223 protein-coding genes, 1 tRNA gene, 1 other RNA gene and 2 pseudogenes (2 of these 227 running past the window's edge) are annotated in these 230,686 nt (G+C 41.9%); 72 read left to right on the forward strand and 155 right to left on the reverse strand.

Annotated features, from left to right (window positions below; translation table 11 throughout):
* Positions 1 to 1,194: the 5' portion of a type I restriction-modification system subunit M gene (locus tag ACO05V_RS20920; RefSeq protein ID WP_421856144.1), read on the reverse strand. The gene continues 393 nt to the left of window position 1, outside the view; 1,194 of the gene's 1,587 nt are visible here — the first part of the coding sequence; it begins with the start codon at positions 1,192 to 1,194; its stop codon lies beyond the left edge, outside the window.
* A gap of 234 nt (positions 1,195 to 1,428) precedes the next feature.
* Positions 1,429 to 1,842 carry an HPF/RaiA family ribosome-associated protein gene (locus ACO05V_RS20925; protein ID WP_421856147.1) on the reverse strand — a complete coding sequence of 138 codons (414 nt, stop codon included), beginning with the start codon at positions 1,840 to 1,842 and terminating at the stop codon, positions 1,429 to 1,431.
* Positions 1,843 to 1,965: 123 nt separating this feature from the next.
* Between ACO05V_RS20925 and nhaR the strand changes: the two genes are divergently transcribed.
* Positions 1,966 to 2,862, forward strand: a complete 897-nt coding sequence (gene nhaR, locus ACO05V_RS20930; RefSeq protein ID WP_421856150.1) for a transcriptional activator NhaR — start codon at positions 1,966 to 1,968, stop codon at positions 2,860 to 2,862.
* Positions 2,863 to 2,883: 21 nt separating this feature from the next.
* Here nhaR and ACO05V_RS20935 read toward each other — a convergent pair whose 3' ends face one another.
* The 3 genes from ACO05V_RS20935 to ACO05V_RS20945 all read right to left on the reverse strand — a co-directional run bounded on the left by ACO05V_RS20935 (position 2,884) and on the right by ACO05V_RS20945 (position 4,753).
* Positions 2,884 to 4,056 carry a hypothetical protein gene (locus tag ACO05V_RS20935; RefSeq protein WP_421856154.1) on the reverse strand — a complete coding sequence of 391 codons (1,173 nt, stop codon included), beginning with the start codon at positions 4,054 to 4,056 and terminating at the stop codon, positions 2,884 to 2,886.
* Positions 4,057 to 4,177: 121 nt separating this feature from the next.
* A tRNA-Arg gene (locus tag ACO05V_RS20940) sits at positions 4,178 to 4,254 on the reverse strand.
* 205 nt (positions 4,255 to 4,459) lie between these two features.
* A complete protein-coding gene (locus ACO05V_RS20945) occupies positions 4,460 to 4,753 on the reverse strand; it encodes a putative quinol monooxygenase (protein ID WP_421856157.1) in 294 nt (97 codons plus the stop codon).
* A 144-nt stretch (positions 4,754 to 4,897) separates the two neighbouring features.
* On the opposite strand from ACO05V_RS20945, the gene ACO05V_RS20950 reads away from it, so the two are divergent.
* A complete protein-coding gene (locus ACO05V_RS20950) occupies positions 4,898 to 5,236 on the forward strand; it encodes a c-type cytochrome (RefSeq protein ID WP_421856160.1) in 339 nt (112 codons plus the stop codon).
* 13 nt (positions 5,237 to 5,249) lie between these two features.
* Here ACO05V_RS20950 and rep read toward each other — a convergent pair whose 3' ends face one another.
* The 4 genes from rep to ACO05V_RS20970 form a co-directional block, all read right to left on the reverse strand.
* On the reverse strand, positions 5,250 to 7,301 hold the full coding sequence (gene rep, locus ACO05V_RS20955; protein ID WP_421856163.1) for a DNA helicase Rep: 2,052 nt from the start codon (positions 7,299 to 7,301) through the stop codon (positions 5,250 to 5,252).
* A 161-nt stretch (positions 7,302 to 7,462) separates the two neighbouring features.
* Positions 7,463 to 8,386: a bile acid:sodium symporter family protein gene (locus ACO05V_RS20960; protein WP_421856166.1), complete on the reverse strand. Its 924-nt coding sequence runs from the start codon at positions 8,384 to 8,386 to the stop codon at positions 7,463 to 7,465.
* A 153-nt stretch (positions 8,387 to 8,539) separates the two neighbouring features.
* Positions 8,540 to 9,319 (reverse strand): hypothetical protein, encoded by a 780-nt coding sequence (locus tag ACO05V_RS20965; RefSeq protein WP_421856169.1) that lies wholly within the window; start codon positions 9,317 to 9,319, stop codon positions 8,540 to 8,542.
* A 79-nt stretch (positions 9,320 to 9,398) separates the two neighbouring features.
* Positions 9,399 to 10,910 (reverse strand): YifB family Mg chelatase-like AAA ATPase, encoded by a 1,512-nt coding sequence (locus tag ACO05V_RS20970; RefSeq protein WP_421856171.1) that lies wholly within the window; start codon positions 10,908 to 10,910, stop codon positions 9,399 to 9,401.
* 113 nt (positions 10,911 to 11,023) lie between these two features.
* Here ACO05V_RS20970 and ACO05V_RS20975 point away from each other — a divergent pair, with 113 nt between their 5' ends.
* The gene (locus ACO05V_RS20975; RefSeq protein WP_421856174.1) at positions 11,024 to 11,239 is read left to right on the forward strand and encodes a TIGR02450 family Trp-rich protein; all 216 of its coding nucleotides are present in this window, start codon (positions 11,024 to 11,026) and stop codon (positions 11,237 to 11,239) included.
* 19 nt (positions 11,240 to 11,258) lie between these two features.
* Here ACO05V_RS20975 and ACO05V_RS20980 read toward each other — a convergent pair whose 3' ends face one another.
* Entirely contained in the window at positions 11,259 to 11,498 is a 240-nt protein-coding gene (locus ACO05V_RS20980; protein WP_421856177.1) for an accessory factor UbiK family protein, read from the reverse strand.
* A 493-nt stretch (positions 11,499 to 11,991) separates the two neighbouring features.
* Here ACO05V_RS20980 and glnK point away from each other — a divergent pair, with 493 nt between their 5' ends.
* From glnK to radA, 4 genes are all read left to right on the forward strand, one after another.
* Entirely contained in the window at positions 11,992 to 12,330 is a 339-nt protein-coding gene (gene glnK / locus ACO05V_RS20985) for a P-II family nitrogen regulator (RefSeq protein ID WP_012071322.1), read from the forward strand.
* A gap of 39 nt (positions 12,331 to 12,369) precedes the next feature.
* Positions 12,370 to 13,635, forward strand: coding sequence for an ammonium transporter (locus ACO05V_RS20990; RefSeq protein ID WP_421856180.1), 1,266 nt, complete (start codon positions 12,370 to 12,372; stop codon positions 13,633 to 13,635).
* A 177-nt stretch (positions 13,636 to 13,812) separates the two neighbouring features.
* Positions 13,813 to 15,345 (forward strand): GNAT family N-acetyltransferase, encoded by a 1,533-nt coding sequence (locus ACO05V_RS20995; protein ID WP_421856183.1) that lies wholly within the window; start codon positions 13,813 to 13,815, stop codon positions 15,343 to 15,345.
* 61 nt (positions 15,346 to 15,406) lie between these two features.
* On the forward strand, positions 15,407 to 16,795 hold the full coding sequence (gene radA, locus ACO05V_RS21000; RefSeq protein ID WP_421856186.1) for a DNA repair protein RadA: 1,389 nt from the start codon (positions 15,407 to 15,409) through the stop codon (positions 16,793 to 16,795).
* A 30-nt stretch (positions 16,796 to 16,825) separates the two neighbouring features.
* Here radA and ACO05V_RS21005 read toward each other — a convergent pair whose 3' ends face one another.
* The 3 genes from ACO05V_RS21005 to ACO05V_RS21015 form a co-directional block, all read right to left on the reverse strand.
* Positions 16,826 to 17,110: a DUF1289 domain-containing protein gene (locus ACO05V_RS21005; RefSeq protein WP_421856193.1), complete on the reverse strand. Its 285-nt coding sequence runs from the start codon at positions 17,108 to 17,110 to the stop codon at positions 16,826 to 16,828.
* A 34-nt stretch (positions 17,111 to 17,144) separates the two neighbouring features.
* Positions 17,145 to 17,756 carry an alpha/beta hydrolase gene (locus ACO05V_RS21010; protein ID WP_421856196.1) on the reverse strand — a complete coding sequence of 204 codons (612 nt, stop codon included), beginning with the start codon at positions 17,754 to 17,756 and terminating at the stop codon, positions 17,145 to 17,147.
* Between the two features lie 183 nt (positions 17,757 to 17,939).
* Positions 17,940 to 19,430, reverse strand: a complete 1,491-nt coding sequence (locus ACO05V_RS21015) for a CoA-acylating methylmalonate-semialdehyde dehydrogenase (protein ID WP_421856199.1) — start codon at positions 19,428 to 19,430, stop codon at positions 17,940 to 17,942.
* Between the two features lie 177 nt (positions 19,431 to 19,607).
* Between ACO05V_RS21015 and ACO05V_RS21020 the strand changes: the two genes are divergently transcribed.
* From ACO05V_RS21020 to ACO05V_RS21035, 4 genes are all read left to right on the forward strand, one after another.
* A complete protein-coding gene (locus ACO05V_RS21020; RefSeq protein WP_421856202.1) occupies positions 19,608 to 20,516 on the forward strand; it encodes a LysR family transcriptional regulator in 909 nt (302 codons plus the stop codon).
* Positions 20,517 to 20,647: 131 nt separating this feature from the next.
* Complete coding sequence (locus ACO05V_RS21025) at positions 20,648 to 21,760, forward strand: efflux RND transporter periplasmic adaptor subunit (RefSeq protein WP_421856205.1); 1,113 nt, start codon at positions 20,648 to 20,650, stop codon at positions 21,758 to 21,760.
* Positions 21,760 to 24,849, forward strand: a complete 3,090-nt coding sequence (locus ACO05V_RS21030; protein WP_421856208.1) for an efflux RND transporter permease subunit — start codon at positions 21,760 to 21,762, stop codon at positions 24,847 to 24,849. Before ACO05V_RS21025 ends, ACO05V_RS21030 begins: the two co-directional genes overlap by 1 nt.
* Before the next feature lie 82 nt (positions 24,850 to 24,931).
* Positions 24,932 to 25,912, forward strand: coding sequence for a LysR family transcriptional regulator (locus tag ACO05V_RS21035; RefSeq protein WP_421856211.1), 981 nt, complete (start codon positions 24,932 to 24,934; stop codon positions 25,910 to 25,912).
* 20 nt (positions 25,913 to 25,932) lie between these two features.
* Here ACO05V_RS21035 and ACO05V_RS21040 read toward each other — a convergent pair whose 3' ends face one another.
* On the reverse strand, positions 25,933 to 26,154 hold the full coding sequence (locus tag ACO05V_RS21040) for a DUF1653 domain-containing protein (protein ID WP_421856214.1): 222 nt from the start codon (positions 26,152 to 26,154) through the stop codon (positions 25,933 to 25,935).
* A gap of 150 nt (positions 26,155 to 26,304) precedes the next feature.
* On the opposite strand from ACO05V_RS21040, the gene ACO05V_RS21045 reads away from it, so the two are divergent.
* From ACO05V_RS21045 to astB, 4 genes are all read left to right on the forward strand, one after another.
* The gene (locus tag ACO05V_RS21045) at positions 26,305 to 27,318 is read left to right on the forward strand and encodes an arginine N-succinyltransferase (protein WP_421856217.1); all 1,014 of its coding nucleotides are present in this window, start codon (positions 26,305 to 26,307) and stop codon (positions 27,316 to 27,318) included.
* A 73-nt stretch (positions 27,319 to 27,391) separates the two neighbouring features.
* A complete protein-coding gene (gene astA / locus ACO05V_RS21050) occupies positions 27,392 to 28,456 on the forward strand; it encodes an arginine N-succinyltransferase (protein WP_421856220.1) in 1,065 nt (354 codons plus the stop codon).
* Positions 28,457 to 28,482: 26 nt separating this feature from the next.
* Entirely contained in the window at positions 28,483 to 29,955 is a 1,473-nt protein-coding gene (gene astD / locus ACO05V_RS21055) for a succinylglutamate-semialdehyde dehydrogenase (RefSeq protein ID WP_421856223.1), read from the forward strand.
* Between the two features lie 55 nt (positions 29,956 to 30,010).
* Entirely contained in the window at positions 30,011 to 31,357 is a 1,347-nt protein-coding gene (gene astB / locus ACO05V_RS21060) for an N-succinylarginine dihydrolase (protein ID WP_421856225.1), read from the forward strand.
* A gap of 103 nt (positions 31,358 to 31,460) precedes the next feature.
* Here astB and ACO05V_RS21065 read toward each other — a convergent pair whose 3' ends face one another.
* The 6 genes from ACO05V_RS21065 to cbiB all read right to left on the reverse strand — a co-directional run bounded on the left by ACO05V_RS21065 (position 31,461) and on the right by cbiB (position 35,682).
* Positions 31,461 to 31,793 (reverse strand): DUF1904 family protein, encoded by a 333-nt coding sequence (locus ACO05V_RS21065; RefSeq protein WP_421856228.1) that lies wholly within the window; start codon positions 31,791 to 31,793, stop codon positions 31,461 to 31,463.
* A 51-nt stretch (positions 31,794 to 31,844) separates the two neighbouring features.
* The gene (locus ACO05V_RS21070; RefSeq protein ID WP_421856231.1) at positions 31,845 to 32,252 is read right to left on the reverse strand and encodes a DUF2914 domain-containing protein; all 408 of its coding nucleotides are present in this window, start codon (positions 32,250 to 32,252) and stop codon (positions 31,845 to 31,847) included.
* A gap of 244 nt (positions 32,253 to 32,496) precedes the next feature.
* Positions 32,497 to 32,994: a xanthine phosphoribosyltransferase gene (gene gpt / locus ACO05V_RS21075; RefSeq protein WP_421856234.1), complete on the reverse strand. Its 498-nt coding sequence runs from the start codon at positions 32,992 to 32,994 to the stop codon at positions 32,497 to 32,499.
* A 98-nt stretch (positions 32,995 to 33,092) separates the two neighbouring features.
* Positions 33,093 to 33,602, reverse strand: coding sequence for a bifunctional adenosylcobinamide kinase/adenosylcobinamide-phosphate guanylyltransferase (gene cobU, locus ACO05V_RS21080; protein WP_421856237.1), 510 nt, complete (start codon positions 33,600 to 33,602; stop codon positions 33,093 to 33,095).
* Entirely contained in the window at positions 33,599 to 34,720 is a 1,122-nt protein-coding gene (locus tag ACO05V_RS21085) for an aminotransferase class I/II-fold pyridoxal phosphate-dependent enzyme (RefSeq protein ID WP_421856240.1), read from the reverse strand. Before ACO05V_RS21085 ends, cobU begins: the two co-directional genes overlap by 4 nt.
* The gene (gene cbiB, locus ACO05V_RS21090; RefSeq protein WP_421856243.1) at positions 34,690 to 35,682 is read right to left on the reverse strand and encodes an adenosylcobinamide-phosphate synthase CbiB; all 993 of its coding nucleotides are present in this window, start codon (positions 35,680 to 35,682) and stop codon (positions 34,690 to 34,692) included. Before cbiB ends, ACO05V_RS21085 begins: the two co-directional genes overlap by 31 nt.
* 86 nt (positions 35,683 to 35,768) lie before the next feature.
* Between cbiB and ACO05V_RS21095 the strand changes: the two genes are divergently transcribed.
* The gene (locus ACO05V_RS21095) at positions 35,769 to 37,268 is read left to right on the forward strand and encodes a cobyric acid synthase (RefSeq protein ID WP_421856246.1); all 1,500 of its coding nucleotides are present in this window, start codon (positions 35,769 to 35,771) and stop codon (positions 37,266 to 37,268) included.
* Between the two features lie 36 nt (positions 37,269 to 37,304).
* Here ACO05V_RS21095 and galE read toward each other — a convergent pair whose 3' ends face one another.
* Together galE and ACO05V_RS21105 are read right to left on the reverse strand one after the other, a co-directional pair.
* The gene (gene galE, locus ACO05V_RS21100) at positions 37,305 to 38,330 is read right to left on the reverse strand and encodes a UDP-glucose 4-epimerase GalE (protein WP_421856249.1); all 1,026 of its coding nucleotides are present in this window, start codon (positions 38,328 to 38,330) and stop codon (positions 37,305 to 37,307) included.
* A 48-nt stretch (positions 38,331 to 38,378) separates the two neighbouring features.
* Entirely contained in the window at positions 38,379 to 39,749 is a 1,371-nt protein-coding gene (locus ACO05V_RS21105) for an MATE family efflux transporter (protein WP_421856252.1), read from the reverse strand.
* 214 nt (positions 39,750 to 39,963) lie between these two features.
* Between ACO05V_RS21105 and ACO05V_RS21110 the strand changes: the two genes are divergently transcribed.
* Together ACO05V_RS21110 and ACO05V_RS21115 are read left to right on the forward strand one after the other, a co-directional pair.
* On the forward strand, positions 39,964 to 40,878 hold the full coding sequence (locus ACO05V_RS21110) for a lysine exporter LysO family protein (RefSeq protein WP_421856255.1): 915 nt from the start codon (positions 39,964 to 39,966) through the stop codon (positions 40,876 to 40,878).
* Positions 40,879 to 41,340: 462 nt separating this feature from the next.
* On the forward strand, positions 41,341 to 42,075 hold the full coding sequence (locus tag ACO05V_RS21115; protein WP_421856258.1) for an FKBP-type peptidyl-prolyl cis-trans isomerase: 735 nt from the start codon (positions 41,341 to 41,343) through the stop codon (positions 42,073 to 42,075).
* 206 nt (positions 42,076 to 42,281) lie between these two features.
* Here the strand turns inward: ACO05V_RS21115 and ACO05V_RS21120 are convergent, their stop codons facing one another.
* On the reverse strand, positions 42,282 to 43,034 hold the full coding sequence (locus tag ACO05V_RS21120; RefSeq protein WP_421856261.1) for an NAD-dependent epimerase/dehydratase family protein: 753 nt from the start codon (positions 43,032 to 43,034) through the stop codon (positions 42,282 to 42,284).
* A gap of 37 nt (positions 43,035 to 43,071) precedes the next feature.
* On the opposite strand from ACO05V_RS21120, the gene ACO05V_RS21125 reads away from it, so the two are divergent.
* Positions 43,072 to 44,184 (forward strand): ISAs1 family transposase, encoded by a 1,113-nt coding sequence (locus tag ACO05V_RS21125; protein WP_421847783.1) that lies wholly within the window; start codon positions 43,072 to 43,074, stop codon positions 44,182 to 44,184.
* On the opposite strand, the gene ACO05V_RS21130 is transcribed toward ACO05V_RS21125, so the two are convergent.
* From ACO05V_RS21130 to ACO05V_RS21150, 5 genes are all read right to left on the reverse strand, one after another.
* Positions 44,177 to 44,386, reverse strand: a complete 210-nt coding sequence (locus ACO05V_RS21130) for an NAD-dependent epimerase/dehydratase family protein (protein ID WP_421856264.1) — start codon at positions 44,384 to 44,386, stop codon at positions 44,177 to 44,179. The genes ACO05V_RS21125 and ACO05V_RS21130 overlap by 8 nt on opposite strands.
* A gap of 2 nt (positions 44,387 to 44,388) precedes the next feature.
* Positions 44,389 to 45,552 carry a nucleotide sugar dehydrogenase gene (locus ACO05V_RS21135; RefSeq protein WP_421856267.1) on the reverse strand — a complete coding sequence of 388 codons (1,164 nt, stop codon included), beginning with the start codon at positions 45,550 to 45,552 and terminating at the stop codon, positions 44,389 to 44,391.
* A 388-nt stretch (positions 45,553 to 45,940) separates the two neighbouring features.
* A complete protein-coding gene (locus tag ACO05V_RS21140) occupies positions 45,941 to 47,338 on the reverse strand; it encodes a mannose-1-phosphate guanylyltransferase/mannose-6-phosphate isomerase (protein WP_421856269.1) in 1,398 nt (465 codons plus the stop codon).
* 25 nt (positions 47,339 to 47,363) lie between these two features.
* Positions 47,364 to 48,614, reverse strand: coding sequence for an O-antigen ligase family protein (locus ACO05V_RS21145; RefSeq protein ID WP_421856272.1), 1,251 nt, complete (start codon positions 48,612 to 48,614; stop codon positions 47,364 to 47,366).
* 338 nt (positions 48,615 to 48,952) lie between these two features.
* On the reverse strand, positions 48,953 to 50,164 hold the full coding sequence (locus ACO05V_RS21150; RefSeq protein WP_338269659.1) for an IS256 family transposase: 1,212 nt from the start codon (positions 50,162 to 50,164) through the stop codon (positions 48,953 to 48,955).
* Positions 50,165 to 50,202: 38 nt separating this feature from the next.
* Here ACO05V_RS21150 and ACO05V_RS21155 point away from each other — a divergent pair, with 38 nt between their 5' ends.
* Complete coding sequence (locus ACO05V_RS21155) at positions 50,203 to 51,495, forward strand: undecaprenyl-phosphate glucose phosphotransferase (RefSeq protein WP_421856275.1); 1,293 nt, start codon at positions 50,203 to 50,205, stop codon at positions 51,493 to 51,495.
* Positions 51,496 to 51,530: 35 nt separating this feature from the next.
* Here the strand turns inward: ACO05V_RS21155 and ACO05V_RS21160 are convergent, their stop codons facing one another.
* The 42 genes from ACO05V_RS21160 to ACO05V_RS21365 form a co-directional block, all read right to left on the reverse strand.
* Positions 51,531 to 52,430 (reverse strand): glycosyltransferase family 2 protein, encoded by a 900-nt coding sequence (locus ACO05V_RS21160; protein WP_421856278.1) that lies wholly within the window; start codon positions 52,428 to 52,430, stop codon positions 51,531 to 51,533.
* Positions 52,427 to 53,302 carry a dTDP-4-dehydrorhamnose reductase gene (rfbD, locus tag ACO05V_RS21165; RefSeq protein WP_421856281.1) on the reverse strand — a complete coding sequence of 292 codons (876 nt, stop codon included), beginning with the start codon at positions 53,300 to 53,302 and terminating at the stop codon, positions 52,427 to 52,429. The genes ACO05V_RS21160 and rfbD overlap by 4 nt, the downstream gene beginning before the upstream one ends.
* On the reverse strand, positions 53,303 to 53,839 hold the full coding sequence (gene rfbC, locus ACO05V_RS21170) for a dTDP-4-dehydrorhamnose 3,5-epimerase (protein WP_421847903.1): 537 nt from the start codon (positions 53,837 to 53,839) through the stop codon (positions 53,303 to 53,305). It abuts the gene before it with no gap.
* A 12-nt stretch (positions 53,840 to 53,851) separates the two neighbouring features.
* Positions 53,852 to 54,733 (reverse strand): glucose-1-phosphate thymidylyltransferase RfbA, encoded by an 882-nt coding sequence (gene rfbA, locus ACO05V_RS21175; RefSeq protein WP_421856870.1) that lies wholly within the window; start codon positions 54,731 to 54,733, stop codon positions 53,852 to 53,854.
* Between the two features lie 5 nt (positions 54,734 to 54,738).
* Positions 54,739 to 55,827 (reverse strand): dTDP-glucose 4,6-dehydratase, encoded by a 1,089-nt coding sequence (gene rfbB, locus ACO05V_RS21180; RefSeq protein WP_421856284.1) that lies wholly within the window; start codon positions 55,825 to 55,827, stop codon positions 54,739 to 54,741.
* A gap of 110 nt (positions 55,828 to 55,937) precedes the next feature.
* Positions 55,938 to 56,795, reverse strand: coding sequence for a glycosyltransferase (locus ACO05V_RS21185; RefSeq protein WP_421856287.1), 858 nt, complete (start codon positions 56,793 to 56,795; stop codon positions 55,938 to 55,940).
* A gap of 29 nt (positions 56,796 to 56,824) precedes the next feature.
* Positions 56,825 to 57,754, reverse strand: coding sequence for a glycosyltransferase family 2 protein (locus ACO05V_RS21190; RefSeq protein WP_421856290.1), 930 nt, complete (start codon positions 57,752 to 57,754; stop codon positions 56,825 to 56,827).
* Positions 57,755 to 57,822: 68 nt separating this feature from the next.
* On the reverse strand, positions 57,823 to 58,881 hold the full coding sequence (locus ACO05V_RS21195; RefSeq protein ID WP_421856293.1) for an EpsG family protein: 1,059 nt from the start codon (positions 58,879 to 58,881) through the stop codon (positions 57,823 to 57,825).
* 11 nt (positions 58,882 to 58,892) lie between these two features.
* Entirely contained in the window at positions 58,893 to 59,756 is an 864-nt protein-coding gene (locus ACO05V_RS21200; RefSeq protein ID WP_421856296.1) for a glycosyltransferase, read from the reverse strand.
* On the reverse strand, positions 59,749 to 61,002 hold the full coding sequence (locus ACO05V_RS21205) for a flippase (protein WP_421856299.1): 1,254 nt from the start codon (positions 61,000 to 61,002) through the stop codon (positions 59,749 to 59,751). Before ACO05V_RS21205 ends, ACO05V_RS21200 begins: the two co-directional genes overlap by 8 nt.
* Before the next feature lie 334 nt (positions 61,003 to 61,336).
* Positions 61,337 to 63,313 (reverse strand): polysaccharide biosynthesis protein, encoded by a 1,977-nt coding sequence (locus tag ACO05V_RS21210; protein ID WP_421856302.1) that lies wholly within the window; start codon positions 63,311 to 63,313, stop codon positions 61,337 to 61,339.
* Between the two features lie 620 nt (positions 63,314 to 63,933).
* Entirely contained in the window at positions 63,934 to 64,485 is a 552-nt protein-coding gene (locus tag ACO05V_RS21215; RefSeq protein ID WP_421856304.1) for a sugar transferase, read from the reverse strand.
* A 15-nt stretch (positions 64,486 to 64,500) separates the two neighbouring features.
* Positions 64,501 to 65,433, reverse strand: coding sequence for a UDP-glucose 4-epimerase family protein (locus tag ACO05V_RS21220; protein ID WP_421856306.1), 933 nt, complete (start codon positions 65,431 to 65,433; stop codon positions 64,501 to 64,503).
* 2 nt (positions 65,434 to 65,435) lie between these two features.
* Positions 65,436 to 66,644 (reverse strand): glycosyltransferase family 4 protein, encoded by a 1,209-nt coding sequence (locus tag ACO05V_RS21225; RefSeq protein WP_421856309.1) that lies wholly within the window; start codon positions 66,642 to 66,644, stop codon positions 65,436 to 65,438.
* A gap of 3 nt (positions 66,645 to 66,647) precedes the next feature.
* The gene (gene wecB, locus ACO05V_RS21230) at positions 66,648 to 67,802 is read right to left on the reverse strand and encodes a non-hydrolyzing UDP-N-acetylglucosamine 2-epimerase (RefSeq protein WP_421856312.1); all 1,155 of its coding nucleotides are present in this window, start codon (positions 67,800 to 67,802) and stop codon (positions 66,648 to 66,650) included.
* Positions 67,777 to 68,652 (reverse strand): dTDP-4-dehydrorhamnose reductase family protein, encoded by an 876-nt coding sequence (locus ACO05V_RS21235; protein WP_421856315.1) that lies wholly within the window; start codon positions 68,650 to 68,652, stop codon positions 67,777 to 67,779. Before ACO05V_RS21235 ends, wecB (ACO05V_RS21230) begins: the two co-directional genes overlap by 26 nt.
* Positions 68,645 to 69,676 (reverse strand): polysaccharide biosynthesis protein, encoded by a 1,032-nt coding sequence (locus ACO05V_RS21240; RefSeq protein ID WP_421856318.1) that lies wholly within the window; start codon positions 69,674 to 69,676, stop codon positions 68,645 to 68,647. The genes ACO05V_RS21235 and ACO05V_RS21240 overlap by 8 nt, the downstream gene beginning before the upstream one ends.
* Complete coding sequence (locus ACO05V_RS21245) at positions 69,676 to 70,779, reverse strand: glycosyltransferase (RefSeq protein WP_421856321.1); 1,104 nt, start codon at positions 70,777 to 70,779, stop codon at positions 69,676 to 69,678. The genes ACO05V_RS21240 and ACO05V_RS21245 overlap by 1 nt, the downstream gene beginning before the upstream one ends.
* Before the next feature lie 8 nt (positions 70,780 to 70,787).
* On the reverse strand, positions 70,788 to 71,528 hold the full coding sequence (locus ACO05V_RS21250; protein WP_421856324.1) for a glycosyltransferase family 2 protein: 741 nt from the start codon (positions 71,526 to 71,528) through the stop codon (positions 70,788 to 70,790).
* On the reverse strand, positions 71,521 to 71,856 hold the full coding sequence (locus ACO05V_RS21255; RefSeq protein ID WP_421856327.1) for a hypothetical protein: 336 nt from the start codon (positions 71,854 to 71,856) through the stop codon (positions 71,521 to 71,523). Before ACO05V_RS21255 ends, ACO05V_RS21250 begins: the two co-directional genes overlap by 8 nt.
* Before the next feature lie 34 nt (positions 71,857 to 71,890).
* Entirely contained in the window at positions 71,891 to 72,619 is a 729-nt protein-coding gene (locus tag ACO05V_RS21260) for a glycosyltransferase family 2 protein (RefSeq protein ID WP_421856330.1), read from the reverse strand.
* Complete coding sequence (locus ACO05V_RS21265) at positions 72,619 to 73,251, reverse strand: HAD family hydrolase (RefSeq protein WP_421856333.1); 633 nt, start codon at positions 73,249 to 73,251, stop codon at positions 72,619 to 72,621. The genes ACO05V_RS21260 and ACO05V_RS21265 overlap by 1 nt, the downstream gene beginning before the upstream one ends.
* Complete coding sequence (locus ACO05V_RS21270; RefSeq protein ID WP_421856336.1) at positions 73,244 to 73,876, reverse strand: hypothetical protein; 633 nt, start codon at positions 73,874 to 73,876, stop codon at positions 73,244 to 73,246. The genes ACO05V_RS21265 and ACO05V_RS21270 overlap by 8 nt, the downstream gene beginning before the upstream one ends.
* Positions 73,839 to 75,095, reverse strand: a complete 1,257-nt coding sequence (locus tag ACO05V_RS21275) for a hypothetical protein (RefSeq protein ID WP_421856339.1) — start codon at positions 75,093 to 75,095, stop codon at positions 73,839 to 73,841. Before ACO05V_RS21275 ends, ACO05V_RS21270 begins: the two co-directional genes overlap by 38 nt.
* Positions 75,095 to 76,348: a hypothetical protein gene (locus tag ACO05V_RS21280; RefSeq protein WP_421856342.1), complete on the reverse strand. Its 1,254-nt coding sequence runs from the start codon at positions 76,346 to 76,348 to the stop codon at positions 75,095 to 75,097. The genes ACO05V_RS21275 and ACO05V_RS21280 overlap by 1 nt, the downstream gene beginning before the upstream one ends.
* Positions 76,348 to 78,045 (reverse strand): ATP-binding cassette domain-containing protein, encoded by a 1,698-nt coding sequence (locus ACO05V_RS21285; RefSeq protein WP_421856345.1) that lies wholly within the window; start codon positions 78,043 to 78,045, stop codon positions 76,348 to 76,350. The genes ACO05V_RS21280 and ACO05V_RS21285 overlap by 1 nt, the downstream gene beginning before the upstream one ends.
* A gap of 93 nt (positions 78,046 to 78,138) precedes the next feature.
* Positions 78,139 to 79,026: a glycosyltransferase family 2 protein gene (locus tag ACO05V_RS21290; RefSeq protein ID WP_421856348.1), complete on the reverse strand. Its 888-nt coding sequence runs from the start codon at positions 79,024 to 79,026 to the stop codon at positions 78,139 to 78,141.
* The gene (locus tag ACO05V_RS21295) at positions 79,020 to 79,823 is read right to left on the reverse strand and encodes a hypothetical protein (RefSeq protein ID WP_421856351.1); all 804 of its coding nucleotides are present in this window, start codon (positions 79,821 to 79,823) and stop codon (positions 79,020 to 79,022) included. Before ACO05V_RS21295 ends, ACO05V_RS21290 begins: the two co-directional genes overlap by 7 nt.
* Positions 79,823 to 81,550 (reverse strand): hypothetical protein, encoded by a 1,728-nt coding sequence (locus ACO05V_RS21300; RefSeq protein WP_421856354.1) that lies wholly within the window; start codon positions 81,548 to 81,550, stop codon positions 79,823 to 79,825. Before ACO05V_RS21300 ends, ACO05V_RS21295 begins: the two co-directional genes overlap by 1 nt.
* A 110-nt stretch (positions 81,551 to 81,660) precedes the next feature.
* Positions 81,661 to 82,782, reverse strand: a complete 1,122-nt coding sequence (gene wecB, locus ACO05V_RS21305) for a non-hydrolyzing UDP-N-acetylglucosamine 2-epimerase (protein WP_421856357.1) — start codon at positions 82,780 to 82,782, stop codon at positions 81,661 to 81,663.
* A gap of 191 nt (positions 82,783 to 82,973) precedes the next feature.
* Positions 82,974 to 83,654, reverse strand: coding sequence for an SDR family oxidoreductase (locus tag ACO05V_RS21310; protein WP_421856360.1), 681 nt, complete (start codon positions 83,652 to 83,654; stop codon positions 82,974 to 82,976).
* Positions 83,655 to 83,659: 5 nt separating this feature from the next.
* Positions 83,660 to 84,784, reverse strand: coding sequence for a 3-dehydroquinate synthase family protein (locus tag ACO05V_RS21315; RefSeq protein WP_421856363.1), 1,125 nt, complete (start codon positions 84,782 to 84,784; stop codon positions 83,660 to 83,662).
* Complete coding sequence (locus tag ACO05V_RS21320; protein ID WP_421856366.1) at positions 84,778 to 85,743, reverse strand: hypothetical protein; 966 nt, start codon at positions 85,741 to 85,743, stop codon at positions 84,778 to 84,780. The genes ACO05V_RS21315 and ACO05V_RS21320 overlap by 7 nt, the downstream gene beginning before the upstream one ends.
* A 10-nt stretch (positions 85,744 to 85,753) precedes the next feature.
* Positions 85,754 to 86,479: a hypothetical protein gene (locus ACO05V_RS21325; RefSeq protein ID WP_421856369.1), complete on the reverse strand. Its 726-nt coding sequence runs from the start codon at positions 86,477 to 86,479 to the stop codon at positions 85,754 to 85,756.
* Positions 86,480 to 86,656: 177 nt separating this feature from the next.
* Positions 86,657 to 87,787 carry a dTDP-4-amino-4,6-dideoxygalactose transaminase gene (gene rffA, locus ACO05V_RS21330; protein WP_421856372.1) on the reverse strand — a complete coding sequence of 377 codons (1,131 nt, stop codon included), beginning with the start codon at positions 87,785 to 87,787 and terminating at the stop codon, positions 86,657 to 86,659.
* 2 nt (positions 87,788 to 87,789) lie between these two features.
* A complete protein-coding gene (locus ACO05V_RS21335; RefSeq protein ID WP_421856375.1) occupies positions 87,790 to 88,458 on the reverse strand; it encodes a GNAT family N-acetyltransferase in 669 nt (222 codons plus the stop codon).
* Between the two features lie 247 nt (positions 88,459 to 88,705).
* Positions 88,706 to 89,032, reverse strand: coding sequence for a MarR family EPS-associated transcriptional regulator (locus tag ACO05V_RS21340; protein ID WP_421856377.1), 327 nt, complete (start codon positions 89,030 to 89,032; stop codon positions 88,706 to 88,708).
* A 258-nt stretch (positions 89,033 to 89,290) separates the two neighbouring features.
* Positions 89,291 to 89,503, reverse strand: a complete 213-nt coding sequence (locus ACO05V_RS21345) for a hypothetical protein (RefSeq protein WP_421856380.1) — start codon at positions 89,501 to 89,503, stop codon at positions 89,291 to 89,293.
* Between the two features lie 31 nt (positions 89,504 to 89,534).
* The gene (hepT, locus tag ACO05V_RS21350; protein ID WP_421856383.1) at positions 89,535 to 89,954 is read right to left on the reverse strand and encodes a type VII toxin-antitoxin system HepT family RNase toxin; all 420 of its coding nucleotides are present in this window, start codon (positions 89,952 to 89,954) and stop codon (positions 89,535 to 89,537) included.
* The gene (gene mntA, locus ACO05V_RS21355) at positions 89,951 to 90,382 is read right to left on the reverse strand and encodes a type VII toxin-antitoxin system MntA family adenylyltransferase antitoxin (protein ID WP_421856386.1); all 432 of its coding nucleotides are present in this window, start codon (positions 90,380 to 90,382) and stop codon (positions 89,951 to 89,953) included. Before mntA (ACO05V_RS21355) ends, hepT (ACO05V_RS21350) begins: the two co-directional genes overlap by 4 nt.
* 168 nt (positions 90,383 to 90,550) lie before the next feature.
* The gene (locus tag ACO05V_RS21360) at positions 90,551 to 90,868 is read right to left on the reverse strand and encodes a nucleotidyltransferase family protein (protein WP_421857051.1); all 318 of its coding nucleotides are present in this window, start codon (positions 90,866 to 90,868) and stop codon (positions 90,551 to 90,553) included.
* Positions 90,865 to 91,185, reverse strand: coding sequence for a nucleotidyltransferase substrate binding protein (locus ACO05V_RS21365; protein ID WP_421857054.1), 321 nt, complete (start codon positions 91,183 to 91,185; stop codon positions 90,865 to 90,867). The genes ACO05V_RS21360 and ACO05V_RS21365 overlap by 4 nt, the downstream gene beginning before the upstream one ends.
* Before the next feature lie 176 nt (positions 91,186 to 91,361).
* Between ACO05V_RS21365 and ACO05V_RS21370 the strand changes: the two genes are divergently transcribed.
* A complete protein-coding gene (locus ACO05V_RS21370; protein ID WP_421855097.1) occupies positions 91,362 to 92,339 on the forward strand; it encodes an IS110 family transposase in 978 nt (325 codons plus the stop codon).
* A 108-nt stretch (positions 92,340 to 92,447) separates the two neighbouring features.
* Here ACO05V_RS21370 and ACO05V_RS21375 read toward each other — a convergent pair whose 3' ends face one another.
* Complete coding sequence (locus ACO05V_RS21375) at positions 92,448 to 93,566, reverse strand: Wzz/FepE/Etk N-terminal domain-containing protein (protein ID WP_421856389.1); 1,119 nt, start codon at positions 93,564 to 93,566, stop codon at positions 92,448 to 92,450.
* A gap of 246 nt (positions 93,567 to 93,812) precedes the next feature.
* Between ACO05V_RS21375 and ACO05V_RS21380 the strand changes: the two genes are divergently transcribed.
* Entirely contained in the window at positions 93,813 to 95,252 is a 1,440-nt protein-coding gene (locus tag ACO05V_RS21380; protein ID WP_421856392.1) for an MBL fold metallo-hydrolase RNA specificity domain-containing protein, read from the forward strand.
* A 31-nt stretch (positions 95,253 to 95,283) separates the two neighbouring features.
* Here the strand turns inward: ACO05V_RS21380 and ACO05V_RS21385 are convergent, their stop codons facing one another.
* The 9 genes from ACO05V_RS21385 to ACO05V_RS21425 all read right to left on the reverse strand — a co-directional run bounded on the left by ACO05V_RS21385 (position 95,284) and on the right by ACO05V_RS21425 (position 103,862).
* On the reverse strand, positions 95,284 to 96,297 hold the full coding sequence (locus ACO05V_RS21385; RefSeq protein WP_421856395.1) for a pectinesterase family protein: 1,014 nt from the start codon (positions 96,295 to 96,297) through the stop codon (positions 95,284 to 95,286).
* Positions 96,298 to 96,399: 102 nt separating this feature from the next.
* On the reverse strand, positions 96,400 to 97,035 hold the full coding sequence (locus ACO05V_RS21390; RefSeq protein ID WP_421856398.1) for an RpiB/LacA/LacB family sugar-phosphate isomerase: 636 nt from the start codon (positions 97,033 to 97,035) through the stop codon (positions 96,400 to 96,402).
* Positions 97,036 to 97,083: 48 nt separating this feature from the next.
* On the reverse strand, positions 97,084 to 97,404 hold the full coding sequence (locus ACO05V_RS21395) for a cupin domain-containing protein (protein WP_072838984.1): 321 nt from the start codon (positions 97,402 to 97,404) through the stop codon (positions 97,084 to 97,086).
* Between the two features lie 209 nt (positions 97,405 to 97,613).
* Positions 97,614 to 98,396 (reverse strand): DNA-binding transcriptional regulator KdgR, encoded by a 783-nt coding sequence (kdgR, locus tag ACO05V_RS21400; RefSeq protein WP_421856401.1) that lies wholly within the window; start codon positions 98,394 to 98,396, stop codon positions 97,614 to 97,616.
* A gap of 201 nt (positions 98,397 to 98,597) precedes the next feature.
* Positions 98,598 to 99,347, reverse strand: coding sequence for a 2-dehydro-3-deoxy-D-gluconate 5-dehydrogenase KduD (kduD, locus tag ACO05V_RS21405; RefSeq protein WP_421856404.1), 750 nt, complete (start codon positions 99,345 to 99,347; stop codon positions 98,598 to 98,600).
* A 203-nt stretch (positions 99,348 to 99,550) separates the two neighbouring features.
* Complete coding sequence (locus tag ACO05V_RS21410) at positions 99,551 to 100,837, reverse strand: ABC transporter substrate-binding protein (protein WP_421856407.1); 1,287 nt, start codon at positions 100,835 to 100,837, stop codon at positions 99,551 to 99,553.
* Positions 100,838 to 100,923: 86 nt separating this feature from the next.
* Positions 100,924 to 102,057 carry an ABC transporter ATP-binding protein gene (locus ACO05V_RS21415; protein ID WP_421856410.1) on the reverse strand — a complete coding sequence of 378 codons (1,134 nt, stop codon included), beginning with the start codon at positions 102,055 to 102,057 and terminating at the stop codon, positions 100,924 to 100,926.
* A gap of 9 nt (positions 102,058 to 102,066) precedes the next feature.
* Positions 102,067 to 102,921, reverse strand: a complete 855-nt coding sequence (locus ACO05V_RS21420) for a carbohydrate ABC transporter permease (protein ID WP_421857057.1) — start codon at positions 102,919 to 102,921, stop codon at positions 102,067 to 102,069.
* 59 nt (positions 102,922 to 102,980) lie between these two features.
* Complete coding sequence (locus tag ACO05V_RS21425) at positions 102,981 to 103,862, reverse strand: carbohydrate ABC transporter permease (RefSeq protein WP_421856413.1); 882 nt, start codon at positions 103,860 to 103,862, stop codon at positions 102,981 to 102,983.
* Between the two features lie 273 nt (positions 103,863 to 104,135).
* On the opposite strand from ACO05V_RS21425, the gene ACO05V_RS21430 reads away from it, so the two are divergent.
* On the forward strand, positions 104,136 to 105,284 hold the full coding sequence (locus ACO05V_RS21430; protein WP_421856416.1) for an oligogalacturonate lyase family protein: 1,149 nt from the start codon (positions 104,136 to 104,138) through the stop codon (positions 105,282 to 105,284).
* A 9-nt stretch (positions 105,285 to 105,293) separates the two neighbouring features.
* Positions 105,294 to 105,437, forward strand: a complete 144-nt coding sequence (locus ACO05V_RS21435; protein WP_421856419.1) for an oligogalacturonate lyase family protein — start codon at positions 105,294 to 105,296, stop codon at positions 105,435 to 105,437.
* 245 nt (positions 105,438 to 105,682) lie between these two features.
* Here ACO05V_RS21435 and hepT (ACO05V_RS21440) read toward each other — a convergent pair whose 3' ends face one another.
* The 6 genes from hepT (ACO05V_RS21440) to ACO05V_RS21465 form a co-directional block, all read right to left on the reverse strand.
* On the reverse strand, positions 105,683 to 106,126 hold the full coding sequence (gene hepT / locus ACO05V_RS21440; protein WP_421856422.1) for a type VII toxin-antitoxin system HepT family RNase toxin: 444 nt from the start codon (positions 106,124 to 106,126) through the stop codon (positions 105,683 to 105,685).
* Positions 106,101 to 106,484, reverse strand: a complete 384-nt coding sequence (gene mntA / locus ACO05V_RS21445) for a type VII toxin-antitoxin system MntA family adenylyltransferase antitoxin (protein WP_421856425.1) — start codon at positions 106,482 to 106,484, stop codon at positions 106,101 to 106,103. Before mntA (ACO05V_RS21445) ends, hepT (ACO05V_RS21440) begins: the two co-directional genes overlap by 26 nt.
* A 30-nt stretch (positions 106,485 to 106,514) precedes the next feature.
* Positions 106,515 to 106,940 (reverse strand): type VII toxin-antitoxin system HepT family RNase toxin, encoded by a 426-nt coding sequence (hepT, locus tag ACO05V_RS21450; RefSeq protein WP_421856428.1) that lies wholly within the window; start codon positions 106,938 to 106,940, stop codon positions 106,515 to 106,517.
* Complete coding sequence (locus tag ACO05V_RS21455; RefSeq protein ID WP_421856431.1) at positions 106,941 to 107,354, reverse strand: nucleotidyltransferase domain-containing protein; 414 nt, start codon at positions 107,352 to 107,354, stop codon at positions 106,941 to 106,943. It abuts the gene before it with no gap.
* A gap of 130 nt (positions 107,355 to 107,484) precedes the next feature.
* Positions 107,485 to 109,182 (reverse strand): recombinase family protein, encoded by a 1,698-nt coding sequence (locus tag ACO05V_RS21460; protein ID WP_421856434.1) that lies wholly within the window; start codon positions 109,180 to 109,182, stop codon positions 107,485 to 107,487.
* A 38-nt stretch (positions 109,183 to 109,220) separates the two neighbouring features.
* Positions 109,221 to 109,766: a recombinase family protein gene (locus tag ACO05V_RS21465; protein ID WP_421856437.1), complete on the reverse strand. Its 546-nt coding sequence runs from the start codon at positions 109,764 to 109,766 to the stop codon at positions 109,221 to 109,223.
* 328 nt (positions 109,767 to 110,094) lie between these two features.
* Between ACO05V_RS21465 and ACO05V_RS21470 the strand changes: the two genes are divergently transcribed.
* The gene (locus tag ACO05V_RS21470; protein ID WP_421856439.1) at positions 110,095 to 110,859 is read left to right on the forward strand and encodes a hypothetical protein; all 765 of its coding nucleotides are present in this window, start codon (positions 110,095 to 110,097) and stop codon (positions 110,857 to 110,859) included.
* On the opposite strand, the gene ACO05V_RS21475 is transcribed toward ACO05V_RS21470, so the two are convergent.
* The 3 genes from ACO05V_RS21475 to ACO05V_RS21485 all read right to left on the reverse strand — a co-directional run bounded on the left by ACO05V_RS21475 (position 110,856) and on the right by ACO05V_RS21485 (position 113,276).
* Entirely contained in the window at positions 110,856 to 111,404 is a 549-nt protein-coding gene (locus tag ACO05V_RS21475) for a hypothetical protein (RefSeq protein WP_421856442.1), read from the reverse strand. The genes ACO05V_RS21470 and ACO05V_RS21475 overlap by 4 nt on opposite strands.
* Complete coding sequence (locus ACO05V_RS21480) at positions 111,398 to 112,489, reverse strand: DNA cytosine methyltransferase (protein ID WP_421856445.1); 1,092 nt, start codon at positions 112,487 to 112,489, stop codon at positions 111,398 to 111,400. Before ACO05V_RS21480 ends, ACO05V_RS21475 begins: the two co-directional genes overlap by 7 nt.
* 67 nt (positions 112,490 to 112,556) lie before the next feature.
* A complete protein-coding gene (locus ACO05V_RS21485) occupies positions 112,557 to 113,276 on the reverse strand; it encodes a hypothetical protein (protein WP_421856448.1) in 720 nt (239 codons plus the stop codon).
* 148 nt (positions 113,277 to 113,424) lie between these two features.
* On the opposite strand from ACO05V_RS21485, the gene ACO05V_RS21490 reads away from it, so the two are divergent.
* The 5 genes from ACO05V_RS21490 to ACO05V_RS21510 all read left to right on the forward strand — a co-directional run bounded on the left by ACO05V_RS21490 (position 113,425) and on the right by ACO05V_RS21510 (position 115,895).
* On the forward strand, positions 113,425 to 114,069 hold the full coding sequence (locus ACO05V_RS21490; RefSeq protein WP_421856451.1) for a hypothetical protein: 645 nt from the start codon (positions 113,425 to 113,427) through the stop codon (positions 114,067 to 114,069).
* A 10-nt stretch (positions 114,070 to 114,079) separates the two neighbouring features.
* Positions 114,080 to 114,694, forward strand: a complete 615-nt coding sequence (locus tag ACO05V_RS21495) for an AAA family ATPase (RefSeq protein ID WP_421856454.1) — start codon at positions 114,080 to 114,082, stop codon at positions 114,692 to 114,694.
* 165 nt (positions 114,695 to 114,859) lie between these two features.
* Entirely contained in the window at positions 114,860 to 115,444 is a 585-nt protein-coding gene (locus ACO05V_RS21500; RefSeq protein WP_421856457.1) for a hypothetical protein, read from the forward strand.
* A gap of 57 nt (positions 115,445 to 115,501) precedes the next feature.
* The gene (locus tag ACO05V_RS21505) at positions 115,502 to 115,699 is read left to right on the forward strand and encodes a ribbon-helix-helix domain-containing protein (RefSeq protein WP_421856460.1); all 198 of its coding nucleotides are present in this window, start codon (positions 115,502 to 115,504) and stop codon (positions 115,697 to 115,699) included.
* 10 nt (positions 115,700 to 115,709) lie between these two features.
* On the forward strand, positions 115,710 to 115,895 hold the full coding sequence (locus ACO05V_RS21510; RefSeq protein ID WP_421856463.1) for a hypothetical protein: 186 nt from the start codon (positions 115,710 to 115,712) through the stop codon (positions 115,893 to 115,895).
* 413 nt (positions 115,896 to 116,308) lie between these two features.
* Here ACO05V_RS21510 and glmS read toward each other — a convergent pair whose 3' ends face one another.
* The 3 genes from glmS to ACO05V_RS21525 form a co-directional block, all read right to left on the reverse strand.
* A complete protein-coding gene (gene glmS, locus ACO05V_RS21515; protein ID WP_421856466.1) occupies positions 116,309 to 118,135 on the reverse strand; it encodes a glutamine--fructose-6-phosphate transaminase (isomerizing) in 1,827 nt (608 codons plus the stop codon).
* A 120-nt stretch (positions 118,136 to 118,255) separates the two neighbouring features.
* Positions 118,256 to 119,617 (reverse strand): bifunctional UDP-N-acetylglucosamine diphosphorylase/glucosamine-1-phosphate N-acetyltransferase GlmU, encoded by a 1,362-nt coding sequence (gene glmU, locus ACO05V_RS21520; RefSeq protein ID WP_421856469.1) that lies wholly within the window; start codon positions 119,615 to 119,617, stop codon positions 118,256 to 118,258.
* 234 nt (positions 119,618 to 119,851) lie between these two features.
* On the reverse strand, positions 119,852 to 120,757 hold the full coding sequence (locus tag ACO05V_RS21525) for a LysR family transcriptional regulator (protein WP_421856471.1): 906 nt from the start codon (positions 120,755 to 120,757) through the stop codon (positions 119,852 to 119,854).
* 162 nt (positions 120,758 to 120,919) lie between these two features.
* Here ACO05V_RS21525 and ACO05V_RS21530 point away from each other — a divergent pair, with 162 nt between their 5' ends.
* On the forward strand, positions 120,920 to 121,513 hold the full coding sequence (locus ACO05V_RS21530; protein ID WP_421856474.1) for an FMN-dependent NADH-azoreductase: 594 nt from the start codon (positions 120,920 to 120,922) through the stop codon (positions 121,511 to 121,513).
* Between the two features lie 112 nt (positions 121,514 to 121,625).
* On the opposite strand, the pseudogene ACO05V_RS21535 reads toward ACO05V_RS21530, so the two are convergent.
* The 9 genes and pseudogenes from ACO05V_RS21535 to ACO05V_RS21575 all read right to left on the reverse strand — a co-directional run.
* Positions 121,626 to 121,775, reverse strand: a pseudogene (locus tag ACO05V_RS21535) (IS5/IS1182 family transposase); the annotation flags it as partial.
* Positions 121,776 to 122,076: 301 nt separating this feature from the next.
* On the reverse strand, positions 122,077 to 123,129 hold the full coding sequence (locus ACO05V_RS21540; RefSeq protein WP_421856477.1) for a Stealth CR1 domain-containing protein: 1,053 nt from the start codon (positions 123,127 to 123,129) through the stop codon (positions 122,077 to 122,079).
* A gap of 104 nt (positions 123,130 to 123,233) precedes the next feature.
* Complete coding sequence (locus tag ACO05V_RS21545) at positions 123,234 to 123,986, reverse strand: substrate-binding periplasmic protein (protein ID WP_421856480.1); 753 nt, start codon at positions 123,984 to 123,986, stop codon at positions 123,234 to 123,236.
* Positions 123,987 to 124,032: 46 nt separating this feature from the next.
* Positions 124,033 to 125,313: a diguanylate cyclase gene (locus tag ACO05V_RS21550; RefSeq protein WP_421856483.1), complete on the reverse strand. Its 1,281-nt coding sequence runs from the start codon at positions 125,311 to 125,313 to the stop codon at positions 124,033 to 124,035.
* A 163-nt stretch (positions 125,314 to 125,476) separates the two neighbouring features.
* Positions 125,477 to 126,148, reverse strand: a complete 672-nt coding sequence (locus ACO05V_RS21555; RefSeq protein ID WP_421856486.1) for a TetR/AcrR family transcriptional regulator — start codon at positions 126,146 to 126,148, stop codon at positions 125,477 to 125,479.
* A 113-nt stretch (positions 126,149 to 126,261) separates the two neighbouring features.
* Positions 126,262 to 127,896: a GMC family oxidoreductase gene (locus ACO05V_RS21560; RefSeq protein WP_421856489.1), complete on the reverse strand. Its 1,635-nt coding sequence runs from the start codon at positions 127,894 to 127,896 to the stop codon at positions 126,262 to 126,264.
* Positions 127,897 to 127,902: 6 nt separating this feature from the next.
* Positions 127,903 to 129,129 carry an MFS transporter gene (locus ACO05V_RS21565; protein WP_421856492.1) on the reverse strand — a complete coding sequence of 409 codons (1,227 nt, stop codon included), beginning with the start codon at positions 129,127 to 129,129 and terminating at the stop codon, positions 127,903 to 127,905.
* An 81-nt stretch (positions 129,130 to 129,210) separates the two neighbouring features.
* Positions 129,211 to 130,515 (reverse strand): C-glycoside deglycosidase beta subunit domain-containing protein, encoded by a 1,305-nt coding sequence (locus tag ACO05V_RS21570; protein WP_421856495.1) that lies wholly within the window; start codon positions 130,513 to 130,515, stop codon positions 129,211 to 129,213.
* 373 nt (positions 130,516 to 130,888) lie between these two features.
* The gene (locus tag ACO05V_RS21575) at positions 130,889 to 131,107 is read right to left on the reverse strand and encodes a hypothetical protein (protein WP_421856498.1); all 219 of its coding nucleotides are present in this window, start codon (positions 131,105 to 131,107) and stop codon (positions 130,889 to 130,891) included.
* Positions 131,108 to 131,709: 602 nt separating this feature from the next.
* Between ACO05V_RS21575 and ACO05V_RS21580 the strand changes: the two genes are divergently transcribed.
* The 3 genes from ACO05V_RS21580 (at position 131,710) to rsgA (ending at position 135,388) form a co-directional block, all read left to right on the forward strand.
* Complete coding sequence (locus ACO05V_RS21580; protein WP_421856501.1) at positions 131,710 to 131,925, forward strand: YgaP family membrane protein; 216 nt, start codon at positions 131,710 to 131,712, stop codon at positions 131,923 to 131,925.
* Between the two features lie 24 nt (positions 131,926 to 131,949).
* Positions 131,950 to 133,935 carry a putative bifunctional diguanylate cyclase/phosphodiesterase gene (locus tag ACO05V_RS21585; RefSeq protein ID WP_421856504.1) on the forward strand — a complete coding sequence of 662 codons (1,986 nt, stop codon included), beginning with the start codon at positions 131,950 to 131,952 and terminating at the stop codon, positions 133,933 to 133,935.
* A 325-nt stretch (positions 133,936 to 134,260) separates the two neighbouring features.
* A complete protein-coding gene (gene rsgA, locus ACO05V_RS21590; RefSeq protein ID WP_421856507.1) occupies positions 134,261 to 135,388 on the forward strand; it encodes a ribosome small subunit-dependent GTPase A in 1,128 nt (375 codons plus the stop codon).
* A gap of 58 nt (positions 135,389 to 135,446) precedes the next feature.
* On the opposite strand, the gene ACO05V_RS21595 is transcribed toward rsgA, so the two are convergent.
* The 3 genes from ACO05V_RS21595 to glaH form a co-directional block, all read right to left on the reverse strand.
* Positions 135,447 to 136,256, reverse strand: coding sequence for an SHOCT domain-containing protein (locus tag ACO05V_RS21595; RefSeq protein WP_421856511.1), 810 nt, complete (start codon positions 136,254 to 136,256; stop codon positions 135,447 to 135,449).
* Positions 136,257 to 136,548: 292 nt separating this feature from the next.
* The gene (gene lhgO, locus ACO05V_RS21600) at positions 136,549 to 137,760 is read right to left on the reverse strand and encodes an L-2-hydroxyglutarate oxidase (RefSeq protein WP_421856515.1); all 1,212 of its coding nucleotides are present in this window, start codon (positions 137,758 to 137,760) and stop codon (positions 136,549 to 136,551) included.
* 145 nt (positions 137,761 to 137,905) lie between these two features.
* Positions 137,906 to 138,859 (reverse strand): glutarate dioxygenase GlaH, encoded by a 954-nt coding sequence (gene glaH, locus ACO05V_RS21605; RefSeq protein ID WP_421856518.1) that lies wholly within the window; start codon positions 138,857 to 138,859, stop codon positions 137,906 to 137,908.
* Between the two features lie 227 nt (positions 138,860 to 139,086).
* Here glaH and csiR point away from each other — a divergent pair, with 227 nt between their 5' ends.
* Positions 139,087 to 139,788 carry a DNA-binding transcriptional regulator CsiR gene (gene csiR, locus ACO05V_RS21610; RefSeq protein ID WP_421856521.1) on the forward strand — a complete coding sequence of 234 codons (702 nt, stop codon included), beginning with the start codon at positions 139,087 to 139,089 and terminating at the stop codon, positions 139,786 to 139,788.
* A 69-nt stretch (positions 139,789 to 139,857) separates the two neighbouring features.
* Here csiR and yghU read toward each other — a convergent pair whose 3' ends face one another.
* Both yghU and ACO05V_RS21620 read right to left on the reverse strand, forming a co-directional pair.
* The gene (yghU, locus tag ACO05V_RS21615; protein ID WP_421856524.1) at positions 139,858 to 140,718 is read right to left on the reverse strand and encodes a glutathione-dependent disulfide-bond oxidoreductase; all 861 of its coding nucleotides are present in this window, start codon (positions 140,716 to 140,718) and stop codon (positions 139,858 to 139,860) included.
* Between the two features lie 44 nt (positions 140,719 to 140,762).
* Positions 140,763 to 141,539, reverse strand: a complete 777-nt coding sequence (locus ACO05V_RS21620) for a ferredoxin--NADP reductase (protein ID WP_421856527.1) — start codon at positions 141,537 to 141,539, stop codon at positions 140,763 to 140,765.
* Positions 141,540 to 142,009: 470 nt separating this feature from the next.
* Here ACO05V_RS21620 and msrA point away from each other — a divergent pair, with 470 nt between their 5' ends.
* The 3 genes from msrA (at position 142,010) to nfsA (ending at position 144,360) form a co-directional block, all read left to right on the forward strand.
* Positions 142,010 to 142,636, forward strand: coding sequence for a peptide-methionine (S)-S-oxide reductase MsrA (gene msrA / locus ACO05V_RS21625; RefSeq protein ID WP_421856530.1), 627 nt, complete (start codon positions 142,010 to 142,012; stop codon positions 142,634 to 142,636).
* Positions 142,637 to 142,906: 270 nt separating this feature from the next.
* Positions 142,907 to 143,476: a porin family protein gene (locus ACO05V_RS21630; protein ID WP_421856533.1), complete on the forward strand. Its 570-nt coding sequence runs from the start codon at positions 142,907 to 142,909 to the stop codon at positions 143,474 to 143,476.
* Positions 143,477 to 143,622: 146 nt separating this feature from the next.
* On the forward strand, positions 143,623 to 144,360 hold the full coding sequence (gene nfsA / locus ACO05V_RS21635; protein WP_421856536.1) for an oxygen-insensitive NADPH nitroreductase: 738 nt from the start codon (positions 143,623 to 143,625) through the stop codon (positions 144,358 to 144,360).
* A 73-nt stretch (positions 144,361 to 144,433) separates the two neighbouring features.
* Here nfsA and ACO05V_RS21640 read toward each other — a convergent pair whose 3' ends face one another.
* From ACO05V_RS21640 to ACO05V_RS21665, 6 genes and pseudogenes are all read right to left on the reverse strand, one after another.
* Positions 144,434 to 145,153 carry a glutamine amidotransferase-related protein gene (locus tag ACO05V_RS21640; RefSeq protein WP_421856539.1) on the reverse strand — a complete coding sequence of 240 codons (720 nt, stop codon included), beginning with the start codon at positions 145,151 to 145,153 and terminating at the stop codon, positions 144,434 to 144,436.
* Between the two features lie 20 nt (positions 145,154 to 145,173).
* On the reverse strand, positions 145,174 to 145,986 hold the full coding sequence (locus ACO05V_RS21645; protein WP_421856542.1) for an ABC transporter permease subunit: 813 nt from the start codon (positions 145,984 to 145,986) through the stop codon (positions 145,174 to 145,176).
* A complete protein-coding gene (locus ACO05V_RS21650) occupies positions 145,983 to 146,828 on the reverse strand; it encodes an ABC transporter permease subunit (protein ID WP_421857060.1) in 846 nt (281 codons plus the stop codon). Before ACO05V_RS21650 ends, ACO05V_RS21645 begins: the two co-directional genes overlap by 4 nt.
* A gap of 95 nt (positions 146,829 to 146,923) precedes the next feature.
* On the reverse strand, positions 146,924 to 148,075 hold the full coding sequence (locus ACO05V_RS21655; RefSeq protein WP_421856545.1) for an ABC transporter ATP-binding protein: 1,152 nt from the start codon (positions 148,073 to 148,075) through the stop codon (positions 146,924 to 146,926).
* Between the two features lie 147 nt (positions 148,076 to 148,222).
* Positions 148,223 to 149,311: pseudogene (locus ACO05V_RS21660) on the reverse strand (polyamine ABC transporter substrate-binding protein).
* Between the two features lie 61 nt (positions 149,312 to 149,372).
* Positions 149,373 to 150,707: a glutamine synthetase family protein gene (locus ACO05V_RS21665; RefSeq protein WP_421856548.1), complete on the reverse strand. Its 1,335-nt coding sequence runs from the start codon at positions 150,705 to 150,707 to the stop codon at positions 149,373 to 149,375.
* Between the two features lie 616 nt (positions 150,708 to 151,323).
* On the opposite strand from ACO05V_RS21665, the gene ACO05V_RS21670 reads away from it, so the two are divergent.
* Positions 151,324 to 152,121 carry a response regulator transcription factor gene (locus ACO05V_RS21670; RefSeq protein ID WP_421856551.1) on the forward strand — a complete coding sequence of 266 codons (798 nt, stop codon included), beginning with the start codon at positions 151,324 to 151,326 and terminating at the stop codon, positions 152,119 to 152,121.
* Between the two features lie 52 nt (positions 152,122 to 152,173).
* Here ACO05V_RS21670 and ACO05V_RS21675 read toward each other — a convergent pair whose 3' ends face one another.
* Positions 152,174 to 153,157, reverse strand: a complete 984-nt coding sequence (locus tag ACO05V_RS21675; protein ID WP_421856554.1) for a LysR family transcriptional regulator — start codon at positions 153,155 to 153,157, stop codon at positions 152,174 to 152,176.
* A 248-nt stretch (positions 153,158 to 153,405) separates the two neighbouring features.
* Between ACO05V_RS21675 and gabT the strand changes: the two genes are divergently transcribed.
* Complete coding sequence (gene gabT / locus ACO05V_RS21680; protein WP_421856557.1) at positions 153,406 to 154,680, forward strand: 4-aminobutyrate--2-oxoglutarate transaminase; 1,275 nt, start codon at positions 153,406 to 153,408, stop codon at positions 154,678 to 154,680.
* A 145-nt stretch (positions 154,681 to 154,825) separates the two neighbouring features.
* Positions 154,826 to 156,256 carry an aldehyde dehydrogenase family protein gene (locus ACO05V_RS21685; protein WP_421856561.1) on the forward strand — a complete coding sequence of 477 codons (1,431 nt, stop codon included), beginning with the start codon at positions 154,826 to 154,828 and terminating at the stop codon, positions 156,254 to 156,256.
* Between the two features lie 135 nt (positions 156,257 to 156,391).
* Here the strand turns inward: ACO05V_RS21685 and ACO05V_RS21690 are convergent, their stop codons facing one another.
* Positions 156,392 to 157,243, reverse strand: a complete 852-nt coding sequence (locus ACO05V_RS21690; protein WP_421856564.1) for a helix-turn-helix transcriptional regulator — start codon at positions 157,241 to 157,243, stop codon at positions 156,392 to 156,394.
* Positions 157,244 to 157,381: 138 nt separating this feature from the next.
* On the opposite strand from ACO05V_RS21690, the gene ACO05V_RS21695 reads away from it, so the two are divergent.
* Positions 157,382 to 158,809, forward strand: a complete 1,428-nt coding sequence (locus ACO05V_RS21695; RefSeq protein ID WP_421856567.1) for an aldehyde dehydrogenase family protein — start codon at positions 157,382 to 157,384, stop codon at positions 158,807 to 158,809.
* Positions 158,810 to 159,127: 318 nt separating this feature from the next.
* A complete protein-coding gene (locus ACO05V_RS21700; RefSeq protein ID WP_421856569.1) occupies positions 159,128 to 160,504 on the forward strand; it encodes an aminotransferase in 1,377 nt (458 codons plus the stop codon).
* Between the two features lie 109 nt (positions 160,505 to 160,613).
* Here ACO05V_RS21700 and ACO05V_RS21705 read toward each other — a convergent pair whose 3' ends face one another.
* Positions 160,614 to 161,354 carry an SDR family NAD(P)-dependent oxidoreductase gene (locus ACO05V_RS21705; RefSeq protein ID WP_421856572.1) on the reverse strand — a complete coding sequence of 247 codons (741 nt, stop codon included), beginning with the start codon at positions 161,352 to 161,354 and terminating at the stop codon, positions 160,614 to 160,616.
* A 215-nt stretch (positions 161,355 to 161,569) separates the two neighbouring features.
* Between ACO05V_RS21705 and ACO05V_RS21710 the strand changes: the two genes are divergently transcribed.
* Entirely contained in the window at positions 161,570 to 162,100 is a 531-nt protein-coding gene (locus ACO05V_RS21710) for a peroxiredoxin (RefSeq protein ID WP_421856575.1), read from the forward strand.
* Between the two features lie 87 nt (positions 162,101 to 162,187).
* On the opposite strand, the gene ACO05V_RS21715 is transcribed toward ACO05V_RS21710, so the two are convergent.
* Together ACO05V_RS21715 and ACO05V_RS21720 are read right to left on the reverse strand one after the other, a co-directional pair.
* Entirely contained in the window at positions 162,188 to 163,420 is a 1,233-nt protein-coding gene (locus ACO05V_RS21715; RefSeq protein WP_421856578.1) for an NAD(P)/FAD-dependent oxidoreductase, read from the reverse strand.
* 175 nt (positions 163,421 to 163,595) lie between these two features.
* Positions 163,596 to 164,078 (reverse strand): Hsp20 family protein, encoded by a 483-nt coding sequence (locus ACO05V_RS21720; protein WP_421856581.1) that lies wholly within the window; start codon positions 164,076 to 164,078, stop codon positions 163,596 to 163,598.
* A gap of 344 nt (positions 164,079 to 164,422) precedes the next feature.
* Here ACO05V_RS21720 and ACO05V_RS21725 point away from each other — a divergent pair, with 344 nt between their 5' ends.
* Positions 164,423 to 165,079, forward strand: coding sequence for an NAD(P)H-dependent oxidoreductase (locus tag ACO05V_RS21725; protein WP_421856584.1), 657 nt, complete (start codon positions 164,423 to 164,425; stop codon positions 165,077 to 165,079).
* A gap of 136 nt (positions 165,080 to 165,215) precedes the next feature.
* Here ACO05V_RS21725 and ACO05V_RS21730 read toward each other — a convergent pair whose 3' ends face one another.
* Positions 165,216 to 166,019: an alpha/beta fold hydrolase gene (locus tag ACO05V_RS21730; protein ID WP_421856587.1), complete on the reverse strand. Its 804-nt coding sequence runs from the start codon at positions 166,017 to 166,019 to the stop codon at positions 165,216 to 165,218.
* A 93-nt stretch (positions 166,020 to 166,112) separates the two neighbouring features.
* On the opposite strand from ACO05V_RS21730, the gene ACO05V_RS21735 reads away from it, so the two are divergent.
* Positions 166,113 to 166,700, forward strand: a complete 588-nt coding sequence (locus tag ACO05V_RS21735) for a CGNR zinc finger domain-containing protein (protein WP_421856590.1) — start codon at positions 166,113 to 166,115, stop codon at positions 166,698 to 166,700.
* A 202-nt stretch (positions 166,701 to 166,902) separates the two neighbouring features.
* On the opposite strand, the gene ACO05V_RS21740 is transcribed toward ACO05V_RS21735, so the two are convergent.
* The 7 genes from ACO05V_RS21740 to hutU form a co-directional block, all read right to left on the reverse strand.
* Positions 166,903 to 168,012: a polysaccharide lyase gene (locus ACO05V_RS21740; protein WP_421856593.1), complete on the reverse strand. Its 1,110-nt coding sequence runs from the start codon at positions 168,010 to 168,012 to the stop codon at positions 166,903 to 166,905.
* A gap of 138 nt (positions 168,013 to 168,150) precedes the next feature.
* Positions 168,151 to 168,687, reverse strand: a complete 537-nt coding sequence (locus ACO05V_RS21745) for a DUF924 family protein (protein WP_421856596.1) — start codon at positions 168,685 to 168,687, stop codon at positions 168,151 to 168,153.
* Between the two features lie 319 nt (positions 168,688 to 169,006).
* A complete protein-coding gene (locus ACO05V_RS21750) occupies positions 169,007 to 170,212 on the reverse strand; it encodes a Fic family protein (RefSeq protein WP_421856599.1) in 1,206 nt (401 codons plus the stop codon).
* A gap of 210 nt (positions 170,213 to 170,422) precedes the next feature.
* Positions 170,423 to 171,235 carry an N-formylglutamate deformylase gene (hutG, locus tag ACO05V_RS21755; protein WP_421856602.1) on the reverse strand — a complete coding sequence of 271 codons (813 nt, stop codon included), beginning with the start codon at positions 171,233 to 171,235 and terminating at the stop codon, positions 170,423 to 170,425.
* Positions 171,236 to 171,300: 65 nt separating this feature from the next.
* Positions 171,301 to 172,512 carry an imidazolonepropionase gene (gene hutI / locus ACO05V_RS21760; protein WP_421856605.1) on the reverse strand — a complete coding sequence of 404 codons (1,212 nt, stop codon included), beginning with the start codon at positions 172,510 to 172,512 and terminating at the stop codon, positions 171,301 to 171,303.
* Between the two features lie 69 nt (positions 172,513 to 172,581).
* Positions 172,582 to 174,114: a histidine ammonia-lyase gene (gene hutH, locus ACO05V_RS21765; RefSeq protein WP_421856608.1), complete on the reverse strand. Its 1,533-nt coding sequence runs from the start codon at positions 174,112 to 174,114 to the stop codon at positions 172,582 to 172,584.
* A 91-nt stretch (positions 174,115 to 174,205) separates the two neighbouring features.
* Positions 174,206 to 175,903 (reverse strand): urocanate hydratase, encoded by a 1,698-nt coding sequence (gene hutU, locus ACO05V_RS21770; protein ID WP_421856611.1) that lies wholly within the window; start codon positions 175,901 to 175,903, stop codon positions 174,206 to 174,208.
* 300 nt (positions 175,904 to 176,203) lie between these two features.
* On the opposite strand from hutU, the gene ACO05V_RS21775 reads away from it, so the two are divergent.
* The gene (locus tag ACO05V_RS21775; protein WP_421856614.1) at positions 176,204 to 177,604 is read left to right on the forward strand and encodes a formimidoylglutamate deiminase; all 1,401 of its coding nucleotides are present in this window, start codon (positions 176,204 to 176,206) and stop codon (positions 177,602 to 177,604) included.
* Positions 177,597 to 178,169, forward strand: coding sequence for a HutD family protein (locus tag ACO05V_RS21780; protein ID WP_421856617.1), 573 nt, complete (start codon positions 177,597 to 177,599; stop codon positions 178,167 to 178,169). The genes ACO05V_RS21775 and ACO05V_RS21780 overlap by 8 nt, the downstream gene beginning before the upstream one ends.
* Here the strand turns inward: ACO05V_RS21780 and hutC are convergent.
* Positions 178,166 to 178,921, reverse strand: coding sequence for a histidine utilization repressor (gene hutC / locus ACO05V_RS21785; RefSeq protein WP_421856620.1), 756 nt, complete (start codon positions 178,919 to 178,921; stop codon positions 178,166 to 178,168). The genes ACO05V_RS21780 and hutC overlap by 4 nt on opposite strands.
* Positions 178,922 to 179,014: 93 nt before the next feature.
* Entirely contained in the window at positions 179,015 to 179,689 is a 675-nt protein-coding gene (locus ACO05V_RS21790) for a cytochrome b/b6 domain-containing protein (RefSeq protein WP_421856623.1), read from the reverse strand.
* A gap of 184 nt (positions 179,690 to 179,873) precedes the next feature.
* On the opposite strand from ACO05V_RS21790, the gene ACO05V_RS21795 reads away from it, so the two are divergent.
* The 3 genes from ACO05V_RS21795 (at position 179,874) to pepQ (ending at position 182,567) form a co-directional block, all read left to right on the forward strand.
* Positions 179,874 to 180,905 carry an AraC family transcriptional regulator gene (locus ACO05V_RS21795; protein WP_421856626.1) on the forward strand — a complete coding sequence of 344 codons (1,032 nt, stop codon included), beginning with the start codon at positions 179,874 to 179,876 and terminating at the stop codon, positions 180,903 to 180,905.
* Positions 180,906 to 180,971: 66 nt separating this feature from the next.
* On the forward strand, positions 180,972 to 181,160 hold the full coding sequence (locus ACO05V_RS21800; RefSeq protein WP_421856628.1) for a hypothetical protein: 189 nt from the start codon (positions 180,972 to 180,974) through the stop codon (positions 181,158 to 181,160).
* A 120-nt stretch (positions 181,161 to 181,280) separates the two neighbouring features.
* Entirely contained in the window at positions 181,281 to 182,567 is a 1,287-nt protein-coding gene (gene pepQ, locus ACO05V_RS21805) for a Xaa-Pro dipeptidase (protein WP_421856631.1), read from the forward strand.
* A gap of 65 nt (positions 182,568 to 182,632) precedes the next feature.
* On the opposite strand, the gene aroQ is transcribed toward pepQ, so the two are convergent.
* Both aroQ and ACO05V_RS21815 read right to left on the reverse strand, forming a co-directional pair.
* A complete protein-coding gene (gene aroQ / locus ACO05V_RS21810; RefSeq protein WP_421856634.1) occupies positions 182,633 to 183,085 on the reverse strand; it encodes a type II 3-dehydroquinate dehydratase in 453 nt (150 codons plus the stop codon).
* 47 nt (positions 183,086 to 183,132) lie between these two features.
* Complete coding sequence (locus tag ACO05V_RS21815) at positions 183,133 to 184,065, reverse strand: AEC family transporter (protein WP_421856637.1); 933 nt, start codon at positions 184,063 to 184,065, stop codon at positions 183,133 to 183,135.
* Between the two features lie 298 nt (positions 184,066 to 184,363).
* On the opposite strand from ACO05V_RS21815, the gene ACO05V_RS21820 reads away from it, so the two are divergent.
* The 6 genes from ACO05V_RS21820 (at position 184,364) to ACO05V_RS21845 (ending at position 193,029) form a co-directional block, all read left to right on the forward strand.
* Positions 184,364 to 185,578 carry a LysR family transcriptional regulator gene (locus tag ACO05V_RS21820; RefSeq protein WP_421856640.1) on the forward strand — a complete coding sequence of 405 codons (1,215 nt, stop codon included), beginning with the start codon at positions 184,364 to 184,366 and terminating at the stop codon, positions 185,576 to 185,578.
* Between the two features lie 149 nt (positions 185,579 to 185,727).
* Positions 185,728 to 186,675, forward strand: a complete 948-nt coding sequence (locus ACO05V_RS21825) for a Gfo/Idh/MocA family oxidoreductase (RefSeq protein ID WP_421856643.1) — start codon at positions 185,728 to 185,730, stop codon at positions 186,673 to 186,675.
* Positions 186,676 to 186,767: 92 nt separating this feature from the next.
* A complete protein-coding gene (locus tag ACO05V_RS21830; protein WP_421856646.1) occupies positions 186,768 to 187,748 on the forward strand; it encodes an aldo/keto reductase in 981 nt (326 codons plus the stop codon).
* 590 nt (positions 187,749 to 188,338) lie between these two features.
* Positions 188,339 to 189,643 (forward strand): methyl-accepting chemotaxis protein, encoded by a 1,305-nt coding sequence (locus ACO05V_RS21835; RefSeq protein WP_421856649.1) that lies wholly within the window; start codon positions 188,339 to 188,341, stop codon positions 189,641 to 189,643.
* Positions 189,644 to 189,767: 124 nt separating this feature from the next.
* Positions 189,768 to 191,063, forward strand: a complete 1,296-nt coding sequence (locus ACO05V_RS21840; RefSeq protein WP_421856652.1) for a methyl-accepting chemotaxis protein — start codon at positions 189,768 to 189,770, stop codon at positions 191,061 to 191,063.
* Positions 191,064 to 191,391: 328 nt separating this feature from the next.
* Positions 191,392 to 193,029 carry a methyl-accepting chemotaxis protein gene (locus tag ACO05V_RS21845; protein ID WP_421856655.1) on the forward strand — a complete coding sequence of 546 codons (1,638 nt, stop codon included), beginning with the start codon at positions 191,392 to 191,394 and terminating at the stop codon, positions 193,027 to 193,029.
* 93 nt (positions 193,030 to 193,122) lie between these two features.
* On the opposite strand, the gene ACO05V_RS21850 is transcribed toward ACO05V_RS21845, so the two are convergent.
* The 8 genes from ACO05V_RS21850 to ACO05V_RS21885 all read right to left on the reverse strand — a co-directional run bounded on the left by ACO05V_RS21850 (position 193,123) and on the right by ACO05V_RS21885 (position 200,908).
* Positions 193,123 to 193,971, reverse strand: a complete 849-nt coding sequence (locus tag ACO05V_RS21850; protein WP_421856658.1) for a class III extradiol dioxygenase family protein — start codon at positions 193,969 to 193,971, stop codon at positions 193,123 to 193,125.
* A complete protein-coding gene (locus tag ACO05V_RS21855) occupies positions 193,971 to 194,333 on the reverse strand; it encodes a protocatechuate 4,5-dioxygenase subunit alpha (RefSeq protein WP_421856661.1) in 363 nt (120 codons plus the stop codon). Before ACO05V_RS21855 ends, ACO05V_RS21850 begins: the two co-directional genes overlap by 1 nt.
* A 44-nt stretch (positions 194,334 to 194,377) precedes the next feature.
* On the reverse strand, positions 194,378 to 195,250 hold the full coding sequence (locus ACO05V_RS21860) for an amidohydrolase family protein (protein ID WP_421856664.1): 873 nt from the start codon (positions 195,248 to 195,250) through the stop codon (positions 194,378 to 194,380).
* A gap of 46 nt (positions 195,251 to 195,296) precedes the next feature.
* Entirely contained in the window at positions 195,297 to 196,385 is a 1,089-nt protein-coding gene (locus tag ACO05V_RS21865) for a 4-oxalomesaconate tautomerase (RefSeq protein WP_421856667.1), read from the reverse strand.
* Positions 196,378 to 197,055: a 4-carboxy-4-hydroxy-2-oxoadipate aldolase/oxaloacetate decarboxylase gene (locus ACO05V_RS21870; RefSeq protein ID WP_421856670.1), complete on the reverse strand. Its 678-nt coding sequence runs from the start codon at positions 197,053 to 197,055 to the stop codon at positions 196,378 to 196,380. The genes ACO05V_RS21865 and ACO05V_RS21870 overlap by 8 nt, the downstream gene beginning before the upstream one ends.
* Positions 197,056 to 197,085: 30 nt before the next feature.
* Positions 197,086 to 198,093 carry an amidohydrolase family protein gene (locus tag ACO05V_RS21875; RefSeq protein WP_072840176.1) on the reverse strand — a complete coding sequence of 336 codons (1,008 nt, stop codon included), beginning with the start codon at positions 198,091 to 198,093 and terminating at the stop codon, positions 197,086 to 197,088.
* A 296-nt stretch (positions 198,094 to 198,389) separates the two neighbouring features.
* Positions 198,390 to 198,869 carry a peroxiredoxin gene (locus tag ACO05V_RS21880; protein ID WP_421856673.1) on the reverse strand — a complete coding sequence of 160 codons (480 nt, stop codon included), beginning with the start codon at positions 198,867 to 198,869 and terminating at the stop codon, positions 198,390 to 198,392.
* Between the two features lie 62 nt (positions 198,870 to 198,931).
* Positions 198,932 to 200,908 carry a methyl-accepting chemotaxis protein gene (locus ACO05V_RS21885; protein ID WP_421856676.1) on the reverse strand — a complete coding sequence of 659 codons (1,977 nt, stop codon included), beginning with the start codon at positions 200,906 to 200,908 and terminating at the stop codon, positions 198,932 to 198,934.
* Positions 200,909 to 201,160: 252 nt separating this feature from the next.
* Here ACO05V_RS21885 and ACO05V_RS21890 point away from each other — a divergent pair, with 252 nt between their 5' ends.
* From ACO05V_RS21890 to ACO05V_RS21905, 4 genes are all read left to right on the forward strand, one after another.
* Entirely contained in the window at positions 201,161 to 202,573 is a 1,413-nt protein-coding gene (locus tag ACO05V_RS21890; RefSeq protein ID WP_421856679.1) for a PLP-dependent aminotransferase family protein, read from the forward strand.
* Between the two features lie 212 nt (positions 202,574 to 202,785).
* On the forward strand, positions 202,786 to 203,196 hold the full coding sequence (locus tag ACO05V_RS21895) for an energy transducer TonB (RefSeq protein ID WP_421856682.1): 411 nt from the start codon (positions 202,786 to 202,788) through the stop codon (positions 203,194 to 203,196).
* Positions 203,197 to 203,233: 37 nt separating this feature from the next.
* Positions 203,234 to 203,749, forward strand: coding sequence for a DUF501 domain-containing protein (locus ACO05V_RS21900; RefSeq protein ID WP_421856685.1), 516 nt, complete (start codon positions 203,234 to 203,236; stop codon positions 203,747 to 203,749).
* A 126-nt stretch (positions 203,750 to 203,875) separates the two neighbouring features.
* Positions 203,876 to 205,087, forward strand: coding sequence for an IS256 family transposase (locus tag ACO05V_RS21905; protein WP_338269659.1), 1,212 nt, complete (start codon positions 203,876 to 203,878; stop codon positions 205,085 to 205,087).
* A 74-nt stretch (positions 205,088 to 205,161) separates the two neighbouring features.
* Here ACO05V_RS21905 and ACO05V_RS21910 read toward each other — a convergent pair whose 3' ends face one another.
* Together ACO05V_RS21910 and glpK are read right to left on the reverse strand one after the other, a co-directional pair.
* A complete protein-coding gene (locus ACO05V_RS21910) occupies positions 205,162 to 205,452 on the reverse strand; it encodes a hypothetical protein (RefSeq protein ID WP_421856688.1) in 291 nt (96 codons plus the stop codon).
* Positions 205,453 to 205,543: 91 nt separating this feature from the next.
* A complete protein-coding gene (gene glpK, locus ACO05V_RS21915) occupies positions 205,544 to 207,028 on the reverse strand; it encodes a glycerol kinase GlpK (protein WP_421856691.1) in 1,485 nt (494 codons plus the stop codon).
* 170 nt (positions 207,029 to 207,198) lie between these two features.
* Here glpK and ACO05V_RS21920 point away from each other — a divergent pair, with 170 nt between their 5' ends.
* The 3 genes from ACO05V_RS21920 (at position 207,199) to ACO05V_RS21930 (ending at position 210,546) form a co-directional block, all read left to right on the forward strand.
* Positions 207,199 to 207,969: a DeoR/GlpR family transcriptional regulator gene (locus ACO05V_RS21920; protein WP_421856694.1), complete on the forward strand. Its 771-nt coding sequence runs from the start codon at positions 207,199 to 207,201 to the stop codon at positions 207,967 to 207,969.
* A 196-nt stretch (positions 207,970 to 208,165) separates the two neighbouring features.
* Positions 208,166 to 209,653 carry a glycerol-3-phosphate dehydrogenase gene (glpD, locus tag ACO05V_RS21925; RefSeq protein WP_421856697.1) on the forward strand — a complete coding sequence of 496 codons (1,488 nt, stop codon included), beginning with the start codon at positions 208,166 to 208,168 and terminating at the stop codon, positions 209,651 to 209,653.
* A gap of 122 nt (positions 209,654 to 209,775) precedes the next feature.
* Positions 209,776 to 210,546, forward strand: coding sequence for a TSUP family transporter (locus ACO05V_RS21930; protein WP_421856700.1), 771 nt, complete (start codon positions 209,776 to 209,778; stop codon positions 210,544 to 210,546).
* Between the two features lie 6 nt (positions 210,547 to 210,552).
* On the opposite strand, the gene gcvA is transcribed toward ACO05V_RS21930, so the two are convergent.
* The 4 genes from gcvA to ACO05V_RS21950 form a co-directional block, all read right to left on the reverse strand.
* Positions 210,553 to 211,491 carry a transcriptional regulator GcvA gene (gene gcvA, locus ACO05V_RS21935; RefSeq protein WP_421856703.1) on the reverse strand — a complete coding sequence of 313 codons (939 nt, stop codon included), beginning with the start codon at positions 211,489 to 211,491 and terminating at the stop codon, positions 210,553 to 210,555.
* A gap of 522 nt (positions 211,492 to 212,013) precedes the next feature.
* Positions 212,014 to 213,393 (reverse strand): glyceraldehyde-3-phosphate dehydrogenase, encoded by a 1,380-nt coding sequence (locus tag ACO05V_RS21940; protein ID WP_421856706.1) that lies wholly within the window; start codon positions 213,391 to 213,393, stop codon positions 212,014 to 212,016.
* Positions 213,394 to 213,655: 262 nt separating this feature from the next.
* On the reverse strand, positions 213,656 to 213,985 hold the full coding sequence (locus tag ACO05V_RS21945) for a DUF3392 family protein (RefSeq protein WP_421856708.1): 330 nt from the start codon (positions 213,983 to 213,985) through the stop codon (positions 213,656 to 213,658).
* A 34-nt stretch (positions 213,986 to 214,019) separates the two neighbouring features.
* Positions 214,020 to 214,580 (reverse strand): uridine kinase, encoded by a 561-nt coding sequence (locus tag ACO05V_RS21950; protein ID WP_421856711.1) that lies wholly within the window; start codon positions 214,578 to 214,580, stop codon positions 214,020 to 214,022.
* 126 nt (positions 214,581 to 214,706) lie between these two features.
* Between ACO05V_RS21950 and ACO05V_RS21955 the strand changes: the two genes are divergently transcribed.
* Entirely contained in the window at positions 214,707 to 215,285 is a 579-nt protein-coding gene (locus tag ACO05V_RS21955) for a uridine kinase family protein (protein WP_421856714.1), read from the forward strand.
* Positions 215,286 to 215,354: 69 nt separating this feature from the next.
* Here ACO05V_RS21955 and dnaJ read toward each other — a convergent pair whose 3' ends face one another.
* The 3 genes from dnaJ to grpE all read right to left on the reverse strand — a co-directional run bounded on the left by dnaJ (position 215,355) and on the right by grpE (position 219,283).
* A complete protein-coding gene (gene dnaJ, locus ACO05V_RS21960) occupies positions 215,355 to 216,482 on the reverse strand; it encodes a molecular chaperone DnaJ (protein WP_421856717.1) in 1,128 nt (375 codons plus the stop codon).
* Positions 216,483 to 216,685: 203 nt separating this feature from the next.
* Positions 216,686 to 218,602 (reverse strand): molecular chaperone DnaK, encoded by a 1,917-nt coding sequence (gene dnaK / locus ACO05V_RS21965; protein ID WP_421856719.1) that lies wholly within the window; start codon positions 218,600 to 218,602, stop codon positions 216,686 to 216,688.
* A 102-nt stretch (positions 218,603 to 218,704) separates the two neighbouring features.
* The gene (gene grpE, locus ACO05V_RS21970; RefSeq protein ID WP_421856722.1) at positions 218,705 to 219,283 is read right to left on the reverse strand and encodes a nucleotide exchange factor GrpE; all 579 of its coding nucleotides are present in this window, start codon (positions 219,281 to 219,283) and stop codon (positions 218,705 to 218,707) included.
* Between the two features lie 184 nt (positions 219,284 to 219,467).
* Between grpE and recN the strand changes: the two genes are divergently transcribed.
* Entirely contained in the window at positions 219,468 to 221,138 is a 1,671-nt protein-coding gene (gene recN / locus ACO05V_RS21975) for a DNA repair protein RecN (RefSeq protein ID WP_421856725.1), read from the forward strand.
* A gap of 91 nt (positions 221,139 to 221,229) precedes the next feature.
* Here recN and fur read toward each other — a convergent pair whose 3' ends face one another.
* Positions 221,230 to 221,640, reverse strand: coding sequence for a ferric iron uptake transcriptional regulator (gene fur, locus ACO05V_RS21980; RefSeq protein WP_421856728.1), 411 nt, complete (start codon positions 221,638 to 221,640; stop codon positions 221,230 to 221,232).
* Positions 221,641 to 221,709: 69 nt separating this feature from the next.
* Between fur and ACO05V_RS21985 the strand changes: the two genes are divergently transcribed.
* Positions 221,710 to 222,027, forward strand: a complete 318-nt coding sequence (locus tag ACO05V_RS21985; RefSeq protein ID WP_421856731.1) for an outer membrane protein assembly factor BamE — start codon at positions 221,710 to 221,712, stop codon at positions 222,025 to 222,027.
* Here ACO05V_RS21985 and ACO05V_RS21990 read toward each other — a convergent pair.
* The 3 genes from ACO05V_RS21990 to ACO05V_RS22000 are packed head-to-tail and all read right to left on the reverse strand — an operon-like array spanning position 222,024 to position 224,101.
* On the reverse strand, positions 222,024 to 222,308 hold the full coding sequence (locus ACO05V_RS21990; RefSeq protein WP_421856734.1) for an RnfH family protein: 285 nt from the start codon (positions 222,306 to 222,308) through the stop codon (positions 222,024 to 222,026). The genes ACO05V_RS21985 and ACO05V_RS21990 overlap by 4 nt on opposite strands.
* 1 nt (position 222,309) lies before the next feature.
* On the reverse strand, positions 222,310 to 222,741 hold the full coding sequence (locus ACO05V_RS21995; RefSeq protein WP_421856737.1) for a type II toxin-antitoxin system RatA family toxin: 432 nt from the start codon (positions 222,739 to 222,741) through the stop codon (positions 222,310 to 222,312).
* A gap of 1 nt (position 222,742) precedes the next feature.
* Complete coding sequence (locus ACO05V_RS22000) at positions 222,743 to 224,101, reverse strand: sodium-dependent transporter (protein ID WP_421856740.1); 1,359 nt, start codon at positions 224,099 to 224,101, stop codon at positions 222,743 to 222,745.
* Between the two features lie 181 nt (positions 224,102 to 224,282).
* On the opposite strand from ACO05V_RS22000, the gene smpB reads away from it, so the two are divergent.
* The 5 genes from smpB (at position 224,283) to ACO05V_RS22025 (ending at position 227,055) form a co-directional block, all read left to right on the forward strand.
* Positions 224,283 to 224,762, forward strand: a complete 480-nt coding sequence (gene smpB, locus ACO05V_RS22005; RefSeq protein ID WP_421856743.1) for an SsrA-binding protein SmpB — start codon at positions 224,283 to 224,285, stop codon at positions 224,760 to 224,762.
* A gap of 101 nt (positions 224,763 to 224,863) precedes the next feature.
* Positions 224,864 to 225,225: a transfer-messenger RNA gene (gene ssrA / locus ACO05V_RS22010) on the forward strand.
* A 147-nt stretch (positions 225,226 to 225,372) separates the two neighbouring features.
* Positions 225,373 to 225,957, forward strand: coding sequence for a hypothetical protein (locus ACO05V_RS22015; RefSeq protein ID WP_421856746.1), 585 nt, complete (start codon positions 225,373 to 225,375; stop codon positions 225,955 to 225,957).
* A complete protein-coding gene (locus tag ACO05V_RS22020) occupies positions 225,941 to 226,108 on the forward strand; it encodes a hypothetical protein (protein WP_421856749.1) in 168 nt (55 codons plus the stop codon). Before ACO05V_RS22015 ends, ACO05V_RS22020 begins: the two co-directional genes overlap by 17 nt.
* Before the next feature lie 326 nt (positions 226,109 to 226,434).
* Positions 226,435 to 227,055: a hypothetical protein gene (locus ACO05V_RS22025; protein WP_421856752.1), complete on the forward strand. Its 621-nt coding sequence runs from the start codon at positions 226,435 to 226,437 to the stop codon at positions 227,053 to 227,055.
* Between the two features lie 258 nt (positions 227,056 to 227,313).
* Here the strand turns inward: ACO05V_RS22025 and tnpC are convergent, their stop codons facing one another.
* From tnpC to ACO05V_RS22050, 5 genes are all read right to left on the reverse strand, one after another.
* Complete coding sequence (gene tnpC, locus ACO05V_RS22030) at positions 227,314 to 228,915, reverse strand: IS66 family transposase (protein WP_421856928.1); 1,602 nt, start codon at positions 228,913 to 228,915, stop codon at positions 227,314 to 227,316.
* A 35-nt stretch (positions 228,916 to 228,950) separates the two neighbouring features.
* Positions 228,951 to 229,316: an IS66 family insertion sequence element accessory protein TnpB gene (gene tnpB, locus ACO05V_RS22035; protein ID WP_421850368.1), complete on the reverse strand. Its 366-nt coding sequence runs from the start codon at positions 229,314 to 229,316 to the stop codon at positions 228,951 to 228,953.
* Positions 229,313 to 229,636, reverse strand: coding sequence for an IS66 family insertion sequence element accessory protein TnpA (gene tnpA / locus ACO05V_RS22040; protein WP_421850371.1), 324 nt, complete (start codon positions 229,634 to 229,636; stop codon positions 229,313 to 229,315). Before tnpA ends, tnpB begins: the two co-directional genes overlap by 4 nt.
* Before the next feature lie 334 nt (positions 229,637 to 229,970).
* Positions 229,971 to 230,477 carry a phage integrase gene (locus tag ACO05V_RS22045; protein ID WP_421856754.1) on the reverse strand — a complete coding sequence of 169 codons (507 nt, stop codon included), beginning with the start codon at positions 230,475 to 230,477 and terminating at the stop codon, positions 229,971 to 229,973.
* Between the two features lie 201 nt (positions 230,478 to 230,678).
* Positions 230,679 to 230,686: the final stretch of a hypothetical protein gene (locus tag ACO05V_RS22050; RefSeq protein ID WP_421856757.1), read on the reverse strand. The gene runs 295 nt beyond the window's last position; only the last 8 of its 303 coding nucleotides appear in the window; its start codon lies beyond the right edge, outside the window; it ends in the stop codon at positions 230,679 to 230,681.

The following is a 230,686-nucleotide window of genomic DNA, read 5'->3' on the forward strand; positions in this document are numbered from 1 at the left end:
TTTATGCTTCTTGAAAATCAAGATGGCCGCCGGAATGCCGGTGCCAAAGAAAAGTTTTTCAGGCAAGCCGATCACGGTATCGAGTAAGTTTTCTTCGATCAATTTCTGACGAATTTTGCCTTCGCTGGACGCACGAAATAACACGCCGTGGGGCACCACCACGCCCATGCGGCCGTTTTCTTCGTTTAGGGTTTCGATCATGTGGGAAATAAAGGCGTAATCGCCTTTGGTTTTCGGCGGCACACCGCGATGGAAGCGGTTGAATACGTCGTTTTCAGCTAGACCGTGGCCCCATTTTTCCAGACTGAATGGTGGATTGGCGGTTACCACATTAAAGCGCATCAAGGTGTGATTGCTCTGGTCAAGTGTGTCAATCAAACGCGGATTACGTATGGTGTCGCCCCACTCGATGCGGTGGTTGTCTTCCCCATGCAGGAACATGTTCATTTTCGCCAAGGACCAGGTAGAGCCGATGGATTCTTGACCGAACAAGGCGTAATTCTTCGAGCCGTTGAAGTTCTTTTGGATTTGCTTGCCACACTTCATCAACAAGGAAGCCGAGCCACAGGCTGGATCACAAATGCTGTCACCTTCTTGAGGTTCTAACACGATGGAGAGTAAATCCGAGACTTCCGGCGGCGTGTAAAATTCCCCTGCGGATTTACCGCTGCTGGCGGCAAAATGCTTGATCATATATTCGTAGGCGTTGCCGATCACATCCAAAGAGCCAACGCGGCTGGGGCGCAGGTTGAGCGTCTCTTTGCCGAAGTCTTCTAGTAAATGGCGTAGCAGCTCGTTCTTTTGTTTTTCTTCACCGAGTTTGTCGGTATTAAAACTGATGTCTTGGAAGACGTTTTTCAGCTTGGCGCCGTTAGCCTCTTCGATGGCGTGAAGTGCTTTGTCGATGCGTGTGCCATTGCCCGCTTGATGACGCTGCTCGTACAGATCCCAAAAGGTCGCCCCGTCGGGAATCTGAAACGATTGGCTGGTCATCATGGCTTGCACCATCTCGGGTGCATCGGCGAATTGCTTGGTGAGGTCGTCGAGTTTGTCTTGGCGTACATCGGAAATGTATTTCAAGAACAACATGGTCAGTACAAAGTCTTTGTAGATGGAAGAATCAATAGTGCCGCGGAAAGTATCACACGCGGCCCAAACGGCGCTGTTGACTTCGTTTTGATTGATATTGCTCATTTTCATTCCTGAATGGTGTCACGTTTGCATAATTTGCATGAGTCGTCGCTGGATTAAACCGTAAAAAAACAGACAAGTTTCACGACGCTAAATGCTGGGGATTAAGCCTCGGCAGCCTTGCCATGTCAACCTTACAGACGGCTTGTACTGTAAAACAAAAAAAGGCGAACCAAGTTAGTTGGTTCGCCTAAAGCGGTTGTTACATTTATCGGTTCAGGGAATCTAGGTGGTTACTCAAGCATGTTGGTAATAGCCGTATTCGTTTTCGTATTCTTCATAGATGTCGCGCGGCATTTTCTTTTGCGGTCTCATCTTATGAAAGGCGGCTTTAAGTCGCGTAGCTTTGTGTTGTAGTCGCTCGAGACGTCGTGTCACGGTGCGACTTGTGCGACTAGCCGCGCTGTCTATGGCGGCATACATATCAGCTTGTTGTTCACTAATGACCACTTCTTTTTGGCCAGTGAGTTTGACCAAAACTTGGCAGTGTTTGTCTTCACCACCTTTCGGACCGTTGACGTCGGTAAGCGTCACGGTCACTCGTTGAATATTGTCATAACGGGAATTCAAGGCAAAATTAAGACGACGTTTCACATAAGCTTTAAGGCTTTTGGTAAGAGCTAGACGACGTGCTTGGACTTTGATTCTCATCTTGTTCTCCTTCACTCATGAATGAGTAAGTTATGTTGGAAACTTCAAGTTACTAACAAAACTCATAAGATATAATCGAATTATTTATGTAAACAGTTAGTTTTTCTCGAAGTATGGTGAAATATGATCAATTTCAAACATTTGCATTATTTTTGGATGGTGGCAAAGCAAGGCAGCATTACAAAAGCCAGCGAACATTTGCACATTACCCCGCAAACCATCAGCGGACAGATTAGTTTGCTAGAAGAACAACTGGGCAAAGACCTATTCAACAAGGTCGGTCGTAACCTCGCGTTGACCGATACAGGCCATATGGTGCTGAGTTACGCCGATGAGATATTTTCCTTAGGCAGTGAGCTGGAACAATCAGTACGCATCGCATCGACCGATAGAACGCAATTACTGCGCGTCGGCATTGCGGATTCGATCCCAAAATCCATTGCTTATCGATTATTAGCGCCAGCCATGGCGTTAGAAGATCCGATACGACTTGTCTGCAAAGAAAACAGCTTAGAGGATTTATTGGGCGAGTTAGCCTTGCATAAATTAGACCTTATTATCGCTGATGGTCCGATTCCTCCACACTTGGGTGTGCGTGGTTTTAATCACTTTTTAGGGGAATGTGGTACGTCTTTTATGGCGGCACCAAACCTAATCGAACAAGGTAAAGCGGATTTTCCAAAGAGTTTAATAGGCGCGCCTTTTTTGATTCCGAGTGACCAATCTTTAATACAAATTCAACTCTTACAATGGCTAGAAAAACACCATATCCATCCAAAAATCATGGGCGAGTTTGACGACCGAGCCTTAATGAAAACCTTCGGTCAGGCAGGCGCAGGCGTGTTTATCGTGCCATCGGCCATTGCGAATGAGGTAGCGCAGCAGTTTCAAGTGAAAGTCATCGGCAGCAGCGAAGAAATACGCGAGCAATTCTTCGCCATTGCCACCGAACAACGTCTCTCCAACCCTGCTATTGTCGCCATTATTGACGCGGCGAAAGGCTGGTTAAAGCATAAATAAGAAAGCAAAAATAGCAGCGCTTTATAGGCTCTCTTTTAGGCTTTTTTTAGCTCGCTCTATCAGATCAGACGGTTTCATTTGCCAAATCAATTTGAAGCCTTTTGCGCCTAGATAGAGAAACAACACTGGGATCAACACAGTATTAAAGGCAAACAGCGCCAGCAATGTAAGGAAGTCGTTTACCAAGCCATTGAGGGTTTCCACATACTCACTGATCTTGTCTTTAAAATGACTCAGCCCAAAGGTGCTTTGTTTAATGGATGAGAAAAAGCCTTGGTCTTCTAAGGTGAGATTGCCTAGATCAGCAATGGATCGCTGCAAGGCATTTATCTTATTTTGCGAGGTCTTGATGTTTTGTTCTGTACGCTGACGATCATCACTCAGGGCGCTTTGCTGTGTACGCAAGTCCGCTAATATTTCATCGTTATTAAACAGAATATCTAAGGTAGACAACATCTCTTTGCGCGCGGCTATTTGACGATTGAGAGATTCATTCTGAGCGGTTAGATCCACCAATCGCTCATCATGTTTCGACAGGGTTTGTTGCTGTTCGTCTAGTTTGATTTGAAGCGTCTGTTTGTCTTTATCAAGGGATTGTTTGAGATCCGCCGCAACACCTAGTCCTGTCGTGACCTCGTTCATGTCCTCAGAATGCACTTGGATTTTATCCATGGTTTGTGTCTTTTCTTCATTCAAAAACGAGGCATCAACCAAGGCCGATAACAAAACCACCAGCACCAATAAAAACTTCGCACCAACCGCCGTCACAAAGACTTTATAAGCCACTTCAGTTAAACGACTTTTTGCCCAATACAAATAACCAAACAGCAAACCCGACAAGGTAACAAAAGCTTTGAAATACACAGTGGCAATGATTTTCAGCAAAATGCTTTGAAAAATAAGCGACGACACCGCCACCTTCATTACACCAGAAAAATCTTCTACCATGTCGTTGAAAGGATCTAATAACTCGCCAATGGTAACGGAGCTGACAAACACACTGATTTGGATGCTTTGCAGTACAGAAACGGTGGCGTTAAACAATTTCGCCAAGCCAAATGCGCTTAACGCCTGCACCAAGGAAGAGGAAACATAGTCGGATGCCTTGGTATCTAAAAAGCCCCACCAAGAAAAAACAATCGCCAGTAAGATAGCAATGTAATAACCGTTAATGTGTTTTGCTTGTTTGATCACGTTTTAACACTCTTCTTTGCAGCGCTTATTTATAACAGCATACAAGGTGAAATAGCGACAAAACACAACTAAGAAGAAAAACGAAGACGTTAGAAACAAAAGAAATGATTTCGAAGAGAAATGGTACGCCCGAGAGGATTTGAACCTCCGACCTTCGCCTCCGGAGGGCGACGCTCTATCCAGCTGAGCTACGGGCGCATTGCTTGTTGCGTGGCGGTGATACTTTTGCATGATGCAAAATGAGCCAGAACAAATTGGAGTGCGTATTCTAAAGGAAATCCTTCAAGATTCCAGTGCTTAAAGCAATAAAGAACAGATATAGGCGGTTTTTTATTGCTTTAGCATCAGTCAGGTTTTCTTGATCGCCGTTTATAGCGTGAACAGTGAATCAAGCACAAAACACCTACCCGATTTTATGCAGTTCCGTCACGTTAAACTCGGCAATGACATCTTTAGTCACTTCAAGAAAGGCGTTAATGTGGTCTGTTTTCATATGATCTTGCCAAACGTCGTAATTACTCCAACGTTCGAAGTAGACAAACGCCTCAGCGTTCTTGTTGTCTTGATGAAGGTCATATTGCAAGCAGCCGACTTCTGCGCGAGTAGGCACAAGTAAAGCTTCTAGAGCGGTTTTTAACTCTGCGCCTTTGCCTGAATGGGCGGTAATGTTGGCGACGAGAACTAGTTCGGTGGTCATGTTTTTTTCCTTGTCTTATTAACATGTTATAAAAATAAAGTAGAAGCAAAACACAAAGCGAAAGAAAAAATTACACGATGGAAATCACGCCTTTGTGTTCTAATAACTGTATCGTTTTTGACTCTAAATCGCTAAGGATTCATTGTGACTTTTTCTATCACGACTTTTACACAAGGCATCGTTTTTCTTAGTGTCGTTTGTCTCGCTCTAGGGCTTTCTTCTTTGGCAAGTGCAGCACGTTCAGGCGAAGCACTTTACAACAGCTATTGCATTGCTTGTCACATGAATGGCGTCGCAGGCGCACCGAAATTTGGCAAAAACGCCGACTGGCAGCCGCGTATTGAAAAAGGCATGGATATCTTGTTAAAACATGCAACCAAAGGTTTTAAGGCCATGCCACCAAAAGGTTTATGCTTTGATTGCAGTGAAGATGAGCTACGTGGTGGAATTCAATTCATGATCGACAAGAGTTCGAAGCCTTAACTGAAACCTTAAGTTAGCCATTAAGCATGGCTTTTAACGCCGATAATGACGCTTGACCGCGTTCTTTTTTCGCGCTTTCACCTTCGTCACCGCGCCCTTCCCAAACAAGATCTTCTTCCGGTAGTTCATCCAAAAATCGACTCGGCAAGCAGTCAATTTCTTCGCCGTATTGGCGACGTTTCGCCGCTAAAGTGATGCACAAGGTCTTTTTCGCTCGGGTGATTCCCACATAGGCCAAACGTCGTTCTTCTTCGATGTCGTCGTTCTCTATACTGTTTCTGTGTGGTAGAAGTTCCTCTTCACAACCGATCAAAAACACATGGGGATATTCCAAACCTTTGGAAGCGTGAAGTGTCAGAAGCTGTACTTTGTCTTCATCTTCCTCTTCTTCTTGGCGCTCTAACATGTCAATTAATAGTAACTTGCTAATTGCTTGATCCAAGCCTGCTGTTTCGTCTTCTTCCCATGCGGATTCCATCATGCGTTGAATCGAGTCCAGCAAGAAGCGCACGTTCTCAATACGTCGATCACCTGCTTTATTGGAAGAAGTTTGCTCTTGAATCCAGCCGTAATAATCCATGTCGTGAATCATTTGCTCGATCACGGGCACAGGCGATGCACCGCCTTCTAAACGCTGGCGCAAGGTGGACATCCAACGTTCAAAATCTTGCAAACTTTTTAACGAGCGACCTGTAATGGTGTCTTCTAGCTCTTTGTAACCCGATGCTTCAAACAAACTCACGCCACGTTCGGTAGCAAGGTTACCGACCTTTTCTAACGTTGCAGGGCCAATTTCTCGGCGTGGTAAGTTCACGATACGCAAGAACGCATTGTCGTCCGATGGGTTCACCAAGAGACGTAAATAGCTCATTAAATCTTTGATTTCTGCCCGCGAAAAGAACGAGGTGCCACCGTTTATCTTGTAAGGAATACGGTAGGCTTGCAGCTTAATTTCTAAGAGGCGCGCTTGGTGGTTACCACGATACAAGATGGCAAAGTCTCGATAAGGAATTTCATGGCGCAAATGACGTGATTGAATTTCGGCTGCCACGCGTTCAGATTCTGCATCTTCGTTTCGCGTGACCATGACACGAATCGGATCACCTTCTTCGTGATCACTCCACAAGGCTTTATCGTAGATGTGCGGATTGTTGGCGATTAGCGTATTCGCAGCTTTCAGAATGATCTTGGTCGAGCGATAGTTTTGCTCCAATTTGACCAATTTTAAGCTAGGATAATCGACCGATAAGCGCTCTAGGTTTTCTGGACGCGCACCACGCCACGCATAAATAGATTGGTCATCATCACCCACCAAGGTAAAACAACGACGAAAGCCTGCTAGCAAACGAATTAATTCATACTGGCTGGCATTGGTGTCTTGGCACTCATCCACCAGCAAGTAGCGGACTTTGTTTTGCCAACGATCACGCAGCTCGGCATCAGCCATTAATAAGCTAACCGGTAATAAAATTAAGTCGTCAAAATCCACCGCGTTGTAAGCACGCAAATAACGCTGATATTGCACATAGACTTGCGCGGCTAGCAGAAACTCTTCAGTGTCCGCATTGGTCATGGCTTCTTGCGGCGTGGTGAGATCGTTTTTCCAGTTAGAAACCGTATTTTGGCAATAAGCTGCGGAATCGGTTTGACCGTTAAATTCTTTGTCGAGGATTTCTTTGATCAGACTAAGGGAGTCTTGGGAGTCAAATAAGGTGAAGCCTTCTTTTAAACCCGCGCGTCGATATTCTTTACGAAGAATCCGTAAGCCTAAATTATGGAAAGTCGAGATACTCAAGCCGCGACTTTCTTGTTTAGACAGCATGCCGACAACACGCTCTTTCATTTCTCGCGCCGCTTTATTGGTAAAAGTCACCGCGATAATACTGTTAGCTTTGAAGCCACATGTTTGAATCAGATAGGCTATTTTTGTGGTGATTACGCTGGTTTTTCCCGATCCAGCACCCGCCAATACTAGCAAAGGACCATCGATCTGTTTGACGGCGTCTAGCTGACGCTCATTCAAATTACGAAGACGATGGGATATGGACGGCATTGACTCACTCATGGAAAAACTCTGGCTCGTATGGCTATAAAAAATCAGCCGTAAGTGTACCCGACAATGAGTCTTGCCGCACTGAGAGAAAAAACCAGAAGAGCAAAAACAAAAGGCACAAAAAAGGGATGCGCAAATAGCATCCCTTTTTTGACGATAACGAAATATCTTATTTAGAGATCTTTGCTGTTACTTTCAGCGACAGGTCGACGGCTCCAATAGCTCGCCAACAAAGAACCTGAAATGTTGTGCCACACACTGAAAATCGTTCCAGGTAGCGCCGCCATTGGTGTAAAGAATTTCACCGCCAGCGCCGCCGCTAGACCAGAGTTCTGCAAGCCGACTTCAAAAGCAATGGTACGACAAACGCGCGCATCAAAGCCAAGCAAGTAAGTGACCCAGTAACCTAGGGTCAAACCAATCGCATTATGAATAATCACAGCGGCCGCAACGACCAGTCCTACTTGAACGATCTTAGAGGCGCTCAATGCCACCACAATGGCAATAATTAGTACGATGGCAAACATCGAAATATAAGGAAAAATTGGTTCTGCCTTACGGACAAATTTTGAGAAGAAAGTGTTAATCAAAACACCCGCTGCGACAGGCAATAATACGATTTTAAACAGGCTCATCAACATACCAGCGACAGGTACATCGACACTTTGACCAATCATCAAAGACACTAGGAATGGCGTTAATATCACACCCAACAAGGTAGAAATAGCCGTCATAGAAATAGACAGCGCGGTATCGCCCTTCGCTAAATAACACATCACGTTCGATGACGTACCACCAGCGACACTGCCGACTAGCAACATACCAACGGTTAATTCCGTATCAAAACCAAACGCAAAGGCAACGCCAAACGCCGCAATCGGCATGACTAAAAATTGCAACAAAACGCCCACGCCAACGGCTTTGCCGTTCTTCAACACTTGTTTGAAGTCCGCTGGACTTAAGGTCAATCCCATCGCCAACATAATGAGGGTTAATAACGGAACGATTTGAGTTTTCAATCCGACGAACAAATCCGGTTGAAAAAAGGCGATTGCTGACAACAACAAGGCCCAAACAGGAAACAGCTGGATAACCATAGACAAAACTCCACATAAGCCACTCGCCCTTGTCGCCAATAAATCAACAAACGCGGCACGCAACGACTATTTAATTATTATTAGCCCAAAAACGGGAAGAGGATTGTATCGAAATGAAAAGAGTTAAAATAGCTTTCGTACGCTTAAAGCATCTTAAAAAGAGAGCAGTACAGCCACGCCCCACTCTTCAGAATCATGCTTTATATTTGCATCAGCAACAGTAGAATCATTTTTAAGTGGAGAACCAAATACTTCCCAGTATTTATAAAAAGGTTCGATAACTATCCCACTGCCATTGGTATTCAGAAATTGACGAAAATTTAAATAGAATCGATAACCGCGACCGTCTTTTTGAGACAAGTCTACAGTTTTGTACGCCCCAGGCTCTCCTAAGCGTGTTTCGTTATTTGACAATAAAAGATTATCGAATTCAAAACGCCCGCCAACTACCCAAGCGTTATCGCCCATTAGCTGCTGAATTTCGACACCAATTGGATTGTATAAATAAGTTTGCTGGCTTTTGTAGCCAACGACAGAAGTGGAAGATATATCATTGCTAGAATCAACGGTTGAACGACGATAACCCAAACCTAAATACGGCGTGAGACGATAAGAATCATTCACATAAAAGGCTCGCCCCATCATGCTGCGCAATTCATATAATTCATCTTTTATGCCTTTTATCTCACCAGCTCCCTTATAATTCACATCGCCACTGGCATGAGACAAATCAACCAAAAGGACGGTAAAAGGAAAATAAGCAGAATATCGCGCATTAATACCAGACGTCCTTCCCCGCTGAGAAACACCGCCTGTTTCAGAATAATCAATAGAAGAAATATGCGGCCCTAATTCTAAATCGAAACCACGGGACTCAGCCAAAGAAATGGAACCAAATAACATAAGAAAAAGCATAAACAATATTCTAAACATCCATTTTTTCCTCTATATTTATTGTTAGCTTTTTATCACGAATACGAGAAATAACCTACTCCCTGACATGGCTAATTAATTAAGAAGACACCGCCATAGATAACGTCTTCTCCATTTTCCGATAACTCAACGATTCCATTAAGTGTGCTCTGGTAACGGGAGAATCGCTTAAATCTGCCAAAGTAAGCGCGACTTTTAAGACTCGATGGTAGGCACGAGCCGAGAGCTTTAACTTTTCCAACGCCTGTTGCATGAACCGCTTATCGTCATCACTTAACGCACAAATGACTTCTAACTGACGGCCACTTAGTAACGCATTTTGCACCCCTTGACGTGATCTTTGTATCGCAACGGCGCGCTCTACTCGCTCACGAACACTATCGCTGCATTCTCCTTCTTCTTGAGCGTTCACCAAGACATTAGAAGGTAGAGGCGGAACTTCTACGTGTAGATCGATACGATCCAAAAACGGCGCTGAAAGTTTTTTGAGGTATTTTTGGCTGGCGCTGGATTGGTAATAGTCCTGCCCGCCATTATAAGCTTCATTGCTGGCGTTCATCGCTGCGACCAGTTGGAAGCGAGCAGGAAAAGACATCTGCCCACGCGCACGGGAAATATGCACTTCACCGTTTTCTAAAGGCTCACGCAGTACTTCTAATACTTTGCGATCAAATTCTGGAAGTTCATCAAGGAAGAGTACACCACAATGTGCCAACGAGGCTTCACCTGGCTTAGGGATTGAACCACCTCCCACCAACGCCGCAGCAGAACAAGAGTGATGCGGTGACCGAAACGGACGTTCGGACCAATGCCAATCAAGTCCCATTTTTCGCCCTGCTACCGATTGAACAGACGCCACAGCCAGTGCTTCGGCTTCAGTCATAGCAGGCATTATGCTTGGTAAGCGTGACGCCAACATGGTTTTGCCTGTTCCTGCTGGACCAATAAATAATAGATTATGCCCACCCGCTGCGGCGACTTCTAAGGCTCTTCGAGCTTGATATTGGCCTTTTACATCGCGCATGTCTTTATGATCCAAAGGTAAAGGCTCGGTGGGTTTTGAAACACAAGCAGATAAAGCGGTTTGTTTCAAAAGATGCGCAGTGACTTGTGTTAAGTGTTTGGCAAAAACAGCATTGCCTTCCACCGATGCGGCTTCTTGCTGATTATCTTCCGGTAAAATCAGTTGACGATTCGCCTGATGACAAGCAATGGCCGATGGCAATAAACCGGGCACGCCACGAATATCACCCGACAGAGCCAACTCACCGATAAACTCTGTGTCTCGAAGATTCAAATCTCCGAGTTGCCCAGACGCAACTAATACGCTGATAGCAATGGCCAAATCATATCGGCCGCCCTCTTTGGGTAAATCTGCTGGTGCTAGGTTAATGGTGACACGTCGGGTGGGAAATTCAAAATGGCTGTTGATTATCGCGCTACGCACACGATCTTTTGCTTCTCGAACGGCCGCTTCAGGAAGCCCCACAATATTTAGAGAAGGCAGTCCGTTTGATATATGAGTCTCGACTGTTACTAGCGGGGAGGACACGCCCACACGGGCACGACTATAAATAGTGGCTAAACTCATGATCACTCCTTGATCAAATTATTTGTCTGGTACTTTATTACATGAGAAGCAATCCAGCTTGTCACTTTTTTCGTATCTGTATTTCATTCAGTTTATAAGGTTACAAAATCCCAATGCACCAAATAAACCCCAACAAACTTCTGCTGTCAAAATGGACATCTACATCACCGCAACAAAAAGAGAAGCATTTCATTGTCACAAAATTGATTCGGGATGAAGAGAACATCGTTACCGAATGTATTCTTGAAGCCGTTATCAATAAAAACCAATATCAATTAGCTTGGCAATCACTGACCTCTTCTGAAGACTGGCTTCAAGGCTGGAAATAATCAGTGCGACCTTAAAAAACTAGTCGTTCTTTTCTAGCTCATTTAAGCGCGCTTCCAATACAGCCAATTTTTCACGGTACTTGGCTAACATTGCAGCTTGCACTTCAAACTCTTCACGGGTGACCAAGTCCATTTTGTTTAATGTATTACGAGCCACTTCGTGAAGTTGTGCCTGAATCTCTTCTTTTGGCAACTTACCCAATGTTTCTGCTGCTTGTCCTAATCCGGTTCCAAGCTGCTTTATAAATTGATCAATCATGTCATTCTCTTTTTTTGCATTTACAATACTTAATAGTATAGAAGCCTAAGTAAGGTGCAAACAAGTTCTCGATTGCACATCTTTATATCAATGCCCTTTTATAAACACTCAGCCCCATTAAATCGCCTCTTTTTTGTGCATAAAATAAAACTTCGCTGGTTTTTAGCAAAGCAAATCCTCTAAATAAGGCACGCACAACCATTAAAGCTAAAGGTCTGTTTTCTAAGCAGAAGCAATAAGATAGAGACCTCATCTACCAATACACCGACTTTTAACTACTCATTTGCACCAAGTTAACGCAACAATCAACTAAGACACCCCAATATGCCGCACTAAATAAAGCCATCTGATGCTCTTTTTAATTTCGAAAAGTCGACAAAATCCTTACAAAGCCTTTGTTACAAGGGCGCGCCCATATATGGCACGCATATTGAATAAAGTTTAAGTACCTGCGATACGACAATAAAACTGACTTTTAAAGGAGACAGTGGGTATGAAGCTTATAACTGCCATCATCAAGCCATTTAAACTCGATGATGTTCGAGAAGCACTTTCTGAAATCGGCGTTCAAGGTATCACCGTAACAGAAGTGAAAGGTTTCGGACGTCAAAAAGGCCACACAGAACTATACCGCGGCGCTGAATATGTAGTGGATTTTTTACCTAAGGTAAAAATCGAACTTGCCATTGCAGACGAAATGACCGACCAAGTGGTTGAAGCCATTACTGGCGCGGCAAACACTGGCAAAATCGGCGACGGTAAGATCTTTATCGTTAACCTTGAACAAGCGGTTCGTATTCGTACCGGCGAGACTGGTGTAGAAGCAGTTTAACCACTGCTCGAATTATACAAGCCTTTAGGGGGGCGAAACATGCAAGATCAAATTTTTCACTTACAATATGCGATGGACACCTTTTATTTCTTGGTGTGTGGCGCACTGGTTATGTGGATGGCAGCTGGATTTGCCATGTTGGAAGCGGGTTTAGTACGCGCTAAAAACACCACTGAAATTCTTACCAAGAACGTGGCTTTGTTTGCCATTTCTTGCATCATGTACCTAGTTTGCGGTTACGCCATCATGTATGGTGGCGAGTGGTTCCTTACAGGTATTCAAGACGTAGATGTTGCTTCTACTCTAACGGACTTTGCTGGCCGTGAAGGTGGATTCGAAGGCGGCGCAATCTACTCTGGTGCTTCTGATTTCTTCTTCCAAGTTGTGTTCGTTGCAACAGCAATGTCTATCGTATCTGGTGCGGTTGCTGAACGAATGAAGCTTTGGTCTTTCCTTATTTTTGCGGTTGTGATGACAGGTTTCATCTATCCAATGGAAGGTAACTGGACTTGGGGCGGCGGTTCTGTATTCGGTATGTTTAGCCTTGGCGACCTAGGTTTCACTGACTTCGCAGGTTCCGGTATCGTTCACATGGCAGGTGCTTCTGCAGCACTAGCGGGTGTCTTGGTACTTGGCGCTCGTAAAGGAAAATACGGTCCTAACGGAGAAGTTCGTGCCATTCCTGGTGCTAACCTTCCACTAGCGACGCTAGGTACATTCATCCTTTGGATGGGTTGGTTCGGTTTCAATGGTGGTTCTGTACTAAAACTTGGCGATATCGCAAATGCTAACTCTGTTGCCATGGTGTTCTTGAACACCAATGCAGCAGCGGCTGGTGGCGCAATCGGCGCTCTTATCCTTGCTAGAATCTTATTCGGTAAAGCCGATCTAACCATGCTTCTAAACGGCGCATTGGCTGGTTTGGTTGCCATCACAGCTGGCCCTGATACACCGTCGGCTCTGGGTGCAACGCTTATCGGTCTTGTTGGTGGTTTGATTGTTGTTGTGTCTATCCTGACTCTAGACAAGCTTAAAATCGATGATCCAGTGGGCGCGATCTCTGTTCACGGTGTTGTGGGTCTTTGGGGCTTGCTAGCGGTGCCACTAACTAACGATGGCACGACGTTCGGCGGACAAATCGCAGGTGCTCTTACTATCTTCGTTTGGGTATTCGTTTCTAGCCTAGTGGTTTGGTTAATCATCAAAGCCATCATGGGTGTTCGAGTAAGCGAAGAAGAAGAATGCGAAGGTGTCGATCTTTCTGAATGTGGTATGGAAGCGTACCCAGAGTTCAGCAAGAATTAATAGCACTTCATAAAACCTAGACGTTTTAATATCAAAACCCTCGCTTCGGCGGGGGTTTCTTTTTATATCCCTTATTGAGTCCGCGTTATACGCCCTAATAACATATTCATAGCTTACTTACTCACACCGATACGCGTTATCATGAGCAATACATAAGACCGATTTATAGAGGCCAGCATGCAGCACGACGATTTACATTTAACCATTCGTAACCTTACCAACGACGACTACGACGAAATAAAAGTATTAATGGATAAGGTCTATCACGATATTGGTGGCTCATGGCCGGAACATACCATTCACAAGCTAATCAAAGATTTTCCTGAAGGACAAATCTGCCTAGAAGATCACGGCAAAATTGTCGGTTTAGCCTTGTCTGTTCAGGTCAGCTATCAGCGTTTTAGTAACCCACATACTTATGATGATCTTATTGATCAAAAAGAAAATATTTTAAACGATGCTCGTGGCGATGCTATGTATGGCCTAGATGTGTTGATCTCGCCAGAATATCGCGGCTACCGACTTGGCCGTCGTTTATACGAAGCAAGAAAAGAACTGTGTCGTCAACATAATCTACGTGCCATTTTGGCTGGTGGGCGCATTCCAAATTATCACGAACATGCTCACGAAATGAATGCAGCGGAATACTTAGAAGCGGTACGTGAACGTAAAATTTACGACCCCATTCTGACTTTCCAATTGTCTAACGATTTCCAAGTGACTCGTTTGCTAAAACGCTACATGCCTGAAGATGAAAAATCTCAAGGCTACGCAACCTTGTTGGAATGGAAAAATATCTTCTTCGAACCCGATACTAACGTGATTCGCTCACGTAAAACCCAAGTTCGTATCGGTGCGATTCAGTGGCAAATGCGTGAAGTAGAAAGCGTTGACGAGTTACTAAAGCAAGTCGAATACTTTATCGATGCGGTATCCGATTATAAAAGTGACTTTGTTTTATTCCCTGAATTTTTCAATGCACCATTGATCGGACTAAGCCCTGACCAAAGCAACCAAACCGAGGCTATCCGCTTCTTGGCCAGCTTCACTGAACGCTTTATCAATGAAATGTCGCAGTTTGCGGTCAGCTATAACATCAACGTCATCACCGGCTCCATGCCAGTAATCGAAGACGAGACTGTTTATAACGTTAGTTACCTATGTCGTCGTGATGGCACAGTGGAAGAGCAAAAGAAAATCCACATCACACCTCATGAGCGTCGCGATTGGGTGATTGAAGGTGGTAACGAATTACGTGTTTTCAATACCGATGCTGGCCGAGTGGGCATCTTGATTTGTTACGATGTGGAATTCCCTGAATTGGGTCGTCTACTCGCGGAACAAGATATGGATATTTTGTTTGTGCCATTCTGGACAGACACCAAAAACGGTTACCTGCGCGTACGTCGTTGTGCTCAAGCACGCGCCATTGAAAACGAATGTTATGTGGTTATTTGTGGTAGCTGTGGCAACCTTCCACAGGTAGAAAACCTAGACATTCAGTATGCACAAAGCTCTGTATTTTCGCCTTCTGATTTCTCTTATCCACATGATGCGGTTATGGCAGAAACCACGCCAAATACTGAAATGATCATGTTCTCGGATCTGGATTTAGATAAGCTTAAATTGACTCGCAGCGAAGGTTCAGTGAACAACCTAAAAGACCGTCGTACCGATCTTTACTCAGTAAATTGGAAAAAATCGAAATAAGCGAAGCCGCTTTTTCCTGTGATAACATGGACGTTATCGCGACATTTTAAAGAGACCTATCATGGCCAAAGCAAAAACCGCCTTTGTATGCAATGAATGCGGAGCCGACTACGCAAAATGGCAAGGACAATGCCAAGCCTGTGGCGCTTGGAATTCCCTATCCGAAATTCGTCTTACTTCTAGTAAAACCTCTGCTCGCGTTTCCGCCAGCCAAGATCCACGTTATCAAGGTTACGCTGGCGCCGTAACTGGCATCCAAAACTTATCCGATGTGGATTTGGGCGATGTACCTCGCTTTAGTTCCGGTGCCAATGAATTCGACCGAGTATTAGGCGGTGGATTGGTTCCCGGTGGTGTGGTGCTGATTGGTGGACATCCAGGCGCGGGGAAAAGTACCTTATTACTGCAAACCATGTGCTGGCTCGCGCAACAACAAACGGCTTTATATGTGACGGGGGAAGAATCCCTTCAACAGGTCGCCATGCGAGCCCAACGCCTTGGTTTACCAACGCAAAATCTAAAAATGCTATCGGAAACTAATGTTGAAGCAATTTTAACCATCGCTCAGCAAGTCAAACCCAAAGTCATGGTTATCGACTCGATCCAAGTCATGCATTTAGATGGTGTAGAGTCTGCACCCGGCAGCGTGTCGCAAGTCCGAGAAAGTGCCGCTGTTTTGACACGTTTCGCCAAACAAACCCAAACCGCCGTATTGCTCGTCGGTCATGTCACTAAAGACGGTTCTTTGGCTGGGCCAAAAGTACTTGAGCACATGGTGGATTGTTCTGTGTTATTAGAAGGCTCTGAAGATTCACGCTTTCGTACCCTTCGCGGTATGAAAAACCGCTTTGGCGCCGTGAATGAGCTGGGCGTTTTCGCTATGCTCGAAAATGGCTTAAAAGAAGTCAAAAACCCAAGTTCTATCTTCTTAAATCGCAGTAATCACCCCGCGGCTGGTAGCCTGGTGATGGTGGTTTGGGAAGGAACTCGTCCGCTATTGGTGGAGCTTCAAGCACTGGTGGATGACTCTGCTTTAGGCAACCCAAGACGCGTCACGGTGGGCTTTGACCATAACCGTTTAGCCATGCTGTTGGCGGTTCTTCATAAACACGGCGGTTTACTGACATCAGATCAAGATGTGTATCTAAACGTGGTTGGTGGTGTGAAAGTACTGGAAACCAGCGCGGATCTCGCCGCTATCGCAGCGGTGGTTTCTAGCTTCCGCGATAGAGTATTACCGCATGATTTAGTGGTACTGGGAGAAGTCGGTTTATCCGGTGAAATTCGTCCTGTGCCATCAGGACAAGAACGTATTAGTGAAGCGGCGAAACATGGCTTTACCAGAGCGGTGGTACCAAAAGCCAACTGCCCGAAAAAGCCCATTGAAGGCATGAAAGTGATTGGGGTTGAACGTTTGTCGGAAGCGTTAGACGCGATTTTCGAGAATTAATCGATTCGATTAGCGATCATCAATCGGTCGTTAATCATTTGTTAATTCAAACAAGTCAGTAATCAGCTCATCTTCCATACCATAAGGCAAGGCTTTAGTAGAATCTGCTGCCAATCTTTCTTGGCGAGCTTTTAACAAGCGCATACGACGTTGCTGGCACAAATCCAATATATGATGTCGCGCTTCATTGGACAAAGAAAACCAATGGAAGCGCTCTTCTCTACTGCGCAAGCAACCTTTACAAAATCCCTTTGCGCTGTTTTCACACACGCCTCGGCAAGGGCTTTCTATGGCAAACAGTTCTATTTGTTCCATAATGCCTCCCTTAAGACGTTAATGTGATTCAGCTTTATTCTGTCGCTAACTGAAAATCGTACACTTCTTCTGGTGATAAAAAGTACACTCTGTCTGCTGGCGCAGCATCCAAGGAAAACCAGTAGAAACCTTCCGGTACGCCCATTTCTAAATAGAAATTCACATAAGCCGCGTGGACTGGGTCAGTCTGCTTTAAGTTTTTTGCTTTAATTTTTGTGCCATCTGACCAAGCGTGAACTCCTACACCGGCACCAGCTCCAATACTTCGAGTCACACCACCTAAGAATAGATCAACACCGCCAGAAAGCACGTACCCCGTCGGCGCTATGTGTGTATTCAAGCCAAGCCGACGAATCAATCGTGCACCTTCCATTGTCGCTTGTTGGTCGACAGAACCTGGCACATCCACTATAACGAGATCCGTGACATTCGGATTTTTACGCACCATATCGCTTAGTTGCTTCACCAAATCTGCACCCAAAACGCCTGATAAATAAGCCGAGTTTCCTTCCACTTCAATCGTCAGTTCAGCACTTGATTGAATGTCGTTTTGCTTTTCAGATGTCAAAGCGCAGCCCGATATTAAAACGACCAGCAATACAAGTAGCCACTTAATATCATTTAAAAAAGATGTCTTGGTGTTCATATTGATCCCAGCTAAAAAAGTACCAATTCATAACAAGCCTTTGTTGCTACTTTATATTGCTAACCAATACGAGGGAAGTGTATGAGAAAGTTTTTATCCTTAGATTCTTCGTATACATAAAAATGGCCGCTTATCTTTCGACAAACAGCCATTACATGACAATTTTTTTAACAGACCTCCTCCCTATGAAGGAAAAGAAAAACTCTTTCCTTCGCGAACACCGGCTGAAGGCCAACGCTGGGTAATGGTTTTACGCTTGGTGTAAAAACGCACCGCATCAGGACCATAAGCATGTAAATCACCAAACAGTGAACGCTTCCAACCACCAAAGCTGTGATACGCTACAGGCACAGGTAAAGGTACATTAATGCCAACCATACCCACTTCAATGTGATCAGAGAAATAACGCGCTGCTTCACCATCACGAGTGAAAATACAAGTACCGTTACCATATTCATGGTCGTTGATTAGCGTCATGGCTTCTTCCATGGTATCAACTCGAACCACTTGCAAAACAGGACCAAAAATCTCTTGCTGATAGCTTTCCATATCTTTGGTCACGCCATCGATAAGCGTCGCACCAACGAAGAAACCATTTTCATAACCTGACACTTGTGGGTGACGACCGTCAACCACAATCGTTGCACCTTGCGACTCCGCACTATCAATAAAACCAACTACTTTGTCTTTATGCTCTTTCGTTATGACAGGACCAAAATCATTGCTTTTATCTGAGCATTCACCGACTTTAAGCGGCTTCATGGCTTCGGCCATTTTTCTGACCAAAGCATCACCGGCCGTTTTACCAACTGCAACAGCCACTGACAAAGCCATACAACGCTCACCAGACGAACCAAACGCTGCGCCAAGCAATTGGCTAACGACGTTATCCATGTCTGCATCCGGCATAACAATCGCGTGGTTTTTCGCTCCGCCTAAGGCTTGGCAACGTTTACCATTCGCACTGGCTTTGCTGTAAATATATTCGGCAATCGGCGTGGAGCCTACGAAACTGACGGCTTTGACACGCTTGTCTTCCAACAAGGTATCAACCGCCACTTTATCGCCGTTTACCACATTAAAGACACCGGCTGGCAAACCGGCTTCATGCAATAATTCCGCAATAAACAACGCCGTACTTGGATCACGTTCCGAAGGCTTCAAAACAAAAGTATTGCCGCACACAATCGCCATAGGGAACATCCACAGTGGCACCATCGCCGGGAAGTTAAATGGCGTAATACCAGCAACGACTCCTAGCGGTTGGAACTCGCTCCAAGAGTCGATATTCGGACCGACATTTTTACTGTACTCACCTTTCAATAATTCTGGAGCGCCACAAGCGTATTCAACGTTTTCAATGCCTCGCTGTAATTCCCCCGCCGCGTCATGACAAATTTTGCCATGCTCAGCACCGATAAGTTCACAAATTTTATCGGAGTGTTTTTCCAATAAGGCTTTGTAATTAAACATGATTCGCGCGCGCTTTAATGGCGGAGTATTACGCCATTCAGGATAAGCGGCCTGAGCAACCGCAATGGCTTCTTCGACGGTTTCACGAGAAGCAATAGCGACTTTTTTTGCCACCTTGCCTGTCGCTGGATTAAACACATCTTGAGTACGTTCGGCTTGCTCTGAATATTTACCGCCGATCAAGTGTCCGATGATTTCCATGAGTACTCCATATAGTCATTCTAAAAGGGTTATTGGCACTATATACGACAGAATAAAAGTCACGCCAATGACAAACATTGACTCTACTATGACAAGAGGAATAGATTATAAAAAGTCGAATCTATTAACGCTTAGTTAATCTTTTACTTAACTAAGTTCTCTAGGGCAGGATCAATCATGAATCAATTCCAAAGTCAGGTAAGCGATGCCGATCTTCGTATATTACGAATTTATCGAACCGTGGTGGAATGTGGTGGATTTTCTGCCGCCGAAGTTGAATTAAATATCAGTCGCGCCGCGATCAGTATTGCCATATCTGACCTAGAAACACGCTTAGGCTTTCGCTTATGTCAGCGTGGTCGCTCTGGTTTTTCGCTGACCAATGAAGGCAGTAAAGTGTACGACTTCACCCTGCAGCTTCTGTCATCTATCGAAGACTTCCGCACCAATATAAATGCACTCCACCAGCATTTGAAAGGTGAATTAAATATTGGCATTACCGACAATCTCGTTACCCTGCCTTATACCCGCATTACACAGGCTTTGGCGGGACTAAAAGACCAAGGCCCGCAAGTTGCTATCAACATTCGAATGATTCCGCCTACGGATGTCGAACGAGGCGTATTAGATGGACGTTTACATGTCGGTATCGTGCCAGATCTAAAAATACTCAGCGGTTTGGATTATCATCATCTTTATGAAGAAGAATCCAAACTCTATTGCAGCGACACTCACCCACTCTTTACCGCCATCGACGACAAAATATCCAAAGCCAAACTCAAAGACTTTGATGCCGTACTTCCCGCCTATGCACAGACACCCGAAATAAAAGCCCAACATCAACCGCTTATCGCAAGTGCAACCGCGACCGACCGAGAAGGAATTGCCTTCCTTATCTTAACCGGTCGGTATATCGGTTTCTTACCAGATCATGTGGCAGAGCGTTGGATTCGTGACGGTCGTATGCGTGCCATTCTTCCTAACGAATGTCATTACATCACGCAGTTTTCTGCGATTACTCGAAAGGGCGCGCGAGCCAATCTTATTTTGGAAACGTTCTTAGATGAATTAGAGAAAACACAATAATAATTATAGTCTATGCTCAAGATATTCTTTTTAAGTAATATCTTTCATATATATTTAAAAGTTCATATCGCGACGTAACAGATATAAAATACATTCATCTAAGTATTTCCTATATTTTTACGGAGTAATCAATGAATCCCCCAAAACGTATTAGTACGCTTATTGGCTTTACACTAGTGGCAAGTTTGCTCCTTAGTGGTTGTTCGCCGAGCGAAGATGAAAACGTAGTTGAAAAAGAAATTGTACGACCTGTAAAACTCATTACAATTGAACCAACCGATTCTATCAACATCCGTCGTTTTCCTGCAGAATTAAAAGCCAGCGAAGAAGCCGACATTGCATTTCGCGTTGGCGGACAATTAATGAAGGTCAATGTTGTCGCTGGACAACGAGTTGAGAAAGGCGAATTACTGGCCGTACTTGACCCAACAGACTTCAAACTTCAAGTAGAACTTGCCCAAGCAAACCAAAGCCTTGCTGAAGCTCAGTTCAAACGCATCCAAAACTTATTACGTCAAGATGCGACCACTCAATCTCAATACGATTCTACGAAAGCGACTTTGGATCAAACCAATAACGCCTTACAGACCGCTAAAAATCAGCTTCAATACACCAAGGTTTACGCACCATTTAAAGGGGTTATTTCTTCCGTCGCGACAGAAAACTTCCAATACATCAGCGCGGCTGCACCTATTATGCACATGCAAAACATTGACGATCTGGATGTCGAGTTTCAGGTGCCAGAAAGCCTAGTGGTTAGTATTAAATCCACTAAATCCGATTACAAACCAAACGTTGTCGTTGATGTTGCTCCAGAAGAAATTTTGTCTGGCGTTTACAAAGAACACAACACTACACCAGATCAAACTTCCATGGCTTACGATGTGTCATTACGCCTGATTCGCAATGGTGAATCTAAACACACGTTATTACCGGGTATGACAGCGAACGTCGATATCGACCTAAGTCGTCTTCTAGGAATGACAAAACACGTGATTATTCCAGTAGAAGCCGTTATGCGTCATGAAGATACCGATACAGGAAAATCAAACAGCACTGTGTGGGTTTACAATAAAGACACACAAAAAGTCAGTGCTCGTGTTGTCACACTAGGCTCGTTGCAAGGCAATAACATTGAAATCACATCTGGCCTTAATGCTGGTGATCAAGTTGTTGCTGCTGGTGTAAGCAGCCTAACCGAAGATATGCATGTTCGCCCTTGGACACGTGAGCGAGGCCTATAATGGATATTGCTGCTTATTTTATTCAACGCAAAGTAACCAGCTGGATGGTCACGCTGATCTTATTGATCGGCGGTATCATAGCTTTTACGAATCTTGGGCAATTAGAAGACCCTGAGTTTACGATCAAAGACACCCTGATCATTACGCAATATCCAGGCGCATCTCCAGAACAAGTAGAGGAAGAAGTTACCTACCCTATTGAAAGGGAACTTCAGAACTTGCCTTATGTTGATAAAATTAAATCAACTTCTAAAGCGGGCTATTCCAAAGTTCAGTTAACGATCAAAGATACTTATCGTGCTAAAGAACTTAAACAAATTTGGGATGAAGTACGTAAAAAAATCCGTGACATTCAAGGCCGCTTCCCAAGTGGCGTGGCCGCTCCAGTCGTACTAGATGACTTTGGTGATGTATACGGCGTGATGCTGGCGATTAATGGTGAAGGCTATCCATATAAAGACCTAAAAAACTACGTTGATTACATCAAGCGTGAGTTAGTACTGGTTGACGGTGTCGCTAAAGTGACCGTTGCTGGCGAACAAAACGAGCAAGTCACTATTGAGATTTCTCGTTCAAAATTAGCCAACATGGCTATCGCTCCAAGCCAACTAGAAACCCTATTGTCGAATCAAAACAGCGTATCTAACGCTGGGCGCGTTCAAGTCGGTACAGAATACATTCGCATCAGTCCTACTGGCGAATTTAAAGATATCTCTGAACTTGAAAACCTGATCGTTGGTACACCAAAGGATGGAAAGTTAATTCGCCTACGCGACATTGCAACGATAAAACGTGAATACGTTGAGCCACAAACTCACATTGTCGATTTCAATGGTTCTAAATCTCTGTTGCTTGGTATCTCTTTTTCATCTGGTGTCAACGTGGTGAAAATTGGTGAAGCATTAGAAAATCGCATTGAAGAACTGCAATACCAACAGCCTGTTGGCTTAAACATGGACCCGATCTACTTCCAGTCAAAAGAAGTAGAACGCTCAGTATCGAACTTCTTGCTCAATTTAGTTGAAGCGGTCGGTATTGTTATTCTAGTGCTATTGGTTTTCATGGGCATTCGTTCTGGTATTTTGATTGGTATCATTCTACTGCTTACCATTCTTGGCACCTTCATTGTGATGGATTACTTCCACATCAACCTACAGCGTATTTCCTTAGGTGGGTTAATCATAGCGCTCGGGATGCTCGTGGATAACGCCATCGTGGTAACCGAAGGTGTGCTCATTGGCATGCAAAGAGGCATGACCAAGTTACAAGCAGCCAGCGCGGTTGTAAAACAAACGAAATGGCCACTTTTAGGTGCAACCGTTATTGCGGTTACAGCGTTTGCTCCTATTGGTTTGTCTCCAGATGCGGTTGGTGAATTCGTTGGGTCATTATTCTATGTGCTATTGATCTCTCTACTACTAAGCTGGATCACAGCAATTACACTGACACCATTCTTCTGTGATTTATTTTTCAAAGAAACCATCGCAAAAGCCAACAGTGAAGATGGTTCAACAGAAGAACTCGCCGATCCTTATAAAGGTTTTATCTTCACCGGTTATAAATGGCTGTTAGATAAAGCCATGCATTACCGTTGGGCAACAGTTGTCCTATTGGTTGGTAGCTTATTTACTGCAGGATGGGCTTTCCAATTTGTTAAGCAATCTTTCTTCCCGCCTTCCACTACGCCAATGTTCTATATGGACATTCAGATGCCGGAAGGAACTCATATAGACAGTACTTACCAAACCGTAGAAAAGATCGAGAAAGATCTCCTGAAGGACGACCGTATTAACTACGTAACGTCGACGACAGGGCAAGGTGCATTGCGCTTCATGCTGACTTACAATGCGGAACAGACTAATTCAAGTTACGCTCAGTTCATTATTCGTACTAAAAGCACAGACGTGATTCCAGGCTTGCTTAAAGACTTGTATTACAAAATGCAGGAAGAATATCCAGAGCTTGAAGTGAAATTGCAACGCCTACAATTAGGGCCAGCCAGCGGCGCTAAACTTGAGGCTCGCATTAGTGGTCCAGATCCTAAGCACTTACGTCAAATCAGTGCGCAGATCCAAGACATTTACCGTGCTGATGGTGGTCTTGAAAATATTAAAGACAACTGGCGTCAGCCTGTTAAAGTGCTTCGCCCCATTTTTAATGACGCTCAGGCTAGACGTCTAGGTATCAGTAAAAAAGAATTGGACGATGTGTTACTAACCAACTTTACAGGTTCGCAAATTGGCTTATATCGTGAAGGTACAGACTTACTGCCGATTGTAAGAACAGCGCCTGAAAATGAGCGAGTTTCTATCGATCAGATTCGCGATTTGCAAATCTTCAGCCCAGCGACAGGATCTTATGTGACCCTTTCAACACTGGTTTCTGGATTTGAAACGGTCTGGGAAGATTCGATCATTGAACGCCGTGATCGTAAGCGTACGATTACCGTAATGGCGGATCCTAAGATCCTAGGCGATGAAACCGCGATGGCGATCTTCACCCGAACTCGTGGTGCAATCGAAGCAATCCCGTTGCCGCCAGGTTATGCACTTGATTGGGGGGGTGAATACGAAAGCAGTACTGACGCTCAAGCCAACATATTCAAGGCCTTGCCGATGGGCTACCTGTTTATGTTTATCATCACCATATTGCTGTTTAACTCAGTTCGTGTGCCACTGACCATTTGGTTCTGTGTACCGCTCGCATTGATCGGCGTTTCTACCGGCTTGCTGGTGATGAACTCGGCATTCAGCTTTATGGCTTTGCTTGGCTTCTTGAGTTTGTCAGGTATGACAGTGAAAAACGGTATCGTATTAGCTGACCAAATTAACTATGAACTTGAACAAGGTACAGAGAAGTATGAAGCAATATTCAACTCCGCTGTAAGCCGTGTCCGTCCTGTTTGTATGGCGGCAATTACGACCATTCTTGGCATGGTGCCATTGCTTTATGATGCGTTCTTTGAAGGCATGGCCGTGGTTATTTCCTTCGGTCTAGGCTTTGCCACCTTGCTGACATTGGTCGCTGTACCTGTCTTTTACGCTATGTTATTCCGAGTAAAATATCGTCATCACGACGACTTTGAATAACCACTTCCTTTGACGTTAGACGACAGGGCCTTATCGCTAAGATAAGGCCCTGCTTTAAAATCTAAACTATACTGAGAAAACCATGCATTTAGACGACATCTTAAAACTGGATATTAAGCTACTCGTCGCCTTCGTTACTATCATGGAAGAAGGCAGCGTTTCACGCGCCGCAGAAAGGCTTGGAGTGACACAACCCGCACTGAGCAAAAGTTTACAGCGCTTAAGAGACTTATTCAAAGATTCACTGTTTACGCGTCAAGCTTATGGACTCAGTCCAACGGCACGTGCTTCTGAATTGCATGACCTAATTCAGCCAATTTTACATTCGCTCTCCGAATTAATGAGCCCAAACTCATTAGACCTAAAAACGCTCGACCGTCGTTTTAAATTAAAAGCGGATGAAGGCGATTTAGAGAACTTTATCGAGCCATTATTAGCCTCACTGCAGTACCAAGCACCGAAGTTAAGACTATCAATCAGTTCATGGGGCGATACCCAAATTGATGAGCTAGTTTCTGGCAATGTTGACCTTGGAATTATGCGCATTAGCGACACGCCAAACAACATCCGTAGCAAGCTTATTGGTTACATGGAAGCCTGTATCATTGTTAGTGAAGCGCATCCGCTTTTTCACAAAGATGAAGTCACGGTATCAGACTTACTCGCTCACAAGGTGGTCACTCACCATTTGCGCAACCATCGCAATAGCTCTTTTTCCAAAACAGAACATAAACTCAAGCAGCAAGGTCATGTTATTCAGCCCGATCTAGAAACAGACAGCTTAATGGTCGCCATGCAGGCAGTAAAACGAGGAATGGCGCTAGTCGCTTCGCGCTCAATTGGTGATTTGTTCTTGCAGGTTATGTGTGAAAAAGCCCACTTTTATCCGGTAAAATTACTGCCGATCCCCAAAGAAGTACTGGAAATTGACGAATACAACGGGCGACATCCAATTCATATCTTTTGGCATGAACGATTCAACAATGATCTTGCTCACCGCTGGTTAAGAGAGCAAATCATTTACTTTATGCGTGAATCGCCGTGGATGCATTTGCCTGAATGATGCATCCAAGCATTAAATTCTTAACCCGCGTCGCGCTCGGCTCTAAGCCAATCAAAACGCGGTATTCTTTCTCCGTTTATTTCAACGGTCTCTTGAAACATACTTAAGGGTCTCGCCCACCAGCCAAATTCACCATATAACGCCTGATAAATCACCAGTTCCTCTTCTGTTTCACTGTGTTTTGCCACTCGCTCAACCCAATACAGCGCCCCTTTGTAATGTTGATAAACACCTGCTTTCATATCTAAAACCTCTATACTTTTTAAAAATCGACCATAATTAGCCAATATCTAGAAAAACTTGTCGCTAATGCGAAAGTTACTCTCTTACACGTTTTATAGAACTCAGCAATAATACTTACCTATTATCGCCCCTATTTTCAGGAATTCTCTATGTACCTAGTACGACCAGTCGATTTTTCAGATCTTCCCGCACTGGAACGCCTTGCTCAACAGGCGGGTATTGGTATTACAAATTTCCCCGCCAACAGAGAACGCCTAAACGATAAAATCGCTTCATCACGTCGCTCTTTTCAAACTGATGTCGTACAACCAGGCGATGAATCCTACTTGTTTGTGTTGGTGGATACCAGCAATGAACAAATTGTCGGCTGCTGCGGTATCGATGCCATGGTCGAAGCCGATACCCCGTTTTACAGCTATCGAATCGATGAAGTGGTTCACGCGTCTCCACAGCTACAAATTCACAATCGTATTCCGGCGCTTTTCTTATGTCACGACTACAGCGGCACCAGCCGACTCATCGCCTTAGTCGTCGACAAAGCGCACCAAAATCCCATTGCTATGTCTTTGCTATCCAGAGCTCGTCTACTCTTTATTGCTCGTTATCCTGAGCGTTTTACTAAGCGTTTATTTGCTGAGTTACGCGGCGAAAGCGACAAGCATGGTTACTCTGCTTTTTGGGACGCCTTAGGGAAACACTTTTTTACCATGGACTTCAAGAAAGCCGACTACCTTTCAGGTGTCAGCAATAAAAACTTCATCGCGGAATTAATGCCACGCTACCCGATTTATGTTCCAACCTTGCCAGAAGCCGCACAAGAAGCCATTGGCGTAGTGCATGAGAATTCCGGCCAGAGTGCCGACATTTTATTGGATGAAGGTTTTGAGTTCCGTGGTTACGTAGATATTTTTGATGCGGGTCCAAGCATAGAAGCAAGAACCGAAAGTCTACACACCATTACTCACCAGAAAGTAGACAAGGCTCTCACACTAACAGAAACATCAAAAGGCGCGATGCACCTTATATCTGCAGGCCATTTAGAGAGTTTTAAAGTGACGGCGGCGCCAGCTGAACCACAAGTAGCAGGATTAGCATTAGAAAAAGCCACCCAAGAACGATTGGGAATCTCTACCGGAAAACGCATCCAATGGGTTGCTCTATAAACAACAATAATAACCACCTGCGTGACCCTAATAACCGTCAAAAGCAGCTTAATTAAACACGAGGAACACCATCATGATGGTCATACGCCCCATTTGTCAGAATGACCTAAAGTCACTTTACCGACTTGCCGAAAAAACCGGTATTGGTTTTACTTCTCTAGTGTCTGATGAAGCCATTTTACAAAAGAAAATCGATGGAGCTGTGCGTTCTTTTAACAAAGAAAACGTCACCAAGCCCCACAATGAAGATTACTTGATGGTGCTTGAAGACACCACAACAGGCGACATCGTTGGTACCTGTGGCATATTGGCTACCGTTGGTTTAGATGAGCCTTTCTACAGCTATCACCTTGGCACCATCACGCACGCATCCCGTGAACTTGGCGTACATAACGCCATTCCCACACTGATACTGAATAATGACTTCACCGGATTTAGCGAAATCTGTACGCTGTTTTTAGAAGAAGATTATCGCCACTCAAAAAACGGCCAACTGCTTTCTAAAGCACGTTTTATGTTCATGGCGCAATTTCCTGAACGTTTTACCGAGAAAGTCTTTGCGGAAATGCGTGGTGTGAGTAACGAAGAAGGCGTCTCTCCGCTTTGGGAAAGCCTTGGCCGACACTTCTTTTCCATTGACTTCAAAGAGGCTGACGAACTGACCTCTCAAGGCAACAAACAGTTTATTGCTGAGCTAATGCCGAACAACCCAGTCTACGTTAACTTGCTGCCACAAGAAGCCCGTGACGTCTTAGGACAAGTTCACAAAAACACAGCACCAGCTCGTCGCCTATTAGAACAAGAAGGCTTTCGTTACGAAAACTACGTCGACATTTTTGATGGCGGGCCAAGCTTAGAGGCTCGCGTTCAGGACATACGCGCAGTGCGTGACAGCCGACTTTGCCTTGCAAACATAGGCCAGCCAAAAGGCATCCGTGAAGGTAAAGGCGAAGGTATGGGCGAGGGAAATTACTACCTTGTGTCGAATGCCAAAGTAAAAGACTTTCGCTGTATTCTGATTCAACGTTCAATACCACCTGGCAGCGCCATGACCTTGACTCAAGAAGAAGCAGACAGCCTCTGCATCATCAACAAAGAACCCGTTCGAATCGTCGAATTATCCCCATATTCAAGATAAATGCGCACGAACTAACAGGAGTCATCATGAAACAAGCACAGTATATTAATGGTCAATGGATAGCAGGCGAAGGCCAATTGCTCCGCTCTATCGATCCAGCGGACGCCAGCTTAGTATGGCAAGCCAACACAGCCACATCAGGCCAAGTAGATTTAGCCATCAAGGCGGCTCGTGCTGCTTTTCCAGCTTGGGCAAATCGTCCTTTAGCAGAACGCTTAACCATTATTGAAACTTTTGCCGAGCTCGTAAAAGAACACAGCGAAGACATCGCCACAGCCATTAGCCGCGAAACAGGTAAACCTATCTGGGAAACCCGCACCGAAGCCGCCGCCATGGTGGGTAAAGTCGCCATTTCACAACAGGCTTACCATGAGAGAACCGGCGAAAAAACCACGCCGATGCCGGGTGCCACAGCTCGATTACGCCATCGCCCACATGGTGTCGTTGCCATATTTGGCCCTTATAACTTCCCGGGGCATTTACCAAACGGCCATATCGTCCCAGCATTAATTGCTGGCAACACAGTCGTTTTCAAACCAAGCGAACAAGCACCAGCAACATCAGACTTGATCATTCAATTATGGGAAAAAGCGGGCCTGCCAGCAGGCGTACTTAACTTGATTCAAGGCGAGCGTGAAACTGGTGTTGCCATAGCAAATCATCAAGGAATCGATGGATTATTCTTCACCGGTAGCCCGCAAGTTGGTCATATTTTACATAATGACTTTGCGGGTCATCCGGGCAAAATCTTGGCATTAGAAATGGGCGGCAATAATCCATTATTAGTGTCTGAAAAGGTGGCAGATCAACGCGCGGCCGTACATGAAATCATTCAGTCAGCGTTTATATCAGCAGGACAACGTTGTACTTGTGCCCGTCGTTTATTATTGCCCAAAGGCGCGCTAGGTGATGCAATTTTGCAATCCCTTATTACTGCAACCAAAGCCCTAAAAATCGATCGCTTTGATGCAGTTGACCAACCTTTCATGGGGCCAGTGGTTTCAGCTCCAGCCGCCGACGGTTTGCTACAAGCCTACCAAAAGCTGATTAAATTAGGTGCCTCTCCGATCCTAGAAATGACACGTGGCGACAGCCAAACTGGCTTTGTCACACCGGGCATTATCGATGCCACAGACATGCTAGACGAGCTTCCAGATCAGGAATACTTCGGACCATTACTTACTGTGATTCGTTATGACTCCCTGGATCAAGCAATGGACATTGCCAACAACACCAAGTTTGGCTTGTCTGCGGGTCTCTTATCCGATGATGCAGCTGAGTATGAATGGTTCTTACAGCATAGCCTCGCAGGCATAATAAACTGGAACCGCCAAACTACCGGCGCATCCAGTAACGCGCCATTTGGTGGTACAGGTGCCAGTGGCAACCATAGAGCCAGCGCTTATTATGCCGCAGATTATTGCGCGTACCCTGTTGCCAGTATTGAAGCCGATAGCCTAACCATGCCCGAAAAACTCGGCCATGGCATAACGCTTTAGTACTCCATAGAGAACGACAAAGAAAACTTAGATTCAGATACGACAAGAGGCAATTATGAACACAGCGACAGAAGCCAATTTTGACGGCTTAGTGGGCCCAACCCACAACTACAGCGGCCTATCTTTTGGTAACGTCGCGTCATTGAATAACTCTGCACGCCCATCCAATCCGAAAGCGGCGGCAAAACAAGGCTTGGTAAAAATGAAAGCTTTGGCGGATCTAGGATTCGTACAAGGTGTACTCGCGCCACACGAACGCCCGCACATCCCTACGCTACGCCGTTTAGGTTTTTCTGGTACTGATGCCTATATATTGGAACAAGCCGCTAAACAAGCACCAAAACTGCTTGCAGCGGTTAGCTCTGCGTCTTGTATGTGGACAGCCAATGCCGCAACCGTATCACCAAGTGGTGACACCAGCGACAATCGCGTGCATTTCACGCCAGCAAACTTGGTAAACAAATTTCATCGTTCCATCGAACACGAAACCACTGGCGCGATTTTACAAGCGACTTTTAGGGACGATAAACACTTCGCTCACCATCAAGCTCTGCCTAGTGTCGACCATTTTGGAGATGAAGGCGCAGCAAATCACACACGTTTTTGCCATGATTATGGCGAACAAGGCATCGAATTCTTCGTTTACGGAATGGAAGCTTTTAACAGCAGCGCACCACATCCGGTAAAGTTCCCTGCTCGTCACACTTTAGAAGCCTCCCAAGCCGTGGCGCGTCTTCATGGATTATCCCCAGATCAGGTGGTTTACGCACAACAAAATCCAGATGTCATCGACGCTGGCGTTTTCCACAATGACGTGATCGCCGTTGGTAATCGAAATGCGCACTTCTATCACCAAGAAGCCTTCTTAGATACCGCCAAGATGAAGCAAGACCTGCTTACCGCTTGGGGAGACAGAGCGTCTAAATTTCACCTCATTGAAGTACCAAGCAGCGCTGTGTCGGTTCAAGACTGCATCCAGTCTTACCTGTTTAATAGCCAACTATTAAGCCGTGGCGACGATGACATGGTGCTGGTTGTACCGGGAGAGTGTGAGAATAATGCTGCGGTTTGGGCGTATTTAAACAGCCTAGTTGCCGGTCAATCGCCGATCAATGAAATCAAAGTCTTCGACCTTAAACAAAGCATGAGCAACGGCGGCGGCCCAGCATGTCTAAGACTTCGAGTAGCCCTGACACTGGCAGAGCAACAAGCCATTAATCCATCAACACTGATGAATGACGCCTTGCTTGAGCGTTTAAATATCTGGGTAGATAAGCATTACCGTGACGAACTGCATGAGAAAGACCTTGCCGATCCGCAACTGTTAATCGAAAGCCGCAACGCATTAGATGAATTAACTCAGATAATGGACTTGGGAAGTGTTTACGAATTTCAGCGGTAGGATTATCACCCCAACTAAATGCTACTCCCCTGCCAAGGGTTGGGAACAAAAATGTCTTAGCTCCTCCCCCTGCCAAGGGGGAGGCTGGGAGGGGGTTACTTTCTTAGAAATGCTCGCCATTCTCGTAATAATCCTTGCCCTGTAGATCATGAAACAAAACCGTAATGTCTTGCCCACTATCCACCAGCGGCCTAACCAACTCTTCGATGATTAACGCCACTTTGCGTTTCACTTCATCACCTCGGTCAAACCACAAAACATCAAAAAACGGATAAGCAGGAGAAGCTCCACCGACTGCAAGGTAGGTTGTTGCTTGGTACTCCAGAGTAAAATGCGAATTAGGCGTATCAGTCATTTCAGCTAAGTTTTCTATCAGGATATCTGCGATAGATTCTAATTCGTCAAAAGCTAGTCCACGAACACGTAAATGAGGCATAAAAATCCTTAGTCGATATCAACAATTCAGCAGTAAATAATGCCTTATTTACTAACCTTCATCCACATAATCGAATGAACGAGTTTCAATCACCTTGCCGTCCTGAACAATATCAACACTCCATTTACCATCAAACCCTGGCATTAAACGCTTGCTTGACCATACTCGCCAACGATCACCACCAATATCAAACCCAACGTCCGCTTGGTCTTCCCCATCCAGTTTCCAGCGATGAATCACTTGGCTGCCAGACATATCACGCAGATCAGTAAAGAAATACACTCGTTGTATTTCGCCGTATTCTACATTTACCGTTGGACCAATATCATCAACCGGCTCACGGTCAACAACATCTGTTGAGAATTGGGCACGAGCTACAGTACCTTCGGCCCAAGCTGGCAATGTCATCGCGAATGATAAAATACCAACCAAAGCAACTCTAGTTAACGTTTGCCACATATTAAAATCCTATTGTACTTATATTAAATGTTTGCATTAACAATGCGTGAACCAGCCAATTTTTTGCTGCTCTTTAACTTTAAATTTAGAGATGAATATAACCATAAAGTTAACTGAAAATTGTGTAAAAGAAACGAGAGTTTTGTGTAGTTTTGCAAGCCTCTCGCTTCTTTCGTGTCAAATAATAGCTAACTTTTTATTTAGGCTTTCTTTCAAGGAAATATACGTGGAATGGAGTGAATACTTACTTTTCGTGTCGATCAGCCAAAGGCGTCGAAAAGGTATATTCCATATCCCAAGGGAAACGAATCCATGTATCTTGGCTCACTTCCGTAATAAACGTATCAACCAATGGCTTGCCAGCAGGTTTTGCGTAAATAGTTGCAAAATGCGCCTTTGGCAACATCTCACGGACTTTTGCCGCAGTACGTCCGGTATCCACTAGATCGTCAATCAGAATAAAGCCTTCGCCGTCACCTTCAACGCCTTTCAAAACGTTAAGCTCTCCTTGCTTCATTACTCCATCGCCTTTCTCGCCGGCACCGTAACTAACGATACAAATAGTATCGATCAAACGGATATCCATTTCGCGACATAAAATAGCCGCAGGCACTAAGCCACCACGAGTAATCGCAATAATTCCCTTCCAAGGACCTTGCTCAAGCAAACGCCAAGACAAAGCGCGAGCATTCCTATGTAACTCTTCCCAAGATACCGGAAAATCTTTTGAATACGGGGTCATCAAAGCTCCTACGCCTTTCGCTATTGGTTTTGATTTCTCAATTATGTACCACAGAAGGAATAACATAATACAAGAAAAGATTGAGTGGAAATAAAAGATTAGGATTTTAGCGGTAATGGTAGTCCGGCCGCAACAAAAGTTACCCGATCGGTCAATTTAGCTAGCGCCTGATTCATAGCGCCAGCCTCATCACCAAAACGCCTAGCCAGTGCATTCATCGGCATAATACCTAAACCCACTTCGCTCGATACTAGAACCAAATCCCCTTCAAACGCCTCCACTGCTTTCAAGAGCGCTTGTTTTTCCTCTTGCAGACGAGTTTCATCTTCGAGGCACAATAAGTTCGTAATCCACAAGGTAAAACATTCGACGATCACCGCTTGATAAGGTGAATTGAGGGAGTTTAAAACGCTTGCCAGCGCTAACGGCTCTTCTATTAATTGCCATTCACTCGGTCGGTTGTCTTTATGCTGACGAATACGATCCGCCATATCGTCCCACACTTGAGACGTCGCCACATAACAAACTGGCTTTCCGCTGGCTGCTACTTGTTCTTGAGCAAAGGCACTTTTACCACTGCGAACGCCGCCTAATACGAGATGTTTCATGCTAGCTGCCCCCTTGAAAAGCGCTGCGTTTGGCCTCCTGCCGTTTTTAATAAGCGAATCAGCGCGCTATTCAAAGCGTCCATTTCATCTAGAGCTGGTAATGCTACACGTATCCAGCCTTCTCCCAAACGCGTATGAATGCCGACTTGATGCAACATTTCAAAGACTTGCTTAGCGTATTCTTCACTTTCAAGAGTCCAAGTGACAAACAACGGACTCAATGCATAATCTTGGGAGTCAAAAATAGTATTGAATTTGGGTATCACACGCTCAACAAAAGCGGCTTGTCGTATTTTTAAACTTTGCAACGCTTGAGACTGCCAAGCTTTATCGGCAAACGCCAATTGCACCAAATGCAGACTCGGCGTCGCAACGGGCCAAGGCCCCAATAAGTTTTTGAGAGCGGTTTGCCATTTTTGAGCACAAAAAACAAAACCCACACGTGCACCAGCCAAACCAAAAAACTTACCGACAGAGCGCATGACAAACAGTGACTCACTCAAATCTTCACCTTGTTGACTATTCAACAGGCTCAGCTCAGGGCACGCATCAACAAAAGCTTCATCCACTACGATAGAGGCGCCCTGCTGCTCAGCGTGAGTAATCAACTGAGACAAAATCTTGGCAGATGCAACTTCACCCGTTGGGTTATTCGGCTGAATCACCACAGCAACTGCCCACTTTTGTTCTAGCAAGTCTTCCAAAGCATCGTAATAGACAATTTCAAAGCCCCATTTTTTCCAAGCAAACGCATGTTCCTGATAACCGATGCGAGGCACAAAAACGCACAGATTGATTGAACCTTTATATTCTCGCAACATTGGCGGCAAAGACTCGATAATATGCTGCGAACCCGCACCAATCGCATTAGGACGACGACCAAAATAACGCTCGGCCTGTTCTAATAAGCCGGCTTGATCGGGTAAATCCATCCACAAGGAAGGTGCTACATCAGGAATCGGCCAAGGTTCACGATTACACGCTGAGGACAAATCCAACCAATCTAATGCTTCACTGCCAACCTTACGCTGCCAATAAGCTAAATCGCCACCATGTTTCGGCGGCGTGCTTTCTAACTTCGAAGTTTTTAGACCAACAGACATATAACCAATCCCCATAAATAAACGCTTTTATCCACCAGCCAAATAGCCTCTTTTAAATGTTGAGGCGTCGATAAATCACCTTCGCCCAGAATCGGTCTGGTTTCTATTTTTCCAAAATACGGCGCTTCGCCACCTAACTGAATCCCCAAAGCGCCCGCCCCAGCCGCCATAACAGGGCCAGCATTGGGGCTTTTCCAACGGGCCGAAGGCCGGCGTGCACTACGAATAGCAGAACGCCACTTTCCACAAGCAGCATAGCTATAAACAACAAGGCGAGCTGGAACATAATTCAGCACATCATCAAAGCGCGCCGCAAACCAACCAAAATACAATAACGACTCCGTTTTATACCCCCACATGGCGTCTAACGTATTGGCAAGGCGATACAAAAGCACACCAGGAGCACCAAATATAAGAAACCAAAATATCGGTGCAAAAATCGCATCACTGCCATTTTCTAAAACCGATTCAATCCCTGCTTTTGCTACAGCCGATTCATCTAAATTTTGCGTATCACGGCTAACGATATAACTGACGGCATGACGCGCTTCATCAAGTTTTTCAGCCGACAATGAAGAGACTGATAACGGCTGATAAATCGCCAAGGCATGCTCACGTAAACTCTGCCAACCAATGGCAAAATACAGCACCAACACAGATAACAAAGCATCTAGCCAATCAGGCAATAACCACTGCAGGGCCAATAAGATCAGCAACCAAGGCAAAACCGCTACCAGCCAAGCCAGCACGCCAACCAGCCATTGACGAGCTTGAGAAGCTTCTAAGGGCAATTGGATATGCTTACGACAAAGATCTACCCAGCGGCCAAACCAAATAAGAGGATGCCACGTTTTTGGCTCGCCTAATAAGCGATCTAGCACCAAGGCAGACACCAAGATTAAACTCGTGCTGGAAGAAAAAGCTAAAAAATCATCAAAAAAGGCATCAACAATACTGTCTAAATTAGAAAGGATCATAAATATAGGTCTTTTTTTCACTTAACAAGGTGAATAGGTAAGGTAGAATTCTATCACCTTATTGATTTGAAGCGTGATGATACTGAATGCCAGCCTTTAGTTTAATGATCCAAGGAACCACCTCGGACGCCGGAAAAAGCACCCTAGTCACGGCGTTGTGCCGTTTATTCGTTCGTCGAGGCATTTCAGTTGCGCCATTCAAACCGCAAAACATGGCATTGAACAGTGCGGTCACGCAAGACGGCAACGAAATCGGCCGAGCTCAAGCCGTACAAGCCTACGCCGCTGGGCTTGAGCCACATGTAGACATGAATCCGATTCTACTCAAGCCAAATACAGACACGGGCGCACAAGTCATTATTCAAGGCAAAGCCGTGGGCAACATGAACGCTGTGGGCTATCACGAATACAAAAGCATCGCCAAAATCGCCGCGCTGGATTCTTATCATCGCCTAGCCGAGCAATACCAAGCGGTTTTAATCGAAGGCGCTGGCAGCCCAGCAGAAATCAATTTACGCGCACGCGACATCGCCAACATGGGGTTTGCTGAAAGCATCAATTGCCCAGTTATTATCATTGCCGATATCGACAAAGGCGGTGTATTTGCTCACCTCGTTGGCACGTTAGACTTACTCAGCCAAAGCGAGCAAGACCGAGTAATTGGCTTTGTGATTAACCGTTTTCGTGGCGACATCAGCTTGCTGCAATCTGGCTTAGATTGGCTAGAAGAACGCACTGGCAAACCGGTTTTAGGCGTATTGCCTTTCTTAAAAGGCTTTCATCTAGAATCCGAAGACGCCGTCGCCAAAAGCCCAATCAAAGCCGACACCAATGCTAAGCTAAATATCGTCATCCCTATTATGCCGCGCACTAGTAATCATACGGATTGGGATGCGTTACGCCTTCATCCAGATGTCCAAGTCACCCTTGTTGGTGCCAACGAAAGCATTCCACCGGCCGATCTTGTGATTCTACCGGGCAGTAAAAGCGTACAAAGCGACCTCGCCTTTTTACGCCAAGAAGGTTGGGAAGACTACTTAAACAAACACCTTAGATACGGCGGAAAAGTCATGGGGATTTGCGGCGGATATCAAATGCTCGGCGAGCAACTACTCGACCCGCTAGGGCTGGAAAACCAACATGCCAACACTCAATCAGCTGGCTTTGGCTTTATACCAATGGAAACCGTCCTCAAAGAAGAAAAACAACTTAGGCAACGTAATGGAAAGCTCAGGTTAACAGCAGACTCAAACCATTGCCCGAAAGTCACGGGCTACGAAATCCACTCTGGTGTATCGAGCTTTGCAGCCAATACGACGATAAACCACTTCGCTCTCTTAGAAGACGGAGAAAAAGAAGGCTACATATCACCAGACGGTCAAATCATCGGCACCTATCTTCATGGCGTATTTGACCACCCAGAAGCCCTACAAGCTTTACTCAACTGGGCCGGCGTCGACCAAGCCACCACTTTCAACTACGACCAATACCGCGACAGCGAAATCAACCGACTCGCCGACAGCACCGAACAACACATGGACATTGATGCGCTAATTGAACAATGCAGAGGCTTCCAAAATATTTAGGCTCACAGCATCTAAGCTGCTACGTGCCTAGAAAAATTAATCGACTGAATACCCGTTGGGGTTTTTACTTTGCCAATTCCAAGCATCGCGACACATGGTTTCTAACGATAGCTGAACTTGCCAACCCAACTGTGTCGCCGCTTTTTGTGTATCGGCATAAAACTCTGCGATATCGCCTGCACGTCTTGGCATTATTTCATAAGGGATTTTTTGATTCGATGCTTTCTCAAACGCATGAACCACATCCAATACACTAGAACCTCTTCCAGCACCTAGATTATACGCCTCAATGCTCTTCTCTTCTTGGTTTGCTAGCTTTTCTAATGCTTTGATGTGACCTAAAGCCAAATCCACCACATGAATATAATCCCTTACGCCTGTGCCATCATGAGTCGGGTAATCACCACCAAACACACTTAGCTTTTCACGCTTCCCAACAGCAACTTGCGTAATAAAAGGCATCAAATTATTAGGGATGCCATTTGGATCTTCGCCAATCAAGCCGCTTGGATGAGCCCCAACAGGATTGAAATAGCGTAATAAAGACACATTCCATCGCGGATCAGCAACAAAAGCGTCCTGTAAGAACTGCTCTATCATCACTTTGGTTCGACCATACGGGCTAGTTGAACTTAATTGAAAATCTTCGACATAAGGAATTGGATTACGATCACCATAAACGGTTGCGGAAGAACTAAACACTAAATCAAACACGCCGTGTCGAGCCATGACGTCTAACAAAACCAGCGTGCCTGTTAAATTGTTGTGATAATAAGATAAAGGAATCTGTGTCGATTCACCGACCGCTTTTAAACCAGCAAAGTGAACGACAGCATCAATAGAATGCTTTTGAAAAACGCCATTCAACGCAGCAGCATCAAGTAAATCGGCTTCATAAAAAGTCACTGTTTTACCAGTAATATGCTCAACTCGATTCAACACTTCAGAGTTAGAGTTACAAAAATTATCAACGACAACAACACTATAACCTTGGTTTAATAATTCCACGCAAGTATGGCTTCCAATAAAGCCAGTCCCACCAGTTACTAAAATGGTTCTCATGCTTCTCTCTATAAAAGGTCTATTCTTGTTTAACACAGTTTATCAAACTCATGCCACTTCCCTTGGTGAAGCAATGCGTTTGCCTTCATAACGACGTAATACGATTTGGAAGCGTACAATTAGAATCGCTGCTAATAAAGTCAATCCCGAACCTAAACCGATGTAAAAACCTCGTAGCGATAAGGTTTCTGCCCAAGAGCTGTAATGAGACAACCAAAAGCCAAACGGAATACTCAAACCAAACAAAGACACAGCAAAAGCGATCATGGTTGAGCGCGTATCACGGAAACCACGTAATGCGCCAGTGAACACGGTTTGCAGCATGTCAGGGAATTGATAACAAGAAGAGATCAGTAAGATACTCGCCGCCAAGGCCACCACTTCCGCATTGTTGCTATAAATATACGGAATCTGGTTATGAAACACCTGAGTAATAATAAAACAGGTACTCACATAAGAAAGCCCTAGCCAGACAATCACTCGAATGCGTTTTCTAACGCCATCGACACCTTCTTTAGACATGGCTTTCGCAACAACAATCGCCGTCACCGCGCTCATTGCCATCATAGGCGTAAACAAGAACGAAGTGTAAGACATGACAATCTGACCGCCACCCAATGCCAAATCGCCAAAAGATGAAATCAACCAGGTCATAGAAGAAAACAGGCCAACTTCAAAGGCAAAGGCAAAACCCGCTGGTGCACCAACATTAAGAAGAATCGAGAACTTACGCGTGTAACGCCACACTAGGCGAGTAAATAACGGCGTTTTATTAATAAATCGGTCATATACAAAAAACATAGAGACTGCTAAATACAAAGATAAAGCAGACGCCAATGCCGCGCCTTTGGCACCCATTTCTGGAAAGCCAAAATTGCCGAAAATCAGCACATAGTTAAATAAGATATTCAGTACTAAGCCAAAACTAGCGACAAACAGCGGAAAGCCAGGCCGACCAGCCGCTTCAAACAAATTTTTGTACGCCGTCATCAACGCCAACATAGGAAGAGCAGGCGCGAAGATATACAAATATGAAACAGAAACTTGTCTCGTCTCCTCTTCCGTTGCCATTAAACTAGCAAAATACGGTAATAAGAAGATCGCCACCAAGCTTGCTAGTAAGCCAAGTGCAACAGACAAGCCAACCGCTTGCGACATATAAAGATTAACCAGTTTGGGCTGTCGTCCGTGCAAGTGACGCGTTACCAAAGGCGTAAGGCAAAATGTCACCCCAATCAAGAAGCAACCAACCGGCAGCCATAAGCTAGACGCCAAACCAACCGCCGCCAAATGCAACGCGCTGTAATGCCCTAGCATGATGGTATCGACCACACTAATCGACAGCTCCAATGTCATCGTCAGAACCATAGGAAATAACAAATGCAAGACTTCTTTTAACACAGGGAAACGCTTAACCACACATCACCGCCGACTATCCATAGAAAACACCAAAAAATAGCCGAGCAATTTACCACCGATCACCAAATATTGCACTCAATCACCTGTCGTGCTTTCAGGCCGACAAAGAACTCTCAACATCAAACCTCACAACACACGACTTGTATTTACACCTCAATACCGAGAAAATGCCGCTCCAGCATTTATAAGACACGTCTAGGAAGACTATTCTCGCATGACTATTCTCACCACACTTGGCCCATTATTAATCGCCCTACTCTTTGGTTACTGGGTCAATATCAAGGTATTCACGCCAACTCGCGTGGCAAAAGGCTTAGAACAGCTGGTTTATCTTATTCTAGGCTTAATCGGCTTCAGCCTTGGCGCATTAGACAATTTAGCCGAAAAGCTATTCATCGCAGGTTACCAAGCGATTATTTTCTTTGTCCTAATCAGCGTATTAAGCCTAGGTGGTTTATATCTTAGTGGCCTACGTTTTGGTGGTACACATGCCGATAACCTCGCCCAAGGTCCATCTGATAGCAAGTCCCATGCATTGATGGATGCAGCAAAAACCATCGCTTGGGTAATAAGTGGCGTCATCGTAGGCATATTTGCCAAAGACTGGCTAACGGGTGTAGACGAGCTGGTAACTGGCTTGCTGTATGTTTTGCTATTTCTAATCGGTTGTCAGCTTCGCCAAGGAAATCACCGTCTACGTAAGCTTTTTTTAAACTCTCAAGGCGTCATCATAGCGCTTGTCACTATCTTCACTACGTTACTTGCAGGTTGGATTGGCAGCTTTGTATTAGGCCTAAGCTGGAACCAAGGGCTTGCAGTCGTCTCTGGCTTCGGCTGGTACAGTTTGTCTGGCATTCTTATTACTGGCCTAGGCGATCCTGTACTTGGCACCACAGCCTTCTTGCTCGACCTTGGGCGTGAAATCTTGGCACTCATGCTGATTCCATTTTTAGCAAGGCTCAACAGCCACATGTCGGTGGGTTATTCCGGCGCCACCGCCATGGACTTTACCTTACCCATGCTAGGCAAATTTCACGGTGCGCAAATCATACCTGTGTGCATCGCCAGCGGCTTTATTATGAGTATTCTCGTGCCGATTCTTATTCCGTTGTTTATGGGAATTCATTAATAAAGTGTGAGAAGCCTTCTATTTGTCAGATATATGTAAAGACACACAGTCAAAAAAAACAGCTTTCGCAAACTCTGTCATGCTTTTGTAAAAGCGATTGTCTCGGCAAAGAGCAGCGGATTAATCTCGTTACACGTCTTGTGCTTTGTGGAACCGTTCTTGAAAGTCAACGTTCTTGAAAATCAAAGAAAGATCTTTTGGAACTCAAACAAAGTGTGCAGGTGAAGGGGTCGCTTTGGTAACATGAAAGCATATAAACTGGCATAAACAGCCTACCTTATGTTAGAACACTCATGTTAGACAGAAACGACGGATCTGATTTTGCAAAGCACAAGGCGTATACCATTGTTCCTGCTTTGTTTTCGCCCCATGAAATGCTGGTCAAAAATTGCGAATCGAACTCCGTCTTAATGCTTTACATCACAAAGTGATAAATCAACAAACAATGGAACACCTTTCCTTATGAAAAAAATAGCTATGAAAAAAACTCTTATTGCGGCGCTGGTCATGTCATCCGTTTCTTTTGCGTACGCAGCAGACAGCGCGATTAAACTAGACACCAAAGAACAACGCCTTGGTTACAGTATTGGCACCATGCTTGGTAAACAAATGTCACAGAACTTTTCAGAACTAGATACGCAAACCTTTATGGCAGGCTTCCAAGATTCCTTTGCTGGCAAAGAAGGCAAAATGACAATGGATGAGGTAACTAAAGCCATCCAAGATTACCAGCAAGAACAAATGAAAAAAGCACAACTAGAACAAGAAAAAGTAGCAGAAGAAGAGAAAGCCGCTTCCGCAGCTTGGCTGAAAGAAAAAGAAGCCGAAGATGGTGTGAAAAAAACAGACTCAGGTTTACTTTATAAAGTCATCACAGCAGGCAAAGGCGATAAGCCAAGCGCCACTGACACAGTAAAAGTAGACTACGAAGGCAGCTTAATAGATGGCACTGTATTCGATAGTTCATACAAACGTGGCGAAGCCATAACTTTCCCATTGAATGGCGTCATTCCAGGTTGGACTGAAGGTCTACAGCTTATGCCAGTTGGCTCTAAATATGAACTATACATTCCAGCAGACCTAGCATACGGTCCTGGTGGTACAGGCCCTATTCCACCAAATGCAGCGCTTAAATTTGTAGTTGAACTACATGACATCGAAAAAGTAGATGCCCCAAAAGCAGATGCTGCGAAATAAATAAAAACACTAACAAAAATGGCCGTCATTAATTAGATGACGACCATTTTTTAAATATTGCCCACAAAAAAAGCACAACGCCCTTATTTCAGAACTAAAGCGGGTAAAAGCTTCAGAACAATACAGCGACTTAGTGACATAAAATGTTTAAGCGAATTTATTTAACCTTTTACGAGATCACCGTCAGATCGTAGTCAAATTTCTAATTATGAATTCCAGTCACTATTTCTAAGCGTTTCTATATAATCTAAAAGCGTCCGCTTTGCTGACCAACCTAAGGCCTTTGTCTTATCGGTCACTACTTCTGCAGTCATTCTGTTGCCTTTTCTTTCTGGAAGCATTTCGACATCACCACCAAACATGTTGGCAACCTCTAAAATACTAAAGCCTTCTTCACTACCAATACCAAATTCATCTCCATAACCATGCTCGCCGACTAACACTAAACCATCAATTATATCTTCAATATGAGTAAAGTTTCGTTTCTGTGAACCGGGACTAACGACAGTAAGCGGTTCCTTATTGCGCATTTTCTCTTTAAATAAAGCAACCAATGTCGCATATTTACCCGTTTGTATTTCTCTATCGCCATAGACGTTGTAAAAATAGGTAATGGCGTAGGGAACGTTGAACCAACTTCCATAATTCATCACGAGCTCAGTGTTACTGGCTTTTGTCCAAGCATAAGGTGACGCGCTACGACCAAACCCACCATCACCAAATTTGGTGCTACTTCCGGCATAAAGTATTTTACAACCTACTTTTCTAACAAATTCTAATACTGCAAAAATACCGTCTTTGTTATAAGCCCAAACCTTCTCTATATCATCAAAACTCTGTTCAACCCTAGAATATTCACCCAGGTGATAAACCATGCTTGGGACAAAATCCACAAGGGTGGAGATACAGGGCAAACGCATGAACGCTTTTTGATCAGTTGATGCAGCATTTGCATTCAATCCGTGTTTGATTAATGATCGTGCCTTTTCGAAGCCGATGACCTTATTAGAACGTATGATGCAGCTAAATGACCCACGCCAACAAGCAAAATGTACCCATGATTTAGGGGAAGTCGTCTTTATGACGACCTGTGCAATACTTTGTGGTGCGGATGATTGGAAGTCTATTCAGCTCTTTGCTGATACTCGAAAGGACTGGTTTAAACAGTATCTTCGATTACCTGGTGGCATTCCATCGCATGATACCTTTAACCGTTTATTTTCTTTGTTGGATCCGGCCTGTTATCGAGAAATGTTTTGTGGCTGGGTTCAAGATATGTTGATGGATACCCCATTATCGGGTGTCGTCGCGATTGATGGAAAGACGGTGCGGGCGTCGCGCTCGAACAAGCACCAAGCAATTCACATGGTGAACGCTTGGGCCTCGCAGGCAGGCGTGTCTCTTGGTCAATACAAAGTTGATAAAAAATCCAATGAAATCACAGCTATTCCTAAGCTACTAGACCAACTAACTATCAAAGGTTGTTTGGTCACAATGGATGCCATGGGGTGCCAGAAAGACATTGTCTCCAAGGTCATTGAAAGAGAGTCCGATTATTTGGTTACCGTAAAAAGTAACCAGAAAACGTTACATAAAGAGTTGGTTACCTACTTCGACCATTACTGGGCAAACCATATACAAGACACGCTAAGTGATCAATTTTTTGAGCAACAAAACGAAACCCATGGTCGCAAGGAGCATCGTCGATGCTGGGTCACGATGGATTTATCTTCCCTGTCTATTGCAGCAGAATGGCAAGCTAAAACCGTCGCCGCGATACAATCAGATCGAGTTTCTAATGAAAAAGGCCGAAGCCATATTCGTTATTTTATTTCCAGTAAAGCGATGACGGCGGAAGAAGTGCTAAAGGCTACTCGTGAGCATTGGGGGGTCGAAAATCAGCTTCATTGGGTGTTGGATGTCTCTTTTGGGGAAGATCAGTGCCGAGCTAGACAGGGTTATGCTGCAGAAAACCTAGCCACCACCCGACAAATCGCTTTAAATTTATTAAAGCAGGAAACAAGTTTGAAACTGGGTATCAAAAACAAGCGCAAAGCCTGCGGCTGGGATGATAAGTATCTGTTTAAAGTGATGGGACTGGTTAAATAATATTCATGCGTTTGCCCTGGGTGGAGATATCTTTCGTATCACCCCGAATATAAGTAACGCCATCAATATGATTCAATTCACTACCCGTAAAGTAGTTATCGAGTGAGTACACATCATAGCAACCCATTTTAATAAGACGTTCACACAAGTGACTACCAACAAAGCCTGCACCACCTGTGACTAACACTTTTTTATTGCTCATTTTTAATCCTTGGCAAACAAATCACGGGTATAAACTTTCTCAGCAACATCCGATAACTCATCATTCATTCTGTTTGCAATAATAACATCACACTCTTTAAAGGTTTCTAATGAGTCTAGGACTTTAACGTCATGGAATTCAGACTGATTTAGTTCTGGTTCATACACAACTAGCTCAATGCCTTTGCCTTGCAATCGATACATAATGCCTTGAATAGCGCTTGCACGAAAATTATCAGAACCAGCTTTCATGATAAGTCGATATACGCCTACCTTTTTAGGTTTTCTGAGCAAAATCTGATGTTCAATAAAATCCATCCTAGTAGCATTCGATTGAACAATAGCACCAATCAACGCCTGAGGAACCAGCTCAAAATTAGCAAGTAGCTGCTTAGTATCTTTTGGTAAACAGTAACCGCCATAACCAAAAGAAGGGTTGTTATAATGACCTCCTATACGAGGGTCAAGACTAACGCCTTCAATGATCTGGCGTGAATCCAAGTTATGCACTTCTGCATAAGTATCTAGCTCATTAAAAAATGCCACTCGCATCGCCAGATAAGTATTTGCAAACAACTTCACTGCTTCTGCTTCAGTGGCATCCGTAAACAATACTGGCATATCTTTTTTGATCGCACCCTCGACGAGTAAATTAGCAAACTTTGTTGCTCGCTCAGAGACTTCCCCAACAATAATTCGAGATGGATAAAGATTGTCATGCAAAGCTTGGCCTTCACGCAGAAATTCAGGCGAGAATAGAATATTATCAACCCCAAATTTAGCCTTAATCCTCTCGACATAACCAACAGGAATCGTCGATTTAATCACCATCACCGCATTAGGATTAATAGCCAACACATCTGTAATAACAGACTCAATAGATTTGGTATTAAAGTAATGGGTTTCCGCATCATAGTCGGTTGGTGTGGCTATAATGACAAAATCAGCATCGGTATAGGCTTGCTGTTTATTTAGGGTCACTACTAGATTTAACGATTTATTATCAAGAAAATCCTGAATTTCTACATCATGAATGGGCGATTTCATACCGTTCAACAAAGCAATTTTTTCAGGAACAACATCCAGCGCCACCACTTCATTATTTTGTGCTAAAAGCACTGCAAGAGATAACCCCACATAACCCGTTCCCGCAACTGCGATTTTCATAAAAACTCCTAAGCCGATACTAGTATTACTGTATTACTGTCAAAAAACTCTTTTTTACGCATAACAAACCACACTAGAATGCTAGTACACATCAACGATGTTTCACTGACAACATGGCTGATGGGAAAAGAGAGGAATAAAGAAATTAAAAAAACTCAATTGCAAAATAATTAATTACAGACAAAGTGACTGTATCCGCAATTTTATCAGCCACATCAGCCTGAGCCAACTATAATAAACGCCTTACAACTTTTAGCTATTTATCGCCTAGGTAGTAAAATCTCACATTATTTCGATAAAAGGGGGGATTGTCAGCAATCATCATCGAAGATATACCATTTTTGCATTGCATCGAGACAAGCTCACGGCTTTATTTGATTTCAAAAAACTATCGTCCATAGCGATCACTAAAACGCACAATATCGTCTTCGCCTAAGTAACTACCGGATTGGATCTCAATCAGTTCCAACGGGATCTTCCCAGGATTTTCTAAGGCATGAACAACACCGACAGGAATATAGGTTGATTCATTTTCAATAAGCAATATTTCTTGCTCACCATTTTGAACCTTCGCAGTACCAGACACAACAACCCAATGCTCGGCACGATGATGATGCATTTGCACACTTAACTTCTCACCTGGTTTTACCATGATACGTTTAACTTGATGACGATCACCAAGATCAACCATTTGATAGGTTCCCCACGGGCGATATACTGTCGTGTGGTACATGTGCTCCTTACGGCCTTCTGCTTTAATACGTTTAACAATCTCCCTAACATCTTGCGCATTTTTCTTGTCCATCACCAACACCGCATCTTCGGTCTCGACAATAACCAAATCCTGCACCCCCACCGCAGCGACCAAACGTGACTCAGAGCGAATCAAACAATTCGTCGAACCTTCGGCCATCACATCGCCCAGCAAGACATTTCTATCAACGTCTTTTTCACCGTAATTATATAAGGAGTCCCAGGCACCAATGTCACTCCAGTCACCCAGATAAGGAACCACTTTTGCTTTCTTAGTATGCTCCATCACGGCAAAATCAATAGACTCTTCAGGACATTGTGAAAACAACTCTTCATCAATACGCACAAAATCCAAATCTTCTGTACGCTGTTGATAGGCTTTGCTTACCACTTGAAAAATATCATCACGATGAACCGCTAATTCATCTAAAAAAACCTTAGCACGAAACAAAAACATACCACTGTTCCACAGGTACTCACCAGAATCTAAATAAGCTTGAGCTTTTTCAAGATTAGGCTTTTCAACAAACTCCATTACAGAGAAGTTTTCTCCAGAACGAATGTAACCATAACCAGTTTCTGGACGAGTTGGCTGCACACCAAAAATCACCAAAGAATCTTGTATAGCAAATTTAATGGCTTGCTTAACAATTATTTCAAATGCAGTAATATCACGAATCGCATGATCCGAAGGCAGCACCAGCATAAGCGCATCGTTAGACTGGCTTCGCAATGCCTCAAATGCGGCCAAAGCAATTGCAGGAGCCGTATTACGGCCTTTAGGCTCCAAAATGATACTGGATCTTTTAACACCAATAGATTGCAACTGTTGCGCGATCAAAAAGCGATGATCTTCGTTACAAACAACAATAGGATCTGCTACTTCCAAAGACAAAGTGCGCAACATAGTTTGCTGAAGAAGGCTGAATTCTTTATCGATCATCGCCCAGCATTGCTTAGGAAAATGTTCACGAGACAACGGCCAAAGACGACTTCCTACACCACCGGATAAAATAACAGGAATAATTTTCAAAAAAAACTCTTGTCAAATAACATAATTAAGCAATGGGAGTCTTAGCCAAGAATTCCTTTTCCGCCCATCGCACTGCGGCCCAAAAATAAACAATAGGAAATGCGTACATCATGACACCAATATTATGAGCAAACATGACTTGCGACAAACCAAAATCCATATAACACATGGGCACTAATGCACCAGCCATAGCATAAGATTTGATATTCCAATCCTCTTTATATTGATCCATCTTTTTCAAGAAAAGCCTAAGTGGCACCAAATAAACTAATAATAAAAAAGCAAGACCTACAATGCCTCGATAGCCCAATGCATTGATATACTCGTTGTGAGCATGGTCATACGCAAGCGCTTCGGGTATCACTAACCCTTCATCTAATAACTCTTTCTTTACAACAATACTACTGTGCATACCCGCTCCTAAAACAGGAGACTCTTGGAACATATAAAAAGCGGCTTTCCACATTTCAAAACGCAGACCGACAGAGGTATCTTTGTTCACCCCACTTGCGTAATGTGAAATGTCTCCAAAGGCTTCATCTATCCTCTCCTTGACCCCTGTCTGTGGTATCAATACCGCAGAAATAATAAGCAAACAGGTAACTATTCCTAAAAAAAACCAAGTTCTCCTTTTAAATAAAAATCGGCTTTGCCAATACAAAAAGAAACCGATTAAAGGCAAGGCGACCCACCCTCCCCGAGAAGCAGAAAGTACAGAGGCACCGACACCACATCCCCCTGCAATCAAAGAAAGTACTAACCAAAAATAACGTTTATGAGATAAAAAATAAATGGAGGAAGCAAAGCTTAACATGCCCAATAACATACCCGTATCGCCAAACATAATAGGATGTTGACCACCTTCAGCTCGCACATAGCCCAAAATAAAACGTTCATACCAAGCCAAGCCAAAGGCAAAAATTGCACCAATTACAACGCCATACCAAAGCCATACCTTACGATTTTTCTCTTGTAGCAAGAGCAACAGGACAGGCAAAACTAAAATAAACCGAGAAGGTCGATCCAAATCTCTTAATTGAAAGTCGTCAATGAATACGAAAAAAAACATACTCAAGCCAAAAGCCAGAAATGTATAAAAGAGCCGCCTGTCATCTTCTGTTAGCTCAGGCCATTTTGGCTTTAGATACACCAAACTAGCGGAACAAATAAGTAACAATGATGTTGCAATTCCATAGCCTCCTGAAATGCCGATAGAAATAGCAAAAGTAAGGCTGGCAAAGAACCACACAAAAATAAAAAACACTCCTCTCAACATCGTTCAGGCAACCTCAAATACTGTAAATTAGACAATAATGTTTATGCTATATGAAAATTTTCATATAGCATAAACCATCAACTACATAGTTAATGATAAAATATCGGTATCATACACAAATTCAGCCACGATCTAACAAATAAAGTAGAGAAAAAAGTGAAATCTGGACTTGCTCTAAAAGAACATAGTGCCTCTGTAGGCATTAGCCTAAGAACGATAGACATTCTATGTTTAATTCTAAGTGGTTTACTCAGTCATTGGCTAAGGTTCTCAAACTATGATTTAAACAGTAACTATAAAAATGTCAGACCCTGTAACAGATTCTGTGTAACTACCATTTAGTTAAGGTGCTTTTCGAGTCGCTCCTCGAACTCAATAATAAATCGACTCATCGCTTGGCGCCAGTTTTGAATGGGCATTGTCCATTTTTTACTGGCCTCTCTAATGGCAAGATAAACCATTTTCCTCGCAGAATCGTCGCTTGGGAAGACTTTACGTTTTTTAATGGCTCTACGGATGACACTGTTCAGTGATTCAATAGCGTTCGTTGTGTAGATCGCTTTGCGGATATCGTCAGGGTAACTAAACAGTGTATTAAGATTATGCCAGTGATTGCGCCACGATTTGGTGATTTGCGGGTATTGATCGTCCCAGACGCCTGCGAAACGATCTAACTCCAACAAGGCTTCTTCTTCCGTTGCAGAGCGGTAAACTTGCTTTAAGTCCGCCGTCACCGCTTTGTAGTCTTTCCATGATACATACTTCAATGAGTTGCGTACCATATGCACGATACACAGTTGAATGCTGGTTTGTGGGAAAACGGCATTGATGGCTTCTGGGAAGCCTTTTAGACCATCAACACAAGCGATGAGAATATCTTCTACACCACGCTGCTGAAGCTCAGTGAGGACGTTTAGCCAGAACTTAGCCCCTTCGTTCTCAGCAATCCACATGCCCATGAGTTCTTTATGACCGTCGGTGTTGATACCGAGTGCCAAGAAAATCGATTTATTGATAACACGCTTATCTTGGCGGATTTTCAACACAATACAATCAAGATACACAATGGGATAGATGGCATCCAAGGGGCGTGCTTGCCATTCAGTTACTTGCTCGATCACCGCGTTGGTAACACGTGATACCAGTGTCGGAGATATCTCAGCACCGTACCATTCATCGAAGGCATTGACGATGTCTCGGGTGCTCATACCTTGCGCGTAGAGCCATAGGATTTTATCGTCCATGGAAGTAAAGCGGGATTGGTGCTTTTTGACCAGCTTTGGTTCAAAAGAACCTTCGCGGTCACGAGGCGTATCCAGTTCAAACTCACCATCTTCCGTCTTAATACGCTTACTGTTCTTACCATTACGACTGTTGGTTGACGAGGATTTTTGATGTCTCTCGTAACCCAGATGCTCATCCATCTCTGCATTCAAGGCCGCCTCAACGGTAATCTTCTTCAGCATTTGGCTAAATTCGTTAAGATCCTCAGGCGTTTTAATGCCTTTGGCGGCTTCTTTTGCGAAGGCTTCCAGTTCTTTTTGGTTCATTTGCATCTACCTATTCTTAATTCTCTATAGAATATGTTGTGATAGGTAGTTACACAAAATTAGTTACAGTCTCAAATGTCATGCTACTTGGTGTATTGATTGGCTCCATCTTGCTTACGTTTTTTGGAGCCTATCGCGCTTGGCGAGGCACCTCATTTTCCGCTGAATTGAAATGTGTGGTCATGGCAACCTTTGGTACTTTTCTATTACTGATTATGAGTGCTTTCGCGACCCAATCTTCTATACTTTACTCGCGTATCTGGGTAGTCACTTGGTTAATCACTTCAACCCTGCTTATCTTAAGTTATCGTTTTATACTCCGAAGATCTCTTGGCGCATTAAGGTCAAAAGGGTTCAATATCCGCCAAGTCATTATTATTGGCGACGGTGATCTTGGGCAAAATGTTGCCAACAAGTTAATTTCTAACCCTGAACTAGGGCTAGTAGTCCAGGGTTTTATAACAGATCAACCCCATGACCATAATAGTAGCCTAAAACAAGACCTTCCCACTCTAGGCAACCTTGAACAGCTGGATAGAATTGTAAATGAAAACCATACGGATCAAGTATGGATTGCACTGCCTATGAGCGAAGCGAAACGCATGGAAAAAGTTCAATCAGCCCTAGCAACCAGCGCGGTTACAATTCGTATGGTACCTGACATTTTCGGTTTTCAATTATTAAATCAGTCGATGACAGAAGTAGCCGGATTGCCTGTTATCAATCTGTCAACATCACACATGTTAGAAGGTAAAAACCGTTTTCTAAAATCACTGGAAGATAGAGTACTATCCGCTCTGATATTAATTGGTATTAGCCCTATTTTGTTGATCCTAGCAATAGGGGTAAAACTATCTTCGCCTGGACCTATTTTTTACAGGCAAGAAAGGGTCAGTTGGAATGGTCGCTCATTTAATATGCTCAAATTTCGCTCTATGCCGCTTGATAGTGAAAAAGACGGCGTGAAATGGGGAGGAGCGAATGGCAAACCCATTACAAGATTCGGCGCTTTCATTCGCAAAACGAGCCTAGACGAACTGCCTCAGTTCATCAACGTATTAAAAGGCGACATGTCTATAGTGGGTCCAAGACCAGAAAGAACCGTCTTTGTCGAACAATTTAAACATGAAATTCCAGGCTATATGCAAAAACAGATGGTAAAGGCTGGCATTACTGGTTGGGCACAAATAAATGGCTGGCGAGGCGATACGGATTTACAAAAACGTATCGAATGCGATCTATATTACATAGAGCACTGGTCAATTTGGCTAGATATGAAAATCATTTTCCTAACATTTTGGAAAGGTTTTATACATAAAAATGCCGCATAAGCGGCATCTTTTCCTAAACTCTATTCCAATAACTTTTATACATAGATAATTTTCTGGATAGCTTTACACCAAGCACTTGATGTTTTTTTGCCAAGCTTATAGCCAATAAATTTAGCTATCGATGTAAAAATAGATAAAATAAGCCAATGATATTTTTTACTTTTACATATATATTTCAGCTGATCTAAAGCAAACTTTACCCCTTCCCCCTCAACAGAGCCTAACTCATCAATCATCCAAGACTGTGTGGAGTGGAAAACACCAATATCAAAGTAGCGTTTGAACTCTTGAAGAACAGAGTAGTTATGGGAATGTCGCACTTTTGCGTCAGAAACATAAGCCACTTTTTTATTAGCGACCAAGGCTTTTGCTGCAACGCAGGCATCTTCGCCTAAAATCAAATGCTTTGGAAAACCACCAATTGAACGTAAGAAATCTACACGATACGCTGCAAACGAATTAGACAAAAATGCCTTACGAAAACCAGCAGGAAAAGCATCTGTCAGGCTTGCCACATAGCTATTCGGCTTATAGCTATTATATCTAGCGTGTTGTGCAAGGGGATTTGCATCCAAGTGCGGGAGTTGACGACCGTAGGCACAAACCACCTCCGGTTCCCTATCAAAAACTGAGACCAAATTCGAAAGAGCTTTCTCCCCTTCTAAAAGGGCATCCTGAGTCAAAAAAACAACAAGCTCAGTTTCAATGTCAGCCAATGCATAAGATCGTGTTCCACCATGATCAAAATCTTTTTGATCAATACGTTCTACCTCAAAATTAAAATCTTGAGCAGTTTTTTGAGTATCGTCCTTAGAGGATGAATCAATTACTTTAACTCTGAATGGCATAGGTATTTGATCTGCCAAGCGCCGAGCTGACTCCTTCCACAACGTGCCGCCATTATAAGTGGGGATCACAATGGTAAAGTTCATCATGTTAACTTACTCAACACGAAAGAAAGACTAGTATTCCACGGGGATGCTTTCACACCAATATAACGAAGCGCTTGCGTCGACATCACCGAATACTCAGGTCGCTTCGCGGGCGTGAGGTACTGATCCGAGCTTATCGCTTTCAATTGTGGGCGGCTAGATATCACACCTAACTCATAGGCTTTTGCAAAAATAGCTCGAGCAAAACCATGCCAACTGGTTGGTGTGTCTCCGCAATAATGATATACCCCCCAAGCTAGAGGCTTGTCCTGCTCATGCTGCTCACAAATGCTCAAAATCGCCTTAGCAAGATCACCCGCATAAGTAGGGCAGCCATATTGATTAGCAACCACACCGAGACTGTCTCGCTCTTTTGCTAGACGAAGCATCGTTTTCACAAAATTATTACCGTATTCACTAAAGACCCAAGCCGTTCGCAGAATAATATATTTATCACACGTTGCCGTGACCGATTCTTCACCAGCTAATTTAGAAGCGCCATAAACACTTTGCGGATTAGTCACATCACTTGGCTTATAAGGCTCGACTGCTTCGCCATCAAATACATAGTCAGTCGATATGTGAATCAATGGGATATTCAATCTAGCAGCTTGCTCAGCCAGTAAACACGGCCCTGTGGCATTAACCAAATACGCTGTTTCTGAATCAGTCTCAGCCTTGTCCACTGCCGTATAAGCGGCGGCATTCACAATAATGTCAGGTTTTGTCTGCCTAACAACTTGATCAATGTTTTGGGCATTCGTAATATCCAATTCTGCCGAATCAAAGGCAAAAAGCGCCAATTCTGTGTTTTTGATTACATCTTGAAAACAGCGACCCAGTTGACCATTTTTGCCTGTTAGTAAAATACGCATTTAATTTAACTCGTTTAATCTAAGACCAACTTGATCTTTTGCCGACAAAATAGGTTCAATACCTGAAGGCCACTCAACACCAACATCTGGATCGTTCCAGATCAAACAGCCTTCATCGCTAGGATCATAATAATCCGTACACTTATATTCAAAATCCGCCGTGTCTGATAAAACAACAAAGCCATGAGCTAAACCGGGCGGACCCCATAATTGGCTCTTATTTTCTTCTGAAAGTGTCACGCCAGTCCACTTTCCATAGCTTGGCGAATCCTTACGAATATCAACGATGACATCAAATACCTCACCACGCACAACTCGAACGAGCTTACCTTGAGGTTTCGTCTTCTGAAAATGCAAACCTCTCAGTACATTTTTACTGGAGCGAGAGTGATTATCTTGTACAAAAGGCAAATCGATTCCAGCCATCTCTTGATAGCGAGATAATTGAAAGGTTTCGAGGAAAAAGCCACGCTCGTCGCCAAAAACTTTTGGTTCAATAATGACAGCACCGTCAATATTCGTCTTAATTACATTCATCTCACTTACCTATTATTGATAACCATCAGCCACTTTAAGAAGATACTGGCCATAACCTGTTTTCTTCAACGCTGCGCCAGATTCAACGAGCAGCTCCTTGCTAATCCAGTCGCGGCGATAAGCAATCTCTTCTAAACAAGCGACTTTAAGTCCTTGGCGATGCTCAACGGTTTGCACAAATTGCCCAGCTTCCAAAAGGGCATCATGCGTACCCGTATCTAGCCAAGCAAAGCCACGCCCCAGTAATGAAACATGCAAATCACCACGCTGTAAGTAAGCTAAGTTCACATCGGTGATCTCAAGTTCACCACGTTCCGAAGGCTTAATGCTTTTCGCGATGTCGATCACATCATTATCGTAAAAATATAACCCTGTCACGGCGTAATTAGATTTAGCTTTCGCGGGTTTTTCTTCGATACTCATGGCTTTACCATCGGCATCGAACTCCACCACGCCAAACCGCTCAGGGTCATTCACGTGATAGCCGAATACCGTCGCACCACTTTCGAGAGAAGAGGCCTGCAATAACTTTTCTGAAAAATGTTGACCAAAGAAAATGTTATCACCCAACACAAGCGCCACACTGTCACTACCAATAAAGTCTTCAGCAATGATAAAGGCTTGCGCCAAACCATCAGGAGACGGCTGAATAGCATAGGTCAACTCAATACCAAACTGATGTCCATCACCCAGTAAATGCTGGAAGCTGGCTTGATCCTCTGGTGTCGTAATAATCATAATCTCTCGTATTCCAGCGAGCATTAATACAGACAAAGGATAATAAATCATCGGTTTATCATAGACGGGCATCAATTGTTTAGAAACCGCCAGTGTTAATGGGTGTAAACGTGTTCCACTGCCGCCAGCAAGAATAATTCCTTTACGTTTTTTCATCATAACTACCCTTGCTCTTGGTCACCAATACGATTCAATTTGTAGTCGCCACTTAATACGCGTTGCCACCACTCTGGATTATCTAAATACCATTGCACCGTTTTACGCATGCCCGTTTCAAAGGTTTCTTCAGGTTGCCAATTCAACTCATTGGCGATTTTGGAGGCATCAATTGCATAACGCACATCGTGTCCAGGTCGATCTTTAACATAAGTAATTAAATCTTGATAAGCACTCACACCTTCTGGTTTATGAGGCACCATCTCCTCAAGCAAATCACAAATGGTCTGAACCACTTCAATGTTGCGCTTTTCGTTGTGACCACCAATATTATAGGTCTCTCCAATCTTCCCTTGCGTTACAACCTTAACGAGAGCGCGAGCATGGTCTTCTACAAACAACCAATCACGAATTTGCGATCCATCGCCATAAACAGGCAATGACTTACCAGCTAACGCATTGAGAATCACATGAGGAATCAGTTTCTCTGGGAAGTGATAAGGGCCGTAATTATTCGAACAATTGGTAACGATAGTCGGTAAACCATAGGTACGTAGCCACGCACGAACCAAATGGTCTGAACTCGCTTTATTTGCGGAATAAGGGGAGCTGGGAGAATACGGTGTTGTTTCTGTAAATAACGGCAGAGTGCCTTCCACTTCATCAGGATGCGGTAAGTCTCCATAGACTTCATCCGTCGATATATGATGAAAGCGAAAAGCGGCTTTTTTCTCAGCCCCCAAACTAAGCCAATATTTTCGAGTCGCTTCCAATAAGGTATAAGTCCCGACAATATTAGTCTGGATAAAATCACCTGGGCCATCAATCGAACGATCAACATGGCTCTCTGCTGCCAAATGCATTACAGCATCCGGTTGATGCTGTTGAAATACTCTGTCTAACTCAGCAGCATCGCAAATATCAACTTGCTCAAAAAAGTAATTACCATTATGTAAATCTGCTGGGATAGATTCTGGATTCCCTGCATAGGTTAACTTATCAAGGTTCACCACAGAATGGTCTGATTTATTAAGTAAATAGCGCACTACCGCACTGCCTATAAAACCGGCGCCGCCAGTGACTAAAATTTTCATAGTGATCCATTTAAATACACGTTACATTAAATTTTCAACAATTAATTTACCATTAAACCAAGACGCCTAGTTCTTATAAAAAGATAATAAGCCAATATAAAAAATAGACTTTACTCTTTGTAAGCTCCAAGCTTTCCTTTAACGGCGTCTTTTAAACCTTTAAATATAGAATAAATCTTGACCATCTTGTTTTCTTCATACAAAACAGTACAAATTAATTCATGTATAATGCGCATAAAATTTAGAACAAAATATCCTTTATATTTTTTAAAATACTTAAAAGAAAGATAAGTACCATTTCTTGATATATAATATTTTCTTATATGATTGTGATGATTAGGCTTTAAATTAACTCCTAAAAAATCATATAAATCTCTTTCACCTATTTGATGATTAAGCAATACATTTTTATTATAAAAAACATCAATATTAGAATCCACAGCTTTTAATAAAAATTCTGTATCCACATGATCAATAACAAATCTTTCATCAAATTTATTTAAATCAATAAATACTGATGATTTTATACACATCCCAGATGAAATGCAAAAATGTGTTTTATTATCGTCTGTATCCGAAAAGTAAAACTTTGACATCTTTACAAACTTACCATAAGTTTTTGAATTAACATCATAAAAGTTAGGACAAGATATAGACGCGTTATTGCTTAATGTAAATTGCGTCATTTCTTCATAAAAATCATCTGGAACCACTGAATCCTGATCAAATGTATAAAAATAATCAACATTATTTTTAATCAGCCAATCTGCCCCTCGATTGAATGCACCTGCAATCCCACCTACATTAGAATTATGAATATAATGTATATTTGACTCTAAAGGTAGGAGATACTTATTTAAGCTATTATCTACAACACAAATGCATTCACATTGTTTAATATGGGATTTTAAATTATCCAAATGCTCAGAAGAAGGATTAAACCAAACAATTACAACACCAATTTTCAAAATTTTTCTCCAAAAGAGCAAAAATCATATCATTTAATACAACCAGAAAAAACCCATACAAAAAGGCTAAAATTTTCTGAAAATGTTAACTTCCTATTAAAAAAATTAAATAAAAACTTAAACTTTAAGGCATAGCTTTTTTCTTTCGAATTAAAAAAACTCTTTACCACTTCTTTATTTTCGTTTTCATCAGGTAACAAATTATCTAACATAACCGCTTGTTTAAACACTCGATCTAAACTAGATTCGTCATTAGAAATAAAATTACCAAGCTTTTCTAGAATTTTTTTTCTTCTCGCACCAAGAACATTTTTATCATGCTGCCTGTATAAAAAAGTTTTTTCCTCAGAAAAGCCAACAGAACCAAAAACTTTAGCCACCAGCAATAACCACCAATCATGCATCAGTATGTCACGAGGGAAAGGTTGAGCCTTTAATAGCAAAGCTCTATTTATAATCATTGCACAACCAGGCGATATATTTTTTAACAATACACCTTTCAGTGATTCGCTTAATTTCGGATCTATTTTTTGAAAATCCCAAAAAGAACCAGACATTACATTTAAATCTTGATCTACAACTTTTAAATCCGTAAAAAACAGAGCGGGAGTTTTTTTATTAATCTCTATACTTTTAATACCTTTATAGAGCACATCAATCTTGTTATTAAGCCAGACATCATCTTGATCTGAAATAATAATATAATCGGCAGTGCTTTTTGAGAATGCGTTAGCAAAATTATAAATCACACCATTCTCACCATTATTAAGACTAAAATCAATTCTTTCAAAATCCAAAGAGTTTAATATCTCAGCTGTACCGTCAATAGAATTGTCATCAGAAACAATAATCTTATCTATTTTTTCATGAAAAGAATTAGCATTCATCATACTAAATATCTGCTCAGCAATATAATCAGCTCCATTATATGAAGCCATTACAATATCAATATCTCTCATTATTAAAATCTCACTGCAACTCAAAGATCAGCTTTATAAAAATATGTGTACCAACAAATACAAAACTTTCAAAAGAAAACAAACGAAAAATCAATCATATCAAGATTATTTACAGGAATTATTTCTTTGTAGTAATAAAAATAAACAAAATATCCGCCCATTAAAAAAATATAAGCTATATTTGATAAAAATCGACTACCAATAAAAACAAAGAAAAACCTATAAAAAAATGGGGAGATGAAAACAAGTGAATATCTAAATATCTCGCTAAATCTATTCTGAAAAACTTGATTCTGATAAAATACAATCAAAATAAGAAAAGATAAAAATATCATATTATAAGAAATCAACTCAAAATCTGATAGCTCTCTCATAAAAAGCCAATAACTAAATAAACAGGCAAGAAATAAAAAAAACAGAACCAATGAGTACGGATCACCTTCATTAGAACGCATAAGGTAAGAATTAAACTTGCTCAAACCTGATATAGAAGTATCTAAATAAGACATCACCCACAAAACAGGGTCTAGGACCCCAAAACCCATTACATATACTATAAAAAAAATAATGATAAGCGCAAAAATAATCTTAATGGAAAAATGGGTTTTAAATAATGGCATTACCATCAAAATTAATAAGGAATAATGGAAGAATAAGCAACTAATCAAGATAATTAAATTGAAATGCAAAATTTTATTTTTGGATAGAAAATACACCCCCCAATAAGCAACAGCAACCCCTAAACTGACACGAACCACCGCACCATCAAAATACAAAAAGAAAAATGAAAAAAAACAAAATAACGATAATAATGGATCTCGACTAACTTTTTCTATTAATGTTAGTTTTACTAAAAAAGATAACATCGCGTAAAGACAAAAGAAAACTACCATTGGCAAAAATGATAAAGCTTTCATAGAAAACAAAAAAAACAACTCGTAACTTGTAATTTCATCAACTATGTTTGAAAAACCACTAATTGAATAATGAGAAAAATAAATTGAAAAAAAGCCAGACAATAAGCCACACAAAACGCAAAAAATATATTTATTAATTTTTTTTTCAGAATACAACCAAGTCATAAGCGTCATATAAAATCCTGAAAAAATCGTCATCAGAATCGCCAAAAGTTTACTCCTTAATCAACAATCTTCCCAAATTTTTGACATATAAAGTCAAAAAAACCTTTAAACATAAATAGAGTCTTCTTAAATTTGTCTTGTTCGAAAAGCAAAACTTTAACCCCTTCAGTTAATATTTTAAACAGCTCTTGACTTGTAAATACAGGAAAATTAACGCCATACCTAAAGAACAAATCCAACCGATTTCGCGTACTATAATAACGTCGAACGGCACTATGATTGGTGTAATAAACCTTACGCCCAAAAAAATCTGAACACGCAATATCACCAAGGTTATGCTCTAAGTAGCAGACTTGGTATAAGAGTACTTTAAAGCCTTTTCTCTTTACCCTTAGACAATATTCATGATCAACACAGTCTATAAAGTACTTCTCTAAAAATCCCCCTACAGATTGAAACGCCTTAAGGTAAATTAAATTACCCGACGTCATCACACTATCCACTTCAACAGTCAATATGTCGTCTTTAATAATAGGCACATCAACGTTAACGGTTTTGTGGACAGGGGACAAGACACCCACTTTATGATCTTCTGGTAAAGAATAAGCAAAAGCAACCAGTGTCTGCAATGAGGTTTTATCGAAGCGACTGTCTTGATCCATGGTTAATAACCAAGACGCACTATGGTTTATTGCCTCTTTAGCGCCCTTATTCAGGGCTGAGCCGATCCCAAGATTCGATTTATTATCGATATAAACAGCACTAGGGTGATTTTTTATTTTTTCAACAAGTATTAGGTTTTTTTGTTCTGAGTTATCGACAACATATAATAAACCGACATAATCGATGTACGAGGTGATATTAGACCACACAGATTCATCAGGATTATATAAAACAACAACACCATCGGGTTTATGCATGTACCCAGTCCTTGTAAACTAGAACAAAAAAAGCCAAAACAACAAACACTTCGGTTATCAATAAAGCTACCGCTGTACCTTTATAGGAATATAGAGAAGTTAAACTGAAGCACAAAACCAAACTCAATATCGCAGCAAATAATAAAACATAAAAAAAGGGCTTTTCACGACCTGTATTTAAGAGAATTTGAGTACCAAAAATATTATTAAGAAAAATAAGCAAAGGGATGATCAACATAACTTTTAAAACCCAAGCACTTTCCTGTAAATCATCGCCATACAAAAGAGAGACAACATAATCAGATAAGAAATAACTAAAACCAAGCACAAAAAGATAAAAAGCACAGCCCAAGTAAGCAATATTTTTTAATTTTTTAATCGCCAGTTTTTTATCTTTTACCATTTTATTCGCAATCAAGGGAAACAAAGCTCCTGTTATGGGTGTTTGAGCCAAAGCCAATGCGCGCATAATTTTTTCAGCGGCAACATAATAACCGACAGCAATTGGACCAACCATAATTCCCAGTATGACAACATTCGTAGAGCTAAACAGAGTTATTTTCATCTGAGATAAAAAAACATACCAACCATCAACGATATTTTTTTTAACCAATGCCCAAGGAACAGTCACAAACGAAACACCATGTTGATAATGAATTAAATACACAGCATAAGATGCGGAAAAAAAGAATCCTAAAGCGGTTAAAATAGGCACCAAGAGATAATCCTCAGGCCCTGCTACTAAAACAAAAACACCTAGAGTAAAAAATATTTTGGCAGAAACACTTAGATAGGTAATGTATTTCATCTTTTCCATACCTTGAAAAAACCAAGTAGGAAACAAAGATTGCCCAACAATAACAAAAAATGAACAAAGGTATAAAGGCCAATTTTCAATGAAATTAGGGAAAATCAAAAAACCAAACATTAAAATTACAAAGTTAACGCCAATCAAAGCGGCTTTAATAAAAAAAACACAGGTATATATCTCATTAACCTTATTAATATCAGAACGGTTAATTGATATATCTCTCGTCGCCGTTAAATTAAAGCCATAGTCGGTCAATACAAAAAAGTAATACATTAAAGCAGTAACAAAGGCCAGCTGTCCAAATAACTCGACACCCAATACTCGAACTAAAAAAGGCACAGTCAACAGAGGAAGAAAGGAATTCGCAGCTTGCATTAAAGCAAGAAAGGAAGCATTCGCTAAAAAAGTCCTATTTTCAGTTTTCGCAAGAGACATACGGCCCGCATTTCATCAAAAATTTCTAGAATATTCCAACTCAAAGCAATAAGGAGTAATCAGATCGATCGGTCTTAAAAAAACACAATGGTATTCATTATAACCATGCACATAGACTTTAGACAGTAAACCCACAAAACAAACATCTCTAGCGCCCATAACGGTCAATGTATCGAACAATATCATCTTCACCTAAAGCTACCTAACTGCACTTCGATGATTTCTAGGGAATAGGTCACATAAGTTTTCCAAGGCAAGAACAACAGGAACAATAAACAGACTAAAACCTCACAAACAAAAAACCCAACTTTCACGTCCCCCCTTGTCCCTATACTTAACTATTGTGTTTTTGCATGAGCACAACTTTGCTTTCGGCTTTTTTCTTTTCAAGGGCGTGTTCGGCATTCCACACCAAATCGCCAATACCATCGGTCGGCTGAAAGTCGGTGGGGGCGGCAATCAATATCTCACGCACTTTTTCGTGATCGAAGTCGTGGCAGGCTTTATCCAGTTCGTCCATAGTTTGCACAAAATCAAGCAGTGACAAAAAGCGCTCGTTAGCAGTCATGATGCGTTTATGCTGAGTTTCCTGCACATTGTCGCCAATCAACAGTTCTTCAAACAATTTCTCACCAGGACGCAGGCCGGTAAATTGGATTTCAATATCACCATTGGGATTCTCAGCGGATTTCACTTCTAATCCAGACAAACGAATCAAATTTGTCGCAAGGTCAACTATCTTAACCGGCTCCCCCATGTCCAACACAAAAACATCGCCACCTTTACCCATGGCACCCGCTTGAATCACCAGTTGCGCAGCCTCAGGGATGGTCATGAAGTAACGAATAATATCTGGATGAGTCACGGTAATTGGCTGATTTTCCTGAATCTGTTTTTTAAAGACAGGAATCACCGAACCAGAGGAACCAAGCACATTACCAAAACGCACCATACAAAAACGAGTGAATTTTTGTTGCTTAGCGGCTTTTTTGGCCTCTTCTTCTGCCAACGCCTGTAAGCCCAATTCCGCCATACGTTTGGTCGCGCCCATCACATTGGTAGGCCGCACCGCTTTATCGGTAGAAATCAACACAAAGGACTCTACACCGCTTTCAACCGCCGCTTTTGCACAATAAAACGTACCAAAAGCGTTATTACGCACCCCTTCCACCACATTATATTCCACCAAGGGGACATGTTTATAAGCCGCGGCATGATAAACCGTGTGAACCCCAAATGCCTTCATGGTTGACGATAAGCGATTAATATGCTGTACCGAACCAATCAAGGGCACAATAGTGACGTTAAAAGATAACTCTCCCAACAACTCATTTAATTCTTTATTGATGTTATAAACAGCAAACTCAGACACATCAAATAAGACCAAAGTCGTCGGCTGCTGAGCTAATATCTGCCGGCATAATTCAGAACCAATGGAACCACCGGCGCCCGTTACCATGACCACTTTTCCGGCAATATTTGACTGCATCAAAGACAGTACAGGAGCCACCACATCACGACCTAACAAATCGTCTACCGCCACATCCTGCAATTCACTAACCTTCGCTTTGCCCGTCACAATATCATCAAAATCTGGTACTGTTAGTACTTCCACCGCATAAGGCAGCAACTGATCAATTGCCTTCTTACGTTCAGAGCGACTGGCTTTCGGAATCGCCAGTAGCACCTTCTCGATATAATACTTTTCAATCAATTCTTCTAGCTTATTCACATCATAAACAGGAATTCCCTGGATGATGGTATTCGCCAAAGACGCATCATGGTCGATAAAACCCTTTACTCGATAACTTGATGCCTGACGCAACGCCAATGCAAGTTGACGCCCGGTAGAACCAGCCCCAAACACCAACACAGACTCACAGCCCTTAGTTGGCACTTGCAGCAATAAACCACGAATCAACAAACGTGAGCCGCCACACAACATCACCAAAAAAGGAAAATAAATAATCGGTACAGTACGGGGAATCGGCGCTTGAAAGAAATACGCCAGCGTAGTGACGCTTAAGGCAGACACAGCCGCACCAAACAAAATCGACGTAAAAGCATGAAAAGTTAAATAACGCAGAATAGCCCGATACAAACCCAACCGAGCATTAACAAACAAGGTCACAAGCACGGTACCAGCTAATACAAACCAAACCGAATCGCTTTTAAACGCACTAAACTCACCCAGCCGCGCCCAATAAGCACAAAAAAACGCTAGACAAACAAACAATGAATCCACAGCCAAACTGATTAAACGTTTATTAAACCGCGACAAAGACCAAAGAAAATCCAATTTTTTTACCATTATGTACACCTATATGTACTAAAACTAAACATCATGTAATGTAACTATCAATTAAAAACTAATCTCCCCGTAGGTCAGATGAGCCGAGGCACGAAGCGTGATCTGACAATCCCCTCTCCTTATCTTCAAGGGCTAGGGCGAGGTTAAAACCAACCACCCCGTAGGTCAGATGAGCAGAGGCACGAGGCGTGATCTGACAATTCCTTCCCTTTATAGGGAGGGGTTAAAACCAACCACCCCGTAGGCAGGATGAGCCGAGGTACGAGGCGTGATCTGACAATTCCTTCCCTTTATAGGGAGGGGTTAAAACCAACCACCCCGTAGGCAGGATGAGCCGAGGTACGAGGCGTGATCTGACAATTCCTTCCCTTTATAGGGAGGGGTTAAAACCAACCACCCCGTAGGCAGGATGAGCCGAGGTACGAGGCGTGATCTGACAATTCCTTCCCCTTATCTTCAAGGGGAGGGCTAGGGAGGGGTTAAAACTACCCACCCCGTGTCAGATGAATCAAGGCACGAAGAAGTAATCTGACATTTGACCTACAACAAACCTAAGTAAAAGCATTTTACGTAAAATTTGCAAACAATACGCATGTAAGGTTTACGAAAATTGACAAAAATTAACCTTTTACTCTATCACCAGACCCACTGCCCGTTACCGTCTTGATGATATAAACAAAGTAGTTTTTCAAAGACAAACTCTGAATCATCTTGGCATCGGTTTCCGCCAACAACTCAGGTGTCGACATATCGATATCCGAAATTTGTGCCAATCCAGTAATACCAGGTCGCACGGAAAACACACCTTTGGCATCGCGCGCTTGGGTCAATTCCGTTTGGTTAAACAACCCAGGACGCGGGCCAACTAAGCTCATCTCACCTTTCAGCACATTCCAAAGCTGCGGCAATTCATCCAATTTGGTTTTACGTAAAAAACCGCCCAAAGGCGTGATGGAACTTGTTGAGGCCAAATGACTCGCCACCGACGCCGTATCCACCGACATAGTACGAAATTTCACCAGCACGAACAGTTTCTTATTACGCCCTACTCGCTCTTGACGAAAGATAGGCGAACCTGTGTCAGACAAACCAATCAAATAAATAATCAACAACACAGGAAAACCGCACACTAGACCTAACAGGGCAAACACAAAATCTAATATACGAAACATTTTACCATCCAGTTATTACGAATTTTTTTTAGCAGCCAGTTGAAAACCGTGTTCAACCGTATAAGGAGGATCCCAATCAAGCGTTTTTTTAGTGTGCTCGATATCGAGCTGCAAAGACCCAACCAAGCGGTCTACCATGTCCTCTTTCTTGAAAAGCTTACCAGCCAGTTTAAAACACCACACAGGAACAGGAAGTAATAAATTCGCTTTGCCTTGAGCTTTAGCCATCAAAGCGACCATTTGAGCCGTGGATAAATCATCATCATCTGATACCAAGAACACTTGATTCGCGGCCTTAGGATGATCAATACACACCTTTATCAGATCCACCAAATTATACACAGAAACCAAGCTACGTTTATTCTGATTAATCGCTCGAAACGGCAATGGAAATCCTTTACCGACCAACTTCATAAGAGAAGCAAAATTGGCTTTTACTCCTTCACCGTAAACCAAAGGCGGGCGGATGATTACAATCTCCATGCCCGTTTCTTTGCCTAACGCCAATAACTGTTCCTCTGCTTCAGATTTAGACATGCCATAAGGGTCTTCAGGCAAACACGGATCAAAAGCAGTAAACGGCGCACGATGCGAAGTAGATTCACCGTTTACCTTAATCGAACTCAAAAAGATAAACCGCTTTACACCAGCCTCGGCGGCTTGGTCAGCTAGATTTAACGTGCCAGCGACATTAACTTCACGATAAGCTTCTAAAGGGTCAGTTATTGTATCAGACATAACATGGACTCTAGCTGCGGCATGTAGAACTACCGAAACGCCATCTAAACAATCGGCAAATTGCTCATCTGTACTCAATATTTTTTGAAAAAAAATCTGGGATTGTTTCTCTAACTTTCTGCGGCCGACCAGTTTTACAGTTCTAGTGTTAAGAGCTTCTACCAATGCCTGACCGACAAACCCAGTGCACCCTGTAACAAGTATTGTCAATTCTAATGTCCTTTTTTTATTGCCTGGTTAAGAATGTTATCCACTGCAGAGCCCACCGAAAAATACCGCTCAAGTAACAAACGAGCATTGAAACCTGCCTGCTTACGCCGCTCAACTGAAGCTAAAATTAACTCAGCGGCTAGCAAAAGTGCCGCATCTTCACCATTTTTAAATACAAAACCACTTTGATTGCTATTTATCAAGTCGATAATATCATTATCAGGATTGACGCTGCCTAAAATAGGTAAGGATTCTGACATATAGCCCAGCAACTTACCGGGAAAATTATGCGCTGTATGTTTGGCTGATAATGAAAACAAACCCACATCTACCACAGTAAGTAGCTCACGATAAACATCCTGTGATACTGAAGATTTAATCGTAACATTGTCCAGCATCCATTCATCTTTGATCTTCTGTATCAGCTCAAATTCATCTCCCTGCCCAACAAACAGAAAATGTGCAGCAGCCTTGCCTTTCATCCCTTTAGCCAAACGCATTAGATTTGTCATATCTTGCGCATGGCCAATATTACCTCCGTAAAAGAACACCACCTTATCGCGTAACTGCCATTCACTGCGCCAGTCAGTCTTAATGCTCTCCCTTGGTAAAGGCTGAGTATCGGACCAATTCATCAAAATCTGTACATTCGGATAGCCAGGGTACAGTCTATTAAATAACTGCAAATTCGCTTCAGACATCACGCCAATACAGTCAGATATACGATAATTCAGCTTTTCAAAATAACGAAAATACCTAGCTATTACGGAGCCTTCACGTATAAGACCTTCATCTATAATCCATTGTGGAAACATATCCCGCAAAATCAAATAGACATAGGCACCATGCTTCTTTAGCTTCTTGGCTAAAGGTCCAAAAAAAATAGTGGGTGAGTAATTAATGCAAAGCTCAAAAGGCTGCTGTTCTACATTCTTTTTTATCGCTTGCCACGCTTTAACAGATAACAAAGACTCATTAAGCGCACGCCGAGCTTTACCTACCTCGCGAGTTCTGCCGCTCTTGAATCGCCAAATTTCAACGTCATCAATATGGTCAATTACCAGCGTGGTTTGCTGCTCAGGCGTGCCTGGGGTAATAATGATAGGTTCATGGTCAGAATGTTTTAACTCAAGCGCAAGTTCATGAAACATTTTTGCGTGGACACGGGTGCTGTCTGGCAAATAATCGTCCGGCAATAAAGCAATTCTCACAGACTACTTTCTCCAAACAACGTTATTAACGTAATCAGTATAGCTGATAATCGTGCGAACTACCTTTTCAGAAACATTGGGCGCGACGTAATCTTTAACAACATTTATAGATCTATTATTACCCCTACCCTGCAGCTCTAACACTGTGATTGCCTGTAAAATACGTTCGATGTTCATGCCAGTAAACATCACTGCCCCTTCCTCAAAGCCTTCAGGGCGCTCCTGTGCATCTCTGATATTTAAAGCTGGGAAATTCATAATGGAAGATTCTTCAGTAATGGTCCCGCTATCACTAAGTACCACTTTTGCATCAAGTTGTAATTTTACATAGTCACTGAAACCTAAAGGCTTCATAAGCTGTACAAGAGGGTGAAAACTTAATTTCAGCGCATCAATCTTCTTTCTAGTTCTAGGATGCGTTGAGACTATAATGGGGAGCTTGTATCGATCAGCTATGGAATTGAGAACCTCAACATATTTATAAATGTTAACGTCTGAATCAACATTTTCTTCCCGGTGTACACTTACTAAGAAATACTGTTTAGCACTTAATGATAGCCTTGCCAACACATCAGACGCATGAATCTTATCTGAATAAAAATTAAGGATTTCGTCCATGGGACTACCAGTCTTAACGATAAGATCCGGTTTTAACCCTTCACGAAGCAAATACTCACGGGCAATATCACTATAGGGCAAATTAACATCAGAAATATGGTCGACAATTTTACGATTTATTTCTTCTGGAACTCTTAGGTCAAAACATCGGTTTCCCGCTTCCATGTGAAAAATAGGAATCTTGCGACGCTTTGCAGAAATAGCAGCCATAGCGCTGTTGGTATCACCTAAAATAAGTAACGCATCAGGTTTGCGCTCAGCCAGCACCACATCGGATTTAGATATTACCTGAGCCATGGTTTCTGCAGCAGAGGTACCAGCGCACTCAAGGAAAACATCAGGACTTCTGATCCCAAGATCATCAAAAAATATCTGGTTTAATTCATAGTCATAATTCTGACCAGTATGAACTAATGTATGCTCGCAATACAGATCCAATTTAGCGATAGTGCGCGACAAGCGAATAACCTCAGGCCGAGTACCAACAATAGTCATTACTTTAAGTTTTTGAATTTCATTGGAAATTTTTAATGTATTCATCATGCATCCGTTTAATTAATTCTGGCCAGCTGGGCGGCACAAAACCGACAGCACTACGAAGTGCGTCTGAGTTAAGGCTACGGTCAATTTCAAAATCAAAATATTCTTCAATCTGTGTAGCAATACCGTATTGTCGCTTAACCAATTGTAAAAGGTGAAATTTATCAATTCTATCTACACTAAGATGATAAAGCCCCGATAAAGAAGGATTATATAAAATAAAGGTTTCAATAAACTCTGCTACGTATATAGTAGGTAACCCTGAAAAAAAAGCCTTGGAGAACCCTTTAACATTGGCAGACTGGCTCAAAAACCAATCAATTAAACTAACGTTTGATTCAAGCTCATGGCCAATAATGGAGGTGCGCAATGTCAAATGACCGTCATAAATTACTTCTCCAAGCAACTTGGAACGCCCATACATATCAGAGGCATCTGGGATATCAGATTCAGTGTAGCCACCTTTCTTACCCGCAAATACACAATCAGTTGAAAAATGAACCAATTTTGCCCCTGAACCAGAACAAAGCAACGCCAGTTGATGAGGAAGTAAAGCATTAATCTCAATCGCAGAAATTGGCTTTTTGGAGTCATCCATTTGCTTTATCAAACCCACACAATTAAACACTATATCAGGCTTAAAGAAATCAATTACTTTAGCAAGAGAGACATTATCCAGAGCATCGACCCCTGCTTGCACATTCATAAAGCCTCTTTCAGCAAGCAGTGTTTTTGCCGTTTCAGATCTTACTGTGCCTAATATTTCGTATTTCCCACTACAGCTAAAATAGCGATGCAAGCTACCGCCCAACATACCATTAGCACCTATTACCAGAATTCTTTTACTCATCAGGGTGCGCCCTTTCACCAGCCTCAATTTTACGTGTATACTCTAACTTACGTAATAATGTCATCATTTCTTCTATTGACAATTGCTGAGTATTGTGGGAGTTATAATCTTCAAAGTTTTTAAGCTCTGCTCGGCCTTGCTCAAAATATTTGCCATAGTTTAGATCGCGGTTATCCGCTGGAATCCTGTAGTATCCGCCTTGGTCTTCAGCTACCAACATTTCTTCCCTGCTACATAGAGCTTCAAATAGTTTTTCGCCATGGCGGGTACCAATAATATTTATTGGATGCTCAGGTTGCATCATTAAAGCAAAAATAGCCTTGGCCAATACTTCTATTGTCGCTGCGGGGGCTTTCTGCACAAATATATCACCATTAGTACCGTGCTCAAACGCATGTAAAACCAGGTCAACTGCATCGTCGAGAGTCATCATAAAACGAGTCATGTTAGGGTCAGTAATAGTAATAGGTTTATTGTTCAAAACCTGTTCCACAAACAAAGGAATCACCGAACCGCGTGATGCCATAACATTTCCGTAGCGAGTGGTACAAATCATGGTCCCAGCAGGAACATTTCGCGACTTTGCAACTATTACCTTTTCCATCATGGCTTTAGAAATCCCCATGGCGTTAATCGGGTATACTGCCTTGTCGGTACTTAAACATACAACTCGTGATACACCATTTACAATGGCGGCTTCAAGTACATTTTCAGTACCTTGCACATTAGTTTTTACCGCTTCCATAGGATAAAATTCGCAACTTGGTACTTGTTTAAGTGCGGCAGCATGATAAATAAAGTTAACGCAGCGCGTTGCATTCAATACTGACTGATAATCACGCACATCCCCAATATAAAATTTCAACTTGGGATGATTATATTTTTTACGCATATCATCTTGTTTTTTTTCGTCACGAGAAAAAATTCTAATTTCTTTTAGATCAGATGTTAAAAAACGGCGCAATACAGCATTTCCAAATGACCCTGTACCACCAGTTATTAATAATATTTTATCTTTAAACATTAGCATACCTTCAATTCATTAATAAGTTGGTGAACTCGTGACCAACCATCATTGGCTACAAACATAGTTTCAGTTTTATTCTTTTTAACTCCCAACAAAATCTTCTCTGCCCAATTTTTACTATCATTAAATTCGCAAAAAGAAACATTATTATAATTTTGAAGAGCTTCTCTTGAGTACATCATATCAATTGCCACAATAGGCTTCCCCATTGCAGCAGCCTCAATCAACGGAAGACCAAATGTCTCAAGTCGACTAGGAAACACAACAAGATTCACTGACTTATAGTAACTTAGTATATCGTTAAACGATAAGTAACCTAAGAAATTAAAATGTCCGTTCAACCCATTCTCATCAATAATTCTATACAATTCGGATGACTCATCTAAATCAATAGTAAAATAAACTATTATGTCAGAGTGATGCCCCCCATGCTGTTTCATATAAATTAGCGCATTTACAATTTCAATATGATTTTTATAGCTATGAGCCGTGGCAGGATAAAAAATCGAATAGCCATCAGGAATTAATGGAATTGATAGGATACTCTCAACATCAGAAATTATAATTTCTGGGCGTGCAACTAAAACCCTATCATTTTGCACCCCTCTTTTGATTAGAATTTTTTTAAACCATTCACTCTGAACAATAAAATAAGTTTCTTTAGATACATATAAAAAAATAAAAAAAGAATATACATATCTATACAAAAAAAGATTAAAATCAGTTTTTTTAAAGAAATTCCATCTGTAATTAACGAAAGGTATAATGTTATGCAGATAAATAATTTTTTTACATGACTGCGTCATTCTTATTGAGGTATTTTGCAGAGATATAATGATTTTTACCTCTATCTTTTCTTTCTTAAGATATGCATCAAGCCCATAAGAATCCCAAACTATTCTAGAAAAAAAAGAAGTTCTTTCGATCTGTATGATTCTTATTAACTCATTATCGACCCAGATATCAATAGAGGGGTGAACAAAAATCAAATATTTATCATCCCCTTCAATACTCTCGATAAATTGAGAAAGTATAGAAAGAGCCCCCCCAGACCTTAGAGCTGTCGCATTAACAACAATCACCATTTTACCTTCTAGCATGTGTTACTTTAATATTTATAACTATCAATAAAGTCTAAATATAAATTCAAGTCATTAGGGGTACCTATACCATGCATTTTTTCTGGCTCGATGTTATAGATACCTATTAGCATTTTCTCTTTAATAGCATAATTATATGTTGGACACGTATAGAACTCTCCATTTATTCTATCATTCTCCACAATCATATCGATTGCAGCATCAACAAATGCACTTCCTTTTGAATATAAATATACCCCTACAGTAGCGTATTCTGATATTACAACTTTCTCTCTAACCTCCGTCACAAAGTCATCTTCATTAATTTTTGCGAATGACCATTTGGGGTCTTTATATTTATCAACAAAAGTAAGTATCGAACCATCAATCCCCCTACCTATACAATCATCAATAAACATAGCAATATCCATATCTACTATTTGATCAGAATTAGCAATGAGAAGTGCATCATCATTATTAATAAATTTTCTTGCACACAATACAGTACAAGCGGTACCTTCTGTTATATTTTCAATAGGGATAAAAAAGGCATTAAATTCTTCTTCAATTTTAGCAACCAGATCTTTTTCTTTTTCCAAATGATCTTTTCTTGCGACTAAAATATACCTTGCCTCAGGGTATTTAAGGTTTTCTAAAACCCTCTGAATCATAGGCTTACCATTCACATCTATAAATGGTTTTGGCTTTTCGTATCCAGCTTCTGAAAATCTACTTCCAGCACCAGCCATTGGTATAACAACATTAATCATTATTTATTTTCCCTATATATTTATCATTATTAGCACCCGGAAATTTAACAACAGTATTTATGGAATCTTCTAACGCAAAGAAATCCGTTGACTCATTAGGCTCTATAACAACAATATCACCTTTGGTATATTCAATCCCATTCATCATCACTCTCCCTGACATTATCACAGTAATTTCTGTGGCAACCTTATGATAATGACTTTCTTCAAAGTCACCTTTCTTGTATTCTTTTACGGCCACCTCTACATCATTAGTTTTTATTAACGTTGGCTCAAAATTACCAACAAACCAACCCTTAAACATGCTTTCCAATTTACTTACTTTCATATCTGATTCCGAAATATTAATAAAAACTTAATGTCTAATGCGACATTAAATTTTCATACTCCTTTATTTTTTGAGGTGTATAGAATGTATGATATGCATCATTCTCGATTGAAAATATATTGATGGTTTTATTATTTAAGACCATTTCATTTAAACACGGAGCAATGTAGTATACTCCATCAACATTTGCGTCTTTTTTTATCATCCTTGATGCTGCAGAAATAAAGTCACTACCCTGCTTAAAATAATAAAATCCAGCTATAGCAGCTTTACTTATTGGCCTTTTTTCAGCTGTTTCCACTACATGCCTATTTTCATCGAGTCTTACATAAGACCATCTAGGGTGAATAGATTCAAAAGTGATAACGCCACAGTCGGAATTTTCAAAAGAACTAATAATATCCTGAAGATTAACATCAAATAACTGATCAGCATTAGAAATAATCAGAGGTATATTATTATCTATAAACTCGGAAGCCATCATAGCGCTACATGCAGCACCTTTAGTATCATTATTAAGTCTAATAATTATACTTTTATTTTCTGTAAGTATATTGAGCACATTATCAAGATGATATTTTTCACAGTCCCGACTATTTACAATAAAAATAAACCTTTTATCCCCTTCTATACTAGAAAAGTTATCTATAATATGTTCAATCATAGTTCTTCCATTAAATTCAATTAACGGCTTAGGAAAAGGAAATTCGATTGCTGGAAAGAATTGATTTTTCCCAGCAAGTGGAATAAGTATATTTATCATTAACCCCCCCTTTCAAATAATAATATATGTTTTCTAATATTTTCATAATAAACATCTTCTATGGTGTCAACTATCATCACATTTGCACCACTCGCTCTGGCAGCCTTGATGCCATTCTCATTATCTTCTACAATCATGCACTCTTTAGAATCCAAACCCATCCTCTCTATCGCTTTTATATACATCTCAGGATCTGGCTTACCATTTTGAACATCTTGATTTGAAATATAAAAATCAAAATACTGATCTAAAGAGGCTTTTTCCATCATTATCTCTATAGTATTCCTTATAGAGTTTGAGCAAACAGCCATTTTATAGCCTTCATTTGCCAGTTTCGAAAGTGCATATTCATGAATAAATGTTGGCTTACATCGAACTTGGACTATTTCAATAGTATATTGCTGCTTCATATCGTTTATAAACTGATGCAGTCTATTAGGGAGACCCTGCTCCATCGACAACAATTCAAGTTTTTTCTTTGTTGGCAACCCATCATAGGTAACAAGATGATCATATCTATTAATTTCTAGACCAAACAATAACAAGGCTTTATTTAGAGCCTCATAATGCCAGTCTTTAGCATCAATAAGTACTCCGTCCATATCGAAGATAATTGCTTTTATTTTATTCACTGAAAAACTCCATTGCCTCTTCTACATGATCGGTACAGATCATAAGATTATTTATGCATAACTCTTTTTCTATATTTTTGTAATGCAACCATTCCTCTTTATATTTTCTCTTATGCAAATCAGGAGATACTATGCATATTTTCTTTTTATTTTTGATATGTTTTTCAATAGTATTTTTATTAATCCAATGTTTATCAAATTCATCAAGCCATACACCACATGCATCGCTATAAAAGGATGGTTCTTTTTCATATTCACTTTCCCTTGTGAATGAATTGACTCTAATTTTTAAGTATTGAAGAGCGTCAGGGACAGACATATCGAAGACAAAATAATTAGTAATATTATATTGCTCAATAAGTTCTTTGAGTTTCAGCTGTAATCCATCAGCCTTGATATTCAAAGCAAGTGGCAGAGTATTATCAAATTTATTATAGATTTCGAAAAAATCCCTCACACTTATACAGTCTTCATTAGCTATATCATGAGAAACTACAAGCTCTCCTTTATAATCTCGTATATCTGTTTCAGTTCCAAAGCCCAGAGAAAAACTACGCAAAAAAGCACAAGCATTGTTTTTCTCTGTATTATTTTGCCAATATCCTCTGTGAGATAGAACTATCATCCACACACCTTTTATCGTTGATATTAAAGACTAAGATACAAAAATAACTAAAAACGGTTACTGGCATGAAAACAAATGCAGAGAAACCCACATGAAATAATCCAAATATGAAAACATATATAAACAGAGTTTTACCTTTGAGGCCAAGAGCATTATAAAAATTATATAACACTAAGAGCCACAGTAGGGTAATTATAGCACCGAAATTCATCATACTTTGCAGTATAGAGTTATGAGGTTGGTGTCCATAGCTCACTATATAAAAATTTCCATGTCCAAATAAAAAGCTAACAATCCCGTTATCAAAAATTTTCTCTATAGAACTACTAAGTAAGAATATTCTATCGCCGCCGTCAGAGAACAAATCAATTCGGTGATTAAACATACTCAGTATAAAAAACGCCGCCAATACAAATAATGAATCAAAGAACACACATCGAAAAATAGTTTTCGAGGATATTTTCTTTGATTTTATTGTATAAAAGCTTACAGCTACGATTAATGCTAAGACACCAGCTCTAGCTAGGGCTAGGTATAGTCCTAGAAGCAATAGACAAAACATTAATCTATAACATAGGACTTTCTTTTTTTCGAAAAGAATAAATAAAAGTGTTATACCTGAAAAAAAAGTATATTGAACCCTATCAAGAGTTAGCCCTCGAAAACTATCTACAATATAAAGTTGCGGGAAAAAACTTATCTGAAAGTATTTTTCAAAAGTCACGGCATAATGAATCAAAAAAACAACTAATGGAGTCAACAGAAAAAACAGAGACATATATATCATTATTTTTTTTACACTTTTAAATGTTTTATCTAAGTTATAGCTTCTTATTAAATAGGGAAAGAAACCATAAAGAAAAAATGTACAAAGTACACCTAGAAAAAACATACCACGAAGTATCCCACCACTAAGAATATAATAAAGAATAAAATAAATAATAACAAATAGAAGAAACCAATCTTTATTTTTAAAACGCTTAATATAGGCTACCTTTAGGAATATGCTAATAGTCATCAACAACCAAGTAACTAGAGCAAATATTATCAAAAGATTTTGCTCTAAGAATATTCTCCTTTCATCTAAGAAAATAAAACCTTGCGAATCCATCTCATAGTACACGCAAAAAAAATCGGCCAAATAGAATAGTAGAGTAAAAACAGTAGCCAATAGAAGAATTGTTTTTAGTAAAAATTCGCTTGGTTGAATTCTTAACATTAAGTAATATCTCTATCTAAAATAAGTATAGTTTGAGAAATAATATCAACTGCTAGAGGATTAATATTAGCTTTAAACTCATTGTAATTCTGTAACAAGTCAACCAACGTTTTTTTAATTAAAGTGACTTGCTTTACATCTGCTACAACATGATTATTTTTCCTAAGTAAATCTGACAACTCATCACTATTTGTTAATGCTAAGATTGGATTACCTATATTGATATAGTCGTATGTTTTATATGGGATTGTAGCTTCACTTCTACTATCTGAATGCTGGATAAGTAATGAGACCATATAAGTACTGGCAATATGGATTGCTTCCTCTCTTGGCTTTATGCTCTCTTGTTTGATATATGATCTTGACAAGTGATGCTCTTTAATATCTCCATGAATTTCACCTAGATTTAAAATTTCTATTTGGTTTTTATCAATTAAGCCTTCTTCGATCAACTCATCAATGGCTTGAATCAATGTATTAAAATTTCTGGTAGAATATAATGTGCCCAAATGAATCATGGTCAGTTTATTAGGAAGTATATTATTTTCACTTTTCAAAAAAAACTTACTACCTGGATAAATCGCTACTATTTCAGCTTTTACATTTTTATACTTATTTTTTGCATGAGCCGCAGCATTTTTAGTTACAAAAACAACTTTATTCGCAGCGTTCATAATAATCTTTTCAACTGAACTTAGCAATTTTGAAGAATTAGCAGTTCTCCCGATATCTTTTCCAGACAATGGATCTTGTAATTCACAAATCAGTTTTTTCCCAGTCAGTAAAGAAACAAAAACCCCAGCTAAATGAGCAGAAGCTGGACCTCCCGTCGTAAATATTGTTCGACAATTATATCTAATCGCTAAATATAAAGCACACACTGAAGCAGGGAAAGCCCAAGACCATTTTCCACCTCCGTTTCCAGATGTTATAATTTTCTGGAGAAGATCCAAGAGATAACCTAGAGTAATTGCAAAAGGCATAAATAAGAAAAGTTGTATATATGGAATATCCATTTTTTCATTCTTCAACTCTGCTAATTCGTGTTTTAGATCCTGTATTGATAAAGATGGAATTCTGTAATGAATAACACCCTTAGATTCATTTTTTTTAGAAGATATGTTTGTAAGTAAGATGATTTTATTACCAATTTTTGAAATTGCGTCGACTTTATCATCAGCCCATTCTGCTGGACAACAGCCTTTTGTGCCATAGAAGTAACTAATTAGTAGTATTCTATCTTTCTTTGTCATTACTTTTTCCATTGAATTAAACTCTTATTTTTTATGGTATAAACTCTATCACAAACATCCAACGCAGTGCTTTTATGAGCGATCACGAAAACAGTGACAGTTTGACTGATCTCTTTAATTAATTTATTAATTTCCAACTCAGTTTCATTATCAAGGGCACTCGTTGCTTCATCAAAAATTACAAATTCAGGCTTTCTTATAAGAGCTCTTGCTATACCCACTCTCTGCTTTTGACCGCCAGACAAAGAAGACCCACCTTCACCTAAAGTCTTATCAAGATGACCAATAAAACTGCTCAACTTAATTTTCTTTAATATCACATTAATTTCATCCACAGAGATTTCGTTCTGATAAAAAGTTATATTATTTTTTAATGTATCATCAAACAAGATCACATCTTGAGAAACATAACTTATTTTATCTTGCCATGAACGCTTGCATATATTAATATCAGTCCCGTTTATGAGAATTCGTCCTTCAGTTGCATTAAATAATCCCAACACTAGATTAATCAGTGTTGACTTCCCTGAACCACTCTCACCTTTAATTCCTATAATATCACCACGATTAATATATAAATCGGCATTTTCAAGAATTAAGTCTTTACTATTTGGATATCTAAAGCATAATTTTTCAAATACAAGACTTTTAAAAGCCGAAACTGATTTTACGTCCTCACACCCTATCTCTTTTCTTACATTATTCAACTCTAAAATTATATTTTCAATTGCAGGCTTTGCATGTGCTAACGATTGAAAATTCATGACGATACGATTCATAGAAGGTAAAAGCTTCACTATCGCCCCCATAAACACAGCCAGTTGAATTAAGACCTCATTTGCTGTAGAACCTTTGGTAAAACTAATAAATGCGATTAAAGCAATAGTAAGTAAGCCAACAACTTCCAAAACAAATTTAGGAATTTGCCCTAATGCTAATGCATTCGATATTAATCTCGCACTTTTTAAAGTAAATGTATTATAGCTATCAGAAATTTCTTTGTCTTTTTTATATAAAGCTATCTCTTTTAAAAGACTAAAAGCTTCTTTAGCTACTTTTACCTGCATTCCATCTGATTTTATTTGTTCTTCACCATATTTCTTCAAATACTTAGATGTGATTTTTGTTATTACTAGTCCAGATAAGGTAAAAACGATAATAGAGACAATTACGCCTAATGGGTTCAAATAAAGTAAGAAGAAAAATACAAACAAGACTGGCAATATTTCAGCCATCAATGTAAGCCCAGGCATAATAAATCGCCCTTCTATTTGATGGCATTCCGTTGTAATATTTCTAAGATAATTTGCACTGTTTGAATCAAGATGAGAAACAAAATCTTTTCTTAGATATTGAGAAAACAATTTATTTTGCAAAAAAACTTTGACATTCAAGGCTGTAGAAAATGTAAATCTAGATACAAAAAAGACAAAAAAACCTTTAAAAATAATTATCATTATAAATACACAAAAAACGATCAGTAATTTTTCATTTTTAGAATAAGAATCTAAGCCATAATATTTTATTAATTCAATATTATCGGAAGCATTAAGAACCAGACTGATTAAAGGTATCAATAATGCTAACGAGACCACCTCTAAAATACCTGAAAAACTTAATAACGGAATTAAATACAAGACTCTCTTTTTTAAATCTCTTGGAATCTCCCTTAAGAAACTCTTATATATATCTAACAATTACCACACCTATAAATAAAATTGATAATACAAACCACTTCTGTAAGAAAACAAAAATATCTCAATACCAATGTATAATATTGATCCTATACATTAAATATGAATACCAATTCTTTCAAGCTTCTTTAAGATAAATTTGGCTATTTTTTTAATGCGTTCATTTTTGTTAATAACATTCCGAATTTTATTATTACCTCTAACACCCGCCCCAACAACAATGCCCTTTTTTAGCCTATCATTAAAACTTAAATATAACTTAAAACCTCTATCTGTATAATACTGTAAGGCGATATCAAATCTTGAAAGAGCTGTTTGATTTGAAGAAATAGCATTACTATCTGTCCCTATTTTATTACCATGCTCTGGTAAACTCCCCCATAAACTCGTATCATTTTGAGGATGTGGAGGTACATATGTAGCTAAACCAAATTTTTGAAGCATATAAGAAAAATGAATATCTTCACCCGCTATTTTGCTGGCATCTTGAGAGGGCATTTCACTCCAAAACATAGCCAAATGCTCCCTTCTAAAAAACCAAGCATGTCCTACAATATCAACCTGCATAGTCTCTTCGTTTGGGTTCCCCCAACCATAATGCTCAAAAGGATGGTATCTTTTAGGACTCATATATCTTAGTCCTCTCGTTCCAAGCAGCCCATCATACTCTTTAATTGTATTTATACAGTTTTCAAACCATCTTGAACCTGGAATTGTATCATCATCAAAGACACATATATAATCAGCATCAATATTTAATGCAAAAGAAAACCTTGCCCAGACACCCATATTATGGGAGCATTCCGCAAGAATGAATCTAGACTTTAAGTGTTCAGGAATTACACCACCAGAGTTTTGCCAAACATAAATATCTGTTGGTTTTATTGTTTGATTTTCTATTGAATCAAGCTGTAGCTCTAAATATTCAGTTCGTTTAAAAGCATTTAGTACTACGGCAATTTTATAACTTTGATTTTTCACCATTTAATATCAAACCCTTTAGGATTTCTACGAATAATTTTATGGAAGAATGTTTTTTTTTGTCTATGGTAAACTCTTGTATTATGATCCAATGATAATAGATCATTTATAGAAGTTCCTATATCCAGAAATGTAACATTAGCATTTTTCAGATACAGCATATGCCCCAAAATATTAGATAACGACGAGGCAGAGGATAAAATCAAACTACCAGCCGGTACATTTTCTATTTTTTCATATACATTACTAACAACTTCATCATACTTTAAAAAAAAGTTATCAGGGATTTCTATATGATGAGCATTTGATAGTAGACCTATAGGCTTAGCTCTATAGTTGGCGATTACATAAATTCCCTTGTAATTTGAAAATAATGGAACAACTTCATTCCTATATTTAGAGTAATTAGAGTTCAAGAATAAATCCGAAAAAGTAACACTTTCTGTGAAACCACCATTCAACCTCAATAAGAACTCTCTATCTCTTACTGCATTATTATGACGAGTTGGTACACCCTTAAAAAAATTATCGCTGCGAAAAAGAGAAGAGTCTAATAGATCCTTCCTTATTTTTTGGCCAGATTTAGGATCGAATTTTTTTGAGTCAAAATCCGGAAATTTATTTTTAAATATTCGACCTCTAAAAACAGTATTTTCCTTAGATATTTCCAAATATCTATTTCGAAGTATTTCAACTTCTCCATCACTAAATCTTATGAAGCTAAAATGAATATTATTTTTCAGAAAACCTATAAATTTTTCTAGATCGGCAATAGGATCTGGCATAATCGCTCCAGACATCAGCACTCTCCCCTTAAAGACAAGTCTATACTATATTCTTTCGCCAAATGATTTATTTCTTCATTCCATTCATTTGTACACCACTTTCCTTTTGAAATAGCTGTTGCTATATGAGGAAAATATTTATTGCACAATAGGTATTTTCCAATTTTTTGACCACCGGCAACAGCACTAAATATAAAATTAGACCTAGTACATACTTGCTCATATCCATAAATATCTTGATGGAATTTTTCTAAGAAGCTTATCATATAATCAAGTTTAATCAGAGATGGTTGAACTGAAATACTATATCCCCCTGAATTTTTTACTAGATAAGGAAATGAATCATGAGTAGATTTTGAATTTACATAATTAGTATCTACAAGCTTTATATAAAATTCATTTGAATTATTTAGATAATGTAGAAGTGTATTTAAATAAATTTTATCAACCATTGAGATTAAAGGCATATCTTCATGAACAAAATAAACACTTTCAAACTCCTTGGAAACCTTACTGAAAGCATCTATTAAACGATCTGTATATTTTTTTTCCGAATCATATGTTAACAATTCAATATTACTTTCATATTTTAGCTTAGAAAAGTTCATCTCTGTATCATCTGAATCTTCTGAGATTAGATATATTTTTTTACAATTTTCAGGTAAATTTTTTATCGCTTGTCCAATAGCCATTTCCCAACAGTCATTGAACGAGGAATGACTATATATAATATAGCAAAAGTCAATCGGATTTATCATATATCCATTTGAAAAATTTTCGAAATCGTTTATATCTAAAAATCGAGTTTCCTCTCTAAGATTATTTTCAAAAATAAAATATTTTAATATTGCATGTATATTAAGAGACTGCTCAATCGGATATACTGCTTCTGTTTTTTCATTAATTAATAAACTATTTTCTGCAGTGATTACTGGAGCTTCCAGAACATTTCTAATTCTCATATTCATACCCTCTATCTTATTAGAAATAAAAGGAATTTTTTCTTTAATTAGATTAAATTGAGTTTTGGATAAGATTTTAGATAAAATATTTTTTTTATATTGACTAAATCTAGTGCTATTTTTTTTGAGGGGGAGAGAAAGCATCCAACCTTTTTTTGTGAAGTCATCAAGATATAAATTATTCCCCCCTAAAGTATTCAGAAAATGATCTTTATAATTTTCAAACTTTTTTATATGCTTATATGCTCCCCAAAACCACATATCAGCGTAACCCTCATCGACATAAGGAAAATATGCTAAATATAAATAGTCATTACTTAATGAAGGGTCAAAAATTAATGAATTGACTTCTTTCCCACCAGAACACCCTATATCCCAACGGGTACTCAAAACGAAATCAGTATCCGAAATATCTAATTTTTCCAGTAACGCAACCGATTTCGTCTTGGATGTTACTTGCCCTAATAACATATTAGGGTTTATTTTCGACCATGTACTTTTCTCCCTATTAAACCCTTTTTCGAATTTATCTATAGGATTCAACAATGGCATATATTCTTTAACAAACGAACCTTGCCTTTCAGATTCGAGAAATTCGACATTATATACGCTCCTAACCAATTCGTCATATTCAGGATTCCAGCTATGCGCAATCACTTTCAATTCATCAATACCGCCAATCGAATTTTGAATATTTATAAAACCTTTCCAAAAATTAATTAGATTAGCCGAATTCTCTCTTACTATTTGTCCCGATATTGTCAATATTAATCTATTCATAATACTATAAGTTACTTTTAAGCTAATAAATATGTTTAATTAATCATAAGTCTCACGACATTAAATATAGATTAACACCTTCCCCCACTGAACTTAAAATCATTAGGACTTCATCCCCGGTATAACTTATCTATGATTTTTTGACAAGCTTCACCGCTACCGTATGGGTTATGAGCAAAACTCATTTCTTTGTATGTATCTTCATTTTTAAGCAAAATATTTAAACTACTTACAATCATATTAACATCAGTGCCGACCAGCTTAACAGTTCCTGCTTCTACAGCTTCAGGGCGCTCAGTTGTTTCACGCATAACAAGTACAGGTTTGCCTAAAGAAGGAGCTTCTTCTTGAATACCACCAGAATCGGTAAGTATAATATAAGACCGGGTCATTAAATATATAAAAGGTAGATATTGTTGGGGTTCAATTAAATAAACATTATCTATATTTCCCAAAATTCGATTAACAGGCTCACGAACATTAGGATTCAGATGCATTGGATATAATATTTGAATATCAGAATGTTCTTTTGCAACAATAGCCAAAGATTCACAAATTCGCTCGAAGCCATCACCGAAACTTTCACGTCGGTGACCAGTTACAAGTATCATTTTTTTAGAGTCATCCAAAAAAGGAAACATTTTTCTAAGGTTAGTACTTAACACAACATCAGTGTCTATTTTATCCTTAACCATTAACAATGCATCAATTACAGTATTACCTGTTACAAAGATATTTTCTTCTAAAATGTTTTCTTTTAGTAAATTTATTTTAGACGTCTCTGTAGGTGCGAAATGATATTTTGTTAAAACTCCTGTTAAACGCCTATTACCTTCTTCTGGCCATGGAGAATAAATATTTCCGGTTCTCAATCCGGCCTCTATGTGACCAACAGAAATTTTCTGATAATAGGAAGCCAGTGAAGCAGCAAACGTTGTAGCAGTATCTCCATGAACAAGAACAATATCAGGCTTGAACTCTTCTAATACTGTTTTTAATTCTAACAATATGCGCGTAGTCACCTCATTAAGAGTTTGTTCCGATTTCATTATATTTAAGTCATAGTCAGGTTTGATATCGAACAATTCTAAAACTTGATCAAGCATTTCTCTATGCTGTGCTGTAACACATATTTTAGATTCAAATCGATCATCTTTTCTTAAAGCATGAACCAATGGAGCCATTTTTATTGCTTCCGGTCTTGTACCAAAGACTGATAATACTTTTTTCATTTACTTTCACCCTACATCTACTTTATTGTAATTTCATACTAATTAGAGCAAATTCAATTAAATGCATATTGTGATTTATTTCATCACTTATGCGCTTATAATTAAAATACAATTCCATCATACTAACTAATAACTATTAGTATCAGATTGTATTATTTTCAATAACTAAATTACATTTATCAAATTAGATACTAATTATTACAAACGTCTGAACTAGGTAGTAGTATTAAATTTTTAATGTATGTATTAGGGGGTAAAGCACACAAAAACAAAACAGTTTCTGCTACTGTATCAACTTCAAGAAAAGAAGTTTGATCAACATCAATTAATACTTTCCCCCATAAAGGAGTACGCATGCCACCGGGATTCAAACTCATAACATCAAAATCTAATGCTACTGATTCCTTTGCTAACACTTCTGAATAGGCTTGCAATGCGTGCTTAGAAGCTGAATATTGAGATTGATTAAACTGAGAATTTATTCCTGATATAGAATTAATGAAAATGACCCTTTCTAAATGCATTTTTGCTAATTTAATTAGCATTACAGCAGAATGATAATTAACATTAAACATCCGTTCAGCTATATCGAATTTTATTGATATAGAATCATCAAATGAGAACTGCCCTGCATTTATTATAAGACAGACTTTATCTGAGTCAGAAAAAATAGAAGATATATCTAAACTTGCTAATTTTTTCAAATCACTCAAGTCGAGCGTTAAATGATGATAAAATGCGCTTTCTAAAAGTTCATTATTTATTACGTTTGAAGTTGATATACCTATAACATTTTTTTTTTCTTTAATTAATTTAAGAGCAATTCCCTCACCCAAGCCCGAACTAGTACCAGTTATTAAATATTTAGTCATCATAGTTACTTTATATTTTGAGATATAGCAAGTTCAAGCTCTGAATATTTAAGATCTTGAATGAAATCATATGTTCCTATCGAAGTTGGTATTGGCAAATTTTGCTTACCACCTCTATGCTTCGTCATATCAGCAAACGAACTCCACATTACCTCAGCTGACTGATGAAGATAATGGTTTTTCCTAAAATCAATATACTCGGCTAACTCAACTATTCTCTCTAAATCTCTCGTCGATAAAGAACCTCGGTTATTAGAAATTATTGAGGTGATAACACAGTCATTACCAACTGCAATTCCATGAGGAATTGCTTCAACACCATCTTTTTCTATAGAATACATTTCAACTAATGGGGAAAAAGAGTGCCCAAAATCGACGCATCTTTTAAGAATTGTTTCAGTAGGATTATCATGGAGTTCTTCAAGCATGAGTTTTATTGACAAAGCAATTATTTTCTGTCCATTTGGAGAATTATAGAACTCACTGTTTAGCAAGTTGATTTTATTCGATTCTAGTAAATTAAATAATTCAACAGACTTAATCACCGCTATTTTGAATATTTCACCTAGCCCTTCTCTAATTAAACTTTTACCAAGAGATGTTAATAACTGAGTTTCAAGTAAAACAGAATAGTTGAGATAATATGAGCCAAGTCTATTCCTCCTATTCATAAAATTAATCCCTGTTTTTATACCTATACTTGCATCAACACACGCAAGAAGTGTCGTTGGGACTTTAATAACAGATACACCGCGTCTATATAAATTTGCAGCTAAACTAACCAAATCTAATAGTGCACCGCCACCAACGGCATAAATAAAGTCGTCCCGCCTCCCCACACTGAGATTTTCAAATCGCTCTAAAACACTAACAAGCGACTCTAAGCTCTTCGTCGATTCATTAATTTTAGTTGGAATCACTTGAACAAGATCATTAATCTCTACTATTTGATTAAATCTATCCATGTGTAAAGAATGTACGACAGGGTCAATAAATACTATTGTTTTAGTCGATTTAGATATCAATCGACTAAACAAGTCCCCCCATTCAATATTAATCTCATTAGAAATAACTGCTGTCATTTTAAATGCACTTAACTCTTTATATTGATTATTTATTATTTCTAACATTTAGTCAAAACCTTATTTAAAGTTTTCATACCCTGCACAACAAAATAAAATGCCTTTCTTGGCGTTTTTTCTATTTTAAATGGAAACATTCTTATAAATTGGGATGCATAAAACACTTCTAATGCAAATCTATCTTCATGTGACAATTTTAATGCAAACCTATTTAAATGACCTTTAAACTCTTCATAGAATTTACTCGTCGGAACAGTTTTTTTTGTAAAGAGAGAATTAAAATCATCCTCATTCAAATCATTAATCTGTTCATAGTCACCAATACACGATTGCATTATCTGAGAAATATCACCCAACCATGATTCGCAATAGGTTTCTGCGTATAAATCAATGAGCTTAATATTCCCCATACTGTCGATTAATACATTCTCAAGAGTCAAATTTCCATGAGTCAGTGTTTCATTCAGTTTTATGCCAGCCAAATAATTTGATTTACGCTTTATAAGATCTAATACATTACTACATATATCTTTTATTTCCCTCAATTCAACGTTAGTCAAAGAGTCAAAATTTGAGTATGTAAGTATTTTAGATAAAATGTTTACAATTTCTTCTTGTATATATAAAGAAAAAGCTCCCTTAACGGGACCAAAATTAATGATTTTATAGTTATCTATTACTTTAATTAAATTATCAAAAACGGTTTCAATATTGATGTTTTCATACGGAGTTAATAAGAAATCCAACACGGTCTTCGAATTTTCAAAATATTCAATATCGTAATAATAACTATCTTCATCATAACCTAGCGAAATCACTTTTGGTACATAGTCAACCCCTATAGATTGACTCATAATTTGAAGCTTTCTAATTTGCGATTGCCATCTAACTAGTCCATATTCACGTTCAACATGCCTTGATATGAACTTTCTAACAATTTTCATACCATCATTTTCAATGACTAATGTTTTAGAAAATGAACCACCTTTTAATTCTTTTATTATCATATCAGTGCGCTCATTTAATTTTATGTAGGTTCGTTATATATTCTTCAGGTGTACCTAGAACAACCGTATCGTTTCTATAATCATTTTTATGGTAATAAACAACCTCGGGGCCTTCAATATATTTATTAAGTAATTCAGTAAAACCAGACTCTTTGTTTTTTGAAAATAGTTTTTTTGCTTTTATAAAAAAAGTAGAAGCTGATCCAAAACCATACAAACCGCTACAAGCATTATTACTTATCGGTAGTTTATCAACAATTTTAATCACTTTTTCATCTTCGATTTGGGCGTAGGAATACTCATGAGAATCCCCTTCAAATGTATCAATTATCCCATCAAACTTTGACAGTTTAGCCAGCTTCCAAAAGTAATCACTTCTATTACTTAAGATAGTGTCAATATTTGTAAATACAATTCCATCATCACAGTTCTCATTTACAAAATTTGATGCCATAATCGCAGTTTCCAATTGTGAATGTGTATCCTTTATATACTTTATATTATCAGCTGAAATCCCCAATTCTTGCATAATTGACTTTACAATAGGTTCAAATTCGATATCTCTTTCATTGGCTATTAAAAAGACATTTAACTCTTTATTTGAATCAATAAGCTTATCTATTACATGCCAAAGTACAGTGCGCGACCCTAAAGGCATTAGATATTTTGGAACTTTATTTCCAAATAACCGAAAACGCTCATACTTTCCTGCCATAGTTAATATCAGATTCATCATAATAATTTCCTAATCTTTATTTTCTGAATATAAACACTAATTTTATAAAATATAACAACTAACAACTACAGATAAAACATAAATGCGTCACCCTCATACATATCTTTCTTATTAAATTTCTACCACCATGCAAAATAAAAGACTTTAATTCTTTTTAAAAAATAAAAATCAGAAAAATCAAGAATAGAAACTTATAATAGTATTAGTTATTTTTTCAATTTCGGTTTTTTTCAAGCCATAATACATCGGCAACCTAATTAATCTTTCACTCTCTCTCGTCGTATACTGATCTATTCCGCAAAAACCACCAAATTTCTTTCCTGCCGTTGAAGAATGAAGAGGAACATAGTGAAATACTGCCATAATATTTTGTTTCTTAAGATACTCTATTAAATTACTTCGCTCATCTATATTTTTAACTTTAATATAGAACATATGACCATTGTGTTCACAACAGTCAGGAACAACAGGAATATCTAACAGCCCTTTATCTTCTAAGTTTTTCAACCCTTCATAATATATCTTCCAATTATTTAATCTATCTTCATTTATTTCATCTACACATTCTAGTTGAGCCCAAAGATAAGCAGCCTGCACTTCACTTGGCAAATAGCTACTTCCAATATCAACCCAACTATATTTATCAACCATACCTCTAAAAAATTGGCTACGATTTGTCCCTTTTTCACGGATTATTTCAGCTCGTATTTTAAAATCTGGGGCATTAATAGCCAACAACCCTCCTTCACCGCCACTAGTATAATTTTTAGTTTCATGAAAGCTATAAGCCCCAAAATGTCCGATTGTCCCTAATGCCTTACCTTTATAAGTGGACATTACACCTTGAGCAGCATCTTCAATTACCCATAATTTATATTTTTTAGCTAACTCCATAATTTTATCCATTTCACATGCTACACCAGCATAGTGAACAGGCACAATTACTCTTGTCCTAGGTGTAATAGCTTCCTCAATCTTATTTTCATCAATATTCATCGTATCTGGACGAATGTCTACAAAAACAATCTTAGCGCCACGCAATACAAATGGGTTCGCGGAAGAGACGAATGTATAAGAAGGAACAATAACTTCATCTCCCTGCTTTATATCAGTCAATATTGCTGCCAGCTCTAATGCTGCAGTGCAAGAAGGAGTCATCAATCCTTTAACTATATTGAACTTATTTTCAAACCATGCTTCACATTTTTTTGAAAAAAAACCATCTCCAGAAAGACGATTAGAGCTTATAGCTTGCTCAATATAAACAGACTCTTTTCCCGTTTTTGCGGGAATATTAAAGAAAATCATAATCAAACCTTCTTATAAAACCAATATGAAATATTAGACAGATTATAACCATTTTTATGGTATAATTTTACAGCATCAGCATTACTAGCACAATATTTATCTACAAGCTGCAACAATTTTTTTCCAATACCTTGCCCTTGATAAGCACTTTTAACTCCAATCAATCCAATAATACCTTTATTATTTCTTATACGAAGAGTAACAAAACCAGCAATAGAACTCCCATCTTTTAGAATCAAACAGCAATCATCAAATTTAGATAACACGGCATTCTCAATCCATAGTTTATAAAAACTTTCTCTTTCGAATAAAGTAAACCAAGGGTCTCTAAATCTACTATTCAAATACAATCCATTAACAATAGTCTTCAATTCTTCAATTGAGTCTCCTTTTGCCAAATACTTTGAAAAATCCTCATCTTGATACAAAGGAATAACATTAAAAATGTCCTTTTCAAATACTACTTCCCCTTCACAAAAATCAAATTTCAAGCTATTAACAAGATTCAGACTAAAATAATCAAACGATTTTACTTTAGCTGTAATCAATGAATTTTTAGGCCAGAAATCTTCCTCACCAACGTTAATATCAAATTTAAAATTAAGATCAAAATCAAATATAGAACGGTTAAAAAAATCACTTTCCCATGTTTTAAATATAAAATTACTCATTCATTACTCTAATACCGAAAAACCATTTATACAAAAGAACACAATTTAAATAGCTGTCTATACCTAAGAAATAATAGCCGGATATATCAAAGAATAAACGATGTTATTTAAGCACCTACATTACAAACAGCTTTAATCTCTTTTGAGACCAAAACATTTCATTTTTTCACAACCAATCTATTGTAGATAAAAAATCATCAATAGAATTAATACTTCCCCATAGTCAATAAAACACCCTCATTGTGTGCTACTTAGACTCTTTTATATCTTTTTTTAATATCGCAATCTCTTTTTCAAGTTCTGCATATTCAGATAGCTTCCTTTGCAAAAAACGATGTGTTAAAGTAATTTTTTCTTCCAATCCTTTTGGCGTTAGCAAATATAAATAACTCACTTTATTAGCGTTGTTCTTAAAGTTATCGGCTTTTACTAAGCCTTTTTCGATTAGGGCTTTTAGGCAAAAGTTGGCTTTGCCTAGGCTTATACCCAGTCGCTTGGCTAGCTCTCGCTGACTGAGATCTGGGTCTTGCTGCAATTCTTTTAAAATTTTGTATAGATATTCATCCGTTAGCATGTAGACGCCCTGATGGTGCAATGTAAAGAGAGTGTATAGGCACGGAAAGGAGTGGTGTTTTGACGTGTGAGAAAGCTTTCCATTCGTTTGCCTCGTTTGGTGTTTAAAAGCGCTATTTACCCCTCCCTAACCCTCCCCTTAAAAGACACAAGGGGAGGGGACAATCTTCCCTTGAAGAGGTAAGGGAGGGGACTGCGCAACGGTGTTCAATTGGTGAACAATGATAATTCAGGCCAAGACATTATGTAAACAATGTGTTCAAAAAATGTTTGTAAGGTGGACGTTTTTTAGACATTTTTGATTGATGCGGGTGAAATGGGCGATGATGGTTTGTTTTCGTTGGCCGGATGAGGGATGTTGTGTGGAGTTGGTTTGTATTGTGTTTTGTAGGGTATCATGAACGAAGTGTAATGTGCCGTTGGTGGTTTCGTTTACGTCACGTTCCTCTTCTACCGTCACTTTCATTTTCAAGTAAAGCGCCTCGTGCCTAGTCTCATCCGGCCTACGGGGTTTGATCTAGAGCTGTCAATCCTTGAGAACAAAAATCAAAAATAACTACATATAATCGCTCACGGATGATGCTATCAAGTAGCTGTTCATCAAAATTCAAATAATCGTGTACTAACACATTACGCATGCCGATTATTTGACGCCAAGGCGCATTACCTTTCAGTAAGCCAGCATTATTTAAAATATCAAAGGCTTGATAAGCCTCTAATATTGGACGTTGACTCACCTGCTGCGCCCAATGCTTGGCAATACCAATAGCTGATTCAATGCTCACTTGCATTAAGCGCTGCAAAGCCAAACGCTGATATTTATCAAGTGGCGCTTGTAAAAAATGGTTACGTAGCTCTTCTAGATCACTTTGGCATTGCCATACATGGGCACGCATTGCCATTAAATAGCCGTCATGTTTCATATTATCGTCCATGTATCCTGTTGCTGTGATTTTTTTGCTTGTTGTAGATAGTCAATTTCATATCGTGACATTATTTTACCCACGCCTTGCAGCATCAGGCCTCGCTCGCGACAATACCAAAGCGTGTTGGCCTGTATGACTTCGATACCGAGCAGGATAGGTGCCTGCATTAGATCAATCACAGACAACTGACCATCGCCTAGCTGTAAACTTTGTTGCCAATCGATCAGAAGCATCTCTGGGCGCATACGCCTAGTGAAAATATTCGTCTCGTGGCTGGTAAATTGTACCGCCAAATCCAAATCACTGTACTCATGAGCCAACCCCTTGGCGTGCGATCCATATAGCCACAAGGCATTAATCTGCGGATCCGCTTCGGCCAATTTCAGCAACTGCATCTTACAACGGATAAAGTCTTGCTCAATCATAGAGTCTCACTGCAAAGGTTTGTTTGACGTTTTGATGATTCCATTACCTCTCATTACACCCGATTTTACACTTTTTGCACGTCTTTGCTCAGTTTGTTTTTTTGTCAGCCTAGAGGCATGACCGTTATCCAGTGTTGGGGAGTGTTGCAGGTTGGTTTATGCATTGACTCATTTGTTGAGCTCAATTTTTCGTCCATGTTGTGCTATGTGTGCCAGCATTTCTTCGGATTTTATGGTGTTTAAATCTAAGATATCGAAGAAATAGGGGAAGGTGGTTTCTTCATTGAGCTGGTTAGATAACCGTGTAACCACTGAGTGGTCTAGTTTATTTCCAGAGATAACGATGTCTACGTCAGAACCTGGCTTGTAGGTACCTTTGGCTCTTGACCCAAAAATCATTACAGATTCTATCTCATGAAAGCTTTGAATGATGCTATTTAGCTCTTCAAGCTCTGTTGAGGTTAACCCAAAGTCGGCTTCCATCATTTGGTTAGTCTCTGAGTAAAGTTTCGATGAAAATCCTTTAAGATCGGGTAATAAGTCGACTTTATTTTTAGCTCGACGAGTTGAGCGGTTTCCTCTTGATAAGTGTGCTCTGTTAAATTTCTGTCGCTCAGGGCTTCTAGCCATTCTTTGCCGTTTCCAATCAGCTGATATTGAAACGCGGTTTTTATTGCGTCACGTGGGCTGGTTATCGAAAAGCCTTCTTCTTGATAGTCTTTCTCTAGTCCCTTCCCCTTTTCTCTTCCAAGGGGAAGGTTAGGATGGGGTTCTGGTCTTGCAACCCCCTCCCAGCCTTGTATCTTTCTAAGTGAATTGCTTAGCTAGTAATTCACTTTAGTCTGGTAAGTATGTTCCTAGCCTAAGCGCTTCGATGCTGTGGGGGAGATTATTCTGCCAGACTAATCCTTCAACATTGGATGGTATCCAAGCGCCTGTTTCTACAGTGATGCTGCATGTACAAGGGGAATAAGGATAAATGATTTATATAGGTATTGATGTTGGAAAAAATAAGCTGGATTGTCTTTGGCTAAGAGACGTCCTATCAGAAAAAGTCAAAACAAAAGTCTTTAAAAACAATCAGGAAGACTTTGAAAATATTGCTCAATGGCTCATTAAAGTAACATCAGCACAACCTGAACAAATTCATGTCACTTTTGAAGCGACAGGGATTTATCATGAAGGCATTGCTACCCATTTGTTTCATCTAGGTTTTCAAGTTTGTGTTGTTAACCCAGCAAGGCCTAAAGAGTTTGCCAAGGCGCTTGGCGTGACTCACAAAACGGATAAAGCCGATAGCCTTCTTTTAGCTAAGTTCGGTTATCAAATGGATCCAAAACGCTGGACACCAGAAGCACCAGAGGTACGTAAGCTGAAAGCTCTGATCAAACGTATAGAGTCGATAGAGAAAGACATACAGCGCGAATTGAATCGGAAAGAACAAGCTGAAATAGCAGACGGCTCTTCTGTTGTTATTAAATCGATAGACAACATTGTGTCTGTGTTAGTAAAAGAGAAAGAGAGGCTGATTGAAGAGTTAGATACGCATATTGACAATCACCCAACACTGAAAAAGAAAAGACACCTTCTCGAAAGTATTCCTGGTGTTGGCTCTGTTGTATCAAGGCTTATGTTGTCGGTTCTGTCCTCACATCCGTTTGAAAAAGCAGGAAGCGTATCGGCCTACTTAGGGCTAATTCCAAGAATTAGAGAGTCAGGAACATTAAAAGGCCGATCAATGTTATCAAAGGTTGGACCGCCTAATGTTAGAGCCAAAATTTATATGGCCGCCGTTGTCGCAAAACAACATAACCCTGATGTGAAAGCACTTTATGAACGCCTAAAAAACCGTGGTAAGACTCACATGCAAGCACTCGGAGCAGCCATGAGAAAGCTTGTACAAATTTGTTTTGGTGTTGTAAAGCATCAAAGCGAATACAAGCCTCAAATAGCCTAAATGACTAAAAAAGGCTTGATTGGAAAGATGGTATCTCCCCCTTAAAAACACAAGGGGGAGGAGCAGAACTATCTCTTCCACTTTTAAACACAAGGTGGAAGGGGTCGATTAGTCTTTTTTGGCGAAGGCGTAGCGGATGAGGACGATGACGGTGCCGAGCATGCCACCTAGCAAGACGCCTAATATAGCGATATGGGAGCGCTTAGGTGATGTACGACTGATAGGTTTTTCTGGGGACTCTATAAACTGAAAGGTTTTAAACTCAACATCAGGGCTGATTGTTAAATTTTTCAACAAATCAAACTTTGCGTTTAACTGATGAAGTTTAGGTTCAATAATACTGAGCTCTGTTAAATTATCCAAGACTTTGACTTTTGCGGCTAACGCATTAGCACCAATATTTATGACAAATAAATCTTCATTGTTTAAATTTTGCTGTGGTTTGTCGATCCCTGCGGCGGTGGCGATTTCTAGTGCGTATTGGGCTTGGACACGCTCGTTAAATAAACTCCCTTTGGCTTGGTCAGTAAACAGGGCTTTTTGCTGAACGATTTCACTGCGCTTACAGGATACAATAGACGAAAAATTGTCTATGGCAATGGAACGGGCTTTTTCTGCCACGAAATCAACGTAGCCTGTCAAAAACGCATAGCTGTCGTTTGCATTGCTTAACTGGGCTTTTAGGGTATATCGACCAGACGTTTTTTCCACCACGGCAGTCAACTTCGAATACCAAGCAGAGTAAAGGCTCGATTTCCGATCCCTAATTTCTTCTTCTGCGCCGCCTTCTGTGCCGGTTTGTAGCAGGGATAGCTCTCGCTGAAATTCGGCGTTGCTGGCCATGTAAGCTATTTTATTGGCCTGTAATTCAAACTGCTGGACATAAATATTGAATAAGGTTTGGGGCGCATATAAATTATCTAATTTGTTGCTAACCAGTATAGAACCTGACTCTTGATACACATCAAACACTGGCTGAAAGCCACTGACCATTTGCTGATAATCGGCAAAATCTTTAACTTGCGGATAGGTTATTACTGCTTTGGTTGTCCACACTTGCTTAGCTGTTAATGCGTAGGCAACGGCAACGGCAGCACAGATTATTGTTGTTGCTATAATGACCCATTTTCCTTTCCAAAGGGCGATGAATAACTCTTTTAAATCAATTTCATCGTCATTGAGTCGGTTAGTGGGATTGCCTTGATTTGATAGTTCGGATGTAGACATTGCTTCCTCTACTGTAGCGGTTTTTTTATCGTTCAATAGTTTACCCGAAGCGAGGCTATTCGCAAAATATTCCCTACTTTATTTATTGATTAATGGCAATAGTCGGTCTCCACCTTCATTCCTCGATCTATCCGGCCCACAGATTGGTTTGATATTGGGCAATGTGATTGATAATTCTGTCCTTGGTTGATGTTGGCTAGGGCTGTGGGTTAAGGTAATTTCTTTGTCTATTACATAAGGATTTGTATGTTGGATATTAAGCACCACGGAGCAGTGCAGGGTGTGACTGGCTCTTGTCACGAGTTATTTGTCGATTCAAAGCATTCTATTCTCGTCGATTGCGGTTTGTTTCAGGGAGCGGAGACTTCCGGGTCTGGGGCAGATTCTAATAGTTTAGAAATAGACTTTGATCTTTCTGCTGTTCAGGCTTTGGTTATTACTCATGTTCATATTGACCATGTTGGGCGTTTGCCTTATTTGCTGGCAGCTGGGTTTACTGGGCCGATTTATTGCTCTAAACCGAGTGCTGAGTTATTGCCTTTGGTGATTGAAGATGCGCTTAAGGTGGGTGTGACGCGCAATGCCAGCATAATTAAGGCGTGTTTGGAGCGCTTGGCATCGCAGTTAGTTCCGCTGGATTATAAAACTTGGACTGACGTTCCTTTAACTTCCGACAATACCACCAAAGTACAAGTGCAGATGTGTCGTGCTGGGCATATTTTGGGCTCTGCTTATGTTATTTTCAGAGTTTCTAATGCAGAAATTAGATCCCAAGAAAAACGCTACCATGATGTGTTGTTCTCAGGGGATTTAGGTGCGCCCCACTCGCCGTTATTACCTGCACCGCAATCGCCTTACCGTGTAGATCAACTTGTTTTAGAAAGCACCTATGGCGATAGAAACCATGAAAATCGCGCCACGAGACGCCAGCGCCTGCAGCAAAGTTTAGAACACGCCTTGAGAGATTCGGGCACTGTGCTGATCCCAGCCTTTAGTATTGGCCGCACCCAAGAATTGCTCTATGAGTTAGAGCATATTATTCATCAAAATAAACAAAAGGCGGTGAGCCAGACTCGCTCCGGTGTTTCGCTAAACTGGGAGGATATCGATATTATTATCGACTCACCATTGGCGAGCCGTTTTACTAAAGTATATCGTTCTTTGTCTGGCTATTGGGATGCCGAAGCGAAACGCCGTGTGAACGCGGGGCGGCATCCGTTGAGTTTTGAACAAGTGACGACGATAGACGATCACGACACTCATCTGCAAACCGTTGCCTACTTACAGCGCCAAACCCGCCCCGCTATTGTCATCGCCGCCTCTGGCATGTGTGCTGGAGGTCGTATTGTGAATTATTTAAAAGCCTTATTGGGTGATGAACGTAATGATGTGTTGTTTGTGGGCTATCAGGCGGCAGGTACGCCAGGACGTGATATTTTGTACTACCACGACAAGCCAAATGGCTATGTGGTGTTCGATGGCGAACGTTATGCCATTCATGCCAAGGTGCAGCAGATCAGCGGTTATTCCGCCCACGCAGGGCAACGGAATTTATTGAATTTTATTAAACGGATGCGAGTGAAACCAAGAAAAGTGCATTTGGTGCACGGGGACGACCGCGCCAAGCAGACATTAAAGGAGCTGATTGAAATAGAACATCCAGAGTGTGATGTATTTATTCCATGATAAACCTTTAATAATTCGTCTAAACAACGGCCTACCAACTCCATTCATTATGTTTTAAGTATTGAATGCGTTCATGCTCCGGTAGTTCAGCTTTAACCCCACCATGGTTCGCTCCGGGGCCGTGGTTATTGCATTCAAAAAATCTCGCGTCTTTGTCTGGCTCGAAGTTTCGTTGTGTTCCATCTGGTGCCAGGCCGTGCATTTTGTCCCAGCCGTAAATATGGTCATCAAGCTGACATTCTATAAAAACGGCTTTGCCAATTGCGTTTGGATCGGCGTAGCGTCCATCGGAAAATTGTGTTGTTGGGTGCCAAGGTCGGCCTAGTGCATAGCTGTGTTTTGGCACTTGGCCGTTTTCTCGGATTACGCGACAACGTAGGAAGGTGAGCCCATCATTTTGATGAAACGAGGTGCTGGGTGCTGCGATATAACCCCAAACAGATGTTTGACTCGGCCACGCACGACAAACAATGTCACACTCTTCCAGCAAGGCATTACCGCAACCAAATACAAAGTCGATATTTCCGCTGATTTTACAATGTTTAAGGTGGCTTCGACCACCTTGGGTACAAAAAGTATCTTGGTAGCTTTCTAAGTTCACATGTTCTAATCGAATCTTATCACTATTACTGTTTAATAGTAGAGCAACGGCTTGTTTATGCTGGACTTTCGATGGGTCGTCATCTGGTTTTTTGGCGTTTTCTATATAATCCCATTCATTAACGATAGATAAGTGTTTTAGCGTGATAGCAACAGCATCGACTTCCACTATTCGACTACCGAGTGTGCTAGCCAATTGCCCTCCATATTCCAGCATATCAGCACAAACGGCTTCACAAATAATTGTCGTTTCAGCGCCCTCACCTATTAGCTCAATATTGTTTCGTCGGATACAAATACGTTCTTGATAACATCCTTTATCAATATAAATTCGATAGGTCGAGCTGTCCGCAGGCGCCGCATCAATTGCGGCTTGAATGCTATCGAAGTCAGCAAAAGGGTTATTCAATGAAACTATGGCGTGATATTGATCATAGTTTTGCATAGGAAATTATCGCGACTCAGCGGAAATGAAAAAGGAGAATACCATCACGACATTCTCCTTTTTAAATAGTAACTAGGTTACATTCAAGTAAACAACAGAAAACTACAGCAACGAACGCACGTACGCTTCGATCTCAGGGTTCTGGCAATTATCAAAGAAACATTGCTGGAAGCGTTCGCCTGTTACAGCTGTTTTAACCAGTTCTTGATCCATGGCTTTTAGGCCATCCAAGTAGCTGTCTTTCATCGTCGCCGCTTTCACTTGGTTCAAGATGCCTGCGTTTTTAACTTGAGGCTCTTTACGCTCAACAGGGTAGCCTTCGCCACGTGGGCCAGTGAAGGCTTTTTCAAAGATATAACGTGCGTTCAATTCTGCCGCCCAACCAAAACCTTTCGCAAACGCCATGGCAATGGCATTACCATTGTTGATTTGATTAAACAAGAAAGCATCAGAAGGCTCTAGACAGTAACCGCACACGATACCTGGATGCGCATTTAGCGACATCATCGCGCCTTGGCCCGTACCGCAACCAGCAACCACAAAGTCCACGGCTTTTGAATTCAACAGCAGACTTGCCATGATACCAAGGTGGATGTAAGTCAAGTGATGATCTTTTTCGTCACTCATGCCAACATTGAATACGTCATGGTTCAATGGTTCAGCGACTGCGTTTAGTTGCTCTAGAATTACGGCGTTTTTACCTGCTTGGCTGTTTTCCATCATCAATGCAATTTTCATATCTTTCTCCTGAATTCGTTTATGTCATTCGATGCATTAGAGCATCGTTTATAGGAAGTCTTTTCGAACTGGGGTGAAATTGTCGAGCAATACACCCGGCTCTAAACAGCGGCAGCCATGCATGACATTTGGCTCTTTATAAAGCGTATCGCCAGGCCCAACAATTTTAGTTTCATCACCGATGGTGAACTCAAATTTACCGGACAATACGTAGGTTAATTGTTCATGTGGATGATTATGAAGTGGGCCGATGGCATCTTTTTCAAAATGCACTTCTACTGCCATGATGTTATCTGAATAGGCCATGATTTTGCGTGAAACACCCGCACCAAGATCTTCCAGAGGGACTTCGTTATTGTAAACAAACATAGGACAACTCTTTGTATTCTTGTTTTAGACTGGATAACTATAGCACTGATAAAACATTATTCAATCTTTTATGAAAAGCTGTTTCATTTATTTTTTAAGGTATATCAGTAAATAAGGGTGATGAATAATTGAAAACGACAAAAACAAAAAAGCTGGATACGTGACCGCTCCAGCTTATGAGGTTTTTAGATCGTTATTACTGATTTAGACTATTTAGAGTGGCCTAATTTTTCAGATACTTTCGTTGCGGCGTTTTGCAGCAAACCAACATATCTATCAAATTTTTCTGGCGTGTAACGCAATGTCGGAAAAGACAGACTTAAACCGGCAATGACATTCCCTAAACGGTCATAAATGGGAGCACCGATGCAACGAAGACCTTCTTCTTGCTCTTCATTATCAACACCATAGCCCTGCTCTTTAACTTTTTTCAGCTCTTCTAAAAGTGAGTCTATTGAACGATGAGTCTTATCTGTAGAAGGCACAAACTCCGTATTCACCAAAATATCACGGATATAACTTTCCGGGCGTTCGGCCAATAAAACCTTACCAATAGCAGTGGAATACAATGGATTTCGGCCACCAATACGTGACTGCATACGCAAGTTATATTGAGCATCCACTTTATAAATGTAGATAATGCCATCGCCATCACGGATACCAAGGTGAAGCGCTTCTTTTGTCTGTTCACCGATGCTCGCCATATAAGGCTCAGTTAATGCCACAAGATCCACATACTCCATGGCTCTTGAGCTCACCTCAAATAACTTTAATGTCAGCGAGTAACGATCATCATCCCCTTCTTGCGATACAAAACCTAACATCTTCATGGTTTGCAAAAAGCGATATACCGTACTTTTTGATGTCATTACGATTTGAGATAGTTCTGTAACACCTAAAGATTTGTGTTCCGATAAAGCGCTAAGGATAGCGAACACTTTCATCACAGATGACACAGGTTCGATTTGTTGATTATTCTCTTCGATCATCATATAAGTTTCATTTTTATTGAAATGTAATTTTGCAATTGTAGTGTAATTCGCTTTATAGATACATCCCACATTACAAAATGAAACCTAATTAGCAATTAAGACTCCAAGCAGCTTGCCAAAATAGCTCAGCGTTTAAGATGCGGAAACACTGTTTTTTTTGCAAACAAATGTTCCGCACGCATCTAAAACGAGTATGAACTTTTAACGAGCCAACCAACCACCGTCAACAGCAATGGTATAGCCATTTACATAGCGAGATGCTTCTGATGCCAAGAATACAATTGGCCCAGCCATGTCGCCTGGTGTTCCCCAACGTCCTGCTGGAATTCGTCCCAAAATTTCATTAGAGCGATCCTCATCTGCACGCAATGCTGCTGTGTTGTCGGTCGCCATATAACCCGGCGCAATTGCATTCACATTAATACCGTGTTTCGCCCATTCGTTAGCAAGCAAACGAGTTACACCCATTACACCACTTTTTGATGCCGTATAAGAAGGCACACGAATACCGCCCTGGTAAGACAACATAGAAGCAATGTTAATGATATTGCCAGAAGTGCCCTGTGCAATAACTTGCTTGGCAAAACCTTGAGACATGAAAAAGACCGCTTTAATATTAAGATCCATTACGTCATCCCAATCTTTTTCCGTAAAATCAATAGCATCATTACGGCGAATGATGCCCGCATTGTTCACCAAAATATCAACTTTACCAAAAGCAGAAACAGCTTCTTTGACAACATGATCAACACTTTCCATTTTGCTCATATCAGCGATAACGCTGTGGAACTTACGGCCTGTTTTTGCTATCAATTCAATTGTTTCTGTTGGGTCATCTCTATTGACACCAACAACATCAGCACCTGCATTTGCCAACGCCAACGCCATACCCTGCCCAAGACCTGTATTACAACCGGTCACAATGGCTACTTTCCCCGTCAGGTCGAACATAGTATTTCCTCGTAAAAAATGTGTTTAGATAGCAACTAACTATCTTTACAGCCCTCTCATAAACTTAAAATTGAAGGCATTTCGTTCTTTATCCTCCCTATCCAGAAGGTTCCTCTTAATTGAGGCTTCTATCTAAAACTTACACGAATCAAATAGAAGTGGAGGCGCACAGTGCACGCCTCGTCCTGTGATACAGTTATTGACTATTTTATTGCTCGGCGAAGAATGCGATTACCTTGAGACATAAACTCTTTCGCGGCTTCTTCAACAGTGATGTCACCTTGGTCCATTTTTTCAATCATCTCTTCAAAAAGCCCCAATAACTTAGGGTTTTCAAAATGTGCTGATGTCAGGATTTTTTTAGGTAAGTCATCAATTTGCGCCAAACCTGCGACTGATAAATCAGAGTCTTTGATTGTTCCATCTAAAGACAAAGCTCGGCGAGCAGCCAAACTCAAAGGCACGCCACGTGCTAGACCCATTGCGTTGTAACCCGCTGGCTCATTCAATAGGAAGTTAATTAGCTTCGCTGCGTCTTCTGGGTTCTTGCTGTTTTTACCAATGGAAAACATTAATGCTGGTTTATAGAACAAGCCGGCATCATCCGCGCCTTTTTTCATTGGATAAAAACCAAGTTCCAAAGACATAGGTGGTTTCAAGTTATCGTTGTATTTATTGATAGCCGAGTTCCACATATAAACACCCGCCCATTCACCATTAATCCAAGGCTTGTGCTCATACAAATTTGCCTTACCAAAACCGGCAATGTATTTACTGCTTGGTGCCACATGATTTTTCACCATGTCTTCATACATTTTGAAGAACTCGAGCATTTGAGCATCTGAATAAGCAAACTTTTTATTTGCTTCATCAATCATTGGAATGCCGTATTTTTGAACCATAAATGAACGGTTCATTGCGATAACATCGCGGCCTTCAAGAATCATAGGGAAAAATTCATCCCCAAGCTTTTCTTTAAAAATTGGCCCAGCTTTCATGAAATCATCCCAAGTGACCGGGTATGGCAGTCCAGCTTTTGCCCATGTATCTTTGTTGTAATAGAAAATACGCGCCGCCATTGAGACGGGAATACCGTTTAGTTTTCCATTATTAGTACCGGCATCAAGAGCGGACTTATCAAATTGAGATAAATCCAACTGGGCGCTGTATTCACGTAGGTCTTTAAAGCCATCGCCACGAGCAGAGAAAATCGGCATCCAATTCCAGTTTGTTTGCATGACATCCGGCTCGGTATTACCTGCGATCTGAGTGGTCAATCGCTCTAAATGACCTCCCCAACCTGTGTATTCGGTTTTCACAGAAATTTCAGGATGTGTTTTTTCAAATTCCTTTACTGCGTCATTGGTCGCAGAGTGACGAGAGTTACCGCCCCACCATGACATTCGCAAATCTTCTGCGCTTGCATTAACACTGACCATTGAACCAGCAGACGCCAATCCGACTAACAGAGCTATTGTTTTTATTTTCATGCTATTTTTCCTCGTTAGTGATTACTCAATTTTTTCACTCTACTAATGCTTTTACCTTTTGCGGCTGTGCAATATCGAGCAAAGTTTTACAAAGAGATATTCATCTCAGTTTTCTTATCAAAAATATGACCATTGCTCATTTCAAAATGAAAAACCTGTTCTTTTCCTATTGAATCTAATAATTTCGCCTCTACGACATCTGAAGGAACTCGCGTGCACAGCTCTCTATCTTCTACGGTAAAGTGGACGTAGAACTCGGCCCCCATGTTTTCCATGCGAACAATCGTGCCCTTAATAATTTCGTCTTGTGGTGAGTTCTCATCAGCCAGCTTGATAAACTCAGGTCGAATACCAAACACCACGTCTTCGGTGAAATTAGTTAAGACTTTTTGTAGTTTTTCATCTGGCAAACCTAATATCTGAGATGACAAAGCCAGATGACATTTACCTTCACCAGTGCGATCTAAACGCGTCTCAACCATGTTCATTTCTGGTGCACCGATAAACCCTGCGACGAAAAGGTTTTTCGGGTATTTATAAAGGTTGGCAGGCGTATCCACTTGCATAATATGTCCGTCTTTCATCACGCAAATACGGTCACCCATGGTCATGGCTTCTGTTTGATCGTGGGTAACATAAACACTGGTTGCCGAGCGGTTGGTCTTTTTCAACGTTTTATGCAAGTCCGAAATACGCACACGCATAGACGCTCGCAACTTAGCGTCCAAGTTAGACAAAGGCTCATCGAACAAAAACACCTGAGGACGCTTAACAATGGCACGACCTACTGCAACACGTTGCGCCTGACCACCAGAAAGCTGACGCGGCAAACGATCTAGCAGAGGCGTTAGCTCAAGCAGCTCAGCCGCTTCATTAACTTGTTTTTCAATATCAGCCTTGCTGACTTTTGCCAATTTCAAACCAAAGCCTAAGTTTTCACGCACGCTCATGTGGGGATAAAGCGCATAGTTTTGGAACACCATGGCAATTCCGCGATCTTTAGGCGGCAGGCCGTTTACGACCTTACCACCGATACTAATGGAGCCACCGGTAACTGACTCTAAACCCGCCAACATACGCAAAGTCGTTGATTTCGCACAACCAGAAGGCCCGATCACAACCAAGAACTCGCCGTCTTCAATCTCTAAGTTAATACCATGAACTGCTTTGAAGCCGTTCGAATACACTTTGGTCAAATTTTCAAATACAACTTTAGACATACTATTCACCTATCCCTTAACGCCACCGGACGAAATTCCTTCTACGAAGTAATTCTGTGCGATTAGGAAAACAACAATTGACGGAACAATGGCAATGGATGCCATAGCCAGAATTTCATTCCACTGAGTACCTTCGGTGACATCAATGGACAACTTAAGAGCCAATGCGATTGGGTATTTTTCTACGCTGGAAATATAAATAAGCGGCCCCAAGAAATCATTCACTGACCACATAAACTGGAACAGTGCGACAGAGATAATGGCTGGCTTCAACATAGGCACTACGATGTACCAAAGCAGCTGATACGAGTTACAACCATCGATTTGTGCCGCTTCTTCCATATCCGTTGGCAAGCCCCGTAGGAACTGAATCAACATAAAGACAAAGAAGCCTTGCGTCGCAAATGCCATCGGCAAATACAAAGGCAAATAACTGTCTAACATACCCATTTCGCGGAACATCAAGTATTGAGGAATCAACAACACAGACGTTGGCAGCAAAATAGTGGCCACTAAAGTAACGAACCAAAACTTCTTAAACGGGATTTCAAAGCGAGCAAAGCCATAAGCTACGATGACAGACGAAATCACTGTCAAAATCACTTTCGGCACCACGTAATACAAGGTGTTGATAAAGAATCGACCGAAGGTATATTCCGTGCCGGTATTCCAGCCATTAATAAAGCCATCTAATGAAAATTCTTTAGGCCAAAGGCTCAAGGAACTAAAGATTTCATGGTTTGGTTTAAACGCTGCAGAGAACATCCAAAATAGCGGATATAGCATTACCAATCCAAAAAACAGCAGGATAATGTAACGAATAGAAGCGCCCACTCGTTGCTTACGAATTTCTGCCCTGAGCATTGGATTGTTTTTTAAGTCAGCAGACAAGGCTGCTTTATTTGGGAATACTTTATTCATAATTACTTACCACCCTTATCACCTGAGTAGAACACCCAGTACTTCGATGATTTGAATGAAATCGCCGTGAAGATAGCCACCGCAACAAACAATACCCAAGCAAGCGCACTGCCGTAGCCAAGATCGAAATACTTAAATGCCGTCTCATAAATATAAAGCGAGAACAAATAGGTCGATTTCGCAGGACCACCACCGGTAATAACATACGGCGCGGTAAACTCTTGGAACGCCTGAGTCGTCTGCATGATGAAGTTGAAGAAGATAACGGGAGTAATAAGAGGCACAGTAATCTTGGTAAACATCTGCCATTTAGACGCACCATCAATCATTGCTGCTTCATACTGAGATTGCGGCACGCTTTGCAGTGCCGCCAAGAAAATCACCATCGCCGAACCAAATTGCCAAACACGCAACAAAGTTACGGAGAACATGGCGAACACCGGCTCACCCAGCCATGAAATAGCGTCTACACCGAAAATCCCCAGGAAGTTATTGAGCAAACCATCCAGTGAGAATATCGCGCGCCACAACACAGCTATCGCCACACTACTACCTAAAATAGAAGGTATGTAATAAGCGGTACGAAAGAACTTAATACCACGAAGCTTGAAGTTCAGCACGAAGGCAATAAAGAGTGCGAAGGCAAGTTTCAGCGGAATGGTCAGGAACACATACGCAAACGTTACCCCCATAGATTGGTAGAAAGTATCGTCATCCATCATATAACGATAATTATCTAAGCCAATGTACTCTGGCGGATTAATTAGATCGTAGTCAGTAAAACTGATGATCAAGGATGAGAGGAAAGGAAACGCTGTAAATACGAGAAGCCCTATAATGTAAGGACTAATATACAGCAACCCTAAACGCTTATTTTCATACATAGTTTTCAACTCTGAATGTTGTTTTTATTTGACGTTGTGAAAACATACTAGAAGAACAATAAAAAAATAACAATAGTTAATTTATTTTTTCAAAACGCTTTTTCATTTTTATTGATGAATAAATTTTAAATAGGTGCTAATCTGCTTTTTATTCGGTGTTCAGAAAGAAAAAAGCTCGACAAAATACGAGAACACTAGAACACTAGAACAGGTAAGAAGAGTACAAATTCATCAAAAAAGACGAAGCCGCAAACAAAAATAAGAGAGGAAATCATGTCACTCGGTACTAGTACATCTTTGACATTTAAGCGCACAACTGACGAAAAAACAGGGTCAATCGTCACTCAGTTAACACCTGATAACAGTGTGTGCAATCGAAACTATTTTTATCAAAAATGCTTCACTGAAGATGGCAATAAACTGCTTATCTCTGCCAATTTTGATACCGAAAGAAATTACCACCTTTTAGATTTACAGAATGAAACAGCTATACAGCTCACCGAAGGTAAAGGCGACAATGTATTTGGCGGCTTTCTTACTACACAAGATGACGCACTGATCTTTGTAAAAAACAACAAGCAGCTCATTCGTGTCGATCTTAAAACCCAAGAACACAGTGTTTTATATGAAGTCGCTAAAGGCTGGGTTGGTTATGGCACCTGGGTGCCAAATTCAGACTGTACGAAAGTGGTTGCGATAGAAATAAAAGACACGGATTACATGGACTTAGATAGCTGGGGGAAATTTGCCCAGTTTTATCACCAAAAACCACGCTGCCGTTTAATCTCAATTGACCTAAAATCAGGTCAACGCACCACTATCTTTGAAGAAAATATCTGGCTTGGTCATCCGCTTTATCGCCCGAACGATGACAATACCGTCGCTTTTTGCCACGAAGGCCCACACGATTTAGTCGAAACACGAATGTGGATGATCGATGAAAACGGCGACAACATGCGCAAGGTCTACGAACAAAGTGAAGAAGAGTCGTGCACACACGAGTTTTTCGTCCCTGATGGTTCAAAGATGATGTTCGTGTCTTATCGCCCCAATACAGACAGACGCCAACTTTGTTCTGTGGATGCACAGACGCTAGCATTTAAAGTAGAAGCTGAAATGCCAGCTTGCAGTCATCTAATGAGCAACTACGACGGCACTTTAGTGGTTGGTGATGGTTCAGGCACACCAGTAGATGTTGCCGATAATACCGGCCACGGCATCGAAAACGACCCTAACCTATATTTAATTAATTTATCTGACGCTAGCATTCGCCCTATTACAGAACACAATACCAGCTGGAAAGTGTTAAACGGTGATCGTCAGATCAACCACCCTCATCCTTCTTTCACACCAGATGATAAATCAGTGCTCTACAGCTCAGACGTAAATGGCACACCTGCCATTTACCTTGCAACCCTGTAAAACACTGACTTGTTAAACGCAGGCCCTCACGACTTAGTCGATACACGGATGTTGATGATAGATGAAAATGGCGACAACATGTACAAGGTTTACGAGCAAAGTGAAGAAGAGTCATGCTGGATTTTGCCGCAAAAATTTTGTGCGATAACTTAGAGGCGTTGGTAACGAGGCAGGCCCTTAAAGATCATAAGATAACAGAAAAATATCGAATCAACTGGGCCTATACGCATACCACTAGGAAACCGCTTATTTTAGGTTTGGCTTCAGCTTAACAGTTCTTATCCAATAAATTATCGGGATGAATCTTTGTGGCTGCATAGAAATCAAGCATCCCAAAATAGTCGAAAACAGCTATTTTTTACAAAGTTAATTATTCTGATAAATACCTCTGTTCATTGTTAAATACTTAAAAGGTTCGACATTACGCATTGAATATAGCGATCAATTAAGTGATATTTTTTGTTTTTAAGAACCGCGTCTAATTTCGACCAATCTAAGTTGAGGTAATCATGAATAATGGCGTTTCTCATGCCAATGGCACCGCGCATATCTTTTATGTCTGGTTGTGTGATGGCAAGGCATTCGAAGACACGCTCAATACTTGCTCTTGCTTCAGATGGAACTGGCTTACCTTGGGATTTAAGATAATGTTTTGAGCAACCAATCGCAACTTCGACGATAACTTGTAAGCTTCGCTCCGTTGCACTACGCTCATTAAATGTTAACGGCCTTTGATGAGTAATAGCGCTTAATTCGTCTAATCCAGAAAGATGTTGCTCTACTTGTTCGTTAAGCGCCATGACATAAGGTTCGTAATCAAGTTCTGCTTTTGGTGTATTCATATTTATAGGCTTCCCATAATGACCAAATCCGCGCTTGCTCAACATGCAATCTAAACGAGTTTTTACAAATGATCACATCACCTTCACTTATCACATTATATGCCAGCGGTGTGGGTATGTGGTTGATGTCAATGATCGTAATTTTTTGCTGAGTATCTAGAGACCATTGATAAGCCAATTCGTCGAGATAGTAACTTTGCTGGCAATTGTGAGTATTTCGAAGCGCAATAGCGAGATCGTAATCACTGCGGTTTGTTGCTGTTCCCTTAACTCTTGAGCCATACAGCCACATCACCTCGGTGCCATCATTGCCGTCAGCGAGTTGTTGTAATCTTATGATCGTGGCAAGTTGATTCACATTCGCCCCTTAACAGTTTATAGCTTGACGTTAAAAGCCACTTGCTAATTTTTTGAGCCCCTCTTCTATAAAAGAAAAAACATCTTGATAGTATTCATTGCCAACCACAGAGCGGACAATAACAGGATCGATATTAAGGTAATCATGAACCAGTGCATTACGTAGCCCAATTACCTTACGCCAATTATTCAAGCTCTCCAAAGAAATAAAGCCATGTTGTGACAACACTTCAAATGATTGATAAGCATCAACCGAACTTACCCCAGACAATAGCTTTGTAACCTGTTTTGCCACACCAATTGCCGCTTCAATACTTACTTGCAACGTTCGCTCACAAGCCCGATATTCAAACGTTGAAAGGTTACGTCGGCTCAATATGCTATGAAGCTCATTGAGCTCACTCTCATACCGTTTAGCATTCGAACGAATTGCTGATATATAAAATGAATCAGACACTTATTTTTTCTCTTCTAGCTTCTGTTGATAAAGATAATCCAGCTCTACTTTTGACATAATAACACTCTCAGTCATAAGACGTGCATCTTGATCAGCACAGTAAAGCAAGGTTCCAGAAATCGCATTTATAGCTAGAGGAATAGGCACTATTTGGACATCAACCACACTAATAACACCTTCTTTTACTCCGAGAAGCTTCACCCAGTCAATTGCCAACAACTCAGGACGCAAACGGGATTCCAAAGGATCATTTAGCCGGTTGGTAAACAATACAGCAAGATCATAATCGCTATTTGCATTCGAAGAGCCGTTGGATCGAGAGCCATATAGCCACAGAGCGGCAATATCATCATTTTTAGATGCTAAGCTGATTAGCTCGTATTTTATATCGTTCTTTTGCATCGTCGGCAGCATTAATAGCCCTTTGGATCGAAAAATATTGTGATCGCTGAGGTAGAATGCATTGTCGGGATACCTTCCAACAATACACGCCGACCTACGAGTGACAATTATTCCACTGTAACGGACTGTTTTCGTAAGGGGGTCACTTTGGTCGGAGTCTTCGACCATCGTGGATCTTTTTTTTGACCACCAAGGTTGAGGTCTGTTTTCCCTTTTTGATCTTGTATCCCTCTTTCTTTTTAGCTGGGTTTTTCCATTGAATCCCGTCCCCTACGATTGGTAACTGGAACTGAATGGACAGCTCGCGTTCGTTCTTTTTCTCATCATATTTAACCTTAATTAATTCGATTAATCCAGTCAAATATTGTTTCTTTTGTTCATCACTCAGTTCTTTTTTCTTATCTAAAGTTTGACCAAAAACCTTCAGCCAGTCGACCCACTTCCTATTCTCATTTCCACCTTTAAGCTGAAGTTGTAGATTGGCTATCTTGACTTCAAGGTCGTGTATCTGTTCGTCAGATTTTTCTAGAGCCATCTTATAGATGTCGGCTTTAACTTTTCCTGAAGCGGTATTAAATAAAAGTTCAGCTTGTGATTCTTTTGTTTGAACAAGCACCTTTTGTAAATGCTTAATTTGTCTCTCAAGTGTTTTTAATTCGGCTTCAGTCTTCGATAGTGGGGCTCCACTCTCTTCAAGAATTTTCCACTTAACCTCTTCCTTGAGGATGCTTGAATTTTTATGAGTATTGATTACTGATTCCCAAACGAGTAGGTCGGTTTCTGGAATATTCAAAGAGCGTGACATTCCACAACCTTCACCTCGCTTCCAAGGTGTCTTTGATCCACCGTTCTCAACCCAGTCTCTCTCTTTATTCGGACAGTAGTAGAGCTGCTCGTTTTTATCCATCTTCCGTCTAGCTGAAATTGAGCGTCCACAATGTCCACAGACCATTAAATCTCTCAAGAGGTAAAACTGTTTCGTTCTGTTCTGTTGTGACACTCGGCTTGTTTTTCTAGCCTTTAGTTTTTGAACGGATGTCCAAGTAGTGATATCTACTATGGCTGGACATTCAGTTTCGATTTTTTCATCACTCTTTTTATCGTGAAAGTGATAGCTACCTTTGTAGTGTGTATTTTTTAGTAACGCTTGTATTGAACCTATCGACCAAGTGCTTGCTCGTCTTCTAGGTAGCACTCCATTTGAATCGAGTAATTTCTTAACCTCCAAGGTGCTCGCTCCTTTGGATGTTTCAGAGAAGATCTTTTTTACCCAAACTGATTCTTCTTTATTCAGAACTAATTTCTTATCGACTAACTTGTATCCGAAGGGTGGTGGTCCACCAAACCAGAAGCCCTCTCGAGCACGATTTAACTTCCCTAATCGAGTTCTCTCAGCTCTGATTGAGTTTTCAAACTCACCCATCCCATCGAGAATCATCTTCATCAACTTATCTTGAGGATTTGATAAATTGAACTGTCCATCCTTTGTGTAAAGGGTTACACCTTGCTTGATACATTCATATCTGAAAATTGAAGCAACCTGATCATTTCTTGATAACCTTGATTGATCGTAGACCCATAGGTGTTTAACTTCACCACGCTTCATCGCTTCATATAGTTTTAGAAGGATTGGTCTACCGTTTATATCTTCGTGATGTGAACTCTTTCCACCCTCATCCCAATGATTTGGGTTGAAACCTAATTGCTTTGCTTTTTTAACTCCCAACTGATACTGGGTAGTTAGTGAAGTCCCCTCGTTGGCTTGAGCCATCGATGAAACCCTCGTGTAGATATGAAGGGTTGTCTTTGGGTCGGTTACCTTTTTAACTCTTTCCTTCACTATGGGTCATCTCCACCAAAGTTCCATTTGGAACTAATTTATACGAATGTTGATACGGTTGAATGAGACATTGTGACACCGTGAGTCTTATTCAGCCAATTTGAAATTCGACGGAGACTCATACCTCTTCTCCTCATTGTCTTCATTTCTTTAATGATGGCTTGCTCGTTGGGGTTCTTTATCAACCTCTCTTCTTCGACTTTGAATCCGAAGCGAGTAAAGCCACCCAAGAACTTTCCTTCTGTTTTCTGAACCTGCTTTACCTCACGAATACGAGTGGCTATCCTTTCCCTCTCAAAAGTAGCAAAGGCTGACAAGATCGTAAAGATCACGCTTCCGATTCCATCATTTGTCACATCACCACCAAGATCGATGAAGTGAACAGATATTCCTCGCTCCTTCAGTTCGTGAAGGGTATTCAAAGCATTTCTAGTGTTTCTGAAAGCACGATCTAACTTACTGAAGACTAAAACATCTCCAGACTCAAGTTTCTCGTACAGCTTAGAGCCCTCTGGTCGTTTATGGAACTCAACGCTTCCACTCACACCCTTTTCGGTGATGAAGTTCTCTAAGAGGGATTTCATAACCCTTTATTACCGAGTACGACTGAATCTGACGGAGCTGAGTTTCTAGACTCTCTCCCTCGTTGGCTTGTTGGAGAGTACTGACCCTTATGTAACCGTAGACCTTCATAACTAACCCCTTTGTCTCAATTCTTACAATAATTATACCTATAATTACTATTAAAATCAAACACTTAGATCGTTTTTCGTAAGATCCGCTTGGTAACGGTCTTTACGGTCGTTCGACTCGTTACAACGAACCGAACTTTATTTACCGAAATCTTTTGGGAAATTTGTAAAAGTTACCGAAGTCTGATACGCTGGATTTTTCAAGCTTGAAATTCCAAAAATGGCTGGTAACGAACACTTAGTAGTCGAGTACTTGATAAATCACAAGAACTCGTTGACCCTTAACCATCTTGGCTCGATTAGCAGAATCCAAAATCCTGGGGCTAATGGTCGACTCTTAGACATCACCTCAACGGATCTACTTCGTACCGAAGACTCTGGAAAGAAAGCCGACATATTCCTGAACGGTAAAGGAGTGTCGATAAAGCAAACTGGTTCAAGCTTTCTTTACAACAGATTACAGAGAGCTGAAATGCTCAGGGTATTTACAAGTCTAGGCTTTTCAAACCCAAGCACCACCTTATCGAAAATGGATAGCTTGATTCAGAAATTTCAGAATGGTGAGTTTGAATCAAGATATAGACATTGGACGGAAGGTTTTAACGAGCCTGACTTTATTTCACTACTCGAGTTTCTAATGATGAAGGGAAGCCCTAATTTAGGTGTTTCGGCTCATCCAGCAGATTTTATTTTGACGGCTCCACAATCAAATATCACTTCGTCTAAGATTTCCTGTGACACCTTCAAAGAATACTTCACAAAATATAAAGATGTGATTTTTCTTAGCCTGAGAAGACAATGGGTTGGTCAATCAAGTAGTAGTGAACACGCTCGAGCAACTGGTCTAGCCAATAAGCCAGACAATGGACCGTGGGTATTCAAAGAAATTGTTGGCTCACCAAGAACAGGGTGGAAATCACAGGCTGAATTTCCACTCAAAGATAGACGAACTGTTTATATGATTTTTATAACAGTAAAGCCTTAACTTAGGCTTTGTTGATAAAGCCACAAAAGGTGTTCGGTATCTTGTAACGAACAGTTAGTGTGCTTTGATAGTGAGGAAAAGAATGAAAGGAATTTCAAGTAATCACTTACTGTGAAGCTTGATTTCTCTTCTTTATAAATGAGTTCCCATAACAAGCTATCAATCACAACGAACTCATCAGGAAAGCAAATAGCCAAGATAGCCGAAGCTAACGGAATAGCCACCCCTCTCATTGTTGTGAGCGTCTTAAGCTTTAACTCTATTTCGTAATTCTTATCATCACTCCGAATAGAAAAACAAGCTCGAGTAATTGGTACAACTACTTCGTCAACATTAATTTCACGCTGCTGTTTGGATCGGTGATATTGTTTGTCGAGCTTCCATCTAAGAATTTGATCAAACTCAACAGCCGATAAATGTGGAACCTCACGCTCCTGAAGAGCCTTTTTAATTTGCTTCTTTAACTGAAGCGTTTCTTGAAAGTCATCAGAGCTAACACTAAGCTTAAGTAGCTTAAGTGCTAGCCCTTGATCAGGCTTCAACATAACTCAGCCATCACCTCTTCCATTTCCATTTGGTCTAACTTTAAGTAAGAACTTACATCAATCACTTTTCCAGCTTTAATTTTCTTTATATTTAAGGGCTGAGTGTTAGCCAAATCTTTTTTAATTTGATTTGCTAGTTGATGAGCAAAATTAACAGGAACAGCATTTCCAATCATTTTGTAACCGTCAGCTATTTGTGAGTAATAGAAAATATGTTCATCAGGGAATGTTTGAATTCGAGCACATTCACGAACTGACAGTCTTCTATATAAGTCCTCTTTACCAACAACAAACCTCTTATCGTTAACACCAAAAGTAACCATCTCTGGTGCTTGTGGGTGGAGTGGAGCGTGTCTACCACCAGCTTGAATAGTGAATGAGGGTTTATTCCAAGGTCTCACTCTATTTCTTGATAAGAAAATTGTTGAGAAACCACCAGTCATATATTCGTGATTGATGAATTTCTGTTTTGTATTTGTTTTATTTTTATCACCAGCTGGGACCACATTTTTTTCTAAGTCCTTGATAGCGTCCAACAGCACTGGTTTGTAAGCTTCAGGTTCAGGTGGGGTGAATAGCTTTTCATACTGCTCAAGATAACCAACAATAATCACCCTTTGTCGATCTTGAGGAACACCATAATCATTAGCGTTGAGAAGACTGTATGAAACATTGTATCCAAGCTCAGCAAAGCTTTCTAAGATCTTAACGAACGCTGGTCTATGACGAGCAGCTAATATTCCCGATACATTTTCAGCTAAAAAGAATTTAGGTCTCTTAGCTTTAATCAGATCAATGTAATTAAAGAAAAGTTGACCACGATGATCTTCTATTCCTCTTAGAGCACCTGCTTCACTCCAACTTTGACAAGGTGGACCACCAATCATTCCGTCTATTTCATCGGGAAGATCAGCAGGTTCAATTTTCACAATACTTCTTTTGTCTAGTTTGGTTTTTGGAAAGTTCTTTTCATAAGTTTCCCAAATTGATTTGTCGTACTCATTAGCCCAAACAACTTCAAAACCAGCGTTTTCAAATCCTCGGTCAAGACCACCAGCTCCAGAGAAAAACGATGCTATCTTCATTTTTTGTCCTTATTTCAATTGCTTTACTGAAAAACAAACCTTACTCATTTTGAACAAGCCATCAAACTCAAGGAAACACACCTCTTTCAGAGTTCTGAATTGATGTTGATGCTTTCCTCTTATACCTGCTTACCGTAGCTTCAATTTTACGCTTTAGATCATAAGACGGAGTGATGTTTTTTGCTTGACACTCAAGTAGTTCCATTTTGAACTGAGGAAGATTTTTCCCAACTTCCCACAGCTTTGTTTTAGGGTTCTGAGTGATGTAGTCATAGACCATCAGAGCAGCCCTCATTCCTTGGATATTGGGTTGACCTTTGAACTTGTATTTTGACTCGCTCTTTTTAGCGTACTGTCTTCCTCTTTCCCCCTTGTGATGCTCAGCTAGTATTTTTCTGAAGCGTTCTAAAAGGAACTTTTTGGGGAGACTCAATGGGACGCTCACCAAAAGAGCTTGTCCTTCGATCCCTTTGAGGTCATCAACCGTTACAACTTGAAGCGTACTCAATGCTTGTGGTTCAGCAAATAGCTTCATTCCACGACTATCTTTCGACCACCACTCCTTGAAGCTATCCCCCCTCACATCACCGAAATCTTTATAAAGCTCAACCAAGCCTTTTTTACCTCCCGACTCACAAGTTTGGATGTACTTCTCTGATCTCTTTAGATACGACCACCAGGTGAAATAGATGGTGTCCTCCCAATACCGTTTCGGCTTTGGTTTCTTTTCCGTACCAAATGTTGGGTGTTGATACGGAAAGTGTCTTTTAGCTGGTCGATTCATCACAATATGTTAACACTTTATATAGAAGAAATAAAGTGGGAGTGTTAAGAAAATGGGTTTTTTGATACACTGATCATATCGGTTGAGAAAGCAAACAAAGCTAATGAAATCGGTACTTAAACAATCTTTAATCAATGAAAAGGAATTAAAAATGAGCAATTCAATTGTTAACACTAACAACCAATTAGTAAACGGTACTTTGATCGAATCTTCAGTTATGGAGTTCAAAGGGTACGCTCGGAAAACGGCTGAAAACATTCTTGAGATGGGTCGAGTGGTTTATGAAACTAAAGACAAACTCAAAGCCAATAAGGAAGATTTCGAGGTTTTCTGTTCCAAAGTGGGTTTCAAATCTACTTCCAGTTCAATCAAGAAACTCTCCCAAATCGGTAAGGGTTACTTGATGATGAAGTCACAAGCTGACTATCTACCCAATAGCTGGACAACTCTTTATGAGATTTCAAGACTGGCTGAGTCTGAGCTGACGAAATACATATCTGAGGGAGTTATCCACCAGAATGTTCTGGGGTCTGTAATTAAATCCCTCAATGGCTCAACCAAAAACGATGAGACTTCTAGTAAAGAGGCTGGTGTTGATGGGGAAAGACAAGAGGAAGTTCCAAATGGAACTGTTAACGGTTTGACCTTTACCTGTACCCTTAAAAATGTGAATGATGTAGCTTTCAAAGCACAGCTACAAATGATCATTCAAAACCTTGAACAACTTAATGTTGATGTGAAATTGGCTCCCGAGCTGAAGTCAGCCCTTCAACCATTAGTTCGAAAAGCAGCCTAAGGAGATGGATATGAATATGAACCTAGACTGGGCTCAAAAATATCGTCCAACGGCTATTCAGGATGTAATCCTTCCAATCAACCTTAAGGAAAGACTTCAAAAGGTTATTACTCAGAGTGGAGGTATTTCACTTCTATTCTGGGGTCGACCTGGCTGTGGAAAAACTACTGTTGGTCAGCTTATCAACCCATCTGAAACCTATCAAATTGACTGTACGACATCTCGTTCAATCGATATGGTGAGGAGTCTTGAACGCTACTGCTCAACTTTTAGTCTCGAAGGTAGTAGGAAGCTGGTTCTATTAGACGAAGCCGATCATTTATCCAAAGATGCTCAAAATGCTTTTAGGGGTGTTGTCGAACGGTTCTCCGTATCCACGGATTTTGTTATGACAGCCAATAACCCAAACATTTTTAGTGAACCAATTCGGTCGAGATGTTTTCCAGTTCACTTTGATGTCACTTCAGATCCAAGTATGGAAGAACAATTTGTAACTAGGGTTACTGAAGTTCTAAGTCAGGAAGGTATCAAAGACTTCGATATTGAGCGAGTTCGTGAAATTGTTAAGACTAATTTTCCAGACCTTAGACGAACACTAAAACAAGTTCAATTTGAACTCGGATAAATCTAAGCCACTCTCTGAAGTGGCTTTTTTATTCTTATAAATAGTTTTACGAACACTTTACGAAGCCGTTCGTAGTGACTGTAACGCCTTGATAGCGTACTCGCTTCCTAATGTCGATCACCTCTGGTCGATAACCTTTAACACACCTAATGAAAAGTTATGAGTATGAAATTAGAAGATCTGAAAGATACAGAATTTAATAGACGATATGGGTTTGAGATTGTGTCTAAATCAAACTCTAGCCCTAGTAACTACTATCGAAACCTTCTTAATTGGATGGTTTCAAATGATGATTGGATAACCTTTACTGTAACCGTTACCTTTAAGAATCTAGAGCCTATCGAGGCTAGTGAGGGTTACAAGAAAGCAGCCATTTATGAATACGAAAAACGAGTTCTAACGAAGATTAAGAAGCGTCTGTGTCGTTTAAGTTCTAAATGGAACTCTGTCATTCCAATTGAGTACTTTATCCAATATGAATATGATCAAGGTAGCTTCTTTAAGCCACTTTCATCTCGTAACAATCCTCATCATATTCACGGTGTCTTTCCAGTACCTAAGAGTCTGGCTCACCGAATCTACGATTTTGATAATTCACATCTAGACCAAAGATTGAACAAAGACCTTCAATCTTTACATCGTGTATCAACTTTCTTAATTGAACCTCTTAGATCAGGTGAGTCAGATGCTTGGCTTAACTACATTCTTAAAGGTAAGTCTATGAGAGACATCAACTCCTATTGGGCTTAAATATTACGAAAGTTAAAAAACGCCTAAATATAAAAACCACAAAAAAGGAGGGTTTCAGTGAACAACAAGGTCTCTAGTAGAAATCAAATTCTAGGTGTTCGAGCAACCAATCAATTCGTTAATAAGTTCGATGAGTTATGTGACCGACTAGGTCATAACCGTTCTGAGGTAATCCGCTACTGTCTTAAGCGTTTTCTTAACGAACATTGGAACAACTCTGAAAATTTTAAGAAGGCTCGATCTGAGCTGTTTTAAGGAGAAGGAAATGCTTAGTTTCAAAGAATGGCTTGTTGAAGAAGCCAAGAAACCCAAAAAGAAAAAGGAAGATAAAGATGTCAAATCAACTGGTCAAGGAAGCACAGAAATCGGGAATGTCTATAACCAAAGACAGACTCCTAGATCTAATCAAGAAGTCCAATCAACAGTCGTTCACTATTTCCCTGAACCCTAACTCCAAACAAACGGTTGTCGTCATACCCTCAGTCTAGTTAGGGTAGTGATCGTACTCGGCTGAAATTCGTGAGTATCGTTGTTCCTAGGTCGTTTGTTGGAACCTTATGACTTCTAGATCTTCAATTTCCACCTTAGGGATACCGTTCAATCTGGTATCCCTTTTTTTTCGCTTTTTATAGATTGAGAAAACGCTCTCTGGACCGAGATCGAACCCTCGGGGTGACCTATACCCCTCCTCAATCAATAAATCGGCTATAGCTCGGTAGGTAAGTCCCTCTGAGTCCCTTAGTCGGATGATTCGATCGGACAGCTCTGTTTGGTAGGCTGAATAGGAGCCGATCATCAACCCCTTAGTCCTAACCACCAAGCTGAAACGGACTAGAAAGCCGTCTCGACTACCCCCTAACGGGATTACTCCACCGTCACCGATTTTGCCAAGTTCCTTGGCTGATCTACGTCGGTACCTTTCACAACGGCAACGTGATAAGACAACAACTGTAGCGGAATGGTATGAACAATCGGCTCTAGTATGCCGTCTACTTTTGGCACTTCGGTAAAGATGATATTTTCTTCGTTATGCAGATCCGTATCTTTATCTGCAAAGACATAAAGCTCGCCACCGCGCGCCGCAACTTCTTGTAGATTAGACTTTAGCTTATCTAACATGTCGTTATGTGGAACCAGTGCAATGATTGGCATATTCTCATCAACCAAGGCCAATGGACCGTGTTTTAGCTCGCCTGCTGGGTAAGCTTCTGCATGAATATAAGAAATTTCTTTTAGTTTCAATGAGCCTTCTAGTGCAATTGGGAACATAGTGCCACGCCCCAAAAATAGCGCATTAGTTTTATTAGCAAAACGATCAGCGACTTCTTTAATGTGAGCGTCTTCTAATAAAGCAGCATTCACGTAAGCGGGCAACGAGCGCATAGCTTGAACCAGCTCTTTTTCTCTTTCTGCTGACAGACCATTTTCTACGGCAATCGCCACACTAGTAATCAATAGCGCAGTCAGCTGAGTAGTAAAGGCTTTAGTAGATGCAACGCCGATTTCTGGACCCGCATTAGTCAACAAAGTAAGCGCTGACTCACGTACCAGCGTGCTAGATGGAACGTTACAGATGGCTAGCGTGGTTAGATAGCCCTGCTCTTTTGCCATACGCAAGGCTGCCAATGTATCGGCCGTTTCACCAGACTGTGACAAGGTCAAAAACAAGGTTTTCTTCGGCACAGCCACTTTGCGATAACGATATTCACTGGCAACTTCAACACTGCATGGTAAACCGGCTAAATCTTCGATCCAGTATTTTGCCACCATGCCAGCATGATAACTGGTACCACAAGCAACGATATGTACATTTTCCACTTCTTTTAAGAAGGCAGAATCTGCACCAAAGCAGCTAGTAAGAACCTTAGTTTCACTAATACGACCTTCTAGACAAGCACTGATCACTTTAGGTTGCTCGTAGATTTCTTTCATCATGTAATGACGGAATTCGCCTTTATCTGTCGCATCGATGTTGTGGTTAAACACGCTAATTGGACGGTCTTGCAACTCACCTTTGGCATCATAGATAGAGACTTTATCACGGCTTACTTCCGCCACGTCACCTTCTTCTAGAAAGATAAACTGGTCAGTAACATGCAATAGTGCAAGCTGATCAGACGCAACAAAGTTCTCTTCGATACCAACACCAACTACCAGCGGACTGCCTTTACGAGCGGCAATAAAACGTTCGTTATCATCTTTTTGTACGACACCGATGGCAAAGGCACCGTGTAATTTCGTTAACGCTGTTTGCACAGCTTTCAATAAATCTGGCTGTGTTTTTAACGCATCATGAATAAGATGAACGATGACTTCGGTATCTGTTTCAGATTTAAACTCGTAACCTTTGGCTTTTAATTCACGACGTAATGGCTCGTGATTTTCAATAATGCCGTTATGCACCAGAGCAAGATCATTACCTGAAAAGTGTGGATGCGCGTTCGCTTCCGTTGGTTTGCCATGAGTGGCCCAACGGGTGTGAGCAATGCCCATTTTTCCATCTAATGGCTCAGCTTCGAATTTGTCTTTTAATGCCTGAACCTTGCCAACGGCACGGTGTGAAAACACACCTTCTTCGTTGTTAATCGCAATACCGGAAGAATCATAACCACGGTATTCAAGGCGACTAAGACCTTCAATTAAAATTTTTGATACGTTACGACGTGCAATGGCACCGACTATTCCGCACATGAGAGAATCCTTTTTGCCTTTGTGTCGAGATTCTGCTCGACACAATAATAAATATGGTGAGATAAACAACAAGTTAATTACTCGCCGCTTCTCCTGTTTAATAGATTAAAAGCTAAAGCGTTATTTTTTAATTGGACGAGGCCAATTGTCTTTGTTGGTTTGTCGCGCCCTTGCGAAAGCCAATTGATGCTCGCCCACTTGCTTGGTAATGGTCGAACCCGCCGCGATGGTTGCACCTTCTTCTACTTGCACAGGTGCGACTAACGAGGTGTTTGAACCGATAAAGACATTATCGGCCACTTGTGTCAGATGTTTATTTACACCGTCGTAATTACAAGTAATAGTGCCCGCGCCGACATTCACATTTGCGCCCATTTCTGTATCACCAATGTAGCTCAAATGATTAACCTTGCTGCCTTCACCGATAATGGCTTTTTTAGTTTCGACAAAATTGCCGATCTTAGCTTTATTCGCAAGCTGTGTACCTGGACGCAATCGAGCAAATGGTCCGATGTCACAATTTTCACCAATCTCGCTTTCTTCAATAAGCGTGTTGCTTTTAATAATGGTGTTGTCACCAACGGTGCAGTTTTTAAGGTGGCAATTTGGCCCCACTTCAACGCCAGTGCCCAATACCACTTTGCCTTCAAATATGCAGTTCACGTCGATAACGACGTCGTGACCTGTGATCAATTCTCCGCGAATATCAATACGAGACGGATCAAGCAAGGTCGCGCCATTTTGCATAAGTGTAATAGCTTGCTGGTTTTGTAGCTCACGTTCTAATGCGGCAAGCTGAACTCGGTCATTCACGCCTGCTACTTCGGCTTCGTTTTCCGGATTCACAGTGACAATATCCACACTGTCACGTGCCGCCATCGCAATCACATCGGTCAAATAGTATTCGCCTTGGGCATTATTGTTCGTTAAAGCGGCAAGCCAATCTTGTAGGTGATTATTCGGTACTAACAATATGCCGGTGTTGACTTCTTTAATCGCAAGCTGACTTTTAGTCGCATCTTTTTGCTCAACAATCGCGGTCACTTTGCCTTGATCATTACGCACAATGCGCCCGTATCCCGCTGGATTATCAAGAGAAATCGTCAATAAAACCAAGGTGTTAGAATTAGACAGAGCGGTCATTTTTTCTAATGTGCTGGCACGAATGAGTGGAACATCACCATAAAGAGTTAGTGTTGCCCCATCAGTTTGAAGAAAAGGTGCAACGCGACGCAATGCATCACCTGTTCCTTGTGGATCATTTTGCCAAACAATATTGGCTGAAAAATCCTGACAATTTGCTTCGACTTGTTCACCTTGGTGGCCAACTACGAGGTGTAATTTTGATTTGGGTAATGCACTTGCTGTCATTAGCACTCGTCTTACCATGGCAATACCGCCAACTTTGTGCAACACCTTAGAAAAAGCCGATTTCATTCGACTGCCTTTTCCGGCGGCGAGAATTACAATGTCCTGAGTCATGAGTGTCCTTGTATTATTGTCTTAAAATTATGAATAAATTGAGAATGGCGGCAATTAAACCTTTTTACCAAAAACGTCACAACCCAAATTGTCACAAAAAAAATGACAATTTTTATAAGAAAGTTTAAATCGATGATTTTCAATACTTCAAAACAAGCTTAAAATAAAAATTGTCAGAAAATCATCTAACATGAACAATCAATTTATCGCCCACTATTCAGCAATAAAAATGCGCTAATGGGCAGGGCAACGATTACATTCTAACTGAAGTAGCTCTACTAGGAGCCGCGTAGCTGGGCCAGTTCGCTCACCTTTTCCAAAGATGGCATACATGTGAAAGTTACGTTCACTACCAGAAATTAACTTCAGTTTTTTAAGCTTTCCGCTTTGCAAAGCGTATTCTAAATCGGCCTTTGGCAACCACGCGAAGCCAATACCACTGGTCACAATTTCCAACGCGGATTGCACGCTTGATACGGTCCAGCGTCGATCCGTTCCCAACCAACCAGAATCAACAGAAGTTTCTGATGCCGAATCTCGAATAACAATTTGCAGCTCTCGACTTAAGCGTTCATTGTTAATTGGATCTGTTTCTTGATGCAATAGATGACTCGTAGCTGCTACTGCGATCATTTCCACTTCGACAATGGGATCAGCCAAATAACCTTTTGGAACAATGCCGCTAAGCACTAAATCTGGACTACCTTTTCGCAGTGCTTCTTCGCCTCCACTTAATACTGACTCTTTTAGTTGAACTTGTGTTCCTTGGCTTTGTGGCTCAAAGGCTTGCAAGGCTCGAAGCAAAGCTGGAGTTGGAAAGGCTTGATCTACCACTATTTCCAATTCTGGCTCCCAACCTTGCCCAAGTGTATGAGCCAGTTCTTCTAGATCTACCGCTTCTTTTAATAAATGACGCGAACGGCGCAATAAAACCTCACCACGCTCAGTAAGTTTGGCTTTGCGCCCCTCGATAATTAGCAACGGATAACCTAGCTGCTCTTGAAGCTTTGCGACTGTATAGCTAACTGAAGATTGGCTTTTATGAAGGGCTTCTGCGGCTTGCGCAAAACCACCTTTATCAACAACGGATTGCAACACGCGCCATTGCTCTAACGTTACTCTCGGGGCTTTCACAGTCATTCTCTTATCAATAGTATATGAAAGATTAATGTATCGTATTTTTCGATCAATATCTCCAAAAAATGTCGCTTTTTAATCGAATTACTTGGTAATAAGATAGCCTCATTATCAAGTGACGAGCCATCTTGGCTCACTTAAGATTACCAAGGAGAAATTATTACAATGGCTACTTTATTACGTATCGACTCTAGCGCTTCTGGCGAAAACTCTAAATCACGTCAACTAGCAAACGAATTTGTTGAAAAATGGTTGGCAAAAAATCCTGACGGCGAAGTTGTTGCTCGCGATGTGACTGCGAATCCACTACCTCACTTTACTGGCGAAACATTGGGCGCATTGTTTACCCCAGAAGAAAGCCGTTCTGCTGAGCAACAAGCTATTGTGGCAATTGGCGACGAACTGATTGCTGAACTTGAAGCCGCTGACCTTGTTATCGTTTCTGCGCCTATGTACAACTTCGGCATTCCTTCTACGTTGAAGTCTTACTTTGACTACATTGCTCGTGCTGGTCGTACGTTTAATTACACTGAAACAGGCCCTGTTGGTCTTGTAAACAAAGATGCTTACATCTTTTCAGCAAGTGGCAGCTTCTCTGCAGGTGAAGCATTTGATCACCAAGTACCACACATCCAAACATTCTTAGGCTTCATTGGCCTAAATGTGAAAGAGACTTTCATCGCGGGCGGTCAAGCAATGGGCGCACCTGGTGAAGAAGCTTTCAACAAAGCAAAATCACAAATCGCCGTTGCTGTTTAACACTAACTTTTATCCCCTTTAAGTTATTGCTATTGGTTACGCCTAAAAACCGATTAGAAGTTTCTAATCGGTTTTTTTGTGGGAAATTATCTGACTAATATAAATATCAACATTCTTGTAGTAATCGATAGGCTTGGTTGAGTGTGTCTTCCTGTTTTTGGGTAAGCGTTAACCCTCGTTGTTTTACTTGCCGATCAATATCTCGCAGAACTCGCCCTAAAAAGCCTTTCACTTGCTTAATCGCTTTTCTCATCTTGGAATAAATCCTTTTGCGGTATAGTCTCTGTCTGACGAGGCTTCATAAAACTCACCTGTTCTGCAACTTTTTGGGCCTTATGGCGTATTTATAGCAAGATTTAGGCATTAACTATCTTATAAAGATGCATAGATTCAATAGATTGAGAGTTTTTAAGGGGAGACTATTTAGCTTCCACAATCTAAAAGATTTAATGGTCTGTTTGGTTGATTTAAGTGTTACCTAAATACCATCAATACCCATTAGGCCCCCTTATTTCTTTGTAAACGAGCCCCTCATTCCGCAAATACTTTGTTTGATAGCAACATCATGCTTCAGCCAAATTTGTCGCTGCTTCCTCTGATTGCAAGCACAACTCTTCAATGGCTGTATTTTCAGCCAACCCCGGAAAACCACCAATAGCCTTAGCGATCCATTCAGCAGCGTTGGGGATAATTTCGACCAGTTGAGGGAGATCATTCACGCATAAAAACTTGATCTCAGGATCGGTCGCTCTGGTCAGTAGAGCAAGAGTGTCGGCAGGAGGCAGCCCTTTTCCATATCCACTTGAAATGTGAAGATGGTCACCTGTCGTGTTGATGTTGGCCTCGTTGCCCAAGATACAAGCATGATTATGCAGGCCCTGAGGGAGAAATTGCTCCAAGTTTCGGAATTTGTGTTTAATGTTGCGGAGGAAGTCATCAGGATACCGAGCGAACAATTCAGCCATTTTTGAACGTCGAAAAGGGTGCACGACATGGGCTGCTGAAAACAACTTTGTAGCCGGAAATCCAATAATTTTGGCAGCATTTATCTGCATGAAATAGTGGAACTTCGCAGGGTCATCTTGTGCTTCGCTGCCGCTAATCCGCTCACTAAAATCAGCCCATTTCCCTCGTAAAACAGGAGCTAGACCATCAAACACATCAGTCGGTTTTAACGGAGCAGCTAAGAATACATCGTCATTAAAGTAAATGAATCGCTCGCTCAATCCTTCAATACGCCACAGCAGGCTTTCAATGGCCAAAGAGTTAAATGTGGGTAAAACATGCGTGAACCCATCAAAGATTTCCGCATGATAAGCAAGATGCACCTTGGCTCTAATACTTTCAGAAAGGCTTGATAAATCGGGGCCTTTCTCATCAACCACAATCCAGATTTTACCTATCCACGGAGCATGGTTTTCAATTGATTGGATGCAATACAAAATTTCATCGTTACACATCCATCGATGAGGGTTAGCTGCATTTTCATGCAGTGGCAAAGACTCCATTGCCATATATTTTTGTCGTTTTTGGCGATGTTTCACAGCATTCCCATCGACCCAAGTGATGACAGCATCAATAGGTTCAAGCTGGAGTTCGGTTGTATTGCTTAGCATTCAGTAGATATCTCTTAGGTGATGGCAACGGTGATTCAGGTTCACCGTCGAATTCGTTAATTCTAGATGGGTAACTATTTAAAAGAAAAAAGGGCTATATTACGCTATTTTCCCAATGAGACTTTGTACTTATTAAGAAGTGTTTGCTCTTTTTCGCCTTTCATCGCCAAGCGGCCTTCATTCCAAATATTGATCAAGTCTTGTCTTTTGTCAGCGGAAATTTTTCTTGAAAATATGGGCATTTCGACCAGTTTATTTTCAAACCCGGGGCGCACGATTCTAAGGTCATCATTTAAGTTAAGTTGGTTTAAAACATATTGAAGAACAAGATCGTTATCGGCGTATAAATCGACACGATTATCTTTAATCATAAGGAAAATACGGTCAACCACATCATCATAACCCGCGATTACTTCGACAAAGTTGGCGTTTTTCTGGTCATCGATATAATGCTGATAGCCAACACTAATTGAACTGTAATCCCAACCGGGCCCAGTGGCGAGGCGCTTGCCGTTTAAAGACTGAATACCTTGATAACGCCAGGAATCATTTTTCCTGACAACAAAAGCGGTGGCGTATGAAAATGTCGCCTCATTGGCATAGACAAAACCATTGTCTGGATTTTTTGAATAAAGATATTCTGGCAGCATATCACAGAGTCCATCTGCCACCATATCCAGCCCTCTTGCTAGCGGCACCTCATAATATTCCAACGTATAACCCTTAGAAGCGTATATTTGTTCCACCATGTCGATGACGACACCGCGCTCAGGCGCATCTTTTGTTGAAAATATCGTCATCGGTGGCCATTGGTCGTAACACACTTTTAGCGTCGTTGTGTGGCCAACATTAGACACACTTACTCCCAAAGAAAACATAAGGAAGGATAGTATTCTTAGTTTGCTATTTCTCAACACGGTCTCTACCCTTATCTTTCGCCCCGTACAACTTCAAATCGGCACGTTTAAATAGTTCATCAATTAATTGATCTTCTGGCTCCGATGACTCAACGCCAAGGCTTACAGTATAAGTGACATTGTGACCTTCCACCTCCAACGTTGAATCACTAATCGCTTGACGTATTTTATCGGCAAGCTGAAAGGCATCGTCTAATCCGGTATCGGGAAGAAATATGGCAAACTCTTCTCCGCCTACTCTGCCAAGAAGGTCTGATTTTCGTAAAAAAACTTGTAGCGTTTGGGTGAAATGAATCAATACTTTGTCACCAATAAAATGACCATAAGTATCATTAATCTTCTTGAAGTAATCTAAGTCCATCAGGATAAAAGACGCGGTCGATTTTTGACGCTGAGATAAAAGCAACAGCTGCTGTGCTGTTTCAAAAAAGCTTCCGCGATTTAACACATCTGTTAATGAATCCCTTGTTGCTAAATATTTGAGCTTTTCATTAAGGATTTGTAGGTCCTCGGTGCGTTTTGCCACGGCATCTTCTAACCAATCTCGCTTGGCTTGTTCGTCTTCTATAAATCGCTCCCTGTCCGAAGACATAGCGGAAAGCATATTATTCATATGCTCTTGAAGCTGGCTAAGTTCGTTATTTTCGGTGTTCGATAGATTAATGCGCTTACTGATGCTTTGGCTTAATTGCACCTCATTTACTTGCGACATTAGCTCTCTCAAAGGATTGGCTAAATAGCGATCAAAGGCCCAAATGAACAACCCAAATAAAACAGTTAACTTGATGAATGCGGTAATAGCAATCAAGGCAAAACCAAACCACACTCGTTCTAGCACCACGCCTGATGATGAATAAAGTACCAAGGTACCAAGAGGCATGCTTTTGCCATTTAAAGTCCAGTTTAACTCTGATGTCGAATCGAAAATGGACAAAGGAACTGAGGTTGGATTGTAGGCTCTTTTAGACATAATGCTTTGCGTATTTTGATCGAAGACATCAACACCTTCGATTATCGGCATCTTGATAAGCCCAGAGGTGAGCGAGTCTAACTGGTTATGGTTGTACTGCCACAAGCTCGTCGAAATCGGGCCACGAACGGTAGCTTCTAATTGCTGTAGTTCCCTGACAATGGCATCCTGCGTTTTCAGATATTCACTCAAAAACTGCAAACTTGTGATTAGAAGAGTAACAACCAAGTAAATGGAAAAAATCACACGCATCATTTTTTGGGATAGATTGTTTGGACGCAGAAACCTTACCAACATTAACAACAACCCTTTCCAATAAACTTTAAACTAACGTTTATCTTAGATGACTACCGTAGCTAATGGAACAAACTTAACTAAGTTTGGTACTTCACCTTGCATGAGAGATGATTGTTGCTGTGATCATTGCCATTTTGGCAGAGCATGATAAAGCTATCGAAAATCAAACCTGATCACTTTTTAAATAAGAAAGACACATCACCCCAAGCTCGACGATTAAGTCATCCCAGTCTTGCTTAAAGAATGAATCATCCGCGGAATCCAAACTGAGATGCCGTGCTAATGCTGCAAACACGATTTGAAACACAATACTGGCCTTTAAACTTGCATTTCCGGTGATGTCACTTTGAAAATGCAATAGCCCACCAACACTGATTTCCATAGCCTTTTTCATTTGAGCATTACCAGCCACACTTGCCTGAAGATCAATACTGGCATGGTTCATGGACAAACGCATGAGAAGCTCATTGCTACGAAGAATATTCGCGTATTCAGCAACGTATTTTGGTACGTACTGATTTAAAGAAGAACACTCGTTTTTAAGTCTGATAACCGTTTCTTCTTCTTTTTTAGCCACTTCAGACAAGCTTTGCACAAACACTTCGCGAACTAAATCATTTTTGTTTTTGAAACGATAGTAGATTGAGCCGATAGAAACATCGCCTCTTATACTGACTTCCTGCAATGTAAAATCTTCAGACTTACGCTCGTACAAAAGCTCCAACGTAGCGTTAAACATACGATGAAGGGAAGCAACACTTCTATTTTGCTGAGGCTTTCTTGTCGCTAAACCTTTGGTATCTAGCTTTGGGGTTACTTTTTGCGATCCGGGCATATTCATCATCACTTAGAGATACGAGTTAGAATGGCGACGATTATAGAAGATTAAAAATAAGACCTCCTCTTATGCCCAAAAAAAACAGGCGACATAAGAGGACATCCTAGAAACTATCGATCTCTATCTTCAAGAATCAATTCACTGGCTCGATATCCTAGCATCATCGCAGGTCCGTTGGTATTACCTGAAGGCGGTGTCGGCATGGAAGAACAGTCGACGACCCGCAATCCTTCAATACCATGAACTCTAAGTCTAGAGTCTAAAACAGAATCTTCAGGAGAGCCCATACGGCAAGTTCCTGTACCGTGAAGACCTGCGCTAACTAACCAATTCAATGCCTGAGATATTTGCTCATCGGTTTGACACGACTCACCCGGTGAAACCTCATGCTCGACGTATTTAGACAAGGTAGGCTGCGCAATAAATCGTCGAATCAACTTCACCAATTCAATATAAGTCTGACGATCCTCTTCGTTGCCCCACCAATTGGCATCATTCACAGCTGGCACATTAATATCGGATGATTCTATTGCAATACTGCCACGGCTTTTAGGTCGCAAATACATCGCATTCACTGTCAGACCTGGTTTATCTTCAAGAGCCCCCTGCCCTGGGTTCGCTTTCATTTCCTCAGATGAACGCATCGAAAATGGCCCTACGCCGAATTGCACATCCGGCCAATGATCCTCACCTTTCATGGAGATAAGCGCGGTTAACTCTGGCGACGTATAGGCCATTTGACCCGTTCTAGTGAGGTAATATTGCAATACGTTTTTAGCTAATCGCCAGCCACCAAATTCGAAGTTGGCTCCTCTGGCATTTTTCATACGAAAAGAGATAGATAGCATGGCGTGATCCACCAAGTTTCGACCGACGTTAGGAGACTCCTTCACTAACGCCACACCAGCACGTTGCAATACGTCTGCTGGACCAATACCCGACACCTGCAACAGTTTTGGACTTTGCATCACTCCGGCACTAACAATCACTTCACGATCCGCATAAACATCAAATTCAGCACCATTTTGTTTACAACGAATCCCTGTGGCTTTGTGTCCTTCCATTAAAATACGCAGCACAGACGTATCCGTAATAACCGTCAAATTACTTCGCCCTAAGGCAGGTTTCAAAAAAGCACGGTATGACGATGCCCGCCGACCGCTGCGATCAACTGTAGCTTGGGTATAACCAATACCTTGAGTATTCGGTGTATTAATATCCTTCAAGATAGGAAGGCCAAATTCTTTACCTGCTTTCAGAACCGCATCAAGCACAGGCGATCGGTAAGGGAGTTCGGTGATTTGCAATGGGCCATTTTTACCGCGAGAAGCATGCGCATGTGGATAACGATAGCTTTCCATTTCATTAAAACAACGAGACACCTCTTCCCAAGACCACTCACTCAAGCCCATATCTCGCCATGAATCATAATCAGCCTGCATCCCCCGCAAAAACCACGTGCCATTGGTTGAACTGGAGCCACCCAACCCTCTTCCATAAACCCAAGTTTCATCATCAGGTCTGTCTTTTTGATTCTTAATTGGAAAGTAAGAAAAATAGCCTGGTGTGCCCCACATTTTCAAAAATGCCCGTGGCATATTCACCAATTCTGAATGGTTACGTCCACCAGCTTCCACCAAGAGCACGCTGCTTTTTCCATCAGCGCTGAGTCGATCAGCCAACACACTGCCAGAAGAACCTGCGCCAACAATTATGTAATCAAAGTGTTTTGTATGTAGTGTCATAGTGATTTATCGCCCCTTCTGAGCAGCATGAGAGTGTTTATTCACAAGCGTATTTTTTGTTGATTGAGTGAACACGAAACTGAATAAAGCAAGAACGAACGAGATAACACCAAATGTCACCATCGCGATATGTAAGTCGTGGGCTTGTTCAACAAGGCTAACCAATACAGGACAAACAAAGGTTCCGGTAAAGAAGGCCGTTGCCCAAATTCCCATGCCTCGACTACGTTGCTCAAAAGGTAAGATGGATTGTCCCCACGCCAGTAGAGCAGGAATAACCATGCCGGCACCAAGTTGCTGAATACAAGCGCCTATCGAGACATAGATATAATTAGGTGCGAAACCAATAACAACCTGACCAACAGCAATAAACATACCCGAAAGAGCAAGTAGATGACCGATTCTCCAGCGGAATAAACAACGATATAGAATGGCACCTAAAATATAAGGCAAGGTTGTGATGGCCTGAATAACCCCAATTTTAGAGAATGAATCAATGCCAGAAGCAGATAAAATATTGGCAATATTTAATGGCTCTACATAATAAATGATAGAAGAAACAAAGGTTACACCGCCAATTAACATGGCCAACTTAAACGGAAAGCCAAGTGTTTTTACTTCTTCACTGGATTCCGAGTTAGATTTTATTGGCTCATCAATGAATACCAACGTCATAATAAAGCCAGGAATGGCAAGTAAATAAATAAAGAATGGTCCTTTCCAGCTAATATCAGCCAACACACCACCAGCTACAATCAACAAGGTTCCGGCGATAGATGTCGATATCCCAACCCAAGACACCCATCCATGACGCTTCTCACCAAAGTAGTCGGCTATCAAGGTACTGGAAACTGTGATAACAAATGCCTCCGCAATCCCCAGTACGGCACGACTGGCAACGATCATATCGAGCCGATCTACCAGCACAGGCACTAAACCCGCAATGGAATAAACAGCCATACCGCCAATAAAACAAATACGTCGGCCATAACGATCTGACACAATGCCAGCCAAAGGCGCAAAAATAGCCAAAAACAGAGAAGGGATGGTGACGATCATCGGAATTAAAAAAGCCGCGTGCTCCACGCTACCAAAATGTTGGAACAGCTTGGGAATCGCTGGAAATAACGAAACAATCGCCATAACCGGTAAAATTTGAGCATAAAGTAAGGTAATACCTTTCGCCGTTGTGCCACGCCCACGGGTAGATCTTGGTTGTGTGATACCAAACATAAGTCTAATCTCCAAAATATTATTTTTGTTTTTTGGTTTTTTTCATTCTCTGTTTTTTGGTTTTTTTTCATTCTCTGCTAGTTAGTGATTATTCTGATTAAGCAACGAGCGCAATAATGCATGCTGACGGCGGATCTGATCACGACCGCGATAAGGCTCTCGACGCCCTTCGTATTCGCTGGATAACCAACCAGACCAATTGTTCGCCTGTAATGTCTTAATAATGTCAGCCCATGGCACATGCAGATCATTAAGCTGATCATCAATTTCAAAAAACTTAGATTGAATAAAATGAACATGTGGCAGTATTTCTTCAAGATCTGCCATTGGCACTTTAAGTGGTTCAAGGAATGGCGGTCTTTTCTGACCCGGCTTAAGCTCAATACCTTCATGACCATCATCACAAGGTGCTGTCTGAAAAATGCCCGTATCGATAATGAGTTTGAAATGATCGGTTTTTGTTTCCTCAATAAAATCGATATAGCCTTGCGTAACAATGTGTTTGATTGGCGTTGGACTGTGAATTTCAGGGCAAATGATGATGTCCAACTTATTCGCCAGCTCTAGAGAGCGCTCTACCGCTTCACGCCAAATAGGATGAGGCAATAAATCAAGAGACGTCACGCCAAACTTAGGACGAATAGAAGAAAAGCCTAACTGTGACGCGATTTGAAGATCTTTCTGAATTTGTGCAGCCCCTTCCACTACGGTGAGGTCTCGATCTAACCACATATTGGTATCAACCCAAGTACCTAGATTGGTTGGCTGCAACTTATATTGATCCAGCAATCGAAACCAGTTGTCCAGCCAAGTGCTAGATACATTTGGATAGCCAGGAATATCACCTTCACTCAGCATTTCTAAACCGCTTGCGCCGATGTCAGCTATATCCGCCATCACATCTTCCAATGTCATTAGCGTGTTGATATCACCAGAATAACTGTAAGTCGATACACCCAACTTGATATCAGAAACCAAATCATCGTTTTCAACGACAACAACTTTCGCTGAGGTTTTAAAAGGAGAACGAGAAAATTGAGCAGGAATGTAAGGTCGACGAATGAAGACACACACAAATAAATCATGAACACCACATTGAACAGGCTGTTCAATGGGTAAGGTAATGGTCGCCAATTCATCCAACTGCCAGCGAACGTCGACGCTCTGACGTAGCTGCTCTAAACGATACGTTTCACCTTGCAAAGTCCACAAAGCACTATCGAATTCGTAGGAACGACCGTCTAGCTTAATGTCGATGCCATCAACCAAGCTTGCTTGTACGCCTCGGTAATTTGGATTACGAATTTGAAATTGAAATCCAGGCTTGCCATCTGGCAATGTCACATTTTTACAGCCACGAGACTGAATAATGGTTCTTTCTAACATGTTAGTTTCCTTGGGATGGCTATGATCATTGACCTCAATGGTTGGCCTAGGCCAAACCACCAAAAGCGTTACTTCCAAAGGGCAATGACACCATCACTTTATCGGTTAGTTATTTTAATTTTTCGACAGTGAAAATATTACTGGAATATAATTCTATTTTAGAGAGCAAAAAGCAAGACTATAAATAAAATATAATTCTATTTTATTATTGTTCACAAAATCTTAGCTAACAGGCTTCGCTAAGATCTTATTAACACAAAGGAATCCATTCGCAGCCTTGCTTACTCGACGCTACCGTTGCAGCAATAAACTTCATACCATGCAAACCATCAGACAGGCTTGGAAGGACATCAGATTTTTTATTTTCCGTAAGCTATAGCGCAAATTCTCGATATAAATTAGCAAACGCCTCTAAATAACCTTCTGGATGACCGGATGGAACACGTGAGGTACTGGCCGCCGCTTGACTCAGAGATGCTAATTCCGAGATCACCACGCCGTGTTTCGCTGCCGTAGCAATCAACTCGTCACAATAATCTTGGCTATTTGCCGCCCGTTCAAGGTCAATCAAACGCTGGTCCCAAGTGGGCACTTGCACGCCTTTATAACCTAATAGGGCCAAAAATTGCATCGAAACTATTAAAAGGGGCTTCATCGCCCACAAACTGTGCAAAAAAAATGGCAGGTCCTTTTATTGTCTTCATTTTATTTTTATCCTTACGAAAATGCGTTAATAGAAACTCAAATAGAAACTCAACAAGGCTAATATTCAACCCGCTATTCATCAACTTTTTTCAGTGTGCCCGATTGATACAGATAAATTAATTTTATTTTTTTAATATATTGATAAGCTTTTCAAATATATTTGAACATTCCAAATGTAGCAGTAGAGCCATTGTACTCAGTCAAAACATAGACGCTGAAAAAGATAGAGAAGGGCTGGGGAACTAGCTTTTCAATTAAGAATCAATGCCAGTTCACTTACTCTATCTGTATTCAGCTTTAAAGTGATTGAGTTAAGCTATCAGCCAGTCTCAGCTTTTTATACCCTAGCCTCCTCCCAAAGAAAAAACATTGCTCATTACACAGCAATTACATTGCGATGCAATTCCTTACAGTCTTGATCTTGTTTCTTAACTACTCACAGCCGACTATTTCATCGTAGTTGTTGTATAAATAAGAGGCAGTCCCAAAATGAAGAAAAATTTACACCCGTTGGATAGAGCCATACGGGGCGTGGTAGGGATTGTTTTTACTGGTTTTGCGCTATTCTATGGCGACTATTTAGATGAACCCGTATTAGAAGTATTAATCGGCGTATTTGGCGTACTCAATTTAATATCTCTACTGTTTGGGTGGTGCCCCGTCTATCATTTTTCAGGCATCAGCACCTGCAAAAATAAACAATAAAAACATTCACCCTTCAAGGTTTTTATGCCACAACTATTAGAGTTACAAAGAGACAAGTCCTTTCGTCTAAAGCTGATACTAATTTGTCTGACCGTTGCGTTGTTTGTCTCTACTATTTATGTGGTTGTATCCTATCGACTTACAGCTGATTTAGGTCTGAAAACCGCGTTAGATTCACTGCAGCGGCAAGCGATGATGATTCATGGCGAACTTCTCATAACAGAAAAGGAAGATTCAAAAGAGCAACTCTCAGAACTCATTAAGTTGGTATATTTTAATGGTGATTTCGATGCATCAAAACTATATCTCAAAATCACTGGGCCTGATTTAGAATGGTCTATTGATCATGAAATGGATCCTGTTGAGACGGATCAATTACTCTCTAAAGTCACCCTGTTAACCAGCACTTCACTATATTCCGTCAATATGACAAATGGTCAAGAAACCGTTAACGGAAAGAAATTTCTTTGGCAAATAGTCAAAGACGATAACTACCAAGTCATCATTATCAAAACCTCAAACAATATTGATAATACGCTTACCTTTGTGATGAAGCGTCTAATCATCACCTCCATCATTGTCTTCTGGTTAGCCACTTGGTTTGCAATCACTCTATCCTCTTGGATGAATAAACGCGTTCAGGACAAAAATGATTCACTTGCTCATCTTGCCACCCATGATTCATTGACAGGACTTCCTAACCGGCTTTTTCTTAGAAATATGATGAAAGACATCATACAAGACCCATTAGACAAAAAGTCTTCAAAATCGAGAAAAATAAACGAATCCCCCCTTACCCAAGCTTGCCTCTTTGTCATCGATTTGGACAAATTTAAAGAAGTAAACGATACATTTGGGCATGCGGCAGGTGATGCTCTTTTAGTAAAAGTGGCACAGAAGCTCAAAGAAGTAATAAATAACACACAAACACTGGTTCGATTTGGCGGGGATAAGTTTATCATCTGGGCGCCAGAGGTAAGTGTAGAACAAGCTAAAAACCTTGTACAAAAGCTAATCATTACCTGTAATGAACCAGTAATGATCAATAAACTCGCGATTAGTACAGGCGCTAGTATTGGTCTTTCACACTATCCAAGCCAAGCAACAGACTCAGAATCGTTAATCCTTTACGCTGATACAGCCATGGATGACGCAAAAAAAAACCGCAGTGGCTGGAGCCTATTCAGCGAAAGAAACATCCAGTGCGGTCACCAGCGCTTAAAACTTCGTGCAGATTTAGATAATGCCTTGTCTGACAGACAAATTAAGCTTCATTATCAACCTAAAGTATCACTTAAAGATGGCCATATTATCGGCGTGGAGGCATTGGCTCGTTGGTACCACCCAACAGATGGTTTGCTCTCTCCAGTGCATTTTATTGAGTTAATAGAGCAAAGTGGTCGCGTTCAAGAATTTGGCCGCTATATTATTGCAAACGCTATTGAGCAGCTTAATCTTTGGCACAAGCAAGGTCTGTTTACTCCCATCGCAATCAATTTATCGCCCTATAATTTGCTTGATCCAAGTCTATTAGAGTTCACTCTTACCTTGCTTGAAAAGTATGAAATTCCCCCAGACAAACTGGAAATTGAACTGATCGAATCAGAAACCAGCGTTAATATAGATGACATATCTAAAAGTTTAAATCTCTTTAAAAATGCGGGCATTAAATTAGCCATAGACGATTTTGGGACAGGCATGAGCTCTCTGTCTTACATCAGCAACCTAAATGTAAGTCATATAAAAATCGACCGATCTTTTATTGATGGAATTGATCATGACGCTAGAAAACAAGCTGTCGTGTCTTCCGTCATCATGCTCGCAAGCTCCTTTGAATGCGAAGCCATAGCAGAAGGCATAGAAAACAAATCACAAGCTGACATGCTAATCAAAATAGGCTGTCTTTATGGACAAGGTTATTATTACGCCAAACCGATGACGGCACATAAAATGCTAAACATGTTAAAAAATGATTCCTATCTGCCGCTACAACTCGCTTTAGTCGAATGAAATTGTTATTTAAGACTAAGTGGCTTATCCGCTGAGTAACTCAATAAATAGCGACAACAGTAACTTGACCTAATCCAAAAACTCTCACACTATTAGGCTCCATTTAAACACTTAAGGAGATTATTGATGATTGTATTCAACTCAACGCCGATTCAGACAACAAAGAGCATCTGTTTTTAGAATAGCGTCATACGTTTCGTTACCGTTTTTCTTCGAACTTCCCCTCTCTTAAGATTCCCTCTAGGGCATCTTTCTTTGTGTTGTCTCATCCGGCGTTTTTAGTTTTACCTAACTAATTTTTGTATCTTTAGCCGGAGCTAAAACATTGAATATATCTAGATTACAACCTTTAGGTTGGAGCCACTTCTTTCTGCAACAAGCAGACACACAAACGTTTGAAAAACTACAGTCGAATGAATTACAGGTCTTTCGGATCAGTGCGATTCATCGTTCGGTCATCAAAGGCTTAGGTAGCAATTGGAATGAAGGCGAAGTGGAACTGCTTTGCTCAGAGAGCTTCCAGCCAGTCAGTGAACATTTCTGTGTCGGTGATTGGGTGATCGCAGAACGCGCGCATGAGCACTTTCGCATCATTGAAGTATTAGAAGCGAAAAACCAGCTAGAGCGTTTGAGCAACCAGAAACGGCAACTCATGGCGGCGAATTTGGATTACCTTTTTATTGTCACCAGCGCGAACAGTGACTTTAATATCAAACGGTTAGAGCGCTATCTTGCCATGGCTTATGAATCGAATATTGAGCCTGTCATTGTGCTTAATAAAATCGATTTAACCGACAAAATCGACGATTTTTTAGATCAGATTCGTGGTTTAAAAGTCCATAACCTCGTCGGTATCTCGATGTTGCAGCCAGAGTCTCTTTTGTCACTTAAGCATTACCTAACTGCTGGTACGACCATTGCGATGGTTGGCTCTTCAGGTGTTGGCAAGTCTTCGTTAATCAATGCGCTTTTCAATCAAGCGGTCGGGATAGATGCAATAGATCAGAGCAGCTCTGAAACGATCGACGACATACAAACCATAGGCGGCATTCGTGAAGATGATGACAAAGGAAAACACACAACGACATCAAGGCAATTACTAATCAACCAACAAGGCGTGTTGTTTATCGACACACCTGGAATTCGTGAATTGCAATTACTCAATGCCCAAGAAGGCATAGAGAAAACCTTTAACGACATTGTGCATTTGGCTCGGCAATGTAAGTTCACTAATTGCGCTCACCAAACCGAACCTGGCTGCAAGATTTTACAAGCCTTAGGAAGTGGTGAACTGGCTCAATCTCACTGGGACAATTATCAAAAACTGCTAAAAGAGGACGCTTTTAATGCTCGTGCTGCCCAAGGTGCCTATGCTCAAAAACAACATATGAAAACCTTTAGCAAAGCCATTAATAGAGTCCAATCGAAGCACCGACAAGACAAAGGAAAATAAAACCGAAAAAAAGAGGCTCATCGTGAGCCTCTTTTTTTATTAGTAACGATCTAATCAATCAAATTCGATTCAGTAAATCCGTTTTCTTAGAATTGTATTCGTTGTCTGAAATCGCGCCCATATCTCTCAATTTCGCCAACTTTTCAATCAATTGAATCACTTCATCAACAGACGATGCATTAGTCAAATTCTGAGAAGACTGCATCGCAGGAGCTGGCGTAAACGCCATTGGTGCAGGCGGAGCCACAAAGTTATTCTGTGATGCTTGATTCTGCGTTGCTGATTGTTGTGGCGCTTGATTATGGGTATTTGAGTTAGATGAACCCGCCCCCGAAACAATAGGTAAAGTATTCACTGGAATCGTGCCGTATTGGCTCGAGAAAGTCAGTGAAGAATTACCGCCCTGCTGCTGACTTATACCACCAATGTTATTGTCTAATGTATCGTAAACCGTCACATTACCATTCACTTCAACCGCTAGACGATTTGGGAAAATAGCGTAACGCGTGCTGTTTTGCGCACCGCTACTAAAAGGCTGGCCAAGATCCCCCGGCCACCATTGATTGTTTGACCGTGAGCCTTTTGGTAATGGCATGAACACTTGCATATTAGCCAAGCCGTTGGCCAATTCATTACACAGGTTATCCACTGTTGATTTCAGACCATAATTAAACATGTCGCCCACCATCGTCATACCGCCGCGCATCCACTGCCCACCGCCACCGAGCTCAGGACAATTAAATTGCGCCATGGAACCATTGCCATTATTCACGGCAATCAGCATGTGCATCACAGCGTCAAAGCTTAGGTTGTAACGACGGGAAAGGGAATTAACTAGGTTTTGTCCATCTTGCGTTAAGTTTTGCATGGTAAAGCTCTCTAAATGGGACGTAGAGCTGTTCTCTTTTATCTAGCCGCTGCAAAAAGGCAAACATCACCTAGAACATTGACACAAATAAAGAGTAGGTTGCAGCATCATGCTGACCAACAGGTTTCGTAAGCATCCACTCTAACACAGACAGGTCTTACAAAATGGTGACAAGCACTCGAATAGACATAAATAACTGTTTATTTTTTGCTCACCTCTCTTCCAATATTAAGAAAAAGAGGCGAGACACTTAATGATCAAGACCTTTGCCCGAATTCCATCGATCCTTCGTCTATTTATCCGCCAGTTCGGCCACTTTGTCACAAATATAACCACCAATAGGAATGGCGGAAGTCGCTGCAGGGGAAGGCGCATTACACACATGCAAACTACGCGGGCTTTCGGCAAACAAAAAGTCATGCACCAAAGAACCATCCCTCATCACGGCTTGGGCACGGATGCCGGCTGGATAAGGCTGTAAATCCGACACGTCTAATTGAGGACAATATTTTTGCACCAACTTGAGGTAACCCGGCTTCCAAAGGGAGTTTTTGGTTTCGATAATACCTGTCTTCAAGTTGTTTTTTAGCACACGCCAGAATCCAGGAAAACGCACCATATCGCTAATATCCCGTAAGGAAATATTGATACGACCATAACCTTCACGTTTCCAACCTTGTACTGCGTTAGGCCCAACGGTGACACTGCCATCAATCATGCGTGTCAAATGAACGCCCAAAAATGGCAAATCAGGATCAGGAATTGGGTATATCAGATGATTGACGATGTTGTTGTATTTTTCTGGCAATTGGTAATATTCGCCACGAAAAGGAATGATTTGAAAATCCGTTGGAATGCCCAACATTTTGGTGGTTCGATCTGCCATCAGGCCTGAACAAGTAATCAAAAAACGGCCTTCAAATGTCTTCAACGCGCTATAGTGTTGAGCGCTCACCGTGACTTTATCGGCGGTTTCTCTTAGACCAACCACTTGATGATTCAATAGCGCTTCGCCACCTAGCCCGACGAACTCTTCCGCCATTTTGGTCGTCACTTGCTGATAGTTCACGATAGCGGTGTCTTTGACAAAGAAACCACCTAAGCCGACGATGTTTGGCTCACGCTGCTTTAATTGCTCAGCATTAAGCATTTCTACATCCAGCTCATTTTCTTTGCAGCGCTCGAACAAGGCTTTCATACGCTCGACTTCAAGCTCTGTCGTCGCCACCAGCAATTTGCCACATTGCTCATAAGGCACATTATGCTTATCACAAAATTCCATGGTGGCTTTTACACCCGCCTTGCAAAATTTCGCTTTTAAACTGCCCGGCGCGTAATACACGCCAGCATGAATAACACCACTGTTATGACCCGTTTGGTGTTTGGAGTACACAGATTCTTTTTCGAGTAACAAGACCTTCTTTTCTGGATGGCGCTGCTGCAGCTGCCATGCAGTGGAAACACCGACAATGCCACCACCGATAATAATGTAATCGTAAATCATCTTGTCCCCTGCTCTTTCTCTCGATCATGTATTTTTTATTATACGCTGAAACCTTTGCACGAACTCGTGAGTAAAGACTTCAGTTTATATACTAAAACAGCGACAAAGCTCACACTTGTCGCTGTTTTACGTGCTCAGTCATATCTTATTCTGTGAAGTGACCACGCTGACGTAGCAATTCACGGCAAAGATCTGGGTGAGGAACGAACTTATCACGACCATGTAACCAAAAATGATTGTGCATCACCATCATAGAACCAACAGGCATTGGGACAGAAAGGAAATTCGCGTCCGCTTCTAGAGATTCGCCCATTTCGTATAAGTATTTACCTTCTGCTTTATTGCTTGGCTCAGCAAACTGATCGATATACAACATCAATGGCTTGCCATCCGCGTCTTCTTCAAAAAACACAGGATGCTCTACTTTTGATTCCACATTTTTGGACTTTGGCGCGCCCCAAACAATGTCTTTTTTCGCTAATGGATGTTTATAGAATTTATCCAATTCTGCCCAATCATCTAGGTGCAGCATCAAGGAATCTCCGCCTTGCATGTTTTCTTCTTTCAATTTTTGCATCAAGACATAATCGGTACGCTCGTTGACGTAAGTACCGTCATTGTGCAGTTCCATACGGCGATGAGCTTTACGCAAATAGCTGTCAGAATCATCCACATTGCGCACAGTAAAACGAGCATAGTATTGGCCGTACATGGCGTCGTGATTTGAAAGACCAATAATATGAGACACCGCCGTAGACAATTTCACTTCGAACTCGGTACGCGCATCACCCTCTTCAACATTCGGGCTACCTTGATAATTCAATAAGAACGCACCCGTTGCACGATCTCGCACGGTGGCATTCAAAAATTTACCTAACGTGTAGTTAGTAATGGCGTCTAAGCGATCTGCCACTTCAAAGCGCAAAAAGGGTTTGTATTCGATGCCTTGAACAGTCCATTCAGACACAGCGTCGTTAAAAGCTCTAATGGTTGCTTCGTCCAAGGTAACGACTTTCAATCGCTTACTGGCTGGAAAATCGGTTACTGCAAAGCCTTGGAATTCTTGCTCTGTGATTGTTTGTTTTGCTAAGGCGCTCATTGTCTCTCTCCTGTTGTTTTTGTTTTGGCGAACATTAATACTCAGTGAAATTTAAATCGACATTTAAACAAAATGTCGACGTTTTAATTAAATGTAATACATTTAAAATAAACGTCAAGCATTTTTGATCTAACTCACTTAACTATTTTTTGCCCTTCCCTTAGAATGGAAAACTATTGCTGATAAAACAGTAGGTTAAGACCAACAATCCAAATGAGCGCCAATTAATGAAAATACATGACAAAATAGACGTGGACAGTAAGGACAATTCTGCCGCTCAAGTATTGGGAGCGCTCACCTATGACATTCTGACGGGATACTTCCAACCGGGTGAAAAACTACGCATGACGCGTTTAAAAGAGCGCTATCAGGTTGGTGTCGGCCCTCTGCGCGAAGCATTATCTCAACTGATGGTGAAACAACTGGTCGTGGTGGAAAACCAACGGGGCTTTCGAGTTCATCCTATTTCCAAAGATGAGCTGATCGACATTTATGAAACTCGCTCTGAAATCGAAGCGCTTTGTGTCGGACTGGCGATTGAACGTGGAGACGATGAGTGGGAAGCCAAGATCGTTGCCTGCGCCCATAAAATGAAGATCCATGCGGAACTACTTGAAAAAGAACCTCACCTTTGGGAGCAATATCATCATGACTTTCACACCGCTATTGCTGAAGGTTGTCAGTCTCCCGCCTTACTGCAAGTACGAGACAGCTTGTACGAAAAAGCGTCCCGTTACCGCAATCTCTGGTTAAAGAAAAACATGGTGGATTTGTCGGTGTTTGACGCCAACAAAAAAGAGCATGAAGCCTTGGTAAGCGCGCTATTAAGCCGAGATGTAGACGCCGCCCAAAGCCTCATTCGAAAACACATACTTAGCCCAAGTTTGATTCTTCAAGCCACCGCCGTGATCGACCATCCATTTGACTAGCTTTCAACGAAAAAGGGCGCAGATCACCAAGATCCGCGCCCTTTTTACTTTTCTGACTAAAGCATTAAGCTATTTGATAATACCATCAAAATCCGCTGCGTCATGACGCTCTTCTAAGTACTCATCGCCCCAAGTACGATTAACGATACGCCCGCGCTGCACGGCTGGACGCTGTTCAATGGCTTTTGCCCATCGCAATACGTTTTTATAACTGGTGACATCCAGAAATTCTGCCGCCTCATATAAATTGCCTAATACCAAGTTACCATACCAAGGCCAAATCGCGATATCTGCAATGGAATACTCTTCCCCCGCCATATAAGTATTGTTTGCTAATTGCTTATCTAACACATCTAACTGACGTTTAGTTTCCATGGTGAAGCGATCAATTGGATACTGCATTTTCGTTGGCGCATACGCGTAAAAATGACCAAAGCCACCGCCCAAATAAGGTGCTGAACCCATTTGCCAGAACAACCAGTTACGGCATTCGGTTTTAGCTGCTAGATCTTTTGGCACCAAAGCATCAAACTTTTCTGCCAAGTATTGCAAGATAGAGCCTGATTCAAATACACGAGTGGGTGGCGTGGTACTATGATCCATCAAAGCAGGGATTTTAGAGTTGGGATTGATCTCAACAAAATCTGAACCGAACTGATCACCCTCACCGATTTTAATCAAATACGCATCATACTCAGCCTCTGTTTTACCCAGTGCCAATAGCTCTTCGAGCATGATGGTAACTTTTTGGCCATTCGGTGTTGCCAGTGAATGTAGCTGAAGTGGGTGCTTACCAACAGACAATACTTTCTCATGAGTCGCGCCTGAAATAGGTCGGTTGATGCTGGCAAATTTACCACCGCTTTCTGCCTCCCATTTCCATACCTTTGGAGGAACGTAATCTTGATTTGATTCTTTATCAGAACTCATAACATCTCCTAAAATTTTTATCAGTAAAAGAAAACCTTTCACTGTCAATGCTCAACAAACGCCCGTTCAATAACGTAATCACCTGGCACACCGATTTTTGGTGATTCTTTAAAGCCAAGTTCATCAAGTAAAGCGGATGTGTCTTTTAACATACTTGGGCTACCACAAATCATGGCTCTATCGTGAGCAGGATTCAACTGAGGCAAACCAATATCTTTCGCCAATTTACCGCTGCGAATCAAATCGGTAAGGCGACCTTGATTGCGAAACGGTTCACGGGTCACGGTTGGGTAATAGATTAGCTTGTCTCTTACTTGCTCGCCAAAAAATTCATTTTCAGGCAATGCTTTTTCGATAAAGTCAGCGTAAGCCAATTCGCTAACGTGACGAACACCGTGAATCAAAACAATTTTTTCATATTGTTCGTAAGCATCAAAATCTTGAATAACGCTTAAAAATGGCGCCAAACCTGTGCCAGTAGATAACAAATACAAGTTTTTGCCTGGGAGTAAATCACGAGTCACCAAGGTGCCTGTCGGTTTGCGACTTACTAAAACATCATCACCCACTTTTAAATGTTGTAAACGTGAAGTCAGCGGCCCATTAGGCACTTTGATACTAAAAAACTCTAAATGCTCTTCGTAATTAGGGCTGGCAATACTATAAGCACGCATCAAAGGACGAGTGTCGGTTTCCAAGCCAATCATCACAAATTGACCGTTATCAAAACGCAAACTTGGATTACGTGTGGTTTTGAAGCTGAATAAATTTTCATCCCAGTGGTGAACGCTTAAGACACGCTCAGTAACAAATGCACTCATGACTACCCCATTAAAATTTGTAACAAAGAATATTTCTTTTCAAACCTCAAACAGCACAACGATAAAGTTGACTGACCTAAGTACATTTACCTTTCAGTGCGAATTAACAATGATCGTATCCATGAACAAGCGAGAGTTGAATTGATTGGCAAACATACTATAAGACAATTCTATATTTGTTTAATTGATTATCTAGATGTCTTTAATATGTTCAGCATATATACAAACAACTAACGATTCGTCTTAAAACCGCCTCTAGTGTGCCATGCAATTGTACAAAAAATAGGTCATTAAGTAGGAAGATAACGTATTAAACTTGCTCACGCCGTACCTAGCACTCGAAATATTCATGCCCTTCAGCCGTTCCCTTCTACTATATAGTTGTAGGAAAAATAGAAGTGTAAGAAAAGCATTCCTAACAACGTCAAAGTATTACATGACATCTTTCTTATTACTAAAGGACATACTAAATGATCATTCGAAATGCTCTCAGCAGCGCCCTAGGGTTGCTACTTCTTTCTGGAGTAGCGACTTTTAGTAGCGTGTCACAAGCCGCACCACAAACCATGATAGTCGCTGGCGGTTGTTTCTGGTGTGTGGAATCTGATTTTGAATTGGTGCCGGGCGTTAGCGATGTTGTCTCTGGCTATACAGGAGGCCACACTGAAAACCCATCTTATGGCCAAGTATCCTCTAAGAAAACGGGTCACTTTGAAGCCGTTGTCATTCATTTTGATGATGACATTGTTTCTCTAAAAACACTGGCGGACTATTACTGGAAAACGATTGACCCAACCGACGCTTCGGGTCAATTCTGTGACAAAGGTTCACCTTATAAAACGGCGATGTTTTACCAAGATGAACAACAAAAAGCCGTGTTTGAAGCGTCTTTAGCCAAGGTCGAAAAATCAAAACCCTTTAACGACGCTATTGTCACCGAGATTCTTCCGGCAAAAACCTTTTATCCGGCTGAGGATTATCACCAGAGTTACTATACAAAAAACCCAATTCGCTATTCTTTCTACCGTGCCAGCTGCGGCCGAGATAATCGCATTGAAAGTTTATGGGGCGAAGTCGCTAGTCATCAATACCATTAAATAAACGACTCTTTGCAACCCGCCAAAAATAGAGTGAAAGAAATAAAAAGGTGCCATGACTTCTGGCACCTTTTTTATTTTCAACCCCAAACGTCATTCTTAACCTTATGGTCAAAACTATCAGTAAAGTGTGATTTCCCTCGGTTTAACGCATAGAAAATGAAGCAAATCGATAACGATCGCTCAAAACCTAGCCATTCAATTCACCATACGCCACATTGATAACGCAACTCACGACGTTCTCAAAAAGTAACTAAAAGGAGTTATGAAATGAAAAAGCTTATTCCCGTTATCGCAGGCAGTATCGCTTTGGCTTCTCTAAGCAGTGTGGCGAAAGCAGAAGACATGACCGAAAACAACAGCGGCCTTTATGTTGGCGGTAACTACGGTTATCTAAAAGTAGAAAGCGAAGATGACTTTGATGACAACAACGATGTTGTACAAGGTATTGTTGGTTATCGCTTTAACTCATTCCTTGCCCTAGAAGGCAGTTACATCGATTTTGGTGAATACGGTGGAAGCGCAGCCAGTGCTTCAACAACAGGTTACACCGCGGCGCTGAAAGGCACGATTCCGATTACTCAAACCGTTGAGTTATTTGCCAAGGCCGGTCAACTTTGGCACGAAACAGACTATAACATTGCCTCAATCAAAGGCAGCTCAGACGATAGAAGTTTATTCGCTGGCGCCGGTGTTAACTTTAACGTGACAGAAAACTTGTTGTTAAATGCTCAATACACTTGGTATGACGTGGATCTAAATGCGGATAACGTTTCTTCTGACTCTAAATTCGAAACTGACTTCAACCAAGCCAGTGTCGGTGCAGAATACCGTTTCTAATTTATCCATTCTGCCCTGCCCGAAAGACTTAGCCTTCTTGGTTAAGTCTTTCCTCCGTTTGTTCTTGTTTATTGCCAATAAGCGCTTTGACCCTTCTCATGTAAGCTACTAAGATCTAGTCATCCTTACATTAGAAGATGACTATCATGAATCCAATTCTTAAAGCACAAAGTACTCACACCTCAATTCGTCAATACAAAGACAAAGCCATTGATGAAACATTACTTAAGCAACTGATTCAGAGTGCTCAAGGCGCAGCTTCTTCCAGCTTTATCCAAGCGTATTCTCTTATTCAAGTTACCAACAAAGAAAACCGTCAGAAGATTGCCACGCTGGCTGGCGGCCAAAAATGGGTCGAATCTGCAGCAGAGTTTTTTGTCATCTGCGCGGATCTTACTCGCGTTGAATATTGCAGCTTAGAACAAGGGTTGGGGGCACTTGAAGGTAATACTGAACACTTTATTGCAGCGACCACTGACGCGACGTTTTTTGCGCAAAACCTAATGCTTGGCGCAGAATCGGTTGGTCTTGGTGCCGTGTTTATTGGCGGTATTCGTAATGATCCCGCACAAGTGGCAGAGCTATTGAACTTGCCAAGCCAAGTTTATCCTGTCTTTGGCCTTTGCCTTGGCTACCCTGATGCACAACCTGATCTAAAACCACGCTTACCTGTCGATGTGATTTTGCATAAAGACAGCTACGACAGTTCTCGCTGTGAAGCCGATGTGAAAGCCTACGATGCGCAAATCGAAGCCTATTACCAAAGCCGCGCCGATAACCAGAAAAACAGCAACTGGTCTGAACAAACGGCGGCCGCAGTTCAGAAAAAGAAACGCGAACACATGTTGGGCTTTTTGCAAGAACGTGGTTTCTTGAAGCGCTAAGCACGCGCTAATAGAACAAAAAAACCAGCAAGTATCCTTCGATACTTGCTGGTTTTTTATTATCTCAAATTGATTAAGGCTGCTTGAAGCCTTGCGTTAAAAACCGCCCTATCCATGTCATTAATTGGCTCGACTGCAAATCTTCACTGTATAAACTGTCACGCGCCTGAGAAATCACATCGAAGGGCAACTTTTGCTCATACATATCCAATAACTTCCCTTCGTATTTACGAGAAAATTCAGGGTGTCCTTGAACAGTTAAAATGTGTTCGCCATATAACAATCCGGCATTGACACAAAAATCTGAACGAGCAAAGACTCTGGCTTGACTCGGTTTTTCCAACACCTGATCTTGATGAAAAGCACAAATAGCAAAATTATTTTTGCCTAGAGTGCTCTTCACATCGCCTTCGGTAATCTCATAGCGATGCACGCCTAAACCCCAACCACCTTCGTATTTTGCAACCTTTCCACCTAACGCGAGAGCAATAATTTGATGACCAAAACAAATCCCGACCAAAGGCTGTTTTTGCTCATCAATCTCTCTGATCAAATCCTGCAAGCGCAACATCCAAGGCGTATTTTCGTACGCACTGAATTTTGATCCGGTAATAAGCCAAGCATCACAATCAAGGTGACTGGCAGGGAAATCGTCTTCTCGTACATCATAAGTGACAAAAGAGAAGTCAGAATTAATTAATCCTAACTGTTGGCCAAACATGTCCGCGTAGGTAGGAAACTCAGCTCGTAGCGAATCAGGCGTAATACCCGCGGCTAAAATCCCGATTTTCATATCGTTTTCCTCTTATTAACTTATGGCTCACGCAGCTTGCTTTGGCGACGCATAAAATACAGAGCGCCAAGAACTGACAAAGCAACGGCCACTATCATGATGGTGGCTAACGCATTTACCTCAGGCGTTACGCCCAGGCGAACCTTAGAAAAGATCACCATTGGCAACGTGCTGTTACCTGGACCAGAAACAAAGCTGGCAATAACCAAATCATCCAATGACAAGGTAAAAGACAGTAACCAACCGGAAATAATCGCTGGCATAATCAACGGCAAGGTAATGAGGAAAAACAAGCTAGAAGGCTTTGCTCCTAAATCCATTGCCGCTTCTTCTAAGGTTTCATCCAATGTGGCCAAGCGAGATTGCACCACCACCGCCACATACGCCAAACAGAAAGTTGTATGGGCAATCACCACAGTGGTCGTTCCTCTTTCCGACGGCCAACCAAATAGGCTTTCCATGGAAACGAACAACAACAATAAAGACAAACCAGTAATGACTTCTGGCATTACTAAAGGCGCCATAGTCCAACCAGCCAAGATCACTTTTCCTTTAAAACGATGCATTCGGCTCAAGACAAAACCGGCCATGGTGCCCAGCACAGACGCGAGCGTGGCACTGATAACGCCTATTTTTAAACTCACCCAAGCGGCTTCCATGATTTGATCGTTATCAAACAGACTGGCGTACCACTTCAATGACCAGCCGCCCCAAACTGTCACCAATTTGGATTCGTTAAAGCTGAAGATAACTAATACGATGATCGGCAAATACAGAAACAAAAAGCCCAATCCTGCCAATATCTTTAATGGAATCGACTGTTTCTTATTCATAGAGCCTCCTCCTTATTGGTGTTTTTGCGCATAAACATAATAGGGCCCACCAATACCAACAACATGATGATGGCAACAGCCGAGGCCATCGGCCAATCTCGGTTTAGGAAGAACTCATCCCACAACACACGCCCTATCATTAAGGTGTTTGAACCACCTAACAAAGCAGGAATAACGAATTCCCCAACCGCCGGAATGAAGACTAATAGACAGCCCGCAATAATCCCAGGTTTAGCCAGCGGTAAAGTCACATGCCAAAACGCTTCATAAGGCTTGGCACCTAAATCTTGTGCGGCTTCAATCAGGCTCAAATCCATCTTTTCAAGAGTGGTGTAAAGCGGCAAAATCATAAACGGAAGGTAGGTATAAACAATACCCAAATACACGGCAAAATCGGTTTGCAGCATAGTCACTGGGTTATCAATTAACCCTAATGACAATAACAGCTCGTTTATTAAGCCATTCTTTTGCAGTAATCCCATCCATGCGTAAACCCGCAATAGAAAAGATGTCCAGAACGGCAAAATCACCAACGCCATCAACACCGTTCGCATGGTACTCGAACTACGTGCAATGAAGTACGCCATGGGAAAACCAATCAGCAAGGTGATAAAGGTCGAAATGGCCGCGATTTTGATCGAGCTTAAATAAGCATCTAAGTAAAAGCGGGTTTCAAACAAAAATAAATAATTGCCCAAATTCACTTTTAACGTGGCAAATGCATTACTCGCGTCCCATTGAAAAATAGGACTATAAGGCGGTATTGCAATCGCCGTTTCCGTAAAAGAGATTTTAAAAACCACTAAAAAAGGAATAAAGAAAAAAGCCGCTAGCCATAACATGGGCACAGATATCACAAATAAGCGACCAATATTTGATGTAGACACAAATTGCCAGACGGACGGTTTAAATATTTTGCTCTTAAACGGAGAAGGAATCATGATGTAAGTACCACGCTGCTATCAGGGTCCCAAGATAAATACACCTGCTCATCCCACGTGAGGCGATCTTCAATATTTCTCGCCGTATTCGGCTGTGTAATACGCACTTCTTTCTGGCTGTCTAAGATCACTTTAAATATAGACTGACTTCCCATGTAGGCAATGTCAGAGATTTTTCCGCGAGTTACGTTTTGGCTGGTCTCTGGAGCGATACGAGAAAGATGGATTTTTTCTGGACGAACCGCGACGGAAACACGCTGATTGGGTGAGCAACTGATGCCATGATCTACTCGGATCGTACCTTGTATATCATCAGATTGAATGGTGACACTGTCACGCTCATCTGACAAAACATAGCCTTCGAACAAGTTCACATTGCCGACAAATTCCGCTACGTAACGATTATTAGGGTATTCATAAACCTGATGTGGTTCGGCTGTCTGTACGATAACGCCGTTATCCATGACACCAATACGTGTCGATAATGTCATCGCTTCTTCTTGGTCATGGGTCACCACAATAAAAGTAATGCCTAACTCTTCTTGCAGTCGTACAAGCTCGAATTGGGTTTCTTCGCGCAGTTTTTTGTCTAGGGCGCCCAACGGCTCATCCAACAAAAGTAATTTCGGACGTTTTACTAACGCTCGCGCTAAAGCAACACGCTGACGCTGACCACCAGAAAGCATATGCGGCTTGCGTTTACCAAGATGTCCAAGCTGAACCATGTCAAGAATTTGCGCGACACGTCGTTTGATATCATTTGCCGCCACACGCTGACGCTTTAGGCCAAACGCAATATTGGCTTCAACAGACAAATGCGGAAACAAAGCATAAGACTGAAACATCATATTAATAGGACGTTCCCAAGGTGGCATACCAGACATGTCTACACCATCAATAATAATGCTGCCTGACGTCGGCGATTCAAAACCCGCTAACATACGCAACAAGGTGCTTTTGCCAGAACCTGATCCACCTAATAGACAAAATAATTCGTTTTTGTAGACATCCAAAGACACTGCGTTTACTGCAGCGAAATCACCGAATTTTTTGGTGACCTGTTTAATTTCAACAAATGGTTTGGCGTCTTTCTGTTGCCAGATTTTACTTTCAGAACCATGTATAAAGGATTCATTAACAACCGACATAACCCACCTTACTTATTTTAAGCCAAAGTTAAAAAGCCTCAGGTAAAACCCCTAAGACAAAGAAGGTACGAGGCAATGCTTTACTCTAATCCAGAGATAAATCACCACGGTAAGAGACATGACTCGTACCCATCTTAGAAAAGCCTATTAACGTCCTGTTTTAATATTTGCCCAAGCACGAGTCAGTAAACGGTCAAAACCTACGCTATTTGTTTTTTGTACAAACAGCTTATCTTTTACAGATTCTGGTGGGTAAATAGCTTTATTGGCTTTTACTTCTGGGTCTAGGTAAGCATCCGCTTGGGTATTAGGCGCCGCATAGAACACATAATTTGAAAGCATGGCTGCATTTTTTCCGTTCAAGATGAAGTCAATGAACTTCAAAGCCGCATCTGGGTTTTGTGCATCCTTCGGAATAGCCATCGTATCTAGGAAAGCCAAAGTGCCTTCTTTCGGTACGGCATAATCGATTTTCACGCCTTGTCCTGCTTCTTCCGCACGAGCTTGTGCTTGCAAGACGTCACCGTTATAAGCCAAGACTAGTCAAATTTCGCCATTGGCTAAATCGGAAATGTAACGGCTGGAATCAAAATATTTATAATTAGGGCGCGCTTTGGAGATCAGCTCAGCGGTTTTGTTAAGCTCCCCTTTGTCCTGTGAATTAGGATTAATTCCACGGTAATTATTCACCACATTGACAATTTCTGCTGGTGAATCGAGCAACGCCACACCACAGTCTTTCAACTTAGACACAATCGTCGGATCAAAAATCACATCCAAAGAATCAATACTGGACACGCCAAGACGTTCCTTGATCATATCTACGTTATAACCAAGACCGATTGTTCCCCACATATAAGGCACAGCGTATTGGTTGCCTGGATCGTTCTCTGACAAACTTTTCAGGATGGTTTTATCAATGTTGCCGTAATTGCCCAGTTTTGATTTATCAATGGGTTGATAAATGCCCGCAACGATTTGACGCTCCAAGAAAGAGTTCGAAGGTACTACCAGGTCGTAACCAGAACGTCCAGCCATCAACTTAGCTTCTAGCACTTCGTTGCTTGGATAAACATCGTAATTGACTTTAATACCAGTTTCTTTTTCAAACTGCTCAACTGCACCTGGAGTAATGTAGTCGGACCAGTTGAAGACATTGAGCTCTTCTTGCGCATAGGCTGCACCACTCATCATACCCATGACAACTAGCATACTATTAACTGTTTTAAGCTTCATGTTCGTTCCTTTTGTGTAGTGATTTTATTTGTGAGTACTTTTGTTATTGTTATGTCAAAACTTACAAGTAAGCTTTGTATTCGATATCTGAAATCTGTCCGTATAAACGGGCTTGCTCTTGCTCTTTGGCAGCAGAGAAAGCATCGACAAATGCCGTACCGAGATAATCTTTTAGGAATTGGCTTTCTTTAAATAACTCCGTAGCGTCGTCCCAACGATTCGGTAAACTCTCGTACATATCACCCAATACATAAGCGTTGCCATCGATTGGATTTGGCGGCGACATTTTCGCCTCGATACCATGCAATGCCGCGCCCAATACAGCCGCTAACACCAAATAAGGGTTAGCATCTGCACCAGATACACGATGTTCAATACGACGAGCCACGTTTGGACTTTCTGGAATACGCACTGCCACAGTACGGTTACCATATCCCCAACCTGCAAACGTTGGCGTGTAAGCCCCCATTTGGAAGCGACGATAAGAGTTTAAATGTGGAGCAAACACCAACATGCTGTCGGCCATATGATTCAACAAACCTGCAACGGCTTGTTTTAGTAATGGAGAACCTTCATCGGTACCATTGTCGAATACGTTTTTGCCCGCTTTATCCACCAAACTAAAGTGAACATGCATACCGCTGCCGCTTTCTTGTGGATAAGGTTTCGCCATAAAAGTCGAGCCAAAACCATGTTTCCTGGCCACGCCGCTGACCAAACGTTTGAACATACTGGCGTGATCCGCTGCTAATAAAGCGTTATCTGTGTGCACCATATTGATTTCGAACTGGCCGGGGCCTAACTCAGAAATGATGGTGTCGGCTGGGATATCTTGTTGCTTACACGCTTCTCGCACATCGGCAAAGAAACCAGACAAACCGTCCATCTCTTTAATCGAATAACAATCGGTTTCTCTTAGACGGCGACCATTACCATTTAATACAACTGGCGCTTGTGGACGCTGAGTTGATTCAGATTCGCGATCAAGCAAATAGAATTCCAGCTCGGTTGCAACAACAGGCGTTAGGCCCATTTTTTTGAAACGATCTACAATGTTTTTAAGAATTTGGCGAGGGTCTAAATGAAAAGGCGAGCCATCTGTTTGGTGAATCATGGCAAGAATCTGACTACGTGGCTCACTCGCCCAAGGCACCGGAACCGCTTTCGTTTGTGTGGATAAACACAAACCATCGCTGTCCCCTGTTTCGAACACCAAACCATTTTTCAGAACATCATTTCCCCAATGGTCTAATGCCACCACGGAAAGAGGCAGTTTAACTCCCTCTTTCATAATGCTTTTCATACTTTCTGCTGGAAAACGTTTACCACGCAAATTGCCATTAAAATCCGTAATAAACACATCAAATTCCGTTGCCTTATCATCTTTCGCTGACATATTAATAACTCTCTTCTGAGTAAAATCGATCTATATTTTTTACGCTATTTAGACTTCTGTTCGATGAGTAAAGCAGCAGAAAAACAGGACAAAAATGAATGATAAACAACCACTTCCATACCATTTTCAACACTGCTTTTATTCGCTTATTCGTCGTTTAAAAGTCTCTATGAGAATTACCTTACTCCTAACAAATATTGCGAGTAACTAACCCCTAGTAGGTATACGGCATGGTTTTTTATTGCACATTTGATCAAAAAGACTTAGAAAAGGCTTTTTTAAATAAGCTAATAAATCATTAATAATCAATCAGTTATAATAAGTTTAGAAAGTTAAGACGTGACCAAGAAAATTCGTTATAAAAAATAATTATTTTTTTTTGGACTATTCTTATGCATAAACCAATACCTTGAAGCACAAAACTGATTGGCCTAATCCTTGCTAAACAACTACAAGTAATCATAGGAATTAGGTAAGGTGATTCAGTCCAATCTAATAATGCACCAAACTGAAACAAAAATAATAATAACGCGCCAAAACGAGGCTTCAGAAAGAAGTGAGTACTGCGTAGTAACCTTGAGGCATGAACATGACGAAACGTGATCAAAGGGGACAGATGAATCCCTCTGACCTAATGAAAGAGTTGGCAATTGTGACCAGCCATTTACGTCTTCATAGCTTTCCTCGTGTATTGGAAAGCTTTTTAGGTGGTCTGTGTTATTTCGACGACATCAATTTGATCACTTACAAAAAAACCTTCAAGCCGATTCTAATTCACCCCAACATTTCCAAAGAAGACGACCCGAACCTGCACTCTTACCTAAACAAGTTCTATTTATTGGATCCGCTGTTTAACAGCATTCAGCAAGGCATATCGTCCGGTATTTATCGCCTAGTTGACTTATCTCCAGACTCATTCGAGCAAACGGATTATTTTAAAAACTGTTATCGCAAGTTTGATTTTGTCGACGAAATTAACCTACTGATTGATCTAGACCGATCCACGACCTTTACCATTACCTTAGGTCGCCAAAAAGCCGTTGGCTCAATATTACGCAGTGAATTGAACAACCTAAAAATGGTGTTTCCTATGATTGAAGCCCTAATTCAGCAATTCTGGGCGGTGCAATCTCAGGACTATGTGGATAACGCAGCAAAAAACAGCCCGCTCAAACAAGCGCTAAAAAGCTTTGCTCAAGGAGTATTAACAGATAGGGAACAAGAAGTGCTAGGGCTTTTATTACGCGGTCACTCTTCCAAAGCCATTGCAGAACAACTTGGTATCAGTGTCGGCACAATAAAGGTGCACCGTAAAAACATCCACGGCAAGCTCAATACCAACAGCCAGTCAGATATCTTTACGCTCTTCCTGAAACACATGGAAAGCATAGATTCTCCCTTGGCGTTAGCTTAAGCGATACGATCTCCGTAAAGGTTGGTGTTCATTAATAAGTGATAAATAAGGTTTAGTAAGGCGCACTAGACAGTTCATTGATATCGAACACTTTCTGCAAAGCCTGCAAAAACAGTTCTGTCGGCTTATTTAATTGCGTGGTTTTTCGGTAAGCCACCGCGACACCCAACGTATAAGTGCGCTGCTTTTTAGCGACAGCTTGAATCAAGCCCAGTTTTTCATAGTCTTCCGCATAACGCTCAGGCAAAAAACCAATATATTGACCCGACAAAATCAATGACAAACGCACATCGTAGAAATACGACACAGCGGCCAGCTTCATATTTTCCACTTGTTCATTTAAGTCATCGTGTAATTTCACACCAGAATGCGAAGCGGGAAATTCATCTACTTTAATCGCTTGCTCTTCTTCACTCATAAAGGTCAATGGATGACCTTTTGCCACGTACACATAACAAGCGTCGCTGTATATATGTTGATAGTTCAATCCTTCTAATGGACGATGATAAGGAATAAAACCAATGTCTGCTTCATCATTCAAAATAATGCGTTCAATGTTTGCCATGGAAGACACTTGCGTCACTAAAGAAACATTTGGCGCGTAGGCCGAATATTGTTTGATCAACTCAGGGAATCGACTTTGCGGATCAAGACACACTCGATCTGACAAAGCGATACGCAATTGCCCTGTACATTGAGAGTTTAATGAATTGACAGTGCCTCGAAAGTTATCCAGAAACTCGAATAGCTCATTCGCCATCCGGTAAATCACTTCGCCCTCTTCTGTTAGAGAAAAGCCAGCCCGACCTCGTTTGCACAACACGAGATTTAATCGTGCTTCTAGATTAGAAATATGAATACTGATGGTTGGTCGACCCACATTAAGATAACTTTCCGCTGCCGCAAAGCCACCGCAATCGACAACCGCTTTAAAAATCTTTAATTGCTTGATTTCATAATCGCCAACTTGTCCCAACGAATAGTTCTGAGCCTTAACCCCCTCGAGGCGGTCTAGCATATCTTTGTTCGCAGTCATGCCTGTTCCCATCGTTTAAAAAACCAGAATAACGGCTAGAAGATGATTGAGCCATACCCTAAAAAGTTTTTTTGAGCTTTTAAACCCATCTGTCCTCTTTGTTTGTTTTCGATTCTCTCAACCTAAACTTTGATAGCGTCGAATTTTCTCCACCTCATGAAGCCTTCTACTATCACTCTCAGCTAACAACAAGAACACGCTACCTATTAACAAGTCAGTCAATGACAACGACAAAAGAGAACGCAAAAATGAATAAGACTCTTCAAGAACGTAAAGAAATCGCTTTCGCACGTGGTCAAGCAAACGCCGCTGCAGTGTATGTTGATCGTGCCCAAGGTTCAGAAGTATGGGATATTGAAGGCAAGCGTTATGTAGATTTCGGGGCAGGCATTGCGGTATTAAACACCGGACACAACCACCCAAAAGTAAAAGCGGCGGTTCAAGCTCAGCTAGAAAAATTCAGCCATACTTGTTTTGTTCTAACGCCTTATGAAGGTGCGGTCAGCCTAGTTGAAAAACTCAACGCCATGGCACCGGGTAACACACCGAAAAAATCCATTCTCGTTACCACAGGCGCAGAAGCGGTTGAAAACTGTGTCAAAATTGCACGCGCCTACACTGGTCGCCCTGGCATTATAGCTTTTAATGGCAGCTTCCACGGTCGTACTAACATGACCATGGGACTAACAGGCAAAGTAAACCCTTACAAAGTTGGTTTTGGCCCTTTCCCAAATGATATTTTCCACGTTGCTTATCCAAACGCTTATCACGGCATCAGCGTTGAGCAATCGATAGAAGAACTAAAAGCACGCTTTGTCTGCGACATTGAAGCCTCTCGCGTCGCGGCGATCATCGTAGAACCTGTTCAAGGAGAAGGCGGGTTTTACCGTGCGCCAGTTGAATTCCTACAAGCCTTGCGCGAAATCTGTGACCAGCACGGCATTTTATTAATTGTCGATGAAATCCAAACTGGTTATGGCCGAACAGGCAAAATGTTTTGCCATGAATACGCTGGCATCGAAGCCGATTTAATGACCAGTGCGAAAGGCATTGCAGGTGGTTTCCCATTGGCAGCCGTTGTCGGTAAAGCAGACATAATGGATGCGCCAATTCCTGGCGGACTCGGTGGTACTTACGCTGGCTCTCCAATTGCTTGTGCCGCAGGCTTAGCTGTACTGGATGCGATTGAAGAAGAACAATTGTGTAACCGTGCTCTAAAAGTCGGCGAGACCTTCATGGAACACCTAACGGCACTAAAAGCAGAATACCCAGATTTGGTAGGCGATGTGCGTAATCTTGGCTCTATGATTGCGATGGAATTAGTAAAAGACGGTGATGTGAACAAACCAAACCCTGAACTTACTAAAGCCTTGTCTGCAAAAGCCATAGAAAGTGGCTTGATTCTTCTATCTTGTGGTGTTCGTGGCAACGTTATCCGTTTCCTTCCGGCATTAACGATTGAAATCGATTTAATCGATGAAGGCATGGCGATTCTGAAACGTAGTCTAAAAAGCCTACTGTAATTCTCTCTGCGTTATAGCCACATAGAGAAGCCAATCCTTAAAAAGGGCATCCATTTATTCGATGCCCTTTTTACCTCGTATAAGCCAAAGTAGATTAATGACTCAGTACTTTAGTCACTCTGTCATTGAACAGGAGCATTATCACATGAAACTAAATTATATTGCGGGTAAATGGATCGCTGGCGAAAGCAGCACACGCAACATCAACCCAGCGAACACCAAAGACATTATCGGTGAATACACCAAAGCCAGTGTCGATCAAGTCAACGAAGCCGTGGCCGCCGCCAAAGCGGCCTTTGCCAGCTGGTCAATATATAATATTCAAGCTCGCTCTGAAATGTTGGATCGAATCAGCAAAGCCATTCTTGCTCGCAAAGAAGAACTCGGGGAATTATTGGCTCGTGAAGAAGGCAAAAGTCTACCAGAAGCCATTGGTGAAGTGGGTCGTGCCGCACAAGTGTTCCAGTACTTCTCAGGAGAAGTTTTACAAATGCGCGGCGATTATCAGCCATCAATTCGTCCAGGCTTAGACATCCAAGTCAGCCGCGAAGCTCTAGGCGTAATTGGCATTATTACCCCTTGGAATTTTCCAATTGCCATTCCAGCATGGAAAATTGCGCCTGCTCTCGCTTACGGAAACTGTGTGGTATTTAAACCAGCAGATCTTGTGCCGGCTTCAGCGCATGCCTTAGCCGAAATCATTGTCGAAGCGGGCGTGCCAGAAGGCGTGTTTAACCTTGTTATGGGTGCTGGCCGAAGTGTGGGTGAAACCATCATCAATCATAAAGACATCGCAGGCATTAGCTTCACAGGCTCTCAAGGCATTGGGCAGCACATCGCCGTCACTGCCGCTAAACGCATGGCAAAAATTCAATTAGAAATGGGCGGCAAAAATCCATTGGTCATCCTTGATGATGCCGACCTTAACCAAGCGGTTGATGTGGCCATTAATGGTGCTTTCTTCTCCACCGGACAACGTTGCACCGCCTCTAGCCGCATTATTGTGACTGAAGGAATTTACGACGCTTTTATCAAAGCTTTTGAAGAACGTACTCGTGCATTGGTCGTTGGTGATCCACTCAAAGCAGGCACGCAAATTGGCCCTGTTTCTAGTGAATCCCAATTTAAGCAAAACCTAGAATATGTGAACTCTGGGCTAAAAGAAGGCGCCACTTTAATCTGCGGTGGTGAAGCCGTCATCCGAGAAACCGATGGCTACTTTATGACGCCGGCCATTTTCACTGAGGTTCGTCCTGATATGCGAATCTGTCGTGAGGAAATTTTTGGCCCTGTGGCCTGCGTGTTGAAAGTGAAGACTTATGAGGAAGCCTTGGTAATGGCGAACGACACCGAGTTCGGTTTGTCGTCTGGGATTTGTACTCAATCCCTAAAATACGCTAGCCATTTCAAGCAGCATTCACAAGCAGGAATGGTGATGGTCAATGTGCCAACCGCTGGCGTGGATTACCACGTACCATTCGGTGGTCGCAAAGGGTCTAGCTTTGGTTCAAGAGAGCAAGGCAGTTATGCACGAGAGTTCTACACCAGTGTAAAAACTTCTTACACCTTAGCCTGATTTCGTCGACCTTAGTAAAAAGAGCACTCCCACCATTGGAGGCGGAAACGCCTCCTTTTTTAGGCACGTGTTTTAATGATTATGTTAACCATTATTGGATTATGGACGACAGGGCGAGACCTAAACCACAGAGTCTTATTTAGGCTGAACGACCGTTTTGGTATTCATATAATAACTCAATGGATCGCCTTCAATATCGTCTTGAATGCTCATCACCGAATCTAAAAAGAGATTAAATAATTCTCCGATGGTGTTCACATCAAGTTTTGCGTAGGCATTTTTACGGTGCAATTTAACGGTTTCAACCGAGATATTTAGACGCTCAGAAATGGCTTTATTGGAATACCCATGAAGTATCATCCCGACCATCTGACACTCTCTGTCCGTTAATAAGCTGTTACCAAAACAGTCAAGCGCCACTTCTAAACGTTGACGGAGGTTAAATGAATTACTGGCGTCTAATTCTTTGTTCCAATGTTGCTTTACCAACCAATCAATCATTGGCCAGATATCGGTCAGGTTGCGCAAAATCTCTTTATCAAACGTTTCTTTCAGGCTGATTCGCCCCAAGGAAATATTAACGAAGGCGCCCTCGCTTTCACCAACCGACACCAAGTAACCACACTCGTCGGTAAAACCACTGGCTTTATAATAGGAATGATAATACTCACTGTCTTTAAAGCCCTGCGGTTCTATCTCGGAAAGACTAAAAAAACCTTGCTTAGCAGACTTAGTCGCAGCCATGTAGTAAGGATCTAGCAAAAAAGCACCATTCATAAACAAATGGATAGAGGTTTGACGCTGCCCATTCGGTGGTTCGTTATATTCCACCCGAGGCATATTTTTTGAGGGATAAGCCAAAATGGCGATATTGTCGATATCCACCAGCTCTTTAAACATAGTGACCAGCGTGGGGACAAACTCCTCCGTCCCCACACAAGAAGATAAGCGAGCAGCATGCTGACTAAAAATAGATAAAAACGACATTGTAGATAACACTCTTTTCGTGTGTGAGTTAAACAACAAGCAAATACACTGCCAAAGCTCCTCCCCATAAGTGTTATTTCATATCAGAGGAAGTCGTACTAAGATGGCTTAAATACTATACGTGAAGGATAGATAACGATGAAACAATATAATAAATTTTATATCAATGGCACTTGGTGCCCATCCGACAGCACTAATAACAAAGATGTTATCAACCCAGCAACCGAAGAAGTCATCGCGCAAGTTAGCCTAGGTAAAAAAAGCGATGTCGACCAAGCAGTGAAAGCCGCACGCAGCGCATTTGATTCTTGGTCACAAACAACCCGTGAAGAACGTTTAGCCGTACTGGATCGCATTATTGCGGTTTACGAGTCTCGCGTTGAAGAAATCGCCCAAGCTATTACGGCAGAAATGGGCGCTTCCATTAGCATGAGCCGTAGCGCTCAAGCGCCTATTGGTATGACTCATTTCAAGGCTGCTCGTGACGTTCTAGCCAACTTTTCCTTCGAAGACGAATTAGGTAGCAGCCAGATTTTAAAAGAGCCGATTGGTGTATGTGGTTTTATCACACCTTGGAATTGGCCAATGAACCAAATCGCTTGTAAAGTCGCGCCTGCTTTAGCGTGTGGTTGCACCGTTGTGTTAAAACCAAGCGAAATGACGCCACTTTCAGCGCAACTGTTTGCCGAAGTGCTTGACGAAGCAAAAGTACCCGCTGGTGTATTCAACATGGTATTTGGCGATGGTCCAGAAGTCGGTGCTGCCATTAGTGAACACACAGACATAGACATGGTTTCTTTGACAGGTTCCACCCGAGCTGGCGTTCAAGTGTCTAAAGCCGCTGCCGACAACATCAAGCGCGTGTCTTTAGAGCTAGGCGGCAAATCGCCTTTCATCATTTTGGATGATGCCGATTTTGCTGAAGCCGTTAGCTGGGGCGCGACTCAATGTTTCCGCAACGTAGGTCAGTCCTGTAACGCACCAACTCGCATGCTGGTTCCTGCCGCCCTTCATGATCAGGCCGTAAAAGTCGTGCAAAAGGTCGCTCAAGAAACGCGCGTTGGTGATCCTCAAGCAACCGAAACGGAAATCGGGCCTTTGTCTAACGCGCTACAATTTGAAAAAGTAAATGGCATGATCCAAGACGCCATTGACGCTGGTAACGAACTCATTACTGGTGGAACTGGCCGTCCAGATGGCCTTAATAAAGGCTACTTTGCGCGCCCTACTGCCTTTGCCAATGTTAGCAATGACTCTACCATTGCCCAAGAAGAAGTGTTTGGCCCAGTGCTTTGTATTATTCCTTATAAAGACGAAGCAGATGCCATCAGAATCGCCAATGATTCGCCTTATGGCTTAGCCGCTTATATTGAATCCGGCAGCCTAGACAGAGCTCGCTCAGTGGCCAGAAAAATGCGCGCAGGGACTGTCTATCTTAACCGTAATGACTTCGATCCGCAGGCGCCATTTGGCGGCTACAAGCAATCTGGTAACGGACGAGAATGGGGACAATTTGGTTTCCATGATTTCCTAGAAATCAAAGGTATTGTTGGTTACAAAAATTAATTGAAAGTTTATATAACCCTACAAACATGCTTGAAACAAACACCTACAAGGAAGTAGGTGTTTTGCATTTTATGGCCAAATGAACCGAATTTATACGCAAAATTTAATATTTTCACGTCAAATACCAACCTTTTTTAAAAAATAAAAAGCCTTAAAATCGAAAAATACCCCTTTCGGGTAATCCCTTAATCTACATTTTACTGACACCATAGACTTCAACGACTGGCCTAAAAAGGCTCGTTAACTAAATACTGGTGTTTGCGGTTCAATGGAGAAAGCTCCGAAGCAAACGAACATTGTTGTCATAGGAGAGTATCCATGAGCAAAATAAATCAACTGAATAACACAGCGGAACTTCGCGCCTTAGATCAAGCTCACCACATGCATCCATTTACCGACATGGGTGACTATCAAAACAAGGGCGGACGTATCGTTACCCGTGGCGAACACATTTATTTTTACGACTCTGAAGATAACCAAGTATTAGACGGCATGTCTGGTCTTTGGTGCTGTAACTTAGGTTATAGCCAACCCAAAATTGTGGAAGCCATCCATGAGCAGTTACAAGTGCTGCCTTTCTACAACAACTTCTTCCAGTGCTCTAACGACATGGCCGTGAAAATGGCAAAAGCCTTGATCGACGTGACACCGGATCACCTAAACCACGTTTTCTTTACTAACTCGGGTTCAGAAGCCAATGACACCAACATCAAACTGGTTCACCGCTATTACAAAATTCTAGGCAAACCAGAGAAAAAACACTTTATTGCTCGCAACAACGGCTATCACGGCAGTACTGTCGCGTCATCCAGCCTAACGGGCATGAAGTTTATGCACGACCAATACACAGGCATTGAATATGTTCATCATATTCAACAACCACATTTCTTCAGCGAAGGCGGTGACCTAACACCTGAAGAATTCGGTATTCAAGCGGCTCGTGAACTAGAGAAGAAAATACACGAAATCGGCGAAGACAAAATCGCAGCGTTTATCGCAGAACCAATCCAAGGCGCTGGCGGTGTCATCATTCCACCAGATACTTACTGGCCAGAAATTCAACGCATCTGTAACGAGCACGACATTCTATTAATCAGTGACGAAGTGATTTGTGGTTTTGGTCGTACTGGCAATTGGTTCGGCTGTGAAACCTACGGTTTTAAACCAGACCTAATGACCTTTGCAAAAGCGGTCACTAATGGTTTTCAAGCACTTGGCGGCGTAATGATCTCTGACAAAGTCGCCGATGTACTAGCTCAAGGTAAAGGCGACTTTGCTCACGGTATGACCTATTCTGGACACCCAGTGGCTTGTGCGGCGGGTGTGGCGACTCTAGAAGTATTAAAGAGCCAGCGCATCATCGAAAACATGTCTCAGGATGTTGGCCCTTACTTTGAGAAACGCTGGAAGTCTCTAGCGGATCATCCAATTGTTGGCGAAGCACGTGCGAAGAATATGATCGCGGCCATCGAATTGGTTAAAAACAAAGAAACGAAAGAACGTTTAGCGCCGGATTCTGCTGGCGGTATGGCCTGTCGAAATCAAGCCATTAAAGAAGGTTTATTGGTTCGTGCCGTGGGCGATGCCATGGTTTGTGCGCCACCAATCATCAGTAACAAACAAGAAGTAGACAGCATTATCGAGCGCATGACCCGCGCGCTTGATTTTACCGCTTCCTTGTACGGCATTAAGTAACCCGCAAAGCAAAATAGAAAACCTCCTTTATGGCCTTCACTCTGTGAAGGCCTTTTTTATGACAATAATAAAGTGACGGAAAACGAGATTAATTCAGCACAAGAGCAGACTACGCCGATGCGCCACCATCAACAGGAATGGCCGTACCATTAATATGACGAGCATCGTCACTGGCTAAAAAGAAAGCCAACGCCGCCACTTCAGACGGCTCACCAATCCGTCCATTAGGGCTGTCTTCGCAAAGCGAAGCCTGAAATGCGTCTCCACCCGAGACATCCTTGTAAGGGCTAGATTCCCCAAACAACATAGGTGTGCTGGTATCGCCAGGACAAATGGCATTAACCCGAATGCCATCACGACCATGATCCAACGCCATGGCTTTGCTCATCATCACAATCGCGGCTTTGCTCACACAATAAGCCGTAGCGCCCTTCCCAGCATGAAGTCCCCAATCGGAAGCCGTATTAAGAATACAACCTTTACTGATTTTTAGATGAGGAATCGCCGCTCTCGAAAGGAAAAAGGGCACATCCACATTGGTGGTCATAGTTGATCGCCAATCGGCATCTGTGGTTTGAGTCGCATCCCCACGCACTAACACGCCGGCATTATTGATGAGACAATCAATTTGCCCAAGCTCAGCAACCGTATGTGCGATTAACGCCTCAGCATCCGCCGTGTGTTCTAACGATCCTGCCCACGTATGAATATTGTCAGATAAAGAGGCAACACGATCTAACCTTGCCTGATTTCGCCCTGCCGCCATGACCTTCCAGCCCGAAGAAGCAAACTTCTCCACCATAGCCGAACCAATCCCAGAACTCGCACCCGTCACTAAAACAACCTTCATCTTGAACCATCCTATTTTTATTTGTGATAACTCATTCTATCGAGTTCCCCCTCAATGGTAGATAACACGAAGTGGTAGTTCTTTGACTCAACGAATGGAATAAAGCATCGTGAACCTTGCAATAAAAATCCAACTTCTTGCATCACATTGTTATGTGCACCAAGAGCCGCTATATTTACCGACGAGTGACGTTTTATTAACAAAAAGAGGATGTTATGCAAAATACTAATACTGTACCAAATGTAGTCTTTAAAACCCGTGTTCGTAACGATGCGTTGGAAGGATCAAACCCATTTGAATGGAAAGACGTCACCTCTGCTGATTTGTTTAACAACAAAAAAGTTGTGGTTTTTTCTTTGCCAGGTGCTTTTACGCCAACTTGCTCAACGTCTCACCTACCACGCTACGAAGAGCTTTACGAAGAATTCAAAGCACAAGGCGTTGATGCTGTAATTTGTATTTCTGTGAACGATGCGTTTGTTATGTTCCAGTGGGGCAAAAGCCAAAACGCGAAAAATGTTTTCCTTCTACCTGACGGCAACGGTGACTTCACCCGCCAAATGGGCATGCTAGTCAAAAAAGACAACCTAGGTTTTGGCATGCGCAGCTGGCGCTATTCTATGCTAGTAGAAAACGGCGAGATCAAGAAAATGTTCTCCGAAGCAGGCTTCCAAGACGATGCACCAAGCGACCCATTTGAAGTATCTGATGCGGACACAATGTTGAACTACTTGAAAAGCAACTAATTCAAGGCGTTAATGAATTGGTCAATAAAAAGCAGACGTTTTCGCAAACGTCTGCTTTTTTTGTTTTTACTCTTTTCTTTAGATTGATTACAAACGATTAGTGGGTGCAAGCGCTTCTAGTAACTCATTACGCTCGCCAGCGATAGCTTGCACTAACAACGCCGACGTTGTTGGACCAAGCGTGAAACCTTGATGCCCATGACCAAAATGAAACCATAAACCTTTATGATGTGGCGATTCACCGACAAGCGGCAACATGTCAGGCATACAAGGCCGAGTTCCCATCCATTGCGGCTCTTCTACTTGCTCGCCTAAGTCGATGATTTCATTCAGCGCAACGGCTCCGCGTTTTAGCTGGCTCGTATCTATCGCTGAATTAAGTGGCACCAATGCCGCGCCTGTTGTGACTCTTAATCCTTTCACCATCGGCGCAGCCAACACGCCATTTGCCACGTCCAGAAAAGGACGTTGCAACGTTTTGGGCGCATTAAAATGGCCGTGATAACCACGCTTGTACACCATAGGAATGCGATAGCCAAAGCGTTTTAATAGCTCTGGTGACCAAGGCCCAAGCGCGACCACCACTTGCTCGGCTTTAAGTTCCCCATTACTGGTAATAACCTGCCAACCCGAAGCTGTGTAACGCAAGGTATTGGCATCGCCAGTAACAAAGCGTCCGCCTCGTTTGACGAATAAATCACCGTAAGCCTTGGTTAGTGCTCCAGGAGAAGAACAACTCCAACTTTGCTTATAATGCACAGCACCCGCTGGCGTTTTCTTCAAGGCAGGTTCTTTTTGTTGGTAGCTTTTGCCATCAAAAATATCTGAAGTAACACCATATTCCTTCATAAGAAATTCGGCTTTTTTCGAGGCTTTCTGAAACTCTCTTTCGTCCCTATGCAACATGACAAGACCACAATGACGGATCAAATCTTCAGACTCAGAATCGCGAATCAAAGGGTCATGATCAGCGGTAGATCGGAACGTTAATTGTGAATGGATACGAGAAATCTTAGCGTGTTTTTCTGGCGATGAATGACGAAAATACGACCATAAAGCAGGTGCCATTTGTAACGCGCCGCTCATTTTCCAAGTCACATCATTACTAATCTCAAACGCGTATTTAAACAAGGTTGCCATGTCTCTTGGCAAGGCATAAGGTTCAGCCGCCTCGACTTGGATCATGCCCGCATTACCATAACTGGTTTCAAGACCTGCACCTGTTCGATCAACGATGGTTACCTGATGGCCTTGAGCTTGCAACGCCAGCGCACTGCTAACGCCCACCATTCCCGCGCCTAAAACAAGAAATTCAGCCATATCTCTACCTCAACATCATTCCGATGGAAAAACATTTATTCTGATCACTATAGCAACATATAGTATAGATGAGTCAATCTTCAAAAAAGCAAACAGAGCAGAGATATAAAACACATAAAAACAAAAAAGGGCTGTGATTTCTCACAGCCCTTCCGCTCAATAAGCGTTTTTTTGCTTAAGCGACTTTAGACTCACTTTCTCTTGAGCCTTGTTCTTGATGCTCAAGCACACTGTTACTGGCTTGGTTAATGGCAATGCTTCTTGGTTTCATTGCCTCAGGAATCTCTTTCACCAAGCTGATGGTAAGGAGCCCATTTTTTAACTCAGCATTGGTCACCTCAACATAATCTGCAAGATTAAACTTGCGTTCAAACGAGCGGTTTGCAATGCCTTGATGGAGATATCTGTGCTCTCCAGAATCCGCTTTTTCACCACGAACGGTCAACACATTTTTTTCCACCTTAATATCTAAATCACTTTCTTCAAAACCTGCTAAAGCAAGCGAAATGGCATAGCGATTATCATCGACTACTTCGATGTTATAAGGTGGATAACCCGCAGACACGTTGTCCGTTGTAAGTGCATTGTCGAGCAAAGACGCCAAACGGTCAAAACCAATGCTACTGCGATAAAGTGGGGTAAAATCAATTGAGTTCATAATAAGTCCTCCTAATAGAAGCAAAATACTAATCATCAAAAGTTGTAACTGGCATTCTCTGTATATCAAGACGAACCCGTTACACTGAATAAAATAGGATCGACAAGGATTATTTTCAAGGGCCTCTTTTATAAAAAAATGTCCTATTTAAATAAACATTTTTTATAAGCACAATATCTATTCAACCTACTTGGTGGCACCAATTCATCGTCAACAATCATTGACTAATAGCTCAACAATTACTGTGTATTTCTCCTCCTTGATAAACGCTACCATAGCGGCAACTTAATCAATATTACTTTGAACATTCGTTGTTTAAAGCGACACTATTTACGGAGACAACCATGTCACACCAGATTATTGCCGACCTAGAAAAACGTCATACTGCAAAACATTACGACGCTTCGAAGAAAATTTCTCAGGCCGACCTAGAGATTATCTACGAAGCAATGCGCTTATCGCCTTCTTCTATTAACTCTCAACCATGGAAATTTATCGTGATTGAAAGTGATGAAGCGAAACAACGCTTTCACGATACGTTTGCGAACAAGTTTCAGTTCAACCAAAAGCACGCCAAAGATGCGTCACACATTATCCTATTTGCCCACAAAACCCACTATAACCGCGATGACTTCGCCAAAGTTGTCGATAAAGGCATTGAGGATGGTCGCACCAAAGTAGAAAACAGAGAGCAATCGTTTGGCAGCTTTGCCTTTGCAGAAATGAACATGGATGATAACGGCAACAACGCGGCATGGACAAAGTCTCAAGTTTATATCGCCCTTGGTAACGTCATGCACACAGCCGCTCGCCTTGGCATAGACTCAACCCCAATGGAAGGTGTTGATCCAGAACTGATTGGTGAAATCTTCCAAGCACAACTTGAAGGCTACCAATGCGACGTCGCACTCGCGATCGGTTATCACCACAAAGACGAAGACTATAACGCTACGTTACCTAAATCTCGCCTAGCAATGGAAGACGTAGTCAACGTGCTTTAAGACAACGTTTTCATAGATAAAAAAAGGGCAAGCCATGGAAGTTACTTGCCCTTTTTTATGTGTTATTTAAAGGAATGATTTCACTTAAAAGCGTAGAGATTTTCACTTAAAAATCATAAGCATATATGGCAGCATATTAACTAAACATCGCTGCAATTATTGCCTCTGGAGCATCTTCTTGCATTAGGTGTCCTGAGTTTTTTACTCGGGTTAGTTTGCCATCAGTAATCAAGTTTGCGAGTTTTTCACCTTGGTCAATTGGAATCCACTGATCCTCTTCTCCCCATAAAATTCGTACTGGCATTTCCATTGGTGCATACAATTCTTCAATTTCATCAGTGAATACCTGATCCATCTGAGCAATTTGACGATAAAACGCTGCCTGTCCACTTTCTCCCTGCCATGGAGACATATAAACGGCTAGCGCCTCTTCACTAAGCCCACGATAGGATGAGCTTTGTAAGTACTCAGAAAGTAATGCGTTATGAGCAAACGCAGGTAAACCAGAAAATGCGTTTTCATAATGCCGTATATGTTGAACAAAGTCAGATCCCCAAGGAGCAAGCGCCACTGGATCTATGATTGTAAGCTTTTTATATCGAAGCCCATTGAGGTAATAGGCTCGTAAAACCGTTGTACCGCCAAAGTCATGACATAATATTTCGGGCTTATCTAATCGCCACTCATGGATCAGAAATGCCAGCAACTCATTTTGTATAGCTAAAGAAACATCTTGCCCAGTACCTTTCTCGGATTGACCATAACCAACAAGATCAAAGAAATATACTTTCCAGCGATTTGCTAATAACGGAGCAATATTACGCCATACTTGAGATGAAAACGGTGTACCGTGAACTAAAACAAGCGGCTCCCCTTCACCTAAGCATCCCCAAGCGATACTCTGATTTTTGAAATTGAAACGATAAGGCAAATCAAGCATAGTTATTCCTCATTAAAACCGCTAAAATCAATTTAAAGGTTACTTTTAAAGAACATTAAAAACAACCGTTAAATTTAAATAATAGGTTATTAAATGACATTTGATGATACTTTAGTCGGCGGGCACCCGTTACTTGATTTTCTCAATACCGTTCAAAACCAAAATAAAGAACGTTCAGACAGCACCATTTCTGATTGGTCATCCTTTGTACTCTGGTCAAAGTCTGCTTCGCTATTCAGTCCCTCTCAGATTGAGAGCTTGGAACAAAGCGAAGTATCCTTACATGAATCAGTGAAACTTGTGACAGGCATTCATGATTTGCGAGAATTGATATACAACGCTCTCGCTCAAGTCATTACAGATAATGACCAGAATCAAGAACTAACATTATTAGAGGAAAGAATTAAAAAAGCTTGGGCTGATGCGAAACTGGTGCGTAGCGAAACGAATTTTATTTGGAAATCTACACGTCCCAACTTTGAATGGGTCTTGGATGATATTTTATTTTCTGCTGAATGCCTTTTAAGATCCTCGGAAATAGGCCGTCTAAAACAATGTGACAGATGCTCTTGGATGTTTATTAACTCAGGTCGGGGCAAAGGCAGACGCTGGTGCAGCATGAACACCTGTGGTAACAGAGCAAAATCAAGCTCTCATAGAAAACGCAATGCGGCAATTTGATACAATTGAACCTAGTAGGCTCAAATATTGAACGCTTTCAAGCAATTCATTTAGTGTCGATTAATAATTGAGCAACAACACCAAACAATAAAATGCCATCTATACGGTTTTAATCATAAAGTAACTCCTTTTCCTAATTTAAACGGATCAATGACGATTACGAACTCTCGAATGATGCAATAAAAATAAGTAAGCTAATCAATCACAAAGACGAACAATATTCTTCACTAGAGCCATCATAGTTAACAATCTTCACTAGAGCTTCTTGATGTTCGGCTATTACCTCACTTCCCAGTATACGACGCATACGAAAATGCGAGACAAACTCACTTTTTCCTTCTAAGTATTTGGTTAAAGTCAAAATACTATCTTGCGTTGGCAGATTAGGTAGAGATTTGACTGAAGTGGTGTCCATCCAGCAAGCAAAGCGTTGCTTTATCCCTTTAGCAGTTCGTTCGTACTCAGGTGGTGGAACGGGTTGTTCTAATGTATTGAGTTTGGAGTCAATCGCCGTACAGTCAAAATAGACCGAGGCTGTTGTGCATGAGCTGCCTTTTTTAACATCGTCATAATAAACAACCTGTGTTGGGGTCTTCGCATCTTTTCCTTGTCGATTAAGGTAACGACTGATATGTGACTGGTAGATACCAAATTTAAAATACGGAGAACCACCTTGCTTATCTCTCGTTGGACCAACATATTGATATCTAGGTACCGTTTCACCATTCACGTAGATGCGGAAAAAGCCTCTGTAATCAGCTTTCCAATTAGCGTGGACAAGAATATCTGTCCAGCGACCTCGCATTTCAGCATCGGTTAGTAACGGCTTATTTTCCTTAGTGGACCTACCCAATTGCCGGTCAATATTGTAACCGTTCTTTTGACCAGAATGGATTGCAGAGGTTTGAAACATGAACGGTGGACCTGAGCCATTATGTTGATGGAACTGGCCTAGAGTAACTGTGGCTGGGAATATGCTTTCAAAATCAGCAGGTATATATAATGACCAGTTAAACCATACTTCACCGGTTACATCACCAGCCGAATATTCATGGCGCTGGCGATCATTTTTGCAGTCACTCCAACTTTCTCCATCATGACCACAATCTCCGTCTCGTACTTCAAAACGAAAGGATGTTTCGCCCGTCCTTACCGGTTCTCCATCCAAGGCATTTACCCTGGTTACTCCATAAGGCTTAAACCCCACAGATAAACTCTTCTTAAGCGATAAATTTGAATCAGATCCAACTGAACTACAAGCAGTCAGAAAAAGAGAGTAGCTTAGAATCAGTAATATTTTAATCCGGCTCATCAAGTCTTCCCCACTAAAATAAAGCGTTTTATAAATCGATTTTTATCAGATTAATTTATTACTGATTAAAAAACACTCATTTCATTATAAAAATGAACACTGGATAAAAGAATAGATACATGAGAAAGGATGACAGATCTAGAAACTAGAATTAGGCTCTTCTAAAAATGCCAACTCTTCAGCGGAAGATTCTCGCCCTAAAATGGCATTTCTATGTGGATAACGACCAAAACGATCCACAATATTTTTATGCTTTAACTCAAAATCCAGATTATTAACAATGCCCAAATCTCTAAATAGTTTTACTGCTTTCTCATGAATCACGGCGGATTCACTGTGCATATACGGCATATATAAAAAGCTTCTTTCGGTGGGAGACAGTTCGACATCAAAACCATTAGCAATAGCGACTTGAGCCAACGCTAAAGCCATTGGATCAGCAGCGAAGGATTCGGGTTGGTCACGGTAAATATTACGTGAGAATTGGTCCAGTATGATTATTTCAGCCAAGGCGCTTTTAGGAGAATGACGCCAAGCAGACAACTCACCCTGAACCGCTTGTTGATGAAGCTTGCCAAATCTAGTGATGATTTCATTATCGAAGTCGATGTCTTTCTCAAACCACTGTTTTGGCTCAATATCATTAAACCAAAAATCAAAAACGTCTTGATACATAACGTCAGCCTCGCACTTACAGAGTAACTAAAAATTTAGAACTGTTAAATTCCAATCACTATATTTTTTATATCGTAGGAAAACTAAATCTTAACCGCCATTAACACCTTAATCACGTCTGCAGCTACAACCAACGGAACCAAACTCCACTTCAAAGCCCGCTTGTTCATGCTGCATGAATCACAAAAAAACGACGTAACACGAATAGCAAGATCGGCCTAAAAAGGCCGAGGAACAGGGTCAAATAAAATACTTTGTACATCAATGATCAGAATGGCGGATTTCATTAAAAATCTTGTCATTCATTACAATTACCTATTTACCAAATTCCCGGAAATACGATTTCAACGATGTTAGTAGATAATTTAGGTTCCACTGGTTGTCTAGGGTTCGCCTTAACCAATCCTTCATCTCGCATTTGATTGATGATTGGCCTTAAGGTCTGCTCGCTTTTTCCAAAGTAGCTGCTAATATCCGCACGAAATAATGGTCCACGGTCAACGAGAAGCTTATAGATATCTCTTGCTTCGATTTTAAGTATGATTTTTTTGCCATTTATGTCGGCTATAGCCCCTTTCGCTCGATAATCAAAATAAATATCCATTCTAGTTTTTAATGCCGAGGGTTCGAGCAAGTCATTAAAAAACTTCACCTGATCCAGTGCTGTATCGATAAAGTACTTGGTGAAATAGATAAGCCCCCGTTTGGAAAGGATGCCCTTTCCGTCAGATTCGCCTTGCCTTGGCATATCAGCCTGCGCCAGTGCTTTGTAATAAGCGTCGGTGTCTCTTGCAAACCCCCGAGCCAAAGACCAAAGGCCGTATCCGTCGTACCCTAAACAGCGCATATAAGTGTCGGTGACCAACCTTGTTGTACGGCCATTACCGTCAATAAAAGGGTGAACCCAAGCTAATCTGTGATGTAACGCTGCAGCGGCACACAAACGGTTAGGACCAAAGATCCGAGTTGGATTGTACATTTGCTCAATCCAACGCATATAACGACTGATCTCTTCTGCCATAGGCGGCTCGTGTTTGCCCACTAACACAATTTTGTCTCGGTAATTACCTGGAACGATCAAAATAGGCTTGCCCGTTTCATCCTCTGCTGGGGTGCCATGTTGATTCTTTACAACAAGAGCATCTTCTGGAAAACCGGCATAAAAATCTTTATGAATATTTTTTATAAAATCCTGATTAACCACTTGCTCGGGCGATACATCGTTTCGGGAAAGCTTCATTTGCACTTCCAGATGAGACAGTAACTCTCGAATGTCTTTAGAACCGTTAATGCTGTTGTCGACGTTAACGGCCTGTGTTTTTAGTAGGTCTTTAGGATGTGTTGGATTGCCTTCTATCTTATTGCTGTAATAGCTATTCACTAAACGTAGGAGCCACTCTAAAGACGACCTAAGAGAATCTGGAATCGATTGATTCAGTTCTGCATCGGCTTTGATTAGTTCAATTATTTTATCCTGATACTCACCAAGATCATTCGATTCTAAGAAGGGTATCATTGATATCATCATCGCTTCCTTATTATGCTACAAGCCATATAAATCATGGCATTAATGAGATAACTATAACATTTTATAGCGTTATAAATATCGCTATTTTTAACACTATTGACCTGATATAAAAAATTTAAAGTTAGTCTCAACAAAGAAACAAAGCCTATAAAAAATCCCCATGCCGTTTTCACAACATGAGGATTCTTAAACCATAATCAGCTGAGATTAAAAACGAACGTGCTGACAAGCCTCAATCACGTCTTTAAGCTGTTGCTGAATAATTGGGCGTTTCGTTTCATCCAATTGATATTCATGTTGCTTAGCCAGTTCATCATTTAGATAAGTCGCTTGAGAAAGTTCTAGCTGTATTGCGTGAATACCATTCTCTGGTTGTCCGAAATGACGAGTAGTGTAGCCGCCTTTAAAACGTCCATTAAGTACTTGCGTGAAATGTGGTGTTAAAATTTGTGTTGCTGCGTTTGCCAGTAAAGGATCACAGGCTTTGCCGTCGTTTGTTCCCCAGTTGAAATCAGGAAGAACACCATCAAACAGCATAGGTACTTCTGCTGCAATGCTGTGGGCATCAAACAGAATCGCGTAACCGAATTTTTCTTTCAAACGCGCTAATTCTTGCTCAATCGCAGAGTGATAAGCTTTCCAAATATGTTCTTTATAGAACTCTTTTGCTTCCTCGGATGGTTTTTTGCCTTCAAGAAAAACAGGACTGTCTTCGAACAAAACATCAGGAAATAAGCCAGTTGTTTTCGTTTCATATAGAGGTTTATCGTCGTAAGGTCGGTTCAAATCAATCACAAATCGAGAGTAATTGGCTTTGATGTATCCCACGCCAAGCGGCGTTAAAAAGTCATACAATTCCGGCATAAACCAGTCGGTATCCGGCAGTTTTTTCGCTAAATCGGTGAGACAATCATCGACCTCTGGCGTCAGGTGCAAGCCGGGATGCGGCATACAAACCAACAAAGGCGAATCCCCTTGAACAAACTCAAACGCGGGTACCGGTAATTGTGTAGAAGTCATCTTTTTATCCCCTAATTCTTTTTATTATCACAGCCTTCGCTGTGAGTCTCTTGATTTTGATTCTCTTAATTCTGATAGACGCGTTTTTTTACCAAACTGCCACCTAGCCAATAGCTTAGTTCACCTGGACTTTCCACGTCCCAACAAACAAAATCCGCGACCTTACCAACTTCCAAGCTCCCATGAGTATCAGACATTCCCAATGCTTTTGCAGCATGAATGGTCGCGCCAGCAATCGCTTCTTCTGGCGTGAGTGCAAACAAGGTACAGGCCATATTCATCATGAGGCGAAGCGATAAAGCAGGAGAGGTTCCTGGGTTGGCATCCGTGGCAATCGCCATCGGCACACCATATTGTCGCAACAAAGCAATCGGCGGACGCTGAGTTTCTTTTAGTGTAAAAAACGCCCCCGGCAATAACACGGCCACCGTGCCAGATTCTGCCATGGCTTTTACATCTGACTCTTCAATAAACTCAATGTGATCCGCCGACAAGGCTTTAAAAGACGACGCCATACGAGTGCCACCTAATGAAGACAACTGCTCCGCATGAATTTTTACTGGCAAGCCTAGCGACTCAGCCGTTTTAAAGTAACGCTCAACTTGTTCGGTGCTAAAGGCGATGCCTTCACAAAAAGCATCCACGGCGTCGGCCATATCGAGCTCGGCCACTTTTGGCAGAACCGTATCGCAGAGGTAATCAATATAGACATCTTTATCGTCATATTCTGGCGGCATGGCATGTGCTGCCAAACAAGTACGTTTTACCGTCACGGGAAATTGCTTTCCTAGTTCCGTCGCTACGCTAAGCATTTTCAATTCTGAATCGAGGGACAAACCATAACCAGATTTGATCTCAACTGTGGTCACACCATCGGCTATTAAGCTTTTCAGACGACGAGAAGCGCTGGTGATTAACTCCGCTTCGCTGGCGTCACGAGTCGCCTTCACAGACGAAGCAATCCCGCCGCCCTGCTTGGCGATGTCTTGATAACTTACACCATTTAAGCGTTGTTCAAATTCCCCCGCACGATTACCGCCAAACACAAGGTGCGTGTGGCAATCGATCAAACCCGGTGTAATCCAACCACCGCCCAAATCCTGTTCGGTTAGAGCGTCATAGACTGGTAAATCTTGCGCTTCGCCAATCCAAACGATACGGCCATCGACAACACCTATCGCGGCGTTTTCAATAACACTATATTGGCCATCTTTCATGGTGGCGATATGAGCGCCACGCCATAGGCTGTCTAACTTCATTGGAGTATCGTTTGTCATCGTTCTCTCTATCCTTTAAACCGTTTATCTTAGCTATGTTTGAGCTGCGCTACTTATACGCTAGACCACTTACATACTAGGTAAGAGCCCTTTTGGCATCGTCTCGTTATGTGCCGCTTCCAATAGTAATTCATTGGCTTTTTCGATGTCTGGCGCGAAGTAACGGTCTTTATCGTAGAAAGGTACGCGAGCACGTAACGTTGCACGAGCATTTTCTAGGCGTTTGCTGGATTTCAAAGGAGCGCGGAAGTCCAAACCTTGTACCGCAGACAAAATTTCAACCGCCAAGATACCGCGCGTATTTTCCGCCATATCTTTCAACCGACGCGCTGCAAAGGTCGCCATAGAGACGTGGTCTTCTTGGTTCGCCGAGGTTGGCAAGCTATCGACAGACGCTGGATGCGCGTAGGTTTTATTCTCGCTCGCCAATGCGGCAGCGGTAACTTGCGCAATCATGAAACCAGAGTTTACACCACCGTTATCCACTAAAAATGGCGGCAGTTTACTGAGATTGCTGTCGATCAATAACGCCATGCGACGCTCTGACAAACTACCTATTTCAGCAATCGCCAAAGCAAGGTTATCTGCTGCCATAGCAACGGGTTCGGCATGGAAGTTACCACCGGAAATAATGTCACCTTCCGCTGCGAATACTAATGGATTGTCCGATACCGAGTTTGCCTCCACACACAAGACTTTCGCCGTGCTGCGGATTTGCTCAAGACAAGCGCCCATCACCTGTGGCTGACAACGCAATGAATACGGGTCTTGAACCTTTTCACAATTTTGATGTGAATCGCCCAGTTCACTGGTTTCGCCTAATAGATGACGATACGCAGCAGCGGCATCAATTTGTGTTTGATGACCACGCACTTCATGAATACGCGCATCGAATGGACTACGGCTACCTAGCGCCGCTTCCACAGACAAAGACCCACAAACAATGGCTGAGGCAAACAAATCTTCTGCTTCAAACAAACCTTCTAAGGCAAATGCGGTCGACGCTTGTGTGCCATTAAGCAGAGCCAAACCTTCTTTTGGTGCTAACTGAATAGGTTCTAATCCTGCAATAGACAAGGCAGCTTGACCAGAGATGACTTCACCACGGTAGCGAGCTTTGCCTTCTCCTAACAAAATCGTACTCATGTGCGCCAACGGTGCTAAATCACCCGATGCGCCTACTGAACCTTTTTTCGGAATACACGGATAGACTTCTTTATTAATCAAAGTCAGCAAGGCTTCGATCACTTCTAGACGAATCCCCGAAAAACCACGCGCTAAGCTGTTTACTTTCAGCGCCATAATCAATTTGACGGTTTTGTCTTCCATTAGTTCGCCAATGCCCGCCGCATGAGACAGTACAATACTACGTTGTAGCTCATCCAAATCTTCTGGCGCAATACGCGTATTCGCCAGCAAACCAAAACCAGTGTTAATACCATACACCGTGCGATTTTCTGCAATGACATCGTTAACCACTTGTGTACTGGCCTGAATCGCAGGGAAAGCGCTTTCGTCTAATATCAGCTTAACGTGACGACGACTAATTTGACGCAATTCGTTTAGCGTCAATTGACCTGGTTTTATGGTTAATTCAAACATGGTGTTCCTCAATTTTTTATTTTCAAATAAAAACGCCGGATAACGGTCGTTCCTCCCTCATCCGGCCTACAATTTTTCCATCAACAACCTATTATTGCTCTTGAGCGCCAGTAATCATTGGCAGATTCAATCCCTGCTCTTTCGCGCAATCGATCGCAATCTCATAACCCGCATCTGCATGACGCATCACGCCAGTCGCTGGATCATTATGAAGAACTCGAGCAATACGTGCTGCTGCATCATCACTGCCGTCACACACAATCACCATGCCAGAATGCTGAGAGAAGCCCATGCCTACGCCACCTCCGTGGTGTAAAGATACCCAAGTCGCACCAGATGCTGTGTTCAACAAGGCATTCAATAGAGGCCAATCTGAGACCGCATCCGAACCATCTTGCATACCTTCCGTTTCGCGGTTCGGGCTAGCCACAGAACCAGAGTCCAGATGGTCGCGACCAATAACGATTGGTGCAGACAATTCACCGCTACGCACCATTTCATTAAAGGCTAGGCCAAGTTTTGCGCGTTGACCAAGACCGACCCAACAAATACGCGCTGGCAAGCCTTGGAATTGAATACGCTCGCGGGCCATGTCTAACCAACGATGCAAATGTTCATCATCCGCGATCAATTCTTTTACTTTGGCATCGGTTTTATAGATATCTTCTGGGTCGCCAGACAAAGCTGCCCAACGGAAAGGCCCGATACCACGACAGAACAAAGGACGAATGTAAGCAGGTACAAATCCTGGGAAATCAAAGGCGTTTTCGATACCTTCTTCCATCGCCATTTGGCGAATGTTGTTGCCGTAATCAAAGGTCGGCACGCCCATTTTTTGGAAATCCAACATGGCTTGAACATGCTTCGCCATGGATTGTTTCGCAGCAGTTACGATTTCTTTTGGCTGAGTTTGTGCTTTCTCGCGGTACTCTTCCCAGCTCATGCCTAGTGGCAAGTAGCCGTTTAATGGATCATGAGCCGATGTTTGGTCTGTCACCATATCTGGGCGAATACCACGTTTTACCATTTCAGGTAGAATTTCTGCAGCGTTACCGCAAAGCGCGATAGACACCGCCTTGCCTTCCGCTGTGTATTTTTTGATGCGCGCCATGGCATCGTCTAGATCAGTCGCTTGCTCATCCACATAGCGAGTACGTAGACGGAAATCTATACGGCTTTGCTGACATTCAATATTCAATGAACACGCGCCAGCCAAGGTTGCTGCTAGTGGCTGAGCACCACCCATGCCACCAAGACCCGCCGTTAATACCCAGCGACCAGCCAATTTACCATCGTAATGCTGACGACCGGCTTCAACGAAGGTTTCGTAAGTGCCTTGCACAATGCCTTGGCTACCAATGTAAATCCAAGAGCCTGCTGTCATTTGGCCGTACATCGCCAAGCCTTTCGCGTCTAGCTCGTTAAAATGTTCCCAGTTAGCCCAATGCGGCACTAGGTTTGAGTTGGCGATTAATACACGAGGTGCGTTGCTGTGGGTTTTAAACACGCCCACCGGCTTGCCAGATTGCACCAATAAAGTTTCGTCTTCTTCTAGCTCTTTTAGGGATTCAACAATCTTGTCATAACATTCCCAATCACGTGCCGCACGACCGATACCACCGTAAACCACTAATTCTTCTGGGTTTTCTGCAACATCAGGGTCTAGGTTGTTCATTAGCATACGCATTGGCGCTTCTGTGAACCAAGATTTTGCAGTAAGAGTTGTTCCTGTTGCCGCTTTGACGACACCTGCGCGGTAACGTTTTTGAGCGAGTGTTTGCTTAGTCATTTTTTCACCTATCAAAGAATGTCTTTTTTATTCTGCTTAAAGGAAGATTCAACGAACATGTATATACAATTAATATTAAGATAAAATCTAATTTTTATAGATGCAAGTCATTTTTGAAAATAGATCAAGTAAAAAGCCGTGTGGATAGTTCAATAATCAATCGAAAAGTAAAAAAACCTTAATAAACAATCATTAAATACATGGTTAAATTGATAGATCATAAACTCATAAAAATCACACTTGTATATACATTATGTTTTCTATTACACTCGAAAGATCAACATTTATAGGAAATGACCTGTGACTAGCCAACACGCCAATCATTGCGACCATGCTCAATACTATTTTGCACAACGCGCTTTGCTCTCTTCTGGCTGGGCGAAAGACGTCCTTTTTTCGGTAAAGGATGGCCAGTTCTACTCTTTTGCAGCAGACAGTGCTCCGACGGCAGAGTGCCATGTTTTATCTGGTCCCGTCTTACCAACACTTGCCAATGTGCACTCACACGCGTTCCAGCGAGTAATGGCGGGCGCCGCAGAAGTCAGCTTAAATCCAAACGATAGTTTTTGGAGTTGGCGAGATTTGATGTACAAGATCGTGCAAAAACTTACGCCAGATGATGCTCGTATTATTGCCAAACAACTTTATATCGACATGCTAAAAGCCGGTTACACTCAAGTCGGGGAATTCCACTATCTGCATCACGATATTGGCGGTAAGCATTATGCTCAGCTTGGTGAGATGTCGAATCAGATCATCGCTGCAGCGGACGACTCTGGACTGGGGTTGACGCTATTACCCGTGCTTTATTCACACTCAGGCTTTGGCCGACAATTACCGAACGCCGGACAGGCGCGTTTTATCAACAGCACAGACTCGTATTTGGCATTACATCAAGCCTGCGAGAAAGCGTTAGCGAATCATGCGCGCCATAAATTGGGTATTTGCTTTCACTCACTACGCGCAGTGACCAAACCGCAAATAGAAACGGTATTACAATCTCTTGCCAAAGATTGTCCGGTTCACATTCATATCGCCGAGCAGCAAAAAGAAGTGCAAGACAGCTTAGCCTTCAGCGGGCAACGCCCCGTGGAATGGCTGCATAATGAAATCGGCCTAAATGAGCGCTGGTGCTTGGTTCACGCCACCCACCTAACCGATGTAGAACGCCAAGCGATTGCCAAGAGCCAAGCCGTTGCGGGATTATGCCCTACTACCGAAGCGAATTTAGGCGACGGCATTTTCCCTGCGGTGGAATTCGAGAAAGAAAATGGCCGTTGGGGGATTGGTTCAGATAGCCATGTGAGCTTGTCGATTGTGGAAGAGTTAAGAACATTGGAATACGGGCAGCGCCTACGCGATCAACAACGTAATCGTTTATATCGTGCCGACCAAACCAGCGTTGGCGACAACCTGTACCAGCAAGCTTTATTGGGCGGCAATCAAGCTTGCGATGTGTCATTAGGGTTAAGACAAGGTAACCGAGCAGACTTTATGGTGCTCGACGAATCTCATCCTTTTATCGCCGCAAGTAAAGCAAAAGACCTACTCAATCGCTGGCTATTTGCCACCAATGAAAACCTTGTGAAAGACGTTTTTGTCGCTGGCAAACACACCATAAAAGACTTCCGCCACCAGCATGAAGACAGTAGCCGTCTGGCCTTTACTCAAGTCATTAAAAAGGCTATGTACCATGCCTAATTTCATTATTATCGAGCAATCACAATTCTTGCGAATGCCATGGAAAAACGGCCTTGGCGAAACCCTAGAAATTCAACGTTATGAAGATAAAAGCGGCCTGCGTTTTCGTATCAGCCAAGCGTCTGTGGTTGAAAATGGCGTATTTTCAGACTTCAGCGGATTGCATCGCACCTTGGTCTTACTGTCTGGCGAAGGCATGGCTCTGGAACACACGAATAGCAGCAAAAGCAGTCATATTTTAAACAAGCTACTAGACATAGCACGCTTCTCAGGTGGCGATAAAACTTATGCAAAACTGAAAAGCGGCAAGATTGAAGACCTAAATATCATGGTGAGAGACACCGACACGCAAGCCACAGTTCAGGCATGCACTGCGCCCTGCTCTCTCTCGTTTTCAAACAACACCTTGTTTAATGGTTTCTATGTTTGTGAGGATAGCTTGCTGGAAGTAGAGGACGAAGCTGTGGCGATAAAGGCACACAGCGTAATAGTTTTCTCGCAAAACGCCAATGTAAGATTAACCAAAGGCAATGGCGTTTTTATTAGCATTTCTGAGTTAGATTAACGGCCAAAATGCCCGAAAAGTTGGAAGCGAGAACCGGGATGCAATAAACGCGCGGCGGTGACGATGTCATCGCCCGCCCAAGTACGGCGTTTTATTTGTAGACAAGGTTCTGACGCTTGAATTTGTAAGCGTTCGCACTCAACTGTATTAGGTAAAATAGCTTCCACCAAATGCTCGCCTTCAGTCATCGGTGCTACGCTCATTAGGTATTCATAGGGTGTATGCTTGGCAAAATCTTGTTTATCGTAATCGGGCGCTAAGGTGGCGTTCACAATACGCTCTTCTATTTGAATCGGTAAATCATTTTCAAAATGCAAAACCACAGAACGAAAAATCCCATGATTGGTGCGAACGCCTAAGGTCATGGCTTCTTCCATGCTGGCTTTCGCAGCCTCTAATACTAATAATTCAGAGTGATGTTTATGACCACGAGCAGCCACTTCTTCTGCAATGTTATGAACCTCAAACAAGGCTGAATGGGCTTTTTTCTCCGCGACAAAAGTCCCCAGTCCTTGATGACGAACAAGATACCCTTCTGCCGTCAACTCTCTTAATGCACGATTTACCGTCATGCGGCTAACGCCCAAGGCTTTCACGACTTCAGATTCCGAAGGAATACGCTGATTTGTCTGCCATTCACCTGACGAAATTTTCAACGATATCGCCTGTTTAAGCTTGGCGTAAATCGGTAAAGGTGTATCCGATAAATCATCGAATAAATTCGCTAAATTAGGAGTTGTTGTGTCAGACACTAGGGGTTCCATATATTCATGTGTTTATAAAATCTTCTATTGTAGGCGATCATAACAAATAACCCGCCTGTCTATACAATTAAATCCGCAGAGTTAAATAGGCATCATCCACAATGCAGCCAACCAAGAAAGCCCCATCAATAAAGAAAAGATCACGCCCCAGCGGGGCGTCTTCACCTCAACAGAAGCCACTTCAACCGGCGCCATCGTATGGTGTTTTTTACGGCCGAGAACCATGGCGTCAATAAGACGCTCTTTAAGACATAACTCATGATAAAGCACCGCAAGCACATGTATGGCGACTAAACCGAGTAAGACGTTAGGCAAGAAATGATGAATCGACGCCAGTTGACTCGCTAAATCCTCTGAAATAAGAGAATAAAATGGCCCGTACCAGAATACTTCATCGCTAGTAAACAGCCCAGTTCCCCACTGTACCGAAAGTGCGAGCAATAAAACCACCACCATTAGTGCACCAACTGGATTATGACCCAAGTACTTTTTTGGGCGACCAGACAACATTGACATAGCAAAACGAAAGGCGACTTTTGGCCCTCTCACAAACTGACTAAAACGTGCGTAGTAAGACCCATAAAAATCATAAAGCACACGCGCAATAATCACCGCTGACAACCCATAGCCCATATAAAAATGGTACTGAACATAATCACTGTCTGATTTACCTGTGATAATCAAACCCGTAAACAAAAGCACCATCAGCCAATGGCTAATTCGCACGGGCCAATCCCACACTAATGTCGATTTCATCTTTATGATCTCCTGCCTATATTCAACGCCAGATTTAATTTTTGTTCAAAAAACATGCTCTTGCTAAAAGGTGACATTAAACACTATGCTGTGAAAAGCAAGATTCTGATTGTCTAATTTTGGAAATTAGCAGATAAACACGTATCTGTGAGCATTATCAATATTCAAAGGGCGGGGCAAAAATATGCTTGTCATGTTACTCCTGATCACGTTTTTCACTGCACTGCTTTTATCGTATCTATTGTTATTTAAAGGTCGCTTTTTTAGCAAACAAAGTGCGGTCATCGGTGCACCTATTGATGTGATTGCAGAAGATTTAAGCGATCTTACCAATTGGAAAGACTGGCTACCTTGGCTCATTTATGAACCTAAAGCCTATGTTGACTTTGAATACTTAAACTCAGGCATTCATTCCGTTTTCCCATCCTGCTTGTTATGGCAGGGTAAGCTTATTAAAGATGGCTATATTACTTTAGAACCTGCCCGCTCCGGCGCTCATTACTTTCATACATCATTAGAAGCGCCAGCATTTTATCCAAACGACGTGCATTTCAATATAGACCTCACCAAACAGAAAGAACGCACTTTAGTCACTATTCAAATTACGGGGAAATTGCCTTTTCTTAGCCGCTGGAAACAAAGAAATTACAATATTCGGGCGGACAAAGACGCCGAACTTGCACTACTAAAATTATTAGCTTATCTGAACAAATACAGCGAAGCATCCAGCCATGAATACAACGCGCCTACCTTTGAATGGCTTAACAAGACCAAGTTAGACAATGTGGATGCCGTGACTCGGCCTTTCATGGTGAGCGACCAACCTATGTCGCAAAAAATGGATCAAGGATTCCATGATTTAATTACCGAGCTTGGTCCAGAAAACCCACCAGCTGGCCCATGTTTCGCGTTATACAAAAAAGCCGACATCGCCAATCATTATTTTTCTGGTCGACTAGGTATTCCCATACAAAATCTTGCGCCTTGTGAGCTTTGTCCTGAACGTATTGTCTTACGTGGCAACTATTTACATTTACGCTATGTCGGCTGCTATCAAAATTTATCTTTAGCTTGGCATGTACTGTACAGTTTCATGAGATTACACAACTTAAAACCCCACCGTCGGCATTATGGCGTGGAAGTTTTTGAGGTTGGGCCATTACAAACACATAATTCAAAGGACTTTGTCACGTCAGTGTATTTACCCATCAAATAATTGGCTTAGCTGATTTTTTATGGGAAAGTCTTTTTTCAAGCCACTTATTTATAAGGAAATACAAACGTGACAAAGCTTTACCCTGTTATCGACAGTTTGATTCGCATCATTCTAACCATCGCATTTTTCTATATTTTTAAACATTTCTTTAATGTGGAAAATGATTTGATATTGGCCTTTATTTCTGTATTTTGCGGATTCTTAACTTTTCGTGGCTTAATGTTTGGCTTCAATAAAATAACAGCCAAAAAATAGTGCGAGCCCCCTTAAAATTTAGCGTATCCTAATAGTTTATCCCCCTGAATACACAATGCAGATTTAATGGATACAAGTCCGCATTCTTGCTAACACTTGCAGATAAATATGAGTCCTTCTATGACGACACTCTATCAAGAACACCTTGCCGTTCTTATTCATCGGTATGAAAACGCCATGGCACATTTCGGCCTAGACGCCATTGTTTTAGCCTCAGGGGAGAAAAGTTATTACTTTCAGGATGATCACACGCATCCTTTTCATGCCTATTCTGGCGCGCAACAATGGCTCCCTTTTACCCTAGGCGCAGAAACCTATGTTGTGCTAAAAACAGGCGAAAAACCGACCTTAGTTTGGCCTGTTCGTGACGATTTTTGGCACGCTCCAAACCCTGTTCCTAGCGGCGACTGGCAGCAGAATTGGAATATTGTCACAGCGAAAAAAACAGATAAGTGGTTTGCCGATTTACCCAAACAAACGGCTTGGCTTGGTCCACAAGCCATGTCATTCGCTGTTGCTTGTGAAGGGTTAAAAGCCTATATCGATTTTGCCAAAGCGGTGAAAACCGACTTCGAGATTCACGCCATACGCCAAGCCAGCATGCGCGGAGCGGCTGGTCATGTAGCCGCGAAAGAAGCGTTCTTAGCCGGCATAAGCGAGCTAGAAATTCATCTCGCCTTTTTAAAAGCCAGCCAACAAAGTGCTTTCCAAGAACCTTATCCAGGCATTGTTGGTTTAAACGAGCACGCTGCTGTGCTGCATTATGAGCATAAATCCATAGAGCAAGTGGCAAACTCTCGTACGCTACTAATAGATGCGGGCGCCAACGAGCATGGCTATGCCAGTGACATTACTCGTACTTTTACCCGTCACGATGATGACTTTAACGCCATGATCCATGACCTTGATGTAATGGAGCAACAGCTTTGCCGTAGCGCCATGACTGGCGTTAGCTATAAAGATTTACATCAAGGCACACTAGCAGGCATTGCAGCGTTGCTTAATAAGCATAAAATCTGCTCTTTGGGCGTTGAGGAGCAGTTAGCCAAACGCATTCCGCAAGTTTTCTTCCCCCATGGCTTGGGCCACTTACTGGGCTTACAGGTTCATGACGTAGGTGGCCATCAAATAGATAAGGCAGGAACGTTAAGCAAACCAGATGACAATGCTCCGTTTTTGCGCCTCACCAGAACGCTAGAAAAAAACATGGTGATTACCATCGAACCAGGTTTGTACTTCATTCCAATGTTGATAGAGAAAATGCAGGCTGAAGTATCAAATCACGGCTGCGATATGGCACGCATTAAACACTTCATGCCTTATGGTGGCATCCGCATTGAAGACAATGTCGTGGTGAAAAACGGCCAGCCTGAAAACCTAACTCGAATTGCTTTTGCAAATCAATAAAGGCTTTTAATTGTTTTCGCTGGCTCAGAATAATTACTCTGAGCCAGCGGCTATCAACTCAACAACTAACCTTTCAGTTTATGCACTAACCCTTGAATCCCCAATACATATCCTTGCACGCCCATGCCAACAACAATTCCCGCTGCTGCAGGCGAGATATAAGAGTGATGACGGAAGGCTTCGCGAGCGTGTACATTGGATATGTGCACTTCGATAACAGGCACATCGGCGCCTTTTATTGCATCGTGAAGGGCAACAGATGTGTGAGTATAAGCACCCGGATTAAAAACTACGCCCAACACTTCACCCGCTTTAATTCGACGACCCGCTTCGTGGATCAGATCAATCAATACACCTTCATGGTTAGATTGATGACATTCCACGTCATGACCAAGTGACATTGCCGCTTCGTGACACATAATTTCTACATCGGCCAACGTTTCATAGCCGTAAGTGGCGGGTTCACGAGTGCCAAGCAAATTCAAATTCGGACCATTCAAAACCATAATGGTTGCCATGATAATTTCTCCTAAAAGTCAGCGTGATTGTTTAACACACCTTACTATTAAACAAAAAAGCGCAACAGCACGCTCAAAGTAAAAAATGACAATACGGTGGTAATTAATAACGTACTGGCGCAAAAACTCCGCGCCCCATATTCCCCACAAATAATGGGATAAGAACTAAACATCGGAACCGCTGCAAAAATTACCACGGCAATTTTCAAATCATTTGGCATGTTAGGCACAAGCAATAACAATAATGTCACTACAATAGGAAACAGCACTAATTTGCCAAATGCCGCAAGTAAAATAGGCGGCCATTGCCCTCTGATCGACACTCCGACTAAGGAGCCACCAATCACAATCAGTGCTGCCGATGCTGCAGCCGCGGCTAATAAATCCAATCCTCGCCCCACAAAGCTTGGCAAGCTCAAATCAAACACCGTAAATATCAAACCAGTCACTAAAGTAATTAACAATGGATTAGTGGTAATACGTTTTAACACTACTAAAAACAAGCTCTTGCCATTACTCTCACTCTTGCCGAGCATGGTTTCAATAAAGATCAAACAGATGGGCATTAGGATAATATTTTCGACCATCAATGACATCAAAAAAGCCTGAGTCAAAGGCGTATCAAAAAACTGCAATAAGATAGGAAAACCGATAAATGCACTGTTTGACATGGTTGCCCCAACGCCCCTAACTCCCGCGTCGACCAAATTGCTTTTCAGTAATCGCCAGCTCAAGAGCACAGTGACCGTAAAAGAGATCAAACCACCCACAGCATAAACAGCGATGTAGTCAAAATGCAAAACCTCGTTTAACTCCATGCTTGAAAGCTTTGTAAAAATCAACGCAGGCAGCGCAAGGTAAAGCACGAATCGACTTAAACCCGCCACCGCATTCTGTGGAATAAAAGCGTAACGAACAGCCAGAAAACCCATGAGAATCAATAAAAAAATAGGGGCTGTGATGTTTATTACGGCTTCCATGTCAGCGTATCCTCAAGGTTGCGTGTTTCAGCTCAAATTATGTAATCTGTCTGGTTTTTTATTCACCAAAAGAAAGACGCTATAAAGCGCCTTTCTTTTTAGACTTTTGCGTGAAGAAGTCATTCTATGAGTTTATTCATTTTTCAACAATCTTTAAGAAAATCACATACCCTAAGCTCAGTATCACTTCAAAAAATAGACAAGACACAAAAACACAGCGGCAATAGCAATAAAACCATTCAGTTTCCTTTATTCGTCATTCATTCTTGATATAGTTTATAAAAATCTAGGAGGTCTTATGGAGATAGCGATTCCCAACTTACGGCATTTGCGCGTATTTCTCGCGGTTGCAGAACTGAAGAGCATCACTCGTGCCTCTGAAAACATCTTTCTATCTCAACCTGCTATCACGCAAGCCATCGCCAAGCTAGAAGGTTTATTGGGCGCGCCACTTTTTGAACGTCATTCAGATGGTATGTATCCGACGCCATCAGGTGAGGTGTGGCAAAAACGCGTTAGCCGCGCCATCGATCATATTCAAACGGCCACACAAGAAATCGTTAAAGACACGACTCAAAAAGAACGCACGCCTAAAAATCTCATCGCTTTAATTAGCACCACCCAATTAAGAGCTTTAATTGCCGTGAGCGAAGCGCAAAACTTCAGCATTGCGAGCCGAAATCTGGCGGTGTCGCAGTCTTCCGTACACCGAGCCGCGCGAGATTTAGAGCGCCTGCTCGGCGTGGTATTATTCGAAAAAAACAGCCTTGGAACCAGCGCAACCAAAGCCGCACAAACCTTAGCAAAAGCAACAAAATTGGCTTTCAGCGAATTACGCCAAGGCATTTATGAGATCAACGCCTTACAGTTTAAAGATGTCAGTACCATCACCGTTGGTAGTATGCCTTTGGCGCGTATGACCATTCTGCCAAAATCAATTTTACAGTTTAATGAACGTCATCCTGATGTGAACATCAATGTCACCGAAGGTCCGTATGCCGACTTACTTCATCATCTACGCCAAGGCGACATCGATATAATATTGGGAGCATTGCGTTATCCGACTCCGGCTGACGATGTGATTCAGGAAGAATTATGGGCGCCGCCATTGTCTGTGGTAGCCCGTAAAGATCATCCTTTAATGAGCAAAAATACCATCAGCGCACAAGATCTCGCTGAGTTTGCTTGGGTTGTTCCCGCTAAAGGCACTCCTACTCGACAAGCCTTCGAAGACATTTTCAAAGACGCTGGTATCGCCTTACCAACACGATTGGTTGAATCCAGTTCACAGATACTGATTCGTGAACTATTAATTGAAAGCGACCGATTGACACTAATCTCGGCACATCAAGTGGAGCGCGAAATTAATATTGAATTGCTCAATGTGATTGATTTTCCATTGGAACATACTCGTCGACCAATTGGGCTTTGTGTCCGAAAAAGCTGGCTTCCAACCGTCACACAATCCCATTTTCTTAGTTTGTTACGCGATATCTCAGAACGTTTTCGATGACGCTTTTGAAAGACATCATTGCAAAAAATGAATAGCTTATGCGGTTTATGGATTATGCCCATTAGGTGTCGAATGTTAGATTTGTTATCAATATAAACCTAAATTTCGTTCAATAATAACGACATGAAATCTTGAATAGGAGCAGACTAATGAGAATTTGTATCGCTGGCGCATCTGGCGCTTTCGGCATGAAACACATGGACGCCATTGCGGCGATCGAAGGTGCAGAAGTCGTTTCTGTCGTTGGCACTAAAATCGATGCGATTAAAGCCTTCGCTGAAGAACACGGTGTTCCTCACTACACAACCGATCTAGCAGAAAGCCTAGCTCGTGATGACGTTGATGCGGTAATCCTAGCTACCCCGACTCAAATGCACGCTGCGCAAACTATCCAATGTCTTGAAGCTGGCAAACATGTTATGTCTGAAATCCCAATGGCAGACAACATTGAAGACGCTCGCAAAGTAGTTGAAGTACAAAAGAAAACTGGCCTAGTTGCCATGGCCGGACACACTCGTCGTTTCAACCCTTCACACCAGTGGATTCGTAACAAAATCGAAGCCGGCGAACTAAACGTCCAACAAATGGATGTGCAAACTTACTTCTTCCGTCGCTCGAACAAAAATGCCCTTGGCAAAGCGCGCTCTTGGACAGACCATCTACTATGGCACCATGCTTGCCATACTGTGGATTTGTTCCAATACCAAACTGGCGAAACAGCCAGCAAGGTTCAAGCGCTTCAAGGTCCGATCTATCCTGAACTTGGCATTGCCATGGACATGAGCATTGGTTTGAAAGTGCCTAACGGTGCAATCTGTACTCTGTCTTTGTCCTTCAATAACGACGGTCCATTCGGTACTTTCTTCCGTTATATTTGTGACAACGGCACTTATATCGCACGTTACGACGATCTATTTGACGGCAGCGAAAACAAAATTGACCTATCTGGTGTAGCAGTGTCAAACAACGGTATCGAGCTTCAAGACCGCGAATTCATTGCAGCGATCCAAGAAGGCCGTGCGCCCAACTCTTGTGTGACTCAAGCCATTGAAGCGATGGAAACCTTGCATCGCTTAGAAGAATGCCTAGAAGCCTAAGTCGCAATAGTCTAAAGTGACAAGACTCTAAAGTGACTCAACAACACTCAAACGGGGAGCTTCGGCTCCCTGTTTTTATTAAGGATATTGTTATGTCAAAACACTCTCACTTAGCCAACCCTAAAATCGGCCTAGGCTGCATGAATTTATCCCATGCTTATGGTTCGCCTGTTGCTGAAGAGCAAGCCATCAAGGCACTTCATCAAGCCTTTGAAATGGGTTATCGCCATTTTGATACCGCAACCTTATATGGCGGCGGCAACAATGAACTATTGGTTGGCAAAGCACTAAAAGATCGCCGCGATGAATTTTTCCTTGCCAGCAAATGCGGCATGGCCATGGTAGATGGCAAAAAAGAGATTAACGCCCGACCAGAAAACATTCGCAAGCAGTGCGAAGACAGTTTAAAACGCCTACAAACAGACCATATCGATTTGTATTATTTGCATCGTTTGGACTTTAATGTACCCATCGAAGAAAGTGCTGGAGCTCTCGGCGATCTGGTAAAAGAAGGAAAAATCGGTGCGATAGGTTTATCCGAAGTGTCTGCTGAAACGCTAACTCGTGCTCACAACGAGTTCCCGATTACCGCAATTCAGTCCGAATATTCATTATGGACACGCAATCCAGAAATTGCCGTGCTAGAAGCCTGTAAGAAACTGGGGATTAGTTTTGTCGCTTTCAGCCCATTAGCACGCGGATTCTTAACGGGCACATTAAAAGACGTTGCCGATTTAGAAGCCAAAGACATTCGTAACAACATGCCACGCTTTAACGCCGAGCATTACCCTAACAACCTTGCTTTGCTGAACGATTACTTTGCTCTTGCGAAAGACATTGGCTGCACGCCATCGCAACTGGCTTTGGCTTGGCTCACCGCAAAAGATGAAAACATCGTGCCTATTCCCGGCACTCGTTCGGTTAATCATATGAGAGACAATTTTGAATCGGCGCAATTAAAGCTGGATGCCAAACAAGTCAGCCTGCTAGACGAGATGATTAATCAAAATAACGTCCACGGCACGCGATATACCGCAGCCCAACAAGCCGAAATCGATACAGAAGAGTTTTAAACGCTTTTTAAAACTCTTTAAAAGTCATGTTCAAAATATAAACCCCTCTTTGCCTGCCATCTAGCGAAAAACAGAAATGCAAAGAGGGATTTTTATTTGTAGAAATTAATAAATCTTAAATTCATACAATCTCAATTAGCGCTTCTCGAGGCGTGACAATAATACGAACCATAATTTCACCTCGGTTATAGATCAACACTATTACTGGGCATAGCGTTGCTGTATTACTTAATCGGAGTGCCAATCAAGAATTGTCTCTTATGTCGCTCTCGATACCTAATTCATGTTCAAGGCTTTCATATAATGCCAACAATGCGATCTTTCCATTACCTTTAGCTTAAAGCAGAGCCTTGTCTAAAGGCTCCACTTGCAGCTCATCATTTTTTCTTCCCTAAAAGACAACAGCCACTCACAAAGTGTTACTCAAAATAAGTGAACCGTTAACAAACATCACACGTATATGACACAAATCAAACATTAAACCTAAGCATTACAGTATAAAATTCGACCAGTTTTGTAGGAATATACCTACACGAATTCAGGGGAATACAGCTGTCTTACTGACGAAACACCCCAAGCGAGGAACTGTCATGTTTTTTACCAAGCCTAAAAAAGCCATCGAAGAAATCGATAATAAAAATGAAGGCGCTGCGTTTATTAAAGCCATGGAAAAATTTTGCGCCACTATTAGCTTTTCACCAGATGGCACAGTAATAGAGGCCAACTCACTATTTCTAAACACTGTAGGCTATTCACTGGAAGAAATACAAGGTCAAAAACACGCTCTATTCTGTCCAGCACAAATAACATCGAGCCAAGAATACAAACATTTTTGGGCAGATTTGGCGGCAGGAAAAAGTAAACAAGGTACATTCTTACGCATAGATAAAAATGGCTCAGATATTTGGCTTGAAGCCACCTACTTTCCAGTAGAGATAGAGGGCAAGATAACCAAAGTCATTAAAATTGCTTCCAATGTTACCCGCAACAAAATAATGGCAGATAGCCAAAATGCAGTATACAACGCGATAGATCGATCTTCTGCGACCATAGAATTCAAGCCCGACGGCACCATTATCACCGCTAATGATAACTTTATTACTACGATGGGATACCGCACTCAGAAAGACATTATTGGCCAACACCATAGTCAATTTTGCACACCTGAATTTTATCAAGAAAATCCTAATTTCTGGGCAGAGTTAGCTCATGGTGACTTTAAAACAGGGCAGTTTAAACGCATCAACAAACAAGGCAAAACTGTTTGGCTAGAAGCCAGCTACAACCCAATTTTCGATCAATTCGGCAAGGTCGCTAAGATACTTAAAGTGGCGTCAGATATTACCGAACGAGTAAACACACAACTGGCGATCCAAAATGCCGCTGAAATCGCACATTCAACTTCCATAGAGACAGCAAAAGTTTCTGAAAATGGTGCTGAAATATTACGCCGTACCGTTGATACTTCTAACAAAATCGTCTCCGATATTGAAGTGTCAACCGACCTTATTGAACAGCTAAATCATCAATCGGAAAGCATAGCAAAAATCGTTTTTTCCATTGGGTCAATTGCCGATCAAACCAATTTGTTAGCACTAAATGCAGCAATAGAAGCCGCTCGTGCTGGAGAAAATGGCCGAGGTTTTGCTGTTGTCGCCGATGAAGTTCGTACGCTCGCCGCCAGAACAAGCAAGTCAACCGTCGAAATTGAAGACATGGTTAAACAAAATAGTAATTTAACTCTGCAAGCAAAAACCAGTATGAGTAAAGTAAGTGAGTGTTCAAATGAGAACGCTCAATTAATTAATGAAGCATCAGGCATCATAGATGAAATATTAAAAGGAGCGAAACACGTTTCAAATACAGTGAGCAAGTTACTACATACAGAAAAGTAATTACCTCTCTTTAATTATAAAGGTAACTAACCGTTACATTTCAGGACAATTTTACCACATCATTACAAATGAACACCATTTATAGTCTGGTAATAAACTGAACAATTCTAGGGAGAAGAAGTAAATGTTTTTCATTAAGAAACAGACCGAAACAAAACCAATTAAATCTGTCGACAGCTCGGCAATAGACGCAATGAATAAATTCTGCGCTACCATTAGTTTCTTACCAGATGGCACAGTACTGGAAGCAAACTCATTGTTTCTTAATGCGGTTGGTTATTCTCTTCAAGAAATACAAGGACAAAAACATTCATTGCTTTGTCCGAGCCAAATTACATCTAGCCCAGATTACAAAAATTTTTGGTCAGACCTAGCCGCTGGCAAAAGCAAAGAAGGCACGTTTTTGCGTAAACACAAAAACGGCTCGCATGTTTGGCTTGAAGCAACTTACTTCCCTGTTGAAATAGATGGCACTGTTGTGAAAGTGATAAAAATTGCTTCCGATGTCACCCACGCTAAACTCATAGCAGACAGTCAGGTAGCGGTTTACAACGCCATTGATCGTTCATCGGCGACCATAGAATTTACACCAGATGGCACAGTTATCAACGCAAATGACAATTTTTTAATGGCGTTAGGTTATCAGTCCAAAAAAGAAATTGTTGGCCAACTACACCGTAAATTTTGCACGGAACAATTTTATCAAGACAATCCAAAATTTTGGGCCGAACTGGCTCGTGGTGACTTTAAAACAGGCCAATTTGAACGTGTTGGCAAGCAAGGTCAAACTGTTTGGTTAGAAGCTAGCTACAATCCTATTTTCGACCAATTTGGTAAAGTCGTTAAAGTACTCAAAGTCGCCTCAGACATCACAGAGCGCGTTAATATGCAGTTAGCCATTCAACGCGCGGCCGAAGTCGCTCACTCAACGTCAGTAGAAACCGCCCAAGTATCGGAAAATGGCGCGAAGATTTTACGTCGTACTGTCGAAACTTCTGACCAAATTGTTGCTGATGTTGAAGTCTCGACAGACCTTATAGAACAACTTAATCACCAGTCAGAAAGTATTGCAAAAATTGTGACTACCATTGGTTCGATTGCTGATCAAACGAACTTATTGGCGCTCAACGCCGCCATTGAAGCCGCCCGTGCAGGCGAACATGGTCGTGGTTTTGCAGTTGTTGCTGACGAAGTGCGAACGCTAGCGTCTCGAACCAGTAAATCTACCATTGAAATTGAAGACATGGTGGCACAAAACAGCAACTTAACTCGCCAAGCAAAAACCAGCATGAGCAAAGTAAGCGAACGCTCCAAAGAAAACGCGCAATTGATAGATGAAGCGTCTGGCATCATAGATGAAATTCTGAAAGGCGCGATACACGTTTCTAATACGGTTAATACACTTCTCAATATCGAGTAAAACAAGAACCCTGCGAAATCGGCTCTACACGTTCGATCACTTAAGTGATCGAACTTTTTCTACCTATTCTTAGAAAGATCTCGCGTTACGAGCCCATCAAATTTCTACGCTCTCCCTTATGTAAATAATTGTAAAAGAGAATAACTTTTCTGCTATATTTGCTCCCAGATTATTTGCGTATTAGCGCTAGAAAAAACGCGCAGAAATCAGCGCTTATTTAATATTTCTAGCATTTGATATTCAAAAAATTTATTAGAAAATAAAAAACCGTAACCACGTTTTTTGTTTTAAACCAAAGATACAAAATTGTCTTGAGAAGAGGTAAGAAATGCTAAAAGCAGTTTCAATAAGCCAAGCCATTAAAGGTACATTTAGTATCGCCTTGATTGGCATTCTAGGTTGCGGATTATATTTGATGATGGCGATAGGCGATGTCAGAAATCAATTTGAAACCGTTGTTAATCGCAATATGAGCCTAATGTCAGCGGTTTCCGATCTACGCTTTTATACCGTCTCATATCGTCGTTTTGCGTTAGATTACGGTTTAACAGAAGACCTGAAAGAACATCAGAAAATCATTCAAACCATTGCTTTTAATGACAAACACGTCGCTGAAACACAGAAGATCATGACGTCCCTCAGCGACACAGAAGTCATGCAGAGCTTTGTTAAAGAGTACAATGCCAATATTCAAAACTATCGCCGTATGCAAGAAAACTATATCGCCTTAATAGACCAGGGCGATATTGCAAAAGCACGTGCCACCATGCTTGGCCCGATGCTTGCTCCATTTAATGAAATCATTGACTCTCTAACGAAATTCCAGAATCACATAAAACAAAACGCCATAGAGATTGAAAAAACCGAGTCAGAAAACATTCAAAGCCTTATTTATATGACGTCTGCTTTGGGCATCATTTTATTGGTTTTCTTGATCATTTCCGCCCTAATCATCACTCGAAAAGTCACCGTGCCATTGGCCTTGTTAAGTAGGCAGATGGAAAAAGTCGCCAAAGGTGATCTCAGCACCCGCCTCGATTTGACTCAATTTAATCAAGACGAGATGGGCAGCGCTGCACAAACATTTTCCAGCATGGAAGCCGGCTTGACTAATCTGGTTGAGGAAATCATCGACAGCGTTAAAGCGCTTGACCGCACCACAATCTCTTTTAATACGCGTTTATCTGAAACGGCTAGCAATTTGGATATTCAGCGACATGAAATCTCCCTTATCGCATCAGCAACTGAACAAATGCAAGCTGGCTTAGAAGTGGTTGTAGAAAATATCAACCAAGCCTCTAACAGTGCGAGCGATGCCAGAACAGAAGCGGACAATACAAACAAATCGGTAAGCAGTGCGATTGAGCAAACTAAGCATTTAGCGGTATCCATCTCTGAAGCTGTGGAAGTGATTAATCAGTTGGGCAACGACAGTCAAGCCATCAGTACGGTTTCCGAAGTCATTGGAACCATCGCAGAACAAACTAACTTACTTGCTCTGAACGCGGCTATAGAAGCGGCACGAGCAGGCGAATCAGGACGAGGTTTTGCCGTGGTTGCCGATGAAGTTCGTCAACTGGCGCAGAAAACTCAAACATCTATCGGTCAAATCAATGACACAATCAATACTTTACAAGGTAATGCGCATAAAGCGAAAAATGTCATGGAAAGTAGCCAACAGCAGATGCAAATTGAGCTTGAGCATACTTTAGAGACAGGTCAATCTATTCAGCGTATTCTAAAAGCAACGAACAATATTGCCAGCATGAATGCCGAAATTGCGACTGCTTCAGAACATCAGAATACCGCAGCACGATCATTAAGTGACAGCATCGCAGCCATTCATACCGCATCTACAGAAATCAATGACAGCGCACAATTCACAAAAGAAGCGTCTAAAACGCTGAGTGATGAAAGCAAGCACCTTAAAACACTGGCGGATCGATTTACATTGAAAAGCAAATAACCAAAGTTGATTCATCAAGTAACATAGACAAAAAAATCCGCTGTCCTGTAAAGGCAGCGGATTTTTCGTTTTAATGGCTTAAAACCTAAAAAATTATTTCGGCATTTCATGCTCAAGCAATAAAAGGCCAGCACCCGTGTTGGAAATAGGCGCATGGTAATTACGATGCAGTTCGGTCACTTTACCGCGCAAAACGCCACGCATGGCGATCCACATGTTTAGCTCAACGGTTTGTGCGCCACCGATTTTAACCAAGTCCAAGTTGGAATATTTCGTTAAATCTTCAGGATCCGTTACCAACTTATCCATGCACTCAAGATCAAACTTGCGGTTAAGTGTACCAGCTGCCTCGCCATCTAATTGATGAGATAAACCGCCTGTACCAAAAATCGCCACTGTCATGTCTGAGTCAAAAGATTCAATTGCTTTACCGATCGCTTGGCCTAATGCATAACAACGTTTTGGCTGCGGCATTGGATGTTGTTCACAGTTAATGCAAACCGGAATAACTTTTACATGGCCGTAATCATTACCTGGCCACATCAAGCTCAGTGGCACAGTCAGACCGTGGTCGACTTTCATTTCTTGACAGATGGTCATATCAAAACCATCTTCCACTAAACTGTTCGCAATATGCCAAGACAGTTCAGATTCCCCAGTAATAGGTGGAATGGTCGCAATCCCCCAACCTTCGTCTGAATTGTGGTATTCATCCGCGACACCAATGGCAAATGTCGGTTTTTTGTCGATAAAAAACTCTAAACCATGATCGTTATAGAACAACACAATCACGTCGGGTTTCTTTTCATTTAACCATTTACGCACTGGCGGATAACCATCAAAAAAAGGTTTCCAATAAGGTGTTTCTTCTGCTTTATTTGCCATTGCGTTGGCAATTGCTGGAATATGCGACGTTGTTACTGCACCAATAATATTCGCCATTATTCTTCTCCTGCGCCACGTCTAACCAACATAGCTTTGAATTCGTCAAGACTCATGCCCGTTTGAATGGCGCCGATGTCTTGCATGTTAAGTTTAAGCAGGCCTGCGAACTTCGCGACATAATATATGCTGCCGCCTTGTTGCAATAAACCAATGATATCTCGCTCATGAATGGCTTTTATCTGCATATCGGTTAAACCAAACTTCGCACAATAAGCATCTGGATCTTTATTGAACTCATCACGAGCCGATTGCTCGTTGAAAGAGAAACACATTTTGTTCAATCCATAGCCTTTCTTTGCCATCTTGCCATCAAACAAGTAAGTCCCCGGAACGGGTTGAGTCGGATCGTTTGCAGTCATGGTAAACACCTTTTATTTTATTTATTGGTCTTTCGATTAAAACGTTATGACCAGTAAAGACGCATCGGATTATCCACCAACAAAGCGTGTTGTAGCTCTGGTGTTGGGGCGATATGAGGAATCACATCCACAAGATGACCATCATTTGGCGCTTCCACTTTCATGTTCGGATGTGGCCAATCTGTTCCCCACAATACACGATCTGAGAACTTCTCAACTAACGTGCGGGCAAAAGGATAAACATCAGAATAATCAGGCGCATGTTGAGTCAAACGTTCTGGGCAGCTCACCTTGCACCACACATTGTCGTTATCGGCCATGAAGTTAACAAAACGTTGGAAGTCTGGATGATCCACACCATTGGCAACATTTGGTGTTCCCATATGATCAACAACAATCGTGGTATTCAATTCTTTCAAAAAAGGAATCAAGTCTTCTAGATCTGCCGCTTCAAAGTACACAACAATGTGCCAACCGAAAGGACGGATCTTGTCAGCAATCGAGAAAAACACTTCTCTTGGTGTGCTGTCCACAAGACGTTTCACAAAGTTAAAGCGCACACCACGAATGCCCACAGCATGCATTTTTTCGATTTCTTCGTGAGTGATAGAGTCATCAACAAACGCAACACCACGGGCCAGATCACCCGCCGCTTCTAACGCGTCGATCAAAGCCGAGTTGTCGGTACTGTGGCAAGACGCTTGAACAATCACATTACGAGAAAAACCTAAATGATCACGCAAGGCAAACAACTGCTCTTTTGACGCATCGCAAGGCGTGTATTTGCGTTTTGGATGGTAGGGAAATTTATCCGCTGGTCCAAAAACGTGGCAATGCGCATCCACCGCACCCGCTGGTGCTTTGAAAGCGGGTTTGCTTGGAGCAGGATGAAATGGAATATAATCTTTGTCCATCATGTTCAAATACCTTTAAAAAATTCGTTATGCTAACAAAATCAGCGTATTAAAGACCGTTGCTATGAGCAAACACTTGCCCCTCAAACAATTTTCTCGCGGTACGTAAAATCGCCGCTGAGCCTAGATCGCCATTTTCTTGCTGATCTAAAATCACTGTCATCGCGCCAATCGGATGTTCAACATCCAAGGTCATACGAACCCCAGATTCAAACTTTGCCACTTCATTCGCAGGCGAGCCTTTCAAGACTGCCGCTGTCGCCACACTCACCGCACCCAAGACACCAATCGAGGCATGACAACGATGAGGAATGAAAGTACGAGTAGAAATAGCGCCGCCGTTCGTCGCGGCGCTCACCATGGTCACTTTAGGAACGGATTTTTCTTTCACGTCACCTAAATTCATCATAGGGCCAACTTGCAAGCGAATAGATTCTAGCTTGGCACGCAGCTCGTCATTGGCTTCAAGCTCTTCACGAGACTCAGTTCCCGTAATGCCCATATCCGCAGCGCGCATAATCACCACTGGCATGCCATTGTCGATGCAGGTTACTTCTATGCCATCAATCACATCAACTACATTACCCGTTGGTAACAAGGCACCACAGCTTGATCCTGCGGTATCTTGAAACACAATCGGCACTGCAGCCGAAAAACCAGGCACACCATCAATGCGAGCATCGCCTTCGTATTGCACTTCGCCGTCTTTTATCTCGACACGCGCCACCGCGATTTGACCGGTATTCTCCATAAAAATACGTACAGAGGTTTCGCCTTCTTTCGCCTCAACCAAGCCTCGTTCAATGGCAAACGGTGCAATACCCGCTAAGATATTGCCGCAGTTTTGCGCATCGGTCACAATCGCTTGATCAACAAATACCTGCAAAAACAAATAGTCCACATCGGCATCGTCGCGTTCGGATTTTTTCACCACAGCAACTTTTGATGCTAATGGATCTGCACCGCCAATGCCGTCGATCTGACGTTCATCTGGCGATCCCATCACGCGCAATAAAAACTGCGCGCGAGCATCAATATCAGTCGGTAAATCTGCGGCTAAGAAGTAAGCACCTTTTGACGTGCCGCCACGCATCCACATACAAGGCGCACTTTTTATAACGCCTGAATGTTCAGACATACTTCAAACCTTTCTCTTTTAGACGTGGGCGCATTTCATAAATGTCTAAGCCTAATTCGCCATTCGCCATTCGCACGCGTTTTGACTCTTCATTTGCCATGCGCTTACGGGACAATTCCAATACTTCATCCGCATTCTCACGACGTACAACCACCACGCCGTCATCGTCGGCCACAATCACATCACCTGGATTAACTAAAGCATCCGCGCAAACCATAGGCACGTTAACGGAACCAACGGTTTCTTTAATCGTACCTTCGGCAAAGACCGCTTTTGACCAAACAGGGAAGTTCATCTGACGAAGATCGCGAGTATCACGAACACCACCTTCGATAATCAAACCAACCACGCCACGAGATTGTGCCGATGTCGCTAACAAATCACCAAAAAAACCATGATTAGAAGGAGACGTTGGCGCAAACACCATGACATCGCCAGCTTTGCACTGCTCAATCGCCACGTGCATCATCCAGTTATCGCCAGCGGCGCCTGAAATAGTGATCGCGGATCCGGCAATGGTTTTGTCCATTTGAATGGGGCGCATGTAATGAGCAAGCAAGCCAACACGACCTTGAGACTCATGAATCGTCGCTACGCCACACTCCGCCAAACCATCGATTACCGCTTGGTCGGCACGTTCAATATTTTGTACTACTACATTATTTCGCATGATTCTTTTCTTCCCTTGTAATCGAAAGCCTTACGCTTTCAAACGACTAAATACGCGACGAGCATTACCTTCAAAGATAGCTTGTTTTTGCTCAGCGGATAACACCGTGTTGTTATCGATATAGCGTTTCGTATCGTCAAAATAATGACCAGTTTCTGGGTCAACGCCACGTACTGCACCAATCATTTCAGACGCAAACAAGATGTTCTTCGTTGGAATAATGTCTAATAGAAGATCAATACCGCGCTGATGGTAAACACAGGTATCAAAATAGATGTTGTTCAAAACGCGCTCGGCAAGATCAAAACCTTGATCTAATGCCATACCGCGGAAACGTCCCCAATGATAAGGCACTGCGCCACCACCATGAGGAATGATAATTTTTAATTCAGGGAAATCTTTAAATACGTCTGACATCATTAATTGCTGGAAGCCAGTGGTATCCGCACCTAAATAGTGTGAGCCTGTGGTGTGAAAACAGTCGTTACAGGCCGCGCTCACATGGATCATCGCAGGAATATCGTATTCACACATTTTTTCATAGATAGGATAGAAAGAGCGGTCCGCCAAAGACTTATCTTGCCAGTAACCGCCACTTGGATCTGGGTTCAAATTTATACCAATAAAGCCCATTTCTTCGACAGTACGAACGATCTCAGCAACCGATTTACCTGGGTCAACACCTGGCGATTGCGGCAATTGTGCAACAGGAGCAAAGTTCTCAGGAAAAAGATCACAAACACGGCGAATCAAATCGTTTTGATGTTCTGTCCAATATTGGCTGGTGTACTCATTACCAATATGGTGTCCCATCCAGCTGGCACGAGGAGAGAAGATAGTTAAGTCAGTGCCACGTTCTTGCTGTAAGCGCAGCTGATTATTGATGATACTGTCGCGAATTTCGTCATCGGAAACAATAACTTTACCTTTTTCACCAACAAAAGCCGGATCTTTAGCAACCTGTGCTTTTTGTTTATCGCGGTATTCACCCACGCCTGCTGGCGTAGTCGTATAATGTCCGTGGCAATCTATAATCATGTTACTACTCTCTATTCTTGTTTAAGGTAACAAACGCCGTTGAAAGAAGACTAGGTGTCGACACTAAGTCTTGCCTCTTTTTACAGTCATTCGATCATAATCTAAGGAAAGTATTCTTTATGTACGGACAATTTGGCTATTTCAATTTGGCCGAAAGAGTATTGCATTTTGAGATAGCGACTTTTTAATTTAGGTACAATGTAGATCTTATACCACCCGCTTTATTCGATAAAAGGTCGCTAAAAAGACATAAAAAAAGCCGCTAAAGCGACTTTTTAAAACGTATGTATTGGCGTTTAAAGTTGACTCAAAACGTATTCCGCTGAGCTCACTTTGTATTCACCCGGCTCATCCAACCATAACTGCTGCACAATACCGTTTGTCACTAACATGGCATATCGACGACTACGAATGCCCATCTTGGCTGCGGAGATATCCAACTCTAATCCCATTGAGCAAGTAAACTCTGCTAAACCATCAGAAGCCATGATTAGGTTTTCAGCATTATTTGCCTTGCCCCATGCATTCATTACAAAAACATCATTTACAGACAGACAAACTATCTCGTCAATTTCTTTTTCTTTCAAAGCATCAAAGTGCACAACAAATCCAGGTAAATGGCTTGCACTGCACGTTGGTGTAAAAGCACCAGGAACCGCAAACATCAATACAGTTTTGCCGGAAAAAAATTCTGTGACATCAATTGTCTCAGGCCCGTCTTCACCCATTACTTGAAATGAGCCATGAGGCAACATATCACCCATAAGAATCGACATAAACTTTATCTCCAAAGAATTAGGTTACCTTTATATTAACGCAACCTATCTTAAAAAAACCATCAAACAATCTTAAATTGGCTAAGTAGATGCTTCTGATGGGAGGCTAGCTTAGACAATCCTGCGCTGTCTTTCTCACTCTGATCAGAACCCTGTGCCGCTTGTTCAGACATCTCAGATATTTCTAATACATTTTGCTTAATTTCTTGGGCAACAGCAGATTGCTCTTCAGCGGCAGTGGCAATTTGGATACTTAGGTCTCGTATTTCAGCCATGCTGCTTTGCAATTCAACCAGTGACAATCCGACTGTGCGAGCTTCCTCAACACTAGAAGTAGCGCTTTTACGGCTCTCCTCCATGCTGCCAACGGTTTTTGTTACGCCTTGCTGTAATTGCGCAATAACATGCTGGATCTCTTCAGTTGAACTGTGAGTACGTGTTGCTAAAGTACGAACCTCATCTGCCACGACAGCAAAGCCTCGACCTTGCTCGCCAGCACGAGCCGCTTCGATCGCTGCATTCAGAGCCAACAAGTTCGTTTGCTCTGCAATTTCTTGAATAACATCCAAAATTCGATCTATGCTCTTGGAATGTTCATCAAGTTCATTTACCACCGCTGTCGATTCTTCTATTTGATCTAGAAGGTGTTCGATTTTGTGAATGTTGGCATCCATTTGCTCACGATTTTGATGAGCTCTTTGATCAACCGATTGGATCTGATGCAAAATCACCTCTGAGCTTTTCGCCACCTGATCAACCGTAGACACCATTTCCGACATAGAAGAAGCAACTTCGGTGGTTCGTTCATTCTGCGCGCCCATCAGGCGTTTAGAATCACTTGCTAAACGAACATTGATACCAGCAGACTCCGCCACTTCATTAGATGCCTGATCAATTTCAGACATAACCTTCTGTAATTTCGCCACCAGTCCGTTCACCCAAGTGGATAAATCTCCAAACTCATCCTTGGTTTTTACTGTACTGCGCTGTGTGAAGTCGCCATCCGAGATTTTACCTAATACAGCCATCACTTCTTTTAGCGGAAGGCGAATGCTTCGACTCACCCATAATGCCACCAACACAGCAATCACTATGGATATAACCAACACAACCTCGATAATAAGCGTTGATAATAATGCCGCATCTGCCGCTTCTTTTTTAGCATTAACGCCTATCAAAGCCGCTTCAGACAACAACTGCTGCACAGATGAATTTACCGCTTCCATACTATCTGATAACTGTTTCGCTAGTACTTCAGACTCTAGCTTCAAACGAGCATTCTCATAGAATTTTGCCACTACGCCATCATCAGACATCACACTGCCATCTATTTCACTGACTAAGTCATTAATGTTGTCATCATTCAAATAGGCTTGTTTGTCTTTTAAACTTGAAATAATAGAGGCCATGCCATTACGCAATTCCTGCATTTTATTCAAACTGCGCACATCAAAATAATCATTAATCGTCACTTGAAGACTTTCTACTTGGCTATGCATATACGAAGCAGCAAATTGGATTTCAGACGTATCACCATCTGTTACCAACATTCCCAAATCTTCGGCAGCAAAAGTAATCGCATCTTTTAAATCAAGCTTCTCATCAGGCACCACGGCTTGCAATTGCAACATGGTTTTATGATTAGAAAAGGCCACATCGGTGTAACCATAAAAGCGTTCTACTTCAGCATTAATGCTTTCAAGCGCTTGGGTCATCACAGGAAGATCCTGAAGTTGAGCAGACAACTGTTTAGAAACCTCGCTAAACTCTTGTTTATGTTCTAAAAATCGTGCAGATAATTCTTCCAACGAATCAGGATTTTTACTCAATAAATACTGTAAAACAGCAGCGTTAGCTAAACTAATATCTTCCTTTAGCGTATTACTGGTCGATGAGATATTGGCCACTTTCCCTGTAACAACGTTTAATCTATCTTCTATTTTGTTGATGCCTACAAATCCAGATGCGGCAATCATCAGCAAAAGTAGCAGTAAGATACCAAAGCCAAATAGAATCCTTTGAATAACGGACAACGACATAATCGACCTCTAAATTAAAGACCACTGTAAATTTTTTGTTTACCTATTCGGTAATAATGCATCTAAACTTACGGAAACTGACCAATCATATAGGAAAATAATAACAGTTTGCTTACAATTAACAGAACCATAAAACCTTAAAATTCACTTAATTTAAGCCATGTCTAATGCCCAAGAAGTCCACATAGATTTCTTTCAATCCTGCAATCTGGTAGATTGACTCACTCCCTTTTTGAATTCGAATTGCACTTTATGGATTGCCCCTTATACGAAAAAATTGCCAACCAAATTGAACATCAAGTTCATGAAGGTATTTTCTTACCAGGCGCAAAGATCCCATCGGTTCGTAAATCCAGCAAACAAATGGAAGTCAGTGTCGCCACCGTCCTACAAGCTTATAGTTTGCTAGAAGACAGAGGGGTCATAAAAGCCCGTCCTCAAAAAGGCTATTTTGTCCAAGAAACTCAACTCCAGCCAACAGAGCCAGCAAAAATTGAGCCGACTAAGAATGATGGTACAATTCACGCTCTGCTAAGGCGTTTACTCCACGTCTCACAAGACGACAATATCATGCAATTTGGCGCAGCTATCCCTAAAAGCCAATTTCTACCGATACGACAGCTGCAGCGCTCTGTCGGACGCCTGATGCGCTTAGAACCAGAAATATGTGCGGCTTATGAATTCACACCTGGATCGCTCAGCTTACGCCGTCAGATAGCCATTCGCATGCTCGACAGCGGCTGTCAGCTGCAACCCGACGACATTACTATTACTTTGGGTTGCCAAAACGCCTTGATGCTTTCGTTACAAGCTGTCGCAAAAGCGGGAGATACTATCGCCATAGAAAGCCCCGCTTATCATGGCGTATTACAAATCATTGAAGTATTGAACCTAAAAGCCGTTGAAATCCCCTGCTCCGCGGAAACGGGCATAGACTTAGATTTATTAGAAAATGCGGCCAAAGAATGGAATATCAAAGCCTGCGTAGTAACACCCAACAATCAAAACCCAATTGGCGCCACACTCAACCATCAAGCCAGACAACGCATCATCACTCAATCCGTTCAATATGGTTTCACCCTGATTGAAGACGATGTATATGGAGAGTTGAGTTATAAAGACAAACGCGAGCGATCTCTAAAAGCAGACGACAAACATAACACCGTCATCTACTGCAGCTCTTTTTCTAAGAGCATTGCTCCTGGGTTTCGCATCGGCTGGACTGTCGGCGGCCCATTTCAAAAGCAAATTGAGCATTATGCTTATGTCCAGTCCCTAGCAATTCCAACTTTGACGCAAACCGCCATTGCCAACTTTCTAGAAAACGGCGCCTATGACCGTCACTTACGAAAAACTCGACAGTCTTATCAAGACAATCTAGCGCGCTGTCAGGCGCTTATTCAAGAGCACTTTCCTGTAGGTACACAAACCTCTACACCTAAAGGTGGTTTTTTATTATGGGTCACCTTACCAGACACAATAGACGCCATGACACTTCATTCCCAAGCCTTAGAAATTGGCATCGGCTTGCTGCCGGGATTAGCGTTCGGTTTAACAGCACAATTTAGCCATCATTTCAGGCTAAATTATGCGCTAACTTGGGATAATAAAACCGACGCGGCACTAAAGGAACTCGGCAGGATTTGCCAACTGCAAACCAGCTGAGCTAGGCGAATCCAGTAATTTGAACCATACTAAATACAAAGCGCCACACTGGGCATTTTTGTATATAAGTAGAAGTTATGAACTTGCTCTTAGACATCCTAAAATTCATCTGTACAGACAGAGCAAAAAGCGTACAATTCGCATTCTTTTTTAAACACTCTGCCTTCTTGGCCGATAACATGAATATCTGAAATAGTAGCTGGCTTGTTGCGATGGAATTTGTTGCACATCCGAGAGACCTTCCGTTAGACATTACGCTAATAGAAGATCAGCCCTTTCCTCAAATTACTGAAGATAGAGCTGGGTTTGTCGGTATCACATATGTCACCCTTCGTCCTTTTGATAATGGACGCTCGGTAAGAATTACATTGGAAGAGATAGACCCCAATTTTTGCGTGTCTGGCCGTATCGCTTGGTGCACTAAAGAAACGGACGGCTACCATATCGCCATTGAGTTTCCTACCAAAGAAGAGTGTTACTGTGTTCGCATGATCGAACAACTCTCACAGATAGAACACTATCGACGCCAAGCAAAAACCGAAGGACGACGACTCAACTACAATGAAGCCGCTGCCGAATGGATACAAAAATTCGCCGCCAGTTTCCCTGCGTTTACTATTTAATTCTTCTCTTTTAGAAGACACAATTCAATAAGACATTATGACAACAACACTTTCTCAGCGTGATATTGATATCATCACAACACAGCTCGGACGCCCTCCAAGCGGCATTAGTGCCATTGCCCATTATTCGCCTAACGGTATTCCCCAAGTGTTGGAAATGGAAACTTGGGTATTCGACCAGCCATTCCCTACGCTTTATTGGCTTTCCAGCAAAGCCATCGACAAAGCGTTAGCAAAAATAGAAAGCCACGGTGTTGTAAAAGAACTTGAACAACGCATCAAAGACGACGAAACATTGCGCGAAGCACATCATGCCTCGCACCGCAATTACATCGCAAGACGTTGGGAAGTCATGAGTGCAAAACACAAAGCCATTATTGAAGAGAAAGGCTTCAAGCCTCTTTTTGATAAGCTAGGAATCGGCGGTATTGCCAATTGGGATCAAGTACGATGCTTACACATGCAATATGCGCATCACCTTGCTGGCAACAATGTTATCGGCCGAATTCTTGACGAAGAATATGACATGAAAGCCATCGCTGACGCAGAATAACTTAGAGCAAAAAACGATCATAAAAAAGGGGAAGACCTATCATGTCGTTCCCCGAGACTGTAACTAATTTTGTGTAACTACCTATCACAACATATTCTATAGAGAATTAAGGATAGGTAGATGCAAATGAACCAAAAAGAACTGGAAGCCTTCGCAAAAGAAGCCGCCAAAGGCATTAAAACGCCTGAGGATCTTAACGAATTTAGCCAAATGCTGAAGAAGATTACCGTTGAGGCGGCCTTGAATGCAGAGATGGATGAGCATCTGGGTTACGAGAGACATCAAAAATCCTCGTCAACCAACAGTCGTAATGGTAAGAACAGTAAGCGTATTAAGACGGAAGATGGTGAGTTTGAACTGGATACGCCTCGTGACCGCGAAGGTTCTTTTGAACCAAAGCTGGTCAAAAAGCACCAATCCCGCTTTACTTCCATGGACGATAAAATCCTATGGCTCTACGCGCAAGGTATGAGCACCCGAGACATCGTCAATGCCTTCGATGAATGGTACGGTGCTGAGATATCTCCGACACTGGTATCACGTGTTACCAACGCGGTGATCGAGCAAGTAACTGAATGGCAAGCACGCCCCTTGGATGCCATCTATCCCATTGTGTATCTTGATTGTATTGTGTTGAAAATCCGCCAAGATAAGCGTGTTATCAATAAATCGATTTTCTTGGCACTCGGTATCAACACCGACGGTCATAAAGAACTCATGGGCATGTGGATTGCTGAGAACGAAGGGGCTAAGTTCTGGCTAAACGTCCTCACTGAGCTTCAGCAGCGTGGTGTAGAAGATATTCTCATCGCTTGTGTTGATGGTCTAAAAGGCTTCCCAGAAGCCATCAATGCCGTTTTCCCACAAACCAGCATTCAACTGTGTATCGTGCATATGGTACGCAACTCATTGAAGTATGTATCATGGAAAGACTACAAAGCGGTGACGGCGGACTTAAAGCAAGTTTACCGCTCTGCAACGGAAGAAGAAGCCTTGTTGGAGTTAGATCGTTTCGCAGGCGTCTGGGACGATCAATACCCGCAAATCACCAAATCGTGGCGCAATCACTGGCATAATCTTAATACACTGTTTAGTTACCCTGACGATATCCGCAAAGCGATCTACACAACGAACGCTATTGAATCACTGAACAGTGTCATCCGTAGAGCCATTAAAAAACGTAAAGTCTTCCCAAGCGACGATTCTGCGAGGAAAATGGTTTATCTTGCCATTAGAGAGGCCAGTAAAAAATGGACAATGCCCATTCAAAACTGGCGCCAAGCGATGAGTCGATTTATTATTGAGTTCGAGGAGCGACTCGAAAAGCACCTTAACTAAATGGTAGTTACACAGAATCTGTTACAGGGTCCGTTCCCCTTTTTCTTTATAAACTCTAGGCTTAAAACAAATATCTATTTCAAGCTTTTTAGCGCCGCCCTTAATTCATCAGCGGTTTCGACTTTTGGCAGCACGTCACGGATACGATTGAACGCAGCCTGAGCAACAGCAGCACGCTGGGCATAGGTCGTCAGTGCGCCGCCCGTCCAACCAGCTAACTTCACCATTTCATTTTTAAAGTTATTACCACCAACACCATGTCCACCTAGCGACATCAAAGCATCTTCAATTTCTAAATAGCTTGGACGCTCTCCACCAAACTTCATAAAATCATCTTGCTGTACTTCGGCAAACTGTTTCGACATTCTCTAAACCCTTTGTGAAAAAACATCCTTTGTTAAAGTTAGCTATTTTTGCCTTCCCGCACAAGACAAAGCATGTATCAAATCGTAAAAATTAGTCTCGAGTACGGACACGATCCACAGCTTTCTGCCAACCTTGATACAATTTATCGCCTGTGCCTTTGGCCATTGAGGGCTCAAAAGACTTATCTGCTTTCCACAAGACTTCAATATCATCCAGAGACTGATAAAGACCAACTTGCAAACCAGCCAGAAATGCAGCGCCTAATGCCGTGGTTTCCGTCACGCAAGAACGCTCTACCGTGATTTCTAACAAATCACTTAAGAACTGCACCATGACATCATTTATCACCATTCCACCATCGACGCGTAAAGAGCTGAAAGTGGCACCATCTTGCGCCATCGCACCAACTAAATCTTTTGTCTGATAACACACAGAACGCAAACCAGCACTCACAATATCCGCAACACTAGTATCACGCGTTAAGCCAATCATGGCGCCACGAGCATCAGGATCCCAATATGGCGCACCTAATCCGGTAAACGCAGGCACTAAATAAACAGAATCATCATTTAACGCTTGTTTAGCCAGACTTTGTGTTTCTTTTGCATCAGCAAATAACTTCAAGCCATCTCGTAGCCATTGAATGGCGGCTCCAGCCACAAAAATACTGCCTTCTAGCGCATAGGTGACTTTACCGTTTAGACGATAACCCACTGTCGTAAGCAACTTATGCTCAGACCGTATGGCTTTATCACCGGTATTCAGAATCATGAAACAACCCGTGCCATAAGTGCTTTTTACCATCCCAGGCGTAAAACATGCTTGCCCAATTAAAGCAGCCTGTTGGTCACCTGCGATACCACTCACTGATATTTCAGCCCCCAGCCACGAAGCATCAATAACACCAAAGTCAGCACTACAATCCATCACTTCAGGAAACAATACATCGCCGATTCCTAACAACTCAATCAGCTCATCATCCCATTCTTGCGTATGAATATTGAACGCCATCGTACGAGCCGCATTTGTCGCATCGGTTTTATGGGATTTTCCATTGGTTAATCGCCACAATAAAAAACTATCGACCGTACCGAAGGCCAAACGACCTGCTTGGGCTTTTTCGCGTGCACCATCGACATTGTCTAAAATCCAACGAATTTTTGTGGCAGAAAAATACGGATCGATTAATAGACCGGTTTTTTCTTGTACTTTTTCACCCAAACCTTGATCACTTAATGACTGACAAAACCCACTGGTACGTCGATCCTGCCAAACAATCGCGTTATAAACTGGCTTACCTGTTTCCGTATCCCATAAAATGGTCGTTTCACGTTGATTGGTGATACCTATGGTTGCTATCGCTTGTGCATCGATCCCTGTATCCTTGAGAACAGAGCGACACACAGCTAGAGTAGACGACCAAATATCTTCAGGATCATGCTCAACCCAGCCATCATCAGGGAAAATTTGCGGGAACTCTTGCTGAGATTGGCCAACACGAGCGCCTTTTTCATCGAATAAAATAGCCCGTGAACTGGTGGTGCCTTGATCAATAGCCAGAATATAATGCGTCATAGTGAATTCTCTTTGAAATCACAGCCACTCAAAAAGTAAGCGGCTTAATTGTTTTTTGTTTTTTGAACATGAATATTCAAATACGAATATTCCCTATTTAAAACCAATGCGCACTCGTTTAGCAAGCCTCGTTTAACAAGTAATGTCTTTTATCAGGAGAAGAAAACAAGATGGGTCAACTCTCTCGCCAAGACAATATTGTCGCCATAGTGAAGGAAAAGGGTTATGTGACAATCGATGAACTGGCCAGCCAATTTGCCGTCACACCGCAGACCATTCGCCGTGATATTAATGAGTTGGCAAAGGCGGATCAAATACGCAGACACCACGGAGGCGCGAGTTACGATTCCAGTACAACCAACGTGGCTTATGCGACCCGACAAATTTTGCAACTGCCAGCAAAAGAACAAATAGCCAAACGCATCGCAGCCGAAATTCCCAACCACGCCTCTTTGTTTATCAACATTGGTACCACAACAGAAACCGTTGCACGGGAACTCCTCAACCACCAAGGCTTGCAAGTTATCACCAATAACCTCAATGTGGCTGCGATTTTAAGCGGAAAAGAAGACTTTACCGTAATTATTGCCGGCGGCACGGTTCGCTCACGAGACGGCGGTGTTATGGGTGAAGCGACAATCGACTTCATCAACCAATTTCGTGTTGACTTTGGCATTATCGGCATCAGCGGTATTGACCCTAACGATGGCTCACTACTGGATTACGATTACCAAGAAGTTCGAGTAGCGCAAAGTATCATCAATAACTCGCGTACCGTTTTCCTCGCGGCTGACAGCGCAAAATTCGGTCGTAATGCGGTTGTTCGCTTAGGCAATATTACCCAAGTGGATCGACTCTTTACTGATGAGCAACCACCAAAAGCCATCATCAAGCTAATGCAAGAACACAAAGTTCGATTAGAAATCTGCACGCCCAAGTAACCCTTGGGCGCGGCATTATTACTGTAATCTCCTTAGTTGACTCCAGCCTCCTCCCCTTCTTAAAACTCTAAAATGATCAAATATTCACCAAAACTTCACAAAGCATTGTTGTCATAATCGTTTTAGAGGTTTACTATCGAACACAAATGTTCATTTTCGAACATAAACATTCGCATTTTTAATCGTGAGGCTTAGTATGAATCACTCCCATTTTGACCTATTTGTTGTTGGCGGCGGCATTAACGGCACCGGAATAGCCGCTGATGCAGCAGGACGAGGCCTAAATGTTGGTCTTTGCGAAATGGGAGATTTGGCTCATGCGACCTCATCATCGAGTAGTAAATTAATCCACGGCGGTTTGCGCTATTTAGAACATTACGAATTTCGCCTTGTCAAAGAAGCCCTAACAGAACGTGAAGTATTACTAAAAGTCGCTCCTCATCTTGTCACGCCGATGCGCTTTCAAATGCCTCACAGACCGCACCTACGTCCAGCTTGGCTAATTCGTATTGGCTTGTTCCTTTACGACAATCTAGGTAAACGCGACACACTTTTAGGTTCAAAAGGCGTTAAGTACGGTTCAGACAGCCCGCTAAAAGACGATATCAAACAAGGTTTTGAATACTCAGACTGCTGGGTGGATGATGCTCGTTTAGTGGTAACCAATGCGCTTAGCGCTCAACAAAATGGCGCATCTATTTTTGCTCGCACTCGTTGCACTTCTGCCAAACGTATCGACAACCAATGGCACATCAGCCTAGAAGATCAAATCACCAAAGAAACTCATGAAATCACAGCCAACGCTTTGGTCAATGCTGCTGGCCCTTGGGTGTCTTCATTTATCGAAACGAAACTAGAGCAAAAATCCCCCTACGGCATTCGCATGATCAAAGGTAGTCACATTGTTGTGCCGAAACTGTATCAGCATTCAAACGCCTTCATTATGCAAAACACCGACAAACGTATCGTTTTCGCGATCCCTTACCGTGAACATTACACCCTGTTAGGTACAACCGATGTGGAATACAAAGGCAACCCAAATGACGTGGCTATTTCCGAAGAGGAAACTCAGTACATTTTAAAAGTCGCGAATGATCACTTCAAAAAAACACTCTCGCCAGCGGATGTAGTCTGGAGCTATTCAGGCGTGAGACCGTTATTGGAAGATGAATCCTCAGATCCATCAGCCGTGACACGTGATTACACATTGCACCTTTATGACCAAAATCATAAGGCACCGCTACTAAGTATCTTTGGCGGAAAAATCACTACATACCGTAAATTAGCATTGTCTGCGATGAAAAAGCTTACCCCCTACTTTGATAACCTTGGGGACGAATGGACACACAGCAAACCATTACCAGGTGGTGACTTAGGCATGTCTCTTGATGGTTTTACGATGAAGTTACAGCAAGATTATCCTTTTATCGGTGCACATCTTGCTCATCGTTTTGCCAATAGCTACGGAACGCTAACCCATACATTGTTAAATAAAGCCCATTCAGAGAGCGACCTTGGCCAGCACTTTGGCAATCAGCTTTATCAAGTGGAAGTGGATTATTTGATCAAGCACGAATGGGCACATTCAGCAGAAGATATTCTATGGCGTAGAACTAAGCTTGGCCTTGAATTCACTCCGAATCAAGTAAGCACTCTCGAAAGCTACATCCAAACAAAAATTTAATTTAGTTCGATAAAATACTCTACTATTACTACTCATTAGCCCGCCTAAACGATTGTCTAGGTGGGCTTTTTTTGCTCTACTAAAAAGCATCGTACATCTATCCCTACAGGAATAAACACTCAATGGACTTTGTTTTTTTCGATATCTCTATTTGGATCTATCTTGCACTCTTTGCTGCCGCTTTTTTTGCAGGGGTAATCGATTCTATTGCAGGCGGTGGCGGACTAATTACTGTGCCGGTTTTATTAGCCGCAGGACTATCACCCGCCGAAGCACTTGCTACCAATAAGTTACAAGGTTGCGCGGGCACAGTATCGGCGTCTTATCATTTCGTTAAAAAAGGCCAAGTAAAACTATCGGATATGTGGCTGCCCATCTTAATGACCGCCATCGGTGCTATTTCCGGTACATTATTAGTGTCTTATTTAGACAGCAGCCTACTGCTAAAAGCTGTGCCGATTATTCTAATTGCGGTGGCTATTTTCTTTTTCTTCTTACCTAAGGTTCAGCCTTATATTGCCAGTAAATTTTCCCTTACTCACATACAGTTTGCGGTGATTATCGGCACCAGCATTGGCTTTTATGATGGATTGATTGGACCAGGAACTGGCGCTTTCTTCTCTACCGCTTATTTGTGTTTGATGGGACTCACAGTCGTTTCAGCAACCGCCCACACCAAAGTACTCAACGCGACCAGTAACTTAGCATCACTGGCGATGTTCGCCTTTAGCGGTCACCTTATTTGGGCATTGGGTATTGTGATGGGCATTGGACAGTGGTTTGGTGCACAAATTGGCTCACGCCTTGTCATCACCAAGGGGGCGAAGCTGATTCGCCCTATGGTGATTATTATGTGTTTGGCGATTTCCGTTAAATTGCTATTAGATAACTAATCGGAGTTAATTCAGATCATCGGGCGTCGTCAAAGCATCCTCTGCCGAATATTCGTAGCACTGCGCGACTAACCAGCTCAGCAACTGCTGAACCGGCTCTCGCTGACACTGCATTTCAGGACAAACAAACAAGTAAGCATGGCCTTCGTCCAATGTTTCTGAAAATGGCATAACTAATCTTCCATGCTGGATATCATCCATCACTAAAGGTGTTCTTCCTAAAGCAACACCTTGTCCAGCGATAGCGGCTTGTACTGCGAGATCGCCACGGTTAAAACTAATCCCCCGCGAAGGTTTGATTCCTTTTGCATTAACTAATAACAGCCATTTTTCCCATTCCGCATAAGGGCTAGAAAAGCGCCACTCAGAGTCATCATTTAATAAAGGCACTTGCGCTAAGTGACTAGGCTCAGATAAAGCTCGCTGCTGAGCAAACGCAGGACTACAAACCGGAAACACTTTATCTTTCATCAAAGGAACAATATGCCCTTTTGAACTATGAACATGGCTATGTACTATCGCCACATCAATTCTATCTCGCTGAAAATTCACTTCTCTATCGTTGGCCTGAATACGAAGCTGTAGATCAGGATAAGCTTCCTGTAAATTGCCCAACCGAGGAATTAACCATTTGGTCGCAAAGGACGGCATCACAGAAACCGTCAAAATGTTAGAGGCTTCTTCTTCCTGCAACTCTAAAACCAAGTCATTTATTTCAGTAAAACTATGATTCAACTGCACAGCCAAACGTGCACCTGCCACAGTCAACTCTAGGCGTCGATGATAACGAACAAACAACGTCAACTTCAAACGCTCTTCTAACTGACGAATTTGCTGGCTCACCGCGCCTTGCGTAAGATGCATTTCTTGCGCGGCTTTTGTAAAACTCAGATGACGAGCCGCGATAGCAAAAGCACCTAACCCAGCCAATGGAACAGATTTCATAAAACAATCACCATAAGACAATTTCAGCTACTGCAAAACAGCAGAGTCATCGAAACCAAAAGTTATTTTAAAAAACATCACATAATCTAATTATTTCATTAATAAACAATAACTTAATAGAATAAAGGCTTAATTATTGAGGTATAAAAATGACAAAAACAAAAAACCTAGTGCATTTTGCATTAATTCAGCTAATCCAACAAATCAATTTTTATCGTTTGTCACACTTATCTAAAAATATAAAATTGTCACATCTCTTAGGTTGAACAGCGACCTAATATTTATCGATACAGCCCTAACTGTATCAACTCTAAAACTTGTTCCACAGTCATGTTTTAGATGAATATCACCATCTCCCACAGGATGATGTTATTCGCAACTGCTAGTTACTTTTGTTGAAGCCGGATCTTTATCCGGCTTTTTTTTGCCTGAAATTCACGTCTGAAGATTTAAAGCAAAAAAAACGGCGACCCTACTAAGGTCGCCGTTAAATAACACACATTAAATGTGTCCGGTCATTTATTATGCTGCTTTTGCTTTATCTTCAAGCAATTCAGCCTTGGTAAAATTTGCCTGCGCAAGCTTCTCCATCAAACGCACAACCTGACAGCTGTAGCCGTACTCATTATCGTACCAAACATATAAAGTTGCTTGATTACCACGAACTTTCGTCGACAACGAATCCAAAATACCCGCTTGCTGGGAACCGATAAAGTCAGAACTTACCGCATCTCGCTCTTCGCTGTAGCCAATCTGACCTGTCAATTCAGCGCTATTAGATGCGGACTTCAGCAACTGATTAATAGCCTCAACCGACGCTGCAGATTTCAGAGTCAAACTTAATACCGCGATAGAAACATTGATAACAGGAACTCGAATCGCACTGCCACTCAACTTACCTTCTAGAGAAGGGATTGCTTTGGATACTGCTTTTGCCGCGCCCGTTTCAGTCATCACCATGTTCATGCCTGCAGCACGGCCACGGCGATCACCTTTATGAATATTATCGATTAAGTTTTGATCATTAGTGTAAGCATGTACGGTTTCTACGTGACCAGATTCAATGCCGAATGTTTTCTCTAGCACTGACAAGATAGGTGTAATTGCGTTTGTCGTACAAGATGCAGCAGAAACGATACGGTCAGCATCTGTTACATCGCTGTCGTTTACGCCGAAAACGATGTTTTTCATTTCTTTGCCAGGAGCCGTTAGGACAACACGTTCAATACCAGGGCGATTTAAGTGAACACTCAAACCATCGTGGTCACGCCAGCGACCTGTGTTATCGACAAGCAAAGCATTGTTAATACCATGGGCTTGGTAGTCAACTTCAGCAGGATCAGAGGCGTAAATAACTTTTACTGGCGAACCATTGATGATCAGAGCTTGCTTCTCTTCATCAACTTTCACCAAGCCATCATATACACCGTGAACAGAATCGTATTTTAGCAAACTAGCACGCTTAGACAGGTCGTTGTCGCACGCTTTACGCACAACAATCGCCGCCAATGCCATGCCCGGAGTTGTATGACCTAGCGCACACATACGACGCGCAAGCAAACGACCAATACGACCAAATCCGTACAAAACAACCGGCGTTTCAGTACCATCATTTGGCTGAGTAGCCAATACAGATTCAACATCCGCTTCAGCAATCAAAGACTCTAGTTCTACAACAGTATGAGCGGTATCACTTGCCAACACTTGCTCTAACACTTGATAAACTTGGACAAGGTCTAATTCAGGATGCTGATCAAACGCAGCCATCAGTCCAGTCACAGAATCCGCGATTAAGGTGTTTCCTGCCAACTGAACTTTTACCGCTTTCTCGCGACCAAGTTTACCTAAAAGAGGAATCATAGATTCTGCTTGTGAAAGTGTTTGTAACCAAGTGCTTGTCATTTTCTGCCCCCGAAAAAAGACTCTGTTATATCAATATGAGCGCAGTCTAACGGCAGATTAGGACAAAAACAAATTGTAAGAAGACTACAAAAAACCTTTAAAATCGGGTATTTAGCGTATTTTTTTATAGAAATAACGAAATAACAAAGAAGGTATAGAAACTTTACTACATAATCGTGTTATTACATGAAGTATCCACGAAAACGGCACGATTATGTTGTAATTTGGCAACGAAAACTGACAGGAAATTTCATGAATTATTTTACAAATGACGCTTTCTTTCAGCCAAAACGCCCAAAAAGCAAAAACAAAACACAATCAATGCTGGACGATACACCAAGTCAACTCGAGTAATCCCCCAATAAACTAATGGCTGACTCCATAAAGTAAGGAGCCCATAACCAAAAGTACACATCAAAATAAATGCCGCCACCCGAGCTAGAAACACCCAAGACGATACTAAACTTTTAAGAAAACCATTCACCTTATCCCCATAAACTACCAAGCAGGTTGCTACTAAAGCTAAAGAAATATCTTGAATATAAGGCTGGAGAAAATGCGCAAAGCGAAGATTGAGATCAAGAATAAACATAGATAATTAACTACACACTTAACAAACGATAGAGTTATTGGTTTTTACGAGACAAGGCTTCAACATCAATTTGCCCAGAACGAGAGACTACTTTTGGGTTCTCATCAACATACATCAGAGACACATCATAAGTCGTATTACTTAATTCAATCACAGTACCATCTTTAAATAACCATTTCGGACGCCCGATACCATTATTGAGAAGACCTTCGCTGGGCTTGCCGTACTTTCGCACAAGCAATTCTCCTAATGCTCTACGCTTTTCATTACTTTCCACAACGCCAGATAACAGCGCCCGACGAACATAACCCGATCCATTTGAATAAATAGTGGCATTGGTGACACCCAAAATACCTTCAGGCCCTAAACTGTAACTGACTACACCATCTTTATAAGATGGGTAACTATGCAACCCCTTACTATTCAAATGCTGCTCAAGTAGAGAAACACTTAAATCATTCAATGGCAAACCAAACAATTCGGCCACATCAGAAGATCGAGACACAACATTCGCTCCTGCCTTTCCCTGTGTCGCTAAACCCATAAAAAAAGTGAAAACGAATATAGCAAACATTCGGCTAACTTTAGTACGCATTAATCCTTCCTTTGAAATATCATGCACCAGTTTGACGGACAAAAAAAATCAAACCTGATATATAATACAACACTATAAGCTCCTTTAACTCAAGGAGTACCAACACTTTATTTTCTGAGGTAATACATGGCTCTTGTTATTGGCATCACTGGCGTATCAGGCAGCGGAAAAAGCCGACTTTGTTCTTTATTAGCGGAAGGTCAAGGTGACAAAATCACCGTCCTATGCCAAGACAGTTTCTACAATGGATGCGGCAGTATCGATCCAGATGTTTATAACTTTGATGATCTAAGCTCACTAGACCTTGAAAGCATCACTCTGGCAATTCATAACTGTAAAAACCGTCAGCAGCCTAATGAAATCCCAGTGTATGATCACTCACAACACAAACGCACAGGCTATCGCAACTTAGAACCAACGCACGTTGTTCTCGTGGAAGGTCACATGATGTTCCAGGATCCGGGAATTCGCGATGCCGTCGATTTCCTTCTGTATGTTGATACAGACATGGACATCGCCATTGTTCGACGCTTGAAGCGTGACATCGCAGAACGTGGACGAGACGTCAATGAAGTGACCAGTCGCTACATGCGCCACGTACGTCAGGCTTCACTAAAAACCATCGACATTCGTAGCAAGCGGATTTCATTATTCCAAACAACAAAAGCTTCACCAACGCGGCAAGCTTATTGCGTAATCACATAGACTACTTACTAAAAGAAAAAGGCGCCAAATAGGCGCCTTTTTCTTTTGTGCTACCGAAGCAACAACGGTTTATTTCTTAATATCGTCAAAGAAACGTTTCACACCGTCAAACCAGCTCTTCTGCTTAGGTGAGTGATCTGTCCCTTCACCCATGCTTTCAGCCAATTCCGTAAACAACTCTTTTTGACGAGATGTTAGATTTACTGGCGTCTCAACAACAACCTTACAAATCAAATCGCCAACTGGGCCACCACGAACAGGTTTCACCCCTTTATTACGCAGACGGAACAACTTGCCAGACTGACATTCAGCAGTCACTTTCAAACGCACACGACCATCTAATGTCGGCACATCGATTTCGCCACCCAATGCCGCTGTCGTAAAGCTAATTGGCACTTCACAATATAGGTTCGCACCGTCACGCTCAAAAATGCTGTGCGGCTTAACAGAGACTTGAACAAACAAATCACCCGCTGGACCACCGTGAGTTCCCGCTTCGCCTTCACCAGATAAACGGATACGATCACCCGTGTCTACGCCGGCAGGAATTTTCACATTAAGTGTTTTGTATTCTTGAACACGACCTTGGCCATGACAATCAGGACATGGATCGCTAATCACCTGACCAGAACCATGACACTCAGGACACGTTTGCTGTACAGAGAAGAAACCTTGTGACATACGAACTTGACCCGCACCGCCACAGGTTCCACACGTCTTAGGTGTCGAACCTTTCTTAGCACCAGAACCATCACAAGTCTTACAGTTAACTAAGGTTGGTATGCGAATTTTCTCTTCACAGCCCCACACCGCTTGTTCAAGATCAAGCTCTAAGGTGTAACGCAAATCGGAACCGCGACGAGTTCGGCTTTGACCGCCACCACCGCCGCCAAAAATATCACCAAATACATCACCAAAAATATCACTAAAACCACCAGCTCCAGCGCCGCCGCCATAGCCACCAGCTTGACCATTTACGCCGTCATGACCAAATCGATCATAGGCTGCACGTTTGTCATCAGAAGACAATATTTCATAGGCTTCGGCCAGCTCTTTAAATTTATCAAGTGCTTCTGGGTTGTCTGGATTCTTATCTGGGTGGTACTTATTCGCTAAAGAACGATAAGCTTTTTTAATGTCTTTCTTATCCGCGTCTTTGGCCACCCCAAGAACGTCGTAATAGTCTCTTTTGCTCATCGCAGGCATTCCTGAATTGAAAAGTCTGAATTAAAAATCTGAATTGAAGAGTCTCAAACGAAGGTATGAATCAAAAAACTGAAATTGAAATATATGCCGCTTAAAACTAATCAATTTAAAACAGTTTAAATAGCAAAGCACGGTCAAAAACCGTGCTCGCTATAAACAACCCCATTAATACTGGGAAAATAAGCGCTTAGTGCTTATTTTTTATCTTCTTTCACTTCTTCGAATTCTGCATCAACTGCATCATCCTGAGACTTAGCCTGATCACCTTCAGCTGGTTGCGCACCAGCAGCATCAGCTTCTGCATACATCTTCTGAGCCAAAGTGCCAGACGCCTGAGTCAACGCATTAGTTTTCTCTTCGATCTTCTCTTTGTCGTTAGACGTTAGCGCTTCTTCAAGTTCAGTGATCGCTGTTTCAATCGCTTCTTTCTCTTCTGCTGTGGCTTTATCGCCAGCATCAGTCAAGGTTTTACGAGTAGCGTGAATCATGCCGTCAGCTGTGTTACGAACTTGTACAAGCTCTTCGAACTTACGGTCTTCTTCAGCATTCGCTTCAGCGTCTTGAACCATTTTTTCAACTTCTTCATCGCTCAAACCAGAAGACGATTTGATAACGATAGACTGTTCTTTACCAGTCGCTTTGTCTTTAGCAGAAACACTCAAGATACCGTTGGCATCAATATCGAAGCTTACTTCGATTTGTGGCACACCACGTGGAGCAGGTGGAATATCAGCCAAGTCGAAACGGCCTAGAGATTTGTTCTGAGACGCTTGCTTACGCTCACCCTGCAATGCGTGGATTGTTACCGCATTTTGATTGTCTTCTGCTGTAGAGAAAGTCTGAGACTTCTTAGTAGGAATCGTTGTGTTTTTCTCGATCAATGCCGTCATGACACCACCCATAGTCTCGATACCTAGAGACAGTGGTGTAACGTCTAGAAGAAGAACGTCTTTCACATCACCAGAAAGTACCGCACCTTGGATAGACGCGCCGATGGCAACCGCTTCATCTGGGTTCACGTCTTTACGTGGCTCTTTACCGAAGAATTCAGTTACTTTCGCTTGAACTAGTGGCATACGAGTCTGACCACCAACCAAGATAACTTCGTCGATATCAGAAGCAGTCAAATCAGCATCTTTCAATGCTTGACGGCAAGGCTCAAGAGATTTCAATACTAGCTCTTCAACCAAAGACTCCAACTTAGAACGAGTCAATTTCACGTTCAAGTGTTTAGGGCCAGAGGCATCAGCCGTAATGTAAGGCAAGTTAACTTCTGTTTGAGAAGAAGAAGACAACTCAACTTTCGCTTTTTCACCCGCTTCTTTCAAACGTTGTAGCGCCAGTGGATCGTTGTGAAGATCGATGCCAGATGATTTCTTAAATTCTGCTGCTAAGTATTCGATTACGCGCATGTCGAAATCTTCACCACCTAGGAAAGTATCACCGTTTGTAGACAATACTTCGAATTGTTTCTCGCCATCTACATCGGCGATTTCGATGATAGAGATATCGAATGTACCACCACCAAGGTCATAAACCGCGATAGTAGAGTCGCCAGAGCTCTTGTCTAGGCCGTAAGCCAAGGCAGCCGCTGTTGGCTCGTTGATAATACGCTTAACATCAAGACCAGCGATTTTACCAGCGTCTTTTGTTGCTTGACGCTGAGAGTCGTTGAAGTAAGCAGGAACAGTGATAACCGCTTCTGTTACTTTCTCGCCTAGGTAGTCTTCCGCTGTTTTCTTCATTTTCTTAAGAACTTCAGCAGAGATTTGTGGTGGCGCTTTCTTGTCGCCTTTTACTTCTACCCACGCATCGCCATTGTCTGCAGCAATAATTTTGTAAGGCACCATAGAGATGTCTTTTTGAACGACGTCGTCTTTAAATTTACGACCGATTAAACGTTTAACCGCGAACAAAGTATTTGTTGGGTTGGTTACCGCTTGACGTTTAGCTGATTGACCAACTAGCACTTCACCATCTTCAGCAAATGCGACGATGGAAGGAGTTGTGCGATCACCTTCAGCGTTTTCAATAACGCGAGCTTTCTCGCCATCCAATACGGCAACACAAGAGTTCGTTGTACCTAAGTCAATACCAATGATTCTACCCATGGTTTGTATCTCCAATAAATTCGTTTATGACGATGATAATTCTGTATTTGGGTACGCTTAAAAGTATTTCAAGCGTCCAGTGTCAAAAAATTGACAGTATTTTTAAGCGGCGCTCGAAACCACGACCATTGCTGGGCGCAATAAGCGGCCATTAATGGTGTAACCCTTCTGCACAACATCCATTACCGTGTTCGCTTCTAGCTCAGGGTTTGGCACCATCGTAATGGCTTGATGCAGCTCAGGGTTAAACGGTTCGCCATGTGGATCAACCACTTTCACTTCAAAGCGAGCCAACGTCTCAAGCAAATCTTTTAACGTCAGTTCTACACCTTCACGCACAGGATCGGACTCACCTGTGTCTGGCGCAGAAGTTAAAGCACGTTCAAGATTGTCTGCCACGTTCACAATCGATTTAGCAAACTTTTCTAAACCAAACTTGTGCGCTTTCTCGACATCTTGTTCTGCACGACGACGTACGTTTTGTGCGTCGGCGTGAGCGCGAAGTGCCGCCTCTTTATACTGAGCGACTTCTTCTAATGCTTTTGCAAGCTCATCATTTTCAGTAACTTCTTCTAGAGTCTCTACTTCAGGCTCTAAAAGCTCTTCTACTGTTTCGTTTTGCGTTTCGCTTTTCAAATCATGCTCCGCATCTTGATTAGGATTTTTTTGCTGCTCACTCATTTTCAACTCCAAATAACAGAAACAATACTTCCTATGTGCAGGGTATATGGGGTCAGCTTTTAACCTTTCAACACTAAAGCCGCATTAATTTCATGGGAATTAAATTTACTAACTAGACTTGTCAAAAAACAACCAAGTACTGTATAAATAACCATATAAATATATTCTCTCTTTGGAGCACTCTATGCTGACTAGCATCGCTATTTCCAACTTCGCCATTGTTGAATCCTTAGAACTGGAATTCAAAAAGGGCATGACCGTGATTTCAGGTGAAACAGGGGCAGGTAAATCCATCATGGTGGATGCTCTGTCACTTTGTTTAGGTGATCGTACCGATGCAGCAGTCGTAAGACATGGGCAAAAAAAAGCCGACATCAGTGCCAGCTTCGATATACAGCACTATCCACACGTCCACAAATGGCTGGAAGAAAGAGACCTAGAACACGATCAACATTGCATATTGCGCCGTGTTATCAGCAAAGAAGGTCGCTCCAAGGCTTACATTAATGGCCGCCCTTGTACATTGAGCGACCTAAAAGACGTTGGCAGTCAGCTAGTTGATATCCACGGACAGCACGAACACCAGTCGTTACTTAAAAAGAATGCCCAAAGACAACAGCTCGACGAATATGGTCGTCTGACTGACTTGAGTAAAAAAGTTAGCCTGCAATACTCAACGTGGCGACAACTCAAAGAAGAACTGTCTGCTCAGCAGAATCGCTCCTCTGAACAAGACGCCAAGATCCAGCTATTGTCTTATCAAGCTCAAGAGTTGCAGCAACTTGATCTAAAAGAAGGCGAAATCGAAACGCTAGAAAACGAACAAGCCTTTTTGTCGAACATTGCCGATTCACAATTTAAAGCCTATCAAGCCAGCGGTATTTTGATAGACAGCGACGAAGGCAATATTTGCTCTTTGTTGCATCAAGCAATCAATAGTGCCAGCCAAATTCGTCCAGCTACAAAAGAATTAGAAAATGCGTTAGAAATGATGAACGTAGCCCTAATTCAGGCACAAGAAGCGGCAGATAGTTTGCATCACTACCAAGATACTTTGGAGCAAAACCCTGAACGCCTTATCGATATAGAACTTCGCTTATCTGATATTTACGATACCGCTCGCAAACACAGAACCTTACCAGAAGGACTTTTATCCTTACGAGAAAGCGTGGAAGCAGAACTAGACAGTCTACAAGGCAGCGAAGAAAGCCTAGAGTCACTGAAAGAAAAAGAAGAACAAGCCTATGAAAAACTCACCGCGCTTGCTACGACACTGACTGAAAAGCGCATTATCGCCAAAGACGAGCTAGCACAAAAAGTCGAAGAGCAAATACATGGATTAGGCATGCCACATGCGCGCTTCTTTATTCAATGCCAACCACTTAACCAAGTGTCGGCAAATGGTTTTGAAGACATCGAATACATGATTGCATCCAACCCAGGGCAACCTGCACAGCCATTGCGCAAAGTCGCCTCAGGTGGTGAGTTATCACGAATTAGTTTGGGTATCCAAGTGGTTACCGCGCACACATCGATTATTCCGACATTGGTTTTTGATGAAGTTGACGTGGGCATCAGCGGCGGCATCGCCGAGGTGGTTGGTCGCATGCTACGTTCTGTTGGCAAACGTGGCCAAGTCTTTTGTGTGACTCACTTGGCGCAAGTGGCAGCGCAAGGCAATCAGCATCTACGCGTCAGTAAACTGGTTGAAGATGAAGCGACGTCGTCTCAGGTCGAGCTACTCAAGGATCAAGACCGCACACAAGAAATTGCGCGCCTATTAGGCGGGTTAGAACTGACCGAGCAAACCTTAGCGCACGCTCGCGAAATGCTAGGTAACGTTCAACTGCAGTAGCATTACCACCAATAAAATCCAGATAATAAAAAAGGGCCTAAACTCTGCAATTTAGGCCCTTATCATTCATTACCCTTGGATAAACGAACGTTTATTTCTTCTTTGGGCGCACGTAAAGAATCAAGCTGTGGTCTTCAATCTCAAAACCATGCTCTTCAGCAATTTCATGTTGGCGCTTTTCAATGATTGGATCAACGAATTCAATCACCTTGCCCGTTTCCAGACAAATCATGTGATCATGATGATCGCCCTTCGCTAACTCAAAAACAGCTGTTCCTGCTTCGAAATGGTGACGTTGCACCAAACCTGCAGTTTCAAACTGAGTTAGCACACGGTAAACTGTTGCCAAACCAACATCTTCACCTTGATCAAGCAGAGTGCGATAGACATCATCAGCACTCATGTGGCGGTCGCCCGCACCTTCAAGAATTTGTAAAATTTTCACTCGTGGTAGAGTTACCTTGAGTCCCGCTTTCTTTAGCTCTTGATTTTCGCTAGTCATGAGTCATTCTCTATTCGATCTTGTTGATAATTACTTTATCATTAGCACACCAGAGTAAGGATAATACAAATGAAAAAATCAGTTTTACTATTATGCGCAGCGCTTTCACTCAGCGCATGCAGTTTATTTCCACCACCTTACAAGGTTCCGGTAACACAAGGAAACCTTATAACGAAGGAACAACTATCACAGTTACAAATTGGCATGTCTGAATCTCAGGTCACTTACCTATTGGGTAACCCAATGTTGAGAGACACCTTTAAGCCAAACGAATGGCATTACCTGTATACAACGCTATACGCAACACCAGATACCAAGAAAAGTGATGCAAACGACCTAGTCCTAATTTTCAGCGACGGCGTTTTAACAGAAATTAAAAACAACTAATCTTTCGTTGTTTTCGCTGCACGGTTGGCCCTAGCTTGTTTTGGGTCAACCTTCAGCTCGCGATACAGCTCGACTCGCTCACCTTCTTTTAATTCTTGCTCTTCTGCATTTCGCACAGCTTTACCGAAAATGCCAACTTTTACTGTTTCTACATCCACATCCGGAAAAAAAACATGGATATTCGAACGACGTACCGCATCACGTACGGTACAACCGTCTTCAACCTCTAGAGCAATAATTTTTTGCTTCTCAGGCAAAGCATAAGCTACTTCAACTCTCATACTATTCACCGTATACCACTTTTGCACGCCGACTAAAAGAATCCACCATTGTATTGGCAATTTGACTAAACACGCCGCCAAAGGCGAATTTCAGCATACCGCTCAATTCAAACTCAATGCTCAGCATAATTTTACAACTAGTCGGAGACAGCTCCGTAAAAGTCCATACGCCATGCAGACTCTTAAATGGCCCTTTTACCAAGGTCATTTCTATACGACCAAACTCTTCCAAAAAGTTCTTTGTCGTAAACGATTGTCGAACCGGCCCTTTACCTACTTCCAAAGACGCTACGATTTCTGTTGGCGTCCTCGAAATTAATGTAGAATTTAAACACCCAGGTAAAAACTCAGGATAACCGTCAATATCGTTTACCAAGGCAAACATCTGCTCGCAACTGTAATTCACATGCGCGAAGCGTTCTATATGACTCAAACTACACTCCTATCCAGCCAGCAAGAGTAATCACAATCATTGCTGGAATACTTATGTATTTCAATGTCTTATACCACCATTGAAAATGATTTGCTTGTTTTGTGATCATCTCATTTTGCAACATTGAATGTGGAATAAACCAAGCCACCAAAACTGACAGTAAAATGGCTCCCACTGGCAACAGAACCAAAGAAGTCAATTCATCCAATAACTCAAAGAAATTCAATCCAAAGACAATTTTGCTGTCCCAATGGTTAAAAGACAACAGCACCGCAATCCCAATAAACCAGACGGCGACTCCCATCAATACCGCCGCTTTCAAACGTGCGATATAGAATTTTTCATGCAACCAAGCAACAAACAATTCTAACATGGATATAGCCGATGTAAGCGCCGCCACAACCAGCAATAAAAAGAACACACCCGCGAAGAACTGACCACCAGGTAAACTACCAAAAATGATAGGCAAAGACACAAAGGTCAAACTAGGCCCAGCTTCCACATCAATATTAAACGAAAACACCAATGGAAAAATGACCAAGCCGGCCAATATCGCCACCAACAAGTCCACACCAACAACAATACCGCAAGCTCGGGCTATGGACATACGCTTACTCATATACGCGCCATAAGCAAACATCGCTCCCATTCCGACACTCAAACTAAACAGAGCCAGCCCAACCGCGGCCAAGACAACCTCAAAGGTAATATCTTGCCAAGACCAGCGAAACATAAAGTTCAGCGCTTCATTCATATTGCCAATGGTCATGGAATAAAACGCCAATAAAAGCAGCGTTACCACCAAAACGGGCAACAAAACGCGCACGACTGCAGACAACCCTCGAGTCACCGACTGTCCAACCGTTAATACCACTAACCCCATAAACACCGAATGCCACAACAACATTTCGGACGGTGCCGCCAGCAAGGCATCAAACATACTGGATGCACCAACTTGCGTAATCTCCTTAAAGTCACCCGACACAGCACGATCTAAATAGGCAAGAGACCAACCCGCAATTACACTATAAAACGTCAGAATCAAAAATCCCGTCACGCCAGCCAGCCAAGGCACAAACACCCAAGCTGGATGAACCATACGACGTTCACTCAAATCGTTTACTGTATCAATTGGGTTAGACCGAACCGTACGACCTAAAGCTACTTCGGCCATTAACACTGGCAGGCCTACCAACAGCAAACACGCACAATACACAAACAAAAATGCACCACCACCGTTTTGCCCGAGCACATAAGGAAACTTCCAAATGTTCCCTAATCCCACTGCCGATCCACTGGCCGCAAAAATAAATATCCACGGACTTGACCAGATACCTTGTAAACATCGACTTTCAGGCATAAATTTAGGCTCTAAATACACAAGATGTGTTTAAGGATAGGAATAAAACGCAAACGTGACCAACACTGCCACGATCCCTAACCTGACAAATTAATTAACAAGTACGAATTTTCTAACATTCAGGCGCATACCTCAAGAAAAGCATAGGTTTTTGCCACTATCGACCGTATAATTTCTAACTATGAGTAAAGTAAAGAAAAAATCCAGCAGCACGGGCACCATCGCGCTTAATAAACGTGCAAAATACGACTACTTTGTCGACCAGAAGTTCGAAGCCGGTTTGGTTTTATCTGGTTGGGAAGTAAAAAGCCTGCGCGAAGGCAAAGCCCAATTAGTAGACTCCTTCGTCATCATTCACCAAAACGAAGCGTGGCTCGTCGGTGCGCGTATTACGCCACTGCTTAGCGCCTCAACGCATGTCGTTTGTGAACCGATGCGCCAACGCAAATTGCTTTTAAACCGCAAAGAACTTGATCGCATCATCCAAGTCACCGAGCAAAAAGGCAAAACCTGTGCGGCCATGGCGCTGTATTGGAAAGCCAACAAGATAAAATGCGAAGTCGCCTTGGTAACCGGTAAAAAAGAACACGATAAACGTGATACCGAGCGTGATCGTGATTGGTCAAGAGACAAAGAACGACTAATGAAACACAGTGCTTAATAGACACTTTTCAACCTTATGTTGAAATAAGCAGACACTAAGCATTTCAGCGTTACCTCTAGCGTAAGCACATTGTTTGCGCTAGACTAGCGTTACTTTTTGGGGGCGACATGGTTTCGACGTCGGTTACAAACCCAAAGGTGCATGTCGAGAGTGATGCGTGATCTCGTTAATCCCCCGCATCAATTTTATAGTCGCAAACGACGAAAACTACGCTTTAGCAGCCTAAACCGCTGCTAGTGTGCTGCCCTCAGGTTGCTTGTAGCCAGAGATTCTGCAGTATCATAAATTACAAGATGCTAACTGATGCCCCGCCTAGGGATAAAGTTCTAAGACTAAGTAGGCTCGCCATTAACACCCTGTCCTTCGGGCGGTTCGTGGTCAAATAATAGAAGTGACTATGCATGTAGAGCCGATGGCAGAGGACTGACGGACGGGGGTTCGACCCCCCCCGCCTCCACCACTTAAACGGTTGTTTTTAGAAGGGTTTGCACTTTTTAAAAGGAACTGGATGCACGTATGAAGCATCAAATAAAAAGCCACCCATTAAGGTGGTTTTTTTGCTTTGGACTAAGGTTCGTTAAGTAAAGTTATGGAGGAGTTCTGATCAATGCCAACTTGTTGGATCATCGCAGGCCCAAATGGTGCAGGGAAAACAACCTTTGCCCTAGAGTTTTTACCTCAAGTGGCGAATTGTTCTAGCTTCATAAATGCAGACTTAATCGCTGCAGGCTTATCCCCATTAGCTCCCGAGAAAGAACTTGTCGCAGCAAGTCGTATATTCCTCTCAGAAATACGTGCAAATATTAAAAAGAGAGAAGATTTTGCTGTCGAAACGACACTATCAGGAAAGAGCTACCTAAAACTCATTAAGCAACTGCAAGAAGACAACTGGCGAGTAGAGCTAATTTATCTTGCACTACCAAATAGCGAAGTATCTAGCTTTCGAGTTGCCGAACGTGTTGCTCACGGTGGCCATAACATTCCAAGTAAAGATATTCTTCGTCGTTTCCCAAGAAGCTTAGCAAATTTATTAGATCTTTTTTCGTATCAAGTAGATCAATGTCAATGCTATATGAACGCAAACGAAGAACCGATATTACTGTTTGAGCAGCTTGGAAAAAATCGTATTATTTATCAACACGATGTACTCAAAAAATTAATGATAGAGGCCGATTATGACAACTCAATCTAAAAACCCAACAGTACAGTCCACACAAGACGCTTTAAAAAAAGCAGTAAAAGCCGCGTTAGAGCGCAAACAAAAATTAGGTCAATACAGTGTCATGTGGAAAGAAAATAAAATCGTCACTCAAGGCGAAGATGCCCCTCAAATTCAGAAATAAATTATTTCCAAGGCCTTAAGCTAATTTGTGGATTGTCGTGAGGCTAGACCTGCATTTCCATTAAAAAACTCCCTCAACCACTTCATTTCGAATTAAATATCCTTTTCTTGCCACTTGCCAAAAATAGCGACTAGACCAGAGAAAACCTTTACACTTTTCAAAATTGCTCATCAGCGAGTGTAAAAACAGTTAGACGGCTTGGTTGCCATTACCTCAGACAACAAGAACTACCGAGATATAAACATTCAAGTACAAGACTTGAGCAAACTTAAAATAATTGGCCGCGTCGTGTGGTCAGGCCATCCGATGATTTAAAAGGAATTATCATGCTTGATTTTTATAAATCTTATAAACGCTCTTCTCTTATATTAGGCCTATTGACTGGTGCATATTTAGGATTAATTACAATGCTTTTTAAAGAGAAATTATTAAACATCCATAATTTAGATTTAGGGCAAATTGGCAGTTTTTTAGGTAGAGTTTTCGCCCCAATATTATTTTTCTTTGTAATAGTTCAGCACTTTAGCCAACAAAATCAAATTTTAGAAGCAAAAGCAAAAGAAATGAAGAAGGAGGAAGAGAAAAATCGTCTGGCTCAACCTTTTCTAAAAATACAAGACTTTAGATACGAATATGAAACAGGAAAAAACTTTAACGATGTGGGTGAAAAATCAGAGAACTCACCTTGTAGTAACTTAAGCTTTCTTTTAAAAAATCTCGGCACCAACACTCACTCAATAAAAATAGTCATTGATTCTTTAGATTTTGAAAAAAGTTTAATTGAAGTTCTAAACTACTCTGATGAAAAATATTTTCCAAATATGGAAATACCTAAAATAAACATTGAAACAAAAAATATAACCATAAAACTCATATATATAGATTACTATCGTGTAAGCGCCCTTAAATCAGCATTATTATCGTTTGTTTTGTGTCGTCGTAAATGATCCCTTAATGACCATTCATCGGTGTAAATGGATACTTGAGGTTGCATCAAGTATCAAAAAAGTTTAAGTTAAATAACAGACAGAGGGCGAACGGATTTGCCTACACCTCCAGGATGGAGGCTCTGTCTGTTTTCAGGAGGATTCAGGCTGCAAGGATGCAGCGGTAAGACCTTTCTTTTTTCTCTTCTTTATTTTGGTTGTTTCTGGTTTTCCATTTCGTTTTTTTACTGCATCCGTTTGCCGGATGGTTCTGCGTCTTTACAGCGCCGTTTTAACCTGCCAAGGCAGTAATGCTTCCAGTTTCTCAACCGTGTCGGCGCTAGCGATGTGTTGCAGAATATGCAAAATATACGCGTAAGGTTCTAGCCCGTTGGCTTTGGCCGTTTCAACGAGACTATACCAAGTCGCACTGGCATGAGCACCTTGTGAAGTGTCGGCGAATAACCAGTTCTTGCGTCCAATCGCGAAGGGGCGGATGGCGTTCTCAGCGAGAACATTACTAATGTGCAATTGCCCATCCTCACAGTACCCTGTCAGGTAGTCCGATTGGTTCAGGGTGTATTGGATGGCTTTATAAGTCAGTCCGTCTTTTAGAACGGTACCGACATTCTTGTTTAGCCATTCTTTAAAGGCGTTGAGAATAGGACGACTCTGTTCTTGACGTGCAGTTGTTTTTTCTTCGACACTCAGCCCTTTGATTTTCGTTTCAATAGCATAGAGCTTGCTGATACATCCTAAGGCCACGTCAGCTTTGGCTGGGACCGCGTTTTTACTTTTTGTCTTCGTTTTACCCGCCTTACTGGCTTCGACGAACTTTCTCCTAGCATGATCCCAACAGCCAATGCGCGTTAGGTTGTTTTCCCTACACACGGCGTTGTAACCCCCATAGCCGTCGGCTTGCAGCACGCCATTGAACCCATCGAGCAGGCGCACGGGCACTTTACCGCCACGAGACGGATCGTATTCAAAATGAATCACTGGTTTGTCCGGTGGGCCACCGCGAATGACCCACATCCATTTATCAGATTGGGCGGTTTTACCGTCTTCTTTAAGGACTTGGATGCGTGTTTCGTCACCTTGCAGGTAATTTGCCTCCAATTGCACTTCCCACAGTAAGTTCAGCAGCGGTTTAATAGGCTCATTGAGTCGGATCAGGTAATTCGCCATGTTGGTGCGATCCAGATGCGCCCCGTAGCGTTCGATCTGTTTTTCCAGGCGATACAAGGGCAAGCCATCGGCATACTTCCCCGCGATAATATAGGCTAATGAAGAAACGCTGACAGCACACTTGCCTAATGGATGAAGGGGACGTTCGGCTGAGCGGATCCGTTCCTGTTCATTCTCCTCTTGTTTGAAGACCGCCTTTTCCTGCCAGTATTCGAGGACCCTGACCTTGGCGGGAACGATATCCAACTCTTCTTTGACCTTACTGAAAAAAGTGGACGTGGCACCGACTTTTTCGTCTTCAGACAATCGCAGTTCTACCCGTACTCTAGGAAGCTTATCGGAGAAACCACGTTGGCGCTTGCGAGGTCGAAGCGTTTCTGGAAGCACCCCTTCAGGCAGTTGTTCAATGAGCGCGTCCATCGCCGCTTCGAGCTCTGCTTCATCAAACAGATCGATCTGATAAACAGATTTCTCGCTGCTGGCGGCAAACTTTTGTGCTTTGGCTAAGCGCAGTAATTCTTCTAACAGCTCGATTCGTTGCTTTCTTTCATCCAACAATTTTTCCTGATGGCGAATGACTTGATGATGGTCATCAAGAAGCTGGTCTTTCTGCGTCAGCAATTCGACCAGCTGAGTGTGGCTCAGGCCTTCATAGGAAATGGGGGTTGGGAATGGAGACGGCACTTTTTTCATGCCCAGCATTATAGCAAAACATAATTGAAAAGTGCTTATAAAACAGACTCATAATACAACTTTTTATGTCCTTTCATCCGCGATAAATCATAGCCATCCAGCAACCAATTGATCTGTTGTCCCGTCAATGACATGATCGCCTCGTCACCCTTCGACCAGCGGAACTTTTCCTCCGCTAAGGCTTTGTAATAGAGAACAAAACCGTTGTCTTCCCAGAATACGCATTTGATCTTGTTATAGCGTCGGTTGGTGAACGCGTACAATGCGCCATCGAAGGGATTGCGTCCCAGCTCTTGTTCGACAATCGCCGCCAACCCTAAAGCCGCTTTACGAAAATCCACCGGCTGGCGATAAAGATAGATCTCAGGCATCTCAACCGATGGGCGAAAATAGCGTGTCATGACGCCCATTCCAGCAACTGACGAACCAAGGCCAAATTGCCAGAATCAATGCCACGGATTTGTATCCCGCTAGGTAAAGATACCGATAAGCTGGATGGAGACTCTAGGATCGAGGGGGCTACTTTAACAAAACCAGACGCCTTGCCTTGTGACGTTGGGTTGGATTGTTTCTGGCACTTCTGCCGCCAATACATAAACTGCGAATAATTGAGATCCTGTTGTTTGCAAAACTGAGCGCCAGACAAGCCGGACTCGCCAGCGACTTTTACCTGTTCAAGCCAAAACTCAGAACGTGATTGAGAATCGGAAGGTTGATTCATAATAAACTCCTGCTAGTAAAAAAATAAACAGGCGTTAGGTTCTGAGATTATTCAATGGTCGGCAAGAATGCTGATTTAAGGGCGCTTACACTATCGTGAAATACGATCTAAAATATTTCTTATAAATCTCGTTAACGATACTGATAAGAAATGCTTAATAGCAACAGACACAAAACACTTCAAATCAGATAAGGAAATAATAGATTACTTAAAACCTAAGAAAAAGAGTATCTGGCAATGGCGATAAAAAATCCCATCAGGTTAAGAAGTCCGCTTTCGCGTGAGTGGTCGCCCTTCTTGGTTTCGTCTAGTAATTCTTTTATCTGGTCGTGTGTTAAAAATACGAAAGCTCATTCTCTGGAACTTTCACATTATCGACGGTGGTTAGCGGGTTGGGGTAATGAATCTCTTCCGCTTTGACCAAGGTATTAAACATAGGCGACAAATACCCCAGGTCATTGTTTAACGTTTTGGGGCTTTTGCCTTCTTTGGATCGCTGGGTGCGCCATCGGGTGTACTCCAAGCGAGTAAGATTAGAGCCTACTGGGTCACCCAATTGCTCGGCGATCATAAGCAACTTACTTTTACGGCTCTTACCATCTCGCAAAAAATGGCCGTGTGTGTCGTCCCATAGCTCTATCAACTCGCTTAACTTGCGTGAGTCCTTGGGTTTTTCTAGCCATGGCTTAGCGTCCGACTGGGTTTCATGTTGAGCAATGGTAAAACGCTGAAAACGTTCACATTCCGCCTTAGTCGGAAACACTCGTTTATACTTTCGCGAACCTCTACCATTTACGCGAAACTCAACTTGCCAGCCTGTTTTAGTTTGAGTGATTGCCATCCACTAGCCCCTTTTAACCTAATTTGAAATTGCCACGACCATTGACGCGAAAGCGGACTTCATAACCTGTAAGAACTTTTTTAATTGTCATTTTTGATTACTGTGCTATCAATAGTTGGTTTAATTTTACGAGTCAAAAAGTGTAACTCTAAGGTGAGTTTTGTGCTTTGTATATTTCTTGATTCGTCTTCGAATTCAACATTAAACAT

Source organism: Marinomonas sp. (assembly GCF_965225885.1).
Lineage (GTDB): Bacteria > Pseudomonadota > Gammaproteobacteria > Pseudomonadales > Marinomonadaceae > Marinomonas.

Excerpts from the sequence above, each read along its gene's own strand:
- ACO05V_RS20925 (WP_421856147.1), bottom strand. The coding sequence starts at position 1,842 with ATGAGAATCAAAGTCCAAGCACGTCGTCTAGCTCTTACCAAAAGCCTT.
- nhaR (WP_421856150.1), top strand. The coding sequence starts at position 1,966 with ATGATCAATTTCAAACATTTGCATTATTTTTGGATGGTGGCAAAGCAA.
- ACO05V_RS20945 (WP_421856157.1), bottom strand. The coding sequence starts at position 4,753 with ATGACCACCGAACTAGTTCTCGTCGCCAACATTACCGCCCATTCAGGC.
- rep (WP_421856163.1), bottom strand. The coding sequence starts at position 7,301 with ATGAGTGAGTCAATGCCGTCCATATCCCATCGTCTTCGTAATTTGAAT.
- ACO05V_RS20960 (WP_421856166.1), bottom strand. The coding sequence starts at position 8,386 with ATGGTTATCCAGCTGTTTCCTGTTTGGGCCTTGTTGTTGTCAGCAATC.
- ACO05V_RS20965 (WP_421856169.1), bottom strand. The coding sequence starts at position 9,319 with ATGTTTAGAATATTGTTTATGCTTTTTCTTATGTTATTTGGTTCCATT.
- ACO05V_RS20970 (WP_421856171.1), bottom strand. The coding sequence starts at position 10,910 with ATGAGTTTAGCCACTATTTATAGTCGTGCCCGTGTGGGCGTGTCCTCC.
- ACO05V_RS20975 (WP_421856174.1), top strand. The coding sequence starts at position 11,024 with ATGCACCAAATAAACCCCAACAAACTTCTGCTGTCAAAATGGACATCT.
- ACO05V_RS20980 (WP_421856177.1), bottom strand. The coding sequence starts at position 11,498 with ATGATTGATCAATTTATAAAGCAGCTTGGAACCGGATTAGGACAAGCA.
- glnK (WP_012071322.1), top strand. The coding sequence starts at position 11,992 with ATGAAGCTTATAACTGCCATCATCAAGCCATTTAAACTCGATGATGTT.
- ACO05V_RS20990 (WP_421856180.1), top strand. The coding sequence starts at position 12,370 with ATGCAAGATCAAATTTTTCACTTACAATATGCGATGGACACCTTTTAT.
- ACO05V_RS20995 (WP_421856183.1), top strand. The coding sequence starts at position 13,813 with ATGCAGCACGACGATTTACATTTAACCATTCGTAACCTTACCAACGAC.
- radA (WP_421856186.1), top strand. The coding sequence starts at position 15,407 with ATGGCCAAAGCAAAAACCGCCTTTGTATGCAATGAATGCGGAGCCGAC.
- ACO05V_RS21005 (WP_421856193.1), bottom strand. The coding sequence starts at position 17,110 with ATGGAACAAATAGAACTGTTTGCCATAGAAAGCCCTTGCCGAGGCGTG.
- ACO05V_RS21010 (WP_421856196.1), bottom strand. The coding sequence starts at position 17,756 with ATGAACACCAAGACATCTTTTTTAAATGATATTAAGTGGCTACTTGTA.
- ACO05V_RS21015 (WP_421856199.1), bottom strand. The coding sequence starts at position 19,430 with ATGGAAATCATCGGACACTTGATCGGCGGTAAATATTCAGAGCAAGCC.
- ACO05V_RS21020 (WP_421856202.1), top strand. The coding sequence starts at position 19,608 with ATGAATCAATTCCAAAGTCAGGTAAGCGATGCCGATCTTCGTATATTA.
- ACO05V_RS21025 (WP_421856205.1), top strand. The coding sequence starts at position 20,648 with ATGAATCCCCCAAAACGTATTAGTACGCTTATTGGCTTTACACTAGTG.
- ACO05V_RS21030 (WP_421856208.1), top strand. The coding sequence starts at position 21,760 with ATGGATATTGCTGCTTATTTTATTCAACGCAAAGTAACCAGCTGGATG.
- ACO05V_RS21035 (WP_421856211.1), top strand. The coding sequence starts at position 24,932 with ATGCATTTAGACGACATCTTAAAACTGGATATTAAGCTACTCGTCGCC.
- ACO05V_RS21040 (WP_421856214.1), bottom strand. The coding sequence starts at position 26,154 with ATGAAAGCAGGTGTTTATCAACATTACAAAGGGGCGCTGTATTGGGTT.
- ACO05V_RS21045 (WP_421856217.1), top strand. The coding sequence starts at position 26,305 with ATGTACCTAGTACGACCAGTCGATTTTTCAGATCTTCCCGCACTGGAA.
- astA (WP_421856220.1), top strand. The coding sequence starts at position 27,392 with ATGATGGTCATACGCCCCATTTGTCAGAATGACCTAAAGTCACTTTAC.
- astD (WP_421856223.1), top strand. The coding sequence starts at position 28,483 with ATGAAACAAGCACAGTATATTAATGGTCAATGGATAGCAGGCGAAGGC.
- astB (WP_421856225.1), top strand. The coding sequence starts at position 30,011 with ATGAACACAGCGACAGAAGCCAATTTTGACGGCTTAGTGGGCCCAACC.
- ACO05V_RS21065 (WP_421856228.1), bottom strand. The coding sequence starts at position 31,793 with ATGCCTCATTTACGTGTTCGTGGACTAGCTTTTGACGAATTAGAATCT.
- ACO05V_RS21070 (WP_421856231.1), bottom strand. The coding sequence starts at position 32,252 with ATGTGGCAAACGTTAACTAGAGTTGCTTTGGTTGGTATTTTATCATTC.
- gpt (WP_421856234.1), bottom strand. The coding sequence starts at position 32,994 with ATGACCCCGTATTCAAAAGATTTTCCGGTATCTTGGGAAGAGTTACAT.
- cobU (WP_421856237.1), bottom strand. The coding sequence starts at position 33,602 with ATGAAACATCTCGTATTAGGCGGCGTTCGCAGTGGTAAAAGTGCCTTT.
- ACO05V_RS21085 (WP_421856240.1), bottom strand. The coding sequence starts at position 34,720 with ATGGGGATTGGTTATATGTCTGTTGGTCTAAAAACTTCGAAGTTAGAA.
- cbiB (WP_421856243.1), bottom strand. The coding sequence starts at position 35,682 with ATGATCCTTTCTAATTTAGACAGTATTGTTGATGCCTTTTTTGATGAT.
- ACO05V_RS21095 (WP_421856246.1), top strand. The coding sequence starts at position 35,769 with ATGCCAGCCTTTAGTTTAATGATCCAAGGAACCACCTCGGACGCCGGA.
- galE (WP_421856249.1), bottom strand. The coding sequence starts at position 38,330 with ATGAGAACCATTTTAGTAACTGGTGGGACTGGCTTTATTGGAAGCCAT.
- ACO05V_RS21110 (WP_421856255.1), top strand. The coding sequence starts at position 39,964 with ATGACTATTCTCACCACACTTGGCCCATTATTAATCGCCCTACTCTTT.
- ACO05V_RS21115 (WP_421856258.1), top strand. The coding sequence starts at position 41,341 with ATGAAAAAAATAGCTATGAAAAAAACTCTTATTGCGGCGCTGGTCATG.
- ACO05V_RS21125 (WP_421847783.1), top strand. The coding sequence starts at position 43,072 with ATGACCTTATTAGAACGTATGATGCAGCTAAATGACCCACGCCAACAA.
- ACO05V_RS21130 (WP_421856264.1), bottom strand. The coding sequence starts at position 44,386 with ATGAGCAATAAAAAAGTGTTAGTCACAGGTGGTGCAGGCTTTGTTGGT.
- ACO05V_RS21135 (WP_421856267.1), bottom strand. The coding sequence starts at position 45,552 with ATGAAAATCGCAGTTGCGGGAACGGGTTATGTGGGGTTATCTCTTGCA.
- ACO05V_RS21145 (WP_421856272.1), bottom strand. The coding sequence starts at position 48,614 with ATGTTGAGAGGAGTGTTTTTTATTTTTGTGTGGTTCTTTGCCAGCCTT.
- ACO05V_RS21150 (WP_338269659.1), bottom strand. The coding sequence starts at position 50,164 with ATGAACCAAAAAGAACTGGAAGCCTTCGCAAAAGAAGCCGCCAAAGGC.
- ACO05V_RS21160 (WP_421856278.1), bottom strand. The coding sequence starts at position 52,430 with ATGATGAACTTTACCATTGTGATCCCCACTTATAATGGCGGCACGTTG.
- rfbD (WP_421856281.1), bottom strand. The coding sequence starts at position 53,302 with ATGCGTATTTTACTAACAGGCAAAAATGGTCAACTGGGTCGCTGTTTT.
- rfbC (WP_421847903.1), bottom strand. The coding sequence starts at position 53,839 with ATGAATGTAATTAAGACGAATATTGACGGTGCTGTCATTATTGAACCA.
- rfbA (WP_421856870.1), bottom strand. The coding sequence starts at position 54,733 with ATGAAAAAACGTAAAGGAATTATTCTTGCTGGCGGCAGTGGAACACGT.
- rfbB (WP_421856284.1), bottom strand. The coding sequence starts at position 55,827 with ATGAAAATTTTAGTCACTGGCGGCGCCGGTTTTATAGGCAGTGCGGTA.
- ACO05V_RS21190 (WP_421856290.1), bottom strand. The coding sequence starts at position 57,754 with ATGAGAGATATTGATATTGTAATGGCTTCATATAATGGAGCTGATTAT.
- ACO05V_RS21200 (WP_421856296.1), bottom strand. The coding sequence starts at position 59,756 with ATGCATAAACCCGATGGTGTTGTTGTTTTATATAATCCTGATGAATCT.
- ACO05V_RS21205 (WP_421856299.1), bottom strand. The coding sequence starts at position 61,002 with ATGTCTCTTGCGAAAACTGAAAATAGGACTTTTTTAGCGAATGCTTCC.
- ACO05V_RS21210 (WP_421856302.1), bottom strand. The coding sequence starts at position 63,313 with ATGGTAAAAAAATTGGATTTTCTTTGGTCTTTGTCGCGGTTTAATAAA.
- ACO05V_RS21215 (WP_421856304.1), bottom strand. The coding sequence starts at position 64,485 with ATGTTTCGTATATTAGATTTTGTGTTTGCCCTGTTAGGTCTAGTGTGC.
- wecB (WP_421856312.1), bottom strand. The coding sequence starts at position 67,802 with ATGAATACATTAAAAATTTCCAATGAAATTCAAAAACTTAAAGTAATG.
- ACO05V_RS21235 (WP_421856315.1), bottom strand. The coding sequence starts at position 68,652 with ATGAGTAAAAGAATTCTGGTAATAGGTGCTAATGGTATGTTGGGCGGT.
- ACO05V_RS21240 (WP_421856318.1), bottom strand. The coding sequence starts at position 69,676 with ATGTTTAAAGATAAAATATTATTAATAACTGGTGGTACAGGGTCATTT.
- ACO05V_RS21245 (WP_421856321.1), bottom strand. The coding sequence starts at position 70,779 with ATGCTAGAAGGTAAAATGGTGATTGTTGTTAATGCGACAGCTCTAAGG.
- ACO05V_RS21250 (WP_421856324.1), bottom strand. The coding sequence starts at position 71,528 with ATGATTAATGTTGTTATACCAATGGCTGGTGCTGGAAGTAGATTTTCA.
- ACO05V_RS21255 (WP_421856327.1), bottom strand. The coding sequence starts at position 71,856 with ATGAAAGTAAGTAAATTGGAAAGCATGTTTAAGGGTTGGTTTGTTGGT.
- ACO05V_RS21260 (WP_421856330.1), bottom strand. The coding sequence starts at position 72,619 with ATGATAAATATACTTATTCCACTTGCTGGGAAAAATCAATTCTTTCCA.
- ACO05V_RS21270 (WP_421856336.1), bottom strand. The coding sequence starts at position 73,876 with ATGATAGTTCTATCTCACAGAGGATATTGGCAAAATAATACAGAGAAA.
- ACO05V_RS21275 (WP_421856339.1), bottom strand. The coding sequence starts at position 75,095 with ATGTTAAGAATTCAACCAAGCGAATTTTTACTAAAAACAATTCTTCTA.
- ACO05V_RS21280 (WP_421856342.1), bottom strand. The coding sequence starts at position 76,348 with ATGACAAAGAAAGATAGAATACTACTAATTAGTTACTTCTATGGCACA.
- ACO05V_RS21290 (WP_421856348.1), bottom strand. The coding sequence starts at position 79,026 with ATGGTGAAAAATCAAAGTTATAAAATTGCCGTAGTACTAAATGCTTTT.
- ACO05V_RS21295 (WP_421856351.1), bottom strand. The coding sequence starts at position 79,823 with ATGTCTGGAGCGATTATGCCAGATCCTATTGCCGATCTAGAAAAATTT.
- ACO05V_RS21300 (WP_421856354.1), bottom strand. The coding sequence starts at position 81,550 with ATGAATAGATTAATATTGACAATATCGGGACAAATAGTAAGAGAGAAT.
- wecB (WP_421856357.1), bottom strand. The coding sequence starts at position 82,782 with ATGAAAAAAGTATTATCAGTCTTTGGTACAAGACCGGAAGCAATAAAA.
- ACO05V_RS21310 (WP_421856360.1), bottom strand. The coding sequence starts at position 83,654 with ATGACTAAATATTTAATAACTGGTACTAGTTCGGGCTTGGGTGAGGGA.
- ACO05V_RS21315 (WP_421856363.1), bottom strand. The coding sequence starts at position 84,784 with ATGTTAGAAATAATAAATAATCAATATAAAGAGTTAAGTGCATTTAAA.
- ACO05V_RS21320 (WP_421856366.1), bottom strand. The coding sequence starts at position 85,743 with ATGATAATAAAAGAATTAAAAGGTGGTTCATTTTCTAAAACATTAGTC.
- ACO05V_RS21325 (WP_421856369.1), bottom strand. The coding sequence starts at position 86,479 with ATGATGAATCTGATATTAACTATGGCAGGAAAGTATGAGCGTTTTCGG.
- rffA (WP_421856372.1), bottom strand. The coding sequence starts at position 87,787 with ATGATTTTCTTTAATATTCCCGCAAAAACGGGAAAAGAGTCTGTTTAT.
- ACO05V_RS21335 (WP_421856375.1), bottom strand. The coding sequence starts at position 88,458 with ATGAGTAATTTTATATTTAAAACATGGGAAAGTGATTTTTTTAACCGT.
- ACO05V_RS21340 (WP_421856377.1), bottom strand. The coding sequence starts at position 89,032 with ATGCTAACGGATGAATATCTATACAAAATTTTAAAAGAATTGCAGCAA.
- hepT (WP_421856383.1), bottom strand. The coding sequence starts at position 89,954 with ATGAAACATGACGGCTATTTAATGGCAATGCGTGCCCATGTATGGCAA.
- mntA (WP_421856386.1), bottom strand. The coding sequence starts at position 90,382 with ATGATTGAGCAAGACTTTATCCGTTGTAAGATGCAGTTGCTGAAATTG.
- ACO05V_RS21360 (WP_421857051.1), bottom strand. The coding sequence starts at position 90,868 with ATGATGGAAGCCGACTTTGGGTTAACCTCAACAGAGCTTGAAGAGCTA.
- ACO05V_RS21370 (WP_421855097.1), top strand. The coding sequence starts at position 91,362 with ATGATTTATATAGGTATTGATGTTGGAAAAAATAAGCTGGATTGTCTT.
- ACO05V_RS21375 (WP_421856389.1), bottom strand. The coding sequence starts at position 93,566 with ATGTCTACATCCGAACTATCAAATCAAGGCAATCCCACTAACCGACTC.
- ACO05V_RS21380 (WP_421856392.1), top strand. The coding sequence starts at position 93,813 with ATGTTGGATATTAAGCACCACGGAGCAGTGCAGGGTGTGACTGGCTCT.
- ACO05V_RS21385 (WP_421856395.1), bottom strand. The coding sequence starts at position 96,297 with ATGCAAAACTATGATCAATATCACGCCATAGTTTCATTGAATAACCCT.
- ACO05V_RS21390 (WP_421856398.1), bottom strand. The coding sequence starts at position 97,035 with ATGAAAATTGCATTGATGATGGAAAACAGCCAAGCAGGTAAAAACGCC.
- ACO05V_RS21395 (WP_072838984.1), bottom strand. The coding sequence starts at position 97,404 with ATGTTTGTTTACAATAACGAAGTCCCTCTGGAAGATCTTGGTGCGGGT.
- kdgR (WP_421856401.1), bottom strand. The coding sequence starts at position 98,396 with ATGATGATCGAAGAGAATAATCAACAAATCGAACCTGTGTCATCTGTG.
- kduD (WP_421856404.1), bottom strand. The coding sequence starts at position 99,347 with ATGTTCGACCTGACGGGGAAAGTAGCCATTGTGACCGGTTGTAATACA.
- ACO05V_RS21410 (WP_421856407.1), bottom strand. The coding sequence starts at position 100,837 with ATGAAAATAAAAACAATAGCTCTGTTAGTCGGATTGGCGTCTGCTGGT.
- ACO05V_RS21415 (WP_421856410.1), bottom strand. The coding sequence starts at position 102,057 with ATGTCTAAAGTTGTATTTGAAAATTTGACCAAAGTGTATTCGAACGGC.
- ACO05V_RS21420 (WP_421857057.1), bottom strand. The coding sequence starts at position 102,921 with ATGCTCAGGGCAGAAATTCGTAAGCAACGAGTGGGCGCTTCTATTCGT.
- ACO05V_RS21425 (WP_421856413.1), bottom strand. The coding sequence starts at position 103,862 with ATGTATGAAAATAAGCGTTTAGGGTTGCTGTATATTAGTCCTTACATT.
- ACO05V_RS21430 (WP_421856416.1), top strand. The coding sequence starts at position 104,136 with ATGTCACTCGGTACTAGTACATCTTTGACATTTAAGCGCACAACTGAC.
- hepT (WP_421856422.1), bottom strand. The coding sequence starts at position 106,126 with ATGAATACACCAAAAGCAGAACTTGATTACGAACCTTATGTCATGGCG.
- ACO05V_RS21455 (WP_421856431.1), bottom strand. The coding sequence starts at position 107,354 with ATGCTGCCGACGATGCAAAAGAACGATATAAAATACGAGCTAATCAGC.
- ACO05V_RS21465 (WP_421856437.1), bottom strand. The coding sequence starts at position 109,766 with ATGAAATCCCTCTTAGAGAACTTCATCACCGAAAAGGGTGTGAGTGGA.
- ACO05V_RS21470 (WP_421856439.1), top strand. The coding sequence starts at position 110,095 with ATGGCTGGTAACGAACACTTAGTAGTCGAGTACTTGATAAATCACAAG.
- ACO05V_RS21475 (WP_421856442.1), bottom strand. The coding sequence starts at position 111,404 with ATGTTGAAGCCTGATCAAGGGCTAGCACTTAAGCTACTTAAGCTTAGT.
- ACO05V_RS21480 (WP_421856445.1), bottom strand. The coding sequence starts at position 112,489 with ATGAAGATAGCATCGTTTTTCTCTGGAGCTGGTGGTCTTGACCGAGGA.
- ACO05V_RS21490 (WP_421856451.1), top strand. The coding sequence starts at position 113,425 with ATGAGCAATTCAATTGTTAACACTAACAACCAATTAGTAAACGGTACT.
- ACO05V_RS21495 (WP_421856454.1), top strand. The coding sequence starts at position 114,080 with ATGAATATGAACCTAGACTGGGCTCAAAAATATCGTCCAACGGCTATT.
- ACO05V_RS21500 (WP_421856457.1), top strand. The coding sequence starts at position 114,860 with ATGAAATTAGAAGATCTGAAAGATACAGAATTTAATAGACGATATGGG.
- ACO05V_RS21510 (WP_421856463.1), top strand. The coding sequence starts at position 115,710 with ATGCTTAGTTTCAAAGAATGGCTTGTTGAAGAAGCCAAGAAACCCAAA.
- glmS (WP_421856466.1), bottom strand. The coding sequence starts at position 118,135 with ATGTGCGGAATAGTCGGTGCCATTGCACGTCGTAACGTATCAAAAATT.
- glmU (WP_421856469.1), bottom strand. The coding sequence starts at position 119,617 with ATGACTCAGGACATTGTAATTCTCGCCGCCGGAAAAGGCAGTCGAATG.
- ACO05V_RS21525 (WP_421856471.1), bottom strand. The coding sequence starts at position 120,757 with ATGACTGTGAAAGCCCCGAGAGTAACGTTAGAGCAATGGCGCGTGTTG.
- ACO05V_RS21530 (WP_421856474.1), top strand. The coding sequence starts at position 120,920 with ATGGCTACTTTATTACGTATCGACTCTAGCGCTTCTGGCGAAAACTCT.
- ACO05V_RS21540 (WP_421856477.1), bottom strand. The coding sequence starts at position 123,129 with ATGCTAAGCAATACAACCGAACTCCAGCTTGAACCTATTGATGCTGTC.
- ACO05V_RS21550 (WP_421856483.1), bottom strand. The coding sequence starts at position 125,313 with ATGTTGGTAAGGTTTCTGCGTCCAAACAATCTATCCCAAAAAATGATG.
- ACO05V_RS21555 (WP_421856486.1), bottom strand. The coding sequence starts at position 126,148 with ATGCCCGGATCGCAAAAAGTAACCCCAAAGCTAGATACCAAAGGTTTA.
- ACO05V_RS21560 (WP_421856489.1), bottom strand. The coding sequence starts at position 127,896 with ATGACACTACATACAAAACACTTTGATTACATAATTGTTGGCGCAGGT.
- ACO05V_RS21565 (WP_421856492.1), bottom strand. The coding sequence starts at position 129,129 with ATGTTTGGTATCACACAACCAAGATCTACCCGTGGGCGTGGCACAACG.
- ACO05V_RS21570 (WP_421856495.1), bottom strand. The coding sequence starts at position 130,515 with ATGTTAGAAAGAACCATTATTCAGTCTCGTGGCTGTAAAAATGTGACA.
- ACO05V_RS21580 (WP_421856501.1), top strand. The coding sequence starts at position 131,710 with ATGAAGAAAAATTTACACCCGTTGGATAGAGCCATACGGGGCGTGGTA.
- ACO05V_RS21585 (WP_421856504.1), top strand. The coding sequence starts at position 131,950 with ATGCCACAACTATTAGAGTTACAAAGAGACAAGTCCTTTCGTCTAAAG.
- ACO05V_RS21595 (WP_421856511.1), bottom strand. The coding sequence starts at position 136,256 with ATGCAAAACTTAACGCAAGATGGACAAAACCTAGTTAATTCCCTTTCC.
- lhgO (WP_421856515.1), bottom strand. The coding sequence starts at position 137,760 with ATGATTTACGATTACATTATTATCGGTGGTGGCATTGTCGGTGTTTCC.
- glaH (WP_421856518.1), bottom strand. The coding sequence starts at position 138,859 with ATGAGCGCCTTAGCAAAACAAACAATCACAGAGCAAGAATTCCAAGGC.
- csiR (WP_421856521.1), top strand. The coding sequence starts at position 139,087 with ATGAAAATACATGACAAAATAGACGTGGACAGTAAGGACAATTCTGCC.
- yghU (WP_421856524.1), bottom strand. The coding sequence starts at position 140,718 with ATGAGTTCTGATAAAGAATCAAATCAAGATTACGTTCCTCCAAAGGTA.
- ACO05V_RS21620 (WP_421856527.1), bottom strand. The coding sequence starts at position 141,539 with ATGAGTGCATTTGTTACTGAGCGTGTCTTAAGCGTTCACCACTGGGAT.
- msrA (WP_421856530.1), top strand. The coding sequence starts at position 142,010 with ATGATCATTCGAAATGCTCTCAGCAGCGCCCTAGGGTTGCTACTTCTT.
- ACO05V_RS21630 (WP_421856533.1), top strand. The coding sequence starts at position 142,907 with ATGAAAAAGCTTATTCCCGTTATCGCAGGCAGTATCGCTTTGGCTTCT.
- nfsA (WP_421856536.1), top strand. The coding sequence starts at position 143,623 with ATGAATCCAATTCTTAAAGCACAAAGTACTCACACCTCAATTCGTCAA.
- ACO05V_RS21640 (WP_421856539.1), bottom strand. The coding sequence starts at position 145,153 with ATGAAAATCGGGATTTTAGCCGCGGGTATTACGCCTGATTCGCTACGA.
- ACO05V_RS21645 (WP_421856542.1), bottom strand. The coding sequence starts at position 145,986 with ATGAATAAGAAACAGTCGATTCCATTAAAGATATTGGCAGGATTGGGC.
- ACO05V_RS21650 (WP_421857060.1), bottom strand. The coding sequence starts at position 146,828 with ATGTTATGGCTAGCGGCTTTTTTCTTTATTCCTTTTTTAGTGGTTTTT.
- ACO05V_RS21655 (WP_421856545.1), bottom strand. The coding sequence starts at position 148,075 with ATGTCGGTTGTTAATGAATCCTTTATACATGGTTCTGAAAGTAAAATC.
- ACO05V_RS21665 (WP_421856548.1), bottom strand. The coding sequence starts at position 150,707 with ATGTCAGCGAAAGATGATAAGGCAACGGAATTTGATGTGTTTATTACG.
- ACO05V_RS21670 (WP_421856551.1), top strand. The coding sequence starts at position 151,324 with ATGAATCCCTCTGACCTAATGAAAGAGTTGGCAATTGTGACCAGCCAT.
- ACO05V_RS21675 (WP_421856554.1), bottom strand. The coding sequence starts at position 153,157 with ATGACTGCGAACAAAGATATGCTAGACCGCCTCGAGGGGGTTAAGGCT.
- gabT (WP_421856557.1), top strand. The coding sequence starts at position 153,406 with ATGAATAAGACTCTTCAAGAACGTAAAGAAATCGCTTTCGCACGTGGT.
- ACO05V_RS21685 (WP_421856561.1), top strand. The coding sequence starts at position 154,826 with ATGAAACTAAATTATATTGCGGGTAAATGGATCGCTGGCGAAAGCAGC.
- ACO05V_RS21690 (WP_421856564.1), bottom strand. The coding sequence starts at position 157,243 with ATGTCGTTTTTATCTATTTTTAGTCAGCATGCTGCTCGCTTATCTTCT.
- ACO05V_RS21695 (WP_421856567.1), top strand. The coding sequence starts at position 157,382 with ATGAAACAATATAATAAATTTTATATCAATGGCACTTGGTGCCCATCC.
- ACO05V_RS21700 (WP_421856569.1), top strand. The coding sequence starts at position 159,128 with ATGAGCAAAATAAATCAACTGAATAACACAGCGGAACTTCGCGCCTTA.
- ACO05V_RS21705 (WP_421856572.1), bottom strand. The coding sequence starts at position 161,354 with ATGAAGGTTGTTTTAGTGACGGGTGCGAGTTCTGGGATTGGTTCGGCT.
- ACO05V_RS21710 (WP_421856575.1), top strand. The coding sequence starts at position 161,570 with ATGCAAAATACTAATACTGTACCAAATGTAGTCTTTAAAACCCGTGTT.
- ACO05V_RS21715 (WP_421856578.1), bottom strand. The coding sequence starts at position 163,420 with ATGGCTGAATTTCTTGTTTTAGGCGCGGGAATGGTGGGCGTTAGCAGT.
- ACO05V_RS21720 (WP_421856581.1), bottom strand. The coding sequence starts at position 164,078 with ATGAACTCAATTGATTTTACCCCACTTTATCGCAGTAGCATTGGTTTT.
- ACO05V_RS21725 (WP_421856584.1), top strand. The coding sequence starts at position 164,423 with ATGTCACACCAGATTATTGCCGACCTAGAAAAACGTCATACTGCAAAA.
- ACO05V_RS21730 (WP_421856587.1), bottom strand. The coding sequence starts at position 166,019 with ATGCTTGATTTGCCTTATCGTTTCAATTTCAAAAATCAGAGTATCGCT.
- ACO05V_RS21735 (WP_421856590.1), top strand. The coding sequence starts at position 166,113 with ATGACATTTGATGATACTTTAGTCGGCGGGCACCCGTTACTTGATTTT.
- ACO05V_RS21740 (WP_421856593.1), bottom strand. The coding sequence starts at position 168,012 with ATGAGCCGGATTAAAATATTACTGATTCTAAGCTACTCTCTTTTTCTG.
- ACO05V_RS21745 (WP_421856596.1), bottom strand. The coding sequence starts at position 168,687 with ATGTATCAAGACGTTTTTGATTTTTGGTTTAATGATATTGAGCCAAAA.
- ACO05V_RS21750 (WP_421856599.1), bottom strand. The coding sequence starts at position 170,212 with ATGATATCAATGATACCCTTCTTAGAATCGAATGATCTTGGTGAGTAT.
- hutG (WP_421856602.1), bottom strand. The coding sequence starts at position 171,235 with ATGACTTCTACACAATTACCGGTACCCGCGTTTGAGTTTGTTCAAGGG.
- hutI (WP_421856605.1), bottom strand. The coding sequence starts at position 172,512 with ATGACAAACGATACTCCAATGAAGTTAGACAGCCTATGGCGTGGCGCT.
- hutH (WP_421856608.1), bottom strand. The coding sequence starts at position 174,114 with ATGTTTGAATTAACCATAAAACCAGGTCAATTGACGCTAAACGAATTG.
- hutU (WP_421856611.1), bottom strand. The coding sequence starts at position 175,903 with ATGACTAAGCAAACACTCGCTCAAAAACGTTACCGCGCAGGTGTCGTC.
- ACO05V_RS21780 (WP_421856617.1), top strand. The coding sequence starts at position 177,597 with ATGCCTAATTTCATTATTATCGAGCAATCACAATTCTTGCGAATGCCA.
- ACO05V_RS21790 (WP_421856623.1), bottom strand. The coding sequence starts at position 179,689 with ATGAAATCGACATTAGTGTGGGATTGGCCCGTGCGAATTAGCCATTGG.
- ACO05V_RS21795 (WP_421856626.1), top strand. The coding sequence starts at position 179,874 with ATGCTTGTCATGTTACTCCTGATCACGTTTTTCACTGCACTGCTTTTA.
- pepQ (WP_421856631.1), top strand. The coding sequence starts at position 181,281 with ATGACGACACTCTATCAAGAACACCTTGCCGTTCTTATTCATCGGTAT.
- aroQ (WP_421856634.1), bottom strand. The coding sequence starts at position 183,085 with ATGGCAACCATTATGGTTTTGAATGGTCCGAATTTGAATTTGCTTGGC.
- ACO05V_RS21815 (WP_421856637.1), bottom strand. The coding sequence starts at position 184,065 with ATGGAAGCCGTAATAAACATCACAGCCCCTATTTTTTTATTGATTCTC.
- ACO05V_RS21820 (WP_421856640.1), top strand. The coding sequence starts at position 184,364 with ATGGAGATAGCGATTCCCAACTTACGGCATTTGCGCGTATTTCTCGCG.
- ACO05V_RS21825 (WP_421856643.1), top strand. The coding sequence starts at position 185,728 with ATGAGAATTTGTATCGCTGGCGCATCTGGCGCTTTCGGCATGAAACAC.
- ACO05V_RS21830 (WP_421856646.1), top strand. The coding sequence starts at position 186,768 with ATGTCAAAACACTCTCACTTAGCCAACCCTAAAATCGGCCTAGGCTGC.
- ACO05V_RS21835 (WP_421856649.1), top strand. The coding sequence starts at position 188,339 with ATGTTTTTTACCAAGCCTAAAAAAGCCATCGAAGAAATCGATAATAAA.
- ACO05V_RS21840 (WP_421856652.1), top strand. The coding sequence starts at position 189,768 with ATGTTTTTCATTAAGAAACAGACCGAAACAAAACCAATTAAATCTGTC.
- ACO05V_RS21845 (WP_421856655.1), top strand. The coding sequence starts at position 191,392 with ATGCTAAAAGCAGTTTCAATAAGCCAAGCCATTAAAGGTACATTTAGT.
- ACO05V_RS21850 (WP_421856658.1), bottom strand. The coding sequence starts at position 193,971 with ATGGCGAATATTATTGGTGCAGTAACAACGTCGCATATTCCAGCAATT.
- ACO05V_RS21855 (WP_421856661.1), bottom strand. The coding sequence starts at position 194,333 with ATGACTGCAAACGATCCGACTCAACCCGTTCCGGGGACTTACTTGTTT.
- ACO05V_RS21860 (WP_421856664.1), bottom strand. The coding sequence starts at position 195,250 with ATGATGGACAAAGATTATATTCCATTTCATCCTGCTCCAAGCAAACCC.
- ACO05V_RS21865 (WP_421856667.1), bottom strand. The coding sequence starts at position 196,385 with ATGTCTGAACATTCAGGCGTTATAAAAAGTGCGCCTTGTATGTGGATG.
- ACO05V_RS21870 (WP_421856670.1), bottom strand. The coding sequence starts at position 197,055 with ATGCGAAATAATGTAGTAGTACAAAATATTGAACGTGCCGACCAAGCG.
- ACO05V_RS21875 (WP_072840176.1), bottom strand. The coding sequence starts at position 198,093 with ATGATTATAGATTGCCACGGACATTATACGACTACGCCAGCAGGCGTG.
- ACO05V_RS21880 (WP_421856673.1), bottom strand. The coding sequence starts at position 198,869 with ATGTCGATTCTTATGGGTGATATGTTGCCTCATGGCTCATTTCAAGTA.
- ACO05V_RS21885 (WP_421856676.1), bottom strand. The coding sequence starts at position 200,908 with ATGTCGTTGTCCGTTATTCAAAGGATTCTATTTGGCTTTGGTATCTTA.
- ACO05V_RS21890 (WP_421856679.1), top strand. The coding sequence starts at position 201,161 with ATGGATTGCCCCTTATACGAAAAAATTGCCAACCAAATTGAACATCAA.
- ACO05V_RS21895 (WP_421856682.1), top strand. The coding sequence starts at position 202,786 with ATGGAATTTGTTGCACATCCGAGAGACCTTCCGTTAGACATTACGCTA.
- ACO05V_RS21900 (WP_421856685.1), top strand. The coding sequence starts at position 203,234 with ATGACAACAACACTTTCTCAGCGTGATATTGATATCATCACAACACAG.
- ACO05V_RS21905 (WP_338269659.1), top strand. The coding sequence starts at position 203,876 with ATGAACCAAAAAGAACTGGAAGCCTTCGCAAAAGAAGCCGCCAAAGGC.
- ACO05V_RS21910 (WP_421856688.1), bottom strand. The coding sequence starts at position 205,452 with ATGTCGAAACAGTTTGCCGAAGTACAGCAAGATGATTTTATGAAGTTT.
- glpK (WP_421856691.1), bottom strand. The coding sequence starts at position 207,028 with ATGACGCATTATATTCTGGCTATTGATCAAGGCACCACCAGTTCACGG.
- ACO05V_RS21920 (WP_421856694.1), top strand. The coding sequence starts at position 207,199 with ATGGGTCAACTCTCTCGCCAAGACAATATTGTCGCCATAGTGAAGGAA.
- glpD (WP_421856697.1), top strand. The coding sequence starts at position 208,166 with ATGAATCACTCCCATTTTGACCTATTTGTTGTTGGCGGCGGCATTAAC.
- ACO05V_RS21930 (WP_421856700.1), top strand. The coding sequence starts at position 209,776 with ATGGACTTTGTTTTTTTCGATATCTCTATTTGGATCTATCTTGCACTC.
- gcvA (WP_421856703.1), bottom strand. The coding sequence starts at position 211,491 with ATGAAATCTGTTCCATTGGCTGGGTTAGGTGCTTTTGCTATCGCGGCT.
- ACO05V_RS21940 (WP_421856706.1), bottom strand. The coding sequence starts at position 213,393 with ATGACAAGCACTTGGTTACAAACACTTTCACAAGCAGAATCTATGATT.
- ACO05V_RS21945 (WP_421856708.1), bottom strand. The coding sequence starts at position 213,985 with ATGTTTATTCTTGATCTCAATCTTCGCTTTGCGCATTTTCTCCAGCCT.
- ACO05V_RS21950 (WP_421856711.1), bottom strand. The coding sequence starts at position 214,580 with ATGCGTACTAAAGTTAGCCGAATGTTTGCTATATTCGTTTTCACTTTT.
- ACO05V_RS21955 (WP_421856714.1), top strand. The coding sequence starts at position 214,707 with ATGGCTCTTGTTATTGGCATCACTGGCGTATCAGGCAGCGGAAAAAGC.
- dnaJ (WP_421856717.1), bottom strand. The coding sequence starts at position 216,482 with ATGAGCAAAAGAGACTATTACGACGTTCTTGGGGTGGCCAAAGACGCG.
- dnaK (WP_421856719.1), bottom strand. The coding sequence starts at position 218,602 with ATGGGTAGAATCATTGGTATTGACTTAGGTACAACGAACTCTTGTGTT.
- grpE (WP_421856722.1), bottom strand. The coding sequence starts at position 219,283 with ATGAGTGAGCAGCAAAAAAATCCTAATCAAGATGCGGAGCATGATTTG.
- recN (WP_421856725.1), top strand. The coding sequence starts at position 219,468 with ATGCTGACTAGCATCGCTATTTCCAACTTCGCCATTGTTGAATCCTTA.
- fur (WP_421856728.1), bottom strand. The coding sequence starts at position 221,640 with ATGACTAGCGAAAATCAAGAGCTAAAGAAAGCGGGACTCAAGGTAACT.
- ACO05V_RS21985 (WP_421856731.1), top strand. The coding sequence starts at position 221,710 with ATGAAAAAATCAGTTTTACTATTATGCGCAGCGCTTTCACTCAGCGCA.
- ACO05V_RS21990 (WP_421856734.1), bottom strand. The coding sequence starts at position 222,308 with ATGAGAGTTGAAGTAGCTTATGCTTTGCCTGAGAAGCAAAAAATTATT.
- ACO05V_RS22000 (WP_421856740.1), bottom strand. The coding sequence starts at position 224,101 with ATGCCTGAAAGTCGATGTTTACAAGGTATCTGGTCAAGTCCGTGGATA.
- smpB (WP_421856743.1), top strand. The coding sequence starts at position 224,283 with ATGAGTAAAGTAAAGAAAAAATCCAGCAGCACGGGCACCATCGCGCTT.
- ACO05V_RS22015 (WP_421856746.1), top strand. The coding sequence starts at position 225,373 with ATGCCAACTTGTTGGATCATCGCAGGCCCAAATGGTGCAGGGAAAACA.
- ACO05V_RS22020 (WP_421856749.1), top strand. The coding sequence starts at position 225,941 with ATGACAACTCAATCTAAAAACCCAACAGTACAGTCCACACAAGACGCT.
- ACO05V_RS22025 (WP_421856752.1), top strand. The coding sequence starts at position 226,435 with ATGCTTGATTTTTATAAATCTTATAAACGCTCTTCTCTTATATTAGGC.
- tnpC (WP_421856928.1), bottom strand. The coding sequence starts at position 228,915 with ATGAAAAAAGTGCCGTCTCCATTCCCAACCCCCATTTCCTATGAAGGC.
- tnpB (WP_421850368.1), bottom strand. The coding sequence starts at position 229,316 with ATGACACGCTATTTTCGCCCATCGGTTGAGATGCCTGAGATCTATCTT.
- tnpA (WP_421850371.1), bottom strand. The coding sequence starts at position 229,636 with ATGAATCAACCTTCCGATTCTCAATCACGTTCTGAGTTTTGGCTTGAA.
- ACO05V_RS22045 (WP_421856754.1), bottom strand. The coding sequence starts at position 230,477 with ATGGCAATCACTCAAACTAAAACAGGCTGGCAAGTTGAGTTTCGCGTA.